Source organism: Alexandriicola marinus, from assembly GCF_004000435.1.
GTDB lineage: Bacteria > Pseudomonadota > Alphaproteobacteria > Rhodobacterales > Rhodobacteraceae > Alexandriicola > Alexandriicola marinus.
The window spans coordinates 1-223868 of record NZ_RBVZ01000001.1 but is presented as its reverse complement, the minus strand read 5'-3'; the positions used below and the strand labels follow the sequence as shown (position 1 = coordinate 223868).

The 223868-nt window shown below is 63.7% G+C and carries 231 protein-coding genes, 1 tRNA gene, 1 other RNA gene and 2 pseudogenes; 105 read left to right on the top strand and 130 right to left on the bottom strand.

The window, feature by feature from the left end:
* Nucleotides 1-3: 3 nt before the first annotated feature.
* Complete coding sequence (locus tag EP376_RS01165; RefSeq protein WP_164744832.1) at nt 4-1203, top strand: DegT/DnrJ/EryC1/StrS family aminotransferase; 1200 nt, start codon at nt 4-6, stop codon at nt 1201-1203.
* Nucleotides 1204-1208: 5 nt separating this feature from the next.
* Here the strand turns inward: EP376_RS01165 and EP376_RS01160 are convergent, their stop codons facing one another.
* Entirely contained in the window at nt 1209-2168 is a 960-nt protein-coding gene (locus EP376_RS01160) for a LysR family transcriptional regulator (RefSeq protein WP_127653706.1), read from the bottom strand.
* A 134-nt stretch (nt 2169-2302) separates the two neighbouring features.
* Here EP376_RS01160 and EP376_RS01155 point away from each other — a divergent pair, with 134 nt between their 5' ends.
* Both EP376_RS01155 and EP376_RS01150 read left to right on the top strand, forming a co-directional pair.
* On the top strand, nt 2303-3670 hold the full coding sequence (locus EP376_RS01155; protein ID WP_127653705.1) for an aminotransferase: 1368 nt from the start codon (nt 2303-2305) through the stop codon (nt 3668-3670).
* 35 nt (nt 3671-3705) lie between these two features.
* Nucleotides 3706-3939 carry an N-(5'-phosphoribosyl)anthranilate isomerase gene (locus EP376_RS01150; RefSeq protein WP_238928543.1) on the top strand — a complete coding sequence of 78 codons (234 nt, stop codon included), beginning with the start codon at nt 3706-3708 and terminating at the stop codon, nt 3937-3939.
* 57 nt (nt 3940-3996) lie between these two features.
* Here EP376_RS01150 and phaR read toward each other — a convergent pair whose 3' ends face one another.
* The 3 genes from phaR to phaC form a co-directional block, all read right to left on the bottom strand.
* A complete protein-coding gene (gene phaR, locus EP376_RS01145) occupies nt 3997-4551 on the bottom strand; it encodes a polyhydroxyalkanoate synthesis repressor PhaR (protein ID WP_127653704.1) in 555 nt (184 codons plus the stop codon).
* A 201-nt stretch (nt 4552-4752) separates the two neighbouring features.
* Nucleotides 4753-5205 carry a phasin family protein gene (locus tag EP376_RS01140; RefSeq protein ID WP_127653703.1) on the bottom strand — a complete coding sequence of 151 codons (453 nt, stop codon included), beginning with the start codon at nt 5203-5205 and terminating at the stop codon, nt 4753-4755.
* Nucleotides 5206-5347: 142 nt separating this feature from the next.
* Nucleotides 5348-7156, bottom strand: a complete 1809-nt coding sequence (phaC, locus tag EP376_RS01135; RefSeq protein ID WP_127653702.1) for a class I poly(R)-hydroxyalkanoic acid synthase — start codon at nt 7154-7156, stop codon at nt 5348-5350.
* Nucleotides 7157-7284: 128 nt separating this feature from the next.
* Here phaC and phaZ point away from each other — a divergent pair, with 128 nt between their 5' ends.
* Complete coding sequence (gene phaZ / locus EP376_RS01130; RefSeq protein WP_127653701.1) at nt 7285-8616, top strand: polyhydroxyalkanoate depolymerase; 1332 nt, start codon at nt 7285-7287, stop codon at nt 8614-8616.
* A gap of 14 nt (nt 8617-8630) precedes the next feature.
* Here phaZ and EP376_RS01125 read toward each other — a convergent pair whose 3' ends face one another.
* From EP376_RS01125 to EP376_RS01105, 5 genes are all read right to left on the bottom strand, one after another.
* Nucleotides 8631-9341 (bottom strand): alpha/beta fold hydrolase, encoded by a 711-nt coding sequence (locus EP376_RS01125; RefSeq protein ID WP_127653700.1) that lies wholly within the window; start codon nt 9339-9341, stop codon nt 8631-8633.
* Nucleotides 9342-9461: 120 nt separating this feature from the next.
* Entirely contained in the window at nt 9462-10337 is an 876-nt protein-coding gene (locus EP376_RS01120) for an alpha/beta hydrolase (RefSeq protein ID WP_127653699.1), read from the bottom strand.
* Nucleotides 10324-11673: an MFS transporter gene (locus tag EP376_RS01115; RefSeq protein ID WP_127653698.1), complete on the bottom strand. Its 1350-nt coding sequence runs from the start codon at nt 11671-11673 to the stop codon at nt 10324-10326. The genes EP376_RS01120 and EP376_RS01115 overlap by 14 nt, the downstream gene beginning before the upstream one ends.
* Nucleotides 11674-11745: 72 nt before the next feature.
* Nucleotides 11746-12489: an alpha/beta fold hydrolase gene (locus tag EP376_RS01110; protein ID WP_127653697.1), complete on the bottom strand. Its 744-nt coding sequence runs from the start codon at nt 12487-12489 to the stop codon at nt 11746-11748.
* Entirely contained in the window at nt 12482-13822 is a 1341-nt protein-coding gene (locus tag EP376_RS01105; protein WP_238928541.1) for an MFS transporter, read from the bottom strand. Before EP376_RS01105 ends, EP376_RS01110 begins: the two co-directional genes overlap by 8 nt.
* Nucleotides 13823-13841: 19 nt before the next feature.
* Here EP376_RS01105 and EP376_RS01100 point away from each other — a divergent pair, with 19 nt between their 5' ends.
* The 6 genes from EP376_RS01100 to EP376_RS01075 all read left to right on the top strand — a co-directional run bounded on the left by EP376_RS01100 (nt 13842) and on the right by EP376_RS01075 (nt 19975).
* Nucleotides 13842-15065: an MFS transporter gene (locus tag EP376_RS01100; RefSeq protein WP_127653696.1), complete on the top strand. Its 1224-nt coding sequence runs from the start codon at nt 13842-13844 to the stop codon at nt 15063-15065.
* A gap of 111 nt (nt 15066-15176) precedes the next feature.
* Nucleotides 15177-17126 carry a threonine--tRNA ligase gene (thrS, locus tag EP376_RS01095; RefSeq protein ID WP_127653695.1) on the top strand — a complete coding sequence of 650 codons (1950 nt, stop codon included), beginning with the start codon at nt 15177-15179 and terminating at the stop codon, nt 17124-17126.
* Between the two features lie 307 nt (nt 17127-17433).
* Entirely contained in the window at nt 17434-17736 is a 303-nt protein-coding gene (locus tag EP376_RS01090) for a BufA1 family periplasmic bufferin-type metallophore (protein ID WP_127653694.1), read from the top strand.
* Nucleotides 17737-17805: 69 nt separating this feature from the next.
* Nucleotides 17806-18663, top strand: coding sequence for an MNIO family bufferin maturase (gene bufB, locus EP376_RS01085; protein ID WP_127653693.1), 858 nt, complete (start codon nt 17806-17808; stop codon nt 18661-18663).
* Entirely contained in the window at nt 18660-19406 is a 747-nt protein-coding gene (locus EP376_RS01080) for an HvfC/BufC N-terminal domain-containing protein (RefSeq protein WP_203330897.1), read from the top strand. The genes bufB and EP376_RS01080 overlap by 4 nt, the downstream gene beginning before the upstream one ends.
* A 26-nt stretch (nt 19407-19432) precedes the next feature.
* Nucleotides 19433-19975, top strand: a complete 543-nt coding sequence (locus EP376_RS01075) for a DoxX family membrane protein (protein WP_127653692.1) — start codon at nt 19433-19435, stop codon at nt 19973-19975.
* A gap of 6 nt (nt 19976-19981) precedes the next feature.
* Here the strand turns inward: EP376_RS01075 and EP376_RS01070 are convergent, their stop codons facing one another.
* Entirely contained in the window at nt 19982-20347 is a 366-nt protein-coding gene (locus tag EP376_RS01070; RefSeq protein ID WP_127653691.1) for a hypothetical protein, read from the bottom strand.
* 21 nt (nt 20348-20368) lie between these two features.
* Nucleotides 20369-20695: an arsenate reductase family protein gene (locus EP376_RS01065; protein WP_127653690.1), complete on the bottom strand. Its 327-nt coding sequence runs from the start codon at nt 20693-20695 to the stop codon at nt 20369-20371.
* 186 nt (nt 20696-20881) lie between these two features.
* On the opposite strand from EP376_RS01065, the gene EP376_RS01060 reads away from it, so the two are divergent.
* Nucleotides 20882-21088, top strand: coding sequence for a cold-shock protein (locus EP376_RS01060; protein WP_127653689.1), 207 nt, complete (start codon nt 20882-20884; stop codon nt 21086-21088).
* Nucleotides 21089-21176: 88 nt separating this feature from the next.
* Here the strand turns inward: EP376_RS01060 and EP376_RS01055 are convergent, their stop codons facing one another.
* The 4 genes from EP376_RS01055 to thyX all read right to left on the bottom strand — a co-directional run bounded on the left by EP376_RS01055 (nt 21177) and on the right by thyX (nt 24071).
* On the bottom strand, nt 21177-21500 hold the full coding sequence (locus EP376_RS01055; protein WP_127653688.1) for a TraR/DksA family transcriptional regulator: 324 nt from the start codon (nt 21498-21500) through the stop codon (nt 21177-21179).
* A gap of 9 nt (nt 21501-21509) precedes the next feature.
* Nucleotides 21510-21734 (bottom strand): hypothetical protein, encoded by a 225-nt coding sequence (locus tag EP376_RS01050; RefSeq protein WP_127653687.1) that lies wholly within the window; start codon nt 21732-21734, stop codon nt 21510-21512.
* Nucleotides 21735-22074: 340 nt separating this feature from the next.
* A complete protein-coding gene (locus tag EP376_RS01045) occupies nt 22075-23169 on the bottom strand; it encodes a hypothetical protein (protein WP_127653686.1) in 1095 nt (364 codons plus the stop codon).
* Nucleotides 23166-24071 carry an FAD-dependent thymidylate synthase gene (gene thyX / locus EP376_RS01040; RefSeq protein WP_127653685.1) on the bottom strand — a complete coding sequence of 302 codons (906 nt, stop codon included), beginning with the start codon at nt 24069-24071 and terminating at the stop codon, nt 23166-23168. The genes EP376_RS01045 and thyX overlap by 4 nt, the downstream gene beginning before the upstream one ends.
* A gap of 197 nt (nt 24072-24268) precedes the next feature.
* Between thyX and EP376_RS01035 the strand changes: the two genes are divergently transcribed.
* The 5 genes from EP376_RS01035 (at nt 24269) to EP376_RS01015 (ending at nt 28694) form a co-directional block, all read left to right on the top strand.
* Complete coding sequence (locus tag EP376_RS01035) at nt 24269-25324, top strand: hypothetical protein (RefSeq protein ID WP_127653684.1); 1056 nt, start codon at nt 24269-24271, stop codon at nt 25322-25324.
* Between the two features lie 7 nt (nt 25325-25331).
* Nucleotides 25332-26711, top strand: a complete 1380-nt coding sequence (locus EP376_RS01030) for a tetratricopeptide repeat protein (protein WP_127653683.1) — start codon at nt 25332-25334, stop codon at nt 26709-26711.
* Nucleotides 26712-26795: 84 nt separating this feature from the next.
* On the top strand, nt 26796-27224 hold the full coding sequence (locus EP376_RS01025) for a VOC family protein (RefSeq protein ID WP_127653682.1): 429 nt from the start codon (nt 26796-26798) through the stop codon (nt 27222-27224).
* Between the two features lie 4 nt (nt 27225-27228).
* Nucleotides 27229-27951 carry a DUF1194 domain-containing protein gene (locus tag EP376_RS01020; protein WP_127653681.1) on the top strand — a complete coding sequence of 241 codons (723 nt, stop codon included), beginning with the start codon at nt 27229-27231 and terminating at the stop codon, nt 27949-27951.
* Nucleotides 27948-28694 carry a DUF1194 domain-containing protein gene (locus tag EP376_RS01015; RefSeq protein WP_127653680.1) on the top strand — a complete coding sequence of 249 codons (747 nt, stop codon included), beginning with the start codon at nt 27948-27950 and terminating at the stop codon, nt 28692-28694. Before EP376_RS01020 ends, EP376_RS01015 begins: the two co-directional genes overlap by 4 nt.
* On the opposite strand, the gene EP376_RS01010 is transcribed toward EP376_RS01015, so the two are convergent.
* From EP376_RS01010 to EP376_RS01000, 3 genes are all read right to left on the bottom strand, one after another.
* Entirely contained in the window at nt 28688-29197 is a 510-nt protein-coding gene (locus tag EP376_RS01010; RefSeq protein WP_203330898.1) for a MarR family winged helix-turn-helix transcriptional regulator, read from the bottom strand. The two genes, EP376_RS01015 and EP376_RS01010, sit on opposite strands and share 7 nt — an antisense overlap.
* 129 nt (nt 29198-29326) lie before the next feature.
* Nucleotides 29327-29596 carry an FAD assembly factor SdhE gene (locus EP376_RS01005; protein WP_127653679.1) on the bottom strand — a complete coding sequence of 90 codons (270 nt, stop codon included), beginning with the start codon at nt 29594-29596 and terminating at the stop codon, nt 29327-29329.
* Nucleotides 29593-30045, bottom strand: a complete 453-nt coding sequence (locus tag EP376_RS01000; protein ID WP_127653678.1) for a helix-turn-helix domain-containing protein — start codon at nt 30043-30045, stop codon at nt 29593-29595. The genes EP376_RS01005 and EP376_RS01000 overlap by 4 nt, the downstream gene beginning before the upstream one ends.
* An 84-nt stretch (nt 30046-30129) precedes the next feature.
* Between EP376_RS01000 and EP376_RS00995 the strand changes: the two genes are divergently transcribed.
* Both EP376_RS00995 and EP376_RS00990 read left to right on the top strand, forming a co-directional pair.
* Nucleotides 30130-31332 carry a pyridoxal phosphate-dependent aminotransferase gene (locus tag EP376_RS00995; RefSeq protein ID WP_127653677.1) on the top strand — a complete coding sequence of 401 codons (1203 nt, stop codon included), beginning with the start codon at nt 30130-30132 and terminating at the stop codon, nt 31330-31332.
* A gap of 20 nt (nt 31333-31352) precedes the next feature.
* Nucleotides 31353-31784, top strand: coding sequence for a hypothetical protein (locus EP376_RS00990; RefSeq protein WP_127653676.1), 432 nt, complete (start codon nt 31353-31355; stop codon nt 31782-31784).
* A 15-nt stretch (nt 31785-31799) separates the two neighbouring features.
* On the opposite strand, the gene EP376_RS00985 is transcribed toward EP376_RS00990, so the two are convergent.
* Nucleotides 31800-33176, bottom strand: a complete 1377-nt coding sequence (locus EP376_RS00985; protein ID WP_127653675.1) for an MATE family efflux transporter — start codon at nt 33174-33176, stop codon at nt 31800-31802.
* Between the two features lie 103 nt (nt 33177-33279).
* Here EP376_RS00985 and EP376_RS00980 point away from each other — a divergent pair, with 103 nt between their 5' ends.
* A complete protein-coding gene (locus EP376_RS00980) occupies nt 33280-33921 on the top strand; it encodes a DUF2461 domain-containing protein (protein WP_127653674.1) in 642 nt (213 codons plus the stop codon).
* Nucleotides 33922-33925: 4 nt separating this feature from the next.
* Here EP376_RS00980 and EP376_RS00975 read toward each other — a convergent pair whose 3' ends face one another.
* From EP376_RS00975 to EP376_RS00965, 3 genes are read right to left on the bottom strand one after another with little or no spacing between them, the layout of a single operon-like run.
* Nucleotides 33926-34867: an isopenicillin N synthase family dioxygenase gene (locus EP376_RS00975; RefSeq protein ID WP_127653673.1), complete on the bottom strand. Its 942-nt coding sequence runs from the start codon at nt 34865-34867 to the stop codon at nt 33926-33928.
* Nucleotides 34867-35259, bottom strand: coding sequence for a GFA family protein (locus EP376_RS00970; protein ID WP_127653672.1), 393 nt, complete (start codon nt 35257-35259; stop codon nt 34867-34869). The genes EP376_RS00975 and EP376_RS00970 overlap by 1 nt, the downstream gene beginning before the upstream one ends.
* Nucleotides 35256-36146: an NAD-dependent epimerase/dehydratase family protein gene (locus EP376_RS00965; RefSeq protein ID WP_127653671.1), complete on the bottom strand. Its 891-nt coding sequence runs from the start codon at nt 36144-36146 to the stop codon at nt 35256-35258. The genes EP376_RS00970 and EP376_RS00965 overlap by 4 nt, the downstream gene beginning before the upstream one ends.
* A gap of 144 nt (nt 36147-36290) precedes the next feature.
* Between EP376_RS00965 and parE the strand changes: the two genes are divergently transcribed.
* The 3 genes from parE (at nt 36291) to EP376_RS00950 (ending at nt 39515) form a co-directional block, all read left to right on the top strand.
* Nucleotides 36291-38249, top strand: coding sequence for a DNA topoisomerase IV subunit B (gene parE, locus EP376_RS00960; RefSeq protein ID WP_127653670.1), 1959 nt, complete (start codon nt 36291-36293; stop codon nt 38247-38249).
* Nucleotides 38242-38415 (top strand): BrnA antitoxin family protein, encoded by a 174-nt coding sequence (locus tag EP376_RS00955; RefSeq protein ID WP_238928539.1) that lies wholly within the window; start codon nt 38242-38244, stop codon nt 38413-38415. Before parE ends, EP376_RS00955 begins: the two co-directional genes overlap by 8 nt.
* Nucleotides 38416-38525: 110 nt before the next feature.
* On the top strand, nt 38526-39515 hold the full coding sequence (locus tag EP376_RS00950) for an MrcB family domain-containing protein (RefSeq protein ID WP_127653668.1): 990 nt from the start codon (nt 38526-38528) through the stop codon (nt 39513-39515).
* Between the two features lie 64 nt (nt 39516-39579).
* Here the strand turns inward: EP376_RS00950 and maiA are convergent, their stop codons facing one another.
* From maiA to EP376_RS00935, 3 genes are all read right to left on the bottom strand, one after another.
* The gene (gene maiA, locus EP376_RS00945; protein WP_127653667.1) at nt 39580-40233 is read right to left on the bottom strand and encodes a maleylacetoacetate isomerase; all 654 of its coding nucleotides are present in this window, start codon (nt 40231-40233) and stop codon (nt 39580-39582) included.
* Between the two features lie 67 nt (nt 40234-40300).
* Nucleotides 40301-40495, bottom strand: coding sequence for a DUF1737 domain-containing protein (locus EP376_RS00940; protein WP_127653666.1), 195 nt, complete (start codon nt 40493-40495; stop codon nt 40301-40303).
* Complete coding sequence (locus EP376_RS00935; RefSeq protein WP_127653665.1) at nt 40492-40896, bottom strand: c-type cytochrome; 405 nt, start codon at nt 40894-40896, stop codon at nt 40492-40494. Before EP376_RS00935 ends, EP376_RS00940 begins: the two co-directional genes overlap by 4 nt.
* A 139-nt stretch (nt 40897-41035) precedes the next feature.
* Here EP376_RS00935 and EP376_RS00930 point away from each other — a divergent pair, with 139 nt between their 5' ends.
* Complete coding sequence (locus tag EP376_RS00930) at nt 41036-41725, top strand: hypothetical protein (RefSeq protein ID WP_127653664.1); 690 nt, start codon at nt 41036-41038, stop codon at nt 41723-41725.
* 3 nt (nt 41726-41728) lie between these two features.
* On the opposite strand, the gene EP376_RS00925 is transcribed toward EP376_RS00930, so the two are convergent.
* The 5 genes from EP376_RS00925 to EP376_RS00905 form a co-directional block, all read right to left on the bottom strand.
* Nucleotides 41729-42118 carry a c-type cytochrome gene (locus EP376_RS00925; protein WP_127653663.1) on the bottom strand — a complete coding sequence of 130 codons (390 nt, stop codon included), beginning with the start codon at nt 42116-42118 and terminating at the stop codon, nt 41729-41731.
* Nucleotides 42119-42184: 66 nt separating this feature from the next.
* On the bottom strand, nt 42185-42826 hold the full coding sequence (locus EP376_RS00920; protein ID WP_127653662.1) for a DUF3047 domain-containing protein: 642 nt from the start codon (nt 42824-42826) through the stop codon (nt 42185-42187).
* 121 nt (nt 42827-42947) lie between these two features.
* Complete coding sequence (locus tag EP376_RS00915) at nt 42948-43631, bottom strand: ABC transporter ATP-binding protein (protein ID WP_127653661.1); 684 nt, start codon at nt 43629-43631, stop codon at nt 42948-42950.
* Nucleotides 43624-44913 carry a lipoprotein-releasing ABC transporter permease subunit gene (locus EP376_RS00910; protein ID WP_127653660.1) on the bottom strand — a complete coding sequence of 430 codons (1290 nt, stop codon included), beginning with the start codon at nt 44911-44913 and terminating at the stop codon, nt 43624-43626. Before EP376_RS00910 ends, EP376_RS00915 begins: the two co-directional genes overlap by 8 nt.
* A gap of 99 nt (nt 44914-45012) precedes the next feature.
* The gene (locus EP376_RS00905) at nt 45013-45720 is read right to left on the bottom strand and encodes a ThuA domain-containing protein (protein ID WP_127653659.1); all 708 of its coding nucleotides are present in this window, start codon (nt 45718-45720) and stop codon (nt 45013-45015) included.
* A gap of 171 nt (nt 45721-45891) precedes the next feature.
* Here EP376_RS00905 and EP376_RS00900 point away from each other — a divergent pair, with 171 nt between their 5' ends.
* The 5 genes from EP376_RS00900 to EP376_RS00880 are packed head-to-tail and all read left to right on the top strand — an operon-like array spanning nt 45892 to nt 48857.
* A complete protein-coding gene (locus tag EP376_RS00900; RefSeq protein ID WP_127653658.1) occupies nt 45892-46341 on the top strand; it encodes a hypothetical protein in 450 nt (149 codons plus the stop codon).
* Nucleotides 46342-46344: 3 nt separating this feature from the next.
* Nucleotides 46345-46566, top strand: coding sequence for a helix-turn-helix transcriptional regulator (locus EP376_RS00895; RefSeq protein WP_127653657.1), 222 nt, complete (start codon nt 46345-46347; stop codon nt 46564-46566).
* A 34-nt stretch (nt 46567-46600) separates the two neighbouring features.
* Complete coding sequence (locus EP376_RS00890) at nt 46601-47248, top strand: DUF2306 domain-containing protein (RefSeq protein WP_127653656.1); 648 nt, start codon at nt 46601-46603, stop codon at nt 47246-47248.
* Nucleotides 47249-47253: 5 nt separating this feature from the next.
* The gene (locus EP376_RS00885; protein WP_164744831.1) at nt 47254-48240 is read left to right on the top strand and encodes a quinone oxidoreductase family protein; all 987 of its coding nucleotides are present in this window, start codon (nt 47254-47256) and stop codon (nt 48238-48240) included.
* Entirely contained in the window at nt 48237-48857 is a 621-nt protein-coding gene (locus EP376_RS00880; RefSeq protein WP_127653654.1) for a class I SAM-dependent methyltransferase, read from the top strand. The genes EP376_RS00885 and EP376_RS00880 overlap by 4 nt, the downstream gene beginning before the upstream one ends.
* Here the strand turns inward: EP376_RS00880 and proS are convergent.
* Entirely contained in the window at nt 48842-50179 is a 1338-nt protein-coding gene (proS, locus tag EP376_RS00875; RefSeq protein WP_127653653.1) for a proline--tRNA ligase, read from the bottom strand. The two genes, EP376_RS00880 and proS, sit on opposite strands and share 16 nt — an antisense overlap.
* A 197-nt stretch (nt 50180-50376) precedes the next feature.
* Here proS and EP376_RS00870 point away from each other — a divergent pair, with 197 nt between their 5' ends.
* Nucleotides 50377-50889: a fasciclin domain-containing protein gene (locus EP376_RS00870; RefSeq protein WP_127653652.1), complete on the top strand. Its 513-nt coding sequence runs from the start codon at nt 50377-50379 to the stop codon at nt 50887-50889.
* A gap of 39 nt (nt 50890-50928) precedes the next feature.
* On the opposite strand, the gene EP376_RS00865 is transcribed toward EP376_RS00870, so the two are convergent.
* The 3 genes from EP376_RS00865 to EP376_RS00855 are packed head-to-tail and all read right to left on the bottom strand — an operon-like array spanning nt 50929 to nt 51776.
* A complete protein-coding gene (locus tag EP376_RS00865; protein ID WP_127653651.1) occupies nt 50929-51300 on the bottom strand; it encodes a hypothetical protein in 372 nt (123 codons plus the stop codon).
* A 12-nt stretch (nt 51301-51312) separates the two neighbouring features.
* Nucleotides 51313-51567 carry a hypothetical protein gene (locus EP376_RS00860; RefSeq protein WP_127653650.1) on the bottom strand — a complete coding sequence of 85 codons (255 nt, stop codon included), beginning with the start codon at nt 51565-51567 and terminating at the stop codon, nt 51313-51315.
* Nucleotides 51564-51776, bottom strand: a complete 213-nt coding sequence (locus tag EP376_RS00855) for a hypothetical protein (RefSeq protein ID WP_127653649.1) — start codon at nt 51774-51776, stop codon at nt 51564-51566. Before EP376_RS00855 ends, EP376_RS00860 begins: the two co-directional genes overlap by 4 nt.
* Before the next feature lie 181 nt (nt 51777-51957).
* Between EP376_RS00855 and EP376_RS00850 the strand changes: the two genes are divergently transcribed.
* From EP376_RS00850 to EP376_RS00815, 8 genes are all read left to right on the top strand, one after another.
* Nucleotides 51958-52350, top strand: a complete 393-nt coding sequence (locus EP376_RS00850) for a type 2 periplasmic-binding domain-containing protein (protein ID WP_127653648.1) — start codon at nt 51958-51960, stop codon at nt 52348-52350.
* Between the two features lie 70 nt (nt 52351-52420).
* Nucleotides 52421-53521 (top strand): AI-2E family transporter, encoded by a 1101-nt coding sequence (locus tag EP376_RS00845; protein ID WP_127653647.1) that lies wholly within the window; start codon nt 52421-52423, stop codon nt 53519-53521.
* A gap of 41 nt (nt 53522-53562) precedes the next feature.
* The gene (locus EP376_RS00840) at nt 53563-54201 is read left to right on the top strand and encodes a P-loop NTPase family protein (RefSeq protein WP_127653646.1); all 639 of its coding nucleotides are present in this window, start codon (nt 53563-53565) and stop codon (nt 54199-54201) included.
* A 23-nt stretch (nt 54202-54224) separates the two neighbouring features.
* Nucleotides 54225-56393, top strand: a complete 2169-nt coding sequence (locus EP376_RS00835) for an RNA degradosome polyphosphate kinase (RefSeq protein ID WP_127653645.1) — start codon at nt 54225-54227, stop codon at nt 56391-56393.
* Between the two features lie 167 nt (nt 56394-56560).
* Nucleotides 56561-56734, top strand: coding sequence for a DUF1328 domain-containing protein (locus EP376_RS00830; protein WP_127653644.1), 174 nt, complete (start codon nt 56561-56563; stop codon nt 56732-56734).
* Nucleotides 56735-56812: 78 nt separating this feature from the next.
* Nucleotides 56813-57109, top strand: coding sequence for an ElaB/YgaM/YqjD family protein (locus EP376_RS00825; RefSeq protein WP_127653643.1), 297 nt, complete (start codon nt 56813-56815; stop codon nt 57107-57109).
* Complete coding sequence (locus EP376_RS00820; RefSeq protein ID WP_127653642.1) at nt 57106-57510, top strand: hypothetical protein; 405 nt, start codon at nt 57106-57108, stop codon at nt 57508-57510. The genes EP376_RS00825 and EP376_RS00820 overlap by 4 nt, the downstream gene beginning before the upstream one ends.
* 71 nt (nt 57511-57581) lie before the next feature.
* Nucleotides 57582-59129 carry a Ppx/GppA family phosphatase gene (locus EP376_RS00815; protein ID WP_127653641.1) on the top strand — a complete coding sequence of 516 codons (1548 nt, stop codon included), beginning with the start codon at nt 57582-57584 and terminating at the stop codon, nt 59127-59129.
* Here EP376_RS00815 and EP376_RS00810 read toward each other — a convergent pair.
* The 8 genes and pseudogenes from EP376_RS00810 to EP376_RS00775 form a co-directional block, all read right to left on the bottom strand.
* Nucleotides 59126-59509 (bottom strand): hypothetical protein, encoded by a 384-nt coding sequence (locus EP376_RS00810; protein WP_127653640.1) that lies wholly within the window; start codon nt 59507-59509, stop codon nt 59126-59128. The two genes, EP376_RS00815 and EP376_RS00810, sit on opposite strands and share 4 nt — an antisense overlap.
* Nucleotides 59510-59546: 37 nt before the next feature.
* A complete protein-coding gene (locus EP376_RS00805; protein WP_127653639.1) occupies nt 59547-60563 on the bottom strand; it encodes an endonuclease/exonuclease/phosphatase family protein in 1017 nt (338 codons plus the stop codon).
* A gap of 3 nt (nt 60564-60566) precedes the next feature.
* Nucleotides 60567-61253 (bottom strand): molecular chaperone DjiA, encoded by a 687-nt coding sequence (locus EP376_RS00800; protein WP_127653638.1) that lies wholly within the window; start codon nt 61251-61253, stop codon nt 60567-60569.
* 69 nt (nt 61254-61322) lie between these two features.
* Nucleotides 61323-61937 (bottom strand): VOC family protein, encoded by a 615-nt coding sequence (locus tag EP376_RS00795; protein ID WP_127653637.1) that lies wholly within the window; start codon nt 61935-61937, stop codon nt 61323-61325.
* Between the two features lie 91 nt (nt 61938-62028).
* Nucleotides 62029-62238: pseudogene (locus EP376_RS23480) on the bottom strand (MAPEG family protein); the annotation flags it as partial.
* Between the two features lie 30 nt (nt 62239-62268).
* The gene (locus tag EP376_RS00785) at nt 62269-62478 is read right to left on the bottom strand and encodes a hypothetical protein (RefSeq protein ID WP_127653636.1); all 210 of its coding nucleotides are present in this window, start codon (nt 62476-62478) and stop codon (nt 62269-62271) included.
* 92 nt (nt 62479-62570) lie between these two features.
* A complete protein-coding gene (scpA, locus tag EP376_RS00780) occupies nt 62571-64706 on the bottom strand; it encodes a methylmalonyl-CoA mutase (RefSeq protein WP_127653635.1) in 2136 nt (711 codons plus the stop codon).
* Nucleotides 64681-65691, bottom strand: coding sequence for a hypothetical protein (locus tag EP376_RS00775; RefSeq protein ID WP_127653634.1), 1011 nt, complete (start codon nt 65689-65691; stop codon nt 64681-64683). The genes scpA and EP376_RS00775 overlap by 26 nt, the downstream gene beginning before the upstream one ends.
* 163 nt (nt 65692-65854) lie before the next feature.
* Between EP376_RS00775 and EP376_RS00770 the strand changes: the two genes are divergently transcribed.
* Nucleotides 65855-66364: a DUF4174 domain-containing protein gene (locus EP376_RS00770; RefSeq protein ID WP_127653633.1), complete on the top strand. Its 510-nt coding sequence runs from the start codon at nt 65855-65857 to the stop codon at nt 66362-66364.
* Nucleotides 66365-66412: 48 nt separating this feature from the next.
* Here the strand turns inward: EP376_RS00770 and EP376_RS00765 are convergent, their stop codons facing one another.
* From EP376_RS00765 to EP376_RS00750, 4 genes are all read right to left on the bottom strand, one after another.
* Entirely contained in the window at nt 66413-68458 is a 2046-nt protein-coding gene (locus tag EP376_RS00765; RefSeq protein ID WP_127653632.1) for an acetyl-CoA carboxylase biotin carboxylase subunit, read from the bottom strand.
* A gap of 490 nt (nt 68459-68948) precedes the next feature.
* A complete protein-coding gene (locus EP376_RS00760) occupies nt 68949-69293 on the bottom strand; it encodes a hypothetical protein (RefSeq protein WP_127654682.1) in 345 nt (114 codons plus the stop codon).
* A complete protein-coding gene (locus EP376_RS00755; protein ID WP_127653631.1) occupies nt 69293-69664 on the bottom strand; it encodes a DUF6497 family protein in 372 nt (123 codons plus the stop codon). Before EP376_RS00755 ends, EP376_RS00760 begins: the two co-directional genes overlap by 1 nt.
* Nucleotides 69664-71196 carry an acyl-CoA carboxylase subunit beta gene (locus EP376_RS00750; protein ID WP_127653630.1) on the bottom strand — a complete coding sequence of 511 codons (1533 nt, stop codon included), beginning with the start codon at nt 71194-71196 and terminating at the stop codon, nt 69664-69666. Before EP376_RS00750 ends, EP376_RS00755 begins: the two co-directional genes overlap by 1 nt.
* Before the next feature lie 180 nt (nt 71197-71376).
* Between EP376_RS00750 and EP376_RS00745 the strand changes: the two genes are divergently transcribed.
* The 3 genes from EP376_RS00745 (at nt 71377) to EP376_RS00735 (ending at nt 74603) form a co-directional block, all read left to right on the top strand.
* Nucleotides 71377-72603: a multidrug effflux MFS transporter gene (locus tag EP376_RS00745; RefSeq protein ID WP_127653629.1), complete on the top strand. Its 1227-nt coding sequence runs from the start codon at nt 71377-71379 to the stop codon at nt 72601-72603.
* Nucleotides 72604-72662: 59 nt separating this feature from the next.
* Nucleotides 72663-74063 (top strand): helix-turn-helix domain-containing protein, encoded by a 1401-nt coding sequence (locus EP376_RS00740; protein WP_127653628.1) that lies wholly within the window; start codon nt 72663-72665, stop codon nt 74061-74063.
* 63 nt (nt 74064-74126) lie between these two features.
* Nucleotides 74127-74603 carry an SRPBCC family protein gene (locus EP376_RS00735; protein WP_127653627.1) on the top strand — a complete coding sequence of 159 codons (477 nt, stop codon included), beginning with the start codon at nt 74127-74129 and terminating at the stop codon, nt 74601-74603.
* On the opposite strand, the gene betA is transcribed toward EP376_RS00735, so the two are convergent.
* From betA to betI, 3 genes are all read right to left on the bottom strand, one after another.
* Nucleotides 74600-76255 carry a choline dehydrogenase gene (gene betA / locus EP376_RS00730; RefSeq protein ID WP_127653626.1) on the bottom strand — a complete coding sequence of 552 codons (1656 nt, stop codon included), beginning with the start codon at nt 76253-76255 and terminating at the stop codon, nt 74600-74602. The genes EP376_RS00735 and betA overlap by 4 nt on opposite strands.
* A gap of 103 nt (nt 76256-76358) precedes the next feature.
* Complete coding sequence (gene betC / locus EP376_RS00725; protein WP_127653625.1) at nt 76359-77867, bottom strand: choline-sulfatase; 1509 nt, start codon at nt 77865-77867, stop codon at nt 76359-76361.
* Nucleotides 77864-78448 carry a choline-binding transcriptional repressor BetI gene (betI, locus tag EP376_RS00720; RefSeq protein ID WP_127653624.1) on the bottom strand — a complete coding sequence of 195 codons (585 nt, stop codon included), beginning with the start codon at nt 78446-78448 and terminating at the stop codon, nt 77864-77866. Before betI ends, betC begins: the two co-directional genes overlap by 4 nt.
* 175 nt (nt 78449-78623) lie before the next feature.
* Here betI and choX point away from each other — a divergent pair, with 175 nt between their 5' ends.
* Genes choX through EP376_RS00700 form a run of 4 tightly spaced genes read left to right on the top strand, consistent with a single transcriptional unit; the run spans nt 78624 to nt 82044 of the window.
* Nucleotides 78624-79547, top strand: a complete 924-nt coding sequence (gene choX, locus EP376_RS00715) for a choline ABC transporter substrate-binding protein (RefSeq protein ID WP_127653623.1) — start codon at nt 78624-78626, stop codon at nt 79545-79547.
* Between the two features lie 57 nt (nt 79548-79604).
* Nucleotides 79605-80435: a choline ABC transporter permease subunit gene (gene choW / locus EP376_RS00710; RefSeq protein ID WP_127653622.1), complete on the top strand. Its 831-nt coding sequence runs from the start codon at nt 79605-79607 to the stop codon at nt 80433-80435.
* Nucleotides 80432-81436, top strand: coding sequence for a choline ABC transporter ATP-binding protein (choV, locus tag EP376_RS00705; RefSeq protein ID WP_127653621.1), 1005 nt, complete (start codon nt 80432-80434; stop codon nt 81434-81436). The genes choW and choV overlap by 4 nt, the downstream gene beginning before the upstream one ends.
* Nucleotides 81437-81456: 20 nt before the next feature.
* Complete coding sequence (locus EP376_RS00700) at nt 81457-82044, top strand: hypothetical protein (protein ID WP_127653620.1); 588 nt, start codon at nt 81457-81459, stop codon at nt 82042-82044.
* Here the strand turns inward: EP376_RS00700 and EP376_RS00695 are convergent.
* The 9 genes from EP376_RS00695 to mgtE form a co-directional block, all read right to left on the bottom strand.
* On the bottom strand, nt 82041-82952 hold the full coding sequence (locus EP376_RS00695; protein ID WP_238928537.1) for a DMT family transporter: 912 nt from the start codon (nt 82950-82952) through the stop codon (nt 82041-82043). The genes EP376_RS00700 and EP376_RS00695 overlap by 4 nt on opposite strands.
* Nucleotides 82953-83001: 49 nt before the next feature.
* On the bottom strand, nt 83002-83604 hold the full coding sequence (locus EP376_RS00690) for a LysE/ArgO family amino acid transporter (RefSeq protein WP_127653619.1): 603 nt from the start codon (nt 83602-83604) through the stop codon (nt 83002-83004).
* A 4-nt stretch (nt 83605-83608) separates the two neighbouring features.
* Nucleotides 83609-85438, bottom strand: coding sequence for a hypothetical protein (locus tag EP376_RS00685; RefSeq protein WP_127653618.1), 1830 nt, complete (start codon nt 85436-85438; stop codon nt 83609-83611).
* 66 nt (nt 85439-85504) lie between these two features.
* Nucleotides 85505-86278 carry a YebC/PmpR family DNA-binding transcriptional regulator gene (locus tag EP376_RS00680; protein ID WP_127653617.1) on the bottom strand — a complete coding sequence of 258 codons (774 nt, stop codon included), beginning with the start codon at nt 86276-86278 and terminating at the stop codon, nt 85505-85507.
* A gap of 91 nt (nt 86279-86369) precedes the next feature.
* The gene (locus EP376_RS00675; protein ID WP_127653616.1) at nt 86370-88148 is read right to left on the bottom strand and encodes an SLC13 family permease; all 1779 of its coding nucleotides are present in this window, start codon (nt 88146-88148) and stop codon (nt 86370-86372) included.
* Entirely contained in the window at nt 88148-89062 is a 915-nt protein-coding gene (locus EP376_RS00670; RefSeq protein ID WP_238928536.1) for a DMT family transporter, read from the bottom strand. The genes EP376_RS00675 and EP376_RS00670 overlap by 1 nt, the downstream gene beginning before the upstream one ends.
* Nucleotides 89059-89886, bottom strand: a complete 828-nt coding sequence (locus EP376_RS00665) for a TIGR00282 family metallophosphoesterase (RefSeq protein WP_127653615.1) — start codon at nt 89884-89886, stop codon at nt 89059-89061. Before EP376_RS00665 ends, EP376_RS00670 begins: the two co-directional genes overlap by 4 nt.
* Before the next feature lie 102 nt (nt 89887-89988).
* Nucleotides 89989-90567 carry a 5-formyltetrahydrofolate cyclo-ligase gene (locus EP376_RS00660; RefSeq protein WP_127653614.1) on the bottom strand — a complete coding sequence of 193 codons (579 nt, stop codon included), beginning with the start codon at nt 90565-90567 and terminating at the stop codon, nt 89989-89991.
* Nucleotides 90564-91949, bottom strand: coding sequence for a magnesium transporter (mgtE, locus tag EP376_RS00655; RefSeq protein ID WP_127653613.1), 1386 nt, complete (start codon nt 91947-91949; stop codon nt 90564-90566). The genes EP376_RS00660 and mgtE overlap by 4 nt, the downstream gene beginning before the upstream one ends.
* Nucleotides 91950-92107: 158 nt before the next feature.
* Here mgtE and guaD point away from each other — a divergent pair, with 158 nt between their 5' ends.
* On the top strand, nt 92108-93400 hold the full coding sequence (gene guaD / locus EP376_RS00650; protein WP_127653612.1) for a guanine deaminase: 1293 nt from the start codon (nt 92108-92110) through the stop codon (nt 93398-93400).
* Here guaD and EP376_RS00645 read toward each other — a convergent pair whose 3' ends face one another.
* The 5 genes from EP376_RS00645 to EP376_RS00625 all read right to left on the bottom strand — a co-directional run bounded on the left by EP376_RS00645 (nt 93401) and on the right by EP376_RS00625 (nt 97521).
* Entirely contained in the window at nt 93401-93907 is a 507-nt protein-coding gene (locus EP376_RS00645; RefSeq protein ID WP_127653611.1) for a CAP domain-containing protein, read from the bottom strand.
* Between the two features lie 81 nt (nt 93908-93988).
* A complete protein-coding gene (locus tag EP376_RS00640; protein ID WP_127653610.1) occupies nt 93989-94501 on the bottom strand; it encodes a CAP domain-containing protein in 513 nt (170 codons plus the stop codon).
* A gap of 406 nt (nt 94502-94907) precedes the next feature.
* Nucleotides 94908-96248: an 8-oxoguanine deaminase gene (locus tag EP376_RS00635; protein WP_127653609.1), complete on the bottom strand. Its 1341-nt coding sequence runs from the start codon at nt 96246-96248 to the stop codon at nt 94908-94910.
* Nucleotides 96245-97051: a histidinol-phosphatase gene (hisN, locus tag EP376_RS00630; RefSeq protein ID WP_127653608.1), complete on the bottom strand. Its 807-nt coding sequence runs from the start codon at nt 97049-97051 to the stop codon at nt 96245-96247. The genes EP376_RS00635 and hisN overlap by 4 nt, the downstream gene beginning before the upstream one ends.
* A gap of 95 nt (nt 97052-97146) precedes the next feature.
* On the bottom strand, nt 97147-97521 hold the full coding sequence (locus tag EP376_RS00625; RefSeq protein WP_127653607.1) for a helix-turn-helix domain-containing protein: 375 nt from the start codon (nt 97519-97521) through the stop codon (nt 97147-97149).
* Between the two features lie 272 nt (nt 97522-97793).
* Here EP376_RS00625 and EP376_RS00620 point away from each other — a divergent pair, with 272 nt between their 5' ends.
* Complete coding sequence (locus EP376_RS00620; RefSeq protein WP_127653606.1) at nt 97794-98753, top strand: NADPH:quinone oxidoreductase family protein; 960 nt, start codon at nt 97794-97796, stop codon at nt 98751-98753.
* On the opposite strand, the gene EP376_RS00615 is transcribed toward EP376_RS00620, so the two are convergent.
* Complete coding sequence (locus EP376_RS00615; RefSeq protein WP_127653605.1) at nt 98743-99636, bottom strand: LysR family transcriptional regulator; 894 nt, start codon at nt 99634-99636, stop codon at nt 98743-98745. The genes EP376_RS00620 and EP376_RS00615 overlap by 11 nt on opposite strands.
* 129 nt (nt 99637-99765) lie before the next feature.
* Between EP376_RS00615 and EP376_RS00610 the strand changes: the two genes are divergently transcribed.
* The 3 genes from EP376_RS00610 to EP376_RS00600 all read left to right on the top strand — a co-directional run bounded on the left by EP376_RS00610 (nt 99766) and on the right by EP376_RS00600 (nt 101428).
* Nucleotides 99766-99981 carry a DUF1127 domain-containing protein gene (locus EP376_RS00610; protein ID WP_127653604.1) on the top strand — a complete coding sequence of 72 codons (216 nt, stop codon included), beginning with the start codon at nt 99766-99768 and terminating at the stop codon, nt 99979-99981.
* 174 nt (nt 99982-100155) lie between these two features.
* Nucleotides 100156-100926, top strand: coding sequence for a Bax inhibitor-1/YccA family protein (locus tag EP376_RS00605; protein ID WP_127653603.1), 771 nt, complete (start codon nt 100156-100158; stop codon nt 100924-100926).
* A gap of 106 nt (nt 100927-101032) precedes the next feature.
* Entirely contained in the window at nt 101033-101428 is a 396-nt protein-coding gene (locus EP376_RS00600) for an MAPEG family protein (protein ID WP_164744830.1), read from the top strand.
* Here the strand turns inward: EP376_RS00600 and EP376_RS00595 are convergent.
* The 8 genes from EP376_RS00595 to EP376_RS00560 form a co-directional block, all read right to left on the bottom strand.
* Complete coding sequence (locus tag EP376_RS00595; protein ID WP_127653601.1) at nt 101421-101927, bottom strand: GNAT family N-acetyltransferase; 507 nt, start codon at nt 101925-101927, stop codon at nt 101421-101423. The two genes, EP376_RS00600 and EP376_RS00595, sit on opposite strands and share 8 nt — an antisense overlap.
* An 88-nt stretch (nt 101928-102015) precedes the next feature.
* Nucleotides 102016-102183, bottom strand: coding sequence for a 50S ribosomal protein L33 (rpmG, locus tag EP376_RS22890; protein WP_068241894.1), 168 nt, complete (start codon nt 102181-102183; stop codon nt 102016-102018).
* Nucleotides 102184-102410: 227 nt separating this feature from the next.
* An RNA gene (gene rnpB, locus EP376_RS00585) (RNase P RNA component class A) lies at nt 102411-102804 on the bottom strand.
* A gap of 12 nt (nt 102805-102816) precedes the next feature.
* Nucleotides 102817-103449, bottom strand: a complete 633-nt coding sequence (locus tag EP376_RS00580; protein WP_238928606.1) for an N-acetylmuramoyl-L-alanine amidase — start codon at nt 103447-103449, stop codon at nt 102817-102819.
* Between the two features lie 68 nt (nt 103450-103517).
* Entirely contained in the window at nt 103518-104297 is a 780-nt protein-coding gene (locus tag EP376_RS00575) for a hypothetical protein (protein WP_240652422.1), read from the bottom strand.
* Between the two features lie 35 nt (nt 104298-104332).
* On the bottom strand, nt 104333-105817 hold the full coding sequence (gene gatA, locus EP376_RS00570) for an Asp-tRNA(Asn)/Glu-tRNA(Gln) amidotransferase subunit GatA (protein WP_127654679.1): 1485 nt from the start codon (nt 105815-105817) through the stop codon (nt 104333-104335).
* Nucleotides 105817-106104: an Asp-tRNA(Asn)/Glu-tRNA(Gln) amidotransferase subunit GatC gene (gene gatC, locus EP376_RS00565; RefSeq protein ID WP_127653597.1), complete on the bottom strand. Its 288-nt coding sequence runs from the start codon at nt 106102-106104 to the stop codon at nt 105817-105819. Before gatC ends, gatA begins: the two co-directional genes overlap by 1 nt.
* Nucleotides 106105-106141: 37 nt before the next feature.
* Entirely contained in the window at nt 106142-106798 is a 657-nt protein-coding gene (locus EP376_RS00560) for a ceramidase domain-containing protein (RefSeq protein ID WP_127653596.1), read from the bottom strand.
* Between the two features lie 99 nt (nt 106799-106897).
* On the opposite strand from EP376_RS00560, the gene EP376_RS00555 reads away from it, so the two are divergent.
* The 4 genes from EP376_RS00555 to EP376_RS00540 all read left to right on the top strand — a co-directional run bounded on the left by EP376_RS00555 (nt 106898) and on the right by EP376_RS00540 (nt 111613).
* Complete coding sequence (locus EP376_RS00555; RefSeq protein WP_127653595.1) at nt 106898-107590, top strand: metal-dependent hydrolase; 693 nt, start codon at nt 106898-106900, stop codon at nt 107588-107590.
* Nucleotides 107591-107650: 60 nt separating this feature from the next.
* Nucleotides 107651-108316, top strand: a complete 666-nt coding sequence (locus tag EP376_RS00550) for an SDR family oxidoreductase (RefSeq protein WP_127653594.1) — start codon at nt 107651-107653, stop codon at nt 108314-108316.
* On the top strand, nt 108310-109836 hold the full coding sequence (locus tag EP376_RS00545) for a cryptochrome/photolyase family protein (RefSeq protein ID WP_127653593.1): 1527 nt from the start codon (nt 108310-108312) through the stop codon (nt 109834-109836). The genes EP376_RS00550 and EP376_RS00545 overlap by 7 nt, the downstream gene beginning before the upstream one ends.
* A 217-nt stretch (nt 109837-110053) precedes the next feature.
* Complete coding sequence (locus EP376_RS00540; protein ID WP_127653592.1) at nt 110054-111613, top strand: 2-isopropylmalate synthase; 1560 nt, start codon at nt 110054-110056, stop codon at nt 111611-111613.
* A gap of 43 nt (nt 111614-111656) precedes the next feature.
* Here the strand turns inward: EP376_RS00540 and EP376_RS00535 are convergent, their stop codons facing one another.
* A complete protein-coding gene (locus tag EP376_RS00535; protein WP_127653591.1) occupies nt 111657-112640 on the bottom strand; it encodes an acyltransferase family protein in 984 nt (327 codons plus the stop codon).
* 369 nt (nt 112641-113009) lie between these two features.
* Here EP376_RS00535 and EP376_RS00530 point away from each other — a divergent pair, with 369 nt between their 5' ends.
* From EP376_RS00530 to EP376_RS00505, 6 genes are read left to right on the top strand one after another with little or no spacing between them, the layout of a single operon-like run.
* Nucleotides 113010-114047, top strand: coding sequence for a rod shape-determining protein (locus EP376_RS00530; protein ID WP_127653590.1), 1038 nt, complete (start codon nt 113010-113012; stop codon nt 114045-114047).
* Nucleotides 114048-114097: 50 nt separating this feature from the next.
* On the top strand, nt 114098-115033 hold the full coding sequence (gene mreC, locus EP376_RS00525; RefSeq protein WP_127653589.1) for a rod shape-determining protein MreC: 936 nt from the start codon (nt 114098-114100) through the stop codon (nt 115031-115033).
* Nucleotides 115026-115565: a rod shape-determining protein MreD gene (locus EP376_RS00520; RefSeq protein WP_127653588.1), complete on the top strand. Its 540-nt coding sequence runs from the start codon at nt 115026-115028 to the stop codon at nt 115563-115565. Before mreC ends, EP376_RS00520 begins: the two co-directional genes overlap by 8 nt.
* Nucleotides 115566-115575: 10 nt before the next feature.
* Nucleotides 115576-117516: a penicillin-binding protein 2 gene (gene mrdA / locus EP376_RS00515; RefSeq protein WP_127653587.1), complete on the top strand. Its 1941-nt coding sequence runs from the start codon at nt 115576-115578 to the stop codon at nt 117514-117516.
* A gap of 10 nt (nt 117517-117526) precedes the next feature.
* On the top strand, nt 117527-118666 hold the full coding sequence (gene rodA, locus EP376_RS00510) for a rod shape-determining protein RodA (RefSeq protein ID WP_127653586.1): 1140 nt from the start codon (nt 117527-117529) through the stop codon (nt 118664-118666).
* Nucleotide 118667: 1 nt separating this feature from the next.
* Entirely contained in the window at nt 118668-119600 is a 933-nt protein-coding gene (locus EP376_RS00505) for a 2-hydroxyacid dehydrogenase (protein WP_127653585.1), read from the top strand.
* A gap of 8 nt (nt 119601-119608) precedes the next feature.
* Here EP376_RS00505 and EP376_RS00500 read toward each other — a convergent pair whose 3' ends face one another.
* Both EP376_RS00500 and EP376_RS00495 read right to left on the bottom strand, forming a co-directional pair.
* A complete protein-coding gene (locus tag EP376_RS00500; RefSeq protein ID WP_127653584.1) occupies nt 119609-120400 on the bottom strand; it encodes an SseB family protein in 792 nt (263 codons plus the stop codon).
* Complete coding sequence (locus tag EP376_RS00495; protein WP_127653583.1) at nt 120397-120981, bottom strand: uracil-DNA glycosylase family protein; 585 nt, start codon at nt 120979-120981, stop codon at nt 120397-120399. Before EP376_RS00495 ends, EP376_RS00500 begins: the two co-directional genes overlap by 4 nt.
* Nucleotides 120982-121106: 125 nt before the next feature.
* On the opposite strand from EP376_RS00495, the gene EP376_RS00490 reads away from it, so the two are divergent.
* The 6 genes from EP376_RS00490 to EP376_RS00465 all read left to right on the top strand — a co-directional run bounded on the left by EP376_RS00490 (nt 121107) and on the right by EP376_RS00465 (nt 127327).
* Complete coding sequence (locus EP376_RS00490) at nt 121107-122390, top strand: Na+/H+ antiporter NhaA (protein ID WP_127653582.1); 1284 nt, start codon at nt 121107-121109, stop codon at nt 122388-122390.
* Nucleotides 122391-122571: 181 nt separating this feature from the next.
* The gene (locus tag EP376_RS00485; protein ID WP_127653581.1) at nt 122572-123225 is read left to right on the top strand and encodes an ABC transporter ATP-binding protein; all 654 of its coding nucleotides are present in this window, start codon (nt 122572-122574) and stop codon (nt 123223-123225) included.
* The gene (locus EP376_RS00480) at nt 123209-124870 is read left to right on the top strand and encodes a KpsE/RkpR family capsule polysaccharide export protein (RefSeq protein ID WP_127653580.1); all 1662 of its coding nucleotides are present in this window, start codon (nt 123209-123211) and stop codon (nt 124868-124870) included. The genes EP376_RS00485 and EP376_RS00480 overlap by 17 nt, the downstream gene beginning before the upstream one ends.
* Before the next feature lie 75 nt (nt 124871-124945).
* Nucleotides 124946-125779, top strand: a complete 834-nt coding sequence (gene kdsA / locus EP376_RS00475; RefSeq protein ID WP_127653579.1) for a 3-deoxy-8-phosphooctulonate synthase — start codon at nt 124946-124948, stop codon at nt 125777-125779.
* A gap of 64 nt (nt 125780-125843) precedes the next feature.
* A complete protein-coding gene (locus tag EP376_RS00470; protein ID WP_127653578.1) occupies nt 125844-127190 on the top strand; it encodes a mechanosensitive ion channel family protein in 1347 nt (448 codons plus the stop codon).
* Between the two features lie 62 nt (nt 127191-127252).
* Nucleotides 127253-127327, top strand: a tRNA-Gln gene (locus EP376_RS00465).
* On the opposite strand, the gene EP376_RS00460 is transcribed toward EP376_RS00465, so the two are convergent.
* Nucleotides 127313-127564, bottom strand: coding sequence for a hypothetical protein (locus tag EP376_RS00460; RefSeq protein WP_127653577.1), 252 nt, complete (start codon nt 127562-127564; stop codon nt 127313-127315). The two genes, EP376_RS00465 and EP376_RS00460, sit on opposite strands and share 15 nt — an antisense overlap.
* Nucleotides 127565-127647: 83 nt before the next feature.
* Nucleotides 127648-128649: an AraC family transcriptional regulator gene (locus tag EP376_RS00455; protein ID WP_127653576.1), complete on the bottom strand. Its 1002-nt coding sequence runs from the start codon at nt 128647-128649 to the stop codon at nt 127648-127650.
* Between the two features lie 233 nt (nt 128650-128882).
* Between EP376_RS00455 and EP376_RS00450 the strand changes: the two genes are divergently transcribed.
* The 3 genes from EP376_RS00450 to EP376_RS00440 are packed head-to-tail and all read left to right on the top strand — an operon-like array spanning nt 128883 to nt 130469.
* Nucleotides 128883-129272 carry a hypothetical protein gene (locus tag EP376_RS00450; protein ID WP_127653575.1) on the top strand — a complete coding sequence of 130 codons (390 nt, stop codon included), beginning with the start codon at nt 128883-128885 and terminating at the stop codon, nt 129270-129272.
* Nucleotides 129251-129946: an NAD(P)-dependent oxidoreductase gene (locus EP376_RS00445; RefSeq protein ID WP_127653574.1), complete on the top strand. Its 696-nt coding sequence runs from the start codon at nt 129251-129253 to the stop codon at nt 129944-129946. Before EP376_RS00450 ends, EP376_RS00445 begins: the two co-directional genes overlap by 22 nt.
* A 10-nt stretch (nt 129947-129956) precedes the next feature.
* Nucleotides 129957-130469, top strand: coding sequence for a hypothetical protein (locus tag EP376_RS00440; RefSeq protein WP_127653573.1), 513 nt, complete (start codon nt 129957-129959; stop codon nt 130467-130469).
* Nucleotides 130470-130480: 11 nt separating this feature from the next.
* On the opposite strand, the gene EP376_RS00435 is transcribed toward EP376_RS00440, so the two are convergent.
* Nucleotides 130481-131506 (bottom strand): AraC family transcriptional regulator, encoded by a 1026-nt coding sequence (locus EP376_RS00435; RefSeq protein WP_127653572.1) that lies wholly within the window; start codon nt 131504-131506, stop codon nt 130481-130483.
* 184 nt (nt 131507-131690) lie between these two features.
* On the opposite strand from EP376_RS00435, the gene EP376_RS00430 reads away from it, so the two are divergent.
* From EP376_RS00430 to EP376_RS00420, 4 genes and pseudogenes are all read left to right on the top strand, one after another.
* Entirely contained in the window at nt 131691-132149 is a 459-nt protein-coding gene (locus tag EP376_RS00430; RefSeq protein WP_127653571.1) for a (2Fe-2S)-binding protein, read from the top strand.
* Between the two features lies 1 nt (nt 132150).
* On the top strand, nt 132151-134403 hold the full coding sequence (locus EP376_RS00425) for a xanthine dehydrogenase family protein molybdopterin-binding subunit (protein ID WP_127653570.1): 2253 nt from the start codon (nt 132151-132153) through the stop codon (nt 134401-134403).
* Between the two features lie 153 nt (nt 134404-134556).
* Nucleotides 134557-134676: pseudogene (locus EP376_RS23605) on the top strand (IS3 family transposase); the annotation flags it as partial.
* A gap of 141 nt (nt 134677-134817) precedes the next feature.
* Nucleotides 134818-135765, top strand: a complete 948-nt coding sequence (locus EP376_RS00420; protein WP_127653569.1) for a DMT family transporter — start codon at nt 134818-134820, stop codon at nt 135763-135765.
* Between the two features lie 141 nt (nt 135766-135906).
* On the opposite strand, the gene EP376_RS00415 is transcribed toward EP376_RS00420, so the two are convergent.
* The 11 genes from EP376_RS00415 to EP376_RS00360 all read right to left on the bottom strand — a co-directional run bounded on the left by EP376_RS00415 (nt 135907) and on the right by EP376_RS00360 (nt 148511).
* The gene (locus EP376_RS00415) at nt 135907-137001 is read right to left on the bottom strand and encodes a PqqD family protein (protein ID WP_164744829.1); all 1095 of its coding nucleotides are present in this window, start codon (nt 136999-137001) and stop codon (nt 135907-135909) included.
* A gap of 603 nt (nt 137002-137604) precedes the next feature.
* Nucleotides 137605-138960, bottom strand: coding sequence for a sensor histidine kinase (locus EP376_RS00405; RefSeq protein ID WP_127653567.1), 1356 nt, complete (start codon nt 138958-138960; stop codon nt 137605-137607).
* A complete protein-coding gene (locus EP376_RS00400; protein ID WP_127653566.1) occupies nt 138957-139634 on the bottom strand; it encodes a response regulator transcription factor in 678 nt (225 codons plus the stop codon). Before EP376_RS00400 ends, EP376_RS00405 begins: the two co-directional genes overlap by 4 nt.
* Nucleotides 139635-140396: 762 nt before the next feature.
* The gene (locus tag EP376_RS00395; RefSeq protein WP_127653565.1) at nt 140397-141005 is read right to left on the bottom strand and encodes a glutathione S-transferase family protein; all 609 of its coding nucleotides are present in this window, start codon (nt 141003-141005) and stop codon (nt 140397-140399) included.
* The gene (locus tag EP376_RS00390) at nt 141002-142009 is read right to left on the bottom strand and encodes an SDR family oxidoreductase (RefSeq protein ID WP_127653564.1); all 1008 of its coding nucleotides are present in this window, start codon (nt 142007-142009) and stop codon (nt 141002-141004) included. Before EP376_RS00390 ends, EP376_RS00395 begins: the two co-directional genes overlap by 4 nt.
* A gap of 74 nt (nt 142010-142083) precedes the next feature.
* Entirely contained in the window at nt 142084-142467 is a 384-nt protein-coding gene (locus EP376_RS00385; RefSeq protein WP_127653563.1) for a hypothetical protein, read from the bottom strand.
* A gap of 131 nt (nt 142468-142598) precedes the next feature.
* Nucleotides 142599-143351: a type 1 glutamine amidotransferase domain-containing protein gene (locus tag EP376_RS00380; RefSeq protein WP_127653562.1), complete on the bottom strand. Its 753-nt coding sequence runs from the start codon at nt 143349-143351 to the stop codon at nt 142599-142601.
* 99 nt (nt 143352-143450) lie between these two features.
* A complete protein-coding gene (locus EP376_RS00375; RefSeq protein WP_127653561.1) occupies nt 143451-144692 on the bottom strand; it encodes an AraC family transcriptional regulator in 1242 nt (413 codons plus the stop codon).
* Nucleotides 144693-144928: 236 nt separating this feature from the next.
* Nucleotides 144929-145942 carry a nuclear transport factor 2 family protein gene (locus EP376_RS00370; RefSeq protein ID WP_127653560.1) on the bottom strand — a complete coding sequence of 338 codons (1014 nt, stop codon included), beginning with the start codon at nt 145940-145942 and terminating at the stop codon, nt 144929-144931.
* 74 nt (nt 145943-146016) lie between these two features.
* A complete protein-coding gene (gene hisD / locus EP376_RS00365; RefSeq protein WP_127653559.1) occupies nt 146017-147306 on the bottom strand; it encodes a histidinol dehydrogenase in 1290 nt (429 codons plus the stop codon).
* A gap of 47 nt (nt 147307-147353) precedes the next feature.
* Nucleotides 147354-148511: a nuclear transport factor 2 family protein gene (locus tag EP376_RS00360; protein WP_127653558.1), complete on the bottom strand. Its 1158-nt coding sequence runs from the start codon at nt 148509-148511 to the stop codon at nt 147354-147356.
* Between the two features lie 558 nt (nt 148512-149069).
* Between EP376_RS00360 and EP376_RS00355 the strand changes: the two genes are divergently transcribed.
* From EP376_RS00355 to EP376_RS00300, 13 genes are all read left to right on the top strand, one after another.
* Nucleotides 149070-150305, top strand: coding sequence for an ABC transporter substrate-binding protein (locus EP376_RS00355; protein ID WP_127653557.1), 1236 nt, complete (start codon nt 149070-149072; stop codon nt 150303-150305).
* Nucleotides 150306-150453: 148 nt separating this feature from the next.
* Complete coding sequence (locus EP376_RS22885) at nt 150454-150603, top strand: hypothetical protein (RefSeq protein WP_164744828.1); 150 nt, start codon at nt 150454-150456, stop codon at nt 150601-150603.
* Nucleotides 150600-152003: an amidase gene (locus tag EP376_RS00350; protein WP_127653556.1), complete on the top strand. Its 1404-nt coding sequence runs from the start codon at nt 150600-150602 to the stop codon at nt 152001-152003. The genes EP376_RS22885 and EP376_RS00350 overlap by 4 nt, the downstream gene beginning before the upstream one ends.
* 3 nt (nt 152004-152006) lie before the next feature.
* On the top strand, nt 152007-153035 hold the full coding sequence (locus EP376_RS00345; protein ID WP_127653555.1) for a carbohydrate ABC transporter permease: 1029 nt from the start codon (nt 152007-152009) through the stop codon (nt 153033-153035).
* 13 nt (nt 153036-153048) lie between these two features.
* Nucleotides 153049-153930: a carbohydrate ABC transporter permease gene (locus EP376_RS00340; protein ID WP_127653554.1), complete on the top strand. Its 882-nt coding sequence runs from the start codon at nt 153049-153051 to the stop codon at nt 153928-153930.
* A 13-nt stretch (nt 153931-153943) separates the two neighbouring features.
* Nucleotides 153944-154999 (top strand): ABC transporter ATP-binding protein, encoded by a 1056-nt coding sequence (locus tag EP376_RS00335; RefSeq protein ID WP_127653553.1) that lies wholly within the window; start codon nt 153944-153946, stop codon nt 154997-154999.
* 431 nt (nt 155000-155430) lie between these two features.
* Nucleotides 155431-156447, top strand: coding sequence for a LacI family DNA-binding transcriptional regulator (locus EP376_RS00325; protein WP_127653552.1), 1017 nt, complete (start codon nt 155431-155433; stop codon nt 156445-156447).
* A 2-nt stretch (nt 156448-156449) separates the two neighbouring features.
* Nucleotides 156450-156605 (top strand): hypothetical protein, encoded by a 156-nt coding sequence (locus tag EP376_RS22880; RefSeq protein ID WP_164744827.1) that lies wholly within the window; start codon nt 156450-156452, stop codon nt 156603-156605.
* Nucleotides 156602-157555 (top strand): ester cyclase, encoded by a 954-nt coding sequence (locus EP376_RS00320; protein ID WP_127653551.1) that lies wholly within the window; start codon nt 156602-156604, stop codon nt 157553-157555. The genes EP376_RS22880 and EP376_RS00320 overlap by 4 nt, the downstream gene beginning before the upstream one ends.
* An 84-nt stretch (nt 157556-157639) precedes the next feature.
* On the top strand, nt 157640-158605 hold the full coding sequence (locus EP376_RS00315) for a cupin domain-containing protein (protein WP_127653550.1): 966 nt from the start codon (nt 157640-157642) through the stop codon (nt 158603-158605).
* A gap of 79 nt (nt 158606-158684) precedes the next feature.
* Nucleotides 158685-159809, top strand: a complete 1125-nt coding sequence (locus EP376_RS00310) for a cobalamin-independent methionine synthase II family protein (protein WP_127653549.1) — start codon at nt 158685-158687, stop codon at nt 159807-159809.
* A 29-nt stretch (nt 159810-159838) separates the two neighbouring features.
* A complete protein-coding gene (locus EP376_RS00305) occupies nt 159839-160498 on the top strand; it encodes an alpha/beta fold hydrolase (RefSeq protein WP_127654678.1) in 660 nt (219 codons plus the stop codon).
* Between the two features lie 316 nt (nt 160499-160814).
* Nucleotides 160815-161207 (top strand): hypothetical protein, encoded by a 393-nt coding sequence (locus EP376_RS00300; protein WP_127653548.1) that lies wholly within the window; start codon nt 160815-160817, stop codon nt 161205-161207.
* A 63-nt stretch (nt 161208-161270) separates the two neighbouring features.
* Here the strand turns inward: EP376_RS00300 and EP376_RS00295 are convergent, their stop codons facing one another.
* The 19 genes from EP376_RS00295 to EP376_RS00205 all read right to left on the bottom strand — a co-directional run bounded on the left by EP376_RS00295 (nt 161271) and on the right by EP376_RS00205 (nt 179486).
* Complete coding sequence (locus EP376_RS00295; RefSeq protein ID WP_127653547.1) at nt 161271-162134, bottom strand: metal ABC transporter substrate-binding protein; 864 nt, start codon at nt 162132-162134, stop codon at nt 161271-161273.
* A gap of 41 nt (nt 162135-162175) precedes the next feature.
* Nucleotides 162176-162511, bottom strand: coding sequence for a hypothetical protein (locus tag EP376_RS00290; protein ID WP_127653546.1), 336 nt, complete (start codon nt 162509-162511; stop codon nt 162176-162178).
* The gene (locus EP376_RS00285; protein ID WP_127653545.1) at nt 162508-163278 is read right to left on the bottom strand and encodes a DUF4198 domain-containing protein; all 771 of its coding nucleotides are present in this window, start codon (nt 163276-163278) and stop codon (nt 162508-162510) included. Before EP376_RS00285 ends, EP376_RS00290 begins: the two co-directional genes overlap by 4 nt.
* A gap of 16 nt (nt 163279-163294) precedes the next feature.
* Entirely contained in the window at nt 163295-164464 is a 1170-nt protein-coding gene (locus tag EP376_RS00280) for an ABC transporter permease (RefSeq protein WP_127653544.1), read from the bottom strand.
* The gene (locus tag EP376_RS00275) at nt 164461-165129 is read right to left on the bottom strand and encodes an ABC transporter ATP-binding protein (RefSeq protein ID WP_127653543.1); all 669 of its coding nucleotides are present in this window, start codon (nt 165127-165129) and stop codon (nt 164461-164463) included. The genes EP376_RS00280 and EP376_RS00275 overlap by 4 nt, the downstream gene beginning before the upstream one ends.
* On the bottom strand, nt 165129-165707 hold the full coding sequence (locus EP376_RS00270) for a hypothetical protein (protein ID WP_127653542.1): 579 nt from the start codon (nt 165705-165707) through the stop codon (nt 165129-165131). Before EP376_RS00270 ends, EP376_RS00275 begins: the two co-directional genes overlap by 1 nt.
* 264 nt (nt 165708-165971) lie before the next feature.
* Nucleotides 165972-167642: a M14 family metallopeptidase gene (locus tag EP376_RS00265; RefSeq protein WP_127653541.1), complete on the bottom strand. Its 1671-nt coding sequence runs from the start codon at nt 167640-167642 to the stop codon at nt 165972-165974.
* A 23-nt stretch (nt 167643-167665) separates the two neighbouring features.
* Entirely contained in the window at nt 167666-169018 is a 1353-nt protein-coding gene (locus tag EP376_RS00260; RefSeq protein ID WP_127653540.1) for a M20/M25/M40 family metallo-hydrolase, read from the bottom strand.
* The gene (locus EP376_RS00255; RefSeq protein ID WP_127653539.1) at nt 169018-169734 is read right to left on the bottom strand and encodes an SDR family NAD(P)-dependent oxidoreductase; all 717 of its coding nucleotides are present in this window, start codon (nt 169732-169734) and stop codon (nt 169018-169020) included. The genes EP376_RS00260 and EP376_RS00255 overlap by 1 nt, the downstream gene beginning before the upstream one ends.
* Complete coding sequence (locus EP376_RS00250) at nt 169734-170816, bottom strand: Gfo/Idh/MocA family protein (RefSeq protein ID WP_127653538.1); 1083 nt, start codon at nt 170814-170816, stop codon at nt 169734-169736. Before EP376_RS00250 ends, EP376_RS00255 begins: the two co-directional genes overlap by 1 nt.
* Before the next feature lie 66 nt (nt 170817-170882).
* The gene (locus tag EP376_RS00245; RefSeq protein ID WP_127653537.1) at nt 170883-171926 is read right to left on the bottom strand and encodes a Gfo/Idh/MocA family protein; all 1044 of its coding nucleotides are present in this window, start codon (nt 171924-171926) and stop codon (nt 170883-170885) included.
* Nucleotides 171923-172858 (bottom strand): NAD-dependent epimerase/dehydratase family protein, encoded by a 936-nt coding sequence (locus EP376_RS00240; RefSeq protein WP_127653536.1) that lies wholly within the window; start codon nt 172856-172858, stop codon nt 171923-171925. The genes EP376_RS00245 and EP376_RS00240 overlap by 4 nt, the downstream gene beginning before the upstream one ends.
* Nucleotides 172852-173748, bottom strand: coding sequence for a dihydrodipicolinate synthase family protein (locus tag EP376_RS00235; protein ID WP_127653535.1), 897 nt, complete (start codon nt 173746-173748; stop codon nt 172852-172854). The genes EP376_RS00240 and EP376_RS00235 overlap by 7 nt, the downstream gene beginning before the upstream one ends.
* A 24-nt stretch (nt 173749-173772) precedes the next feature.
* Nucleotides 173773-174255, bottom strand: coding sequence for an ureidoglycolate lyase (locus EP376_RS00230; protein WP_127653534.1), 483 nt, complete (start codon nt 174253-174255; stop codon nt 173773-173775).
* Nucleotides 174252-175232, bottom strand: a complete 981-nt coding sequence (locus EP376_RS00225; protein WP_240652421.1) for a polysaccharide deacetylase family protein — start codon at nt 175230-175232, stop codon at nt 174252-174254. The genes EP376_RS00230 and EP376_RS00225 overlap by 4 nt, the downstream gene beginning before the upstream one ends.
* On the bottom strand, nt 175225-176223 hold the full coding sequence (locus EP376_RS00220) for a succinylglutamate desuccinylase/aspartoacylase family protein (RefSeq protein ID WP_127653533.1): 999 nt from the start codon (nt 176221-176223) through the stop codon (nt 175225-175227). Before EP376_RS00220 ends, EP376_RS00225 begins: the two co-directional genes overlap by 8 nt.
* Nucleotides 176220-176711, bottom strand: coding sequence for a VOC family protein (locus EP376_RS00215; RefSeq protein WP_127653532.1), 492 nt, complete (start codon nt 176709-176711; stop codon nt 176220-176222). Before EP376_RS00215 ends, EP376_RS00220 begins: the two co-directional genes overlap by 4 nt.
* A gap of 21 nt (nt 176712-176732) precedes the next feature.
* Entirely contained in the window at nt 176733-177932 is a 1200-nt protein-coding gene (locus EP376_RS00210; RefSeq protein ID WP_127653531.1) for a pyridoxal phosphate-dependent aminotransferase, read from the bottom strand.
* A 27-nt stretch (nt 177933-177959) separates the two neighbouring features.
* Nucleotides 177960-179486 (bottom strand): carboxypeptidase M32, encoded by a 1527-nt coding sequence (locus tag EP376_RS00205; RefSeq protein WP_127653530.1) that lies wholly within the window; start codon nt 179484-179486, stop codon nt 177960-177962.
* Nucleotides 179487-179693: 207 nt separating this feature from the next.
* On the opposite strand from EP376_RS00205, the gene EP376_RS00200 reads away from it, so the two are divergent.
* The 10 genes from EP376_RS00200 (at nt 179694) to EP376_RS00155 (ending at nt 192684) form a co-directional block, all read left to right on the top strand.
* On the top strand, nt 179694-180557 hold the full coding sequence (locus EP376_RS00200; protein ID WP_127653529.1) for a DUF4438 domain-containing protein: 864 nt from the start codon (nt 179694-179696) through the stop codon (nt 180555-180557).
* A gap of 3 nt (nt 180558-180560) precedes the next feature.
* Nucleotides 180561-181439 carry a DUF4438 domain-containing protein gene (locus EP376_RS00195; protein WP_127653528.1) on the top strand — a complete coding sequence of 293 codons (879 nt, stop codon included), beginning with the start codon at nt 180561-180563 and terminating at the stop codon, nt 181437-181439.
* Complete coding sequence (locus EP376_RS00190) at nt 181436-182524, top strand: Ldh family oxidoreductase (protein ID WP_127653527.1); 1089 nt, start codon at nt 181436-181438, stop codon at nt 182522-182524. Before EP376_RS00195 ends, EP376_RS00190 begins: the two co-directional genes overlap by 4 nt.
* Entirely contained in the window at nt 182521-183681 is a 1161-nt protein-coding gene (locus tag EP376_RS00185; RefSeq protein ID WP_240652420.1) for a M24 family metallopeptidase, read from the top strand. The genes EP376_RS00190 and EP376_RS00185 overlap by 4 nt, the downstream gene beginning before the upstream one ends.
* Before the next feature lie 12 nt (nt 183682-183693).
* A complete protein-coding gene (locus EP376_RS00180) occupies nt 183694-184920 on the top strand; it encodes an amidohydrolase family protein (protein ID WP_127653526.1) in 1227 nt (408 codons plus the stop codon).
* Complete coding sequence (locus EP376_RS00175; protein ID WP_127653525.1) at nt 184920-186101, top strand: pyridoxal phosphate-dependent aminotransferase; 1182 nt, start codon at nt 184920-184922, stop codon at nt 186099-186101. The genes EP376_RS00180 and EP376_RS00175 overlap by 1 nt, the downstream gene beginning before the upstream one ends.
* Complete coding sequence (locus tag EP376_RS00170; protein WP_127653524.1) at nt 186098-187522, top strand: hypothetical protein; 1425 nt, start codon at nt 186098-186100, stop codon at nt 187520-187522. The genes EP376_RS00175 and EP376_RS00170 overlap by 4 nt, the downstream gene beginning before the upstream one ends.
* Nucleotides 187519-188910 carry a dihydroorotase gene (locus EP376_RS00165; protein WP_127653523.1) on the top strand — a complete coding sequence of 464 codons (1392 nt, stop codon included), beginning with the start codon at nt 187519-187521 and terminating at the stop codon, nt 188908-188910. Before EP376_RS00170 ends, EP376_RS00165 begins: the two co-directional genes overlap by 4 nt.
* A gap of 70 nt (nt 188911-188980) precedes the next feature.
* Complete coding sequence (locus EP376_RS00160) at nt 188981-190801, top strand: ABC transporter ATP-binding protein (protein WP_127653522.1); 1821 nt, start codon at nt 188981-188983, stop codon at nt 190799-190801.
* Nucleotides 190798-192684, top strand: a complete 1887-nt coding sequence (locus tag EP376_RS00155; RefSeq protein WP_127653521.1) for an ABC transporter ATP-binding protein — start codon at nt 190798-190800, stop codon at nt 192682-192684. Before EP376_RS00160 ends, EP376_RS00155 begins: the two co-directional genes overlap by 4 nt.
* 15 nt (nt 192685-192699) lie before the next feature.
* Here the strand turns inward: EP376_RS00155 and EP376_RS00150 are convergent, their stop codons facing one another.
* Nucleotides 192700-193638, bottom strand: coding sequence for an ABC transporter permease (locus EP376_RS00150; RefSeq protein ID WP_127653520.1), 939 nt, complete (start codon nt 193636-193638; stop codon nt 192700-192702).
* 19 nt (nt 193639-193657) lie between these two features.
* Entirely contained in the window at nt 193658-194632 is a 975-nt protein-coding gene (locus tag EP376_RS00145) for an ABC transporter permease (RefSeq protein WP_127653519.1), read from the bottom strand.
* Between the two features lie 375 nt (nt 194633-195007).
* Between EP376_RS00145 and EP376_RS00140 the strand changes: the two genes are divergently transcribed.
* The 4 genes from EP376_RS00140 (at nt 195008) to EP376_RS00125 (ending at nt 199692) form a co-directional block, all read left to right on the top strand.
* On the top strand, nt 195008-196027 hold the full coding sequence (locus tag EP376_RS00140; RefSeq protein ID WP_127653518.1) for an ABC transporter ATP-binding protein: 1020 nt from the start codon (nt 195008-195010) through the stop codon (nt 196025-196027).
* The gene (locus EP376_RS00135) at nt 196024-196992 is read left to right on the top strand and encodes an ABC transporter ATP-binding protein (protein WP_127653517.1); all 969 of its coding nucleotides are present in this window, start codon (nt 196024-196026) and stop codon (nt 196990-196992) included. Before EP376_RS00140 ends, EP376_RS00135 begins: the two co-directional genes overlap by 4 nt.
* A gap of 349 nt (nt 196993-197341) precedes the next feature.
* Complete coding sequence (locus EP376_RS00130; RefSeq protein ID WP_127653516.1) at nt 197342-198022, top strand: GntR family transcriptional regulator; 681 nt, start codon at nt 197342-197344, stop codon at nt 198020-198022.
* A gap of 131 nt (nt 198023-198153) precedes the next feature.
* Nucleotides 198154-199692, top strand: a complete 1539-nt coding sequence (locus EP376_RS00125) for an ABC transporter substrate-binding protein (RefSeq protein WP_127653515.1) — start codon at nt 198154-198156, stop codon at nt 199690-199692.
* A 220-nt stretch (nt 199693-199912) separates the two neighbouring features.
* Here EP376_RS00125 and EP376_RS00120 read toward each other — a convergent pair whose 3' ends face one another.
* From EP376_RS00120 to EP376_RS00085, 8 genes are read right to left on the bottom strand one after another with little or no spacing between them, the layout of a single operon-like run.
* Nucleotides 199913-200701, bottom strand: coding sequence for a creatininase family protein (locus tag EP376_RS00120; protein WP_127653514.1), 789 nt, complete (start codon nt 200699-200701; stop codon nt 199913-199915).
* A complete protein-coding gene (locus EP376_RS00115) occupies nt 200698-201330 on the bottom strand; it encodes an NAD(P)H-dependent oxidoreductase (RefSeq protein ID WP_127653513.1) in 633 nt (210 codons plus the stop codon). The genes EP376_RS00120 and EP376_RS00115 overlap by 4 nt, the downstream gene beginning before the upstream one ends.
* Nucleotides 201331-201333: 3 nt before the next feature.
* Complete coding sequence (locus tag EP376_RS00110) at nt 201334-201915, bottom strand: NAD(P)H-dependent oxidoreductase (RefSeq protein WP_127653512.1); 582 nt, start codon at nt 201913-201915, stop codon at nt 201334-201336.
* A complete protein-coding gene (locus EP376_RS00105; RefSeq protein ID WP_127653511.1) occupies nt 201916-203322 on the bottom strand; it encodes an FAD-binding oxidoreductase in 1407 nt (468 codons plus the stop codon).
* The gene (locus EP376_RS00100) at nt 203319-204587 is read right to left on the bottom strand and encodes a cytosine deaminase (RefSeq protein ID WP_127653510.1); all 1269 of its coding nucleotides are present in this window, start codon (nt 204585-204587) and stop codon (nt 203319-203321) included. Before EP376_RS00100 ends, EP376_RS00105 begins: the two co-directional genes overlap by 4 nt.
* A 3-nt stretch (nt 204588-204590) precedes the next feature.
* The gene (locus EP376_RS00095) at nt 204591-205475 is read right to left on the bottom strand and encodes an ABC transporter permease (RefSeq protein ID WP_127653509.1); all 885 of its coding nucleotides are present in this window, start codon (nt 205473-205475) and stop codon (nt 204591-204593) included.
* Nucleotides 205472-206260, bottom strand: coding sequence for an ABC transporter ATP-binding protein (locus EP376_RS00090; protein WP_238928534.1), 789 nt, complete (start codon nt 206258-206260; stop codon nt 205472-205474). Before EP376_RS00090 ends, EP376_RS00095 begins: the two co-directional genes overlap by 4 nt.
* An 8-nt stretch (nt 206261-206268) precedes the next feature.
* A complete protein-coding gene (locus EP376_RS00085; protein ID WP_127653508.1) occupies nt 206269-207264 on the bottom strand; it encodes an ABC transporter substrate-binding protein in 996 nt (331 codons plus the stop codon).
* A gap of 231 nt (nt 207265-207495) precedes the next feature.
* Here EP376_RS00085 and EP376_RS00080 point away from each other — a divergent pair, with 231 nt between their 5' ends.
* Entirely contained in the window at nt 207496-207885 is a 390-nt protein-coding gene (locus EP376_RS00080; RefSeq protein WP_127653507.1) for a RidA family protein, read from the top strand.
* Nucleotides 207886-207927: 42 nt separating this feature from the next.
* Here the strand turns inward: EP376_RS00080 and EP376_RS00075 are convergent, their stop codons facing one another.
* Genes EP376_RS00075 through EP376_RS00055 form a run of 5 tightly spaced genes read right to left on the bottom strand, consistent with a single transcriptional unit; the run spans nt 207928 to nt 211414 of the window.
* A complete protein-coding gene (locus EP376_RS00075) occupies nt 207928-208428 on the bottom strand; it encodes a DUF3299 domain-containing protein (protein ID WP_127653506.1) in 501 nt (166 codons plus the stop codon).
* A 17-nt stretch (nt 208429-208445) separates the two neighbouring features.
* Nucleotides 208446-209696: an ABC transporter permease gene (locus tag EP376_RS00070; protein ID WP_127653505.1), complete on the bottom strand. Its 1251-nt coding sequence runs from the start codon at nt 209694-209696 to the stop codon at nt 208446-208448.
* Nucleotides 209693-210388, bottom strand: a complete 696-nt coding sequence (locus EP376_RS00065; RefSeq protein ID WP_127653504.1) for an ABC transporter ATP-binding protein — start codon at nt 210386-210388, stop codon at nt 209693-209695. The genes EP376_RS00070 and EP376_RS00065 overlap by 4 nt, the downstream gene beginning before the upstream one ends.
* Before the next feature lie 6 nt (nt 210389-210394).
* Nucleotides 210395-210997, bottom strand: coding sequence for a zinc uptake protein ZrgA (zrgA, locus tag EP376_RS00060; RefSeq protein ID WP_238928533.1), 603 nt, complete (start codon nt 210995-210997; stop codon nt 210395-210397).
* A 30-nt stretch (nt 210998-211027) separates the two neighbouring features.
* On the bottom strand, nt 211028-211414 hold the full coding sequence (locus EP376_RS00055; protein WP_127653503.1) for a Fur family transcriptional regulator: 387 nt from the start codon (nt 211412-211414) through the stop codon (nt 211028-211030).
* Nucleotides 211415-211608: 194 nt separating this feature from the next.
* On the opposite strand from EP376_RS00055, the gene EP376_RS00050 reads away from it, so the two are divergent.
* From EP376_RS00050 to EP376_RS00040, 3 genes are all read left to right on the top strand, one after another.
* Nucleotides 211609-214290 carry a bifunctional acetate--CoA ligase family protein/GNAT family N-acetyltransferase gene (locus EP376_RS00050; protein WP_203330901.1) on the top strand — a complete coding sequence of 894 codons (2682 nt, stop codon included), beginning with the start codon at nt 211609-211611 and terminating at the stop codon, nt 214288-214290.
* A gap of 39 nt (nt 214291-214329) precedes the next feature.
* Nucleotides 214330-215217, top strand: a complete 888-nt coding sequence (locus EP376_RS00045) for a histone deacetylase family protein (RefSeq protein ID WP_238928531.1) — start codon at nt 214330-214332, stop codon at nt 215215-215217.
* A gap of 124 nt (nt 215218-215341) precedes the next feature.
* Nucleotides 215342-216103: an HpcH/HpaI aldolase family protein gene (locus EP376_RS00040; protein WP_127653501.1), complete on the top strand. Its 762-nt coding sequence runs from the start codon at nt 215342-215344 to the stop codon at nt 216101-216103.
* Between the two features lie 48 nt (nt 216104-216151).
* On the opposite strand, the gene EP376_RS00035 is transcribed toward EP376_RS00040, so the two are convergent.
* The 5 genes from EP376_RS00035 to EP376_RS00015 form a co-directional block, all read right to left on the bottom strand.
* A complete protein-coding gene (locus EP376_RS00035; protein ID WP_127653500.1) occupies nt 216152-216991 on the bottom strand; it encodes a shikimate dehydrogenase in 840 nt (279 codons plus the stop codon).
* Nucleotides 216988-218283 carry a TRAP transporter large permease gene (locus tag EP376_RS00030; protein WP_127653499.1) on the bottom strand — a complete coding sequence of 432 codons (1296 nt, stop codon included), beginning with the start codon at nt 218281-218283 and terminating at the stop codon, nt 216988-216990. Before EP376_RS00030 ends, EP376_RS00035 begins: the two co-directional genes overlap by 4 nt.
* Entirely contained in the window at nt 218280-218840 is a 561-nt protein-coding gene (locus EP376_RS00025; protein WP_127653498.1) for a TRAP transporter small permease, read from the bottom strand. Before EP376_RS00025 ends, EP376_RS00030 begins: the two co-directional genes overlap by 4 nt.
* Nucleotides 218841-218881: 41 nt before the next feature.
* Nucleotides 218882-219892, bottom strand: coding sequence for a TRAP transporter substrate-binding protein DctP (dctP, locus tag EP376_RS00020; protein ID WP_127653497.1), 1011 nt, complete (start codon nt 219890-219892; stop codon nt 218882-218884).
* A 130-nt stretch (nt 219893-220022) separates the two neighbouring features.
* A complete protein-coding gene (locus tag EP376_RS00015) occupies nt 220023-221063 on the bottom strand; it encodes a Gfo/Idh/MocA family protein (RefSeq protein ID WP_127653496.1) in 1041 nt (346 codons plus the stop codon).
* A gap of 163 nt (nt 221064-221226) precedes the next feature.
* On the opposite strand from EP376_RS00015, the gene EP376_RS00010 reads away from it, so the two are divergent.
* Nucleotides 221227-221898: a GntR family transcriptional regulator gene (locus EP376_RS00010; RefSeq protein WP_127653495.1), complete on the top strand. Its 672-nt coding sequence runs from the start codon at nt 221227-221229 to the stop codon at nt 221896-221898.
* Here EP376_RS00010 and EP376_RS23475 read toward each other — a convergent pair.
* Entirely contained in the window at nt 221895-222020 is a 126-nt protein-coding gene (locus EP376_RS23475) for a hypothetical protein (protein ID WP_255519417.1), read from the bottom strand. The two genes, EP376_RS00010 and EP376_RS23475, sit on opposite strands and share 4 nt — an antisense overlap.
* Nucleotides 222021-222065: 45 nt before the next feature.
* A partial coding sequence (locus tag EP376_RS00005; RefSeq protein WP_127653494.1) for a transketolase occupies nt 222066-223868 on the bottom strand: 1803 nt, incomplete at its 5' end.

Sequence of the window (223868 nt, the reverse complement as noted above, 5' to 3'; positions counted from 1 at the left end):
AACATGAGCCTCGACGCAGTCCGTTCCCCCGCAGCACCCGTGGCGTTTCCCAAGGTCCACGAAGCCGAAGGCATCCCAGAGGCCGCACGCGCCGAGATCGAGCGCATCCTCGCAACGGGCGATCTGTTCCGCTACACCACCGAGAACTCTCCCTGCATGCTGCTCGAACAGGAATTCGCGCAGATGATGGGTGTGAAATACGCCCTTGCCGTGTCGTCCTGCTCGGCCGCGTTGTTCCTGTCGCTCAAGGCGCTGGACCTGCCCGCAGGCGCGCGCGTTGCGATCCCCGGATTTACCTTTGCGGCGGTGCCCTCCTCGATCGTGCATGCCGATTGCGTGCCCGTCCTTGTCGAATGTGGCGCGGATTACCGGATTTGCCTCGATGACCTCGAAGCGAAGATCGACAGCTGCGATGCGATCATCGTCAGCCATATGCGCGGCCACACCTCCGACATGGATGCGATCATGGCGATGGCCGCGGCGCGCGATATCCCCGTGATCGAGGATGCGGCCCATTCGCTTGGCACGCTGTGGGATGGCAAGAAGATCGGCACGCTGGGTCGGATCGGCTGTTTCTCGTTTCAATCCTACAAGCTGCTGAACGCCGGCGAAGGTGGTATCCTGATCACCGATGACGCCGAGATCGTGGCCCGCGCGATCATCATGTCGGGCGCGTATGAGCATAACTGGCGCAAGCATGACGTGGTCGAAGAGGCCTGCGCCCGCTGGCAGAACAAGCTGCCGCTTTACAACCTGCGGCTCAATACCCTGTCGGCGGCGCTGGTGCGCGCCCAGCTGCCCGAGCTGGATCGCCGGGTCAGCGACGGCAGGCGCAACCACGACTACGTGGCCGAGCGGCTGAACACCTCCCCCTACATCACTGTGCCGGATGCCCTGCCCAAGGAATTGCGCGCCCCCGATTCGATCCAGTTCAACCTGACGGGCCTGAGCGAGGATCAGATCCGCGCCTATGCAAAGGCTACGAAAGAGGCCGGCATCACGGTTCAGGTCTTCGGCCTGTCGATGGATAATGCGCGCGCCTTCTGGAACTGGGAATTCCTGCCCGAGTCATTCGAGCTGCCGCGCACCCGCGCCATGCTGATGACGGCCTGCGACGCCCGGCTGCCGGCGCGGCTGACGCTGGCCGAATGCGACATGGTCGCAGACGCCCTGTTGAACGCGCTTGGCGATGTGACGGCCTGATCCTGTCAGGCCAGACGGATCTGGCCCTCGAGCCACGGCAATTCGCGCACCGCGGGCGCCACGATCATCTCGGCGATCAGCGGGCGCAATGCCTCGGCCGTCTGGGCGGGCATGCCCTGCAGAACGCCACGCCGCGCCACAAGCGTGATCGACCGGCCAAACCCCTCGAATGGCAGGGGGCGAATGTCAACGGCATGCCGGAACCGCTGTGCCCTGAGCCAGCCCATGGGCGTCAGGATCGTCCAGCCTGCACCGGCCGCCACCATCGCCATGATCGCGTGGTAGCTGTCGAGTTCGAACCGATGTGACGAGGTCACGTTCTGCCGGGCCAGATGGGCGGCGATCTGCTGCCCCATGTGATGGCGCGTCGTATATTGAATGAGTGGCATTTCCTTCAGCGTGGCATTCGGATCATCGCCGATCCGGCCCTTCGGCGCGGCGGCCACGAAGGGTTCATGCATCAGGGAATGCATCTCCAGCCCCGGATCACTGATCCCGATATCGGCCGCGACGATCATATCGAGCGCCCGGTTCTCCAACAGGTCATGCAGCCGGTGACTGGGCCCGGTCTCCAGAAGAAATCGGCAATTCGACAGCCGGTCGGCAAGTCCGCGCAGAAGCCGCGGGGTCACATCCGCGTCGAAATCCTCGATCATGCCGAGCCGGAACCGCGTCATGCGGGTCAGGTCGGCCATGGCCAGTTCGGACCGGGCCTGTTCGGCCTCGCTCAGGATGACATTGGCGCGCCGCAGGAACATCTCTCCGGCGGGGGTCAAAGCCACCGGGCGGGCGCCGCGATCCAGAAGTGTCGAGCCCAGAGCGGCCTCGAGATTGGTCAGCTGCTGGCTGACCGTGGCGGGAGACGTGTTCAGCCGGCGCGCGGCGGCCGAGATCGAGGCCTCTTCGGCCGCGGCCACGAAGACCTCCACCCCCCAAAGCGTGATCTTTCCCGATATCCCAGACATGGGCGGCGATCCCCGGACTGCGCGTTCCATTCGGACGCTAGGGCGAAGCCGTCCCCTCTGCAACGGGGCGATTGCAGCCGGCCGGGGCCGGGCCTAGCATCTGCGCCGACGCAACACCGCCGCTGGAGCACGCCATGGCAACTGACAGTCACAATTCATGGGATGCGCGCGCAAGCGCCCATTCTCTCTATGGCTTCACCGATCTGCCCACGATCCACGAGCGCGGCGCGGTTGTGCTGACCCATGGCAAGGGGCCCTATGTCTATGATGTAACTGGGCGTGAATATCTGGATGCGAATTCAGGCCTTTGGAACATGGTCGCAGGCTTCGACCATCCCGGCCTGACCGAAGCCGCGCAGGCGCAATATGCGCGCTTCCCCGGATATCACGCGTTCTTCGGCCGGATGTCGGACCAGACCGTGATGTTATCCGAACGGTTGATCGAAGTGTCGCCCTTCGAACGCGGAAAGGTGTTCTACACCAATTCGGGGTCGGAGGCGAATGACACGCTGGTCAAGATGATGTGGTTCCTCGGACGGGCCGAGGGCCATCCCGAGCGTCGCAAGATCCTGACCCGCGTGAACGGCTATCATGGGGTCACGGCCGTGTCGGCCTCGATGACCGGCAAACCCTACAACGCGCTTTTTGGGCTGCCCCTGCCCGGGTTCATCCACCTGACCTGCCCGCACTACTGGCGCGAGGGCCGCCCCGGAGAGACGGAGGCGGCGTTCACCGCCCGCATGGCGCGTGAACTCGAGGAAACGATCATCCGCGAAGGGCCCGACACGATCGCGGCCTTCGTCGCGGAACCTGTGATGGGCGCGGGCGGCGTGATCCCGCCATCAGAAGGCTATTTCCAGGCGGTGCAGCCAGTGCTGCGCCGCTATGGCATTCCCCTCGTCGCGGACGAGGTGATCTGCGGCTTTGGCCGGACCGGGACGGTCTGGGGCTCGGAAAACTATGATTTCGTGCCCGATGCGATCATCTCGTCCAAGAACCTGACGGCAGGGTTCTTCCCCATGGGCGCGGTGATACTCGGACCAGAGTTGTCCGACAGGCTACAGGCCGCAAGCGAAGCCGCGGAGGAATTCCCCCATGGCTTTACCGCATCGGGTCACCCGGTGGGCTGCGCGATCGCCCTGAAGGCGATCGATGTCATCCTGAACGAGGGCCTGATCGAAAACGTCCGCGCCCTGACCCCGAGGTTCGAGGCAGGGCTGGCCCGGATCGCGGAAAAGCCCAATATCGGGGAATGGCGGGGAAAGGGTCTTATGGGCGCGGTCGAGGCCGTGGCCGACAAGGAGACGAAGACGCCCTTTGCGGGCCATCTGTCCGTCTCGGAAAGGATCGCCAACGCCTGTACCGATGTGGGCCTGATCTGCCGGCCGCTGGGTCAGGCGGTCGTGCTCTGCCCGCCTTTCATCATGACCGAAGGGCAGATGGACGAGATGTTCGACAAGCTCGATCACGCACTCGACACCGTTTTCGCAGAAGTTGGTTAGGAAACCCTTAACCATCCTGCCCGCAGGATCGAGTCATGGACATGACCTCTCACAAACGGGCACGCGGTCAGGACTGGCTGGATCAGGTGTTCAAATCCCGCGCGGTGGAAACCGGTGGCGTGATCCGCCGACAGATCGCCGATGTCGAACGCGAAGTGGGTCGCGCAGCCCTGATATCCGAGGTCAGGCGGCGGAACTTCCGCCTGATCCGGACCCGCGCCCATTTCGTGATCGTCTGCGATCCCGGCCCGGTTCAGCAGATCGTGTAACCCAAAATTCCAGAATTTTGGGCGCCAACAAAATTGGCCAATTTTGTTGCCCGGCGCCTACTTGCCAAACTTCGACAGCTTTTCCTGCATGTCGGCCAGCTGCCGCTTCAACTCATCCAGTTCAGCATCCTTCTTCTTGCCGTCGTCGGTCCGGGATGCGCTCGATTCGCCGCTGTCGGCCCCGCCCATCATCGCCTGGAAGAAAGCTTCCTGCTGGGCGCGCATTGCCTCGAAGCCGGGCATGGAGGCCATCGGGTTGGCCTTGGTCATCGTCTCCATGGCCTTCGACTGCCCCTCGCGGAGCATATCGAACGAGGCGGCAAGGAATTGCGGCACGACGCTGGCCGCCTGGCTCGTATAGCTGCGCACCAGATCGGTCAGCACATCGACCGGTAAGACGCTTTCACCGCGGCTTTCGTGTTCGGCAATGATCTGCAGCAGGTATTGGCGGGTCAGATCATCCCCTGACTTGAGATCGACGATCTGCACTTCGCGGCCTTCGCGAATGAAACTCGCGATATCTTCCAGCGTGACGTAATCGCTTGTTTCGGTGTTGTAGAGGCGCCGGCTGGCGTAGCGCTTGATCAGAAGCGGCTTGGCTGTATCGGCCATGAACCGGTCACTCCCTTCGATGTTGCAGCGCAGAGAAGCCTAGGCGTCCTTCTGCAAAAAGGAAAGAGGGCGATGTCGACATGAAAAAAGGGCGGGCCCGGAGGCTCGCCCTTTCGGGGAGGAGATGCGCCTGAGGGAGGAGGGTGGCGCAGCCCCTGTCCGATCCGGCCGTGGGAGGGAGGGCCCCGGCCGTTCGCCCGATTACTTCGCGGTCGCTTTCTTGGCGGCAGCGGTCATTTCCGTGGTCGCCTTCTTGGCGGCTTCGGTCATGTCGGCCGTCGCGTCCTTGCCGGCGGCCAGCATCAGTTCCATCGTCTCGGTCTGGACCTTCTTCGCGATCTCGGCGAAGGCGGCCATGTGCTCGGCGGTGGATTCAGCGGTCGACTGCATGAAGTCGGTCATCGACTTGGCATAGTCGGACGGCTCTTCCTTGACCTTGGTCATGTCTTCCATCTTGGCCAGCGTGTCGAGCGCCCATTTGGAGGACAGGTCGGTCGACTTCTGGGCGGCCTCAAGGGCAACGCCGGACATCTTTTCGGCCATCGCGGTCTGGCTCTTCATCATGTCCTCGAAGGGCTTCATGTCCATCGGGAATGCAGACATCATGTCTTTCATCATCGCGGTGTAGTCTTGGGTTTTTGCCTTGGTAGCCATGTCGTTCACCTTTCGGTTCAACGGAGGACCTTTGCCCTCCTGTTCTAAATCCTGAACCGAATATGGATGCTGCACTGCAGCAAATCAAGACATTTTTCTGCAGCGCAGCAATTTTTCTTCCGGGCGCGCGAAAATCTGCGCGTCAGACATCCGGAACCGCAGTGACATAGGTGCCCGGCGCGGGGGCGAGCGGCGGGTATTTGCCGGAGCCGGGCGTCCGCGCCGGGATCATCGACCCCGACTTGGGCGCAAGCCAGGCTTCCCATCTGGGCCACCACGATCCGGCATGTTCCTCTGCCCCGGCCTGCCAGTCTTCGGCGGGCAGGCTCAGGTCGTCATTCGTGTAATGGCCGTATTTCACCCGGGTCGGCGGGTTCACGATCCCGGCGATATGGCCGCTTTCCGACAGGATGAAGGTCTTGTCCGCCGATCCCATCTGCCGGATGCCTGCATAGCTGGCTTTCCACGGTGCGATGTGATCGGTCTCGCAGGCCACGGCGCACAGCGGGATATTCACGTCCGACAGGCGCACGGTTCCGCCCCCGATCCCGAACCCGTCCGTGGCAAAGCGGTTTCCCTGGCACAGACCGCGCAGGTATTCGATACTCATCCGTCCGGGAAGGTTCGTGCCGTCGCCGTTCCAGTAGAGCAGGTCGAACGCCGGCGGCGCCTGTCCCATCATGTAGCTCTTGATGGCGGGGCCATAGATCAGGTCGTTCGAACGCAGATAAGAGAACGTCCGCGCCATGTAGAAGCTGTCGAGAATGCCGGTCTCGGAGACCTCCGCCTCGAGCCCGTCGACGAAATCATCGTCGAGAAAGACGCCCACTTCGCCCGGATCGGAAAAATCGGTCAGCGTGGTAAAGAACGTGGCGGACCGGACCGAGGTGTCCCCAAGCTGCGCCATCCGCGCCAGCGACAGCGACAGGGTGGTGCCGGCGATGCAATAGCCGATCGCATTGACGGTTTCGGTGCCGCAGATGTCCTTGGCCGTGGAAATGGCCTTGAGGTATCCGTCCTCGAAATAGTCGCTCATGCCGATGTCGCGGTAACCGGCATCGGGATTGACCCAGCTGACGACGAAAACGGTATAGCCCTGTTCGACCACCCAGCGGATAAAGCTGTTCTGCGGCTTGAGGTCGAGGATGTAGAACTTGTTGATCCAGGGCGGGAAGATCACCAAGGGGATCTCGTGAACCTCTTCGGTCGAGGGCGCATACTGGATCAGCTCGAACATGTGGTTGCGGAACACGACCTCGCCGGGGGCGGTCGCGATATTCTCACCGACGCGGAAGGCGTCCTTGTCGGCCAGCGTGACGACGATGTTGCCATCGTGGGATTCGAGGTCCTCGATCAGGTTTTCGAGCCCTTTGACTAGGCTTTCGCCCTCGGTCTCGATCGCGCGCTCCAACGCGTCGGGGTTGGTGGCAAGGAAGTTCGTCGGGCTGAACAGGTCGACGATCTGGCGCGAGAAATACTCGACCCGCTGGCGTTCGTGGTCATCCAGACCCTCGATGGCAGAGACCGCCTTTTCGATCGCCTCGGCATTCATCAGATACTGCTGCTTGACGAAGTTGAAATAGGGGTTGGTCTTCCACAGGGGGTTCGAGAACCTCTTGTCGCCTGCGGTTTCGTCCCTGGGCGCCGCGAATCCTCCTTCGACGAAGGCCTGCTGTGCCTCGACATAATGTCGCAGCGTCTTGCCCCAGTATTCGACCTGATGCTCGATCATCCGGGCGGGATTGCTCATCATCTCGGTCATGTAGGCGGCGCCGGCCTTCATGTAGAGATCCTGAGACGGCCCCTGAAGGTCCGGCCGGACGTCCCGTCGGGTCGCCATCGCGTTCAGAAGCCGCTCTGTCAGTTCCTCGATCCGCCCGAGATTTTCCTCGAATTTCGCCAGTGACGTCGCGTTGCTTTCTGTCTCGTCACCAGTCTTTTCACCGGGCATCGGAAAATCCTTTGTTGTGTTAACGGCAGCTTGCCCCTACCTTTGCACCTGCAGCATTTTCAAGTCCTGGTTCTGTTTCTTGCAGACTATCCCTCTGGAATGCTGCGATGAGAGCTGGAGGTAGAGCCGTGAGATATATGCTTTCCTACGATCTGATGGAGAGTCTGCGCAACACCAATCAATGGATCGGTGCGACCGCGCGCGCATTCGGGGCCTACCCGGCGATGGCCATGACCGCCAATCCCATGATCGAATGGATGAAGGCCTGGGGCGAGGTGACCGAGCGCAGTTTTGCGCGTATGGTGGCGAAGCCGGACTGGGATATTCCGACCGTTACGACCGAGGATGGCCGCGATCATCCGGTTCGCGTGATGAAGCTGGTGGAGCGGCCCTTCGGCGACCTGATCCACTTCAAGGTGCCGGGCCGTGCGCCGCGCAAGCGCCGGGTTCTGCTGGTGGCGCCCATGTCCGGGCATTACGCGACCCTCCTGCGCAAGACAGTGATATCCTTGCTTCCCGATTGCGAAGTCTTCGTGACGGATTGGCACAATGCCCGTGATATTCCGGTCAGTGCCGGCAAATTCGACGTCGAGGATTACACCCTCTACCTGATGGAATTCCTGCGCCACCTTGGCCCCGACACCCATGTGATCGCGGTCTGTCAGCCGGTGCCGCTTGCTCTGGCGGCGACCGCCTATCTTGCCGAGCTGGACCCGGGCGCCCAGCCCCGCAGCCTGACCCTGATCGGCGGACCGGTCGATCCGGAGGCCAACCACACCGACGTCACCGATTTCGGCCGGACCGTCACGATGGGGCAGCTGGAAGAGACGATGATCCAGCGCGTCGGCTTCAAGTATGATGGCGTGGGACGGATGGTCTATCCCGGCCTTCTGCAGTTGGCCTCGTTCATCTCGATGAATGCCGGCACTCATGCGCAGGCCTTCCAGGACCAGATCCTTCGCGTGGCCAAGGGCGAAGCGGCCGAACACGACAAGCACAACACGTTCTATGACGAATACCTTGCCGTCATGGACATGACGGCGGAATTCTACCTCTCGACGGTCGAGCGTATCTTCAAGGGCCGCGAAATCGCGCGGAACGACTTCGTCGTCGACGGGCACAAGGTCGATTTCTCGAAGATCACGACCGTCGCGGTCAACGTCGTGGAGGGCGAAGACGACGACATCTCAGCCCCGGGCCAATGCCTGGCCGCGCTGGATCTGCTGACAGGATTGCCGCAATCCAAGAAGGCCAGCCACCTCGAACGCGGTGCGGGCCACTACGGTATCTTTGCCGGCAAATCGTGGCGGAACAATATCCGCCCGCTTGTGCTGGACTTCATCGACGCGAATTCGCCCGAAGAGCCGAAAACCCGCAAGAAACGCGCCGACAAGGCACCGCATGTCGACACCAAGACGGCACGCGCGCCCGGCGACGACGCGGAATCGCTGCCGATCTGAGGCGGCTGCCGTCCCTAGCGCAGCACAAGCGGCTGGCTCATCCATTCCCGCAAGGCAAGCGTGACGTCACGCGGCGTCTCGAGCGTGGGCAGATGGCCGGCCGTCTCGATGACCCTGAGCTTTGAATAGGGGATCAGCTGCGACAGGAATTCGTGCCGCTTGACCGGGTAGATCGTGTCATAGGCTCCGCAAAGGATCAGCATGGGCTGGGTCAGCTTGCGCAGCGTCGATTGCTGATCGCGCCGGCGCTGAATGGCGCGGGTCTGGCAATAGAACGCCTCCGGGCCAAGGTTTTCAGCCATCTCGAGCATCCGGGCGCGCACCGCGCCACGGCCCGGCCCCGGCGCCAGCGCGGAGACCGGTATCTCCTCGGACATGATCTCGGCCAGCCGACCTGACCGGGCGCCGACGATCCGGGGTTCGCGCATGGCCGCGAAATCGGGCGTCTCGGGCAAGGGCGTGACATTCATCAGCGCGATCCGCGTGACACGCTCCGGCGCACGCCGCAGGATTTCCATCGCGACCATGCCACCGAAGGAATGCCCCGCCAGCGCGAATTTCGCCGGCAGTTGCGTCAGAAGGTTGGACGCGATTTCCTCGATCCGCTCTCCAGCCCAGACCGGTGCGCTGACCAGAACGAAATCACGGCCCAGATCGGCCATCTGGTCTTCGTAGAGCCGGCTATCGCACATGAAACCGGGCAACAGGACAAGTGGCTCGCTCATGTCTGACCTGCACGCATTCCTGAAACCTCACCCGACTGCCCCTGAGCCCGCAATTGACCTACCGCGATGCCCGAGGTCAACCGGGTTCCCCGGGGTACGGCGCGCCTTCGCCCATGATGGTCAGGCGATGCCCCTCTCTTTCGTCCAGCGCAAGGTGCGTTCAATGACGGGGGTGGTCTGACCGGGGCTGAAGAAATCGCCCGTGATCAGGTGCCCCGAGGCACCGCCCTCGCCCGGGCCAGGGTGAACATCGTAGTGATCGACAGGACCGCCCCAGCGCGTCATGACACGACGCACCTCGCGGGGATCGATGACCGCGTCGGCGGGGTTCGTCGCGAACAATGCCGGCACCTTGATCCCTGACAGATCGGCGCGGCGCACGGCCTTGACCGCCTTGATCATCGGGAACAGCGCGATTGCGGGATAGCGGATTGTCCAGTTGGCGGCATGGGCCTCGGATTCCGGCTCGAACCCCCGTTCCCCCCCAAAGAACCACGGCGCCCATGTCGCAGCACCGGGCAGTTCCATGACCCTCTGCATCCGCCGGTTCGCCAGCGCGAAATTGGCCGAGATCATGACCGCCCCCGCGGCAGGCATCCCCTGCATGAGCGCGAGCGTGATCAGCGTGCAGCCGGTGGAGCAGCCCATGAGGATCACCTTCTCGCCTATGGCCGCACCGATCTCGACGGCCTCGGCGACATCGCGCATCCACGCCTCGAGCGTGGCCTCGGCCATGGCGGGGCCGTCGCGGCCGTGGCCCGTCAGCCGGGTGGCATGAAACGGTGCGCCCAAGGCGGCGGCCACCCGCTCGGGGACAGGGCTCAACTCGCGCGGGGCCGCAGAGAAGCCGTGCACGAAGACCACGGAATGCGCAGCCTTTCCGACCTTTCCATCGGGCCAGTCGATCCGTTTGCCGCAGCCCGGCCGCAGGTTGGGCACGGCGGCTTCGCGTTCGGCGAGCCAGTCATCGAGATGTGCGATATCAGGCAGCGGCATGGCGGCGCGCCCTCCTCAGGGCCGGAAGATAAAGGGCGACAAGGCCAAGGATCGCGAGCGCGAGAATGCCTGCGGGGATCAGCGTGACCGACAGGTGCAACGCGCGCAGCGCCTCTTCGGTTTGATCGATCCGGCCTTCGGTCGTCTCGACCCAGCCCCAGAGCGCAAGGATCGCACCCAGAACGAGGGGCGCCAACGCATTGGCGACCTTTTGACCAAAGAGCCACAACGCGCTGAACGCGCCTTCGATCGCTTCGCCCGTCTCGGCCCGGGTCACATCCATCAGGTCTGGATACATCGCCCACGGGATCTGCTGATAGGCGCCGTTCGTCATGCCGGCCAACACGAACAGCCCCGCGATCAGGGTGACATCCACCGACGGCAGGTTCTGATACAGCAGCCACAGAAGCGCGATGTAAAGCGCCAGCCCGAGGACAAGGGCCCCGGTCTTCGTCATCAGACGCGAGATCAGCACCCAGACCGCCTGGCTGAGGATCGAGCCCACGACGAACGCCGCGAACAGGAGCGACAGGGTCGTCAGCGCCGCCGCCGCCCCCGAAAGCGCGGTCGAACCGGAATCGACGATCAGGTAGATCGCGGCAAAAGGCAGGCCCGCGGTGATCAGCGCAATCGCCATCGTCATCACGCCATAAAGCACCACGAGGATCATGAACGGCCGGTTGCCGATCACCATCCGCGCCATGAGGAGCGGTGCAAGGGAGGACGGCTGCGAGACGCGCGGCGTCTCTCGGGTCAGCCAGAGCGACAGCCACACCGCGCCGACGATCAATGGCGAGACGATCAGCGCGGCCCAGGCATATCCCATCCCGGCGGCAAGCCCGGGAATGACCGCGCCACCGATCAGGATGCCGATACTGGCAAATGCCATCCTCCAGCCGGTCATCGCAGACCGTTCCCGCGGATCACGCGTCATCTCGCCCGCCATGGCGCCATAGGGAATGGCGACCATGGTAAATCCGATCGTGGCCAGCACGAAAAACCCCGTCACCCAGCCGATATTGCCCGTCTGGCTCAGCCCTGAGGGCACGGTGAACAATGCGACCATTGCGGCGGCAAGGATCACGGCACCGACCGCCATCCACGGCGCGCGCCGGCCCCACCTGCTCTTGGTGCGATCGCTGAGATAGCCGATCAATGGATCGGTGATCACGTCAAAGATCAGCACGAACGTCGTCACCGCGCCTGCGATGCCCACCGGCACCCCAAGGATCGAGGTCAGGAACGCCAGAACCAGCAATTGCTTGACGACGACGAAGACCACGATCCCCATGTCGGCAAGGCCCCAGCCTGCCTTTTCCTTCAACGACAATGACATGAACGGCCCTCCCCGCGGATCACGGGTCATGCTTACCCATCCCCCCGCCAAAAAGAAGAGTGAAACGTCGCGTCACTGGCTCCGCGCGATCACCTCTTCGACCGAATGTTCGATCAGGGACAGGCAGTCGGCATCGGAAAACCGGTGATCAGCCCCATCGACCAGCGTCAGCCGCATGTCGGGGCCGGTTGCGTGGTCCAGCAGGCGCAGGGCGACGGACATGTCCACATCCTCGTCCGCCGTGCCCTGCAGGAACCTCACCGGAAACGACAGATCGAGCGGATCACGCAGGACAAGCCGGCTGCGCCCCTCCTCGATCAGGCGGCGCGTGATGATGTAAGGCTCGCCATAGTCCGAGGGCAGCGCGACCTGCCCCTCGGTCTCCAGCGCAACGCGCTGATCGTCGGAGAACCCCGCCCACATGCTGTCTTCGGTGAAATCGGGGGCGGCGGCGATGGTGACCAGCCCCGCGATCCTGTCAGGCATGGCGCGCGCCAGCAGAAGCGAAATCCAGCCCCCCATCGAGGAGCCCACGAGGATCACCTTGCCCTCCACCATCCCGAGAACCGCCTGCGCATCCTCGAACCAGTCGCCGATCGCCCCGTCTTCGAACGCTCCGTCCGACCCCCCGTGGCCGGAATAGTCGAACCGGATGAAAGCGCGGCCGGACTTGCGGGCCCAGTCTTCGAGACGGAGCGCCTTGGTGCCTTCCATGTCGGATTTGAAGCCGCCGCAGAAGATGACGGTCGGCGCCGTGCCATCAGTCTGTTTGTATGCGATCCGACGCCCTTCGGGGGTCTGCAAATAGTCAGTCATTTTCCACCTCGTCCAGTCCGGCCGCCAGCCATATGCCTGCCAGACACATCACAATGAAAACCCCGAGCGCAAGGGGCACCGAGATCGCGGCCAGACCGGCCGCACCGGCGCCGGCTGCCAGAAGGAACAGGCCAACCGCGGTGTTCGACACGGCGGTATAGGCCGCCCGTTCATCGGCGGGCGCCATGTCGATCAGATAGGTCGACCGCGCCTGCCGCACCCCGTGATAGGCGATCATCAGGCCGAACAGAACCAGCGGGATCGCCCAGATGGTGCCCGAAAACCCGGCCTGCTCTACCAGCAGCGCAAGGCCCAGCGCCCCCGCTCCGGCGAGGCCCGCCCCGATCAGGACAAGCCGCGACGACCGGTCGGCCAGCCTGCCCCAGATTGTCGAGGACAGAAACGACGCCACCGAAGAGGCGAGGACAAGCGCCCCCAATTGCCGCGCCGCGCTCTGATCGGAGGCGAGCATCACGAGGTAGGGTGGTGCAAGCGCCGTCCCCACGAGCGCGGACCGCGCAGCGACGAACCGGGCAAGCTGGGGCCGGTCGCGCAGGAGCGACAATTTTGCAAGCGAGGCGGCCACGCCCTCCGGCTCGCCCGCCTGCGGCTCTTCTTCCACCCGCGACATCATCAGCGCCGCGATTATCCAGCCCAGAACCGCGAGGAGCAGCGCGCCGATCACAAGCGCAAAGCGATCGACCCATCCTGTCATCAGCGCCAGCGCAAAGACGATCACCGCGCCCGACGCGACCGAGGCGGCGGTGCCGGTGGCTGTGCCGCGACGGGTCTTGCCGACGGTCTTGCCCAGCACATCCTTGTAGGACACCGAACAGACCGACCGGCAGAGCGCGAGGAACGCCAGAAGCGCCACCACCGCCGCGCCCGCCTCCGGGCCGGTCAGTGTCAGCGCCGAAATGACGATCCCCGCCGCGGCAGCCCCCTGCCCCACGGACCCCGCCGCCCAGGCCCATTTCCGCCGCGGCATCGCGTGGATCCTGCCCGCGGTGAAAAGCTGCGGCAGAAGCGCTCCGGCCTCGCGGACCGGAACAAGAAGCCCCGTCCAGAACGATCCAGCCCCCAGATGGGTCAGTAGCCAGCTCAGCACCAGCTTGGGATCGACCAGACCATCGGCCACCTTGCTGCCCGCAAGCGCCAGTATGTGGCGATCGAAGTTGCGGAGCTCCGCCGTTCGGGCGCTGTCGGAGAGGCCTCCTTCGGCCTCATGGCCTCCGGTCAGACGGTCGAACAGGGGCGCTCCCGCGCGGTCAGCGGGATCTGTTGAATTGCTTTGCTCGGTCATGTCAGGGATATAGCCTGCATTGATATTCATTCCAAAAAGGCCACCCGCGATGTCAGATCAAATCCGGCCCGCCGCCGCCGACCCGGCGATCAGGGCCGCCATTGTTGCCGGGTGCATCGTGGCCTTCATCAGCTTTGGCTTTGCCGCGACATTCGGCGTGTTTCTCAGGCCGATGTCAGAGGATCTGGGCTGGTCGCGAGAGGTGTTTTCCCTCTCGCTCGCGCTTCAGGCGCTGTTCTGGGGGATCACCCAGCCCTTGGCGGGCATGGTGGCCGACCGGTTCGGTGCGGCGCGCATCCTCGGCATCGGGGCCATCGTCTCGGGGTTGGGGTTCCTGTTGCGCGGGGTCGTTCTGGAACCGGAGGTCTTTGTCCTCGCCGGCGTCATCGTGGGGATCGGAACAGGGGCCTGCTCGTTTCAGGTGGTGATCGTGGCGCTTGGCAAGGTCGTCTCGCCCCAGCGTCGCAGTTTCATCCTCGGGCTCGGAACGGCGGCGGCCTCGACGGGGATGTTCGCGGCGGCGCCTGCCCTGTCGCTGCTTCAGGGCTCGATCGGGTGGCAGAACGCGATCCTACTGATCGCGGCGAGCTACCTGATCGTGCTGCCCGCGCTGATCTTCATCGCGCGGGTGTCGCGCCCCACTGTCGGCGGGGGCGCCGGCGACAGCTTTGGCATGGCGATCCGGATGGCCTTTGCCGACAAATCCTATGTGCTGCTGTTCTTCGGCTTCTTCGTCTGCGGGTTTCACGTCTCGTTCATCCAGACCCATCTGCCCGCCTATATCGCCGACCAGGGGCTGGCCCCCGTGGCGGGCGCGCTGTCGCTGGGCCTGATCGGGATGTTCAATATCATGGGCTCCTTTGCGTCAGGCTGGTCGGGGCAGATCATCTCCAAGCGCAAACTCCTGTCGGCGATCTATGCCGCGCGCGCCGTGGTGATCCTGACCTTCATCCTTGTTCCGCTGTCGCTGACCAGCGTCATCGCCTTTTCGGCGATGATGGGCCTGTTGTGGCTGTCGACCGTGCCGCCGACGACGGGGCTTGTGGCCCAGACGCAAGGCCTGCGGTTCCTTGCCACGCTGGCGGGTCTCGTCTTTCTCAGCCACCAGACGGGCGCCTTCATCGGGGCGTGGCTTGGTGGTCGCATCTATGACGCGACGGGCAGCTACGAGCCGATGTGGTGGGCCGCGATCGTGCTTGGCCTGCTGGCCACCCTGATCCACATGCCGATCCGCGAGACGCCGGGACCCCTGGCCTTGCGGGAACAGGCGTGACGGGGCACGGCCCATCCCGTTGACAGGGCCGGATCGGGGCGGCATATGTCGCGCCACACATAACCCGCAACCGGGCGTTCCGTGGGCGCCAAACCGACGAGGAGCATGGGCATGACCCAGATTTCCCTGACCCTTCCCGATGGCAATGCACGATCCTATGACGCGGGCGTCACGCCCGCCGAGGTGGCGGCCGACATCTCCACCTCGCTGGCCAAGAAGGCGATCTCCGCCACCGTCGATGGCCGTCACTGGGACATGCAATGGCCGATCGAGGCCGATGCCGCCATCGCGATCAACACCATGAAGGACGAGGCACCGGCGCTCGAACTGATCCGCCACGACCTCGCCCATATCATGGCCCGCGCCGTGCAGGAGATCTGGCCCGAGACGCAGGTCACCATCGGCCCCGTCATCCAGAACGGCTGGTACTACGATTTCGACCGGGCAGAGCCCTTCGTGCCCGAGGATCTCGCGCTCATCGAAAAGAAGATGAAAGAGATCATCAACGCCCGCGACGAGGTCCGCACCGAGGTATGGGAGCGTGACAAGGCGACCGCCTATTACAAGGAGCGCGGCGAGCCCTACAAGGTCGAGCTGATCGAGAGCATCCCGGGCGACGAGCCTTTGCGGATGTACTGGCATGGCGACTGGCAGGACCTGTGCCGCGGCCCGCATCTTCAGCATACTGGGCAGGTGCCGGGCGACAGCTGGAAGCTGATGTCCATCGCCGGGGCCTATTGGCGCGGCGACAGCGATCGCGCGCAATTGCAGCGGATCTACGGCGTGGCGTTCCAGAACCGTCAGCAACTGAAGGATTACCTCACCTTCCTCGAAGAGGCCGAAAAGCGCGATCACCGCCGCCTTGGCCGCGAGATGGATCTGTTCCACATGCAGGAAGAGGCGCCCGGGCAGGTGTTCTGGCACCCCAACGGCTGGACGATCTATACCGAGTTGCAGGATTACATGCGCCGCCGCCAGCGCGCGGGCGGCTATGTCGAGGTCAACACGCCGCAGGTTGTCGATCGCAAGCTGTGGGAGGCCTCGGGCCACTGGGACAAGTACCAGGAGCACATGTTCATCGTCGAGGTGGACGAGGACCATGCCCGCGAAAAGGCGATCAATGCGCTCAAGCCCATGAACTGCCCCTGCCATGTTCAGATTTTCAATCAGGGCCTGAAAAGCTACCGCGAACTGCCGCTGCGCATGGCCGAATTCGGCTCTTGTGCGCGCTATGAGCCCTCGGGGGCCTTGCACGGGATCATGCGGGTGCGCGGCTTTACCCAGGACGACGGCCACATCTTCTGCACCGAAGATCAGATCGAGAGCGAAACCGCCCGCTTCATCGCGTTTCTTTCACAGATATACGCCGATCTCGGCTTTCATGACTGGACCATCAAGCTGTCGACACGGCCGGAACAGCGGATCGGCAGCGACGAGAGCTGGGATTTCCTTGAAAAGGCGCTTGGCGAGGCGTGCAAGGCGGCAGGCTATGAGTACGAGTTGCTCGAAGGCGAAGGGGCGTTCTACGGGCCCAAGCTCGAATTCACCCTGACAGACGCGATCGGGCGGAACTGGCAATGCGGGACGCTGCAGGTGGATTCGAACCTGCCCGAACGGCTCGGTGCGAACTATATCGGGCAGGACGGGGCCAAGCACCGCCCCTATATGCTGCACCGCGCCACGCTCGGCAGTTTCGAGCGGTTCATCGGCATCCTGATCGAGGAACATGCAGGCAAGCTGCCCTTCTGGCTGGCCCCGCGTCAGGTGGTCGTAGCCTCGATCGTGTCGGACGCGGACGATTATTGCCGCGAGGTTGCAGCCGCGCTGACCAAGGCCGGGGTCCGCGCCGAAACCGACCTGCGCAACGAAAAGATCAACTACAAGGTCCGCGAACATTCGGTGGGCAAGGTTCCCGTGATCCTCGCCATCGGAGGCCGCGAGGTCGAAGAGCGCACGGTGACCCTGCGCCGGCTTGGCGAAAAGCAGACGCGGGTCGCCACACTCGATGACGTTGTGCGCGAACTGGCCGCCGAGGCGACCCCGCCCGACCTGCGCGACTGATCAAATGTGGCCGGGGCGCTGAAACATTGCCCCCCGTCTACGTGAGGCGCGGCGGTTCGGATCACCGATCATGTAACAAACGCCGGCTGCCTCGCGACCTTTTCGTTACAATCCCAGATATCCTTGCGTTGTTTTTCATGGGCTTGCCGCGCCGCGGCGGGCCGCGACGGCTCACGAAATCTGCGACATTCTAACGCGGCCGTGATGCACAGCCCTGTGAGTGGATCGGATCGGCGTGCGGCCGCAATGTTAGCTCATCACTCCGCAGCGAGTGTTAACCTGAATTTGAAACTCGAAGGAACAATCCATGTCCAATCACTCCAAGTCGCTCGTGATCGCCGCTTCCCTCGCCACCGCGCTGAGCGGTCTGGCGCACACCGCCACCGCGCAGGAGCAGGAAAAGTGCTTCGGTGTCAGCCTCGCCGGTGAAAACGACTGCGCCGCCGGTCCCGGCACCACCTGCGCCGGCACCTCGACTGTCGATTACCAGGGCAACGCCTGGACGCTGGTCCCCGCTGGCACCTGCGAAGAGATGACCATCACCGATGCCTCCGACGGCGTCGAGCGGATGGGTTCGCTCGAAGAGCTGGACCGCGACCTGCCGGGCTGATCCCCGCGCAAGTTACTGACCGGGTGGGCCATCGGCCCACCCTTCCTTTCTGACCGGACCAGACCTCACATGCTTGATGCTACAACCCAGCGCCCTGCCCTGCCCCACACTCCGGGCGTGGGCTACAAGGCCCAGCACTACAGCGCCCTGATCTCCGATCCCGGATGCGTCGGCTGGCTCGAGGTTCATGCCGAGAACTACATGGGCCAGGGCGGTCGTCCGCTGGCCCAGCTTCGGCACCTGTCAGAGCGTTTCCCGATCTCGGTTCATGGTGTCGGCCTGTCGATCGGCGGTGAAGGCCGGCTCGATCCCGAACATCTGGCGCGGCTGGCCCATCTTGTTGACTGGCTCAACCCCGCGAGCTTTTCCGAACACCTCGCATGGTCGACCCATGACAGCCATTTCCTGAACGATCTGCTGCCCCTGCCCTACAATGCCGCGACGCTCGCCCGTGTCTGCGATCACATCGACGAACTGCAAGAGACCATCGGCCGCAAGATGCTGCTCGAGAACCCCTCGTCCTACCTCGCCTTCGAGGCCAGCGACATGACAGAGACCGAATTCCTGCGCGCCGTGTCCGACCGGACGGGCTGCGGCCTTCTGCTCGATGTCAACAACGTCTTCGTTTCGGCCACCAATCTCGGCTACAGCCCGCAAGGCTATATCGAGGCCTATCCCCTCGATCGCGTGGGGGAAATCCATCTTGGCGGCCATGATGAGGATCAAGACGAGCACGGCGCACCCCTGCTGATCGACAGCCATGGCCGCGAGGTCGTGGACCCGGTCTGGGCGCTTCTCGATCATACGCTGGCGCTGACGGGGCCCCGCCCGCTCCTGATCGAATGGGACACGGATGTGCCGGACTGGCCCGTCCTCGAGGCAGAAGCCGGCCGCGCCCATGCCGCCCTTGGGGCGGCCGTATCATGATGCCGGGGCAAACCGAATTCACCGCGGCCCTCATGGATGCATCGCGCCCCGCCCCGCAGGGGCTGCGCGATGGTCGGGGCCGGCAGGCAGGCAAGCGGTTCGACGTCTATCGCAATAACGTGGCCGTCAGCCTGACAGAGGCGCTCGAGGCCGGGTTCCCCGTGATCCGCAAACTGGTCGGCGACGAATTCTTTCGCGCCATGGCAGGCGTCTTCCTGCGTGCCCATCCGCCTGCATCGCCCCTGATGATGCACTACGGCGCCGAGATGCCCGCCTTTCTCGAAGACTTCGGCCCTGCGGGAGGCCTTCCCTATCTTCCCGATGTCGCGCGTCTCGAACTGGCGCTTCGACGCTCCTATCATGCGGCGGATGCCGCCCCGATCGACCCGGCCAGCCTGGCTGCCGTTCCGCCCGTGGCCATGGCCGGGCTGCGCCTGCATTTCGCCCCGGCCGTCATCCTCGTGACCTCGAGCTTTCCGATCCTCGATATCTGGCGGGTCAATTCCGGCGCCGGCGGCGGCGCGCCACGGCCAAAGGAGCAGACCGCTCTCGTGCTGCGCCCCGAGTTCGATCCGCGACCCGTCGATCCCGGCCCCGGCGCGGCACCTGTTCTCGCCGCTCTGATCGAGGGGGCGACGCTTGCCGCCTCGCTCGACAGGGCGGGTCCGGAGTTCGATCTCCCGGCGCTCCTCGGGCTGTTGCTGTCCAATGGCGTGATCACCGGCTTCGACCTTGAAGACTGACGCCCAGATACCGAAAGGCCCCTGACATGATGTCCCTCGCCCACAGCTTCGCCGCCCGGCTCGACCGGTCGGGGGAAGCGATCCTGCCGACGCTCGCCCGTCTTGTCTTCGCCGGCGTTCTGCTGATGTATTTCTGGGCCTCGGCGGCCACCAAGCTGGGGCCCGGCCTCCTCGGGATCGTGCAGCCCGATGCGGGCGCCTATATCCAGATATTCCCCCGCGGGTTCGAAGCGGTGGGTTATGACGTCAGCCAGTTCGGCTTTTATCACTGGGCCGTCGTCGTGGCCGGCACCGTCGCGGAATTCATCCTGCCCGCGCTGATCCTGCTGGGCCTTCTGACACGGTTCGCGGCGCTCGGCATGATCGGCTTCATCGTGGTGCAAAGCCTGACCGACATTGTGGGCCATTCCGCCGATGCCGCGACGATCGGCACTTGGTTCGATCGCGCCTCGGATGCGTTGATCGTGGATCAGCGGGCCTTCTGGGTGCTGGCGCTTCTGATCCTCGTGCTCAAGGGGGCAGGCCCCCTGTCACTCGACCGGCTGATGTTCCGCCGGCCCGGGGACTGAACAGGCCTAGAAATGCGCCTTGGGCTCGTCCGGCTTTCCGGCGGCGATCGCCAGAAGACCGCCGATCCCGGCCATGGTGATCGGGAACATCGTCGCCACGTTGAAGCCGAAGGCCAGATACATCAGCCCGGTGGAGATCAGGAGTAGGACGCCACCCCACAGCGCCCGGACCTTTGCCATCGCGCCTCCGGCGATGGCCGCGATCGGGCCGATGACCGACGCCGCCCGAACCAGCCCGGGATTGCCCACGTCGAAAAAGCGGGCCGCTTCGGGTTCGGCGCGCAGGACCTCGGTCCAGCCGAACCCCACGAATCCCACGATCATGCCAAAGATCCCGGCGATGATCCCCAGAACGAGTGCCGCGTTGCGCATTCTTTCTGCTCCCTTGCTGGGCTAGCCGAGAATCTCGGTCTGAACGGATTTGGACCAGCCCTGAAACCACTGGCCGTTCGTTTCGATCACCGGCCGCTTGATCAGCGTCGGATGGGCCGCGATCAGGTCGGCGGGATCCGCGGCCTTCTCGTCCTCCGACAGGCCGCGCCATGTGGTCGAGGCGCGGTTGATCACCTTGTCGCCGAAAGCTGAGATCATCGCGGCGCGATCCTCGGCGCTGACGCCGTCGGCGCGCACGTCGATCACCTCGGGCGTGATCCCTGCCTCGCCCAGCGATTTAAGCGCCTTTCGACACGTATCGCATGTCTTCAAGCCGAAGAACCGCATCTTTGCCTCCTTTTTGAGCGTTTCCTGCACAATGGCGCGGTTGTGAGCAACCGTCATTCGCCTTTCTCAATTGGTGGACTAGTGTCTGACATACAAGCCGGAGCGGCGAAACCTCGCATTCCCGAGGCAGCCCCACCGGTCCGAATGATCCGCGGCCGCGCGGGTAAGACAGAAAGGATTGCGGTCATGCCTAAAGGCACCGTGAAATGGTTCAATACCACAAAGGGTTACGGGTTCATCGCGCCCGAAGACGGCGGTAAGGACATCTTCGTCCATATCTCTGCCGTCGAACAGGCGGGGCTGACTGGCCTTGCCGATGACATGCCGATCGAATTCGATCTCATCGACGGACGGGACGGACGGCAGATGGCCGGGAACCTCCGCAAACCCTGATCGCGCTCGCATATTGGCGGATTTCCGCCAATCTTGCGGCTCCCCGCCACGTTGCGGAGCCTGAACGGGGGGCTTGGCCTCTGCGGTCCTAGCGGGCGGCCATGCACTCGGCGCAGCGCGCGATGGCCGGGTCGGCCTCCAGCCGGGCCGGGGCGATCTCGTCGCCGCATTCGGTGCAATAGCCGTAATCGCCCTCGGCCAGCCGGGCGAGGGCTGCGCGCACCTTTTGCCGCTCTGCCTCGCGCCTGCGGGCCTGCGCCTGCGCCATCGCCTGGTTCTGAAGCGCATCCATCCGGGACAGGCGGCACACCGATTGCTGGTCCAGCTCGACCGTCTTCTGCCCCTCGGCCCCCGCCGCATCCTCGGCGCCCAGCTCTGCCAGCCGCGCGTGCAATCTCTGTTCCGGTGTCATGGGAGGAGCCTAGCGGGATCGCCCCCGCCAGTGAAACCATGAATAGATCCCCAACGCGATGAAGCCCGCGCCCACGGGCACCCGTCCGAACCTCTCCTGCAAGGCGCCCACGGCGCTGGGGGCCTCGTGGAACAGGCCCGGCGTGCGCGTGCCCTCGAACGAGACGACCATGATCACGATCCCCGCCGCGACGAAGAAGATCAGAGCGAGATTGGCCTTGAAACCACCTGACATGGGCACCTCCCTGTGGGGGGAGGATAGCGCGGAGGTGCGGCAGGAATTTGGCGGGTGCCGCTTCTGAATTTCACGTCCCTTTCAAGCCGTTTCCCAAGCGCGGAATCAAGACAGCAGGCGGACGCGCATCGCCCTGCTGAAAGCATTCCTCCGGCATGACGCGTAATGCTGACAGAGTACCGTCAAGACAGTGTTTGTAGTAAGGTCGGAGAGTTGGCCGTTTTGGTGGTTGTATCGCGATTACACGTAAGGCGCGGCACTTCACGAATGAGTCATGGTGGATGGATGATGGCACGGCAGGTGGTTGGGCTTGGTGCGCAAAAAAGAAAGTTTTGGCTTGCTAGGATTTGGCCCGACTATTGTCTTCTTGCTCCAGCTCCAAGATCGGGACATCATTTGCTCTTGGAAATCGGAGTTCAACCTCCACCTCCCGCAACCGTGTCATTGAGGAATCAGTATCAGTTTGCGGCTTCGATTCATCCTCGTCCTCATTTTGGCTAAGATCTTCCTTCTTTGGCGGCAACATTAGTTCGATAGTCACGCCTCTTTCGACTCTCTGAAAAAGTAGATTAAGGGATTTCACAATCCTACTTGAGATTTCCCGATCCGATTTACTTTTTTCTTCTTTTAGAATACTTTCAGCGTATTCATCTATCTCTGACTTGATTTTTTTCTTTATCTCATCGTCAAAAGCAGTTACCAAGCTGTCCATTTGAAGTTTTGCTGTTTCCGCACGAAGCTTGCGTATCTCTTCGATCTTCTTCCAGACATGCAGGAGCCAAGCCACAGCACCTGCGATTTTTGCTGCAACGACAGGATCCAGAATAGCAAACACTAGCGGATCACTGCTAGAGATTGGCCCGAGTTCGGGCCTAGCAACCTCCTTTTTCGTCATTAGCGAGAAGGAGTCAAATATGAAGTGAAACGTTTTCAACTCATCGCGAAATTCACCGAAATCGTTGGAGAATACTTTGCGAGGAAGCTTGAATCCGACTCCAGCTTTATCATCGTCGATATGTCGCCCCTCAAGTTCAAAGTAGACTATTGATCTCTTGAGTGCTTCTAATTCCGAAATAAAAGTCTGCCTAGCCGAAATCAATTCGTCTAGCGCTTTCTTAGCAACCACAGGAGACAGCGAGTTTTCTGCGATCATTTTCCTAACGTCTTCAAGGAGAATCTTGGTGAAAAACCGCTGCCCCCCAAGCTGTGAAATACTGTCCACTTCAGCGGGCAGGAGTGTGATGGACCTTGCATTGATATGCTCTTCAAGGCTCAACATGGCTACAGATAACGAGGTCTGTGAGGCTTGATCGGCTGGATTCGATGCCAATCGTCCGAGCGATAGGGACATCTCATCCATAGATTCACCAATCGGGAACTTCTTCTCTCCGTTCAGGAGCATCTCAACTATATCATAAAGAAACTCTACATTCATAAAATAACCCCCTGAAACTCCCGCCACTCGCCTTTCGACATGCCGGATGTCTCCTGCGTCACCTCCTCGCCCTTGAGCATCCGGCGGATACATTCCAGCGCCTTGCCCGAGAGCGTCGCACCACCCATGCGGTAGTCCTCGAAGGCGCCATAGGCGGCGGGGACCCAGTCGCGCACGACCTCGCAGATCGCCTCGGCATAGACGCGGATTTCGTATTGGGCGTGTGAATCCGCGCGCAACCGCAGGAAGTGGAAGAGGTTGTGCAAATCCACCTTCCAGTACCACTGGGTATAGATGTTGGCGGGCAGGTTCATGCGGGCCAGTTCGCGGGCGAGGCCCTGCTGACCCTCCTGTGAGATCATTTCCTCGTAATGATCGTAGCATTGCGCCGCGTCGCCCTTGAGGTAGGCCAGAACGCGGGCGGCCTCCTCCCCCGTGAGCGCCTCGCCCCTCCCCTGATTGTTGATCACCGATTGCGCGGCCAGCTGGGAGGGATCGGGAATATAGAACTCGCGATCGAGGATCGAATAGCGGGCGGAATATTCGTTCACGTTGGCGGTGCGGTGCCGGATCCATTGCCGCGCGACGAAGACCGGCAGTTTCACATGCAGCTTGACCTCGCACATCTCGAACGGGGTCGAATGCCAGTGCCGCATCAGGTAGCGGATCAGCCCCTCGTCGTTCTGGACCGACTTGGTGCCCTTGCCATAGCTGACGCGCGCCGCCTGACAGATGGCCGCATCGTCGCCCATATAGTCGATGACCCGCACGAAGCCGTGGTCGAGCACGGGGATCGCCTTGTAGAGATGCGCCTCCATCCCGTCGGAGACGGCGCGCAAGGTGGGGCGGGTCTGCGCCCGGAGGGCATCGATTTCGGCCTGCTGCTCGGGCGTGACGGACATGGGCTGCTCCTCGGTTCATGTGACTCGCACACACTATATCTTGCGAGTGGGGGGCGGGAAAACGCCATATTCTTGCCACACCGATGAACTTTCGCAACGCTATCGTCCTGGTTGTCGCCGCGCGTGAGCCTTTCCGATTGACTTGAGCGGCGCTGACTTCGATTGTTTTGGAAAAAATGCGGGCACGAGGCAAAACCATGATCCGGACACTAGGCGCCATTTCCATTCTGGCACTTCTCGCCGCCTGCGGCGACGGCCAGCCGTTCTTCAACGAGGGGCAGGACGAGACCACCGATGAACAGACGACCGAAGAGGCACAAGAGACCGAAGACGAGGATCTCGGCGTCGACGGGGACAGGGAACTGCCCCCCGGGACCAATTCACCGACCTCGACGGATTCGATCTACCGCACCGAAACCCTGAACGAAGAAGACGGCGGCGGCTATGTCACCGAGGTGGCCTACAACGCCGCAGACGATACGTTCTTCGTCGACAACATCGGCTTTGACGGCGACAACATCTATACGCGGGACGACGCCGTCACGACGCTGAGCCAGAACGGAGACGCGGTCTATGCCGTCTACGAGGCCTCCAGCGTGGTCAACGACGGTTCGACAGGCGATCAGATCGAGCAGCTTGAATATCGCGCCATCTATGGCGTCAGCGCCAATACCGTCGATGTGAACGGCGAGATCCTGCCGCAATCGCAGTTCGCGATCGTGCGGACAGGGTCTTATGCGCAATATGGCTTTGGCGGTTTCGTCTATACCCGCAACGGGGCAGTCGAACTGCCCACCAGCGGACAGGCCTTCTATACCGGCGACTATGCGGGCATGCGCGTCTTCAATGGCGCGGGGGGCCTGCACTACGTCAACGGGCTGATGGATGTCTCTGTCGATTTCGAGGATTTCAACGACGGGTCCGCCGTCAAGGGCATCATCTATGATCGTCAGTATTTCGACATCGACGGCAATCAGCTCAATATCGGAGAAGGGATCGACGAATATCTGGGCGTGTCCGTGCAATTCGCGATCGAGCCCGGTGTTCTCGACTCCAATGGTGAGGTGACCGGTGAGCTTGGAAGCTTCACCGTCGGCGCCGACGGCTCCCTCGAAGCCTATGAATCCGGCACCTACTATGCCATCATCGGTGGCGACAACGCGAACGAGATCGTGGGGATCGTGGTCATGGAAGCCGATATCGGCGGCGTGACCGCACAGGAAACCGGCGGCTTCATCCTGGTACGCGAATAGAGGTGTGATGTTTCCTGGGGGCTTTGCAGGGCGACTTGCCCTGACACTTATGCTGGCCGCCGCTCCCGCGGCGGCCCAAACGATCAGAACCGATGCAGCGGGGCTCAGGGAACTGGCGGCCCTGTCTCTTGCCGACAACAATTGGGCACAGGCCCGGGCCCTGTCCGAAGCGCTCCTTGAGCGCAATTCGGATGACATGGCCGCGCTTTCGATCCTGTCGCAGGCGGCGTTCCGGATGGGGGATTTCGCGACCGCCCGAACATCCGCCGCCCGCGTCTACCGAAGTGATGCACCAAAATCGCGCAGGTATCAGGCCGCCCGCCTCGCCGCCCTCGCCGCCGTCAACGAGGACCGCTTTACCCTTGCAGAGCTGTGGCTGCGTCGCGCCCTGATCGTGGCGCCGACGCCCGAGGATGTGGCCGAGACGACCAACGACGCGAGGCAGGTGCGCAGGGCCAATCCCTGGTCGACGAATGTCCAACTCTCCTTCTCGCCGTCGACGAATATCAACGGCGGCGCTACCTCCGAGCTGAATTACATCGACGGCGTGCCGATCGTCGGGGTGCTGTCGGCATCGGCGCAGGCGCTGACGGGCTTTGTGGCGCTTGCCGATCTGCGCACGACTTACCGATTGAACGAAACCAGCGAGTCTCGGCAGACGGTTTCTGCGCGCGTCTATGCCCGTGCCCCGATCCCCGTGGGCGAGTCGCTTCAGGCGATCGAGGATGAAGGCGTCAAGATCGAGGAATTCTCGACCGCACGCCTCGAATTCTCGTTCGCCCACGATCAGGTCGTCGAGGACGGCCTGTTCGGGATCAACGCCGATATCGGCGGATATTGGGCGGGAGCAGAATATGACTATAGCTATCTTCGGCTTGGTCTCGATCGGACGTTCCGCCTGACTCCCGAACTTAGCCTGACCGGATCCGGCTATGCCGAGCAACGCTTTGCACCCGATGATTTCGCACGCGAAGACGTGGTTCTCAGCCTGTCGGGATCGGTCGTTTCCCGGATGGCGGATGGATCGCAGGGCAGCGCGACCCTGTCGTGGCAGGGCCGCGACAGCGACAGTGTGAACAACACCTACAACAGCTATACGTTTCAGCTGGGATATACACCGGCAGAGCAGTTCGGCCCGGTCCAGCTGAGCGGTGCGGTCGGGGTGCAATACACCGACTATCCCGACTACGTTGTGGGCTTCATCCTGGTGCCGGATGGTCGCGAGGACACGCGCCTGTTCGGCAATGTCACGGCGCTTTTCCCCGATTACAGTTTTGCAGGCTTTTCCCCGCTGGTGCGCATGAATGTCGGCACGACCGACAGCAACATCAGCCGCTTCGAGGTCGGTGAATTCGGGGTCGAGTTGGGCCTTCGGTCGACGTTCTAGGCTGTGATCTTCGGGGCTGGACGGCGCGGAGATCGTCGCTAGACTCTGCCTCCGATCAACGCAAACCCGACGAGGAGGCAACCAATGCCGATCAAGTACCTGCACACCATGGTTCGGGTGAAGGACCTGGAGAAATCCATGGCCTTTTATGAACTTCTTGGCCTGAAGGAGACCCGCCGCAGCGAGAACGAGGGCGGACGCTTCACGCTGATCTTCATGGCCCCTCCGGGCCAGGAGGAGTGCCCGGTCGAGCTGACCTATAACTGGGATGGCGATGACGGCCTGCCCTCGGACAGCCGCCATTTCGGCCACCTGGCCTATAGCGTCGACAATATCTACGAGACCTGCCAGCATCTCATGGATGCGGGCGTGACGATCAACCGGCCGCCGCGCGATGGCCGGATGGCATTCGTCCGTTCACCCGACAACATCTCGATCGAGATTCTTCAGGACGGTGACAGCCTCGCGCCCGCCGAACCCTGGGCCTCGATGGAGAATACGGGCCACTGGTAGGGGCATGGCGCGGGCGTTCGGCCTTGCCCTGGCACTGTTCTGCCTGACCCTGCCCGCGCCGTTGGCGGCCTGCCGTCTGGCGCTGATACTGGCGCTTGACGTCTCATCCTCCGTCGACTGGGCGGAGGACCGCCTCCAGCGGCGGGGCCTTGCAGCGGCGCTGCGGGACCCGGAGGTGCAGGACGCCTTCCTCGCCAGCCCCCGCCCTGTTGCCCTGCATGTCTTTGAATGGAGCGGGCGGCGCGATCAGACCCTGATGATCCCGAACTGGCGACTGATCCGGAGCGCCGAAGACCTCGAAGACATCGCCCGCGCGATCGAAGGCACCAAACGGTCCCGTGCCGACAGGCCCACGGCCCTCGGCGATGCCCTTGGTTTTGCGTCGCGTCTGCTTGAGCAGGCCCCGGTTTGCGATGCCGCGACGATCGATGTCTCGGGCGACGGCATCAACAACGAGGGCGTCGCGCCTGACCGCGCCTTTGCCCTCTTTCCGCTCGATGGGGTCACCGTGAACGGGCTTGCGATCATCACCGACGAAGGCGGGCTCGATCTTGTGCCCTACTACCGCGACGAACTGATCCGGGGTCCCGGCGCCTTTGTCGAGATCGCCGCCGGCTTCGAGGATTTCCAGCGGGCCATGACCCGCAAGCTTCTGGCCGAATTGCGGGTACAGGTGATTGGCGCCGCGCCCTTGCCCGCAGCTCTCGCAGACAGGCAGCGCGGATGATCCGGGCGCTCCTTCTTGGCCTTGCCCTCACCGTGGGCGCGGCATCGGCAGGCAATGCGGCCTGCCGGCAGGCACTGGCATTGGGGCTCGATGTGTCGGGCTCGGTCGACCGGACGGAATACAGGATGCAGGTCGAGGGGCTTGCCCGATCGCTCGACAATCCAGAGGTGCGCGACATGCTCCTGTCCACGCCGGAATTTCCGGTCCGGATTGCCGTCTACGAATGGAGCGGACCTCTCAGCCAGCATCTGATCCTGCCCTTTACCGAGATCACCGACGCCGTGACGCTTGACCGGGTCGTCCTGACGATCGCCGGTGCGCAGCGGCGGCCCGACAGCCACACGACGGCGATCGGCTCTGCCATGCAGACCGGCTTCGATCTGCTGACCGATCAGGCGGACTGCCTGACCCTGACGCTCGATCTGTCGGGCGACGGGCCATCGAACAGCGGACCGCGCCCGAAGGGGATCTCCCAGCCGGCGGGCGTGGGGCCGATCACGGTCAACGGTCTTGTGGTCGCGGATTCAGCACTGGACCGGGATCGGCAGTACCGGCAGGTCGGCGATCTCGCGGCCTATTACGAAGCCTATGTCATCCGGGGGCCGGGCGCCTTTGTCGAGGCGGCCTTCGGCTATGCGGACTACGAAGCCGCGATGACCCGCAAGTTGCTTCGCGAACTGACGAGTATCGTCCTCGGTCAGGCGGAGACCGCGCCGGGAGCGGCGCCGCTCATTGCTCAGTAGATATAGCGGATCTGATCGCTCCAGTAGCGTTCGACACGGCGCAGCGATGTGTTGATCGTGTCGAGACCTTCCAGGTCCAGAGCACCGCGCCCGATCAATCCGGCGGAGTGGTTGTCGAACAGCTCGCCCACGATATTGCGGATCTCGCGCCCCTTTTCCGTCAGCCGCACGCGAACCGACCTGCGGTCGATCTCGCAGCGCTGATGATGCATGTAGCCCATCTGGACCAGCTTCTTGAGGTTGTAGCTGACGTTGGAGCCCTGGTAATAGCCCCGGGATTTCAGCTCTCCCGCTGTCACCTCGTTGTCGCCGACGTTGAACAGCAACAACGCCTGAACCGGGTTGATCTCGAGCACGCCGACACGCTCGAATTCGTCCTTGATCACGTCGAGCAAGAGCCGGTGCAGCCGCTCGACCAGAGTCAGAACCTCGAGGTAGCTGGCCACGAAGGCGGTCTGTTGCGATTTCAGATGCGGATCGTCCATCCGCGAATGAAGAACCATGTCGAGAACTCCGTCCATTTGTCGCAAATGCTTGTGACGGAGAAGACCCAACAACGGGTTAAGGACGCCGAGAATGACCCCGGCGCCCCGGATTGAAAACAAAGAACTTTAGTCAAATCGCTCGGGCGATCACGGTCGGGTCAGCCCGGTGGCCCCGCCCGCGATCCGGCCGACCAGATCCGAATATCGGCCGGGCACCGTGTCGCGCCCGCTGATCCAGCCATAGATGTCGTGGTCGTTTTCCTCGAGCAGGTCTTCGTAAAGATCAAGCTCCGCTGCGGTCAGATCGCCCAGCTCACGCTCGACGAAATCGGTCAGGATCAGGTCCATCTCGCGGATTCCGCGCCGGATCGATCGCATCTTGAGCCGGCGCAGCCGGGTTTCGGGGGTCTCGGTCATTGCTGGCTCTGGATATAGCTGCGCAGGTGTTTTTCCAGCCGGCCCAGCTGGGTCGATGTGGTTTCGAGCCGGGCCCGGATCTCGCGGATTTCCGCCAGCGCGGAGGCCACGTCCGCGGGCATCGCCACCACGTCTTCGGGCCCGTCCGGCCCTTCACCGCGCCCCGTCATCAGCCAGCTGAGCGACACGCCCAACAGACCCGACAACATCTGGAGCCGGTTGGCCCTCGGCTCGGAAAGGTCGTCCTCCCATTTGCGCAGTGTCCCCGGTTTCACACCCAGTTTCTGCGCAAGGGCCGAGCGGCTGATCCCTGCGGCCTCGCGGGCGCCTGACAACCTGTCGCCGAGTGTCGCCGCGTCTTCTGCATACCAGCCGGTCTCGTCAGTCTCGCCGACGACAAATTCGGTCCCGGGCGGAATGTGGTCGTGATCGTCGCTCTGCGAAGTCATCGCGGTCTCCATATCGCTTGATCGGTGCGTGCCCCGGACATATGACAGCACAACGCCCTGATCTCCAGTCAAAGACCGACGCTCATGCCACTGATCTCGACAAGCCTTGCCCGTGTGAAGCCCTCGCCCACGATCGCCGTGACCACGCGCGCCGCGGAATTGCGCACCGCCGGCAAGGACGTGATCGGCCTAGGCGCCGGGGAGCCGGACTTCGACACACCGCAGCACATCAAGGATGCGGGCATCGCCGCGATCCAGTCGGGCAAGACCAAATACACCGCCGTCGATGGCATCCCCGAGCTCAAGACCGCGATCTGCACGAAATTCGCCCGCGAAAACCGCCTGCGCTATACCCCCGACCAGATCACCGTGGGCACCGGCGGCAAGCAGGTTCTTTATAATGCCTTCATGGCCACGCTCGATCCGGGCGACGAGGTGATCATACCGGCCCCCTATTGGGTCAGCTATCCCGACATGGTCCTGCTGGCCGGCGGAACCCCGGTCACGGTGACCGCCACGCTCGAGACGGGCTTCAAGATCACGCCCGATCAACTCGAGGCTGCAATCACGCCGCGCACCAAGTGGTTCCTGTTCAACTCGCCGTCAAACCCCTCGGGCGCGGGCTATTCCCGCGATGAACTCAAGGGGCTGACCGATGTGCTGATGCGGCACCCGCATGTTCTGGTCATGACAGATGACATGTACGAACACCTCGTCTTCGACGATTTCGTGTTCTGCACGCCAGTCGAGGTCGAACCGCGGCTGTTCGACAGGACGCTCACGGTCAACGGGGTGTCAAAGGCCTATGCGATGACAGGCTGGCGGATCGGCTATGCCGGCGGGCCTGCCGCCCTGATCGCCGCGATGCGCAAAGTCCAGTCTCAATCGACATCGAATCCCTGCACGATTTCGCAATATGCCGCGATGGCCGCGCTGAACGGGCCGCAGGATTACCTTGCCGACAACAGGGTCCTGTTCCAGCGGCGGCGCGATCTGGTGGTTTCGATGCTGAACGAGGCGAAGGGCATCTCCTGCCCGGTGCCCGAGGGCGCGTTCTACGTCTATCCCGACATCTCGGGCTGTATCGGCAAGACCAGCGCGGGCGGCGTGAAAATCGAAACCGACGAGGATTTCGCCACAGCCCTGCTGGACGAGACCGGGGTCGCGGTTGTGTTTGGCGCAGCCTTCGGACTTTCCCCGAACTTCCGGGTAAGCTACGCTAGCTCTGACACGGTCCTTGCCGAAGCGTGTCGGCGGGTCCAGAGTTTCTGTGACGGTTTGAGTTGAGACGTTTTTAAAGGGGCGAGATGAGCGCAGATCTTCCCGAGTACTACTTCCGCATCCGTGAGAACGGGGCCGCGGTCTATCGGGTCGATACCGAGAACCGGCAACGCCGGATCGAGATGGACCAGATCGCCGCGATCAACGTCAAGAACGGCAAGATCAACGCCCACGGCGACCGCACCCTGTCGGACGAGGATCTCGCCGTTATCAAGTCCTGGATGGAAGACCGGATCGCGCATCTGGCGCGCCGCGACATCGAGGATATCCACCGCACGGTCGATCACCTGAACCTGACAGCGCAATGGGCGCAGACGCGCGCCTCGGACGACGATCTCGAAGAGGTCACGGACAAGCTGCTTCTTGCGATGCATGACCTGCGCACGGTCCTTGTCCGCAAAAAGGCGGACCGCCTCTTGAAGGACGCCCCGGCACCAGAGAGGAACGCGGCGGAATAGGCCGGTTGGCCCGGATCAGGTGATCCGCACCGCGCGCCGCCAGAACCGTACCATCAGCAGGATGGCCGCAAAGGTCAGGCCAAAGACAAGGCCAAGCCAGATGCCGACAAAACCCAGCTGCGTATAGATCCCCAGAACATAGCTGATCGGGATACCGATGGCCCAGTAGCTGAACACGGCGATATAGAAAGGCACCGCCGTGTCCTGCACCCCGCGCAAGAGCCCGATCGCCATCACCTGCGCCGCATCGACCATCTGAAACAGCGCCGCCAGCGCCATGAGCGTGATGCTCACGGCCAGCACCTGATCGCGCAGCGGATCGTCGGGGTCGATGAAGATCGCCGAGATCTGCTCGGGAAAGACGAGAAAGATCATGACCGTCAGACAGCCAAAGACCGTGCTGGCCCAGATCGCCGCGACACCCGCGCGCCGCAGGGAGGTTTCGTCCTTGCGGCCGAACGCGGCGGCGGCGCGCACGGTGGCGGCCTGACTCATCCCCAGATGGAACATGAACATCAGACCTGCCACCTGAAGCACGATCCCGTGGGCGGCAAGCTGCACCTCGCCCAGAACACCCATCAGAACGGTCGAAGCCAGAAACAGGCCGCTTTCCGCCACACCGGTCAGACCGATCGGAACGCCAAGCCGGAAGACCTGGCTCATCACCTCTGCATCGCTTTTCCACCAGCGACGGAACAGCTCGTAATCCGGGAGCACCCGCATCACGTATCCCGCGATCAGCACAAGCCAGAAGCTTTGTACGAGGATCGAGGCAACGGCCGCACCGCGGATCCCCATCTCGGGCGCGCCCCAATTGCCGAAGATAAGCGCATAGTTGATCAGTGCATTCAGCGCGATCGCCAAGAGCGTGATCCACAACAGGAAGGCCGTGCGTTCAAGCGCCGCGAGAAACGACCGCAGGACCATCACCGCAAGTGCCGGGATCAGCCCGAAGGCCGCCACCCTCAGGTAGCGCTGCGCGAGGGCCGCGATCTCGGGTTCCTGCCCGATGGCAATGAACATCGCCTCCGACCAGAACAGGATCGGGATCACCAGCGCGGCAAAGAACACCGACAGCCAAAGCCCCATGCGCGTGACCCGGCGCACGCGCATCGAGTCGTCTTCGGCATCGGCCGCCGCCACCATAGGCATCACCGCATTGGCGAAACCCGCGCCAAGGATGAAGAGCGAGAACCAGAACGTCGTGGCCAGCGTGGCCGCAGCCAGCGCCGTCACGTCATACCAGCCCAGCATCAGAGTGTCGGTCAGATGAACGAGGAAACCCGCGAGGTTCGTGCCGACCAGCGGCAACCCGAGCACGAGCGTTGCGCGAAAATGTTCGCGCATCGTCACGGCGTGACGCCGCGTGCGGGGAGCCGAGATCGAGGTCATAACTTCGCCCTAAGGCTTCGCCGCGTCCCGGTCCAGACCGATTGTCAGTGGACGCGGGTCCGGCAGCGGCGCAAAATCCGATGCGAGAGCCCGGGAGGAAACGATGCACGACTTCGACCAGCTGATCCCAGACGCGCGCCGCTTCACCTCGGAATTGCGCGACAACAACACCCGCGACTGGTTCCACGCCAACAAGGATCGCTTCGACGACAGGCTGCGCACGCCCGCGCTCGCCCTGCTTGACGCCATGTGCGGGCCGCTGCGCGATCTGACGGGCCACGACGCCACGCCCAAGCTGTTCCGCCCGCAGCGCGATGTCCGGTTTTCCAAGGACAAGACCCCCTACAAGGCGCATCTGCACATGTTGTGGCGGCTTGCGGCGGGCGGACGACAGGACCCGGCCCTGTTCTTCGGCATCGACCCCGAGGGCGCCAGCGTCGGGGTCGGCGTCTTCGACTTCGGCAAGGACGTTCTGGCCGACTGGCGCAAGATGATCGACCTGGACGGCCCCCGGTTTGCCTCCGCGATCGAGGGCGCACAGGCACAGGGCTGGCAGCTGTGGGAGCCGGAGCTGAAACGCGTGCCCCCGCCCTTCGGAAAGGATCACCCGCAGGCGGATCTCCTTCGCCACAAGCGCCTTGTCATGACGCGGGCCCTGCCCGGCGACGGCCCCCTGACCGACAGGCTGACCTCGGCCTATGCCGAGACCTTGCCTGTGCTACGTGTCCTCGACAGCGTGCTTTGAGGGCCTAGCTGCCCGTGGCGCGGAATTTCTCCATCAGGTAAGGTCCCGAAAAGACGGGCGGATAGGCGTCCGATCCATCAAGGGGCGCGATCTCGGCAAACCAGTTGGGCTGGTGAAAGAACGCAAGGCTCTGACGCGCGGGTTGCCCGGGATGGGCCACGACGCGGTGCAGCGTGCTGACCCAGCGATCGGCCGTCCAGCGCGCCATCAGGTCACCGATGTTGATGACGAAACAGCCGGGCTCGGCCGGGACCTCCTCCCAGCCGCCGCCCGGTCGTTCGATCTCGAGCCCTCGTGAACCGGGCTGCGGCAGAAGGATGGTCAGCGATCCGTAATCCGAATGCGCACCCGCCCGTTGCTGGCCCAGTTCCGCCGCCCCTTCGGTCGCGGGATAATACAGCGCGCGAAGGGCCGAAATCGGCGCGTCGATATGGGGCGCGAAGAAATCGTCGGGAAGCGAAAGCGCGGCGGCAAAGACCCGCATCACCCGACCGGCCAAATCCTCCATCTGCGCATAATAGCCAAGCCATGCCTCGCGAAAGCCCGGCAAGTCGGGCCATGGCGTCGGCGCATAGCAGAATGCCAGTGCATCCGCGTCATCCAGACCGCCCGGCACGGCCCCCGGCCCACCGTTGAAGCTTTCCTTCAGATCGGGCGGCGTGTCTTCTCCCCGCGACTTGGCCAAGGCCTCTTTCTTGGGGCCGATCCAGCCATAGGGATCGCCCGGATTGGGGGGCGAGACCGCGGCCTTGTCCGCCTCCGGCAGGGCAAAGAAGGCACCGGCCCGTTCCCAGATGGCGGCGATCACCTCTTCGGGGACGCCGTGCCCCTCGAGAACCAGAAACCCGGTCTCGCGACAAATGCGATCCACTTCGGCGGCCATGGCGGCCCGCCCTTCCCGATCGGCCCGCTCAAAGGCACCAAGGTCGAAACGCGCGATCTGCATCAGTTGAACACCTCCAGTTCGGGAGCGAGAAACAGCCAGTCGGGGCGGCGGTTGTCATAGACACTGTCCTCCGGCTTTGGCCCCTGGCCGGGCGCGAATGCGCCGACGGGAATTGCCACACCGTCCCGGCCCGAGGTCTCGTACCAGACGGTGACCCCGCAATCCGGGCAGAAGTGATAGGTGATCGTGCCACCCTCGTCTCCCAGCCGAGAAAATGCACGAGCTTCGCCCGACAAGGATACGGAATCACGCGAAAATCTCGCGTTCCAGGAAAACGCGCTTCCGGTGCGTGTCCGGCACGCGTGGCAATGACAGATCGCCACGCGCAGGGGCTGGCCGGTAACCTCGGCACCAAGTTGGCCGCAGGCGCAGGCTGCCCGATACCCGCTCATTCCAGCACGTCTCTCCAGGAATGCTGCGGATCGAAACCCAGCATCCGACGCGCCTTGTCGATGCAGAAGAACGTCTCGGTCTCGGTCATCTCCTTGCGGACCTCGACGCCCTTGTAGAACCGCTCGATCACCTCGCTGCTGGAGATGTTCACCGACATGTCGGGGTTGGCCACATTAAAGACCTCGTAGCCCAGCCCGTCGGTCTTGAGGCAGCGATCCACCATGTGGCCCAGATCGCGCGCGTCGATATAGGCGAAAAGATTGCGCCGCCGGATGCCAGGATCCTCCATGAACGCCGGGAAGTTCTCAGCATATTCATGGGGTTCGATGACGTTGTTGATCCTCAGGCCATAGATGTCGATGCCCGACCGTTCCTGAAATGACCGTGCCGTAACCTCGTTGACGACCTTTGACATGGCATAGCTGTCTTCGGGCACCGTCGGATGTTCCTCATCGACCGGCACGTAAAGCGGCTTGCGCTCGTGATGGGCAAAACAGACGCCATAAGTCGTCTCGGAACTGGCGAAGATCACCTTCTTGATGCCCAGCTTCAGCGCCGCGTCGATGACGTTGTAGGTCGACAGCGTGTTGATCCGGTAGGTCTCGTTGTCGGGGACCATCAGGATGCAGGGGATCGCCGCGAAATGAACGACCGCGTCGAAGGCCGGCGCCCCGGGACGCGGGCTGTCAAGATCGGCGAAATCGCCAAAGCCCGACATCGCGTTGAACACCTGACCCGCATCCGTCAGATCGACGCGCAGCTCGTCCCGGCCCGCCCCGATATCGGCATTCAGATCGACATTCAGAACCCGGTGCCCCTGCTCGCGCAGATAGGGCACGGCGTGCCGCCCTGCCTTGCCACAGCCACCCGTGAAGAAAACGCGCATGATCTTTCCTCCTTTGTTGCGGCCCAAACTACGCCGCTGACCGGCACGGGCAAGCCGATTCCCCTGTGGACAAAGACACACAAGACATTGCCCCGCCCCGGCGCTTGGGCCACAATACCGGCCAACCAACAAAGAGCAGCAGCCATGGCCGACGATCTTCTGACCGGGTCTGATCCCACCGATTACGATGCCTCCTCGATCGAGATTCTCGAAGGTCTCGAACCTGTCCGGAAACGGCCGGGGATGTATATCGGCGGCACCGATGAACGCGCGCTGCACCACCTCGTGGCCGAAGTCCTCGACAATTCGATGGACGAGGCCGTGGCGGGCCATGCCTCGCGGATCGAGGTCGAGTTGCATGACGATTACGCGGTCACCATCCGCGACAACGGGCGCGGCATCCCGATCGACCCGCACCCCAAGTTCCCCGAGAAATCCGCGCTCGAGGTGATCCTGTGTACGCTTCACGCAGGCGGCAAATTCTCGGGCAAGGCCTACCAGACCTCGGGCGGCCTGCATGGCGTGGGTGCCTCGGTCGTCAATGCGCTGTCGGATTCCATGGTCGTGCAGGTCGCCCGCAACAAGGAACTGCACGAGCAGCGCTTTTCGCGCGGCATCCCGCTGGGCCCGATCGAAAAGGTGGGCCAGGCGCCCAACCGGCGCGGCACCACCACCACGTTCCACCCCGACGAACAGATCTTCGGCCACCACCGGTTCAAGCCCGCCCGCCTGCTCAAGATGGTGCGTTCCAAGGCTTACCTCTTTTCGGGGGTCGAGATCCGCTGGAAATCCGCGATCGACGACGGCGAAACGCCGACAGAGGCCACGTTCCATTTCCCCGGCGGCCTGTCGGATTACCTGGGCGAGACGTTGGGCAGCGCCTCCACCTATTCCGAGAAGCCCTTTGCCGGAACCGTGGATTTCAACGAGAAATTCGGCCAGCCCGGCAAGGTCGAATGGGCGATCAACTGGACGCCCTCGCGCGACGGGTTCATCCAGTCCTATTGCAACACCGTGCCCACGCCCGAGGGCGGCACCCACGAGACCGGCTTCTGGAACGCGATCCTCAAAGGCATCCGCGCATATGGCGAACTGGTGGGCAACCGCAAGGCCGCCAACATCACCCGCGACGATCTGGCGACGGGAGGCTGCGCACTCGTCAGCTGTTTCATCCGCGAGCCCGAATTCGTGGGCCAGACCAAGGACCGCCTCGCCACCGCCGAGGCGCAACGGATGGTTCAGCAGGCCGTGGCCGATCATTTCGACAACTGGCTGGCGGCTGACACCAAATCCGCCGGCGCGATCCTCGATTTCCTCGTCCTGCGCGCGGAAGAGCGTCTGCGCCGCAAGCAGGAAAAGGAAACCGCCCGGAAATCGGCCACCAAGAAACTCCGCCTGCCGGGCAAGCTGGTCGATTGTTCGGCCACATCGCGCGAGGGGACGGAACTCTTCATCGTCGAGGGCGATTCCGCGGGCGGCAGCGCCAAGATGGCGCGCGATCGCAAGACGCAGGCGCTTCTGCCGCTACGGGGCAAAATCCTCAACGTGCTGGGCGCGGCCTCGTCGAAACTGGGCAGCAATGCCGAGATCTCGGATCTCACGCAGGCCCTGGGCTGTGGTCTGGGGACGCGGTTCAACATCGACGACCTGCGTTATGAAAAGATCATCATCATGACCGACGCCGATGTCGACGGCGCCCATATCGCGGCGCTTCTGATGACGTTCTTCTTTACCCAGATGCGGCCCCTGATCGATCAGGGCCACCTCTACCTCGCCTGCCCGCCGCTCTACCGGCTGACGCAGGGGGCGAAACGGGTCTATTGCCTCGATGAGGCGGAACGCGACGCGTGGTTCGAAAAGGGCCTCGGCGGCAAGGGCAAGATCGACGTCAGCCGCTTCAAGGGACTGGGCGAGATGGACGCGAAAGACCTCAAAGACACCACCATGAACCCCGACACCCGCAAACTCATCCGCGTCACCATCGGCGACGACATGCCGGGGGAAACGGCGGATCTGGTGGAACGGCTCATGGGCAAGAAGCCCGAACTGCGGTTCCAGTATATTCAGGAGAATGCGAGGTTCGTTGAAGAGTTGGATGTTTGAGGTTGCCCGCCTCGTCAAACCCGGCCGCCCGCCCCTGCCCGAGGATCAGAAGAAACAGCGCGTGACGATGTATCTGGATCGCGACGTGGTGGAGCGGCTGAAAGAGGGCGGCAAGGGTTGGCAGACGCGTGCGAACGAGCGGCTGCGGGAGGCGTTGGGGTTGTGAGAGTAGAGTACGATTATGCCCTACATCCATTGCTCGAAGCTTTTCTTGAAGTGAATGGGATGCCAATATGATCGTGCAATTGTCCCTAGATTTCTGATGAGGAGATCGAAGTGCTTTCCGAAATGCTTTCAAAGGTTGCACGCGAATACACGTTTCAGCGAGCAAAACCCTTTGCGGACAATGATTTTGGAAACTTTGTAAGGCATGACATCGCAATAGAGGCAAAGAAGCGCCTTGTCTTCCTTCCCTATGACTTGAAGGTGAAAGCTAGCGTTGGCTCCGGAGTCTGGGCTGCAATCCCCTGGCTAGGCTTTTTTGACCCTATAGTCACTTCGACGGCAACCAAAGGCTTCTATGTTGTCTATCTCATTAATCCACAGACACAAGACATCTACCTGTCGATGAATCAGGGGACTACGGCAGTTTATCAAGAATACGGAGAATCAAGTGGTCAAAAGGTTCTACTTCGCCGAGCCAAAGATATTGCAGACAGGGTACCCGAATTTGCCAGTCGCTTTGAGACCGATCCTATCGATCTTTCAAGCGAAGCATCTTTGCCAAAAGGATATGAGGCAGGACACGCGTTCGGAAGACGCTATGCTCCGGGCTCCAAAGAGCTTAATGAGTTTGAATCAGACTTTGAAATGATGCTAGCAGCCTATGCCGAACTTGTTGATCGCGGAGGAGTCACTCCCTCTGACGTAATGCAAGAAGAGGCAGGTTCGTCTGATGTGATTGAAGTCCGAAAATTCGTACTTTCGCGACGGATTGAACGCGCCCCAAATGTGAGATCCCAGGTACTGAAAAGTCGTGGAATAACATGCGAAGGCTGTGGTTTGGATCCAAAGAAACACCTGAGCTATAAGGGGCAGCCGGCGCAATCTCCTGTCGACGTTCATCATGCTCGTCCAATCAATGAGTTGGCATTGGGAGAAAGCAGAAGATATCGGATTCCCGATGACTTTCTTGTGCTCTGTCCAACTTGCCATCGTATGATTCATAAGCAGGCTGACCCAAGTGATCTTAGTGAGTTGAAGTCTAAGATTAACTTTGTCCATTCTACTCGATCCAATCAAAGCACGTGGGAACCGTTCAAGTGATGCAGGTTACCTCCATTGAAGAAACAGCTCTACTGAATCTCCATTCCCGGATCTCTAGTTCGGGCTAAATCGACTTATTCCCCCCGACAACCTCCCGCCGCCTGAACGGATGCGCCTCGGCGAATTCCGGCACGGCCAGCAGCCGGTCGGTCAGGGCCTTGAGGTGGGGGAAGCCCTCCGTCGTCACCTCGAACGCGGTGCCGGCGACCACGTGGCTGGCGATGGCGATGTCGGCGAGGCCGGGGGTGTCGCCGAAGGTGTAGGGCGCGGGCGGACGGCGTTCGAGCCGGGCCTCGTAGGCCTTCTGCCCCTCGATCAGCCAGTGCCGCGCCCAGGCCTTTACCTGCGCCTCGTCCGCGCCCAGCTCGGTCGCCAGATACTTGCGGATGCGCGGCACGATCAGCGGATGGGCATCGGCGATCGTCCCCATGGCAAGCGCCAGCGCCTCGGCCCGGTCCAGCGGGTTTTCCGGGATCAGGCGCGGCCCACCGGGCAGCGTGTCGAGATAATCGAGGATCGCGAAGGATTGGGTCAGCACCTGCCCGCCCACCTCGAGCGCGGGCACGGCGGCGTTGGGGTTCACCTCGAGGAAATCGGGCGCGAACTGGTGACCCTCCAGCAGGTCATGTTCCACCTCCTCGAATTCGATCCCCTTGAGCAGCAGCGCCACGCGCACCCGGTAGGTTGCATTCGATCGCCAGTATCCATGCAGGCGCATGTCCGTCCTCCCCCTGTTCAGGGGCAGAATGCATGGCCCGGGGGGACTTGGCCAGTGCCGGTCGGGGTCACCTGAACCTGTCGGCGTATTTCACCATCGCCTGCACGTAGAGCGGCGCGCCGTCCTGCTCGGTGGTCGACATGGCACCCCACGGCTGCCAGCCGTTATGGATCGCCGTCTCGACGAGGCGGGACAGCGCCTCTGCCTTGGCATCGGACAGGATCGAATAATGCGAGACGTGATGCGTCGTCTGTCCGATCACCCCTGCAGCCCTTCGAGATAGGCCACGAGATCGACGACGGGAACGCTTGTCAGGATCGGGTGGCCGACCTCGTCCTTGATGGTCGCATTGGCGCCTTCGAAGAAGTCGCCATAGACCGGCATGGGCGAGCCATGCGCCACCAGCGGATCGCGCCCGTCGATCCGGGCGATGACGCGCGCATAGGGAAACCGCCCGCCATTGCGCGCCGACAGCGCCGTCAGATCGGGCGGCTGCAGGACAAGCGCAGGCGCCATCGGCCCCTTGCCATCCGCGTCGAGCCCATGGCACGTCGCGCAGTGCTGCAAATATATCGCGGCCCCTGTATCGGCGTCCTGTGCACAGGCGGGGCCTGCGATGAATGCGGCCGCGGCGAGTGACGCGGCAAATGTTCTGACAAGCATGATCAATGTCCTTCTGACGGGCGCCCCATGAGGAAGGCTCCCAGATTTCGGGGGCCCGCGCCTTGATACCGATCAAGTTCCCGCGCGGGCGCCCAATTCCCCGTTCACCCGCGCCACGAAGGTCGCTAGGCTCAGGGCCATGAGATGGATCCCCGCCCTCATCCTGTTGTTGATCCTTGCCGCCTGCGGCAGGCCACTGACCGATAACGAGACCGCCTTCATGCAGGCGCTGAAGGGGCAATCCTTCGATCCGGGCTGGGCGCGCCTCCACGACGGCCTGCAGAGCCCCGCGCCGCGCACCGTGCCGGTGCCGCCCCGGCTGACCTGCCAGTCCCGGCTCTATCCGCCCTCGGGCAGGCAGACAGCGCGGGTGACGACCCATGCCATGGCGGTCTTCAACGATGTGTATTTCTCGGACAGGCTCTACCTCGACGATTTCCTGCCAGAATATCCCGACCGCATGTATCTGCCCGACGCGATGCTGCTGGCGCACGAAATGGTGCATGTCTGGCAATGGCGCCAGCGCAGCGTGACCGGGTATCACCCGGTTCGCGCCGTCTTTGAACATGTGGGCAGCCCGGACCCTTACCTGTTCGATCCCGAAAGCGAATTCGCGTTTCTCGCCTATGGCTATGAACAGCAGGGCGCGATCATGGAGGAATACATCTGCTGCAAGACACTGGCCCCCGAAGCCGAACGCACGGCGCGGCTTCATGCGATGCTGTCAGAGGCGTTCGACCTTCCGCCCCTTGAACAGCCGCTGTCCCGCGAAGTGATCCTGCCCTGGGCGGGCGTTCAGATCGAAGGGATCTGCGACGGCCCGCAATAGGCGTTATTTCTGGATCGTCTCGAGGTAATCGGCCAGCGCGACCAGGCCTTCGGGGATCGGGGTTCCGATGCCGTCTTCATCCTCGACGATGATCGTATCCCCCAGATCGCCGGCGCCGAATTCCGGCATCTCGGGCGCGAAATGCGCGCCCCGCGCATAGCCGTCGATCGCGCTCATGACGGCGTCGCGTGGGAAGACACCGCCGTTGCGGGCAGACAGCATCGTCAGATCGGAGGGCGGCACGCTCAGGAATTCGGCCAATTGTCCGTCCCCTTCGCCGGTGGGGCCATGACAGGCCGCGCAATTCTCAGCGAAATAGACCGGGCCGGAGATGTCCTGGTCAATGGTGCAGGCCGCTGTAAGGGCCAGAACCGGCAACAAGATCAGACGCATGGAACGCTCCTTCACGGGGGGCGACCCTTGGCCCCGGCTTGAGCAGGCACTCCGATCCGGGCCGGGTCAGCGCAGGGTCAGGCCGCCGATCGCCGCACGGATCGCTGTATCTGTATCGTCGCTGTCCGCCGAGACCGCAAGCCCCACCAGAGACCCCGGTTCGGATCCGAAGGCCCGGCGAAAGTCTGCCGCCAGATCCGCCTGTTCGCTGAAGGCGCCGGTGCCGGCCTGCCTGAGCGCGACCGTGACCCCCTGCCCCGGTGCATAGGGCGATCCGATGATCTGACCCCGGCCGTGATTGCCGCCCCAGACATATTGCAGAATGCGGACGTTGTCGTTGCCCATCAGCTGACGGATATTGGCCCCTTCGAGGGCGTTGGCCTCGGCTTCGGGAAGAAACACGAAATATAGCGAGATGTTGCGATCATCCCCGCCCTTTCGGCCCAGATCGGTGGGCGGCACCGATTGATCGACGCGCCAGCTCCAGGAGGCAGAGCGGGCCTGCCATTCGGAACGTGGCAGCCTTTTCCACGCAAGTGAAACAGCCCCGTCCGAAACGATCCCCAGCTGTTCGCCAAAGCGGTAATCATTCGACCGGAACAGGCTCAGCCGCTGTTCGTTCCAGCCCGAGGAAAATGACACCGCTCCGGAAACCGCCGGACCGGCGGCAAGAGTGGCGGAAAGAATGAGTATCGGCAGGGTGCGCATGAATGTCTCCCGTTGCTTTCGGGCCAACCTAAAGCCTTGTCGGCGCGATCCAAGCCACCTTTGCCCCGGTCACGCCCTTGTCACCGGGAGTGAGGATCGCGGCATCACGCGCAAGCGGCGCTCAGGTCCCGACGACGCGGCCCGCGTCGAGACGGACCACCCGGTCCATCCTTCCCGCCAATTCGAGGTTGTGGGTGGCTATCAGGGCGGCAAGACCGGTGCCGCGCACAAGATCCATCAAGGCGCCGAACACCCGGTCCGATGTGCCGGGATCGAGGTTTCCGGTCGGCTCATCAGCCAAAAGAAGGCGCGGGCTGTTGGCCAGTGCCCGGCAGAATGCCACCCGCTGCTGTTCGCCCCCCGACAGCTCGGCCGGGCGATGCGCCGCGCGCGCACCGATGCCCACATTCTCGAGGAGCGACATCGCCCGTGCCTCGGCCTCGGCCACGGAGACGCCGTTGGCACGTTGCGGCAGGACGATGTTCTCCAGCGCCGAAAACTCCGGCAGAAGGTGATGGAACTGGTAGATGAAGCCCACGTCATCGCGTCGGGCGGCCGTCCGCTTGCGATCGGACAGGCGGGTCATGTCGCGGCCCGCGATCCGGACCAGCCCCTCGTCGGGCGTATCCAGAAGCCCTGCGATATGCAAAAGCGTGGATTTCCCCGCGCCCGACGGCGCGACGAGGGCCACAACCTCGCCCTCGGCCACGGTCACGCTTGCGCCCTGCAGGACAGTCACCTCGTTCGGACGGCCCTTGTTGTAGACCTTGGTCAGGGCGTCGAGTTCCAGAACAGGCTCACTCATAACGCAGCGCCTCGACCGGGTTCATCCGCGCCGCGCGGCGCGCGGGGAATATGGTGACGATCCAGCTGAGCCCCAGCGACAGCACGACGGCAGACAGCACGTCCCCCGGCTCCAGCTTTGCCGGAAGGTGATAGATGCCACGGATCGACGGGTCCCAGACGCCGCCGCCGGACATGTAGTTGACGAGGGCAAAGATCGGATCGATCCAGATCGCGAAGGCACAGCCCAGCGCCACGCCAAGCACTGTGGCAATGGTGCCGATCCCGGCGCCGCAGATGAAAAAGACCCGCAGGATCGAACCTTCGCTCAACCCCATCGTGCGCAGGATGCCGATATCGCGGCCCTTGTTCTTCACCAGCATGATCAGGCCCGACACGATATTGAGAGACGCGATCAACACGAGGATCGACATGATGACGAACATCACGTTGTCCTCGATCGTCAGCGCCCGCAGGAACGCGCCCGCCGTGTCGCGCCATGTCAGGACAAGCGCCCTGTCGCCACCAGCCCCGAGGATCGCCGGCACGATCTCCTCTACCTTGTCGGGATCCTCGACCATAAGTTCGATCCGGTCGACGACCCCATCCCTGTTGAAGAAGGTCTGCGCCTCGGCAAGCGGCATGTAGATGCGGGTCGCGTCGATGTCATAGCGCCCGGCGGAGAAGATGTAGGTGATCTCGTAGGCGCCGGTTCGGGGCGAGGTGCCCAGCGCCGTGCGCACCCCGTTGGGCGAGATGACGCGGATCCGATTGCCGACACCCACCCCCAGTTCCCGCGCGACACCCGAGCCTATGGCGATGCCGTCGCCAAACCGCGCGATATCGCCTTGCGAGGTCTCGGGATCGGCCACACGTGGGATTTGTGCAAAATCCTCCGCCGAAATTCCGTAAACCTGAACCCCCGCGTTCGAATTCTGAAAGTTCGCCATGACCTGCCCGCGCACCAGCGGGGCCGCATGGGTCACCCCGGGAACCGATGACAGGCGTTCGGCCATCTGCCCGTACTCCTCGATCACACGGGAAGAGCGGCCGAATTCGTCAACCTCGATCTGCTGGTAGACCGTGACATGCGCATTCGCACCCAGAATGGTATCGACGAATTCCGCGCGGAACCCGGCCCGCACCGACAGGGTCGCGATCAGGGCAAAGACGGCCAGCGTGATGCCGATCAGGCTGATCCACGTCATGACGCTGACGCCACCTTCGGCGCGGCGCGCGCGGATATAGCGCCACGCGATCATCCATTCGAATGCCGCAAAGGGGGGCGGGGTCTTGCGCGCCATGTCATGCCTGCCTTGCCTGAGTTCGGCGCACACTCCCTTGTCGGCGGCGCCGGGTCAAGCCGATGCGCCGCCGCCCCCCTTGCTTGGGCGGTCCGTCACTCAGAAATGCTTGCCGTCGTTCTGGAACCGCGAGATATCGCCGCTGGCCTTCGACTTGCCTTCCGCCGCCCAAAGCAGACCGCGGCGCAGCATTTCATGAGCGGGACCGTGGTCGATGACATTGGCCTTGTGGCCCAGCGCGTTGTAATAGACGCGCCCCTCGCCCCAACCGCGCGTCCAGGCGACGGGCACATCGGCGGGCGGATTGGCGGAGTGATACCAGGTGACCGTCGGGAACCGGGTCGTGGCCAGCACCTTGTTGGCCGGATCGACATGCAGGTAATACTGCTCCGAGACGACCTCGAAATTGTCGATGCCCGCGACCAGCGGATCATCGGAGGTGATCTCGACCATGTAGCTGACGCCGTCGCCACCCGGATGGGCGACCCAGTTCGCCCCGGTCATGAACTGCCACAGCACGTTCGAGCGGAACGCATCGCACATCCCGCCATGACAGCCAGCAAGGCCGGTGCCCCGCGCCACCGCCTCGGACACATTGGCGGCGGCCTCGCGGCTCAATTCGCTCATGGTCCAGACCGGGACGATCAGGTCATACTCCAGAAGAGCCTCGGCGTCGTCGAACACATCCAGCGTGTCGGTGACGGTCGGTTCAAGCCCCCCGCTCCGGCAGATTTCGGCGAAAATACCGGCCACCTTTTCCGGTTCGTGACCTTCCCAGCCACCCCATGTGATCAATGCCTTAGCCATCCCCGCGTCCTCCCTGATGCGCTGTTTCGGCGACAGGTTGGCTCTGGCAAGGAGGGCGGTCAAGGCCAATCGTAAAGAATGACGAACCGGACACAAGGTAAAATATACTTTACACTAAGTCCGTTTCAAATTACTCAATGTCTAACGAAACCGACTCACCGTGAGGTCGCCATGTCCCATGAAGAACGCAACAACATCGTCGCCATCGTCGTGAGCGTGATCACCAACACCTACATCCTGATCCGGCTGCGCGGCTTGTGGGCCGAGGGCGCATTCGACAGGCCGGACGCTCTGATGATCTGGGCGCGGGCCGTGCTGTGGGTCGTGCCCATCGCGATCGTGGGCACGATCGTTCTGACGATCCTCGCCAACATCGTCTTCGCCATCGCGACACGCGACGAAAACCCCGATTTCACGGTGGATGAACGTGACCGGATGTTTCAGATGCGCGGAATGGCCGTGACGATGGTCGTGGCCTCGTTCGGGTTTCTCGGCTGTCTCGTGGCCCTCGCTTTCGGGTGGGAGGCGCTGGTAGTCTTCACCCTGCTTTACGTGGCCTTCGCCGCGGGGGACCTGATCGGAAACCTCGTGAAATTCGTCAGCTACCGGGTGGGAACCTGACACATGGGCAAACCCCGCATCACCAACAACATCAGGCGCTTGCGCTTTGACGCGGACGAGATGACGCAGAAGGACCTCGCCCAGAAGGTGGGGGTGACGCGCCAGACGATCGTCGCGATCGAAAATGCGAAATACTCACCCACGCTCGAACTTGCCTTCAAGATCGCAGCGGCCTTCGACACGCCGCTGGAAGAGGTCTTCATCTACGAGGCGCCGGAGGAATAGACCTCCATTTTGTTGACAAAAAAGGGATTTTTCCATGAACCGCCGTTCCTGGACAGATATTGCCGTGCCTGCCGGACTGCTTGGTCTGGGCGTGATCCCCGTGGGCTTTTCGGCCGCCATCATCACGTGGTCGGTAACTGGCGCGATACCCGCCGATCATCCCCGGCTGGCGGAAACACCGCTGCCCTTCGCCGCCCATGCCATCGGCGGGCTGCTCTTCGGCCTTCTGGGGCCTGTGCAATTCGCGCCGCGCATGCGCGAGCGCTGGCCCGGGTTTCACCGCGCATCCGGACGCGTCTTCGTGGGCGCGGGCCTTCTGCTGGCCATTTCGGGCTTGTGGCTTCTGGCGCTCTATCCTGCCTCTGCGACCTGGCCGCTGCAATCGGGCCGATTGCTGATGTCGGCGGCGCTGTTGGGCTGCCTGCCGCTTGCGGTCCGCGCGGCCTGTGGGCGCGATATCCAGAGCCATCGGGACTGGATGATCCGGGGATACGCCATCGGGATCGCCGCGGGCACACAAGCGCTTGTTCTCTTTCCCTATTTCCTCTTCATCGGCGAACCCAAAGGGCTCTGGTCGGATCTGGTGCTGCTCTCCGGCTGGGTCATCAACCTTGCGGTGGCCGAATGCGCGATCCGGCGGGCTGCGCCGCGCCGCGCGACCGCGCTGATGGCCGCGGGATGAGCCCGATGAAAGCCGCCGTCACACCAACCTATGGCCCGCCCGACGTTGTCCGCATCGAGGAGAGGCCCATACCTGAGCCGAAACGTGGTGAGGTTCGTGTGCGGGTGACCGCCACCAGCGTCAGCATCGCCGATGCGCGCATCCGGGGGTTCGACATTCCCAAGGGTTACGGATTGCTGCTTCGGCTGGTCATGGGTTGGCGCCGCCCGCGCCACGTTGTGCAAGGCCACGAATGCACCGGCGTGGTCGATCGCCTTGGCAAAGGTGTCTCGGGCTTCGCCCCCGGTGACCGCGTCATGGGCACGATCGGGCTGAAGGGCGGCTGCCATGCGGAATATGTCTGCCTGCCTGCCGAACGGGTCTTCTCCGTGCCTGACAGCCTCTCGGCCACGCAAGCGGCGGGGTTCTTCTTCGGCGGCCTGACCGCGGCCGGCTTCCTGATCGACAAGGCGCATCTCGCCCGCGGCGAGACGCTTTTGATCAATGGCGCGACAGGTGCCGTGGGCATTGCCGCGCTTCAGATCGCGCGGCATATCGGCGCCCGGATCACCGCGGTGGGGCGGCGGGACAACCACGCCCTGGCCCGCGAACTGGGCGCGCAGACCTGTCTCGATTACCGCTCAGAACCGGTCGCTGGCACGTTCGACGTGATCATGGACACTGCGGGCACCCTGCCCTGGCCCCGGGCGCGCGATCACCTTGCACCGGGCGGACGGCTTCTGATGGTCGTCTCGACTTTGGTCCAGATGCTGGGCGCGATACTGCGCCCCCGCCGTGCGGGACTGCGGCTCCTGGCCGGAGAAGTCACCGAGACGCCCGCCGCCATGGCGCGGCTTTTGCAGCTTCACCGCGATGGCGCCTATACACCTGTCATTGGACAGGTCTTCGAGTTCGAAGATATCGTCGAGGCGCATCGCCTTGTCTCGACCCATCACAAACAGGGTTGCGTCGTCGTCACGATGCCGCCCCTCCCCGAGGAGGACAAACCATGAGCCAGGCCGCCATCTGGGATCGCTTTGCCAAGGGTTACGCCAAACGCGCGATCAGCGATCCCGAAAGCTACAACCGCAAGCTGGAACAGACCGCGCAACGGCTGACGCCCTCGTCCCGCCTGCTGGAGATCGCCTGCGGCACCGGGACGACCGCGCTCTGGCACGCACCGAACGTGGCCCATGTCAGGGCCAGCGATTTCTCATCTCAGATGATCGCGATCGCCCGGCAAAAGGCCGAGGACGCGGGCGTCACCAATGTCGAGTTCGTGGTCGAGGCCATCGATGACCTGCCCCGCCCCGAGGCGCCCTTCGACGTGGCCCTTGCGATGTCGATCCTGCATCTGCTGCCCGATCCCACCGCGACCCTGCGCCGCGTGACGGACTGCCTGCGCCCCGGCGGATATGTCTTTTCCTCCACCGTCTGCCTGCGCGACATGGGCGGCCTTGTTCCACGCCTGATCCCATATCTGTCGTGGACGCGGCTACTGCCCCGGCTGAACCCGATGTCGGCCGATCAGGTGATCGCCGCGCATGAAGCGGCGGGCCTGCGCATCCTCGATCGCTGGAGCGCAGGGCCCGGATCGGCCCTGTTCATCGAGGCTCAGACGCCGGAATAGATCTCCGCAATCCGCGCGACCGCCAGTTCGGGTGCCAGTTCCTCGCTTTCGCCCGTGCGGCGGGAGGTCAGCTCGACCACCCCGTTCTTCAGGCCGCGCGGCCCGACGGTGATCCGCCACGGCAGGCCGATCATGTCCATCGTATTGAACTTGGCCCCTGCCCGTTCGTCGCGGTCGTCGTAGAGCGGCTCGAGCCCCTTGTCGGTCAGCGCCTTGTAGAGGGCCTCGCAGGCCCCGTCGGCCTCTGCATCGCCCTGACGCAGGTTGACGATCCCGCAATGGAACGGCGTCACGCCCTCGGGCCAGATGATGCCCTTATCGTCGTGGCTGGCCTCGATGATCGCGCCCACAAGACGCGAGACGCCGATGCCGTGCGATCCCATGTGGACAGGAACCGACTTGCCATCCGGGCCTTGCACCGTCGCGCCCATGGCGTCGGAATACTTGGTCCCGAAATAGAAGATCTGGCCAACCTCGATCCCGCGGGCCACGCGGCGCCGTTCTTCGGGGATGGCGTTGAACATGGCCTCGTCGTGGGTTTCGTCGGTGCGCGCGTATTTCGAGGTGAATTCCTCGAGGATCGACTGACATTGTTCGACGCTGTCGTAATCGATCTCACGATCCCCGAAGGTCAGGTCGGTGACGGCGCTGTCATAGAACACCTCCGATTCGCCCGTCTCGGCCAGAACGAGGAATTCATGCGTATCATCGCCCCCGATCGGCCCGCTGTCGGCGCGCATAGGGATCGCCTGAAGGCCCATCCTCTCATAGGTCCGCAGATAGCTGACGAGGTGGCGGTTATAGGCGTGGAGGGCGTCTTCCTTGGTCAGGTCGAAGTTATAGCCGTCCTTCATGTAGAATTCCCGGCCCCGCATGACCCCGAACCGGGGGCGCACCTCGTCGCGGAACTTCCACTGGATATGGTAAAGCGTCAGCGGCAGGTCACGATAGCTCGATACGTAGGAGCGGAAGATATCGGTGATCAGCTCTTCGTTGGTCGGCCCGTATAGCATGTCGCGCCCGTGCCGGTCGGTGATGCGCAGCATTTCCTCGCCATAATCGTCATACCGCCCGCTTTCGCGCCAGAGATCGGCCGACTGCAGGGTCGGCATCAGCATCGGGATATGGCCCGCGCGGATCTGCTCCTCGTGGACGATCTTCTCGATGTTACGGAGCACCTTGTAGCCAAGCGGCAGCCACGAATAGATGCCCGCGCTCGCCTGACGGATCATGCCCGCCTGAAGCATCAGCCGGTGGCTGACGATCTGGGCCTCGCGAGGGGTCTCTTTCAGGACGGGAAGAAAGTAACGGGAGAGGCGCATCTGGTTTCCTCCGATGAGTGTCGCGCTTGGTCTAGGGGAAGCCCGCGAAGGGGGCAAGCCATCCGATCATCCCGCGATCAGCCCGCCACCCGTGATCACGCCGGATGACGGTTGCGTGATGTCACAGGTCCGGAGTGGCTGACCTTGCGTAAACCTTAACACATGCAAATTGGCATGTTGTGAATAGGGACAAACACATGACAAAAATCAAATCCGTTGTGCAAGCTGCCGCCTGCGCTCTTTTCCTCGCTGCTCCGGCACATGCCGAAAACATCGTCGAAATCGCCGCGGGCGATGACAGGTTTTCGACCCTCGTCGCCGCCGTGACGGCCGCCGGCCTTGCCGAAACGCTGTCCGGCCCCGGCCCCTTCACCGTTTACGCGCCGGTCAACGACGCCTTCGCCGCGCTGCCCGAGGGCACGGTCGAGACGCTCCTGATGCCGGAAAACGTGGGCGACCTGACCAACATTCTTCTGTATCACGTTGATGACCGCAAGCTGATGGCCGCTGATTTCGCGGCCGGCGCCAATTACTACAAGCCCATCCTCGACAGCGAGCGGCTGTGCATCACCTCGGGTGCCGGCGTCACCATCGCGGACGGCACCGGCGATGTCGCCAATGTCGTGATTGCCGATATCGTGGCATCGAATGGCGTGATCCACGTCATCGACAAGGTTCTGCTGCCGGGCACCCGGCCTGCCTGCCACTGACGACGCGCCGGCCCGGTCGTCTGACCGGGCCGGGATCGTTCAGGCTGCAGCGCGGTTCCTGAACACCGTAAAGAGAAAGACCAGCATCGCGGCGAGCGTCAGGAACGACCCGATGATGGCCAGCGTTTCGGTCGTCTCGTTGATGGCCAGCACGATCCCCGGAACCAGAGCCGCGAGGCCAAGAACCGCCAGACCGAAATGGATCTTGGCAATCGGCGACTGAGCAGCCTCGGGCACCAGATGATAATACATACCGAAGATCGCGAAGGTCACCCAACCGACCAGGTTCAGGTGGGCATGTGCCGGCGACAGGGTGTGGTCATGCGTGGCCGACATCTGGATTCCCCAGACCATGCCAAGCGTGACGGAAATCGCGCCAAGCGCGAAGAATGCGAATGCGATCTGTTTCATGATCGGTCCTTCCTATCTTGATGTTTCGTCGCGATCGGGCGCAGTGAGGGTTTCGAACATGATGTTGCGGGTCCGGTCCGCCGAGATGACGCCGTCGGGGGTGCCACTCGCCGTTGTAGCAACGCCGTCGGGGGTGCCGCTCGCGGTCGAAGCAACCGACAAGACGCCCATACCCCGCACCTCCGGCCCGGCCCCACCGAAGGCAACCGCCAGCGCACCGAGTGCGGTCAGCCCCAATGCGATCGCCACGTTCCGGCCCCGGGTCATGGCGCCGCCTCGTCGACCGCAAGCGGCGGTCCGGTGAAGCGCAGGTTGTGGCGCGCGGCGCATTCCTCGAACAGGGGCACGTTGTCGGGGATCCGGAACTGGCCTGTGGCCATTTCTTCGAAGAAATGCTCGACCTTGGTCGTCAGGATCATCCTGTAGATCGAGGGCCCCCACCGGCAGACATCGCGCCCCAGCAATTCGTCCGGCATTCATCCTCCTTCCACGCGCGGGCACACGATCTCCGATCACGGCCAGCCAAAGCGCCGACCCATGCCTACACGTCTGAAAATATTAAGCTTTTACCTCCGCGCCGAGCATTCCGCCCGCGACGTCACTCTGCCCCAAAAACGAGGATCCGGGAAATCGATTGTCATTATGTATTCTATCCACATGGCAAATTTGCGGACCTTCAACCTCAACCCCCTCAAGGTCTTCGACGCCCTGACGACCGAGGGCCCAACTGTCGCGGCCGGGCGCAGGATCGGCCTGCCCCAACCCGCGGTCTCGGCCGCACTCAGGCGCAAGACGGTTGTCACCGCGCCCACCTTCTCGGATATCGCCCGGCTCGTGCAGGAAGCCGACCTGATCGGCGCGCTGCCCGGCCTGATGGTCCGCAAGATCGCCGAGGAGGGATCGTCGTGGCGTTTCCCGGCCGGGGGGCTGACGGGCGACCTGCCGGAGGGCATCCAGTGGCACAGGCGCAATCGCGGCGCCGCGCATCACCGTTGGTTTCGCGCGCTGATGTGCGAGGAAAGCCGGGCGGTCCACGGGCCGCTTGCCTAACCGGCCCCCGCCGCCATTGCATGAACGCCGCAAAGCGGCCATGTATCCCCAAACCAAGGAGGATCGTCCCATGGCCCTGCCCGTCCAGGTGCAGCTGAGATATTGGGGGATCGCCGCGCTCGTGCTGTTTCTCGCGCTGTGGTTCTTCGGAGATGTCATTCTGCCCTTCGTTCTGGGCGGCGCAATCGCCTATTGTCTTGACCCGATCGCGGATCGGCTGGAACGGGCGGGCCTCGGCCGGACAGCATCGGTCGTGCTCATCACGATCGTGGCCGTCTTGCTGTTCGTCCTGCTGATCCTGCTGGTGATCCCGCTCTTGATCTCGCAGGCCGGGCAGCTGGTGAACACCGCGCCCGATCTGTTCCGCAGCCTTCAGGCCTGGCTGACGGAGAGGTTCCCCGGCGTGATGGAGGACGGCAGCCCGATCCGCCAGCAGATCGCCGCCATCGGCGACACGATCGCGGCCAAGGGCGGCGAGCTCTTGAACCGGATCTTCAACTCCGCCCTTGGCGTGATCAACGTTGCGGTCCTGTTCATCATCGTGCCGGTTGTCGCGTTCTACCTGCTTCTTGACTGGGATCGCATGGTAGCCCGGCTCGACGATCTGCTGCCCCGCGATCATGCCCCTGTCATCCGGAACCTGGCCCGCGATATCGACCGGACGCTGGCCTCCTTCATCCGTGGGCAGGGCCTCGTCTGTCTGATCCTCGGCACCTATTACGCGGTCGCGCTGATGCTGATCGGGCTGAATTTCGGCCTTGTGATCGGGGCCACGGCAGGGCTCGTCACCTTCATCCCCTATGTCGGCGCGCTGATCGGCGGGGTGCTGGCCGTGGGTCTCGCCTTGTTCCAGTTCTGGGGCGAATGGTGGTGGATCGTCGCGGTCGCCGTCGTCTTTCAACTGGGCCAGTTCGTCGAAGGCAACATCCTGACCCCGAAACTCGTCGGCGGCAGTGTCGGCCTGCATCCGGTCTGGCTCCTGCTGGCTCTGTCGCTCTTCGGGGCGATGTTCGGGTTCGTCGGGCTTCTGGTGGCAGTGCCTGTGGCGGCGATGCTGGGTGTCCTGACCCGGTTCGGCCTGGATCAGTACAAGTCCAGCCTGCTTTACCGCGGGAGCGAGGGCGCCACCGAAGCGCCGCCCCCCGTGCAAGAGGAAAGCGGGGACGCGTGACGCCGCAGCAGCTTCATTTTCCTTTGCCCGCAAGGGTCGCCATGGGGGATCAGGACTTCTTTGTTTCTGACGCCAATTCCCATGCATTCGAGATGGTGCGCGCCGACCACGCATGGCCCGAGGGCAAACTGGCGCTGATCGGGCCTGAAGGCTCGGGCAAGACGCATCTGGCACGGGTCTGGGCCGCGCAGGCCGGAGCCACGATCCTCGACGCGCGCTGCCTGGCCGACGCCCCCCTGACGGCAGAGCCGGGTGCGCGGATTTGCGTCGAAGATGTCGACCGCCTGCCCGGTTGCGCCGAAGAGACGCTGTTTCACCTGCACAACAACGTGCTGGGCAGCGGAGGGCGGCTCCTTGTAACGGGGCGCACGGCCCCCGCCCGCTGGGCCATCGCCCTTGCCGATCTGGCAAGCCGGATGAACGCCGCAACCGTCGTCACCATCGGTGACCCGGACGATGATCTTCTGCGCGCGATCCTGACGAAGCTTTTCGCCGACCGGCAACTGACCCCCGACCCCAAGCTGATCCAGTGGCTCCTGCCCCGGATGGAGCGGTCCTTTCTCGCCGCCGACAGGATCGTCAGCGAATTGGACAACCGCGCACTCAGCGAGGCTCGTGTCATCAATTCTTCACTTGCGCGGGAAATTCTGGACACCTTCCCCGCAGGCGAGGGAGAATGATGGAAAAAGAGAAAAGGCCCCCGATGTCTGACGCGGACTTCCTCACAGCGCCGATCCCCGAGCCGGTCGAAATCGACACCGATCTGAGCGGGCCGGGCCGGTTCTTCAACCGCGAACTCAGCTGGCTCGGGTTCAACTGGCGCGTTCTGGGCGAGGCCGAAAACCTGCGCGTTCCCCTGCTGGAACGTTTGCGGTTCCTGTCGATCTCGGCCACCAACCTTGACGAATTCTATACCGTGCGCGTGGCGGGCTTGCGCGAACTGGCCCACGCTGGCAACACGACGCCTGCGATCGACGGGCTGACACCTGCCGAACAGCTCAGCCTGATCGACGCCAATGCCCGGCAACTGATGGCCCGGCAGCAGCAGGTGTTCCGCGACCTGACCGAAGAGCTGGCCGGCGAAGGCATCCGTATCCTGACCCGCCACGACGTGACCAAGTCCGATGAAGGCCACCTTCTCGACGTGTTCCTGAACAAGGTGTTCCCGGTCCTGTCGCCGCTTGCGATCGACCCGGCTCATCCCTTCCCGTTCATCCCGAACGAAGGCTTTGCCCTCGCACTTCAGCTTCAGCGCCGCTCCGACAAGCGCAGCCTGCGCGCGCTTCTGCCCGTGCCGCACCAGATCGACCGCTTCGTGCCCCTGCCCGGCCCGGGCGAGATGCGGTATCTGCCGCTGGAAGAGCTTCTCTTGCTGCATCTTGACCGGATGTTCCCCGGCTACCGGACCGAGGGGCATTGCGCCTTCCGGGTGCTGCGCGACAGCGATCTGGAGGTCGAGGACGAAGCCGAGGATCTGGTCCGCGAATTCGAGGTCGCCCTGAAACGCCGCCGCCGGGGCGAAGTCGTGCGGATGAAGATGTCCGCGAATGCGCCCAAGGCGCTCAAGACGCTGATCATGAACGAACTTCCCGTCACCGAGGAAGAGATCGTCGAGGTCGATGGCCTGATCGGGATCAGCGATCTGGGCGAATTGGTCACCGATTACCGGCCCGACCTTCTCTGGCCGCCGTTCAGTCCGCGCGTGCCGGAACGGGTGCAGGATCACGATGGCGACATGTTCGCCGCGATCCGGCAGAAGGACATGCTTCTGCATCACCCTTACGAGACCTTCGATATGGTCGTCCGGTTCCTGCAACAGGCCGCGACAGATCCCGATGTGGTCGCGATCAAGCAGACGCTCTACCGCACCTCGCGCAATTCCCCCATCGTGGAGGCCCTGTGCGAGGCGGCCGAAGACGGAAAATCCGTCACCGCGCTGGTCGAGCTGAAGGCCCGGTTCGACGAGGCCGCCAACATCCGCCAGTCGCGCAGGCTCGAACGGTCGGGCGCCCATGTCGTCTATGGTTTCACCCAGCTCAAGACCCATGCCAAGATCAGCGTCGTCGTCCGGCGCGAGGGCGACAACCTCGTAACCTACACCCATTTCGGCACCGGCAATTATCACCCGATCACGGCGCGCATCTATACCGATCTGTCGCTCTTTACCTGCGATCCGGCACTGGGTCGCGATGCGACCAAGGTCTTCAACTATGTCGGTGGCTATGCTCAGCCCGAAGATCTTGAAAACCTTGCCATTTCACCGACAACCCTCAAGACCCGGCTGCTCGAGCTGATCGAGACAGAGGCCGAACATGCCCGTCAGGGCCGGCCCGCGGCGATCTGGGCCAAGCTGAATTCACTGGTCGAAGGCGACGTGATCGACGCGCTGTTCGCCGCCAGTCAGGCCGGGGTCAAGATCGACCTCGTCGTGCGCGGCATCTGCGGGCTGCGGCCCGGGGTCAAAGGCCTGAGCGAGAATATCCGCGTCAAATCCATCATCGGCCGGTTTCTTGAACATTCGAGGATCGTCTGTTTCGGCAATGGCCATGGCCTGCCCCACAAGAAGGCACGGGTCTTCATGAGTTCGGCCGACTGGATGGACCGCAACCTGAGCCGGCGGGTCGAAACGCTCGTCGAAATCCGCAATGCCACCGTGAAGGCGCAGATCGTCGATCAGGTGATGGCCGCCAACCTCGCGGATGTGGCGCAAAGCTGGATCATGCGGCCCGACGGGCAATTTGTCCGGGCCGAATGGACGGAGGGCGAATTCGCCTTCAACTGCCACCGGTTCTTCATGGAGAACCCGTCCCTGTCAGGCCGGGGTTCCGCGGGCGCCTCGGACGTGCCCAAGCTGACCCACGGAGATGACTGACTAAGGGTTACTTTGTCAAGCTAAGTAAAATTGAAGATTAAATCGTAATATTTTCAATATCTTGCAGAACCCCCTCTCTGCGAGACCCCTTGAATATTCCGAATTCTCTCCCACCTTGACTTTAACGCGGCGCAATCATGCGCCCGTAAACCGAAAGGAGAGACCACATGCTTGGTTGGGCACTCACCTTTCTGGCCGTCGCGGTCATTGCCGGTATCCTCGGATTCGGCGGCGTGGCAATCGTGTCGGCCCAGATTGCGAAGATCATCTTCTTTGTCTTTCTCGTGCTCTTCATCATCGCGATGGTGGCGCGCGCCGTGCGCGGCCGTCCCCCGATGTAACACCGGGAAATTTCGACAAATCCCTTTCCATACGGCGGGCCCCTGACCGGACCCGCCCCGATAACTCTGGAGGTTCAAATGGCTACCAAGGAAGAACTTGAAGAACAACTCGACGTCGCGCGACGCGACATCGCGGCACTGGCCAATATGGCGGGTGAAACCGCGCGGCAGAAGGCACAGAACGGTGTCGATCACGCCCGGCAGGGGATCGACGGCCTGTCGCAGGAAACGCGTGAGCTGTACGACCGTGCCCGCCAGGAAGGCGCCCAGCTGCGGCACACGGCCGAGCGTCAGGTCGAACAGCATCCGATGGCGACGATCGGGCTTGCCTTCGCGGCCGGCATTGTCGCCGCCGGTCTCTTGGGCCGCCGATGACACACCTGTCAGACCTGACCCGGACCGGAGCGGATTTCGTCGTCCGATCCGCCCGACGCACCGCGCGCAGGGCCGCTCTTTCGGCGGCCTTGTGGGCGCTTGCGCTCATATTCCTGTGCCTGATGCTGGGCTTTGGAGCGGTGGGTCTGTTCCTGATGCTGACCGTCACGCAAGGCGCCATCGTCGCGGCCTTTTCTGTGGCGGCGATGGCTGGCGTCTTTGCGGCGGTTCTCATCCTTGTCGCGATGACCCCTGCCTCGGCCCACGATCATGAAGACCGTGATCCGGGGCCCCGCTCCCATCCGGAGAGCGAAACACCCAGGAACGGTCCCACCCCCGAAACGACGGCGATGGTGATGAGCGCGGGCTTCCTGACGGGGCTCTTTTCCGGGAAGAAATGAAAATGCCTCTGGGCGATTGACCCGGGCGGCACGTCATGCCCATAACGGGGCCGACGTAACCGGAGACTGCGATGGACGGCATAGCCGATAACGGGGCCCAACGTCATGGACCGTTCGGAAGGCCGCTGTTCGCCGATCCCGACGTCTCGGCGCTGTCGCGCGTGGGCGTCATCGACGTGGGCTCGAACTCCGTGCGCTTTGTCGTCTTCGACGGCGCGGCACGAAGCCCCGCCTATTTCTACAATGAAAAGATCATGTGCGCCCTCGGCTCTGGCCTGTCGCAGACCGGCCGGCTCAACCCCGAGGGCCGTGTTCGCGCGCTCAACGCGATGCGGCGGTTCGCCGGTCTTGCCGAGGGGATGGGCATCGCCCCGCTCAGCGCCGTAGCCACCGCCGCAGTCCGCGAGGCCGAGGATGGGGCCGAATTCTGCGAAGAGATCGAACGCGAGACGGGCATACGCATCTATATCATCGACGGCGAGGAAGAGGCCCGGCTCTCTGCGCAGGGCGTTCTGCTGGGCTGGCCGGGCTCTTACGGGTTGGTTTGCGATATCGGCGGCTCGTCGATGGAACTGGCGACGCTCGACGAGGGCAAGGTGGGCGACAGACTGACCTCGGCGCTCGGCCCCCTCAAGCTGATGGAGATCAAGGGCGGGCGCAAAGCCGTCAAGGCGCATATTCGCGAGACGATGGAAGACCTGCACGCCCGCATGGGCGGGCCTACGGGGATGCGGCTCTTTCTGGTCGGCGGTTCGTGGCGCGCCATCGCGCGCATCGACATGGACCGGCGCGAATATCCCCTGGCCGTGCTTCACGAATACCGGATGACAAGTCGCCAGATCACGGCGACGCGGGAATACATCAAGAAGACCGATCCCGAAGAGCTGCGCAACAGGCTGGGCCTGTCGAAGGAACGCAGCATCCTCGTGCCCCATGCTTCGCTGGTGCTGGCCTCGCTGGTGCATACGTTCAAGCCCAAGGATATCGCGATCTCGTCCTACGGGATCCGCGAGGGGATGCTCTTTGAGGAGATGCCGCAATCCCTGAGGGAACGCGACCCGCTGATCGAGGCCTGCCATTTCGCCGAGCAAAAAGATGCGCGGCTGCCGGGTTTTGGTGACCTGCTCTACGGCTTTGTCTCGCCGCTGTTCCCGCGCGCCGACTGGCAGAAACGCCGCCTGATCCATGCCGCCTGCCTGCTGCATGATGTCAGCTGGCGCGCGCATCCCGATTACCGCGCCGAAATGAGCTTTGAGAACACCACGCGGGCCAATCTCGGCGGGCTCAAGCACCGGGAACGAATCTTCCTCGGGCTGGCGCTGCTGCACCGCTACAAGAACAAGCGCGAAGGCACGCATTTCGAAGCACTGTTCGAATTGCTCGACGAACATGATGCGCGCGAGGCAGAGGTGTTGGGCAAGGCCCTGCGCTTTGGCGCGATGCTCTGGCTCGGGATCGAGACCCCGCCGGGCGAGCTGAAATGGCGACCCAGAAAGAAGACGCTGGAGTTGATCCTGTCTCCCAAGGCCGAACGCCTGTTCGGCGAGGTGGCCGAAGCCCGCTTTACGTCGCTTGCCGCCGCGCTCGAGGCGGAGGCGGTGGTGCGCGCCCCGACCTAGAGGTCGATTTCGCCCGCCGGTTCGTCCATCGGCTCGGGATTTTCCGGCTCGTAGAGCGGCGCATCCGCGCGGCGGCGAATCAGGATGTCGCCATTGTCGAGGATGACCGGCGCCTCGTAGAAGCGGATGTTGTCGATGGTGGCCATGATCTCGGCGAGAGCCGGGCCCATCTGTCGCGCCATGTCACGAAAGGCGGGCTCGATCTCCCCGGCGATCCCCTCAAGTTCGCGGATCGCTGGGTCCAACTCCTCCATCAGGCCGCGCAGGAACATCTGGGCGCCTTCCTCCATCAGGGACAAGCCCTCGTCCTCCGCGGTCTGGGCGGAAAGCGGTGCAGCGCTTGCAAGACAAAGCGCGATGGCGGCAAGGTGACGTCTCATGACACCGATATAGGGTCGGCCAGCGCGTTCTTTAAGATCACAGCTCGATATCGAGTGTGACCGGGAAATGATCCGAGGCGGTCTGAAGCGCGCGGCACAGCTCCGCGTCGCTGAAACATTCGGGATCATCGAACGGGTGCCAGATCCGCCAGGCGGGCCGAAGCGCCATCAGGTCGGGTGAGATCATGATGTAATCCAGAAGCGCCGAAAGATAGCGTCCCTCGGGATGTATGCGAAACCGCGCGGTCGAAGGCGCGGCAACGATCCGGCGCGACAGGGCCTGCCGGGCATGCGGGTCGAACAGGCGCGGGCCGTTACCCTCGCCCATCACGATCTCGACGCCGGACCGGCCAAAGAGCTTTTCGTATTCATCGAGGCCCGGACCATCGTTGAAATCGCCCATGACGATCAGCGGATCGCCGGCATCAAGATGCTCGGCCACCCGGGCGCGCAGCCAGATGCACTGGGCAAGTTGCTTGCGCCGGTTGTCGATCGAGATGCGCATCACCTCGGCCTCGGACCGGGCGCCATGAGGCGCCTTGGATTTCGCGTGCACCCCGATCAGCCGGATCGGATTCTTTCCCTGCGGCACGAATTCCACTTCCAACGGGGGTTTCGACCAGCGCACCGGATCGGGCGAGGCGTCGATATCCAGATCGATCCGGTATTCCTCGTCGAATTTCGGAATGCCGGGCTCTCCCGCTGTTCCGCCCTTGGGGTCATGCCGGGCCAAGCCTACATCTGGATCGTAGAGCAGCGAAATCTCCTGTTGGGTCTGGTTGGCAAATCCGATCAGGGCCTTGCGGGCCCGCAGGCCCGCCGCCTCGGCGAATGTCTCGAGTGCGGCAACGCCATCACGGTCGCGATGGGTGTCGGGGGCTTCGATCACCATGACCGCATCGGCATCAAGCGCGGAAAAGACACGGATCAGCGCTTCGATCTGCTGAATGCGTGTCACGTCATAGCGGCCGGACCAGCCATCATCCGCCCGAAGATGGCCATGCTCGTCGAACAAGTGATCGAACCATTCGACATTGTACGTCGCGATCCGCACGGCTCAGACCCTGCTTTCGGCGATCCGTTCCCAGGCCCGGTTCACCGCGATCAGCCGCTTTTCGGCAAGTTTGATCGCCTCTTCGGGCACGCCGCGGGCGATCATCCGGTCGGGATGGGTCTCGCGGACCAACTGCCGCCAGGCGGAGCGGATCTCGGCCGTCTCCATGTCAGGAGAGACGCCCAGAACGTCGTAGGGGTCGGCCTCGGCCTCGGGCACGAATTGCGACCGGACGCGCGCGAATTCCCTTTCGCCGAAACCGAACAACTCGGCCACCCGGGCCAGAAAGGCATCCTCGGCGGGATGATATTTGCCATCGGCCACCGCGATGTGAAACAGCCCCTCCAGCAGATCGCACAGCGGCGTCTCGCCCTCGGCGGACCGGAACATCGCACCGATCCGCCTAGCATATTCCTCGAATCCGGCAATGTCCTGGCGCGCGAGGTTGAACACCCGGGCCGCCTGCCCCTCGTCCTCGCCCGAGATATGGAACACCTCGCGAAAGGCCGCGACCTCGTCACGCGTGACAAGCCCGTCGGCCTTGGCCATCTTGGCCCCCAGCGCGATCACGGCAATGGTAAAGGCGACGGAGCGTTCCGGATTGCTGCGCAACTTGTCAAAGACGACCGTCAGGCTTTCGCCCGCGGTCAGGGCCGAAAGGGCCTCTCCTATCCTGCTCCAGATCGACATGGGATCACCCTAATCGTTCGGGCCGGTGGTGTCAGTCGAAATGCGGCAGCGCGGCACACACCAACCGTCTCAAAGCCACACAACCCCGCCCGGCGTGGACAGCTCAACCGACAGCGCCGCCGCAGGCGCGGGGATGAAGCGGACTTCGGGGCCCGTCAGGCCCGGCAAGAGTGTCCGGGCAAGCCAGTCGGCCCGGGGGTGCCGGACCTCGATCGTCGTCAGACGAACCCCGTCATCGGGCAGCCGCCGGGCGGGGTGCAGGCCGCCATGCCATTGCAGCATGGTGGGCCAGCCGCCTTCCATCGGCAGCGATCCGTCGTCCGGCACCGCGATCTCCCAACTCAGGTCATCGCGCGCCAGGGCCACGGGCCGGCCCGCGCCCTCGGGTGCCCCGGCCAGCGCGGCCCCTAGATCGGGCACGCGAACCAGCCAGTTGCCCACGCGCGGAACTTCGAGCGCATGATCCAGCGCAAACCAGCGCGGATGGGACGGAGCAGGCACCGACGGGTCGGGCGCGATCACCTCGAGATAGATGTCGGGGCCCAGACCCAAAAGCCTGTTGTGCGTGGCATAGCGCGCATGGCGGCCGCCGGGCCGCAATGGCAGGCCGATCCGCTCCTCGACGTTCTGGCATCCGAGGTCCAGATCGGCACAGACGATTGCGATATGGTCGATTTCCATCATGGTCGACAGCTTGCCAGAACTGGCCGGTCGGCGCCACGGGGAACTGGGCCCCGAAGGCCGCCACCACGCCCCAGTTGCCGAAAGCGACCGTCGGATAGGAGGTCGCCGCAAAGCCCAGCGCACGGAGCGGCGGACGAATGTGGTAGCCCGCCCAGAACAGCAGTCGGGCCAACACGAAACTCAATCCCATCGCGGCCAAAACGCCTGCGCCAGGCTCACCAATGGCGAGCGCGGCGCCGGGCCAGATCGCGAGCGCCAGAACGCTTTGTTCGGTGGAATTGATCAGGACACGCTGGTTGATCTGCGCCCGGGGTCCGTGAAACCGGCCCCCTTAGGCCGCATCGTTGCCGATGAACCTGTGCAGCCCGACAGTCATCACCATCGCGGCCAGCACCAGCCCCGGCAACAGAAAGGCCCGCATGACGCCTTCGATCAGCGGGCCGTCGGGCACCGTGACCAAGCCCGGCAAACGGGTGAAGACAAACCACGTCCAAACCGCAGCGATCGCCATTTCGATCACGATCATGACCCTGTCGGGCATCACTCATTCCCTGAACACTCGTCAACAGAGCCAAAGCGTTAACCCGGAGGCGCCTAAGACGCCAACCCCGATCCGGCCAGCAGGGGCCCGCCTCAGCCCTGCGAGGCGCGGGCCTCACGGATCAGCGACAGGATGTTCTGGGCGGCCTCGGGGATGTTGGTGCCGGGGCCGAAGATCGCCTTCACCCCCTTGTCATAAAGGAACTGGTAATCCTGCTGCGGGATTACCCCGCCGCAGATCACGATGATATCCTCCGCCCCCGCGGCACGCAGCGCCTCGACCAGTTTGGGCGCCAGCGTCTTGTGACCCGCGGCCTGAGAAGAGATGCCCACGACATGCACGTCGTTGTCGACCGCGTCCTGCGCAGCCTCCTCGGGGGTCTGGAACAGCGGACCCACGTCCACGTCGAACCCGATATCGGCAAAGGCCGTGGCGATCACCTTGGCGCCGCGATCATGGCCGTCCTGCCCCATCTTGACGACAAGCATCCGGGGGCGCCGGCCCTCGTCCTCGGCGAAGTCCTCGACCGATTTCTGGATGGCCGCGAACCCCTCGTCGCCCTCGTAGGCCGCGCCGTAAACACCGGCGAGCGTCTTCACCTCGGCCCTGTGCCGTCCGAACACCTTTTCCATGGCCATGCTGATCTCTCCTACCGTTGCGCGGGCGCGTGCTGCATCGACAGCGGCCTCAAGAAGGTTGCCGCCGCTCTGCGCACGCCGCGTCATCTCTTCGAGCGCTGCGGTGCAGGCGCTTTCATCCCGTGTGTCGCGCACCTGTTTCAGCCGCGCGATCTGACCGTCGCGCACCTTGACGTTGTCGATATCGAGGATGTCGATCGGGTCTTCCTTGTCCTTGCGGTACTTGTTGACGCCGACGATCACCTCCTGTCCGCGATCGATCATCGCCTGCCGCCGGGCGGCGGTTTCCTCGATCCGGAGCTTGGGCATTCCGGAGGCCACGGCCTTGGTCATGCCGCCCATCTCCTCGACCTCTTCCATCAGGGCCCAGGCCTTTTCGGCCAGCTCGTTCGTCAGGCTTTCGACATAGTAGGAGCCGGCCAGCGGATCGACGACATTGGTGATCCCCGTCTCTTCCTGCAGGATCAGCTGCGTGTTGCGCGCGATCCGGGCCGAAAAGTCGGTGGGCAGGGCAATCGCCTCGTCCAGCGCATTGGTATGGAGCGATTGCGTGCCCCCCAAAGCCGCCGCCATCGCCTCGTATGCGGTGCGAATGACGTTGTTGTAGGGGTCCTGCTCCTGAAGGCTCACGCCCGATGTCTGGCAATGTGTGCGCAGCATCATCGACTTGGGATCGGCGGGCTCGAATTCGCTCATCACGCGGTGCCAGAGCAGGCGCGCGGCGCGCAGCTTGGCCGCCTCCATGAAGAAATTCATGCCGATCGCAAAGAAGAACGACAGCCGGCCCGCGAACTTGTCGACATTCATGCCCCGCTCGATCGCGGTGCGGACGTATTCGCGCCCGTCGGCCAGCGTAAAGGCCAGCTCCTGCACGAGGTTCGCGCCCGCCTCCTGCATGTGGTAGCCGGAGATCGAGATCGAATTGAATTTGGGCATCTCGGCCGAAGTGTATTCGATGATATCCGCGACGATCCGCATCGAAGGTTCGGGCGGATAGACATAGGTGTTGCGGACCATGAATTCCTTGAGGATGTCGTTCTGGATCGTGCCCGACAGCTTGGCCCGGTCGACGCCCTGTTCCTCGCCGGTGACGATGAAATTGGCGAGGATCGGGATCACCGCGCCGTTCATCGTCATGGAAACGCTGACCTGATCCAGCGGGATCGCGTCGAAAAGGATCTTCATGTCCTCGACGCTGTCAATGGCGACGCCGGCCTTGCCCACATCCCCCTCGACACGCGGATGATCGCTGTCATAGCCCCGGTGGGTCGCCAGATCGAAGGCGACCGAGACGCCCTGCTGACCGGCGGCCAGCGCCCGGCGATAGAACGCGTTCGATTCCTCGGCAGTCGAGAAGCCCGCATATTGCCGGATCGTCCAGGGCCGCCCCGCATACATCGTCGATCGGACACCGCGCACGAAAGGCGCCTCGCCCGGAAGGCTTTGCAGGTGATCGAGGCCCGCAGTGTCCTCGGCGGTATAGAGCGGCCGGATCTCGATGTCCTCGAGCGTCTTCCAGTTCAACTCGTCCAGCGAGCGGCCCCGAAGCTCCTTCGCGGCCCGTTCAGACCATGCGTCTTTCGTTCCCAATTCCTTGTCCTCCGTTCAGGGGCGTCCAGGCGCGCGCTGACGCGGCAAACCCGGAGACTTCACTCGCTCTGTCAAGCATTCTGGTATGTCTGACCCGCCGTTGATCGGCGGTGTCCTGTTCGGTTCCGAAGAACCGGATCTGGTGACCCGCCCCGGACGCCAGCCAATCGAGATCCTCGATATAGCGTGCCCGCATCCGGGCCCGCTGCGCAGGATCGAAGGGCATCCAGTGCCGCCCGGCCTCGGCAGGAGGATAGGCCGGGCCACCCTCACCGCGCGCTTCGAGGATCGTGTTCAGCGCCGCCGCGTCGGGACCGACATTGTGCCGACCGGCCTGCCACGCCGTGCCGGACGCCAGGCAAATGCCGCCCGTCAGCAATTCGACCTGACGGGACGGCTCGCCCGCCAGCGCCTCGAACGGCCAGACGATGATCTGGGTATCGGGACACAGCTCGGCGATCTCGGCGACAATGGCGCGCCAGCTGCGCGGCTGAGTGGCAAGCTGGTGCAGCACGTCCGCGTCAGGCGCCGGGAACCCGCGGCCAATCGCATAGGCCAGCGCCGAGGCCCAGTAGCTGTCATAGGACCGCAGACCAATGGCCAGCCGGGTCGTCCGCCCGCCAACGGCCGGCACAAACCGCACCAGCCGCTCGGTCAGGTCGGGATAAAGCCGGCCTGCGCGCAGGTTGCTGAGGATCGCACCGATGATGTTCTCTTCGCTGACGATCAACTGACGCGTGGCCCTACGTTCGAGACGGTCGAGTTCAAGCCGGACCCGGTTGACCGAGCGCCGGGCAAGGTCATCAAGCAGCGGTGTCGACTTGGACGGTTTCTGGATCAACCCTGCGAAACGCCCGTCCCGCGTCAGCGGCGGTGTCCAGCTTTCGACCCCTGCCCCGCGCAGCGCCGGCGCATTGCGCGCGAGGTATCGCTGCAGCGTCGTTGTGGCACTGCGATGCGCGCCAAGATGCACGATGATGTCCATGTCCGGTCCGGCCCTTGAAAGCGAAAGGACCGACCCGAAGGCCCCGGTCCCGTTGCCCGGACGTTGCAACAGGGCTCCTGACCAGAAGCTTAAACCTAAATATTGATCGACCGGGCCCTTCGCGGCCTTCGCTTTCGGTTTCGGGGGCCCTATATACCGGATCATGAACAGGAAAATCGTGCAGTCCACGGCGGCCTTGCTGGTCGCACTTGTCGCCGCAGGCGGACCCGTCCTCGCGCAGGGCGAAGACGAGGCCCAGTCCCTCGAGGCATCGGAGCCCGTGATGACCGTGCTCGAACGCTGGGCCGAGGACCCGGATACGGTGTTCGACGCCACGGAAATCGTGCTGGACGAGCTGCAATTCATCGCGCGGCCGTTGGTAGTCTTTGCTGACAGCCCGGCGGACCCGCTGTTTTCCGAGCAGATGGACCTGTTGCTTGACCGGATCGACGGTCTGGTGACCCGCGACGTGATTGTCATCGTGGACACCGATCCCGATGCAAGGACCGATGCCCGCCAGACCCTGCGGCCACGTGGTTTTGCGCTTGTCCTGATCGGCAAGGACGGGCGGGTCGCGCTGCGCAAACCGTCGCCCTGGCATGTGCGTGAAATCGAACGGGCGATCGACAAGATGCCGCTTCGGCAGCAGGAGATACGCGACGCCAACGGCTGATCCGCCGCGCCGCCGCGCCTCAGGGATGGCCGGGCCTGTCGGGCCACCTCATTCAAACTCCATGATGATTTCGTCGACACCGAGGCTTGCACCGATCTCGGCGCGTATGGCCACGACCGTGCCTGCACGCTCTGCCCGCAGGATGTTTTCCATCTTCATCGCCTCGACCGTGCACAGCGCCTGACCTTCCTGAACCTCGTCCCCCTCGGCCACCGCAAGGCTGACCACGAGGCCCGGCATCGGACAAAGCAGCAATTTCGACGTATCGGGCGGCAGTTTTTCGGGCATGAGTGCTGCCAGTTCGGCCTGCCGCTCTGTCCGGATAAAGACCCGCAGATCGGCGCCGCGGTGGCGCAGACGATAGCCGGAGGTCTTCTTTTCGACCTTCATGGTCAGCGGCACGTCGTCGACCGTGACCTCGGCGAGGCTCATCCCCGGGACCCAGCCGCCCTTGACGCGCATCGACGGGCCGCCGGCGAAATTCACTGTGGCTCCCATCGGGTCGGCCACGATATCGACGGTCTCTGAGCGATCACCGATTTTCACGACCCAGTGAGTTCCGACGGTGCGGTTGTGATTGTCCATCCGGCCGGACACGCGCGCGCGCCGGATCTCGGAGACCCGGTACATCGCCGCCGCCGCCGCCATGACGCGCGTCACCTCGTTCTCCGGCAAGGTCACGCCTTCGAAGCCGTCGGGATATTCTTCGGCGATGAAGGCCGTCGTCATCTCGCCCGAGATGAATTTCGGATGATCCATCACCGCCGCCACGAAGGGCAGGTTATGGCCGATCCCCTCGACTTCGAAGGTATCGAGCGCATTGCGCATCGCCTCGATCGCCGTGGCCCGGTCGGGGCCCCATGTGCACAGCTTGGCGATCATCGGGTCATAGAACATCGAGATCTCGCCGCCCTCGTAGACGCCGGTATCGTTGCGGACCGCCGTCTTGCCCGTCTCGGCCTCGCCATGCCACGTGCCGGCCTCGGCCATCGGGCCGGCCGCAACCTCGACCGGCGGACGATAGCGCGTCAGCCGCCCGATCGACGGCAGGAAGCCGCGATAGGGATCCTCGGCATAAAGCCGGTTCTCGATGGCCCAGCCCTCAAGCTTGATATCCTCTTGCGCAAACGGCAGCTTTTCGCCGGCCGCCACGCGGATCATCTGCTCGACAAGGTCGACGCCGGTGATCAGCTCGGTCACGGGATGTTCCACCTGAAGGCGGGTGTTCATCTCGAGAAAGTAGAAGTTCTTGTCCCCGTCCACGATGAATTCGACGGTGCCCGCACTGGAATAGCCCACGGCGGCGGCCAGCGCACAGGCCTGCTTGCCCATCGCAGCCCGTGTCTCGGGATCGAGGAAGGGCGACGGTGCCTCTTCGACGACCTTCTGGTTGCGCCGCTGGATCGAGCATTCCCGCTCGTGCAGGTAGACGGTGTTGCCGTGCTTGTCGGCGAGAACCTGGATCTCGATATGGCGCGGCTGGGTCACGAATTTCTCGATGAAGATGCGGTCGTCCCCGAAGGAGCTCGCCGCCTCGTTCTTCGACGACTGGAACCCCTCGCGCGCCTCGGCATCGTTCCACGCGATCCGCATCCCCTTGCCGCCACCGCCGGCACTGGCCTTGATCATGACCGGATAGCCGATCTGGCCCGAAATCTTGACGGCCTCGTCCGCGTCTTCGATCAGGCCCATGTATCCGGGCACGGTCGAGACATTGGCCTCCTGCGCCAGCTTCTTCGAGGTGATCTTGTCGCCCATCGCCTCGATCGCGACCTTGGGCGGGCCGATGAAGGCCACGCCGGCCGCCTCGAGCGCCTCGGCGAACTTCGCGTTCTCACTGAGAAAGCCATAGCCCGGATGCACCGCCTCGGCGCCGGTTGCGCGGATTGCCTCCATGATCTTGTCGATCACGATGTAGGATTGGTTGGCCGGGGGCGGGCCGATATGGACCGCCTCGTCGGCCATCTGCACATGCAGCGCGTTCTTGTCGGCGTCTGAATAGACCGCGACGGTCTTGATGCCCATCTTGCGCGCGGTCTTGATCACGCGGCAGGCGATCTCGCCGCGGTTGGCGATCAGTATCTTGTTGAACATGGTCGTTCCCCGAATTGAAGAAGGGTCGTGGCAGCCAAGGACCGCCCCGGTTGCAAGCTGGGCACCGTTCGGCGCAGCGCGAAGGAATATCTGGTGGCGGGCAGTGCCGCCGACCGGGTCATGCAGGGTCGGCTCGGGCGATCACGATGGACGCGCCGCGGGGCCGACCGCCTGACCAGTGGCGGGGCATCGCTTTTCGAGCAGGCCGCCTCATCGCAAGTCTTTGATTCAAAATAAGATTTTTCACCACCAGCCACGCCAACGACAAAAGACGACCCGAGAGAAACTATCTCGGGCCGCCCTGTTGGGGAAGGGTAACGGTATTGACAAATCGCGACCGGACGCTTGCTGGCACATCCGATCACGGAAAGACGCTCGCACGATTCCACCGCCGGGGAAAAGCGTTCCGATCCCATGCCGGACAGATCAGCAGATTCCCGCCAGAATTGCATTCCCGATGGCAGAGTTCTGCCGATATCGCCCCGCCCGATCATTCGAAGACTTCCGGAAAGGCCCGCATCGCGCGCGCCACGTCGATCCGCAGGAGCGCGTCATAGCTTTCTGGGTCGAACGGGTCCTCGGCCGGGATCACTTCGCGTCCGAACAGCCAGCTGAGCCGCCCCGCGTCAAGGTTGCCACGCACGAAGGGCTCTTCGCCGAACTGCTCCCACAGGCAGGCCATGAACCCCACATCGGCGCGCCTGTCGGCGGGCCGCCTGTCGGCATAGCGTTCGCGTTCGATGATCTTCGTGGGCGTGCCCTTGGCAGGGCGCCGCACGGTGAACTGGAAATCCGTGCCCGGCAGGCGCGAGGGGAAACCGCGATGCTTTTCCATCAGAAGGGCACCCATTCGCATGCGCCATCCACGATGGCATAACCTTCGAAATACTGGACGGCGTCGGGCATGATCTCTCCGAATTCGAAGGCGCTGTCGGCCATGGAAATCACGATCTGGTTGGCCTCCCAGCCGTTCTGGTCGAGCGCGGGCAGAACCACCTCGTCACACAGCCATGCGAAATCGTCCGTCACATCCGGCAATTCCCATCCCGGCTGTCCCAGTACGTCCGAGACGAACCGGAACCGCGCGAACCCCGTCTCGGGCTCCAGGATCACCTCCTGGAACGTGAGCGGCAGTCCCGACGGCACGGCGATCTCCTGTGCGGCGGCCGGGGTCGCAAGCAGAAAGATGGGAACAAGCCAGCGCATCACAGCGGAATGTTATCGTGCTTTTTCCAGGGGTTCTGGAGCTTCTTGCCACGCAGCGACGCAAAGGCCCGGCAGATGCGCTTGCGCGTCATTCGCGGCTGGATCACCTCGTCGATGAAACCGCGTTCGGCGGCCACGAAGGGATTGGCGAACCTGTCTTCGTAATGGGCGGTACGGGCCGCGATCTTTTCGGGATCGCCCAACTCCGAACGGTAGAGGATCTCGGTCGCGCCCTTGGCGCCCATCACCGCGATCTCCGAGGTGGGCCAGGCATAGTTCACGTCCGAACGCAGATGCTTGGAATCCATAACGACATAGGCGCCGCCATAGGCCTTGCGCGTGATGACCGAGACCTTGGGCACCGTCGCCTCGCCATAGGCGAACAGAAGCTTTGCGCCATGCTTGATGACGCCGCCATATTCCTGCGTCGTGCCCGGAAGGAAGCCCGGGACATCAATCAGCGTCAGGAGCGGGATTTCGAAGGCGTCGCAGAACCGCACGAAGCGCGCCGCCTTGCGCGAGCTGTCGATATCAAGGCAGCCCGCCAGAACCATCGGCTGGTTCGCCACGACGCCGACCGTCTGCCCCTCGAGCCGGATGAAACCAGTGATCATGTTCTTGGCGAAGTTTTCCTGGATTTCATAGAAATCCGCTTCGTCCGCGACCTTGAGGATCAATTCCTTCATGTCATAGGGCACGTTGGGATTGTCGGGGATCAGCGTATCAAGGCTTGGCTCGATGCGGTCAGGCGCATCGAAGAACGGGCGCACGGGCGGCTTTTCCCGGTTCGACGAAGGCAGGAAATCGATCAGGCGGCGCACCTCGGTGATGGCCTCCACATCGTTTTCAAAGGCCGCATCCGCAACCGAGCTTTTCTTCGTATGGGTCGAAGCGCCGCCCAGTTCCTCGGCGGTGACCTGTTCGTTGGTGACGGTCCGCACCACGTCGGGGCCGGTCACGAACATGTAGGAGCTGTCCTTCACCATGAAGATGAAGTCCGTCATCGCCGGGCTATAGACCGCGCCACCGGCGCAGGGCCCCATGATCATCGAGATTTGCGGCACAACACCCGAGGCCATGATGTTGCGCTGAAAGACCTCGCCATAGCCGGCAAGGCTGTCGACGCCTTCCTGAATGCGGGCCCCGCCCGAATCGTTCATCCCGATGACCGGCGCGCCGTTCTGCATCGCCATATCCATGATCTTGCATATCTTGGCCGCGTGGGTGGCCGAGACCGACCCGCCGAGAACCGTGAAATCCTGCGAGAACACATAGACCATGCGGCCGTTGACCGTGCCCCAGCCCGTGACGACGCCGTCACCGGCAGGACGGTTTTCCTCCATCCCGAAATCGGTGCAGCGATGGGTGACGAAGGTGTCATATTCCTCGAAGCTGCCTTCATCGACCAGAAGGTCGATCCGCTCCCGCGCCGTCAGCTTGCCCTTTGCGTGCTGCGCCGCGACCCGCGTTTCGCCGCCGCCAAGGCGTGCGATCGCGCGACGATCTTCCAGCTCCCTGAGAATATCCTTCATACCCGGCTCCCTTCCACATCTGGCCTGCACCCTAACCGGCCCGACGGGTCACGAGAAGGAGGATCAGGCAAATTTGCAAACTATCTGATTAGCTGAACAATTATTTTGCAAATTTTGGCAACGCCGCGCGGCCGGAATATCGGTATGGACTCCGTTCCGCCCCGGACGTAGCAACAGCCCATGCAAGACGCTTCCGACGCGGCGACAGTCCGGTTCCTGGACAGGTCGACCCCACCCCATGTCCTGACCCTAATCCTTGTTGCAGGTATCTCGGCACTGAACATGTCGATCTTCCTGCCATCGCTGACGGCCATGTCGCTCTATTTCGAGGCCGACTACGCCATCATGCAATTGGCGGTCTCGCTCTATCTGGCAGCGACGGCGGGGATACAGATCATCGTGGGGCCCGTGTCCGACCGGTTCGGTCGCAGACCCGTTCTGCTGACCTCACTCGCCCTGTTCGTGCTGTTCACACTGGGGGCGATGCTTGCGCAAAGCGTCGAGGTCTTCCTCGTGTTCCGAATGCTTCAGGCGGTTGTCGCGACCGGGATCGTCCTGTCCCGCGCAATCGTGCGGGACATGTTCTCGACCGAGAAAAGCGCCTCGATGATCGGCTATGTCACCATGGGAATGGCCGTGGTTCCGATGATCGGCCCGCTGATCGGCGGTGCGCTGGAACAGGCGTTCTTCTGGCAGGCGACCTTTGCCTTTCTGGCCGTGGCGGGCACCTTGGTCCTCGTGCTGACCTGGGTTGATCTGGGCGAGACCGGAACGGGCCGCGGCATGACATTCGCGGAACAGGCCCGTGGCTTTCCCGAACTGCTGCGCTCTCCGCGGTTCTGGGGCTATGTCCTGTGTTCGGCCTTTTCCAGTGGCGCCTTCTTTGCCCTGCTGGGCGGCGCATCGTTCGTGGCCAGTGTCTCCTTCGGTCTTGATCCGGTCTTTGCGGGCCTTGCCCTTGGCGCGCCGGCGGTGGGCTATATCGCCGGCAATTACGTCTCGGGCCGCTTTTCCGAACAGGTCGGGCTGAACCGCATGTCGCTTCTGGGGACCGGGATTTCCACGGCGGCGATGGGCGTTTCCTTCGTCTTCGGGGTATTCGGCGACATCGGGCCGGTGGCGTTCTTCGGGCTGTGTTCGTTCCTTGGCGTCGGCAATGGAATGACCATGCCAAATGCGATCGCGGGATCGATGTCGGTCCGGCCGGAACTGGCGGGCACCGCGTCTGGCCTCGGCGGGGCGATCATGATCGGTGGCGGGGCGGCAATGTCGGCCTTCAGCGGGCTTCTTCTGACCGAGGAAACCGGGCCCGCGCCGCTGCAATTGATGATGTTTCTTTCATCCGTGGCGTCGATGGTCGCGATCCTCCTCGTGATCCGCCGGGCGCGGCGGCTGGGAGAAGCCTGACGGCTTGCTTTGCAGCCTTTGCAGGTGCAACTTGCAAAGAACTGCAAAGGAGGGCGCGGATGGCCGGTGTCAAACTCTATGCCGGGGCCAAGCTTCGGGAGGTGCGCGGCCGGATCGGCCTGACGCAAAAGGCCTTCGCGGCCCGGCTGGGCGTGTCGCTGCCCTATCTCAACCAGATGGAGAATAACAACCGCCCGGTCTCGTCCTCGGTGGTGGTCGCACTGGCGCAGGAATTCGGCTTTGACGTAACCGAGTTGAGTTCCGGCGACGAGGCCCGCCTTGTCAGCGACATGCGCGAAGCGCTCGCCGATCCGGTCTTCGCGGGCCCTGCCCCGGCTGCCGCCGACCTTCGGCTCGCCGCCTCCAATGCGCCTGCGCTGGCCCATGCGTTTCTTGCCCTCCACACGGCTTACAGGCAGGCGACAGAGCGACTGGCCTCTCTGGACGAGGCGCTGGGGCGCGAAGATGCGCGCCTTCAACCCTCCCCCTGGGAGGAAGTGCGCGACTTCTTTCACTATTGCGACAACTACATCGACGCCGTCGATCATGCCGCCGAGCGCTTTGCGAGCGCGGTTCCGCCCGGCCAGTCGACGGCCGAGGCCGCGCGCGATGCGCTGGCGCGCCACAGGATCACCGTGGTCGAGACCGAGGATGCCGATATCCGCCGCCTCGACGCCGAGGCGGGCATCCTGCGGCTGTCACGCCGGGTGCCCGGCTCGACCCGCACCTTCCAGATGCTCCTGCAACTGGCCCTGCTGACACAGGAACGGCTGCTTGAGGCGACACTCGATCTGGCGCGGTTCCAGACACCCGAGGCCCGCGCCATCGCCAAGATCGGGCTGGCGAATTATTTCGCCGGGGCCGCAATGATGCCCTATGGCCGCTTTCTCGAGGCCGCGCAGGAGACCCGCCACGATCTGGAACGGCTGTCCGACCGCTTCGGCGCCTCTCTCGAACAGGTGGCGCACCGGCTCTCGACTCTGCAGCGGCCCGGGCGGAAGGGGATCCCCTTCTTCTTTGTCCGGGTCGATCAGGCGGGCCAGATTACCAAGCGCCATTCGGCCACATCGCTGCAATTCGCGCGCTATGGCGGGGCCTGCCCCCTGTGGAACGTGCACCGCGCGTTCGAGACACCCAATAACTGGCTGCGCCAGCTGGCGGAAACGCCTGACGGGGTGCGTTACTTCTGCCTCGCCCGCGACGTCAGCAAGACGGGCGGCGCCTTCGATGCCCCGATGCGCCGCTTCGCGATCGGGCTGGGGTGCGAATTGCGCCACGCGCCCGCGCTTGTCTATGCAGATCACCTTGACCTGGAGACCGATGAGGCCTTCGAGCCGATCGGGATTTCCTGTCGCATCTGTGACAGGCGCGATTGCCACCAGCGCGCCGTGCCCCCGATCGAGCGGCGGTTGAATGTCGAACCCGGCCGACGCGGCATCCTCCCCTATTCAGTGGCCTGATCGACTTGCATTCGCCGGGCACAGGGCCGATAGATAAGGCTCTGAATTCTGGGAGGAAGCCTCATGGAAATGGATGGCACCCGCGTGATCGCGGCGGACCGTGCGACGGTCTGGGAAAAGCTGAACGACGCAGAGACGCTCAAGGCCTGCATCCCGGGTTGTTCGGACCTGACAGGCAACCCCGACGACGGGTTCGAGGCGGTCGTGACCCAGAAGGTCGGCCCGGTGAAGGCCACGTTCAAGGGCGCCGTGCAGCTGTCGAATGTCGTGCCCGGACAAAGCTATACCATCTCGGGCGAGGGCAAGGGCGGCGTTGCGGGCTTTGCCAATGGCGGGGCGGATGTGTCGCTCGCCGATGTCGAGGGCGGGACCGAGTTGACCTATGCCGTCAAGGCCAAGGTCGGCGGCAAACTGGCCCAGCTTGGCAACCGCATCATCTCGGGCTTTGCGCGCAAGATGGCCGACCAGTTCTTTGACCGGTTCCAGGCCGAGGTCGAAGGCGGCGGCAGCGATCAGGCGGAAGATACCGCCACCGCCTAACGCTGCTCGGTTTCCCAATTCGGGTGAACCCACGGCTCAGAATTCATTCGCGGCAGCGGATCGAGGCCAAGGATATGATCCGAGGCCTTTTCACCGACCATGATCGACGGACCGTTGAGGTTGCCATTGGTGATGCGCGGAAAGATTGAGCTGTCTGCGACGCGCAACCCCTCGACACCGATCACCCGGCATTCCGGATCGACCACGGCCAGCGGATCGTCGGCGCGCCCCATCCGGCAGGTCCCGCAGGGATGATAGGCGCTTTCGGCATGTTCGCGGATCGCATCATCCAGCTCGTCATCGGTCTGCACGGCCTCTCCGGGCTGAACCTCGACGCCGCGATAGGGATCGAAAGCGGCCTGCGCGAAAATCTCGCGGGTGAGCCTGATGCCCTGCCGGAAATCGCGCCAATCGTCCTCGTGGCTCATGTAGTTGAAAAAGATGCGCGGTGGCGCGGCGGGATCGGCGCTCTTCAGCTTGATCTCGCCGCGTGACGGCGACCGCATTGGCCCCACATGGGCCTGAAATCCATGGCCGCGCACCGCGCTCTTGCCGTCGTAGCGCACGGCGATGGGCAGGAAATGAAACTGCAGATCGGGATAATCGACCCCCGGGGCCGAACGAATGAAACCGGTGCTTTCGAACTGGTTCGACGCGGCAAGCCCCTTGCGCGTGAACAGCCATTGCGCCCCCAATGTCGCCTTGCCCAGAAGGTTCCAGTATCGATAGAGCGAGACCGGTTTCACCGACGACATCTGCACGTAAAGTTCCAGATGATCCTGAAGGTTCTGCCCCACACCGGGCCGGTCGGCCACGATGTCGATCCCGTGTTCGGCCAGATGCCGCGCCGGCCCGATCCCCGACAGCATCAGCAGTTTGGGTGAATTGATGGCCGAGGCCGCGATGATGACCTCGCGCCGGGCGTGGATCGTCTCGACGCCCCTTCGGCTCCCGATCTCGACACCGGTCGCCCGGCCCATCTCGATCACCACGCGGCGGGCAAGGCCGCGCACGATCTCGACCCGGCCGCTGGCGCGGGCGGGATCGAGATAGGCCCGCGCGGCCGACCAGCGTTCGCCGTTGTGGATCGTGGCCTCGAACGCCCCGAAGCCCTCCTGCTTGCGGCCATTGTAATCGTCGGTCAGCTGGTATCCCGCCTGCCCGCCCGCCTCGACGAAGGCGCGGGTCAGCGGGTTGTCCCGCGGGCCGCGGCTGATATGAAGCGGGCCATCGGTGCCCCGCACGCCATCGGGATCGGTGCCGCCATGCCAGGTTTCCATGCGCCGGAAATAGGGCGCGACATCCGCATAGGCCCAGCCCTGCGCACCGACTTCGGACCAATGGTCGAAATCGCGCGCATGGCCGCGCACATAGACCATGCCGTTGATCGACGAGGATCCGCCGATCACCTTGCCGCGCGGGCAGGCCAACCTGCGCCCGCCCAGATGCGGCTCGGGCTCGGACGAGTACCCCCAGTCATAGCGCGACATGTTCATCGGATAGCTGAGTGCCGCCGGCATGCGGATGAACGGGCCGGCATCGGTGCCGCCATATTCGATGATGATGACCCGGTGCCCGGCCTCCGACAGCCGGTAGGCCATCGCGCAGCCCGCGCTTCCGGCACCGACGATGACGTAATCGGCCTGCCTCATCCCCGCACCGCCGGAAGCGGCTGGAGGGACACGCAGAAATCGGGCCGGGTGGCTTTGCTATGCAAGACGGTATCCTCGGGCAACGGGTGATTGTCGGGCGGGATCATTCCCCGCGCGGGAAGCGTTGGTTTTCTTCCAGCACGTTGAGGTCCATGTGATTGCGCATGAACCTCTCGGATGCGCGGCGCAGGGGCTGGTGATCCCATGGGTAATAGGCGCCGTTGCGCAAAGCCGGGTAGACGACCCAGCGGCGGGCCTGGCTTTCGCGGACTTCGGCGTCATAGGCCGCAAGGTCCCATTTGGCGTCTGCAATGCCGCGCATTTCGGCAAGGATCGTCGCGCAATCGCGATCAGCGGCGCGGTTCGTCATCTCGTGCGGGTCGGCCTCGAGATCGAACAGCTGTTCGGGATCAAGCTCGCAGCGGATGTATTTCCACCGGCCGTGGCGGATGCCCACAAGCGGCGCGTTCGAGCCTTCGGCCGCGTATTCCATCAAGACCGGGGTTGTCCGCTCTGTCCCACCTGCAAGCGAAACGAGGCTCTGGCCATCGGTCCATGGCGCGACCTCGGTCAGATCCACCTGCGCAAGCTCGGCCAGCGTCGGCAGGACGTCGATCGTCGAGACCGGCGTGTCGATCCGTCCGGGCGCGAGCCCCGGCGCTGCGATCATCAGCGGCACCCGGGCCGAACCTTCGCGGAACGACATCTTGAACCACAGGCCCCGCTCGCCCAGCATGTCGCCGTGGTCCGAGACGAACAGGACAATCGCCTCCTGCCGGGTCTCGTCCAGCACCTGAAGGATCTGGCCGATCTTGTCGTCGAGATAGGAGATGTTGGCAAAATAGGCCTGGCGGCTCCGGCGGACGTCTTCGGAGGTGATATCGAAATTCTGATAGTCATTGGCCTCGAACAGCCGCTGCGAGTGCGCGTCATGTTCGGAATAGTCAATCGCTCCGACCGTCGGTTCGAGGTGATCGCAGTCGTCGTAGAGGTCCCAGAACCGGCGCCGCGCGACGTAGGGGTCGTGGGGATGCGTGAAACTGACCGTCAGGCACCAGGGCCGGGGGTCATGTCCGCGCGACAGGTCATAGATCCGGTGGATCGCGTTCGAGGCGACCTCGTCATCATATTCCAGCTGGTTCGTGATCTCGGCCACGCCCGCCCCGGTGACGGAACCGAGGTTGTGATACCACCAGTCGATCCGTTCGCCCGGTTTGCGATAATCCGGGGTCCAGCCGAAATCCGCGGGGTAGATGTCCGTCGTCAGCCGCTCTTCGAAACCATGAAGTTGATCGGGCCCCACGAAATGCATCTTGCCCGACAGACAGGTCAGATATCCCGCACGGCGCAGGTGATGGGCATAGGTCGGGATGGATGACGCGAATTCGGCCGCGTTGTCATAGACTTGCGTGCGGCGCGGCAATTGACCCGACATGAACGAGGCCCGCCCCGGCGCACACAGCGGCGAGCCGGTATAGCAGTTGGAAAACCGCACCGACCGTTCCGCCAGAGCGCGCAGATTGGGCGTGTGCAGCCATGGCTCGGGCCCATCGGGGAACAGCGTGCCGTTCAGCTGATCGACCATCAGGATAAGGATGTTCGGCGCGGTCATGACTGCGCCGCCCCCAGTTCGAGATCGAGCAGATGCACCACCTGTCCGATCGTCCCCTCGCCCGAGGGCAGCCCCTGCCCCAGACCCTGCCGCAGATAGAGCCCGTCGATCATCGCACCGATCCGCCCGGCGATTTCGGGCGCCCTGTCGCCCACAAGCGGGCGCAACCCATGGCATAGGTTCGACCGAAGCCGCGCGTAATAGATCGACAGCAGGCGCGCCGCATCAGGCGATGTCTGTGCCAGCACATAGAAATTCAGCCAGGCGGCAACGACTTCGGGCCGGAAATTCGATGTGCTAAACCCTGCCCGGATCACCGCCTCGACCCGCGACCGCGGGTCGGTCGCCATCGACAGCGCGCCGCGCACCTCGGCGCTGTAGGTCGACAGGATATGCCGCATCGCAGCCAGAAAGATCTGCTCTTTCCCGCCGAAATAGTGATGCGCCAGCGCCGAGGACATGCCCGCCCGCCGCGCGATCTGACCGACCGTCACGTCCAGCGAGCCTTGCGCTCCGATCTCTTCGATCGTGGCCTTGACCAGCGCCGCGCGCCGGATCGGCTCCATTCCCAATTTCGGCATGTCGATCCTTTCGGAACAATTGGTTCGGACTTATTTCGCCGCTTTCACAGTGCACTTTGCCCGTATAGGCTCCCTGCAAGGCAGGTCCGCGCTCTCGGGCCGGGCTTGTCAGATGGAATGAAACGGATCTTTATTGACCCGTCAATCAAGAAACAACCCCAGGAGGGAGACACCGATGACCCTGCGCACGACACTTTCGGCCATCGCGATCTGCGCGGCCGCACCCGCGCTTGCCGATTGCGACACGATCACCTTTTCGGATGTCGGCTGGACCGACATCACGGCAACCACCGCGGCGACGACCACCATCCTCGAGGCGCTCGGCTACGAGACCGATATCAAGGTGCTGTCGGTCCCGGTGACCTACATTTCGCTCGCCGAAGGCGACGTCGACATCTTCCTTGGCAACTGGATGCCCACGATGGAGGCCGATATCGCCCCCTATCGCGAGGCCGGGACGGTCGTGTCCGTCCGCGCGAACCTTGAAGGCGCGAAATACACGCTGGCGACCAATGCCGCGGGCGCGGCCCTCGGCATCGACAGCTTTGACGCGATCGCCGCCAATGCCGACGCGCTCGACGGCAAGATCTACGGAATCGAGCCGGGCAACGACGGCAACCGCCTGATCATGGACATGATCGCGGACAACGCCTTTGGCCTCGAAGGGTTCGAAGTTGTCGAAAGCTCGGAACAGGGGATGCTGGCGCAGGTCGACCGGGCCACGGGCCGGGACGAACCGATCGTGTTCCTTGGCTGGGAGCCCCACCCGATGAACGCCAACTTCGATCTGACCTACCTGACCGGCGGGGACGATTGGTTCGGCCCCAACCTCGGTGGGGCCACGGTCTATACCAACACCAGCGCGGGATTTTCCGAGGCCTGCCCGAACGTCGGCGCCCTTCTGAACAATCTCGAATTCTCGCTTGCGATGGAGAACGAGATCATGGGCGCGATCCTCAACGATGGCGAGGATCCGGCGGATGCGGCCAGCGCCTGGCTTGCCGCCAATACCGATGCATGGATGGGCTGGCTTGACGGCGTGACCACGAAGGATGGCGGCGACGCCGTCGCCGCGGTCGAAGCCAAGCTCGCGATGTAAGGCACTCAGGCGTGGCGGCGCAAAGGTGCGCCGCCACGCCCGTTGCCCGACCCCAAGATGAATTGGCTCACTGAAAACAAGATACCCGTCGGCGATTGGGCCGAGGCCGGGTTCGATTGGCTCAACGACAATTTCTCATTCCTGTTCGATGCGCTGGCCGATGCGATGGAGGCGCTGATCGACGCGATCCTCTGGGTCCTCGAAACGCCGCATCCGCTGATCATCATCGCGGCATTCGCCGGGCTGACGTTTGCGCTCCAGCGCACCTGGAAGACACCGCTTCTGGTGGTTCTCGGGTTCCTGTTCATTCTCAACCAGGGCTATTGGGACGAGACGCTGGAAAGCCTGACGCTTGTGCTGTCGGCCTGCGTGGTGTGCATGGGGCTTGGCGTTCCGATCGGGATCGCCGCGGCCCACAGACCGCGGCTGAACCGGGCGCTTGTTCCCGTGCTCGACCTGATGCAGACGCTGCCGACCTTCGTCTACCTGATCCCGGCCATCGTGTTCTTTGGAATCGGGATGGTGCCGGGGCTGATCGCGACGGTGATCTTCGTCCTGCCCGCCCCGATCCGGCTGACGACGCTGGGCATCAAGTCGACGCCCACGGCCCTGATCGAGGCCGCACAGGCATTCGGCGCCACGAAACAGCAGCTGTTGTGGAAGGTCGAACTGCCCTCGGCCCTGCCGCAGATCATGGCCGGTCTCAACCAGACGATCATGCTCTCGCTGTCGATGGTGGTGATCGCGGCCCTCGTGGGTGCCTCGGGGCTGGGCGTGCCGGTGATCCGGGCGCTGAACACCGTGAATACCGGGCTGGGCTTTGAATCGGGCTTCGTGATCGTCGTGGTCGCGATCCTTCTGGATCGCATGCTGAGGGTCAACAAATGAGCGCGGTCGAATTCGACGCGGTTTCCATCGTCTTCGGAGCCCGCCCCGAAGAGGCGCTACCGCTGATGGATGCCGGCAAGAGCCGGGCCGAGATTCAACAGGCCTGCGATCAGGTTCTGGGCGTGCACGATTGCACCCTGTCTGTCGAAGACGGCGAGATCCTCGTGTTGATGGGGCTGTCGGGGTCCGGAAAATCGACGCTTCTTCGGGCGGTCAACGGGCTCAACCCGGTCGTGCGCGGCGACGTGCGGATCAAGACCCGTTCGGGCATGACAAGCGTGACGCAGGCCAAGGGGCGGACCCTGCGCAGCCTGCGCCTGCATGACGTGGCGATGGTGTTTCAGCAATTCGGCCTTCTGCCGTGGCGCAGCGTCCGCGACAACGTGGGCCTCGGGCTGGAACTTGCCGGCATGTCGCGGGCAGAGCGCACGGCCCGTGTCGACGAAGAACTGGAGCTTGTGGGACTGGCCGACCGGGCCGATGCGCTGGTGGCGGAGCTTTCGGGAGGGATGCAGCAGCGCGTGGGCCTTGCCCGCGCCTTCACAACCGATGCGCCGATCCTTCTGATGGATGAGCCGTTCTCGGCCCTCGATCCGCTGATCCGGACCCGCCTTCAGGACGAATTGCTCGAGTTGCAGCGCAAGCGCGGCCGAACGATCATCTTCGTGAGCCACGACCTCGACGAGGCGTTCAAGATCGGCAACCGGATCGCCATCATGGAGGGCGGCCGGATCGTGCAATGCGGCACCCCGCGCGAGATCTTCACCGATCCCGCGAATGACTATGTCGCCGACTTCGTGGCGCATATGAACCCGCTCGGCGTGCTGACCGCCCGCGACGTGATGATCGACGGGCCCAGCACCGCGCCGGCCGTCTCGTCCGAGACGCCGGTGATGGAGATCATCTCCTCGATCGATGAGACAGGGTTTTCGGTAATCGAGGACGGCCAGCCCATCGGGCGGATCACGCAGGCCTCGCTTCTACATCGTCTGGGCGGCTGAGCCCGTCCGGAAAGGCCAGCATGACCATCGACGATACGCCCGAAGAGACCCTCACACGAAGCTGGCACCCGGCGCCTGCCCGAGGAGAGGTGACGGCGACGCTCGACGCCGACCTGCTGACGCTCGCCCGCGCCGATGGGGCCGAGATCTGGCGGCTTGAACTGCCGGAGGTGACGGCCGTCCGGCTGGTGCACCATACGATGGGCGGGCAGATCATGATGCGGCTTGAACTGACCACAGATCCCGACACGACCCGGCGGCTGGAGATCAACCACCCGGTTCGCGGCCCGTCCGAACCGCTCAGGGATATCACGACGATCATCGTCCACACCCTGCGGCGCCTGTCCGAGATCAGCCCCGACCTGCCCTATTCCATGGGTGAATCCCGCGGCATCTCGACGGTGATGGTGGCCCTTGGCGCAACGCTCGCGATCATGGGCGGCGTGGCCGCCGCGATCCTGATCGCCGAGGGCGGCGTGGTTCAGGGTCTGGCCATCGGCGGCGCGATCTTCCTCATGGGCGGGGGTATCGTGGCGGCGAACCTGCCCTCGACAAAGGAGGCCGCGACCCGGCCGCTGGCCCGTGCCCTCGATGAGGACGCGGGCTAGACCTTGGTGTCGGGCACGGCGGGCGTGATCTGGCGGCGGGCCAGCGCTTCGCGCCATGTGATGAAGCTGACGGCGGCAAGGATCATGGTCCCGCCCACGATCACCATCGCGTCGATCGGTTCGCCAAAGACGATCGCACCCAGCAGCACAGCCCAGACCAATTGCAGGAAGGTCACCGGCTGCGTCACGGTAAGCGGCGCCGCGGCAAAGGCGAATGTCATCGAGAAATGTCCCGCCGTCGCGAAACAGGCCACGAGGAACAGCCACATCAGATCGGTCAGGTCCGGGGTGACCCAGACCGCCAGCGCAAAGGGCAGAAGCGCAATCGTCACGATGATGTTGAGCATGCCCACCACAACGGAGGCGGGCACCTCCGTCGACAGGATCTTGGCCGTCAGGTAACCCACCGCGAACAGCGCTGCGGTGCCGAGCATCGCGATATGCCCGGGCTCGATCGCGCGCATCCCGGGCCTGAGGATGACGAGCGCGCCAAGCAACGCCACGATCACCGCCGCCAGCCGCCGGGGCGGCAGGCCCTCGCCCAGCACAATGGCGGCCAGGATCGTCACGTAGACGGGGTTGAGGTAATTCATCGCCGTCAGATCGGCGAGCGGGATCCGCGTCATCGCAAAGAACCACAGGATCACCGCCATGGCATGGGTCAGGCCGCGCAGGGTGAACAGGCCAAGCTGCCGTTTCGTGAGATGCGCGCTCCGGATCGAGCGGATCATCGGCAGAAGGAACACCAGGCCCAGCACATAGCGCAGGAAGGCCGATTGCGCCGGCGGAATGTCATCGCCGAGGTATTTCACGATCGCCGTGACCGCGACGAAGTTCAGCCCGGTCACAAGCATCCAGATCACGCCCGCAACGGGCCGGTTTGATGAATTGTCGACAGATGTCCCCATGTGACGGTTCTGAACCCATCGGATCGCATCCACAAGGGGCCTCGCCGGGTTATCCCTTGATTATCAGCCCCAAAGCGATGGCCCACATGATGCAACCGATCCCGATATCCAGAACACGCCACGCGGCGGGCCGGGCAAAGACCGGCGCCAGAAGCCGTGCGCCATAGCCCAGCGAGAAAAAGAACGTGAACGATGCCGCAACGGCCCCCGCGCCAAAGGCCGCACGCGCGCCCTCCTGCCCCGCTGCGACCGAACCGATCAGAACCACGGTATCGAGATATACATGCGGGTTGAGCCATGTCAGCGCAAGGCAGGTCGCCACCGCCGCCGCGGCGCTGCCCTCGATGCGCCCTTCTGCCTTCATCGCGCCCGTCCCCAGCCATGCCGCCCGGAATGCCATCGCGCCATAGACCACGAGGAACGCGGCTCCCATCCAGCGCAGAGCGTCCACGATCCATGGCGCGGCCTGCGACAGGGCGCCGAAACCCGACACGCCCACCACGATCAGGACCGCGTCCGAGATCGCGCAGGTCAGAACGACCGGCAGGACATGCAGCCGCCGCAATCCCTGCCGCAGGACAAAAGCGTTCTGCGCCCCGATCGCGAGGATCAGCGACAATCCCAGCGAAAAACCGGTGAGAAAGGCCACCATCAGCCTAGCGCAGCCACGCGATCTGATCCCCCGGCAGGTCGCGGTTGCGCTTTCCGAAGACGAGCTGTTCGATATCGGCGATCAGTTCGGGCCGCAGTTGGATTGCTGTCTCGCCAGCGATCACCCGCCGCACATGGGCGCGTGCCTCCGGATCACGCAGATGAAAGGCGCGGCAAAGCTGGAACAGGAAATGCACATGGGGATGCGCCACCGGATCGGCCCCGGCGAAACAGCCGATCACCGCTTCGGGCGCGGGCGGATCGGTGGACAGCAGATAGCTCGTCGTGACATCCGTCTCCTCGAACGGCGGTGGCAGCGTCAGGGTCGAGCGGATCCTGTCTTCGGCGATATCCCACCTGCCCATCCGCGCCCGGACCGCCCCGAGAAGCAGGTGGATGAACTGCACACCCGGCCGCACGCGATTGGCATATTGCAACGCCGCCAGATGGCCCGCCCCCCAGCGTTCGACCGGCTGCATCCAGACGCTCTTGATCGCCGAATAGGCCCGGTAATTCGCCGAAATACCGCTATAGTCCGTATCGTCGAAGGGCTTGTCCCGAAAGAGGCCCGGGTCGGGCAGCAGGGAGAGCTTGCCCATATCCGTCAGCGGCACGTCGCCCAGCTTCATCGAGAGGCGCGACACCGCACTGAGCGGCGCCCAGATGCGCGCCATGCGCGACAGGATGATGGCATCGAACAGCACGCCCTGAACCGGATCGAAGCCCCGTGTCGATGTGTGATGATGCACCCCGCTCACATGATCGTATCGCGCGACCATCAGGTCGATCAGATCGTGCTCCTGGCCCACGATGACCAGCGGCGTTCCGGCCGTCTTCGTCTGTTCGGCAAGTGCTTCGACCTCGAAGATCGAAACGGCCTTGTGCAGATAGCCACCGTGGTTCGAATGCGTCCCGTGCACGATATCGCCACCCCGCAGGTGCAGACCGACCGCGCCCTCGGGCAGAGGGTGTCCTAGCGCCTCGTCGATCGCGGCGCGGGCGGTCGCTGTAAAACCCAGACTGTCGAAGGCGCGCGCATTGGTGAACCTGTCGATCCGGTCGGCGAATTGCGGAAAGATCTGCTCGACCCTGCCGGGCCGGTCGACCTGGAAGACGCCGTGATCCTCGGCCTCCTTCATCAGCCAGTCGAATTCCGCCTCGCTATAGGGGCGGTTGTAGTAATGCGGCATCCCGCGATGGAGTGCGTGCAGATCGACGAGGTGACGTTCAACAAAGTCCGGCTCGAAAAGCAGCCCCAGATCCGAATTCGCCTGCCCGTCAACCTCGGGCAGATCGGCCGCATACCAGATGAACCCGAAATCCCGGCCCGTCAGATCGGCGAGGATCACGGCGTTCAGCAGGGTCGTCAGCCTTTGGCACAGCCCATCCAGCCGGGTCGCCACAAAGCGGAAATCGGGATTCGGGGCCGCCGGTCCGATCAGCCGGACAGAGGCCAGCCGCAGCCCCGCATCGCCCGTCAGCCGCACACCCGAAAACCGGCGCCCGGGGCCAAGGTCGATGACAAGCGGCAGGCCGGTCTCCTGATCCCCGAAGGAACAGAGGCCCGCGTGCACCCGCAGCCAATTCCCGTCGGGGTCCCGGATATCCGCTTCGATCGGGGCATCGGGTCTGTCGACGGGTGTCGCATTCTCGATCACCACGAACCGAATGGCCCGGCTTGCGGGGAGCGTCAGTTCCCAGACCTGTCCGGCCCCTGTCACGACGGCTCCGCCCTCATGGGCCACACCGCCAACCCGGCCGTCTTGCGAATGATCGCAAAAGCCATGCCCGGCCTGCAGGGCAGAAATCAGGTCACGGCCAAAATAATGCGTCATCAGGAAACTCGCGCCTTGAGGGCCACCGGGATCAGGAAGGGCTGACCCGCCGGCCCCAACCTGTCGTCAGGATGCTGCGGCGTAGGCTTCCATCACCTCGTCGGGCGCGTCCATATTCGTCGTGACGCTTTGAACGTCGTCGTCATCCTCGAGGGTTTCGACCAGCTTCATCACCTTCTGAAGCGTCTCAAGATCGACTGGCGAGGTCGTCTGCGCCTGCCAGACCAGTTTGGTCGAGCGGCTTTCGCCCAGCGCCTGTTCCAGCGCCGTCGACACCTCCGACAGGTCGGTATCGGCACAGGTGATCCAGTGGCCGCCCTCATCCTCGTCACCATCGCCCTCGGCGCTTTCGACGTCCTCGGCACCGGCCTCGATCGCGGCCATCATCACGTCATCGGGGCTGCCGACGCCGTAGTCGAAGACGATCTGGCCCTTGCGTTCGAACATAAAGCCAACCGATCCGGTCTCGCCCAGATTGCCGCCGTTCTTCGAAAAGGTGGAACGCACGGTCGAGGCGGTCCGGTTGCGGTTGTCCGTCATCGCCTCGACGATGATGGCCACGCCGCCGGGGCCGTAGCCTTCATAGCGGATCTCGTCATAGCTTTCGGCATCGCCGCCTTCGCTTTTCTTGATCGCGCGCTCGATCACGTCCTTCGGCACCGATTGCGACTTGGCTTCCTTGACCGCAAGCCGCAGGCGCGGGTTCTTTTCGGGATCGGGGTCGCCCATCTTCGCCGCGACGGTGATTTCCTTGGAGAGCTTGGAAAACAGCTTTGACCGGGCCGCGTCCTGACGGCCCTTGCGGTGCTGAATGTTTGCCCATTTGGAATGGCCGGCCATCGCCCACCTCTTTGCTATGTGTTCGCGGAATTCGGAACTCTATAGCCCCGCACCTCGCCCCGCTGCAAGGCCGTGCAACGCTCCTGCCCCGTCACAAGGGAAAGAAGAACGGGATCGAGAGAGAGGCGGTCAGCGCCGTCAGCAGATTGAGCGGCAGACCGATCCGCAGGAAATCGGTAAAGCGATAGCCCCCCGGACCGTAGACCAGCGTGTTGGTCTGATAGCCGATGGGCGTCGCAAAGGCCGCCGAGGCCCCCATCATGACCGCCACCACAAGGGGACGTGGATCGACGCCCAGCGTCTGCGCCAGGCCCAGTGCCACGGGCGCGAGGATCACGGCCACGGCATTGTTCGACACGATCTCTGTTAGGGTCGAGGCCAGAAGATAGACGCACAGCACGATGGCCCAGTCGGGCAGGTTCATCAGGTAGGGTGACAATGCCCCGACCAACTGGTTCAGCGCGCCCGACCGGTCGAGCCCCGTGCCCACGACGAGCATGGCAAAGATCAGTGTCAGAAGGCGCCCGTCGACAAAGCCGAAGGCCTCTTCGGCATCTATGCAGCGCGACAGGAGCACGATGGCCACCCCGATGAAGGCCAGCGATGCGATCGAGGCCACGCCCAGCGCCGACAGGCCCACGATGCCGGCCAGAACGCCCAGCACGATGGGCGCGTGACCCCGGCGAAAGGCGCGCGTCGCGGGATGCGATACATCGACGAGGTTCATGTCCTGCGCCAGCCGCTGAATATCGGCGGGCGCGCCTTCCAGCAGGAGCGTATCGCCCACCTGCACGACCAGATCGTCGATCTGGCGGCCGATATTCTTGTCGCGGCGATGGACGGCCAGCGGATAGACGGCATAGCGCCGCCGCAGGCGCAGCTGGCCAAGGCGGCGTCCGACCATCCGGCAATCCGGCGTGATCAGGGCCTCGACCGTCGTCGTCTCGACTGCCGAAACCTGATCGACCCGGCGCAACGACTTGTCGTTCTGAAGCGACAACAGCTCCGTCATCGCGGTGCGCAGCACGACCCGGTCGCCCACCTCGAGGGCCACGCCCTTGAGGTTGCGCCTCAACGATGCGTCGCCCCGGATCACGTCAATCAGGCGAACGCCGTCGCGTTTGAACAGTTTCACGTCCAGCACTTCGCGGCCGATCAGGTTCGAATCCGGCGGGATCACGGCCTCGGTGAAGAACCGCATCTTCGAGCGGTCCGACAAGAGGCCTGCCATGCTGTCACGGTTCGGCAGGAGGTGGCGACCGAACAGGTAGAGGTAGGCCGTTGCCGTCGCCGTCAGGACAAGACCCACGGGCGTGATCTCGAAGATCGTGAAGGGCGGCTCTCCGGCGGTGCGCACGATACCGTCCACCAGCAGGTTGGTCGATGTGCCGATCAGCGTGAGCGTTCCGCCGAAGATGGCGAAATAGCTCAGCGGGATCAGCAGGCGCGATGGCGCCTGACCCAGCTGTTTCGACAGCTTGACGAAGATCGGGATCATGACCACGACAACGGGCGTGTTGTTGATGAAGGCGGACAACCCGATCACCGTCAAGATAAGCGTGACAAGCGTTAGCACGGGGCGTTTGTCGACATGCCGCGCGGCCTGGTTCGATATCCAGTCAAGCGCCCCGGTCCGGACCATCGCGCCCACGATGATGAACAGCGCCGCGATCGTCCAGGGTGCCGGATTGGCAAAAACGCCGATCGCCTGCTCCTGCGGGACGATGCCGAGGACAACCATCATGACGGCCCCGGTCAGGGCCACGACCTCGACGGGATAGCGCTCGAAGACAAAGGCCGTGAACATCGCCACGACGATGATACCGGCGACCAGAGGGGCCAGGTCCGGGGACAGGGCGATGCCGAACATCAGCCCGCCTCGCCCCTGTCGCGCGGCTGAACCAGCGCCACGCCCGCAAGGATCACGGCCATGGCGGCCCAGACCAGGATGGAATAGCGCTCAGACAGCAGGATCATCGCCCAGACCACTCCGAAACCGGTGACAAGGTAGCTGACCTGAGCGGCAAACACGGCGCCCGCCCGGCCAACCAGCCAAACGTATCCGGAATACACCAGTGCATGGATCACCGAAAGGGCCATCAATGCCCATTCCTCGCGCCCCCATGTCGTATCGAGAGCCACGAAGTTCCCGGTCCCAAGGGCGATTGGCAGTGCGATGACGCACCCGATCAGCGACGCTCCCTGCAACAGCTGGATCGCATCCAGCCCGTCCGTGCCCCAGCGATCCACGTAATTGCCCTCGACCGCATAAAGAAACGGCGCGATCAGGGCGAGCGGCAGGAAGGCAACCATCGCCGGATCGGGAAGCGCCGTGCCCGGAAGCGCGATCAGGCCCACGCCGGAGATGCCCAGCAACAGGCCCACCGTCCTGCGGGTCGAGAACCGGTCTGTCCCGAGGGCAAGCGCCATCGGAAACGCCATCATGGGCACGGTGGCGATCACGATCGACATGATCCCGGCCGGCAGGTGAAAGGCCGCCGTATAGCTTGCGGTGTTGGGCAGGATCGTGCCCACCAGCGCGATAAAGGCATAAAGCCGCAACGCGCGGGCATCGCGGCGCAGGCGGTAGCCGCGCAGCCGGTTCACGATGCTGAGCAGAACGCCACCGATCAGAAGCTGCCAGAAGACAAGCCCGATCGGGCCATGGCCGCCCGTGACCGCGATCTTGGCCAGCGGCTGCGTCGCGCCCCAGCCGATCCCGATGATCAGAAGGATACCGCTCAGCCCCGTCCGGACAGGCGGGCCCGCGGGGCGCGCGATCAATCCGGCGCCTCCGCCGGGGAGGCCTGCGCGAGCCGGCCGCCCTTGCGGATCATCACGACCCGCGTGGCCTTGCCGGTGCGGTCATCGGTCTCGACATAAAGGCCGGACAACGTGGCCTCTCCGGCCGCGGGGGTGAAGCGGCCCTTGGGCATTCCGGTCACGAAACGGCGCATCGGTTCGTCCTTTTCCATCCCGATCACGGAATTGTAGTCGCCACACATGCCCGCATCCGACTGGAACGCCGTGCCGCCCGGAAGGATCATCGCGTCAGCTGTCGGCACATGGGTGTGGGTGCCCACGACAATACTCGCACGGCCATCGCAGTAATGGCCGACGCCCATCTTTTCGCTGGTCGCCTCGCAATGGATATCGACGAGACTCGCATTGACCATGCCTCCCATCGGATGCGCCTTCAGGACGGTATCGAGATGGGAAAACGGATCGTCGAAGGGCCGCTTCATGAAGACCTGGCCCAGAACCTGCGCCACGAGAACCTTGCGCCCGCCGGGGGCATCAAAGACCCGGGCACCGCGCCCGGGCGCGGCCTTGGAAAAGTTCAGCGGCCGGATGATCCGCGGCTCGGATTCGATGAAGCCCATCATGTCCTTCTGGTCGAAGGCATGATCGCCCAGCGTGATCGCATCGGCACCGGCCTCGAGCAGCACTTTCGCGTGATCGGGCGAAAGCCCCGCACCCGAGGTGGCGTTTTCGCCGTTGACCACGACGAAATCCAGCCGCCAATCCGCCCGCATCGCTGCGAGGTTTTCGGTAATGGCCCGCCGTCCGGCCCGGCCCATGACATCGCCAAGAAAAAGTATCCGCATCCGGCATCGATAGGACCGGCTTGGCCACAGCGCAAGGCACGAGGCACACCACGGGCCTATTTGCCCGACGAACCGCCCACGATCTCCGCAGGCGCGCCAAAATTAGCTAATTTTGGCCGCCGCCCGTGGCTCGAGGATGCCCTGTTCCGTCACGATCAGGTCAAGCGGCTGATCGATCGGCTCCGTCGGCAGGCTCTCGGTCTCCTGCGCGGCGAAGGCAAAGCCGATGGCAAGGACCGGTCCCGCCGCGCGCAGGCGCTCGAGCGTTCGGTCATAGAAGCCGCCGCCATAGCCCAGCCGCCCACCGCGCCAGTCGAAGGCCAGAAGCGGAACGATCAGGATCTGTGGCTCCAGCCAGTCGCCGCGCGCGGGGATCGCGGCGCCGAACTCGCCTGCGATCATCTCGCAGCCGGGCGTCCAGTCGCGAAACTTCAGCGGCTGCGCCTTGCCCATGATGACGGGCATTCCGACCGGACCATGGGCCGCCGCTTCCTCGAGGGCCGGGAGGGGATCGATCTCGGTGCGCATGGCGGCATAGCCCGCCAGCGGCACACCGCGATACCCGGCAAGAACCTCGGACAGATGCCCGGCGCAACCCGGCCCCGCGACGTCGAACGCCGCCTTGCGCCGGGCAAAGGCATCCTTGCGCGCCTGCGCCTTGATCCGAGCCAGATCGGTCACAGCAAAACCAGCGCGGCCAGGCCGAGGAAGGCGAAGAAGCCCACGATGTCCGTCACCGTCGTGACAAAGGCGCCCGAGGCCAGCGCCGGGTCGATCCCCATCTTGTCGAGGATGATGGGCACCGCCGTGCCTGCCAGTCCTGCCACGATCAGGTTCACCACCATCGCGACCGCGATCACCACGCCCAGCATGGGCGATCCGAACCAGACCATGCCGACGATCCCCATGATGACCGCGAACAGCACGCCGTTGATCGCGCCCACCGCGATCTCGCGCCTCAGGACGCGCCAGACATTCGATCCGGTCAGGTCGCGGGTGGCGATCGCGCGCACCGCAACAGTGAGAGACTGCGTCCCGGCATTGCCGCCCATCGAGGCCACGATGGGCATCAGCACGGCCAGCGCCACGAGGCTTTCGATCGTGCCCTCGAAAAGCGCGATCACGAGGGAGGCGAGGATCGAGGTGAACAGGTTGATCGCCAGCCATGGAAACCGCCGCCGCGTGGTGGAGCGGATCGAATCCGACAGCTCCGTTTCGCCGCTGATACCCGCAAGGCGCATGATGTCTTCTTCATGCTCCTCATCGAGAACCTCCATGGCGTCGTCGATGGTGATCACGCCCACAAGCCGGTCATCGTCATCCACCACGGGCGCAGAGATCAGGTGATACTGGTTGAACGCATAGGCCACCGCGCCCTGTTCGTCCTCGACATGGAAGGTGCGGAAGCTGGGCTCGATCAGGTCGGCCAGCGCCACATCGCGCTTTGATGACAGGATACGGCCCAGCGTGGCATAGCCCACGGGCTTCATCCGCGGATCGACGAGGATGACGTGATAGAACTGGTCGGGCAGGCTGATCCCGGACCTGAGGTGATCGATCGTCTCGCCCACCGTCCAGTGTTCGGGCACCCGGGCCACCTCGCCCTGCATGAGCCGGCCTGCGGAGTATTCCGGATAGGCCAGCGCCTTCTCCACCGCGATCCGGTCCATCGCATCGAGGGAGCGCAGGATCGCGGCCCGCCGTTCGGGCTCAAGATCCTCGACCAGATCGACCACGTCGTCGGATTCCAGCGACCGGACCGCCATGGCCAGCTCGGCCTCGGGCAGTTCCGAGATGATCTCTTCGCGCAGGTTGTCATCGAGTTCGGACAGCAATTCGCCGTCGATCCCCCGCGACCAGAGCGCCAGCAGCGCCCGCCGGTCGCGCATGTCGATCTGTTCGAGAAGGTCGGCAAGGTCGGCCGGGTGCAGCGGATCGAGCAGGTTGCCCAACGCCTCGGCATCCTGTGCCTCGATCGCGTCGAGGACATCGTCGAACAACCTTGCGGCAAGGCTGAAATCGTCGTCCGTCGCGTCGTCGGTCAGTCTCGATTCGTCGGCCATGCCACCCCCTGACTGTTGCGTCGGACCATAACGGATCGACAGGGCGCGACAACGGGGCGCCCGGGAATTCGGGCGACACGACGCACTTGGTGGGGCCCGCTCCGGCGGGCCTGCCTTTCCACTGGTCTTTTCGTCGCCCCCGATCCTAATCTGCGATCATGACGAAAACGCTTCTTCTGGGGCAGACGCTCCGTTTCCTTGCCGATCCCTTCTCCGGCGCGCCCGAGGACATCGTCCGCACCGACAGCCGCGGCGGCGTGCTGATCGAGCATGGCCGGATCGCCGCGCTGGGTCACGGACCGGACCTGCGCCGCGCCCATCCCGACGCCCTCGTGGTGGATTACGGCGACGCCCTGATTTCTCCGGGCTTCATCGACGCGCATATGCACTATCCCCAGACCGCCATGATCGCGAGTTGGGGCAAGCGCCTGATCGATTGGCTCAACAGCTATACCTTCCCCGAGGAAATGCGGCTGGCCGACCCGGCCTATGCCCATGAAATCGCGGCCAGAACGCTCGATCTCAACCTTGCGCACGGCACCACCACGGTGGCCAGTTTCTGCACCATCCACCCACACAGCGTCGATGCAATCTTCGAGGCGGCAGAGGCGCGAGACATGCGCATCGTGGCCGGTAAGACCTGCATGGATCGCGACACCGCCCCCGTAGGCCTGCGCGATACCGCGCAATCGGCCCATGACGACAGCGCGGCGCTGATTAAGCGCTGGCATGGGCAAGGCCGCGCCATCTATGCGATCACGCCGCGGTTCTCACCGACCTCGACGCCGGATCAGCTCGAGGCGCTTGGTGCGCTCTGGGCCGCAAATCCCGACTGCCTGATGCAGACCCACCTGAGCGAACAGACAGACGAGGTCGCGTGGGCCCGCGCGCTCTATCCCGATGCGCGCGATTACCTCGATACCTACGAAGCCCACGGCCTTCTGGGCGCGCGCGGGCTGTATGGCCACGCGATCCACCTCGAACCGCGAGAGATCGACCGGCTGGCCGACGTGGGCGCAAGCGTCGTGCATTGCCCCACATCGAACACCTTCATCGGCTCGGGCCTGTTCGACATGGCGGGCCTCAAGGCGCGCGGCGTGTCCGTGGGGCTTGCCACCGACACCGGGGGCGGGTCGTCCTTTTCGATGCTGCGCACGATGGCGGCGGCCTACGAGGTGGCGCAGCTGCGCGGCACGCCTCTGCATCCGGCGCAGCTGATCTGGCTGGCGACCGAAGGTTCGGCCCGTGCGCTCCATCTGGGCGGGCGGATCGGCACGCTCGAACCGGGCGCCGAGGCCGATCTGTGCATCCTCGATCTGGCGTCAACACCGGCAATCGCCCAGCGCACGGCCGAGGCCCGCGACATCTGGGAGGCGCTCTTTCCGACGATCATGATGGGCGACGACCGCGCGATCCGGGATGTCTGGGTGAACGGCGTCCGCCGTCCCTGATCACAGCGGGTCGGCGAGGATCAGCACATAGGTCGTGTCTTCGAGGCCGACGCCAATCTCTTCGGCGCGTTCCTCCAGCATGGCCTCACGGTGGCCCGATGTCGATTCCATCCATGTCTGGATCGCAGCGGCCTCCTTGGTGGAGCCCCGGAACAGGTTCTCCGCGACCCACGCCCATTCGTAACCCGTCGCGCTAACCCTGTCACCGGGCGTGGAGCCGTCGAGCCCGATATGATCGAACCTGTTGTTGGCGACGAGGTCTTCGGCATAGTCCTGCGCGGCCTCGGTCAGAAGTGCATTGTAGACGACAGGCTGGGCAGAGACGTTGCCGCGTTCGTCGTTGACGAGGGCAAGGAACAGGTCTTCTTCGAAGGCATCCGGGCTCGGGTCGTCGAATTGCGCATCATTCGCCACGGAAATCGGATCACTGAAAATTCCGTCTTCGCCGACGGGCACGACGATACATCCGCTCAGCCCCAAGGCCACGACACCCCAAAGAAAACGCATTCTCGCCTCCGGTTAAGACCGCGCCTATTTTGGGCCGCGCGGCCCCTGCTTGGCAACTGATAGTTTCCGGCTCCAGCCAGCTTACCGCTCGGCACCCAGCATCAGGACCCAGGTATCACCGTCTAGGCCAAGGCCGAAATCCTCGGCCCGCCCGTCTAGGATGTTTGCCGCGTGGCCCGGGGAATTCATCCAGGCCTCCATGACGGCCTGTTCGGAATAGAAGCCCTGGGCGATGTTCTCGGCGATGAAGGTATAGTCATAGCCCACCTCGAGCGCCCGGTCGGCCGCCGAGGATCCATCGAGCGCCGTATGCGAGAGATAATTGTTGGTGGCCATGTCTTCGGCATGGGATTGCGCGGCTTCAGTCAGGCGCGGCTCTGGGACAACGGCGACAAGGTTCAGCCCGCCCCTTTCGTCGTTCAGGAGCACCGCAAAGGATTCGCTGCCCGCATAGGCCACCTCGCGGGGTGGCGCAGCCTGGGTCGGCGCGCCCCCGGCGGAGGTCTGCGCGGCATCGAGGACGATCTGCTCGATGGGCAGCACTGTCATGCAGGCCGAGAGGGGCAGAATTAGCAGCACTGACCAAACGCGCATCGAGTCACCTCGTCTTTCGGCCCCCACCGGACGTTATTTGTGCCCAAGAACCATGGCACGTTTGCGGCCAAGGACGGCGCGCCTCCGTCTGATTCCCGCCGCAATCGGTGACGGCAAAGAGCCCCGCACCCGTCAAACGGGCGTGGGCCGGAGCAATCGACGATGGTCCGGTCTTCCCACGATTGGCCATGAAGCATGGGGTGACCTTCCCCTTTTGCCGAGCCGGGCAGCCTGCGTCAGGGCCGGGACAGGCATGACAACAGGCCCTGCCCTATTTCAGCTGTTGCCCGTAGACCAACAGACTGTTTCCGTTAGTGAATTTGGCAAGACGAACAAGATCATAGCCAGATCCCGGTCATAGACCCGATGAGACGGTGGATTGATCTCATTTCCGCAGGGGCCGCGATCACGAGGCCAGCGCGCGGGCAAGCCTATTCTGCCGCGAGACCAGTTCGTCCTCATCGGCAGTGATCAGCCGCCCATCGCGGACGACCTGCCGGCCCTCGACGATCAGGTGACGCACGCGGACCGGGCCTGCCAGCAGGAGGGCTGCCGGATCCCAGCTGCCCGCCGTCTCGATCCCGTTGGTGGGCCAGATCGCCAGATCGGCGCGATAGCCCGGCGCGATCTGCCCGCATTCGCCGCCGCGGCCCAACACTTCCGCCCCGCCCCGCGTGGCGATGCGCAGCGCTTCGCGCGCGCTCATGGCATCCGCGCCCTGCGCGACCCGTTGCAGCAACATCGCCTGCCGCGCCTCGAGCACGAGGTTGCCCGCGTCGTTCGACGCCGAACCGTCGACACCGAGGCCCACTTTCACACCCGCATCCCGCATCGCCCGAACCGGAGCGATACCGGAGCCCAGCCTGCAATTCGAACAGGGACAATGGGCAACGCCCGTCCGGCTGCGGGCAAAGAGGTCGATCTCTGCCGCGTCGAGCCTGACGCAATGGGCGTGCCAGACATCGGCGCCCGTCCAGCCCAAATCCTCGGCATATTGGCCCGGCCGGCATCCGAACATCGCCTCGGAATAGGCGATATCCTCGTCATTCTCGGCCAGATGCGTGTGCAGCATCACGCCCTTGTCGCGCGCCAGAAGGGCCGCGTCGCGCATAAGCTCCCGGCTTACGGAAAAGGGCGAACAGGGGGCCACGCCCACCCGGATCATGGACCCGGGCGACGGGTCGTGAAAGGCGTCGATGACCCGGATGCAATCCTCGAGGATCGCGGGCTCCCGCTCGACAAGCGCGTCGGGCGGCAGGCCACCATCGCTTTCACCGATGCTCATCGCACCGCGCGTGGGGTGAAATCGCAGGCCGATCTCACGGGCCGCGGCAATCGTGTCGTCGAGACGCGCGCCGTTGGGGAAAAGATACAGGTGATCGGACGTCATCGTGCAGCCCGACAGCGCCAGTTCGGCCAGCCCGACCTGCGCCGAAACGAACATCTCTTCGGGGCCGAAGCGCGCCCAGATCGGGTAAAGCGTTCTGAGCCAGCCGAACAACAGCGCATCCTGACCGCCCGGCACCGCGCGGGTCAGCGTCTGGTAGAGGTGGTGATGCGTGTTCACGAGACCCGGTGTCACAAGGCATCCGTCCGCCTCGATCACCTCTGCCCCGGCAGGGTCGAGCCCATGGCCAATCTCGGCGATCACACCATCGCTGATCCGGATATCGGCCCCCTCCAACTCCGTGCCCGCATCGTCCATCGTGACGAGATGGGACGCCCCACGGATCAGGAGCGAGGTCATTCAACCCCGCTCAGGAACGCGAGCGCCTGTGCGTGAATGGTGGGGTTGGCCGCAGCGATCACGCGCCCGCCGTCATGGCAGGGCCCGCCGCGCCAGTCGGTGACGATCCCGCCCGCGCCCTGCACCACCGCGATCGGCGCGTGCACGTCATAGGGATAAAGCCCGGCCTCGATCACAAGATCGACCTGCCCCGCGGCCAGCAGCGCATAGCCGTAACAATCCATGCCATACCGGGTGAGCCGGACCTGCTCGGCCACGGCGCGGAACGCCGCGCCTTCCTCGGCGGTTCCCACTTCGGGAAAGGTCGTCAGCAGGATCGCATCCTCCAGCCGGCTGGTCTTGCGCACCGACAGGGCCGCGTTGCCCATCGGCCCGTCGACCTCGGCCTGAGTGCCGCCGCCCGAGAACCTCTCGCCGATATAGGGCTGATCGATCACGCCGAAGATCGGGCCCTGCGCATCAGAAGCCGCGATCAGGACACCCCATGTCGGCGTGCCCGAGATGTAACCCCGTGTCCCGTCGATCGGATCGAGGACCCATGTGATGCCCGTGGTGCCGGTCTGATGGCCGAATTCCTCGCCCAGGATCCCGTCATCGGGGCGCAGTTCGGCCAGACGGGCGCGCATCGCGGCCTCTGCGGCTCGGTCGGCCTCTGTCACCGGATCGAACCCGCCGGGGCCGGCCTTGTTGTCGCTGGCAAGACCGGTCCGGAAATGCCTCAGCGTCTCGGGCCGGGCCAGATCGGCAAGTTCATGCGCCACCAATCGGAGTTCGTTACGGATAGTGTCACGGTCGTCCGCCATTCCGGCCCCCTCGAATGCAAACGCCCCCGCCCGGTAAGGCGGGGGCATGTTCTGGAGCTAGCCCTTGATTGGCCGGAGGGTCAACCGGCTCCGGCTCAGGCGGCCGCGTCGCTGAGAACGCGCGCCAGGTCGAACAGGCGCCGACGCTGATTTTCGGGCATCGCATAATAGGAGCGCAGCAATTCCAGCGCCTCGCGATCCGACAGGATATCGCCCGGAACATCCGACGTGTCGGGACGTTCGATGCCCTGCTCTTCGAGCCCGTCGAAGAAGAAGGCCACATCGACCTGAAGCGCGTGAGCGATATCCCACAGGCGGGAGGCGCTGACGCGGTTCATCCCGGTCTCGTATTTCTGGATCTGCTGGAACTTGATGCCGACCTGTTCGGCCAGCTGCTGCTGGGTCGTCCCCGTCACCCAACGGCGATGGCGAATGCGCTTGCCTACATGCACGTCAACCGGGTGTTTCATCTTGTCTACCTCGCTATTGCAGTGGCACCCCAACGCTCGTAAAATAAAACGTTTTCAACACTAACGACGTCTGAACCATCAGTCGTCTTTCGGGGATCGCTCTACATATTCTAATCTGACTGTAAGTGGTATCACACGCTTCGGTTGAGGATGTCATCCTTACCTTTTGGACAGGCACAGTCGATTTTCAGTTGTTTTGACCACCGACCGTCTGGTGACGTTGCGTAAACCACGCTACGCCCCGGACCGAGAATTCCCAGACGGAGACCTTCATGCGTGCCTTCCAGGTATCCAGTTTCGACACCCCGCCCGCGCTTCGGACGTTGGAGAGCCCGCGGCCCGGGCCCGGCGAGGTTCTGCTGAAAATCGAAGCCTGCGGCCTGAATTTCGCGGATCTCCTGATGGCGCAGGGCCGTTACCAGGATACGCCCGAGCCGCCCTTTACGCTTGGCATGGAGGTTTGCGGCATTGTTCTGGCACAGGGTGACGGCGTGGCCGCGCCGGTTCTGGGCGAGCGGGTCGCCGTCTTCGGCGGCAAGGGCGGTCTTGCCGAAGAGGGGGTTTTCCCCGCGCAACTGTGCCGCCCCGTGCCCGAAAGCATGTCGTCCGAGGTCGCGGCCGGGTTTCAGGTGGCCTTCGGCACCTCCCATCTTGCCCTGATCCGCCGCGCCCGGCTCAAACCCGGAGAAACGCTCGCGGTCTTCGGGGCCGCCGGTGGTGTGGGGCTGACCGCGGTCGAGGTTGGCGCCGCGATGGGGGCGCGGGTCATCGCGGTCGCGCGGGGCGATGATAAGCTGAAGGTCGCCCGCGACGCAGGCGCCCACGAATTGATCGACAGCGATGAACCTGATCTCAAGGCGCGGCTCAAGGCGTTGGGCGGGATCGACGTGGCCTATGATCCTGTGGGCGGCGATGCCTTCACCGCAGCGCTTGGTGCGATGAACCGCGAGGGGCGGATCCTGATCATCGGCTTTGCCAGCGGGGAGGTCCCGCAGGTCCCCGCCAATATCGCGATGGTCAAGAACATCGACGTGATCGGGTTCTACTGGGGCGGCTACCTGAAATTCGCCCCCGAGGCCCTGACCGAGAGCCTGGCCGAACTGATGCTGTGGCACGACGAAGGCCGGCTTGCCCCGCATGTCAGCCACGTCCTGCCGCTGGCGCAGGCCGCCGATGCGCTGGAGCTGCTGCGGACCCGCAAATCTACCGGCAAGGTCGTCGTCACGCCGTGAGTTGCCGGGCCAGTTCGGCCGCCGATCCCGGGCCCCCGGCTCGGTAGGCGGACCGGATCATGTCACGCAGCGCGGCGGCGACCGGCGTTCCCTGCTGCGCCATGTACAGGACGATTCCCGTCTCGCCCGGATCAGGCAGTGCGCCCTTGTGCTCGATCGCGGCGGTCTGGGGCGGATAGCCGCCCTCGATCGCCGCGCTGATCGCCAGATCGGCACTGACCGCCGCATCGACCGCGTTGTCGAGCGCCGATTCGACCACCATCCGCCACGGCACATTCGCCTCGTTCACGCGGCGCAGAACGCCCGAGCGGAAGATGCAGTTCGAACAGAACGCGATCGGAAGCGGGCGTTGCCGCCATGCGGTTCCGCCTTCGGCGCCGATCCAGACGAGCGGCAGGCGCACCAGCGTCTCACCTCCCGGGCCGGGCTCGTCCTCGGTGGTCAAAATCACATCGCAATCCCCATGGGCGAACATCTCGCGCAGTCGCCGCGTCGGGGCGGAGAACAACTTGATCTGCATTCGGGGGTATTCCGCTGCGAACCGGCGCAGGATCGGCGGGATGTAGGGATAGATGATGTCATGCGGCACGCCGAGTACGATCTCGCCCTCGTAATCCTCGCCGGTCAAACGGGCAAAGGCCTGATCGTTCAGCTCGAGCATGCGGCGCCCGAAGCCCAGAAGCTGTTCGCCCGACGCGGTCAGCCCGATGCCGCGCCCCGACCTGTCGAGAAGCGACGCGCCCAGCGAATCTTCCAGCCGTTTCAGCTGCATCGACACCGCCGATTGCGTCAGGTTCAGAAGGCCCGCCGCCTTTGTCACACCACCGCATTCGGCGACAGTCACGAAGGCGCGGAGCGCGGTCAGATCAAGGTTTCTGGGCATATCAACACCTGTGATGAATCACTTTCCAAACATTCATTTCCATTATCCCCACTCCTGCCCCATATATCAACAACAAGAATTCAAACCTCCCAAACCATCACAAGACGTGACACCCTGAAAGGATCAGCCATGGTTCGCCTCGACGCCTTGGGCCGGGCCCGCACCGCCCGCCCTTCCACCCCGGTATTCGCCCTCATCCGCGCCGCATTTTGCGTCTGGCGGCAGCGCCGCCATCTCGCGCGGCTTGACCGTGACCTTCTGGCCGATCTGGGCCTGTGCGCGGATGAGGCACAAAAGGAAGCGGCCCGCCCGATCTGGGATGTTCCGGGCCATTGGCGGCGCTGAATCGCACCGGAATTGCGACCTTTTGACACGATGAAATCGGAAACTGACCGTTTTCATAGGATTTTCGGCAGTCCGCCTGCCGGAAATCCTTGAAATAGCCGCGCGGGCTGCCGATATTCAGCGCAACAGTGGCGTATGGTGCCCCTGCTGACAGTTATCTTCGGAGGTCAATCGATGGCTGAATATTCTACGATCCGACCGACGGCCGGCACTCGCTCGGCCGCGATCGACGAAGGGCTCCGCGCCCACATGAACAAGGTCTACGGCACGATGTCCGTGGGCATGGTGATGACGGCGCTGGCCGCATGGGCCATTTCTGGCCTGTCGGTCACGACGGAACCAACCGCCTACCAGATCGGAGCCGACCGGTTCCTCACCGATCTGGGTTACGCGCTTTACGCCTCGCCGCTGAAATGGGTGGTGATGTTCCTGCCGCTCGTCATGGTTTTCGGCTTCGGCGCGATGATCAACAAGCTGTCGGCAGCCGGTGCGCAGACGTTCTTCTATGTCTTCGCGGCCACGATGGGCGTTTCGATCAGCTGGATCTTCCTCGTCTTCACCGGGTTCTCCATCGTTCAGGTCTTCCTGATCACGGCGATTGCCTTCGCGGGCCTGTCGCTCTGGGGATACACCACGAAAAAGGACATCTCCGGCTGGGGGTCGTTCCTCATCATGGGCGTGATCGGCCTGATCGTCGCCTCGATCGTGAACATCTTCCTCGGCTCGCCGGCGATCATGTTCGCAGTGTCGATCCTCGGTGTCCTGATCTTCGCGGGCCTGACCGCCTATGACACCCAGAAGATCAAGAACGACTACCTTCAGCACGCCCAGCATGGCGATGCGGAATGGTTGGGCAAGGCCGCCATCATGGGCGCGCTGAACCTCTACCTCGACTTCATCAACATGTTCATGTTCCTGCTGCAGCTGTTCGGCAATCGCGAATAAGCAGCGAACATCGCACAACGACAGGGCCGCCTTCGGGCGGCCCTTTTCGTTTGGTGGCCAGGGTGGCATGAAGCGCTCGAAATCGCAGCTCACCCGCGGAGACGCCATGCCGGACCTTCCCCTCACCTCGCTTGCCGCCCTACTGAACGGCGCGATCTTTTTCGGGCTGACGCTCAAGGTGATCCGGCTCCGGCGGCGCGACGGGGTCGTGCTTGGCGACAACGGGGATCGGGCGCTGATGAAGGCGATTCGCGGTCAGGCCAATGCCGCCGAACAGATGCCGCTGGGCCTGATCCTCGGCTTGCTGATCGAATTGCAGGGCGGGCCTGCGGGGCCGCTGGCCTCGGCCCTTGCGGCCTTCACGTTGGGCCGGCTGATACATGGTGCCTATTTCGGGATCCATGGCACGCCGTGGCGGCTGCGGTTCTACGGGATGTTCCTGACGATGGCCGGGCAGGTCACGCTGGCCGCACTTCTGGTCTGGACCATCGTGGTCACGTGACGGGTTGAAGATCGCGACGCATCGCGACCGCCGGAAAATCGACACCGGGACCAAGGGGGACCGTAGTGTCCCCGATCGCGTCAAAGCCCAGCGCCGCGTAGAACGGCACCGCCGTGCGAGTCGACAGGCAATGCATCCACGTCATGCCCGCCGTGGCGGCGGCCTCGAACACATGGGTCATGAGCGCCCGGCCGATCCCGCGCCGGACCATGCGGTCATCGGTGACGACATGCCGGACATTGGCGCGCCCCGGCAGGATACCACCGCCCGCAGGTGCCGTGGCAGTCCAGCCCCCCGCGCCCACGATGCGCGCATCGTCGACAGCCACGTAATAGGTGCCGCTGGTCACCAGCCCCGGCTGCGCGCGCGAGATGCGCGGGATCGCTGTCACCAGAACGGAGGGCGGATAATCGGCCTTGAGCAGGCGCGGATAGCTGCGCGCAAGCAACGCATCTATGGCGGCGATATCGGCCCGCGTCGCGGTTCGGATGGTGATCATGGTGCGATCCTCGGGGTGCGGGCTTGCCGCAACGAAAAAGGCCGCGCAAACCGCGCGGCCCAATGTCGTCAGGTCGGGAAAGATCAGCTTACTTGATCTTGCCTTCCTTGTATTCGACATGCTTGCGCACGACCGGGTCGTACTTCCGCACGCTCATCTTTTCGGTCATCGTGCGGGCGTTTTTCTTGGTCACATAGAAGTGGCCCGTGCCTGCCGTCGAGTTCAGGCGGATCTTGATGGTGGTCGGCTTTGCCATGTCTCGTCTCCTGATCGCGGGCCAGGATGGCGCACCGCGGAAAAATCTTGTGAAGCCGCCTTTTACCCGCCGGCCCGTGCGAGTCAACCATATTCCCCCGTGAAACGTGTCCGCGCGTGTCCTGGAGGGCTGAATTGTCGCCACAGGCATGGCAGACGATGGCGCGGGCATTCGGTCAAGGCGAAACGCCCCGGTGCACGCAGCGAAACCACAGGGTGGTGGTTTCGGTGCGCGGATGGCCTGTAAGCCGGATTCTGTCCCCCGGGGTTGCCCCCGGATGGATGGCCATTCATCTGGGATCACCGTCGCCGGTGACCTCGTGCTGCCAACCCGGGGCCCTCGGGTCCAAGCATCCCGCCGCGCGAACGCGGACGGACCCCCTATTTGGCATTGCTCCCGGTGGGGCTTGCCGTGCCGCTTCTGTTGCCAGTCGCGCGGTGGGCTCTTACTCCACCGTTTCACCTTTTCCCCGACGGATCGGGGTAGTCTGTTTTCTGTGGCGCTTTCCCTGGGGTTGCCCCCGCCGGGGATTACCCGGCACCGTGCTTTTCTCTGGAGTCCGGACTTTCCTCCCCCGCGGCACCCTTGCAGGCGCGCCGGAGCGGCCATCCAGCCATCCGCGCGAGGCCGGGGTTATGCCCCCGCCGCCGCCCGGTCAACGACAAATCGACGCCCGAGATCGGTGGCCATCGCCATATCGACGGGATCTAGGGGCCCGTCGACGCCCGCCCGGAACCGCAGACGAAAGGCCCGTAGCAGAAGGTCATCGTCGAGATCGGGACCATAGCCGAAACGTTCAAGCGCGGCGCGGAAGACGGCCCCGTCGACGGGCAAGGCCGGCGCGGGCGTCGCCTCCGGCCAGACCGACAGGCCCAGACGGGCAAGCCCCTGCCAGTCGAACAGGGGGCCGGGATCGGATTTGCGGTCGGGCGCCATGTCGGAATGGCCGATGATCCCGTCCGGCCCGATCGCCCAGCGCCGCATGATGCCCGGAAGAAGCCTGTGCAGCGCCCGCATCTGGGCTGCCGGAAACGGTCCGCGGCCGTCATTGTCCAGTTCGATCCCGATCGAGCGGGAATTGACGTCGCCCGCCCCGGCCCATTGCCCGGCACCCGCGTGCCAAGCCCGCAGCGCCTCGTCGACCATCTGGATGACGGCTCCGTCAGCCCCGATCAGGTAGTGGGCGGACACTTCGAACGCCGGATCGCACAGACGGTCAGCCGCCGCCTCGCAGTTTGCCATCGCGGTATAGTGCAGGACGATCATGTCGGGCAGGACCCCGCCCCGCCGCGCACCGCAATTGGGCGAGGGCCGCCAGAGGATGGGCGTCACCCTCAGCCCTGACCCACCGCGGTCAGGAAGGGGGCCGGATCCCAGCCGCATGCAAACCCGTCTCCGTCCGGGTCGATGCCCAGCGGATCGCGTTCAGGCCCACCGCGCGAAAGAAATTCGCGCTGTGCCTCGTCGGGAGACCGGAAGGTCGCGCAGTTGCGCTGGAATTTGCCCTGTGGATCGATGACCAGAAGCGAACGCGAATACCATTCCTGACCGCGCCTGTTCGGCGCGTTGAGGGCATATTCGATGATGTTCGGGCCGACCTCCTCGTCCCGCTCCGGCAGGGCCGTGGGCTGGATGACCTGATAGGCGTCACGTTGGCGGGCCAGTCTTTCGGCATCGGATTCAATCGATTCGCGCGAGGCAACCGCGTCGAAATCCTGCTCGTCTGATATGCCCGAAGAGGCGATCTGGACCGGCGCGGCATTCGCGGGGCTGGCCTGAACGCCCGACGTCCGGTTGATGTCGTCGCCGCCCGTCATGCCCGAGGTTCCCGGGGCAACAAGCGGCGCGCCGATGCCTGCGGAGGCCAGATCATTGGTGCTGATCCCCGAGGCCGGCGCAGGTGCAGACGACCCGCCCGGCACCACGCCACCCGCATTGGGCGGAACGATGGCCTGCCCCGGATTGACGGCCACGCCGCCGAGGGCCTCGAGCCTCGCCCGTTCGATCTCATACTGGCTGTATTCCGAAATACCGACGCCCGCGCCGCTGTCGGGCACGGGCGTGGCGCAGGCCGCCAGAATGACGGGCACCGTCAGGATCGCATAGCGGAACACCGTTCCCACCTCTCGTGCAATAGATCGGCGGGGTTCTACCACCACCGGGCGGGCTTTGCCACAAAACCGGCTGCACGTTCGAGTGAATAGGCGCAATTCAGCAAATCGCCTTCCTCCCAAGGGCGTCCGATCAGCTGAAGACCGAGCGGCAGTCCGGCCCGGTCGAGCCCTGTCGGCACCGCGATCCCCGGCAGACCGGCGAGGTTCACCGTCACGGTGAACACATCGTTGAGATACATCTCGACCGGGTCGGACACCTCTTTGCCAAGTTCGAACGCGGCCGAGGGGGTCGCGGGCGTCAGGATCGCGTCGACGCCCTGGGCGAAGACATCCTCGAAATCCTTCTTGATCAGGCTGCGCACCTTGCGGGCGCGGTTGTAATAGGCGTCGTAGAAGCCGGCAGACAGCACATAGGTGCCGACCATGACCCGGCGCTTGACCTCGGCGCCGAAGCCTTCGGCCCGGGTCTTTTCATACATCTCCGTCACGCCTTCGCCCTGCGCCAGCTTGGCACGGTGCCCGAAGCGCACGCCATCATAGCGGGCAAGGTTCGACGACGCCTCGGCCGGTGCGATCACGTAATATGTCGGAAGCGCGTATTTCGTGTGAGGCAGGGTGATGTCGACGATCTCTGCCCCCGCATCGCGGAGCATTTCCTGTCCCTGCTGCCACAGCGCCTCGATTTCGTCGGGCATCCCCTCCATGCGGTATTCGCGCGGGATACCGATCTTCTTGCCCCGGATGTCACCGGTCAGCGCGGCTTCGAAATCCGGCACGGGCAGATCGGCGGAGGTCGAATCCTTCATGTCGTGGCCCGCCATCGACCGAAGCATGATCGCCGCATCGCGGACGTCCTTGGTCATCGGGCCCGCCTGATCGAGCGAGGAGGCAAAGGCCACGATGCCCCACCGGCTGACCCGGCCATAGGTCGGCTTGAGCCCGGTGATACCGACAAAGGCCGCAGGCTGGCGGATCGACCCGCCGGTATCCGTCCCGGTCGCGGCAAGGCAGAGGTCCGCCGCCACCGCAGCAGCCGAGCCCCCCGAAGAGCCTCCGGGCGTCAGCGCGGTGTCGTCATTGCCGCGCCGCCACGGGTTGACCGCGTTGCCATAGGTCGATGTCTCGTTCGACGAGCCCATGGCGAATTCGTCCATGTTCAGCTTGCCCAGCATAACGGCGCCATCGTCGAACAGCTGGGTCGTCACGGTCGATTCGTATTCGGGGCGGAACCCGTCGAGGATACGGCTCGCCGCCTGGCTGGGGACGCCCTTGGTGCAGAACAGATCCTTGATGCCCAAGGGGATGCCGCACATGTCGGGGGCATCGCCCGCCTTGATCCGCGCATCCGCGGCCTTGGCCTGCGCCTCGGCGATTTCGGGCGTGTGGTGGACGAACGCGTTGAGCGCGCCCGCCTCGTCGATGGCGGAGAGGTAGGATTGCGTCAATTCGGCGGCCGTAACCTCGCCCTTGCGCAGCGCGTCACGGGCCCCGGCAATCGTGAGTTTCGTCAGATCGGTCATCATTCCACCACTTTCGGCACGGCAAAGAAGCCTTCGCGCGCATCGGGCGCATTCTTCAGGACGGCGGCCTGCTGATTGCCATCGGTCACCACGTCATCGCGCCGCTTGAGCCGCATGGGCGTGACCGACACCATCGGCTCCACGCCCTCGACATCCACCTCGCCCAATTGCTCGATGAAGCCGAGGATGGCGTTGAATTCCCCTGCCAGCGCGGGCAGGTCCTCTTCCTCGACCCGGATGCGCGCCAGATGGGCCACCTTGCGGGCGGTTTCGACGTCGATGGACATGAGATCGTTCCTTGCGTGGTTTGCAGGCGCCTTGCGTTTAGCGCCGCGCGCCATGTGCTGCAAGCATGTGGACGCGGTAGCTGCCCAGCACGATCACGAACATGACGGTATTGAAGACATGCCACAGGAAGTGGGTCCCCAACGGGAAGCTGTCGCAGAACGTCAGATCGACGGACCGGACCGCGATCGACAGCGACAGGACGGCACCGCCCGCAACGAAGCCCCGACGCATCGGGCCAAGCTTGCTGCCGAAGACCAGCGCATAGCCGAAGAGCAGGATCGGCACCGTCCAATAGAAGTTCGACACCCGGAAAAAGGGCAACATGTCCGCCACATAGATAACGCCCGCCGCATAGGGAAAGAACCCCACCACACCCAGACCCGCGGCCCAGACCGGCCAGCCCAGTGCGTGCCGGTTCACCGCATAGAGGTAGACGAGGATGAACAACCCGATGGGCAGGATGTCGGCCAGACCGGCCCATCCTGTGGCCAGCGTATGAAAGAGGAACGACCCGATCCCGATCGCCAGCAGAAGCGCTGCGAGAACCCGCCCCAGTGGCACCCCGTGCATGGCGCGCAGAAACCACAGCGCGACAAGGATATAGCCCAGATTTGTCAGGGCATTGACGGGCTCCGACCAGAACGAGAAATCCGTCCTTTCGCAATAGGCGTCGACCTGCGCGAACCAATCCATGCCTGCCCCTTTTCCTGCCTGCTCCCTGCCCCGGATTCGTCAATGACACCGGCGGCGCGGCTGTTATCCTGCCTTCCGAAGAGGATGGAGGAAATAGCCATGAAACTTACCTGGTTCGGTCATTCGGGATTTCGACTGGAAATCGGCGGGCAGGTGCTGCTTGTCGATCCGTGGTTCACCGGCAACCCTGTCTTCCCCGAGGACCGGCGTGCCGAGGCGATCAGCGGGGCCACGCATATCCTTCTGACCCATGGTCACGGGGATCACGCGGCAGATACGCCCACACTCGCGGCAGAACTGGAGATCCCGGTGATCTGCATCCACGAATTGTCCGAGATCTTCACGGCCCGCGGCGGGATCGAAACGATGGGCATGGGCAAGGGCGGCACGATTTCGCTGGGCGATGTCGCGGTGACCATGGTCAATGCCGTCCATTCCTCGTCGATGGATTTCGAGGGCGGCATCCGCTACGCGGGCGATCCCGCCGGCTTCATGATCGCGGGCGAAGGCCACGTCCTCTATGTATCCGGCGACACCGACATCATGGCCGACATGGCGTGGATGGGCGAATTGCACAAACCCGATATCGGCATCCTGTGCTGCGGCGGCCATTACACGATGGACATGGAACGCGCGGCCTTTGCGGCCCGGACATACTTCGATTTCAAGACGATCGTGCCCTGCCACTACAAGACCTTCCCGATCCTTGCACAGACGGCCGCGCCGCTGGCCGACCTGCTGCCGGGAGTTGAGGTGAGGGAATTGGAAGTGATGGAGCCAACCGAGCTCTGACGATCCGCTGCGGCGCAACGACCGCTGGACCATGGCACCGCCGGCCCTAGCTGTCGGGTCATGAAACATGCACTCGTCATCGGAGCTTCGGGCGGCATCGGCCGCGCCGTCGCCGAAGAACTCACCCGTCGCGGCGTCGCGGTCACGACCCTGTCGCGCCGCGACGACGGGCTCGATATCACCGATCCGGCCTCTGTCGCCGAGGTCATGGGCCGGCAGGACGGCCCGTTCGACCTGATCTTTGTCGCGACCGGTATCCTTTCCCCCGACGGCACCGGGCCCGAGAAATCGGTCTCGGCCATCGAGGCGGCGATCATGGCCGAGGTGCTGGCCGTCAACGCGATCGGCCCCGCGCTTGTCGTGCAGGCGGCGCTGCCGCTCCTGCCGCGCGATACGCCGTCGGTTCTGGCGGTGATGTCGGCGCGGGTGGGCTCGATCGGTGACAACAAGATCGGCGGCTGGCACAGCTACCGGGCGTCCAAGGCCGCGCTGAACCAGATCGTGCGTGGCACCGCGATCGAGATGGGGCGCACGCACAAGAAGGCGGTCTGCGTCGCACTTCACCCCGGCACGGTCGCCACGCCCTTTACCGCCGATTACGCTGGCCGGCACAAGACCGTGCCCCCGGACGAGGCCGCGAGGAACCTTGTCGATGTGCTGACCGGGCTGGAACCCGCGCAATCGGGCCGGTTCTTCGATTATTCGGGGGCGGAGGTTCCGTGGTAAGGCTCGTCCTCGTTCTGGGCGACCAGCTGACCCCCGACATCGCAGCACTGGCCGAAGCGGATCGCGCAAGCGACGTTGTGGTGATGGCCGAGGTCGCCAGCGAGGCGGGCTACGTGCCGCATCATCCCAAGAAGATCGCCTTCGTCTTTGCCGCCATGCGCAAATTCGCGGCCGGGCTGGAACAGGACGGCTGGCGTGTCGCCTATACCCGGCTGGACGATCCCGATAATGCCGGCTCCATCCCCGGGGAGATCTTGCGCAGGGCCGAGGAATTCGGCGCCGGCGAGGTTCTGGCGACGGAGCCCGGCGAATGGCGGCTGATCTCGGCGCTGGAGGACATGCCCCTTCCCGTTCATCTGTTCGAAGACCGTCGTTTCATCGCGACGCACGCGGAATTCGAGGCCTGGGCCGAGGGGCGCAAGGCATTGCGGATGGAGTATTTCTACCGCGAGATGCGCCGCAAGACGGGCCTTCTGATGGAGGATGGCGCGCCGTCGGGCGGCAAATGGAACTATGATGCCGAGAACCGCAAACCCGCGCCCGACGAAGTAACCGCCTCCGGTCCGATGGAGTTCACGCCGGATGCAGAGGTGGACGCGGTGCTCGACCTTGTCGAGGCCCGGTTCGGCGACAACTTCGGCACGCTCCGCCCGTTCTGGTTCGCGACGGATCGCGGGCAGGCCCGGCGCCACCTCGCGCATTGGGTGAAGACCGGCCTTCCGGGCTTTGGCGATTTTCAGGATGCGATGGTCAGGGACGAGCCCTTCCTGTGGCACGCTGTTCTGGGCCTCTACCTGAACGCGGGGCTGCTTGATCCGCTTGAGGTCTGCCGGGCCGCGCAGGACGCATGGGAGGCAGGCGAGGCCCCGCTCAATGCCGTCGAAGGTTTCATACGCCAGATCATCGGCTGGCGCGAATACGTGCGGGGCATCTATTTCCTTGAAGGTCCCGACTATACGCGCCGCAACGCGCTCGGCCATGACCGGCCGCTTCCGGCGATGTTCTGGGGGGCCGAGACGGGGATGGAATGCATCCGCCAGACTGTGGCCCAGACCGAAGCCCACGCCTATGCCCACCATATCCAGCGGCTGATGGTCACCGGCAATTTCGGGCTTCTGGCCGGGATCGACCCCCACGCGCTTCATGAATGGTATCTGGCCGTCTATGCGGATGCCTATGAATGGGTCGAGGCACCGAACGTCATCGGGATGAGCCAGTTTGCCGATGCCGGGGTCATCGCCTCGAAACCCTATGTCTCGTCAGGCAATTACATCGCGAAGATGTCGGATTACTGCGGTGATTGCCGCTACAAGGTCCGTGACAAGACGGGGCCGGATGCCTGCCCCTTCAACCTGCTCTACTGGCATTTCCTCGACCGGCACCGCGACCGGTTCGAAGGCAATCCGCGGTTGGGCAACATCTACCGCACCTGGGACCGCATGGACGAGGCCAAACGCGAGACCGTTTTGTCCGAGGCCCGCGCCTTTCTGGACCGGCTCGACGAGGGCGCTGCGGTCTGATCCGGATTTTTGCGGATTTTCATCTTTGCATCAGGCGAATCGCCGCTATAGTGCGCGCCATGTTGAAGAACGCTCATAACCAGACCTGCGCCGATCGTGCGCCGATGGCTGCCGGCCTTCTTCTTCTCCTTAGCCGCCTCTGAGCGTGCCATCGGGCGCGACCGCTCAGAGGTAAGCAGCGCCAGGAAAAGGCTCAAGGAAATCAAGGAATACCGACATGACCAAAGACCGTGTGCTCATTTTTGACACGACGCTGCGCGATGGCGAGCAATCCCCCGGCGCGACCATGACCCATGAGGAAAAGCTCGAGATTGCCGACATGCTCGACGATATGGGCGTCGACATCATCGAGGCGGGCTTTCCCATCGCCTCGGAAGGCGATTTCCGCGCTGTCAGCGAGATCGCGAAACGGGCGTCGACCTCGACGATCTGCGGCCTCAGCCGCGCGAATTTCAAGGATATCGACCGCTGCTGGGAGGCTGTGAAATACGCGAAATCGCCGCGAATTCACACGTTTATCGGCACTTCGCCCTTTCACCGCGACATGCACAACCTGACCATGGACGCGATGGCCGAACGGATCCACGACGCCGTCACCCATGCCCGCAACCTGTGCGACAATGTCCAATGGTCGTCGATGGACGCGACCCGGACGGAGTGGGATTTCCTGCGACGCACCATCGACATCGCGATCAAGGCGGGTGCGACCACGATCAACATCCCCGACACCGTCGGCTATACCGAACCGGTCGAAAGCGCCGATCTGATCCGCCGCCTGATCGCCGAGGTCGAGGGCGCGGAAGGCGTGATCTTTTCCACCCATTGTCACAATGACCTCGGGATGGCGACGGCCAATTCGCTGGCCGCGGTGGCGGGCGGCGCGCGCCAGATCGAATGCACGATCAATGGCCTGGGCGAACGGGCGGGAAATACCGCGCTTGAAGAGGTCGTGATGGCCATGCGCGTGCGCGGCGACATCATGCCCTATGACACCGGGATCGAGACCACGAAGATCATGAACATCTCGCGTCGTGTCGCGGCGGTGTCGGGCTTTCCGGTTCAGTTCAACAAGGCGATCGTCGGCAAGAACGCCTTTGCCCATGAAAGCGGCATCCATCAGGATGGCATGCTCAAGAACGCCCAGACGTTCGAGATCATGCGCCCCGAAGACGTGGGCCTGACCGAGACCAACCTCGTCATGGGCAAGCATTCGGGCCGCGCGGCCCTGCGCGCCAAGCTCAAGGATCTGGGCTACGAGATGGCCGAGAACCAGCTGAATGACGTCTTCGTGCGGTTCAAGGAACTGGCCGACCGCAAGAAGGAGGTCTATGACGACGACCTCATCGCGCTGGTGCGCCAGAACGAGGCGCTGGAAGACCACGTCAAGCTGGTCTCGCTGCGGGTGACCTGCGGCACCGGCGGGCCGGCGGATGCGGAACTCACGCTGAATATCGACGGCACCGAAAGTTCGGTCATCGCGTCCGGCGACGGTCCGGTCGATGCCAGCTTCAACGCCGTCAAGCAGCTCTACCCGCACAATGCGCGGCTGCAGCTCTATCAGGTGCACGCAGTGACCGAGGGCACGGACGCGCAGGCCACCGTCAGCTGCCGGCTCGAGGAGGAGGGCCGCATCGCGACGGGCCAGTCCGCCGATACCGACACGGTGGTCGCCAGCGTCCGGGCCTATGTCAACGCGATCAACCGCCTGATCGTGCGCCGCGAGAAAAGCGCGCCCGGCATCGACCGCAAAGAGGTCAACTACAAGGACGTCGGCTGACGTTCGGGCAAAGGCGGGGCCTTCGGGGCTCGCCTTTGCAGTCTCAGATCACGGGCACGAGCTTGTTGAACTGCAAGAGCAGGTAGCTTGCGCCGATCGACGCCACGAGCGAGATCGGTGCACGCAGCATCGGCTCGATCCCTATCCAATGTTCCAGCGGATAGACGAAGATCGGGTGGATGAAATAGATCGCGGCCGACATCGGCGCGAGCCATCTGTTGCCGGGGATCGCCCTGACCCGGGTCAGGAGCAGGAACACCACCGGCGTCACGAGAAACGCGCCGCCGATCAGGTCGAAATATCCGGCCAGTATCAGGAAATGATAGTTGAGCCAGACCTCTGCCGCCATGACCGCAGAACCCAGCGCCAGCAGACCGATCAACCCGGGCGTGCCGATACGGTCAAGCATTGTCCCGCGGCGCAGGAGGTATCCCAGCGCCATGTAGGGAAAGCCGAAGAACACGAAGTTCCGCAGCAGAACGATCCAGCCGTTCCGGTGTGTCAGCCGATCGAACCCCACGAGGTAATTCAGCACGTATTGAACGGTGAAGCCCACCAGGAACAGGCCCAGCGCCAGCCGGAAGATGCGCCCGGAACTCCAGTCGCGCACGACCCAGAGGATCAGGCCCGCCCCCAGAAGCGCGGGCAGATACCATAGATGGGCGTATCCGGTCAGGATGTAGAAACCGAGCTTGGCGAAAGAGAAATCCCCGATCAGAACGACGAGCGGCAGGAAGACGGCGGTCCAGAACAGGTAGAGCCGCAGCACGCCCGCCGACCAGACCGATGGCCCCCGGCGCATCGCACTGTCGAAGAAATAGCCCGATACGATCATGAAGAAGGGCACCACGATCCGGGCAAAGCCGTTGGCGAAAGCCGCATGGGTCGGAATATGGACATCCTTGAAGAGACCCGCATGGCCGACAACCACGACCATCGCGAGGCCGAGACGCCCCCAATCCACCGCAGGCAGCCGCCCCGCCGGAAGCGGCGGGAGAGTGACCGGATTGTGCACCTGCGTGTTCATATCCACATCTTGGCAAAGGGCCGCAAAGTTGCGACTGCAAAGCGTGCCGGGCCGTAAAATACCGCCCGGGTGAGATTCGCCTACATCACTTTGCCCGGGCTCTCAGCCGAAACGAGGACTTGGCGATGCCGAAAACGGGCTGATCAAGCGGCATGGCGAGATGTTCGAAAAATGTATTTTTTCTATTAATTTCGTAAAAATAACAAAGTGTTACGATATATAAAGTCGAATATAATCAATTTCATGGCGAAGAACGGCCTGTGGATTCAGGCCGAGAAAAGGCCCCCTTTCGCAAAGGCCCGCCAAAGAATATAACCGCCCGGACCCGGAGCCGCCCGGTATGCTGCCAATTAACATGGATGAATCGACATGTTCGGTCTCAACGGCCTTTTCTCGTCAGATATGGCGATCGACCTCGGAACGGCGAATACGCTTGTCTATGTCAAGGGACGGGGCGTCGTCCTGTCTGAGCCTTCTGTCGTGGCCTACCATGTGAAGGATGGCGTGAAAAAGGTGCTGGCCGTCGGCGAAGATGCCAAGCTGATGCTGGGCCGCACGCCCGGCTCGATCGAGGCGATCCGCCCGATGCGCGAAGGTGTCATCGCGGATTTCGATACCGCCGAAGAGATGATCAAGTATTTCATCCGCAAGGTTCACAAGCGGTCGACCTTTTCGAAGCCCAAGATCATCGTCTGCGTGCCCCATGGTGCGACCCCGGTCGAAAAACGGGCGATCCGGCAATCGGTCCTGTCCGCCGGCGCCCGCCGCGCGGGCCTGATCGCCGAACCCATCGCGGCGGCCATCGGTGCAGGGATGCCGATCACCGATCCCACGGGCAACATGGTCGTCGATATCGGCGGCGGCACGACAGAGGTGGCCGTCCTGTCGCTGGGCGACATCGTCTATGCCCGGTCGGTCCGGGTCGGGGGCGACCGCATGGACGAGGCCATCGTGTCCTACCTGCGTCGGCAGCATAACCTACTGGTGGGCGAGGCGACGGCCGAACGGATCAAGACCTCGATCGGCACGGCACGGATGCCCGATGACGGACGCGGGCAATCGATGCATATCCGCGGCCGCGACCTTCTCAACGGCGTGCCAAAGGAAACCGAAATCAGCCAGGCCCAGGTGGCCGAGGCGCTGGCCGAACCGGTCCAGCAGATTTGCGAGGCCGTGATGACGGCGCTCGAGGCGACACCGCCCGATCTTGCCGCCGACATCGTCGACCGTGGCGTGATGCTGACCGGGGGCGGCGCGCTTCTGGGCGAGCTGGACCTTGCCCTGCGCGAGCAGACAGGTCTTGCGATATCGGTTGCGGACGAGTCGCTGAATTGTGTGGCATTGGGCACCGGCAAAGCGCTGGAATATGAAAAGCAGCTCAAGCACGTTATTGACTACGAAAGCTGACCGCCCCGGCATCGCGCCCCCGGGGCAACGCTGCGTGAAAGGGTGAAGGCTTGGCCAGAGACCGACGAGGTTCAGAAGACTATGTCGGCCCGCTCCGCAGGCTGCTGATCGGCCTGATGGTGCTTGTCCTTTTGGGGACATTCTTTGTCTGGCGGATCGACAGCCCCCGGGTCGAAAGGTTCCGCGCGGCGGTGATCGACAGGATCGTTCCCAACCTCGACTGGGCCATGGCGCCGGTGACGGGCGTGGCGAACATGGTGTCCAGCTTCCAGAGCTATGCACGCATCTACGAGCAGAACCAGGACCTCAGGCGCGAATTGCAGCAGATGCGCGCGTGGCGCGAGGCGGCGCTTCAGCTGGAGCAGGAAAACGCCAAGCTTCTCGATCTCAACAATGTGCAGATCGATCCGAACCTGACCTACATCACCGGTGTCGTGATGGCCGACAGCGGCTCTCCGTTCCGGCAATCGGTGCTGCTGAACGTGGGGGCGGCAGACGGAATCCTCGACGGCTGGCCTGCGATGGATGGCATCGGCCTCGTGGGCCGGATATCGGGTGTCGGCCGCAATTCGAGCCGGGTTCTCATGTTGACGGATACGTCGAGCCGCATCCCCGTCATCATTCAGCCGTCGGGCCAGCGTGCGATCATGGCGGGCGACAATTCGATCTATCCGCCCCTGAATTTCGTGGAGGATGACGACCTGATCCGGCCCGGTGACCGGGTCGTCAGTTCAGGCGATGGCGGGCTGTTTCCCGCCGACCTGCTGATCGGCCGTGTCGCGCTGGGAACCGATCGCCGGTTGCGGGTCCGGCTGGCCGCGGATTACGAACGGCTGGAATTCCTTCGCGTGCTCCGGGCCCGGCCGAACGAACCCATCGAAGAACCCGGAAGCCTTGTCGCCCCCGGCCCAGCGCCGACGCTTACGCCGGAGCCTGCCGACGCCCCCGAGGGCGAGACCGCATCGGCGGAGGGCACCAGTGGCTGAACCTGCATCAGCACGAAACTGGGGAGGCCAGCTGTCATGGCTCGCGATCGTGATCCTGATCATGTTCGTGAACCTTTTGCCTCTCAACACCCTGCCCAGATCCTGGGCGGGGCCCGATCTACTTTTGGTCGTGACGCTGGTCTGGATCGCGCGGAGGCCGGAATTCGTCCCGGCGCCGATGGTGGCGGTGGTCTTCCTTCTGGCGGATCTGGTCTTTCAGCGGCCACCGGGGTTGATGGCGGCACTCGTCCTGATCCTGACAGAGATGCTGCGCGCCCGCAGCGTATCTATGCGGCAATTGCCCCTTACCCTTGAATGGGCAAGCATCGCACTCGGGATCGTGATCATTTCACTGATCGAAAGGATGGTGCTTGCCTTGACTCTGATCCCGCAACCGCCATTCAGCCTGTCCTTGATGGAGGCGGTTTCAACGGCACTTGTCTATCCAATCGTCGTTCTATTGGCCTATCTTGTTTTCGGGATAAGCCGCCCCGCCCCCGGCGAGGTGGATTCTCTCGGCCACAGGTTGTGACGGAGGCGTCATGCGCAAGCCGCAGAAAGAAACGGAACAGAGCAACCGGACGATCACGCGTCGGGCCATGCTGGTGGGCACGGCCCAGCTCGCGCTGATGGGGGCCCTCGGTTACCGCATGCAATCCATGCAGATCGATCAGGCCGACGAATTCCGGCTTCTTGCCGATGAAAACCGGATCAACATCCGCCTGATCCCCCCTGCCCGCGGCCTGATCTTCGACGCCAAGGGCGTGCCTCTGGCCGAGAACGAACAGAATTACCGCATCGTGATGGTGCGCGAGGATGCGGGCGATGTCGAAGAGGTGCTGGGCCGGCTTCGCCAGCTTGTCGCGATCCCCGACGACGTGCTGGCCGATGCGATCGAGGAGTTGAACCGCAGATCGCCCTTCGTGCCGGTCACGATCATGGAGCGGGTCTCGTGGGACGATGTGGCCAAGGTCACCGTCAACGCCCCTGCCCTGCCCGGGATCACCGCAGAGGTGGGGCTGTCGCGGCACTATCCTCTGGGCGCGGACCTGGCGCATGTGGTGGGCTATGTCGGCCCGGTCAGCGATTTCGACCTGTCGCGGATCGACGATCAGGATCCGCTGCTTCAGATTCCGCGCTTTCAGATCGGCAAGACCGGGGTCGAGAACAAGCTGGAACGCACGCTGCGCGGCTCTGCCGGAACGCGGCGTATCGAGGTCAATGCCCTCGGCCGGGTCATGCGCGAGCTGGACCGTCAGGAAGGCGTGCCCGGCGCCGACATCCAGCTGACCATAGATGCGGAGTTGCAGACCTATGTCGAGGCACGGCTCGAGGGCGAAAGCGCCGCGGCGATCGTCATGGACCTTGAAACAGGCGATCTGCGTGCGCTGGCCTCTGCGCCGTCCTTCGACCCCAACAAGTTCGTGCGCGGCATTTCGGTGGCGGACTGGACGGGCCTGACCGAGGATCCCTACCGCCCGCTGGCCGCCAAGACGATCCAGGGCGTCTATCCGCCCGGCTCCACCTTCAAGATGATCACCGCTCTTGCCGCGATCGAAGACGGGGTCATCGACCCCGAAGAGACGGTCTATTGCCCCGGGTACATGGATGTCTCCGACGTGCGGTTCCATTGCTGGCGCCGGGGCGGGCACGGCAACATCAACCTGCACGAAAGCCTCAAGCAAAGTTGCGACGTCTATTACTACGACATCTGCCAGCGGGTCGGCATCGACAAGATCGCCGACATGGCCCGCCGCTTCGGCATCGGGGTCGAACATGACGTGCCGCTGTCGGCAGTGGCCACGGGCCTCGCACCGGACAAGGAATGGAAACGCCGGGTCCGCGGCGAGGACTGGCGCGTGGGCGATACCGTCAACGCCTCGATCGGTCAGGGCTATGTGCTGGCGTCACCGTTGCAGCTTGCGGTGATGACCGCGCGACTGGCGACCGGACGCTCTGTCTCGCCCCGTTTGATCCACACGATCAACGGGGTGGAGCAGCCGACGGGCGCGGGCGAACCGATGGGCCTGAACGAGAATTACCTGCGCCGCATCCGGCAATCGATGTACGATGTCTGCAACCACAGCCGTGGAACGGCCTACCGGTCACGGATCGTCGCCGAGGAGGCCCGGATGGCCGGAAAGACCGGCACGAGCCAGGTGCGGCGCATCACCCCCGAAGAGCGGGCGCGCGGCGTGACCTCGAATGCCGATCTGCCATGGGAACGCCGCGACCACGCGCTGTGGGTCAATTACGCGCCCTTCGAGAACCCGCGCTTCGCGGTCTCGGTCATCGTCGAGCATGGCGGTGGCGGATCGGCGGCAGCAGCGCCCATCGGCCGGGACGTGACGCTGCAGGCGCTCTATGGCGGCGAGCCGCCGCTCTCGGCCTATCCGTCAAACGTGCGCAGCCGCATCGCCGAGCAACAGGAACGCATTCGCAACCGGATCGCCCCGGGCTCGGATGCGGCGAGTCAGGCCTGAGGGGTGCGCGATGAGCTATCTTGAATATCAGGTTCGCTATGTCCCGTCAGGGCTGCGCAAGCTTCTGTATCTGAACTGGCCGCTGATCATCCTGCTGACTGCGGTCGCCTGCGCAGGGTTCCTGATGCTTTATTCCGTGGCCGGCGGTTCGGCCTCGCAATGGATGGAGCCACAGGCCAAACGCTTTGCGATGGGGCTGGGCCTGATGGTCCTGATCGCGATGTTCCCGATCTGGTTCTGGCGCAATATGGCCGGTCTTGCCTATATCGTGTCGCTCGTTCTGCTCGTCGCGGTGGAATTTCTGGGTGAGACGCGCATGGGCGCACAGCGATGGATCGACCTTGGTTTCATGCGGCTTCAGCCGTCGGAGTTGATGAAGATCGGGATGGTAATGATGCTGGCCGCCTATTACGACTGGCTGCCGCTCAAGAAAGTGAGCCACCCGTTCTGGGTCCTTGTTCCGGTCGTCTTCATCATGCTGCCGGTCATGCTTGTCCTTGCGCAGCCCGACCTGGGCACGTCGATCCTGCTGGTCGTCGGCGGGGCCGCGGTGATGTTTCTTGCAGGCGTGCACTGGGCCTATTTCGCGACCGTTATCGCGGCGGGCGTGGGCGCGGTCGTGGCCGTTCTGGAAAGCCGGGGCACGACCTGGCAAATCCTGAAGGACTACCAGTACCGGCGCATCGATACCTTCCTCGATCCGTCCAACGATCCGCTGGGCGCAGGCTATCATATCACGCAGGCCAAGATCGCCCTTGGCTCGGGCGGCTGGACGGGGCGCGGTTTCATGCAGGGCACGCAATCGCGGCTCAACTTCCTGCCCGAGAAGCACACCGATTTCATCTTCACTACGCTGGCCGAGGAATTCGGCTTTGTGGGCGCTTTCGCGCTTCTGGTGCTGTACGGGCTGATAATCCTGTTCTGCGTGATATCGGCCCTGTCGAACAAGGACCGGTTCGCCTCACTTCTGACCCTGGGCGTGGCGATGACATTCTTTCTGTATTTCGCGGTGAACATGTCGATGGTGATGGGGCTTGCCCCCGTCGTGGGCGTGCCTCTGCCGCTGGTCAGCTATGGTGGCTCGGCGATGCTTGTCCTGATGATCGGGTTCGGGCTCGTGCAATCGGCCCATGTGCACAAGCCGCGCTGAGATGGCGATCAAGGTCCTGTTCTCGGCCCCCGATGGCCAGTTCGCCCGGTACAGGGCGCCGCTGTCTCAGGCCTTCGAGGCGGCGGGGCTGACGGTCGATCTGGCCGAGGATCATGCGCCCGAAGAAACCGATTTCATCGTGTTTGCACCCGGCGGGCAGGTCAGCGACTTTCGCCCGTTCACGCGGACGCGTGCGGTGATGGGGCTCTGGGCCGGGGTCGAGAGCATCGTCACGAACCGGACCCTGACGCAGCCGCTGGCCCGGATGGTGGATCACGGCATGACGCGGGGCATGGTGGAATACGTCGCGGGCCATGCCCTGCGCTACCACATCGGGATGGATGGCCATATCGTCAATCCCGACCACGAGTGGGCCCACCGGACAACTCCGCTGGCCGCTGACCGGCCGGTCACGATTCTTGGCCTTGGCGCCCTCGGCGCTGCCTGTGCCGAGACCTTGGCGCAACTGGGCTTCCCGGTCACGGGATGGAGCCGATCCCCCAAGACACTCGACAATGTGACCTGCCTGAGCGGGCAGGACGGCCTGCACCGGGCACTTGAGGGGGCGCAGATCGTGGTCCTGCTGGTGCCCTTGACGGCCGAGACGGAGAACGTCCTCGATGCCGCCGCGCTGGCACGGCTGGCGCCGGGCGCCTTTGTCATCAATCCCGGGCGCGGCGCGCTGATCGACGATGATGCGCTGTTGGAGGCGCTGGGATCGGGGCGGGTCGCGCATGCCACGCTTGACGTGTTCCGCACCGAACCCCTGCCCGCCGACCATCCCTATTGGTCGCACCCGCGGGTGACGGTCACGCCGCATGTTGCCTCGGAAACCCGGCCCGTCACGGCAGCGCGGGTCATCGCCGAGAACGTGCGCCGGGCCGAAGCTGGGGAACCGCTCCTGCACCTCGTGGATCGCGACCGGGGCTACTGAGCGCGGCGCTATCTGAGCCTTGGAGGTTTGTCGGGGTCCATGCCCGGCGCCACGGGGGCGGTCTCGACCACGGGACGGCGCGGCAATTCGACGGCGCGTCCCACCCGGGCGACCCGTTCGGCCAATGCGCTGTCTGCATCGGCAAAGGTCACGTCGAGCGCCCCCGCCTCGAGCCCCGAGAACGCCAGCGCCTCGCTGACGGCGACGGCCAGCGCGGGTTGCGCGGCCTCCTCTGCGCCGACAAAGACCAGAAGGGAGCCGTGCTGCCCGTCGGAATATTCCGCCACCACCAGCCAGGCCGCCTGCGCCAGATCCCCCGTCCCGTCGAGCTTGCGTGCCAGCGACGTGGCCAGCGGTGCGGGCAGATCGGCGGGCGCGCGCACCGCCACGGGCCGTGCCTCGGCCTGATCGGGCGCATGGGCCAACGTTTGCGTCAGCCACGAGACGGCGTCGGGCGGAACGAGGTATTCCGAAGGCGCCACGGTAAGGTTGAGCGCGATCCCGACCCCCTGCCCGTCGAGCAATTCGGCAAGGCCGCGGCCCGACAGGCCCGCATAGGGCGCGATCTCGCCCGCATATTCGGCCAGCCGTTCGTCGCTGTCGAAGGCGAGGACATAAGGAACCCCGCTCACCTCGATCACGCGCGGAGAGACGCTGTCCTCGGCCGCCTCGTCCTCGAGCAGGATGACAAGCGGCGCATCGGCAAAGACGCCAAAGAAGGCCAGCCGCAGCGCGTCGTCCGCCTCGTCGGCGGCCATCGCGGCATGTGCGCGGTCGATCTCGGAGAAGGGGTCGGTCATTCGTTCAGCACCTTGCGCACACGGTCCTTAAGAACCGGCAGCAGCTCGGCCTCGAACCACGGGTTCTTTCTCAGCCAAGCCGTATTGCGCCACGACGGGTGCGGCAAGGGGATGGTCGTGGGAAAGTGCTGTTCCCAGTCGCGGACCCGTTGGGTCACGGTCTGTCCCTTGCCAAGGTGCCAGTTCTGCGCCGCGCCACCGACAAGGATACGCAAGCCGGGCGTGCCGATTTCCGACATCACGCCTTCGTGCCATGTCCGGGCGCAGATCGCGGGCGGCGGCAGATCGGCACCCTTGGCGTCATAGCCCGGAAAGCAGAACGCCATGGGCACGATGGCCACCCTCTCGAGATCGTAGAACTCGGCCTTGCTCATCCCCAGCCAGTCGCGCAACCGGTCCCCCGAGCGGTCGTGGAACGGAATGCCGGCCTCGTGGACACGCGCACCGGGAGCCTGACCCGCCACGAGGATCCGCGCGCCGGGCCTGTACCAGACCACCGGGCGGGGCCTGTGGGCGGTTCGCGTCGCGGCGAACCGTTCGCGGCACAGGGTGCAGGCCTTTATCCGTGGCGCAATCGACATGGGATCAGGCCTAGCGGCGCAGGCCACCCAGTGCAACGCGGCCCGGTGGCGCGGTGCTCGGCGGCAGATTGCGGGGGCCTCTGGCTTGCCGTACAAGCGGGATGGATCCTCTGCGCGGTGTCAAGATGTACAGAGCCTGGAACTTCCTGACCAATTATTCGCTGCTGCTGCTGATCGGGGCGGCGATCGCACTTGTCTGGGCAAATCTCGACAACCAGAGCTATCGGGGATTTGCGGACCTCGTGATCGCCGATGGCGTTTTCATCGGTGAGCCGGTTCTGTCCGACACGGGCGAGATCGTCACGCGGAGCCTGACGCTGCATTACCTCGTCAACAACGTGCTCATGGCGTTCTTCTTTGCGCTCGCAGGCAAGGAAGTCTGGGAGGCGCTGATCCTGCAGAACGGCGCGCTTCGGGGCAGGAAAGCCGCGACACCGCTGATCGCGACGCTGGGCGGAATGGCGGGGCCGGCGCTTGTCTACCTTGGCCTTGCCGCCGTTCTGGGATCGGAAACCCATGACGCGGTATCACGCGGCTGGGCCATTCCGACCGCAACCGACATCGCCTTTGCCTATCTATTCGGGCGGCTGATCTTTGGGGCAGGACACCCCGCGGTGCGGTTCCTGCTGCTGATCGCGATCGCCGACGATGCGATCGGCCTGATTATCATCGCGGTCTTCTATCCAGCGGGTGCGCTCGAACTGGGGTGGCTGGGGCTGTCGGCCGCGGCGGCCATCGGCGTGTTCGTGCTGTGCAACTGGTTGCCAAGGCGGCTCGACCGCGGACGCGAGACCCGGCCCAATTCCACATGGGTGCGGCATCACCTGTCGTTCTGGCCCTATCTCGTCGCCGGATGCCTGAGCTGGTTCGGCTTTCAGGAGGCGGGCCTGCACCCTGCGCTGGGCCTGTTGCCGATCGTGCCCACCCTGCCCCATGCAGACCGGGCATTCGGTATCTTTTCCGAAGCAGAGCAATATCTTACCGACCTTCTGAACCACGTTCAAACCCTGTTGAGATACCCCGTCGAGATCATCCTGTTCCTCTTTGGCCTGTTGAATGCGGGCGTCGAGTTCAGCTCGATCGGTGCGCCGACGTGGCTTGTTCTGGCGGGACTTCTGATCGGCAAGCCGGTGGGCATCCTGACGTTCGGCTGGTTCGCCGCCCGGCCGCTGAAGCTGGGCTTGCCCAAGGGCATGGGGCTGGGCGATCTGGCCGTGATCGGGTGCGTGGCGGCGGTGGGCTTTACCGTTTCGATCTTCATCGCCTCGGTCGCCTTCGCGCCCGGAGCGATGCTTGGGGCCATCCCCGTCGAGGATGCCGCCAAGATGGGCGCGCTATTCGGTCTCGCCTCTTTCATGCTTGCCATGGGCGTCGCGCGTCTCGTCGGGGTCGCGCGCCGCGACCGCTAGGACCGGCATCGTTGCCGATCTGGCGAATTTCCGGCCAAAAGTCCGCTAAATCAGAGTAGATTGTTCACGAGATTATGCTTTCGGGCACCATTTCGCCATATTCTCTCGGTATCGAAAGATTAAAGACGTATGAAGGCGGGTGTATAACGCCGCACAGAGCAGTTTGACGGACATAGCAGCGATGCTCGAGTTCACGAATGTCAGCAAGTCCTTCTGGACGGGCACCCAGCGCAAGGTCATCCTCGACAGGGCTTCGTTCCGGGTCGAGCTTGGCAATTCGCTGGGCATTCTTGCGCCCAATGGCACCGGCAAGACCACGATCATCAACATGATGGCCGGGTTGGAAAAACCGGATGAGGGGCAAATCCACCGCGGCTGCCGCATCTCGTTTCCGCTGGGATTCATGGGCGGAGTCGTCAACCGCCATTCGGCGATGGAGAACAGCCGCTACATCGCCCGCCTCTACGGGCTCGACCCCGACTACGTCGAAAGCTTCTGTCGCTGGCTATGCGGCATCGACGAATATTTCGACATGCCTGTCGGAACCTACAGCCAGGGGATGCGCGCGCGGTTCACGTTCTCGCTTATGCTGGCGCTGGATTTCGATATCTACCTGATCGATGAGGGTATGCCCCAGACGACGGATCGCGATTTCAACCGCAAGGCCGGCGAAGTCCTGCGCGAGCGGCTTGAGAACACCACCGTCGTCATTGTGTCCCACCAGCCCGCCACGCTGGAACGTTTTGCCCGTTCGGCCGCCGTCCTCAAGGATGGTCGGCTGCACATGTTTGATACCCTTGAAGAGGCCAAGCAGCTCTATGACTACGAAGCCTAAGGCACGAAAGTTCCGTATCCGGCGCAGTGCGCCCCTGCACGAAGGGCTGACACCTCCGCAACCGGCCGCCACGCCGCTGCCCGAAGAGGCTGCGCCCGCGCCGCAAGCGATGCCCGGCGCGCAAGCCGGAACCGGCACCCATGCTCAGGCGCCCGTTGCCCACAATGTGACAGGACCGGAGGCCGTCAGCGCCGAACAGGATATCGAAAGCCTCCGCAAGGAAGGTCTGACCGGACGGCAATTGCGCATGGCGCGCCGGGTCGCCCAGAAACACGGGCTGGCCGTGACCTCGGATTTCGACGCCGTCCGCCAACTGCGCGCACGCGGCATCGATCCGTTTCAGCGTTCGAACGTGCTCGAACTGGTGGTGCCGGACCAGTCACAGGGGCAGGCAGGCGCGCAGACCGATCCGCAGACGGGACGGGTCCAGCTTCCCCAGACGGTGCCCGTCTCGCCTCAGACCCTGCCATCGACGGACCGGATCACCTCGGCCGAACGCCGGGCCGGAGAGATTGCCCAGATCCAGAAGGATCTTGCAAAGCGCCGCCGCCGAAAGTCGGTTCTGCTGCTGACGCGGCTTTTGTCCTTTGTCGCGCTGCCCACGCTGATCGCGGGCTGGTATTTCTATTTCATCGCCACCCCGATGTTCGCGACGAATTCGGAATTCGTGATCCAGCAGGCCGAGCCCTCGGGCGGTGCAGGTCTTGGCGGCCTGTTCCAGGGCACATCGATGGCCACCCAGCAGGACAGCATCACGGTGCAATCCTACCTCACCTCCCGGGCCGCGATGACCCGGCTGGATGAGGAACACGGCTTCAAGGAGGTCTTCTCCGACGAGGAGATCGATCCGATCCAGCGACTGCCCGCCGATGCCTCGAACGAGGACGCCTACAATCTTTACCGCGATCATGTGAAGATCAGCTACGATCCGACCGAAGGCATCCTCAAGATGGAGGTGATCGCCCCCGATCCCGCCGTCAGCCAGCAATTCTCGGAAGCGTTGATCGATTATGCCGAGGAGCAGGTCGACCAACTGACACAGCGCCTGCGCGAGGATCAGATGGCCGGGGCACTCGCCTCCTACGAAGATGCCGAACGCCGCCGCGCGAGTGCGCTTCAGGAATGGCTGCGCATCCAGCAGGAGGTGCAGCAGATCGACCCCGTGGGCGAAACCACCGCCCGCACACAGCAGATCTCGGCCCTCGAGACCGAGCGCCAGCAGCTTCTTCTGACGTTGCAGGAACGGCTGAACGTCGCGCGCCCCAACGAGGCGCAGGTCAACGCACTGGAAAACCAGATCGCCAACATCGAGACGCTGATCGCCCAGCTGCGCGAGGAAATGACAACCGCAAACGAGACGGGCAATTCCCTCGCCTCGAAGAATACTGAACTGAGGCTGGCCGAGGAAAACTACACGTTCCAGACGGTTCTGGTGCAACAGGCGCTTCAGCAGATGGAAATGGCGCGAATCGAGGCGAACCGGCAGGTGCGGTATCTGTCACTCGGCGTCGAGCCGCTTGCTCCGGACGAGGCGACCTACCCCCGCGCCTTCGAGAACACGATCCTCGCCTTCCTGATCTTTGCCGGCATCTATCTCATGCTGTCGATCACGGCCTCTGTCCTGCGCGAACAGGTCACCAGTTGATTGCCGTGCGCTTCGCGGGTGACGCCGCGCGGCTGCCGGTCTAAGAGGGGCCTCTCAAAGCGCGGGAGATTGACGATGCGGGATGTCGAGGTCGGAAAGCTCAAGATCGGCAATGACAGGCCGCTGACGATCATCGCCGGGCCCTGCCAGCTGGAAAGCCGCGATCACGCCATGGGCATCGCCCGCCATATGGCGGAGGCTTGTGCCAGAGCCGGGGCGCAGTACGTGTTCAAGGCCAGCTATGACAAGGCCAACCGAACGTCGCTCTCGGGCCGACGCGGCCCGGGCATCGACGAAGGCCTGCGAATCCTCGACGACGTGCGGCGCGAGATCGACTGCCCGGTTCTGACGGATATCCATGGCGCCGAGCAATGCAGCGCCGCGGCCCAGGCGGCCGATATCCTTCAGATCCCGGCGTTTCTGTGCAGGCAGACCGATCTGCTCCTTGCGGCGGGCGAAACCGGCGCGGTGATCAACGTCAAGAAGGGGCAGTTCCTTGCCCCATGGGACATGCCCAACGTCGTGGCCAAGATCGAATCCACCGGCAACCAGCGGATCCTGCTGACCGAACGCGGCGCGTCCTTCGGCTACAACACGCTGGTGACAGACATGCGCAGCCTGCCGATCATGGCGCAGACCGGCTATCCGGTCGTGATGGACGCGACCCATTCCGTCCAGCAGCCGGGCGGCCAAGGCGGCAGTTCGGGCGGCCAGCGCGAATTTGCGCCCGTCATGGCGCGCGCGGCCGTGTCGCTGGGCATCGCCGCTGTCTTCATCGAAACCCACGAAGACCCGGACAACGCCCCCTCAGACGGGCCGAACATGATCCCGCTGGACCGGATGGAGCGCCTTGTCGCCTCTCTCATGGCATTCGACCGGCTCGCGAAATCGGACCCTCTGCTCATCTGAGGGCTTGGCCCGCCGCGACCGCTGGGCCAGACTTCGCAGGATCAAGTCCAGGAAAAGACGCGCCATGATCCGGTTCATTTCTCTCGTTCTTCTCGTGCTTCATCTTGTGGCAGCGCCCGTGGCCGCTCAGGACGCATCGGGCCCGTCGGGCCCGATCACCACTGTCAGCGACGCCGAACTTGACGCCGCCATCGCCACCCGCATCCGCGAGATCCTCGGCGAGCTGGGCGGCTATGAGGATGTGACGGTCACGGTGAACGAAGGGATCGTCACCCTCCGGGGCGAGACGGCAAGCGCGCTCGAGGCAGACACGCTGGGCGACATCGTCAATCGTATCGAAGGTGTCGTTCAGGTCCGCAACCAGGTCAGCCAGACCGCCGATCTGGCCCGCCAGCTGAACCCCGCGCTGGAACGGTTCGAACGGCGGGTGACCCAGGTCGTGGCCTTTCTGCCGATCCTCGCGATCGCCTGTCTCGTCTTTCTGGCGATCGTGTTCCTGGGGTTCTTCATCGCGCGCCGCAATCGCCCGTTCAACCGCATCGCGCCCAACGCCTTCATCGCCGATCTGATGCGTCAGGTCGTCCGGCTCGCCTTCATCATCATCGCGATCGTCGTGGCGCTGGATATCCTCAATGCCACGGCGCTCCTGTCGACGATCCTCGGCGCTGCCGGCCTGATCGGTCTGGCCATCGGCTTCGCCGTGCGCGACACGGTCGAGAATTTCATCGCCTCGGTCATGCTGTCGATCCGACAGCCGTTCCGCCCCAATGACGCGGTCGAGATCAACGGCGACGAGGGCAAGGTCATCCGGCTGACCAGTCGCGCGACGATCCTTCTCAGCTGGGACGGCAACCATATCCGCATTCCCAACGCGACCGTCTTCAAAAGCCGCATCGTCAACTTCTCCCGCAATCCCGAGCGCCGTTTCATGTTCGAAATCGGGATCGCGTCCGACGCCGATCTGGCCGCCATGCGCAACCTCGCCGAAGAGGTCGTGGCCCGCCTGCCCTACACCCTGCCCAGCCCCGCGCCGTCTGTCTGGATCGACAGAATCGGCGATGGTGCGGTCTTTCTTGTCGTGACCGGCTGGATCGATCAGACCCGCACCAGCCTGCTCAGCGCCAAGGGCGAGGCGCTCCGGCAGGTCAAGGCCGCGATCGAGGCCGCCGGCGTCGAGGTGCCCGACACGACCTACAGGATCGACCTCATGGGCACCAAACCGACCCCGACCGAGACGCCGGCCCCGGTCCGCGAAGTGCCGCACCCGCCCGCCGCGACGACCGAGGTCGTGCCCGAGGTCGTCGACGATGTCTCGGCCAGTTCGACCGACGAACTCGAGCGGATCATAGAAGGCGAACGGCAGGACAAACACCGCCCCGATCTCCTGCGCGAAGACGCCCCCGAGGAATGACGCTTTTTTTGCCATGAGGACTTGATCAGTCGCCACTCTCAGCGTAAACCGCGCCTCGCTGTTGGGGTGTAGCCAAGCGGTAAGGCAGCGGTTTTTGGTACCGTGTACCGTAGGTTCGAATCCTACCACCCCAGCCAGCGTCTCCCCCCTCTTTCGGTGATGACGACCCGGGTTTCCCAGTGATCCCGGGGTGTCCCGAAGAATGCCCCGCCCGGCGGGTCGCGGTGTCGGATGCAATCCACGAACCGGTAGAGCCGATCCTGCATTCCCCGGAACCTGACCTTCCTCGGCCCGACGGTCGGCGTCACCTGGCAGCCGTTCCCGTCCGCCTCGGTCTGCGCCAACTGCGCGGCGACCAGCGCGTGCGACGGCAAGCGGCGGTTCCCCGCCTTCTTGAAGCCGGACTACCCGCAAGAGTTCAAGACGCGGCAATCTCCTCAAACGCGTGCGTTCCCCTCTAGATGGGGTTTTCGCGCAGCGACTGAGGAGTCACGCCTGTCCATTTCCGAAAGGCGCGCTGGAAAGCATTCGGATCGCGATACCCCACGAGGTGCGCGATCTGTTGGTTGTTCAGGTTGCTCTTGACCAGATAGCGGATCGCCAGGTCTTTTCTCGTCTCATCCAGCAGGGACTGGAATGTGACGCCCTCGTCACCCAGACGCCGCAAAAGTGTGCTTCGGCTGAGTTTCAGACGCCCGCAGACATGGGCGATTGTGGGTTCGGTGATCGAAAACGCCTCCAGCATGGTTGCCCGAACCCTTTGCGACAGGGGCAAGCCCTTGGATTGGATCATCGCCTGGGCCTGAAGGTCCGCCTCGGTGGCCTCCCATAGCTCGGGATTGTTCGAGACGAATGGCGTGCCTGCATCGGCGCGGGAGTAGGTGAGTGTCGCGTCACCATGCTCGGGCATTTGGCCGAACGTCTCTTTCAGACGTTCGCGCTCGTCGGGCGGCAGCGGCAGGCACACCCGAAGCGGACGGATCGTTTGACGCGCCAGCGCATTGGCCTGAGCGTGCAGGTAGATGATCTGGGGGCTGCTGAACGAGCCGGGCAACGGAGCCGTGGCCACGTCCGGCGCGACGCGCACGCTGAATTCCGAAGGGCTGCGCGACAGGAGGAATTGCATCGGCCCGAACAAGCTCTTGAACGCGGCCATGCGGGTGACGCCGGTTTCGAAATCCGGAGCGGTGGAAAGCGCGAAAAGAACCGGAATCGCCGGACCGCCCGCCATCCGCAATCCCAGAAGCTTCGCGACGTCCTGCGCGCCGGACAGGTCCATCAGCGCCGACCAGAGGCGCAGGTATTCCTCGGCCGAGACAAGAAACGCGTGGTCGTTGCGTTCGGTTGCCACGATATCCGCACGAGCCAGAACCTCGCTCCAGTCGACGCCCAATATGCCACAGATCGGACCCGACAGGACAGCGGACGTGTAGATCGGGTGGTGCTCGGGCGCTTGCATGACCGGGGTCCCTTCCGGGGAAAATCGCTATGCTCCGCACGAGACCGTTTTTCGGCTTTCGGCGCAATGGCTTTGAGCCGATCTGCAAGTCAATGGAACGATCAGCAAGCCATGTCCTGTGGAATCTGCGCCGCGTTCGGGCGAAGCCTTTCGGCACGAGACGCCACTTGCCGGCCGGGTCGCAGTCCCTAGCCCAAGTCCCGGCATGTTTTCCGCATCAAGGAGCCTGCGACATGACACCCGATCCGTATCGCCACCGCGTCACCGCATTGGCAGTCACCACATCGGCCGCGTTCTTCGGCGCCAATGCCTTCATCGGGCTGTCGATGGGGGCTTTCTGGCTGACCTTGCCTGCGGCGGATTTCGTCGCGCAGTTCTTTCGCCCGTTCAGCAATTTTCTCTACACGATCATGCCGCTGTTCCTGGCCTTGCTGGTGGGCCTGATCATGTCGGCCAGGTTGGACCGCGATTTGCCCGAGGCGCGGCACAACTGGCGCAGGAACCCGACGCCCGGGTCCGCGCTCCGGGCCGATGAGGTCGCTGCGTTTTCGGGCAAGACTGATGCTAATACGCCCCTTGCACACGACCTGCCGACACCCAATTGCACAAGGATTTCCCCATGACCACTGAACTGGCGGCAGATGTTACAATCGCAGTGTTTGGCGCCACCGGCCAGACTGGTCGGCATGTCCTGAACCATGCCCGGCAGCAGGGTCTCGCGGTGCGAGCATTGGTGCGCGACCCGGGCAAGCTGCGCATTGAGACAGAAGGGCTGACAGTCATTGTGGGCGATTTTGACAATGTCGCGGCCCTGCGTGAGACGGTCAGGGGTGCCACCCACGTGATCTGCTGCGCAGGCGGGACCTATGGCAAAGGCTACGACAAGGGCATGATGACGCGCTTTGTCGCGCGGCTTTGGCCCATCCTTGATGCGGAGGTGTCGGTCAGGACCTTTTTGTTCCAGTCGGTGTTCTTCGCGCCCGAACCCGATGGGTCGAATCCCGTGATCCTGAAACTGCTTGCGCCTGTGGCGGCCTTTTTCACTGGTGCGACCGAGATGCTGCGGGACAACACGGCCGTCACGACGTTCATCGCAGCCAATCGCGACGTCTCCTTCGACACCATTGTTACCCGCCCAGGAAAGATCGTGGACAAACAGGGAGGTGCCCTGCTGGTCCCGAGCCAGGTTCCCAGCTTCGCCGCCATCACCTTTGCCGATCTCGGCGCCTTCACGGTCGGCGCCGTGCAGGATGCGTCGCTCCACGGCACCTATCCCTTTGTCGCTCCCAAGCCTTGAGAAAGCTCCCATGACTTACGAAACCTATCGCAAGACCGTCAACATGATCGCGATCCTGGCCTCTGCCGCGTTTGCCGGCGGTGGCCTGTTGATCCTGCTATCCTACGGTATCCGCTGGCTGGGGACCGATCCGCTGGTCTGGCGGGCGGGGTTCTGGGACGAGTTCGTGAACTTCGCCCTTACCATCATTCCGCTCAACATGATCACGCTGGCCGGGCTGGTGCTGTCAGCGCGGCTCGATTGGCAGGACCGACCCATCCGGCGAACCTGGATGATCGCAATCGGGCTTTATGCGGCGAACACCGTATTCACGCTGGGCTACTTCATTCCGCAGAATATCCTTCTGATCCAGGACAGCTATACTGCCGCGCAGGCGTCGTCGATCCGGGCGACATGGCTGGGGCTGCATGTCCTGCGGGTCATAATTGCCATCGCTGTGCCGGTCTATGCATTTCTGGCGGTGATCCGTCGGGCGGAGGCCGCGTCAGACACAAGGCCGCAATTTGAGCGAGACGCGCCATGAAGACTGGGGCCCTACTCCGCCTCTCCGGTCCGCGTCGTTGGGCGGTCCAAGGCATCGCGAAAGGCGACAGGCGATTGTCCCGTCCACCGCCTGAAACTTCTCGAAAAGCTGTTGGCATCGCGATAAGCGAGGACGCTTGCGATCTCATCGGCGCGAAGAGTGGTCTTCGTGAGATACCGGATTGCCATATCGCACCGCGTAGAATCCAGCACCGCCTGATACGATGTCCCTTCCTCGCGCATTCGCCGCTGGAGCGTGCTGCGGCTGATCCCCAGCGCATGGGCCGCGCTCTCGGCGCCCGTGTGCCCTGTGGGCATCAGATCGACCAATGCACCGCGCACCCGATCAACAATGGGCCAACGGTCGTTCTGGGCCGAGAGCTGAAGCTTGAGGTCGGCCTCGATGTCGGCCCACAGATCAGGGTTTTCGGAAATGAACGGGCGGTTCGCGTCCTCGGCCGAGAACGCCAGATAGGCGGCCTGCGAACGCTCCGGCATGATCCCCAGATGCCCGGCAATCATGCGCCGATCCTCCTCCGACCCATCGAATCCCGCCGCGACCGGGCAGACCAGATGGGCCGTCGCGCCGCGAATGTTCTCGACCGCGACCACAAGCTGAAGGGCGCCAAGGCTCGGGGGCATGAGCACGCGGGCATCGGCGCTGTCGTATTCCAGCCGCAACAAGGGGCCATCCCGGAACACCCGCATGGTTGTCGGACCCAGCAGCGACTTGAACTGCGCCAGACGCCTCAGACCGGTTTCCATGTCAGGCGCGCAGGACAACGTGAAAAAGACCGGGATCACCGGCCCGCGCGAGATCGCAACGCCGAGGTGGGGCACATAATCGGGGCGGGGCGAGAGCAGCGCCATCGTGTTCCAGCAATCAAAATACTGCTGGGCTGTGACCCGCTCCTCGGCCCTGCCTCGCGCAAGAGAGCCAAGGCCCGCGGTCTCGAGCATCCGCTGAGGATCGACCCCGAGGATGCGGCACGCCACATCCGTCGCCATGAACAGGGAATAGGTCTGTGAATGATCCATGCGCCCGACCTCCCAATGACCTTGTCTCTATGCGCTGGGATGTCGGACAGGACCAGACACTGAATAGAAATTGACCCAATATGCACGCGTCTGACCACATTTGCATATCGAAGCGTTGTCCCGGCACGCCTAGATTAGGATCAATGAAACGCCACTCTCGTCCACCATCCAACCGGAGAACGTCATGGACCTTACGATAAACGGCTCACGCCACAATGTGGACCTGCCCGACGACATGCCGCTTTTGTGGGCGCTGCGGGATGGTCTGAACATCACCAGCGTGAAATACGGCTGCGGCATCGCGCAATGCGGGGCCTGCACGGTGCATATCGACGGCGAAGCGGTCCGGTCCTGCCAAGTGGCATTGGCCGACGTCTGGGGCGAGATCACGACGATCGAAGGGCTCGGCACGCCGGATGCCCTGCACGCCCTTCAGGCGGCCTGGATCGACCATCAGGTGGCGCAATGCGGCTACTGCCAGTCCGGCCAGATCATGCAGGCCGCCGATCTGCTGGCCCGCAATCCGAAACCAACCGACGAGGATATCGACGCCGCGATGTCGGGCAACCTGTGCCGCTGCGGGACCTACCCCCGCATCCGCGCGGCCGTCCACAGCGCCGCCCGCGCCATGCAGGAGGTTTGAGATGAGCCGTTTGGGAACATATACACGGCGTGGCTTTCTCGTCGGGTCAGTCGCGGTCGCGGGCGGCGTGGTTTTCGGCGTGCGCACCTACAACGCCCGGCTGGAGAACCCGCTGACGGCCGGGCTCGCGCCCGGCGAGGCGGCGCTGACCCCTTACGTGAAGATCACCGCCGACGGCATCACGATCATCACCCCCCGCGCAGAGATGGGCCAGGGCATCCACACGACGCTGGCCTCCCTCGTGGCTGAAGAACTGGACGTGGAGCTGAACCAGATCGGGATCGAGCACGGGCCGCCGTCCTCCGCATATTTCAACGGCGGCGTCGTGGAGGAAGGCTACCCTTTCCCGACCACGGACAACGGCGCCGTGGCGGAGTTTGCCCGCGCGCAGCGCGACATCCCGGCGGTGTTCCTTGGCTACCAGATCACGGGTGGCTCGACCTCCACTCATGATGCCTATGTCAAGATGCGCCGCGCCGGCGCCGTGGCCCGAGAAACCCTCAAGGCTGCCGCAGCCGCCCGGACAGGTCTCCCGGCCATGCAGTTGACCACAGAGGCGGGCGCTGTCGTCCTGCCCGACAAGACGCGCATTCCCTATACCGATCTGGCGGCAGAGGCGGCCGCGACCGACCTTGCCGATGTCCCCGAGTTGCGACCACGCGGTGCGTGGCGCATCCTGGGAAAGTCCCAGGACCGGCTTGATGTCGTCGACAAGACGACGGGCCGGGCCATTTATGCCAGCGACATTCGGCTGCCCGGCATGCGCTTCGGCGCGCTGCGGCGTAGCCCGCATCTCGGGGGCAGCTTGCGCGGCTTTGACGCAAGCGATGCCCTTGAAATGCCGGGCGTCGATGCGGTGCTTGATGTCGGCACGGGCGTCGTGGCCGTCGCAAGGGACACATGGACGGCGATGCGCGCGCTTGATGTCGTGAGCTATGACTGGGCGCCGCCGACTTATCCCACGAACACAGCGGGGCATTTCGAGGCCATAGCCGCCGCGTTCAATCCCGACCAACTCGACAGCCGCCAGCGCGATGAGGGCAACGTCGAGGCGGCACTGGCGAACGCCACAACCATCGAAGGCGAATACCGCGCGCCCTATCTCGCCCACGCCACGATGGAGCCGATGAGCGCCGCCGCCCTCATGCAGGACGGTGCCTTGCAGATCTGGGCAGGCACGCAAGGCCCGACCGTGGCGCGGCGCGAGGCGGCGCTCGCGGCGGGCATCCCTGAAGACTCAGTCACGATCAGCACCACGCTTCTGGGCGGCGCCTTCGGGCGGAGGGGCGAGATGGACTTTGTCCAGATCGCGGCCCGGGTCGCGGTGCAGATGCAGGGCACACCGGTCCTGCTGACCTATCCGCGCGAAGAGGACACGTCACGCGGGCCCTACCGCCCCGCGGCCATCGGCCGGTTTCGCGCGACCGTGGCGGATGGGGTGCCGGTCGCCGTCGACATTTCCACTGCCTCTCCCTCGATCATGGCCGGCATCGACGCTCGGGGGGGCGCACCGGCGCCTATCCCCGGTTTCTTGCCGGACTTCACGCTGGCTCAGGCCCTCTGGGATCAGCCCTACGGGATCGAGAACTACCGGGTCAGCGGATACAAGTCCGAGCCGCTGCTATCTGTGGGATTCTGGCGCTCTGTCGGGGCGTCGCAGAACAGCTTCTTCCATGAGTGCATGATGGACGAGTTGGCCCTCGCCGCGGATCGTGACCCGGTCGAGATGCGGCTTGCGCTGATGACCGACGCGCCAAGCCGCGCCGTGCTGGAGGCGGTCGCCGAGATGGCAGGATGGGGGTCAGCCCCTGCCACGGGGCGCGCGCGGGGCGTGGCCTTCGCGCTGGCCTTTGGTGTGCCGACGGCCCAGATCGTCGAGATCGAGCAAACGGATAGCGGCATCATGGTGCGCGATGTATGGATCGCGGCCGATGTGGGCGTGGCGCTCGACCCGCGCAACCTCGACGCGCAGCTGATTTCGGGCGTCAACTATGGGCTCAGCGCAGCCATCGGTGAGGAGATCACGTTGACGGACAGCGCGGTGGATCAGTCGAACTTCCACGACTATCCGGTGTTGCGGATGTATCAGGCACCGCGGATTCATACCCGGATCCTCGAAAACCAGAGGCACATCCGCGGCATCGGCGAGCCGGGCACACCCGCCGTCGCCCCCGCGCTGGCCAACGCCGTATTCGCCCTGACCGGGGAACGGCTGCGGGAGCTGCCGCTTGGCAAGAATGTCAGGTTCGCATGACAGGCCGCATCCGCATCGCCGTCAACGCTGTGGCCTGCCTTGGCCTCGCTTGCCGCTGTCGCGTTCCAGTGGACAGATAGCACGAGCGCCGCAATTCGCGCCCAGATGCGCCACCCGGTGCGGAGTGGCGGGCGCGACGCGGGGCGACTGACTATCGGACTGAAACGGACGGACGAATTCCGCCAGAATGCGGTGCGTATTGCACTGACCAATTGGATTACTGCACATCGAGACGCGAAGACGCTTTCGCAAGCGGATCTGGACCGAGCCAAAGTGCCTCCGGCAGAGCCGCCGCATTCCATGGAAAAGGATTTCGCTCAACGCGCGTGAAATACCCGATGTGCTTGGGCCAACGGCTGCTATAGCGTGTCGCCACGGCGGATTGTTCGGCGCGCCGAGACAGGGATTCCAGAGATGCAACGCCCACAGGACAATACCGCGCTTGCGATCGTCATAAGCATCATCTCGCTCGTCCTTTTTGACCTGATGGGCTTGCTCATAAAGCATCTGTCGGCGAACTACAGTGCCGTAGAGCTATCTGCCTATCGCAACCTGTTCGGTCTGATCCCAAGTGCGATTGCACTTTGGACGACCGCGTCATGGCGCGCGAATGGCCGGAAACTCGTGTTGCGGCAATGGCGGTTGGCCATGTGGCGCGGCATTGCCGTCACCTTTGCCCAATTGATGTTCTACCTGTCACTGGGTCTCATGGCCTTTGCGACGGCGACGACGATTTCCTACTCCACCGCGCTATTCACGACTGCTCTGGCAGCGTTCATCCTGGGCGAGCGGGTGGGCCTTGTGCGTTGGTCGGCCGTTGCAATCGGGTTCGTTGGGGTGATCATGATCACCCAGCCGTCAACCGACGCATTCGACTGGACCGCCTTGATGCCGGTCGGCGCGGCCGCTTTGTACGCCTTCTCCGGTGTGACGGCCCGTCTCGTGGACGCTGATGTCCCAACGCCGCTCTTCAATCTCTACTCTTCGGCTATTGCAGCGATAGGAGCCATTGTCCTGGCCATGACATTCGGTGGCTTCAGCCCGATCGCAAGCCTGCAAGACCTGGGGCTGATCGTTCTGATGGGCACCTTCGGAGGTTGCGCGGTTCTTTGCCTCGTCGTGTCATACCGCATGACCGAACCGAGCAACCTTGCCCCGTTCAGCTATTTTGGCATCCCCATTGCCTTTGCACTTGGCTGGATATTCTTTGCCGAGGCGCCAGTCGACGACCTGTTCCCCGGAGCACTTCTGCTGGTCGGCGGTGGTCTTCTCATCATCTATCGAGAGCGTCGCTTGGCTCGTGCCGCCAGCCGCGTATCGACAGAGCATGCCGAGCAGAGCAAGGTGATCAGCCCCAGCTAGGCGGCCGGGCACACCGACCGATGCGTCACCATCTGAGCGACGTCATCAGGGAGGAGCGGCGTTCACGGCAAGGCCTCCCCCCTCGGCATGGAGGAGCGTGGGTTACTGCGGGGATTTTCGCTGCGACACAAAAAGATCCGCTCAGGGCTCGAGAACAAGCCCATTGCCGATCATTTCGGCCAACCAATTCGCGACATCCACCCGGACTTGCTGCGGGGGCGCGTCGGGAAACAGCTCCGTCAGCTCAAGCACGATGTCATCGGCCGTCATCGGCGCTTCGATCAACGTCCAGCACACCATCGCGATGGCATTGAGGTGGAAATACCGGCCCGTCCAAGGGACCCACAGGAACGCTGCTCCCAAACGGCTGCGCAGTCCCACATCGGGGTGGCGCTGCCACCGGGCTTTCGGGTCAATGGCGGCGGGTTTGGCCCGGGGCGGGTCAGCGGCGATCGGATCAGCCAACGCGGCCGCGCCCAAGTCCGGCAAAGCAAATGTATCGGCCAAGAGCCTGACCGCGTCATTCAGATCGTCATAGACCAGCGTCGCGCGCCACATCGCTTCGGCCATCGCGGTGACACGGTCGATATGGGCGATCCCGTCGGCTTGCAGGGACATGTCCTGCGCCAGCATGTTGGCAGCGGCCGCCTGCGCACTCAGGTCGTGGAGCCGTGCTGTCGCACCGCTCTCGCGGCGCAAGAGCAGCAGTGCATCGGGTCGCCCTTCGCTGCCATGGGGCAGGATCGCAGGTCCCGGCACATAGGCATAGCTCGCATCACGCAAACCGCCCTGTTGCTGCACAAAGCGGTCAAACGCGGCCCCGCCCGATGCCGGCAACGGCAGCCGGACCCGTGGCGGTACGCCCAGCGCAACGGCCGTTGCGTCGGCCCGGATCGGCAGGATATCGTCACAGAACACCCGGACACCCGGCTCCATGCTCAGGCGGGCCATCAGCGTGCTTTTTCCAGCATGTCCCACACCGGAAAACAGCACCATCCGCCCCGAAATCCGCACGGCACCACAATGCAGTGCGCGCATATCGCAATGGGCTTCGAGGTAGGCTTCGGCCAGATCGGCGATCACCGCACACACCGCGCTGGCCAGAGGCAAATCGCACAGCGGCGTTTCCAGATAGTCGGATGCGACGGTGTAGCCTGCCGGATGCGCCGTCACGGTGCAAAACGGCGGCCCTTCGGATGCCCCAGCGTCGCTCCAACCCAGCACCGTCTGCTTCATCCCCTTGATGAATGCATCAACCAGTGTGGCTCGCCCGGTCACACGAACCGGGCGAGCCACTGGATGGAATGTCAAATCGCGAGTCGGGACTGATCTCACAGCATTAGACATTCCCATCACCCGCGTCAGGAGCGGCCAGGACGGCTCGGACGCGCGGGACGGCTCGGGCGTGCGGGACGGCTAGGACGCGCGGGGCGGCTCGGGCGTGCAGGCCGGCTGGGGCGCGCGGCACGGCTGTTCGCCTTGGAGCGACCCGGACGACCCGGACGGCTGGGACGCGTCGGACGGGTGCCCCGTGTCGGGCGCGTCGGGCGCGTCGGACGGGTCGGGCTGGCAGGCGCAGCCTGCGCCGCACCCAGAGATGTCAGCGACGGCGCAACATAGGCGGCACCTGCGGCCAAACCGATCTTGGTCAGAAAGCCACGGCGGGAAATGTTCGGGGTATCGTTCTTCTTCGTCATGTCAGCCTTTCCTTTGGGTTCTGTGGTCAGCGTTCCGATCTAAAAGAGCGGTCGGGATTGCGATCCCGGCACGCCTTTCAAACCAGCGATGCGTTCCTTATTCGGGGTGAGTCTGACGACAGTCTGACGGGATGAGAAAAACTCAGACGGGCCGGTAACCAAGGCAAAATGCCGCGCCACCACCCTGCGCATTCCAGGCCTCGACCGTGCCGCCATGGGCGCGCTGGATACGCTCGATGATCGCAAGCCCCAGCCCAGCGCCCCCCGATCTGGCCCCGGGACCACGGCAGAACGGCTCGAACAACCTGACCTCGGCAAGGTCTGGCAGGCCGGGGCCATGGTCCCTGACAGTGACCTGCGCAGAATGGTCAAGCGCGACATGGACCGGTGTTCCGCCACCATGCAGCACGGCGTTTTCGATCAGGTTGGTCAGCGCCAGCTTCATCGCGTCCGGTGAACCATGCACCCGGATCGGGGCGTCGGCCCCCGAAAGCTCGATCTCCGAACCATGCAGCAGTGCGAACGGGGCAAGTTCTGCGACGACATCGGTAACGACTTGTGTCAGATCGGCGATCTCGTCCTCCTCGATCTGCATCCTGTCGGCCCCCGCAGAGGTCAGGAGTTGGGTCACCGTGCGCGAAACGGCGCGGACATCCTCGCGGAACCGGTCGTTGCTGGGCCCCGGCGGCAAGCTGTCCGCGCGTGCCACAAGCACCGCGATCGGCGTGCGCAGGGCATGGGCGGCTTCGGCAGCCCGACGCTGTTCTGACCCAAGTTCCATATTCAGGCGGTTGATCGCGCGTTGCGTCGCTTCGGTCAGGTCTGCGATCTCGGCCGGCAGATCGTCGGTGTCGAAGTCGGGCATTGCCTGCCCCGGCACGACGGAGTTGGCCCAATCGGCGGCCTTTGTCACGGGAGCGATGGTGCGGCGGATCAACAGCAGCGTTCCGCCGATCAACAATAGTGCGATCGGCACCAGCGGCCCCCAGACATGACCGATGAATTCGCTCAGCACCTCGTAGTCGATCAGGTTGGCCGGGTCATCGAGCATGATGAAAAAGACCCGCAAATCACCATCGGACCGCTCCAGCACCCGTTTGGCGACCACGAGCATCTCGTCGGGATCGGACCCGTTGATGACCCAGTCGTTGCCCACCGTCATGTCGCGGAAATCGGCCTGTTGGAACAGCTCCGTATTCTCGGCGTCAAGCCTGAGCCCGTCGCTGGCCAATACCAGAAATCCGTAGGCCTGCGGATGATTGACGTAAATCGAACGATCCGCTGCGTTCACAACCGGTGGATCGGTCAAGGTGGTGGTCAGCGCGCTTTCGATCCGGTTGAGCTCTCGCATGGCGACGTCAGCGACCAAGGAATCCCGATCGGAGGCGTCGAACAGGGCCACGAACAACAGGTTGGCGGCTGTGACGATCCCGGCGATCAAGAACAGACGCCGGGTCATCAGAACGGCAAGACGGGGACGTGTCCGTGCCGCGCTCATGTCTCGGTCGTCTCGGTGATCATCCAGCCCACGCCGCGAATGGTATGCAGCACGACATCGGCTTTCGCGGCATCCAGAGCCCGGCGCAGACGGGACACCGCCGCGTCGATGGCGTTCGGGGTCACTTCCGCATCAAGATCGTACAAGGACTCGAGCAGAACGTTTCGCGGCAGCACCCGGTTCTTGCGTCGCAACAAGGCCTCCAGAACGCCGATTTCGCGGCGCCCGAGTTTCAGCGGCGCTCCGTTGATCGTGGCCTCCCGATGGGTTGTTTCCAGAACAACGCCACCGGCCTGCAAGGTCAGACCCAAGCGGTTTCCGGGCCTGCGCAGCACGGCACGACATCGTGCGACGAGTTCCGGAATCTCGACGGGCTTGACGATGTAATCGTCGGCGCCGCCATCAAGCCCCTCGATCCGGTCGCCCAAGGCCCCCCGCGCCGTCAGAACGATCACCGGCATGGACGAGGTGGCGCGCCAGTGTTTCAGAAGATCGAGCCCGTTTCCGTCGGGCAGGCCCAAATCGAGCAGGGCAAGATCATAATCGATCACGGATGCCGTCTCCCGTGCCGCCTCTGCAGTATCGGCAAGATCGACGGCAAACCCTGCGCGACGCAACCCGTCGAGCATCACCTGAGCGAGGGCGAAGTGGTCTTCTACGAGCAGTAATCTCACGCTGATCCCAGTCGTTCATTGGAACAAGGCTAGCCGGAACACCAAGAAAGTTAGCAGGGCCCTTCCGATTTCAAGTAGATAGATGCAGCGCGGCCATGACAATTCCATATCAGGAGGAGGCTTTTCAAAATCGGCTTCACTCCGGAATGCTGATGGGTTCTCTCAACCTTGCGATCGGTCTGACCATCCGGATTTCCAGGTATCGGTCCGAAGTCCGCAAACCCACCAGAGCGGTACATCGGCCAGGGCATTAACCAGAGATTGGCCTGCCACGCCGGCTGAATGAAACCTGCCGAACCATTCAATTCAGTCTGTGGATTCCGCAGATGCCGCTTGGGTTTGCCACGACGAACATTGCGGAAGCAGCAGAGGCAATCCGTGGAAGCCAGCTTTCGGCTGGACGCAACAGATCGTGTTTTGTTCGGTTCTTGATGCTGCGATGCCGCATTCGGGAGCGAGGGCTCTTTCCGGTCATTCGCCGCAGGTTGCGGAGTTCCGATCTCTTCAGCAGCCTGCCCGGCCGATTTGTCTTCTGGGTGGTCCGGGCCACACTCAGGCTCTATGTCCAGGCGCTGCGAACCTGACGACACTCTACAAGAGAAACGGAAAAGATGTCCCGGCGGTGACCGCCTCGCCCGCCGAACATCCGATCGGGCGGGATCGGATAGAATAGCGAATCCATCGGACTGGCGCGAAAAGCCACGGCAGCCGTCGGGTTTCGACCCGGATAGCGAAAAGTCCTGGAGCAGTCCTTCGGAGCGCTCAGCCCGGCGACAAGGCGATCGCGCGGGCTGTTGCGGGCCGGGCAACATTGCGTTCGATCCAGGCCATGACGTTGGTGCAGGCGGTCAGACGTTCGTCCTCCATCATGGGGGCCATGCCGGCCCAGGCAACGGCCGCCATGTCGGCAATGGAGTAATCCCCGGCGATGTAATCGCGGCCTTCCAGCTGATTGTCGAGAACGCCGAAAAGACGCGCGGTCTCGTTCCTGTAGCGGGTCTCGCCATAGGGAACCTTTTCCTTGAGACCACGGAAGTGGTTCGCCTGCCCCATCATCGGACCAAGCCCGCCCATTTGCCAGTGCAGCCACTGTGTCACCGCCCAGCGGTCCTGCGCCGTTTCGCCCACGAATTTCCCCGACTTTTCAGCCAGATATTGCAGGATCGCACCCGATTCCATCAGGCTTATCCCCGTGTGGTGATCGACGATCGCAGGGATTTTTGCGTTTGGAGAGATCCGGAGATAGTCCGGCGCATGCTGCTCTCCGGCACCGATATTCACCCAGGTGATCTTATAGTCGAGGCCCATTTCCTCCAACGCGATGGCCACCTTGTAGCCGTTGGGCGTGGTCCAGAGATATGCTGTAATCATGTGTTTTTCTCATTCGATTTGTGCATTTTGACAGCCTCAGCCGACGCGATCAGCGCATCTTTCACCGGGATGAACCTGAAACCAAAGGTCTTTTCGGCCTTGGCGCCGGAAACGGCGAGGGTGCGACCGACATTGCCCAGAATGCCTTTCACGTCCTTGGAAAACAGCCCCATCATGCGCAAGAGCCAGACCGGCGCCTCGCGACCGGGTGTCTTGAGGCTCTGGTCCCACGCCTTGAGGATCTGGCCAAGCTCAAGCAGGCGGTGGGTCCCGCTTGCAGCGGCAAAACGCGCGCCCTTCGTGGCCTCGAGATCAATGGCCGCGACATGCATCCGGGCCACGTCGCGCACATCGACCGCCACCATGTCCATCGGCGGCGCCATGGGCACTTTTCCGGTCATGAGCTGTTCGACCAGTTCCAGCGATGACCCGTAGCGTGCATCCATCGGCGGGCCAAAGACAGCGCCGGGGTTGATGGTCGTCAGGGCGATGTCCGGGTTTTCGACCACGAAATCCCAGGCCGCTTTTTCCGCCAGCGTCTTGGACGCTTCATAGGCCCCGACGGCGGGATCGTCCGGACTTGTCCAGTTGGCCTCGTCCGAGGGCTGCATCTTCGGCTTGTCCGCCTGTTTGTAGATCGCCGCGCAGGAGGACGTCAGGATCACCCGTTTGATCCCCGCATCTTTTGCCGCGCGCATCGCCCGCAAGGTGCCGTCGACCGCCGGGCGGATCAGGTCCTGAGGGTCCTTCGGTTCGGTCAGTGGAAAGGGCGATGCCGTGTGGATCAGCACATCGCAGCCCTTCAACGCGTCCTGCCAACCGTCATCTTTTGTCAGGTCCAACGTGGCGAATTCCAGCGCCGCATCTGGAAACAGGCCCTCCAATTCTGCTTTGCGTTTGTCGGAACGGACCGATGCGCGCACATGGTATCCCTGTTCCAGCAACTCGCGCAGAATGTGTTTGGCGATAAAACCGGACGCGCCGGTCAAAAAGACCTTGGTCATTTCAATGTTCCTTCTTTGAGTGAAGCGACTGCCAGCGGCGTTCAATGCCGTGTCGGGTCAGAAGTTCCCTGGGTTCATGACTTGCGCGCCATGTGCGCGGCCCAAAGGGACAGCACGCCGATTGGCAAGAGCATCACGATCTGCGGGAAGAATTGGCCGTAAATCACGCTTGTCACGGCAAATACCATGGCCAAGGCGACGTATTGGATGCCGATATAGCCCGACAGCAGCTTTACGGTTGGATCTCGCACCTCCTTTCGGCTGAGGTAGAACAACGTCAGGCTGGAGAGGTAGAGCACGACGGAAATCATGTGCCAAGCCGAATGCAGTGTTGCCTTCACGAGGTCAGGCGCATCCGACGTCATCAGGGGGGCAACGATACTTGCCTCTCCGATGAAGGTGTGAACGACAGCAACCGCAAGATTGATGAGCGCGGCGATGATCAGTGTCATCTTCATGTCCAGGTCCTCTTATCGCGCTCTTGGCGCTGGTATCCCGTTGGGTTTTCATCTTTTGCGACACGGGCATGTCTTGCCTGTGTCGCATCTCCGTTTGTGCGATCGGACGAGCCTTGAAGGCCCCGGCCGCGCTATTCGGACAACGCCTCGATCAGCAGGTCGGAGAACAGCCGCGTGCTGTGCTGTTGCTGGCCCGTGATAACCCGACCGTCACGGATCGCAAACGGCGCAAGGGGGGCGGCGGATTCGAATGTGGTCCTGGGGTTCTTCCTGGCTTCTGTCTCGATGGTGTATGCGTTCACCGTCGTGCCAAGGGCCGCGTTCATCATGTCCTCTTCGCTGTCGGGATAGCCGGTCCATGTCTTGCCGTCGGCCAGCAGGGTGCCGTCACTCAGCGTTGTCCAGAGCATCAGGCAGGTGCCGTGGCAGATCAGGCCGACGATCTTGCCGGCCTCGTAGAAATCAGCGATCAGCTTGTGCAGCGCGGTGTCATCCTTGAACGTGATCAGGGGGCCGCCGCCGCCGGCCACGCAAACCGCATCATATTGGTCGATATCGACATCTGCGATGGAGGGAGTGTTTTCCAGCAGCTTGCCGAAGATTGCATGGTGCTTGAAGCCCAGTGTGATCAGATCGTTGGGGTATTGCGTCGCCTCGTTTTCAGGGTCGGAGAAGCCGTCGAATTCCACCCTGCCCCCTTTGGGCGACGCGACATCGACGGTGCAGCCGGCCTGAAGGAGGTCGAAGAACGGGCCGGTCATTTCTTCGGCGAAGAACCCCACCGGAAAGCCCATAAGGGTGGCCGGGTTCGAGACGATATAGAGAACCTTCTTGCCTGCCACGTCTGAACTGGCATGGCGGCGAATTACCGGAGATGTGGTCATGTTACCTCGCTGAAACCTGTTGCATTGATCTCAACATGGTTGCTCCTGCTCTCCTGGTCACTCGCAGGACGCGCCATAACGCTTGCGCAACGCGCCAGATCAAACACCGGGGCGCTGCGCCTCGCGCCAGGCCTCGGGGGTCGCATCCGTCCAGCGCCGAAATGCCCGGAAGAACGAATTGGGGTCTTCGAACCCAAGCAGGAAACTGACCTCGGACGCACCAAGGGCGGTATTCGCGAGATAATGCAGCGCCAGTTGTTCGCGCGCAGAATTCAGAACGTCCTTCCAAGATGTCCCTTCCTCCGCCAAGCGCCGCTGCAGCGACCGTCTGCTGAGCGCCAGTTCGCGCGCCACGTCATCGATTTGCGTCCGCCCGCTGGGCAGCAATTCCAGAAGCGTGTTTTCCACTCGCGCGCGCGTGCTGAGGTCGTCGCGGGCGTCATCCATGCGGCGGCGCAGATCGGGCTCGAAGGCCAGCCACATCTGATTATCGTGCGTCAGGAAAGGTCTCGTGGCATCGACCGGGCTGAGGGTGAAAGACGCGCTGCCACCGGTTTCAACCGGACATCCGAACCAGTCTTCGAACGCTGCCTTCTCCTCCAGCGGCGCCGGCAGCACGACGGCCTGCGGGATCACCAGGTGGCGTGTCGCGCGCCGCATGAGGTTTACCAGAAAGACGATTTCCGTCGCGGCCATCACAAGCGGCAGATCAGGGCGATACTTGCATCGATATTCAAACCGCGTGGCATCGGCCTGCACGGCAACATCAAGGCTGAACGCGCCGACCAGACGTTTGAATTCACCAAGCCGTTGCCCGGCCACCGTCATGTTGGGCGCGCACATCGCCGCGAAGAAGGCGGGGTCGAAGAACTCACTCGCCTCGATCTGCCCAAGCTTCAAACCAAGCGTCGGAGAGCACGCCTCGATGTCGAAGCTCTCCCAAAGGGCGTAGAACTGATCCAGCGGGATGCGGGTCCCCTCACCGTCCAACAGACCGCTCGGCAAGCCCGCACGGCGCAGGACAGAGGTCGTATTCAAACCGAGATCGGCCAGCATAAGCCGCCAGACCTTTCCCACATGCACCGTCGGTTGACCGGATGATCGACGCATAATTCCCTCCGCTCCTCGAAGGTAGGGCACCGAATTCGTCAAACCAAATGCACTCTGTGCCAGAGCACTTGCCCAACGCGCCAAAATGTAGTTCCGACGCCGGCTGCAGTGCCAGGTTTGGCCGTCAATGCTGTCGTTTGATGCAGATGACGAAAAGTCCGCATTGAAGCGTTCGTGAAGACAGCAGAGCGGCCCGGGTTTCGAACCGCTCGGAACCGGCGTTCTGATCACCTGACCCTTGATCGGCTTGCGGATCGGTCTTCATCACAATGACGCGGGTTGTTCAGCATCCGCAGGCCCCACCGACAACCACGGCCGAGATACTCTTGCGTGATGTCCGGGATCATCATCCGTCGGAGAGGGGGGCGTGACAGCACAAGGGTGCGTGTCACGCGCATACGAACCACTAGGGCGTCATGATGGGACGGACACCCTCGGACCCTGTTCTGCACGTTGAGCGCTGATGCCTAAGCGTCGGGCGACGTGTAATCCGTGCCTGCGATCCCGGCCATCCTCGACAGGACGTCGTCGCCCTGCTGCATGAACCAGAACAACAGATCGATGAACACCCAATTCTCGGCCAGCTTGTCGCCGTCACGGCGGTAGATGTCGATCACATGGAATGCGCAGTCCTTGTCGTTGCCGGGCATGCCCATGAACCCGCCGCGCTGTTTCGCGCGGAAGTTCGGCCATCCGAAAAAGCCGCCGTAATGCCCCTCGGCCAGACGAGCGACATGACCCGTCCCGGAGCGGTCATAGAAGGCCGCGCGGAACGGGCCGGAATGCTGTTTCGCATAGCGTTCGATCGTATAGGTGGCCCCGATCCCAGTCGGTCCCCACCAGAGCATGTCATCATGCCACGTGCGCGCCAGCTCCTCTTCTAGTGGCAGCTTGCTCTGCCAGGTGCCCAGATCGCCAATCATCGCATTTATCAAGGCAAGGGTCGCGGCACCCTGCTCTGCCGGCTGTTCGTCAAGCAAGAGCCCGTCATGCGTCATCGGCCCCGCGTGGACCAGTTGCGCTGCGGTCTGGGGCGGAAAAGGGTTCTGACCCGCTTGCGCCATCAGGTGCGGAATATCGACATGGAGCATGGTCTCGATGATCTTTCCGTCCGCGACGCGGTTGAACTCGCAATAGCGCAGCATCGCAATCTTGCGGGTTGGCCGTATCCCCAGCCACGGCGCGTCAAAGAGGCCCATCAGGTGCCCCATCGACACAACCCAGACACCGTCACCGACGGTATTCCGGCCCGCAAAGAAGACGTCTTCACGCCTTTGTGCCGAAGTCAGCGCCGTCAACAAGGGTGTCCAGAACGCGCGCGCCACATCTGCGGGGCCACGGCGCTCATAGAAGGGATGCACCCCGCGCCAGTGCCAATCGGGTGACGTGTGGGCCGCCAGGCTCTCTGCTATGGTGTCGGGCCCCGCCCCCTTCATGGCGGCGTAAAGCCCGCGCACGACGGCCTTTTCTTTCTGGAACATGGACTCGTCTTCCGGTTCAGTTTCATCCCTGCCAACCAGAGCGCATTCGCACCGGTCAGCGCACGCAGACCTGACTATGAGGCCTGCAGCCGGTCGAGGCGCAATTGGGCCGCCCGGCGATGACCATCGAGCCCTTCGCTGCGGCTCTGGCGTACGGCGGGCGGGGCAACGGCCTGCACACCGTGGGGCTCCATCCATTGATGCGTCGCAACCTTAACATAGGCCCCGACCCACAGCCCACCGGTATAGCGACCCGCAGCCATGGTCGGCAGGGTGTGGTTGGTCCCGCAGCATTTGTCGGAATAGACGACGCTGGCCAGTTCACCGATGAACAGCGACCCGTAGTGGCGCAGCTTTTTTGCCGTGGCCTGCGGATCGACCGTATGCACCTGCAGATGCTCCGGCGCGATGAAGTCGGAATAGGCCAGCATCGCGGCCTCATCCTCCGCCACGGCGACCTCGCCATAGTCTTCCCAGGCGATGCCGGCCGTCTCGGCCGTCTCGATCTCCTGCAACTGGCGCTCGACCTCGGCGATCACCGCGTCGGCGAGCGCGGGGTCGGTGGTGATCAGCCCGACGCGGGTGCGCACGTCATGTTCGGCCTGCGCCAGCAGATCGGTGGCGAGCATTTCGGCGTCGCCGCTGCTGTCGGCCACCGTATAGATCTCGGACGGTCCGGCGAGTTGGTCGATCCCGATCGGGCCGAATACCTGTCGCTTTGCCTCGTTTACAAAAGCATTTCCCGGACCGACGATCTTGTCGACCTTCGGGACGGTTTCTGTGCCAAAGGCCATGGCGGCAATCGCCTGCGCCCCGCCAATGCGGAAAATCCGGTCGGCGCCGGACAGGTGACAGCCTGCAACCATGGCCTCGTGGGCATTGGGCGGCAGGCAGGCAACGACCTCTTGCACGCCCGCGACCTTGGCCGGAACGATCGTCATGATCGGTGCGGAAAGCAACGGATAACGCCCGCCGGGAACATAACATCCGACCCGCTCCAGCGGGATGATCCGATGCCCCAGATGCACACCCGGTATGATTTCGACGTCGAGCGGCAGCATCGTGGCCCGCTGGGCCTCGGCAAAGGCGCGCACGTTGCCGATTGCGAACTCGGTGTCCGCGCGTGTCTGCGGGTCAAGGTTGGCGACAGCTGCCTCGCGGTCGGCCATCGACACCTCGAAGACGTCGAGTTCGGACTTGTCGAACCTGGCGGCGAATTCGCGCACAGCGGCATCCCCCCGGGTCTGCACGGCCTTCAGGACGCCGGCTACGGTTTCGGAGACGTCATTCGCGTCGCTCAGTGCATCCCTCTTGGGGGCGCGACGGTGAGTGATGCCGGGGAATGGTTGGGCAGGGTTGGTCACAGGGAAGGGTCCTTCTTTGTAGATATCAGGTGACGCGCCAAGGGCGTCTAGTCCGCCTCGTCCCCGAGAACCGCGCTGCCCTTGTCGGCCATCTGCGCCAGCTTGATCTGCATCAGCAGTGACATCTCGTCGATGTTCGTCCACTCATCGACGACCTTGCCGTCCTTGATGTGGAAATGGCTCATCCCCATGATTTGCAGCCGTTTTCCGGTGGGCGCGCCCAGTTCCTCGAAGATGCCCCACCCAAGATGATGCCCCTCGATGATCCAGCGCACCGCGACTTTGGTTCCGCCCTCTTCGCAGGGCGTCGAACAGATGTGCTGCGGCATGTAGAAGCCGTCTGGCACGGTCGCATAGAGACCCACGATCTGATGCGTCACGGCCCCGTGTCCGTAGAGTTCCTTCATCAAGGGGCCATGATACTGGACCGTTGGCGCATAGACGTCGCGGACTTTGCCGAACATGCGCCGATTGTGCATTTCATGCAGCCAGCGCAGCACCTCTTCTTCCAAAGGTGTATTGGCAATGGACGTGTCGCACTCGCTTTCCGGCGGGTATTGCCCGATCATGCGCCGGTTCTCACCCATATCAACCGCCAGCAAGCCTTTCTCGAAATAGGGGCGCGCAAGGTTTTCGGCATAGGCCTGCGGGTCAAGCCCGATCTGCTTCACCTGCGCCATCGAGTCGACGACCAGCCATTCGCGGTAGATCATGTTCTCGTAGATCATGCAGTCGGCGATGGTCCGGGCAACGAAGCTGCGGCCCGTGGGTTTGCCGTAGATTCCCTTCTGGGTGTGTCGCCCTGCCCCGGTCACCAGATGCGAGGTGTAGAACCCGTCATCCTCGTTCCCGTTCCAGATGACATGGGTGGCCATGCCACGTCGCTCAGGCAACATGAACATCCGGCCGATCGTGTCATGCACCACGTCTTCACGACTGTAGACTGTGCCTGTCGCCCCGTAGACCACGCAATTGTGGGTGTAATGGGTGTAGATCAACCCGACATCGCGTTCATCCCAGATGCGGTGCGTGCAGCGCACGATGTAATCAACGATATCCGTATAGATCGGATCGAACCCTCGCATCGGCTGAACGCGCTCTCTGTCGGTGGGCACCATATCGACGAAGTCCCGGCGCTCTGATTGGAGCACGGGCGCATGGGTTTTTTCGCCCTCTGCCTGGCCCTGTTTGCCGTTGGTCGCCATGGTGATCTCCGCGTGGTTGTTTCAAGCTTCACATCAACAGCGCAGAATTTGCATGCGAATGCAATAGAGATCTTGAGGGCGCCATTTCGGGCGCAGCCATGGCATCGCGCAACCTGTCGGAGCCTGTGTAGATTGACTCCGACAGGGAGCCTCCGAGACGTGACTGAAGCCGATACCACCGATTGGCGGTGTACAGACAAAGCCTTCAGTTCAGGGCTTTCACGGCGATATACATGCGATTCGAGCGTCAATCCTGCCCGACGCCTACCCCACTGAACCTTGGGACCGGTTCAGAAGGGTATGCAATCCACAACCAAAGCGTTCCATGGCCTCATTGGATGCAGCGATCGCGACCAACTCTCTGTATTGCATCATGAATCGTTAGGCGCATGATAAGCTTCGCGGCGGGCCACAGCCGCACACCTAGAAATTTATTGCAAACGCATGCAACAGTTACTACGCTCGATCTCGTGCGCTGGCATCGATCTGTCGCACGTCAGACAAAAGCAGGTGGCCGCGTGACCGGCGCATCGAAAAGCCCAAGGAGAGCTTCATCACATGACATCCAATCTGAAATTCGCGAGTGCGGCCTCTGCGCTTCTGCTTGCGAGCACCGCAGCCCATGCCGACTGCGGAATCGAGTCCGGGTCCGTCCGCATCCTGTCCAACGATTTCGCGGCCCTGCATGCAGTTGCCGACTGGGCATCGAAATGCGCCAGCGACACGGTGGAAGTCACGCGCAACCAGACCGAAGAGCACAAGAACATCCAGGTACCCGCGCTTTCGATTGATCCCGCGACCTACACCGTTGCCGTCGTCGCCACGAACTCGATCGTGCCGCTGATGAACGACGACCTGATCCGCCCGCTTGATGAGCTTGTCGCCGAGCACGGCCAGCAGCTTCAGGATTCCCAGCTGATCCGCGTCGACGGAAAGATCATGGCGATTGCCTTCATGGCGAACTCGCAGCACCTGTTCTATCGCGAGGATGTCCTTGCCGAAAACGGCATCGACGTGCCCTCCACCTATGAAGAAATGTTTGCCGCTGCCGAGCAACTGAGGGCAGCCGGCTACGAGACGCCGATTTCCTCCAGCTACATGCCAGGCTGGAACCTGGCCGCGGAATTCGTGAACACCTACCTCGGGACAGGCAACGATTTCTTCGTCCCCGGAACCGCAGAGCTGGCGATCAACAACGAAGACGGCATGGCGGTTCTTGAAACCATGAAGCGCATGACCGAATACATGAGCAACGACTGGACGACGTTTGATGCCAACGCCCAAACGCCGATCTGGGAAGCGGACGAAGTCGTCCTCGCCGTCAACTGGGGATCGCGGGCCAGCGCATATATCGCAGACGACAGCCCGGCCCCCGAGATCGCGGCAGCAACCGCATTCGCGGCATCCCCCGCGATCGGTGACGGAACGACGCCGACTGCCGCTCTGTGGTGGGATGGTTTCACCATCGCCAAGAACATTTCCGACGAGGACGCCGAGGCGTCTTTCATCGCGATGATGAATGGCATTTCCCCCGAGATGATGGCCGAGAACCAGGACCTGGCTGTCTGGCTGATCGACGGTTACGAGCCGACACGCGCCGCCACCGGCGTCATCGACGGCCTGACCAAGGGTGCGCGCCCCTATCCGATGCTGCCCTACATGGGTCTGCTGCACACCGCACTGGGCGACAACCTGTCCGAATACCTTCAGGGCAGTGAATCGGCCGAGCAGGCCATGGCCGACATCGAGGCCGCCTATACGACGGCGGCAACGGAAGCCGGCTTCATTCGCTAAGCATTTGTGCGAAAGAAGGGGGGCCGGTTCCACGGCCCCCCGATACCACCATCCATGACTTCCCGAGGGGTTTGATTGTTCCGAACAGCATGTGTCTGGCGGACCATTCTGACCTATCGGCCGGACCTGAACAGCGAAGGAGAGGGCGATGAACCGCAATCCGCTTGTCGTAGCCCTTGCCACAAAGGGCATCACCCCGACCCAGCGCGCCGATCGTGATGCCATCGAGCAGACGGCGGCGTTTCTGGTTCAGTCTGCGGACCGCGTGTCGGCCTGGCTCGAAGAGACCAAGGAATGACGTCTCCGGCCGATCTTTCAGTGACCGAAGCGGGTCAGGCGCTGCGCGACGGATCGCTCACCGCCGAACAGCTTGCCGCCGCGCATCTGGCCCGGATCGACGAACGCAACGACGCAATCGGCGCCTTCGTGCATCTGGATTCCGATGCAACGCGCGCCGCGGCGCGCAGGGCCGATCAGGAACTTTCCGCAGGTCTCGACCGTGGCCCGCTTCACGGGATTCCCGTCGCGATCAAGGACATCTTCGACGTTGCAGGTTGGCCCGTGCGCTATGGATCGCGGCTCTACGCGGACAGGCTCGCGCCCGGCGACGCGACGACAGTCGGCCGTCTGCGCGAGGCAGGTGCCGTTCTGCTGGGGCTGGTTGCCACCTACGAGCTTGCCATTGTGGGCCCCGGCGAAGACGGCCTTTATCCCCAGCCACGCAATCCGTGGAACCTTGATCACATCACCGGCGGGTCGTCGTCCGGATGCGCGGCCGCGATTGCCGCGGGCATGGTGCGTATCGCACTGGGCTCGGATACCGGTGGCTCCGTGCGCAGCCCGTCCGCCTATTGTGGGATCGTCGGCCTCAAGCCCACCAAAGACGCGCTGCCCAAGGAGGGCGTGCTGCCGCTTGCACCCAGCCTTGATACGCCCGGGGCCATGGCCCGCACGGTGCATGAGGCGCGACTGCTGCATGCCGAAATAGCCCAGCGGCCCATGCCAGAGCCCTCCTTGTCCTTGCAAGGGCTGCGGATCGGCATCGCCCGCAACTGGTGCCTCTCCGACGACCTGCCGGCAATCACGGGATACACGGATGATGCGGCCGCAAGCCTGAGCCTGTGCGGTGCGACCCTGACCCCGCTGGATTTGCCCGATCTTGACCTGATGATTGCCGCTGCGGCCGTGCTGATCCACGCCGAAGGGCTCGAGACGCATCGCGAACACCTTTCGGGCGATGGCGGCAGGATGGGGCGCATGCCCTATCAATCCATGGCCGCGGGCGCGGTGCTCACCGAACAGGATGTCGCCAACGCGCGCCACGCGGCAACGCGTCTCGGCACAAAGGTCGATGCGGCCCTGCAAGACGTCGATGCCATTGTCATGCCGACGACCCTGACGACGGCCCCCGCATTTGCGGATTTCGCCGGCGGGTCGGCGAAATGGACGCCGATGTGCACCCTGCCCTTCAACATGACGGGTCATCCCGCCCTGTCAGTGCCCATGGGATTTTCCGACGGCTTGCCCCTTGGCCTGCAGATTGTCGGCCGCCCGAATGAAGAGGCGACGCTGCTGCGCATTGGCGAAGCTTTCGAAATGTCGACCAATCACGGCGCGCCGGATGCATTTGCGATGACCCTGCGTGCCCCCTTTGCTAGAGAGGGCAGCCCGATCGCCACCTCCGAGGAGATGACCTGAGCCATGCCACACAAGACCTTCCTGTCCTTCATATGGCCGTCGCTTGTGGCGATGCTGCTGTTCATCGCCCTGCCAATCGTGTCGGTCGGGTTCCAGTCGCTTTATGTCGAACATGAGCAAGTCCTCGTCGTGGGCGAGACTTGCGGACCCTTCGGCTGCACCGAGGAAGTCAGCGTCGATGCGGCGGCAATGGCCGCCTTGCGCGCCGAACAACCCGCAGGCCAGTTCAACGGCCTTGGCACCTATACCAACGCAAGCCACCTTGCGACGGACGAAATCGCCGAGATCTTTGCGACCTCCGAGAACTTTTCGGAGATCCGCAACCGGATCATGAACCTGCCCTTCTACAAGGCCCTGATCTTCACGCTGTCCTATACCTTCATCGTGACGCCGCTGGTCATCATCCTCGGCTTCATCATCGCTGTCGCCGTGAACGCGGTCCCTGCGATGCTCAAGGGGCCGGTGATCTTCTTCTCGCTCATCCCGATGCTTGTGACCCCGCTTGTCGGCTCGCTGGTGCTATTCTGGATGATCGACAGTCGTGGGATCATCGGGGCTGCCTTGCAGTCGATCTTCGGCGATCCGTCCCTGTCTCTCAAGGCGTCGCCGACCCTCACGTGGATTACGCTGTTCGTCTATGGCGTCTGGCATTCCGCCCCCTTCGCCTTTGTCGTCTTCTACGCGGGCCTTCAGACCGTTCCCCGCGACACGATGGAAAGCGCGATGGTGGACGGGGCAAACCGTTGGGAACGCATTCGGTTCGTCACGATCCCCTACCTGATGCCGCTGGCGACCTTCATCGCGCTGATGCAGTTGATGGACAACTTCCGCGTCTTCGAACCCATCATCGGGTTTTCGGCAGCGGCCAGCGCGACATCGCTCAGCTACCTGATCTACAACGACCTGCGCGCAGCTGAATCCCCGCTGTTCGGTTCGGCGGCCGCCACATCCATGCTGACCATCATCGGCGTCATCATCCTGTTGCTGCCCGTCCTTCGCCAGAACTGGCGCGAATTCAACCGCAAGACTTGAGGGAGGCGGCAAGATGTCCAATCCAGCCGAAACAAAGCCACTGCCGATAAAGGTCATCACGATCTCGGTCGTTCTGATCTGGCTGTTCCTTGCCGCCTTCCCGTTCCTCTGGACGATGTGGGGCAGCTTCAAGGTCGAGGGTGATTTCTTCAGCCGCGCCAACTGGTTCAACGCCATCACAGGCCCCGTGACCGAGCGCCAGCACGGCAGCCCTTTCACGCTCGCCGGCTATGAAGGCGCATGGATCGAGCAGGAGTTCTGGAAGGCCGTCATCAACACGGCGATCGTCACCGTCTTCGTCGTCATCATCTCTTTGACACTGGGGACGCTGGGCGGCTATGCGCTGGCCCGCTCCGGGTTCAAATACACGTTCTGGCTGCTCATGGCGGCATTGGTGTTCCGCGCCATGCCGCATGTGACGCTGGTATCGGGATATCTGCTGCCGTTCTTCCAGCTCAATATCTGGGGCTATCTGCCGACGACCATCATCGTTCTCGTGGCGATCAACCAGCCGTTCACCCTGTGGATGTTGCACAGCTTCTTCCTGTCGATCCCGAAGGATCTGGACGAGGCCGCAATGGTGGACGGATGCACTCGTTTTCAGGCGTTTCGCCTCGCCATCATCCCCGTGATGTGGCCGGGCGTCATCACCACCGGGCTGTTCAGTTTCCTGCTGGCCTATAACGACTTCACGGTGACGTCGATGCTGCTGTCTCAGGAAAACCAGACGATGATCCCGCAGATCAACGCGTTCCTCGGCTCGACCCAGGAAGAGGGCAAGGTCATGTATGCCGTTGCCGCCGTTGTCTCGGCGATCATTCCGCTCTTCGTTCTCATTCTCTTCTTCCAGCGCCAGATCGTCTCGGGTCTGACCGCCGGGGCCGTCAAAGGATAAAGGAGGCTACCTCTTGGCCAGACTGCGACTCAAGAACGTCAACAAGCGCTGGGGCAGCTTTGTGGGTGTCGACAATTTCGACCTCGATATCGCCGATCAGGAATTTTTGGTCCTGCTCGGGCCCTCGGGCTGCGGCAAATCCACGACCATGCGGATGATTGCAGGGCTCGAGGACGTGACCGAAGGGGAGATCCTGTTCGACGACACCGTCGTCAACGACATGGACCCGAAAGACCGCGATATCTCGATGGTGTTCCAGTCCTACGGTCTTTACCCGAACCTCTCGGTCTACGAGAACATCCGCTTCCCGCTGCGCGTGCGCAAGATCCCCAAGGAAAAGCACGACGAGATGGTGATGGAAGCCGTCCGGATGACCGAGCTTGAGGATTACATACATCGCCGCCCCGCCGAACTCTCTGGCGGCCAACGTCAGCGGGTGGCACTTGGCCGGGCGATTGTCCGGCGCCCGAACATCTTCCTGATGGATGAACCGCTGTCCAACCTTGATGCCAAGTTGCGGGTGTCGACCCGCGCGCAGATCAAGAACCTGCAATCCAAGCTCAAGATCACGACGGTCTATGTGACCCACGACCAGATCGAGGCGATGACCCTTGCCGATCGCGTGGTTGTCATGAACGCCGGCAAGATCCAGCAGGTCGGCACCCCCACGGACATCTATGACAACCCGGCCAATGTCTTTGTCGCCAGCTTCATCGGCTCACCAGCCATGAACCTTGTCCAAGGCACGCTCGAGAACGGCGTCTTCGAAGCCGAAGGGATCCGGGTCGAGGGCCTGCCGTTGGCGGTGTCGGGCAATGTCACGCTGGGTTTTCGTGCCGAAGACGCCGAAATCGTCGAAGGCCCCGCCCAGATTTCCTCGCCTGTCTATTCGATCGAACTGCTGGGTGAGGCGTCAATGATCACATGGCGTCTGGCCGGATCGCTGGTCTCGATCAAGACCCACAAGGAATACCGCGCCGATATCGGGGCGGTGGTGAATGCCGCTGTTCCGGCATCGATCTGCCACCTTTTCGATACGGCCTCTGGCGAGCGGATTGCACACGGATGACCCCGCAGGAACAAGCCGATGCGACCCGGGACGTCATCCTGCGGACAGGGGATGGGCCGAGCGCACACTCCTGCCCGACAGATGATCGTTCCCACTCCGATTTCCAGTTGATGTTTAGCCAGAACAGCGGCGCCAGACACGGAGGCTGCCACGATGGACGGTGAATACGGGTCACGTCCTTGCCTGTTGAAAGGCGTCGCAGAGGACGCCGCAGAATAACCGCACAAGGCTCTATCCGGGACCTTTCAGGCAGGTAGAGCGTTCCAGAATGAATGGCCGCCGAAAGAAATGTCGATAGACCTGCCACACACTCCGTCCTGTCGCCTCGACACCAAACGCGCGCGCGTTGCCCGCGCCTCGTGCGGGATCGGTCCGGGCTGTGCGGTGGCAGGCCCGAACATGCGCCTTTGCGGCGGGTGGACGGCCAGCTGATGCACAATACACAGGTCACATCCAAACAGGTCGCGGCGCGCGCCGGTGTCAGTCAATCGGCCGTCAGCCGCGTCTTTACCCCCGGCGCAAGCGCCAGCCGCCAGACCCGGGAAAAAGTGCTGCGGGCGGCGGCAGAGCTCGGCTATCGCCCCAATCGTGTCGCACGGGCCATGATCACAGGCCGCAGCCGGATCATCGGTATCGTCGTCGCCTACTTCGACAACCAGTTCTATCCCGATGCGATCCAGCGCTTGTCTGTGGCACTGCAGGAACAGAACTACCACGCGCTTGTTTTCATGGCGACGCCGACAATCGGTGACATCGAGGACGTGATGAAGGAAGTCATCGATTATCAGGTCGATGGTATCATCCTTGCCTCGGTTTCGATGTCTTCCCAGCTGGCGCAGCGCTGCGCCGATCACGGCATTCCCGTCGTGCTCTTCAACCGCGAGCAGGAAGCCGATCGCCTGTGCTCGGTCGTAACCGACAACTACCGCGGCGGTCAGGTCGCGGCGCAGCACTTGCTGGGCTGTGGCTACAGGCGGATCGGGTATGTTGCAGGTTTCGAAGGAGCCTCGACCCAGCGCCAGCGCGAAGCGGGATTCCTCAATGCACTGGACGAGGCCGGAACGGCCCTCGTCGCGCGTGAGGTCGGCGGGTTTGAATACGCCCTATCCCGGACCGCCGCCCTTGAGATGTTTGCCGGCCCCGACAGGCCCGAAGCGGCCTTCGTCGCGAACGATCACATGGCTTTTGCGGTCATGGATGCCCTGCGCTACAAGCTCGGCCTTTCCATTCCGGGTGACGTGGGCATCGTCGGATTCGATGACGTGTCCATCGCCGCATGGCCTGCCTATGACCTGACCAGCTATCGCCAGCCGATCAACCGCATGGTGGAGCGCACCGTCAGCAGCATGATGGCGCGCATCGAAAACAACGACATTCCGCCCGAACGGATCGTCATCGATGGCGAACTGATCGTGCGCGGCACGACGCGGGCAGTCGCGGAGACATGACCTTGCGCCCCATCATCCCCAATCGCCGCGCCCTGCCGGATGACACCATCGGCATCAGCCCCGCGGAGCGGCGCGGATGGGGGCTGCGTCGGGACATTCGACGTAACGACGACATCGCGATCTGGAAGCAGATGGCACGTAATGGAAGAAGAAAATGAGCCGTTTCAAGGACCTGCCTGACTATATCCTCGGCGTGACCTACGAGATCTGGGAGGGGCGACAAATCGACAGCCTCCGCCGATCCTATGGGCCGGACACGATCATGCGTTCGTCGCAGGGGCTGATCCTCGGCACGTCTGGAGTGATCAAGGATACGCTCGCCTCTCAAGCGGCTTTTCCGGACCGCGAGATCCTCGGCGATGATGTGATCTGGTGTGGCAACGAAGAGGATGGCTACCTCTCGTCGCATCGGTCGATCATCACCGGAACCCATACCGGGCACGGCGTATTCGGCGCGCCAACCGGCAGACAGGTCACCGTGCGCTGCATCGCCGATTGCTTTGTCGAGAACGAAGTAATCACGGATGAATGGCTCTGCTACGACTTCGCGTCGATGGTCCAACAGCTCGGCCATACCCCCGAAGCCTGGGCCCGCGCCATGCTGGAGCGTGAAGGCGATGATCCGATCCGTCCCTTCACCCCGGATCAGGACCGGCCCGGGCCCTATCTGGGCACCGGGAACGACCATGCCCTTGGCGACAGACTCGCCGGGATCCTGACCAGCATCATGGATTATGACATCGCCGTCATCCGGCGCGAGTATGATCGGGCGGTCGGCTATTATCATGCCGGCGGCGTGACAGGCTGGGGCTATCCCGCGCTTGAGGCAGAGTGGATGCAGCTGCGCACGGCCTTCCCCGATGCGACCTTCGTCGTGCAGCACAAGATCGGCCGTGACGACAAGGGCGAACCGGATCGTGCCGCGGTTCGGTGGTCGCTGGACGGCCACCACACGGGCCACGGCAAGTTCGGCCCACCGACCGGCGCCCCCGTTCACATCATGGGTTTCACGCATGCCGAATTCGGGCGCAATGGCCTGCGCCGGGAATGGAGCATCTGGGACGATGTCGCGATCTGGAAGCAGATCCTGATGCACGGGGAAAAATGATGCGCAAGGACGGGCACGCGAGACCAGAACACTTTGCGCAATGTGCCGAAATCTCGGCATTTCGGACTATCAGAAAGTAAAGAAATGACACCACAAGACATGGAATCCCGCATCGTTCGCTATGGCGACCTGCAACCCTGCAAGACGGCCTTCATCGACGCGCACACACCGGGCAGCGACCGGAAGGAAAACTTCACCATCATCGGCGGCGGCGTTTCGGAATCTCCGGACCAGCACGTGCACATCAGCATCCCGCATGGCTTCAACATCGGCGCCGCGGGCCAGCCGCCACGCGTGACCAACTCCTTGCATGACCACCACACGGCCGAGGCGTTCTTCGTCCTCTCCGGAAAATGGCGGTTCTTCTGGGGACGCTGGGGCGACGCGGGCGAAGTGACGCTGGAAGAAGGCGACATCTTCAACATTCCCACAGGCATTTTCCGCGGATTTGAAAATATCGGCACCGACTACGGGATGATCATGGCGATCCTCGGCGGCGACGATGCCGGCGGCGGGGTCATGTGGGCCCCTCAGGTGATCGAAAATGCTGCGGAACACGGTTTGATCCTTGGCGAAAACGGCAAGCTTTACGACACCAAGCGCCAGCAGAAATTGCCCGAGGGCGTGAACCCGATGCCCTTGATGAGCACCGAGGAACTGGCCAAGCGGCCGGAACCGACAACCGCCGAGGTGCTGCCCAATCATGTCGCCCGCTATTGGGACCTCGTGGCCCTCGCTGACCGCAAACCCGTGCAGGTCATCGGAGAGCGCGGCGTCTTGCGTGACAAGCCGGGGTTCGAGGTGGATTTCATCACGCGCGGCTCCGCCACGGAGGCCAGGAACAGCGCAAGCTTTCCCACTGTGCTGATGCCCATGCGCGGCCATTGGAGGGTGACGTGGGACGGTGGCGCCGCAACGCTGGCCCCCGGCGACACCATGTCCGTGCCCGAAAACCTTGCCCATTCCGTCGTTCCCTCGATGACCGGCGAGGCAAGCCTTTACCGCGTGGTGGCGACAGGTGATCCCGCAGGAAAGACCTGGCAAGGCTGATATCCGCAGCCGGCGGGAACATCCCGTCGGCTCCCCCTTCCGGACCAAGATCCAAACTATCCGCAGCGAAAGGCTCACCATGTCGAAAATAGCAACCACACACGTCGGCTCCCTGCCCCGCAGCCAAGAGGTCGTGGATTTCATCTTCGCCCGCGAACGCGGCGAGGCGTATGAGCCTGCCGCATTCGACATGGCCATGACCAAGGCGGTGTCGGAGACTGTTGCAAAGCAAAAGGCTGCCGGCATTGATATCGTCTCCGACGGCGAAACCTCCAAGATCAGCTACGCCACCTATGTCAAGGATCGCTACACCGGCTTTGACGGCGACAGCCCGCGCAACGCCCCGGCCGATCTCAAGAAATTTCCCAGCTTTCTCAAGCGTCTGGCAGATGGCGGCGGCACCCCCCAATATGCGCGCCCCATGTGCGTCGGAGCCGTGAAATCGAAGGGACAGGGCGAGCTTGAGAAGGATATCGCCAACCTCAAGGCGGCCATGGCCGAACACGGTGTCGACCGCGGTTTCATGAACGCGGCCTCGCCGGGCGTGATCTCCTTGTTCCTACAGAATGATTTCTACGCGACCCGCGATGAATATCTTGCCGCCCTGGCCGATGCGATGCGCGACGAATACCGGACGATCGTGGACAGCGGGCTCGATCTGCAACTCGACTGCCCCGACCTGGCCCTGTCCCGGCATATGCTGTTCAACGACCTGTCCGATGCCGAGTTCCTCAAGATCGCGGCGTCCCATGTGGAGGCTCTCAATCACGCGCTCGACGGGATCGATCCGGCGCGCGTCCGGGTGCATATCTGCTGGGGCAACTACGAAGGACCGCACATCTGCGACATCCCGATGTCAAAGATGTTCGATACGCTGATGGCGACGGCCGCGAATTACGTCCTGTTCGAAACCTCCAACCCGCGGCATGGCCATGAATGGGCCGTTTTCCGCGATCGCAAGTCCGACATCCCCGAGGACAAGATCCTCGTGCCCGGCGTCGTCGATACGACGACGAATTTTGTCGAGCACCCCGATCTGGTGGCACAGCGCATCGCCCGCTTCGTCGAGATCGTCGGCCCTGATCGCGTCATAGCCGGGTCGGACTGCGGCTTTGGCACCTTTGCGGGCTTCGGCGCGGTCGACCCTGAGATCGCCTACGCCAAACTCGCCGCTCTTGTGCAGGGTGCGGCGCAAATCTCGTGACGTCGCCGCTGATCTATCTGCCCGGAATGATGTGTGATGACCGGCTTTTTGCACCGCAAGTCCGTGACTTGGGTGGATCGGTCCTGCCCATTACGTCGGCTGACACCGTCGCGGACCTAGCCGCCGCCGTGCTCGCGGCGGCGCCACCGCGGTTTGCTCTGGCCGGGTTGTCGATGGGGGGTATCGTGGCGATGGAGGTGGTGCGCCAATCCACGGATCGGGTTACGCATCTGGCACTTCTCGACACGAATCCGCTCGCCGAAGACGAAGGCGTCAAGGCGCACCGCGCACGACAAATGGCAAGCGCACGCGCCGGGCAGCTTGAACAGGTCATGCGCGCAGAAATGAAGCCGAGATACCTTGTTGCGGGTCCGAACCGAGCGGGGATCCTTGACCTTTGCATGGATATGGCGCTGACGCTTGGGCCGGATGTGTTCATCCGTCAGTCACGCGCTTTGCGGGATCGCCCCGATCAATGCGATACATTGCGCGCGTTTTCAGGACCCGCCCTGGTGCTGTGCGGACGCAATGATACGCTCTGCCCTCTGTCGCGCCACGAACTGATGCGTGATCTCCTTCCGAACGCGACGCTCGAAATCATGGAACACGCCGGCCACCTGCCCACACTCGAACAATCCGCCGCCACCAACGCCGCGCTGTCACGCTGGCTCGAGAAGCCGACCTCATGAAACCGCCACGTCTCCGGCGTCCGATGTTCGTTTACAGAGTTGGCCTTTGCAGCGCGATTGGGGGCGCGGTTTCGACAGTTCCCCGCGCGGCAACAGGCTGATCAACGAACCGCCGGGCGACACGATCGGCTAAGCCTGCTCATCCCGGACCACGGGGAAGCGCAGACGGGACGGCGCCAGCCGCAGCTATCGGGCATGGCGCACGGGCGCATAAGGGCCACGCTAGCTGGGTTCAAGATCATTGTCAGAAGGCTCTCCAAACGGCAAACTGGGCTATTAGAAAATCATTTTTGAAATGCTGTTTAGGGAGAATGTCATGAGACGTCTGAAGGCCATTCTGCTCGCCATGTCGCTCGTCGCCGCGAGCCCTGCTTCAGCCCAGAACATTGTCGAATTCTACCAGACGTGGATCGGTCCGGCGGACTACTTCAATTCCTCTGGCGCGCGGCTGAGTGATCCGTGCGCAATCGTGCGGCAGGAACGGGCGAACTACCATCGTTTCGGCATTCGCCAACCCGGTGACGAAAGCGACTCGCTCTTCGGGAACCCCGGCAACCGCGCCTGGATGGATGGTAAATGCCGGTTCCGCTCCAGCGGCGGTTGGGTTCTCGACCATTTGCGCAGGGGTGAACCCGTCTACATTCGCGTCCACGTCATCGGCAGCGGCGGCCGTTTGAGCCATCTGGAGATCATGGAAGGTGCGGGGTAATCCGCAAATCCACGACCAGCCAAAGACCGGGCTGCGCGATGCCCTCGAGTGGCTATCCTCGGCTCAATTGCCCGGAACGCGCGATGCCGCATCCGCGAGATCGGACACCGCGCCGGAGAATGCCTCGAAGAAGGAGGCTCCGGCCGTGGCTCCCGAAAGCGGGTTGAAGATCGTGCTTTCGACGCCGAGCGCATTGGTCGCATCAATCGCTGCCGCAGGAGGTTCGCTTTCCCAGATCAGGATACGCGCCCCGGTGTCCTCGATCAGCGCCTCGAGATCGGCGAGATCTTCGTCTCCGGGCATGGCGCCAGCGTCCCATTCGAGCGACGCGACGGAGAGGCCGTAGGCACGCGCCAGATATTGATAGCGGGGGTGGGTCGCGATCATCGCGATCCCCTGCGCGGGTGCGAGCGCGTCGCGCGCCTCGGCGTCAAGCTCCATCAGTTCGGCGCGAAGACTCTCGAGGCGGGCCTCGACGTCATCGGCGGGCGCCAGCCCCCGTGTGGCAACCGCCCCGGCGATGGCCTCTGCCTGCGCAGCCGCCAGCGTCGGGTCGAGCCACAGGTAAGAGGCTGTCCCTTCGTGCGAATGCTCGCCCCCGTCGCCATGGCTGTGTGTGATGCTCTGGGTCGCAATGAAACTGCCTTCGATCGCGGCGCTCGTGTTGACGATGCGCGCACGGGGCAGCGAGACGCGGTCGACCCATGTCGCGAAACCGGCGCCGTTCAGAAGGATCAGGTCGGCGGACTGGATCATGCTGATGTCCGAGATGGACGGTCGCCAGAACGACGGATCGACATCTTCGGGCACGGGAAAGACAACCTCCGCCGCATCGCCCAACAGCTGCTCGGCCAAAAATTTCAGGGGATAATTGACCGTCACGACGACCGGCCTTTCCTGCGCGGCGGCGCCAAGCGGCATCAACATGAGGCACCCGGCCAAAATAGTCTTGTGAAACCGTGCCACGATCAGCTCCCGCAATTGCGCGCAATGTCTTCGGGCGTCACGATCCAGTAATTGTCGTGATTGCCGGTATCGACCTCGATCACGAGGCCCCCGGAATGATCGACGCTGTCGAGCGGGATCTCCACGGTGCCGTCTTCACCGATATCGAGGGTCGTCTGAAGGACGTTGTCGCCATCAAGCACCCGCACATCCGCCAGCTGGACCGGGTTTCCGTTCGAGAATTTTGCCTCGACCAAAACCGTTTCGCAATCCACCGACGCGAATACGATCAGCTGGTGTGCCGCCGCCCCGATCGGAGCGGCGGTCACGACAGCGGCAAGAGCGAACGCTCGGATCACTGGCCCGTCCAGTCTTCGAAATGCACCCAGATCACGGCGCCCAGTTCGACGGCCTTGTCCTCGCCATCCTGCGGAAGCGTGTAATCGGCGGTATTGAGCGCGGCAAAGCCCCACCAGCCATCGGACGGCGGCGCATAGGTGAACACGCCGTTCTGGTCGGCCTTGACGGTCTGGGTGATCATCAACTCGTCCGGAACGGTTGCGCCCGCGCCATCGTTGAAGAATTCCACCTCGACCTCGGCATAGGGGACGGGCTCGCCGTCCATCTTGACGATCCCCTGAAAGACGTTGTGTTCCCAAAGGCCGAAGGGCTTGGAAAGCGGGACTATCTCGGTCTTGAGGCCCAGTTCGGTGTCCCAGCCGTCGTCATCGCCATAGGCCGTCACGTAGGTCTTTGTATAATGGATGATGAAGGCGTCCTCGGCAGGTTCCCAATAAGGCTGCGGCTCCATCGCGAAGACATATGTGCCGGGGCGGTCCAGCGGGTAATCGAGCGTATAGCCCTGATCGTCCATGATCGTCGCATCCTGCAGATCGCCAAGCAGATCCGTCGTCGTTCCCTCATGGGTGACCGAGAAGGACACAGGTCGATCCAGCATCATGCCGTCCATCTCGAAGGGATGCGAAAACGACATGGTCAACGCAACGCTTCGTCCGTCTTCCTGGCTTATCATCGGGTCGTTCGGGATGATCATACCGTAATGCGCCAGCGCGGGCGCAGCTCCGATCAATCCGGCAAGGCTCGCAACGATGAAATGACGTTTCATGGGACCTCCTGTCCTATTAAGCACCAAGGGCGAGCATCCAACCAACCCAGGCTTCCGCGTTCCGGGCCGTCACGACGGCGCCGACAGCGGCGATACCCCCCGACAATAACAATAGCGTAACTGTCTCCGCCGCCAAGAGGCGCAGGACCATGCCGCGTCGTGCGCCGAGTTTGACAGCCGTCGCGATCTCGCGCGCGCGGAGGCGGTAACTCAGGAAAACGGCAAGCCCGATCGCGGCAAAGGCGGCAATGGCGATGATCGCGGTGACCCCGTCAAGAAGGGCCTTGATCCGGAAGATCCGGTCCACAAGGCCCCGGATCACGCCCGCCGGTTCAATCAACTGGGACGGACCTTCGGTATCGAGGTAGCGGCCCTTGAGGATCGTCGCAGACCGCGTGTCATTCGGCACGATGATGACGGCCGACGCCGGGAAATCGTCCTGGCTTCCATGGAAATGAAAGCTTTCTATATTGTCGGGCGTGATCCGCTGGTACTGGACGACGGCCGCATTGGCGAGCGCGTCGGTTCCGGCCGCGATGTCGGCGGCTGTGACGACATCTTCATGCCCGTGACCGATGCCCTGGATCACCCAGGCCGTCTTGATATCAACAAAAACCGCCTGATCATCGGGGGTGTTCGTCTGCTCCAGAACGCCCACGATCGGCATCTCGAGAGGGTAGACCCCGTCAAGATCGAACAGGTTTTCCGGCGAGGACACGAGGCTGTCTCCGACACCCTTGCCCAGCGCCTCGGCCACGTCCGCGCCGATCACCGCATCGCCCAGAACCGACAGGCCACGCCCGTCCGCGATGGTCAGATCGCGAAAATCGAAATAGTCGAGCGTGGTGCCAACGATCCGGAACCCGGACGACGCAAACGCCGTGTGAACCGGGATCGGGATGCCAAGCCCGCTGTTCCAGATGGTCTCGACCTCGCGCATTTCCACCGGGTCCGGCCGTTCGTCGGAAAAATACAGCGCCGCCATCGTCAGATCGAGCTGCGACCCCCGGCTCCCCAACAGAAGAGGTGTCGCCTCCCCCCGGGCCACCAGCGCGCGTTCGCTTGTCGACAGGAGGGTCTGTGTCGCCACCGGCACGAAAAGGATCAGCGCAGTGACGAGAACCAGCACAAGGCTGCGGCCCCAGTGATAGCGCAGGTAGGCGAAGGCAAGGAACAGCGCATTCATGCCGCATCCACCTCGCGGAACTGCGCGAAATCGACGATGCGCCCGAACCGCGGGAGCAGTTCGTGATCATGTGTCACCGCCAGAACAGAGGCGCCGGCATCGGCCGCGCGTTCAAAAAGCAGGTCGAGGATACGTGCCTTGCTATCGGGATCGAGATTGCCCGTGGCCTCATCCGACAGGATCAGCCTCGGCTTAGTGACCAGCGCCCGACAGATCGCCACGCGCTGTTGTTCCCCCTGGCTCAGTTCGGACGGGTGACGATCCAGCTTGTCGCCGATCCCGCAGGCCACGGCGAGGGTCTCGGCCCTGTCGCGCGCTTCGGCATCAAGGATCAGGGCCGGCGTGATGCGATAGGGATAAAGGATGTTCTGCCGTGCGGGCAGATAATCGAGCAAGGCGAAATCCTGAAAGACAAAGCCGATCCGGCTTGCCCTGAATTTCCGACGCTCGGCATCGGCAAGGTTCGAGACTTCGGTGCCAGCAACCTCGATCCGCCCCTGATCGGGCGTCAGAATGCCCGCGATCAGGTTGAGAAGCGTGGTCTTCCCACTGCCGCTGGGGCCGACAATTGCCACGCGCTCGCCGTCCTGCAACGTGAAATCCGGAACGCGGAGTCGGAAGCCGCCCGCGCCATAGCCGAATGTGAGTTCTTCGATCCTGACCATCAGTTCGTCTGCGGTGCGAGGAAGGTTTGTCCCGCCTCTTCTCTGCTGACGTCAGTTAATTCGAAATCCGTGATCCGCCAGGCCCCCTCGACGGGGGATACCGCCAGATTGGCGCTGTAGGTATTGCCGCGCACATGAAGATGCTCGGCATGTCCGACAGTTCCGATCACCTGCCAGGACGCGTCGATCAACAGGCCGTCTTCCGCGCGCTCCACCCGCGTGTTCAACAACTTGATTTCGTGGATCGTCTGATCCGCCTCCTCGAGCCCGCCTCCGGCCATGGCGCCCACCCGTTCAAGGTAGAGGTATTCCAGCGCCTCACCATGCGTCACGTCGGCCAGCGTGTCATAGATCGCGTCTTCTTCGGTCTTTCCGAAGGCATCATAGACGACAAGCAGTAATGCCGGGGTTAGGCGCCAGAATTCCGTCCGCGCATCCTCGATCGTCAGGGGATCAAGCCCGGGCGCCGTAAACGCCTCGGTCTCCGAGATCCGCTCCCGGTCAGGAAGCATGACGATTGCCAGAATCGCGGCGATGCCTGCCAAAGCGGCAACAGCAATCATCAATCTGCGCGGCATGTCGGACGATCCGGTTCAATCACAAGGGTGGACGAAACCTGTTCGAGATCGCCGGAGAGTGCAAGCCGATGCCGTGCCGGATCCATGCGAACCGGCAGAATTCGGGGCGCGCGCCCTGGTCTGGACCTGCTGCGCCCACCGCCATGACCGGATCATCGAGCCCGACGACGTGCAGCCGTTGACCCCCAGGACGACCCGGGCGACGCTGAGGACCATCAGGTCCGCAGCGCACTCAACCCGGGCGCGCCCCCGCACGGGGCCGCCTCAGAGGGTGACAGTCTGACGCGACGTGCCGCCTTTCTGGGATGCCGCGACGATGGTGACACTGCCGCCCGAGGCCTGCGACTTGACCAGCCATTCCACCTTTTTCGTGACCGGGGACCATTGCTGCCCCCAGTTGGAATAGGCGTATTTGCGTTCGTTGCGGCCGGCCAGATTGCCAAGCGCCACATCGGCCGGGTTCATGGCCAGTTCCGCGCCGTCGCATTCCAGCGAGACGACGACGGGCCGGGCCACACCGTTTTCCACGGCCACATCCGACAGGTTGGTCGGCAGATAGCCATGGTTCGACACGACGGCCGTGACCTTGTGCAGATCGGCACCCAGCGGCTCGACACTGACCTCGTCGATCAGGACGCGCGGCGCGGCTGCGGCATGGCGGAGGTTGAACATCACGTTGTTGTGGCAAATCTCTTCGAGCAGGTGCCCGGGCGGGTTCCGATAGGACCAGATGTAGACCATGCCGCCAACCTCGACCGGGCCGAGTTGCGGATGATCGAAGGGCTCCCACTCGCGGAATCCGTGATCGCCCACATTCTCGACCACCCAGTTGAAGACCTTCCGCGTCGTTTCGTCATCGCGGGGATAGAGGTTGTAATAGCCGACCTTCGGCACGCCTGCCGTGCGTTCCAGATCCCACAGTTCGGTTGAGAAACAGATGATCCCCATCTCCTCATAGACCCAATCCTTGAGGCTACCGTGCCGGGCCTTGGACTTGTCGGGCGTGAAATCCTCGTAGGTGGAGATCGTGGGATAGCCCGTCAGCCGTTCGCCCACGGCACCCAGATCCTTGTAAAGGGCAAGGTCGCGCGGGCTCATGTCGGCATCCATCTTCATCATCGACGGGCGCAGGATGATGCCGCCATGGGTATGATAGGCGCACATGCCGGCGATGTTGGGATGGTTCAGGATCACCTGCCCCATGCCAAAGGCCTCGGGTTCGCTGAACGGATAATCCCCGGCACCATATTCGCGCGGGCTCCAGTTGATCGGGAAGTTGCGGTTCATGTTCCCGTCTTCTTGAGGATCGATCTGGACATGGACCCCGTCGTAATTCTCGATCAGGCCTTCGGGATAGAGGCGGAAATATTCGCCCCCCTCTTCGCCGGGCTCGCGCTGAACGAGGATGCGCGGATCGGCTGCATCCTTCTTCCATTCGCCCTTGGGATCGGGGACCCGCATCTGCACGATATAGCCGTCGCCGTTGATATCCTGCGGGATCAGCCCGTCGATCCGGTCCTCTCCGGGCAGGCAGCGCCCGTTGCCGCACCACGGATGATAGGGTGCTGTCAGGGCGTATTCCGCCCCGTCGGGATTGATGCGCGGGATGATGTAGAAGACCTGGGTATCGACCAGCCGCGTCACCTCGTTGTCCCGGCCATAATTCGTAAGCAGATACCAGCAGGCATAAAGTGCCGTGGCACTGGTGGCATGTTCCTCGGCATGGATCTGCGCGTCGATGTAGAAGCCGGGCTTTTCAAGCGCGGGGCCGGTTTCGGGATTGGTGATCGTCATGAACCAGACGTCGCGGCCCCGGAACGTCTTGGCGATCGAAGTCAGCGTGCAGAGCTGCGGATAGGCCTCGGCCAGTTCATGCAGATGCGCGGTCATCGCATCGTAGGTGTGATAGGTGTCAAAGGCGATTTCGACGGTCATTCTGTTGTCCTTTCGCGGCGCGCTCAGCTGCGGCCAAAATGTTCCATGATGGCGGCGGCGTATTTGATGCCCCGGATGTATTTATCGACATGGATGTTCTCGTCAGGCGCATGCAGGTTGCAGCCCGGATTGGCGAAACCGGTCAGGACGCAGGGGATCCAGACATGTTTCAGGATTGCGCCCTCGGCCGAGACGCCGTTGACGATCGGGGGCTCGCCATAAACCTCGTGGGCGGCGGCGATGATCGACTGGCTGATGTCTTCGCGGGCGGAGATCTTATAGGGATCTTCGGTGCGCGGCTCACCCTTCACCTCGATATTGTCGAAGCCTTGCGCCTTGAGGTGATCGCGCAGCTTCACGATGGCCTTGGCGGGCGAAATGTTGGGGATAAGCCGGAAATCCATCCGCACCCGGGCCTCGGCGGGCACGATGGTCTTGGTGCCTTTCCCCGTGTAACCGCCCGTGATGCCCTGGATATTTGCCGTGGGTTCATAGGTCCGGGCCTTGAGCGCCTCGACTCCGTCGCGACCCAGCGCAAAGGCATCCACGCCCATCTCGGCCTTGAGCTGATCGAAATCGATCCGCGCGGCCTTGTCTTCCAGATAGCCCATGTCCTCTTCGTTGGGCTCGTAGATGCCCTCGGCCCAGTCGGGTATCAGGATGCGCTTGTTGCGATCCATGATCGTGGCCAGCGCGTGTACCAGATCCCAGACCGGGTTGGGCACAAGTGGCGCGTTGAGGGAATGGACATCCGTCCTTGGCCCGCGCGCGATCAGTTCAACAAACAGAACCGACTTCAGGCCGAGCGAGACATCCGGCACCTCGACCCCGATTTCGAGGCTGCCATCAAGGCAATGCATCCCGTCGGCCTCAAGCATCTTGGCGTTCTTCTTCGCCCAGGGCCCGAGGTTGGGAGAGCCGATCTCCTCCTCGCCCTCGATCAGCAGTTTCAGGCCGACGGGCACTTCGCCCCGGACCGCGAGGAACGCCTTGGCCGCCTTGTTGAAGGCCAGAACCCCGGATTTGTTATCCGTGGCGCCGCGCCCGTAGAGAATGCCGTCCACCACCGCGCCAGACCACGGACCGCCATGTGTCCAGGCCTCGATGGGTTCGGGAGGCTGCACGTCGTAATGCGAATAGCACAAGAGCGTCTTGCGCGATTTGGAAGGGATCTCGCCATAGACGACGGGCGGCCCCTCCTCCAGTTCGTGAAACTCAGCCGGAAGCCCGTCGCGGTGCATCATGTCGCGGATCAGCGCGGCACAGTCGCGCAGCCCGATATCCTGCGCCGAGATCGAGGGTTGTTGCACGAAGGTCTGAAGATCCTTCACGAACTCATCGGCATGGGCATCGATGTAATCGTAGATTTCCTGCATCACGCGGACTCCGGTTCGGACAGGTGCCACGCATTCAGCCGCTGCCCCGACAGGGCGGGGTCACGGGTGGTGGCGATATGGACAAAGGCCGGGGCGAGCCGGTCGGGCTCCACCCATTGGGCCTTCAATTCGGGTGGGTAATTCTGCTCGGACATGGGGGTGCGCATGGCTTTTCCGGGGGTGATCGTACAGGACAGGATGCCGTGCGCCTCCCCCTCCATGGCGAGGCATTTGGAGAAACCCTCGATCGCGTGTTTGGCGGCGCAATAGGCGGTCTCGTCGGCAAATCCCTTGATGCCCGATTGCGACGACACGAATATCAGCGCCCCGCCGCCGCCGGCCTTCATCCCCGGCCAGACGGCCTGCGCCAGCTGAAACGCCGCCTGAATGCCGACATCCATCGTTGCCTGAAACGTCTCGAGGCTGACCTGTTCGAACGGCTCCGGCCTGAGGATGGCGGCATTGTGGATCAGCGTGCCGACAGGGCCGTCGATCCGGGCAAGGGCGGCATCTAGGGCGTCGGGATCGGCCAGATCGCAGGTGATGCAGACCGCCCCCCCGCCGATCTGCTCGTTGATGTCGCGCAGAGCGTCCGCTTGCCTGTCGATCAGGATCAGGCGGCCCGCGCCCTGCGCCGCAAAGACCCGGGCGATGCCCGCGCCAAGGCCCTGCGCGGCACCGGTGATCACGATGGTCTGATCAGACAGGGCCGGCATCACACGGCGCCTGCCATGTCGAGGTCTTCCCACTTGCGGCTCGTCGTCGAGGCCACCACCGCATCCAGCACCATCTGGTTGCGCAGCCCATCGACGAACGTCGCGCCGCGCTGCAACGCGCGCCCCTCGGCGATGGCGGCGGTCAGCTCCTGCAATGCGGCAAGGACAGAGACATTCCAGATACCCTTGTTCAGCCCCGGGAGCCGCATGTGCGGCACGTCGACACTGATATCCTCGAAACTCTGACCCGCCTTGGCCAAATAGAGTTTCTCGTCCGAATTGCTGAGCGTGATCGTTCCTTTCGACCCGAAAATCTGCGTCTCGTTACCCATGTTCGCCGCGGCAACCCCCGACATGAAGACCTGTGCCAGCGCGCCTGATTGCATCTCGAGCGTGAAATACGACAGGTCGTCCGATGTGGCCGTCCACGGCTCGCCCGTGGCCTTGTCGATGCGGTCGGGTACCACCGTCAGCGCCTGACCGACGACCGAGGCCGGTTCCCCCATCCACCAGCGCAGGGTGTCGACCTGATGCGAGCCATTGGCCCCCAGCCTGCCGCCGCCCATCGCCGCATCCGACCACCAGTCGCCCTTGGGCCGGCTCGCCGGATCGGCCCATGAGGCGCCGATATTGGTGATGTTCACATGGCGGATATCGCCCAGCTCTCCGCCGTGGATCAGTTCTGCGATCCGCTGGCGGGTGGGGTTGAACCGCAGTTCATGGTCGATCATGTGCAGCCGCCCGGCATCCCGCGCGGCGTCCAGCATGTCGCGCGCCTCGCCCGCATTCATCGCCGTGGGCTTTTCGCAAAGGACCGCCGCGCCGCGCGCCAGCGCCGCCAGCGTCATCGGTTTGTGCATGATCGTGGGGGTGGCGATGCAGACAAGGTCCAGCTCGTGTTCGGCCAGCATCTTTTCCCAATCGTCATAGACCGCCTCGATGCCATGCGGCTCTGCGGCCGCGCGCGCGCTTTCGATCCGCCCGGAGGCGAGGGCCGCGACCCGCGCACCCTCGATATGGGCGAAAGCGGGCAGATAGGCGTCGCGGGCAAAGCTTGCCCCGATGATCCCGACGTTCAGCATGATGTCTCCTTCAAGATTGGGGTGGTGAGGCGGTCGGTCCGCCCGGACCACGACGTGATTGAGAGGTCAGACTGCGTGCCCGCCCCTCGACTGGGCGGCCTGCGCCACCTCTTCGATCTCCACCGAACCCTGACGTTCGGAGGCAAGGATGCAGGCCTCGAGCATGTAGAGAGATTGCAGATGATCCCGCCCGGTGCATTCCGGCGGCGCCCCGCGGCAGGTCGCCACGAACATCCGCAAGAGCGCCGCGGCATCGGTGATCCACGCCTCGTGTGGCGGCAGGGGCACCTCGGTCAGGTCGGTCTGCATCCGCTTGCCCCAGGCCAGATCGCCGAACATGGCACGCTGCACGGTGATCCCCTCGGAGCCGTCGGTGCGCCAGTTGAAATTCATCGGCTCGTGCCCCGCCTGCCAGGTCCCCTGATAGGTCACGCACATGCCGTTTTCGAAATGGATCAGTGCCGCGACATTGGTGTCGCCGCGATACATGGTCCAGCTGGGGTTGAAGGTATGGGCCTGAATGCGAACGGGCTCTGTCTCGTAGACATAGCGCATCAGGTCGAAATGATGGATCGACTGCTCCCACAGCATCGGGTGGTCCATCTCGAGAGGATATTTGTTCAGCCAGTCCTGCGTGCCATCGCGCCAGCGCTCGTAGATGAACCGCCCGAATTCGGGCCTTCCGATGGCACCCTCGCGCAGCAGGCTCCGCATCGCCTGCGTCACGGCGAGATAGCGGAAGTTCAGCCCCACGATCAGGTGAATGCCGGCGTCTTCGCACATCTCGACATAACGCGCGGCAAGAGCCACATCATCAGCAAGCGGCTTTTCGGCGAGGATCGCAAGACCGGCGGCACAGGCCGCTTCGATCTGGGCCTCGCGCCCGCCCGGCGGCGTGGCCAGCACGACCGCATCGGCGGCGGTGCCGATCACATCCGCGATGTTCCGCCCGATGGGCAATCCGGGCCAGGCCTCTGCGGCCCGGGCGCGGGCGGCCGGGTCAGGGTCACAGGCGGCGACGATCTGGGTGTCGGGGTTCTCGGAGATCACCCGTGCCCATGTTCGCGACCGGGCGCCAAGCCCCACGAGGATCAGGCGCAGGGGCGTCATGCCGCCACCTCGCTGCCCAGCATCTGGCCAAGGGCCTCCGCCAGAACCGTCCATGGCGCGCTGTCCATCACGCCGGGCTCTATCGTCCCCATCGGCGGGCGGATCCGCGCATGGGGAGGAGATGCCAGCCGGATCGTGGTGCCGCTTATCCGTTCTGCAAGAGCCCGGGCCAAGGCGAGATCGGTGATCGCGGGCGGTGTCCCGGCATGGAGAGCCGGTGGCAGACCCTCCGGCAGATCAGTGGCCAGCCGCGCGATCCGCGGCGCCAGATCGGGCAACCATGCCCATTCGCGCAGGGCCTCGGGGGTGGACACGGTGATGATCCCGGTCTCGCGCGCCTCGGCGATCATGCGCCCCACAAGGCACAGATGCTGGCGCGTCTCACGGACCGCCTCATGCGGGCCGAAGATATTGCCCAGCCGCAACGACAGCGTCATGAACCCGTCTTCGGCGGCGGCCCGTGTGACGATCTCCCCTGCCCGTTTGGCCGCGGCATAGGGGCATTTCCCATGGGCCGGGATGGCCTCGGTCACCCTTTGCCCCGCGTCGATCGTGTCCTCGAAATCGAAGACGCCCATGGAACTGAGAAACAGGAAACGCTCTGCCCCGGCGGTGCGGGCGAAATCAAGCGTTGCGGTCAAAAGTTCCATGTTGCGCCGCAGATGACCGGCCCGCGACAGGCCCAGGATTTCCGGCTCGGCGGTGATCGCGGCGCCGTGGATCACCGTCTTGGGGCGAACGCCACTCTGCGCGAGCGTTCCCGGCAAATCACCTTCCACAAGCGTGATGCCGCTCAGCCGCGCGCGGGTCGGCGCGTCGAAATGCGCATCAGCGGCCAGCACCTCGTGACCCGCCGTGGCCAGCGCCACCGCGATCTCGGAACAGACGAAACCGCCGGCACCCGTAACAAGGACAGGTTGGCGGGTTACCATTGCGGCCCCGACAGACGCACGGCCTCGGCGATGGCATCGGCATTATCGGGGCCGGTCAGGGTGAAGGGCGGGCGCACATTGGCAAAGGCCGGATCGTCATGCTGGGCTGCCACGGCGGCCTTGATCGCGGGGATCAGGGGCAGGCCCTCGAATATCCGGCGCACCCCGCTGACCTGCGCATGCAACGCGTCGTGATCCGGCCCGCCCAGCCCGTCGATCAGGGCCCGAATGCCACGGGCATTGACGTTGGAGCTTGCGCTGATGCAGCCCGCGCCGCCGGCGGCGACATTTTCGGGGATCAGCGATTCAGAGGCGGAATAGGTATCGATCCCGGGGAAGGCCGCGATCACGGAGGCGGTGTTCTCCCAGCTGCCGGAGCTGTCCTTCAGACCGGCGATCACGCCGGGGAAGGCGTCGATCAGACGGTCGATCAGAGGCAGGGTGATCGGGACGCCCGACATCTGGGGGATATGATAGAGATAAACCCGCAGGCCTGCGCCCACCGCCTCGATCACCTGCGCATAGGCGGCAAAGACGCCCTCGTCGCTGACGCCCTTGTAGTAGAACGGCGGCAGCATCAGGACCCCGCGACAACCGAGCCCCGTTGCATGGGCACTCAGCGCGATGGTATCGGCGGCGGCACAGCACCCGGTGCCCGGGATCAGTCGGTCCGGCGCGATCCCGGCCGACAGCATCGCCTCGAGCGCGGCCATCCGTTCGGTCACCGACAGCGAATTCGCCTCTGACGTGGTGCCAAAGGGGGCAAGCCCGTGGGCGCCGGCCTCCAGCAGAGCCTTGGCATGCGCGACAAGGCGGTCGGTATCGACCGTCAGGTCCGCTGCGAACGGCGTGATGACGGGAACGAAAAGCTCGGTCTTGCGGTCGGTCATTGCGATGGCTTTCGGTGTCAGGTGTCAGGTGTCGGTCAGGGTCAGGGGCGGTATGGCGCGGAAGACATCGTCCTGAAGTCGTCCCCCCCGCCACATCAGAACCGTGAAATGTCCCGCCCGGTCGAGCACGGTGGCGCCCAGATGCCAGGTCCCGGGATTGTAGATGATGCCAAGTGTGCCGGGCATCAGGAACGCCAGGGTTCCCTCGGGGCGCGGCAACCCGGCCTCATCGGACGGCATCACCAGCGCCACGTAGCGCGACACATCGAGCGGCAGGAAACACTGCGCGGCATAGGGGTGCTTTTCGACGCCGGCCACCTCGATGGGCAGGGTGCTCGGCGCCACGTTGTTGACGTGAAGGACCGGCGCGCTCATTTCGGGCCGGACATGCAGGCTGTCGGAATAAAAGCTCCGGGCGCCCGGTTCCGCGGGCCCGGTCACGAACCTGCCGAACGGGGCAAAGACCTCGGCGTCGGGTTGCGCAAGCCGAACAACGCGCCCCGTCATGCCGACTCGCTGAATTTCGGGGGCGTTGGGCTGACCGGACTTGCGGGCGCGGGCACATGCTCGCGCCAATGGTCCGCGATCTGGTCGCGGCCGCAGATCCACACATCTTCCCGATCCGCGATATGATCGAGAAAGCGGATCAGACCGGCAAGGCGACCCGGATGGCCGATCACGCGCGAATGCAGACCGATCGACATCATGCGCGGCATCCGCTGTCCCTCTTCGGCAAGAAGGTCGAACGTGTCGATCAGGAAGCGTGAATAGCCGTCGGAAGAAAAGACGTCACCGGTCATGAACTTCGCGTCATTGGTGACCATCGAATAGGGCACGACAAGGTGCTGTTTGCCGTCGACTTCGGTCCAGTAGGGCAGATCGTCGCTATAGGAATCGCTGTCGTAGTCGAACCCGCCATGGGCCACGATCAGCCCACGCGTCGCGGTCGAGGCCGAATAGCGGCAGTACCAGCCCCGGGGCGGCCGCCCCAGAACGCGCGACAGGCTTTCGTGGGCGCGGGCGATGTGCTCGGCCTCGACTTCGGGGGTCAGGTGGTAATGCTCGACCCAGCGCCAGCCATGGGCACAGATGTCCCAGTCGGTTTCTGCGATGGCGGCGGCAATGGCGGGGTTGCGCTCCAGCGCCACGGCGCTGGCAAAGATCGTCAGCGGCACCCCCCGGGTCTGGAACAGGCGGTGAATCCGCCAGAACCCCACCCGGCTGCCGTATTCATACATGCTCTCGGCGGCAAGATCGCGTTCGCCCAGCGGCACGCGCGAGGCCCGGACCTCCGACAGCGCGGATTCAGATCGCCCGTCGCCATCCCCGATCGAATATTCGGAGCCTTCCTCGACGTTGAGGACAAAGTTCACGGCCAGACCAGCCCCTCCGGGCCAGCGGATATCGGGCGGGTTCGCGCCGTAGCCCTCGAAGTCACGGGGACGCTCTGCGCCCCCGGACACCTGTGAGGCGCCACTAGTCACGCGGGCCCTCCACCTTGTTGAAGAAACAGCACCAATCCCCGGAATTCACGTTTGGCAGGGCCCGAAGGCCGAAAAACATACCATCCGCCGGCGCGTGGATCGCGCCCACCTCATCCCCGAAAATGTCGATGATCCGGGCGATCTTCTTGCCCTTGGGCATCATGGTCAGGAAGTCGACATCCTCTTCGGGGAGAAAGATGCCGGATGCCGGGGCCAGAAGCGCCTCCTGCACACCCTTGGTCGGGTTCGACGGATAGGTCGCCTCGCCGTCGAGCATGTCATAGTGATAGCAGATGTTGACGATCGACTTGGCCAGCTCTTCGCCCACATAGCGGAACCGCTCGGGCGAGGTGTAGGACCGCCCGCCCAGTTCGACCGTGATCCCCACCTTGCCCGCGCCGTTGAGCGCCGCCATCGGGCTGCCCGACTTGGTGAAGTTCGACATGATGCAGCCCCAGCCCTCACCCATGGCCTTGGCCAGTTCGACGCTTTCGGGCCGCTCGTCGACGAAGATCGCCTTGTCGAGGAACGAATGCGCGCCGCCGGAATGGATCGAGATCTCCATATCGGCTACGTCCTTCATCGCCTCCCAATGGGCATGGGCGAGGCGATCGGTGAAATAGCCGTCCGCGCGACCGGGATAAATCCGGTTCATGTCATAGGCGAAGGTGTCGAGAGGATTGCCCCTTTCGGCAGCGGAAAAGGCCATCGGGTTCACGCAGGGCACCAGCACCACGGCGCCCCGCAGCGCGGCGGGATCGATCCGCGCGCTTGCCAGCGCACAGGCCAGCGGGCCTTCGGGCTCGTCGCCGTGGATGGCGGCATTGACCCAGAAGGTGGGCCCCGGTCCCGCGCCATTGATCACGACGACCGGGATATCGACCTTGACGCCGCCTGCCATATCAAGTGCGGGGATCGCGCCGCGCACCATCTGGCCGGGCGCGGCACTTGCGGTGCCGACGGTCAGCGTTTCGTTCGCAGACGTGCTCATACCGCCTCCGCCTTGCTGGCTTCCCACTCGGCGAGTTCCTCGGGCGTATAGACCTGCATGAACTCGATCTCGATGCCGCCGGCATCGTTGTCGAGGAAGGCGACATAGCCCTCGGGATGCGCGTGCGAGCCATAGACCCCACAGGCCTGACACAGGCGCAGTTCGGCGCCCTGGCTCTTGGCGTGTTCGAGCGCGTTATCGATATTGTCGACCTCGTAGCAGATGTGGTGCAGACCCTCTGCGCCGCGGTCCTTGATCCACGAGGCAAAGCGGCCGTCGGGATCGGTCGACTGGCACAGCTGGTATTCGATGCCGCCAAGATAGAAGAGTGCGACCTTGTTGCCGGACTTCGCGAAATGCGTGATCTCGGTATCGGCCGGCACATGGAGAAACTTGGCATAGGCGGCGAGCGCTGCTTCGGCATCCTTCACCGCGAACGCCATGTGCTTGATACTCTTGATGTTGGGATTGTCGGATTTGACATTCATGATCTTGATCCTGTCCTGAAATCAGTTCGCGGGTTGGCGCGTTTCGGCGCGGAAGCTTTCGACGACCTCGGCCATCCGGCTCATCGCGATCTTGATGCGATCGACCGGCTGGGTCATCGACATGCGCACGAAATCGTCGGTGTGATCGCCATAGATCGTGCCGGGGTACATCATCACCCGGCCCTCGGCCAAAAGCCGTTCGCAAAAGGGCCCCGCCGTGATGCCAAGCCCGAGGCTCGCCACGTTGGCATAGACGTAGAAGGCACCCTGCGGTTCGGCGTAGCCCATGCCCATCGCATCCAGCCCCTCACAGATGGCGCGTCGGCGCTCTTCATAGATGCCGCGCATCTCTTCGACGCACTCCTGAGAACCGGTCATCGCGGCAAGTGCCGCGTGCTGGCTCACCGCCGCGGTCGAGATGGCAAAGGCGTGATTGACCTCCGACATCGGCCCGATCAGGGCACGCGGCCCGGCCAGATAGCCGATCCGCCAGCCCGTCATCGCATAGGCCTTGGAAAAGCCCGACAGCGTGATCGTGCGTTCCTTCATACCCGGCAGGGAGGCCACCGGAAGCACGGTGTTGTTACCGAATGTCAGACGGGAATAGATCTCGTCCGAGATGACGATCAGATCATGCTTCTTCGCCACCTCTGCGATGCGATGGACCTCGTCGGGGGGCGTCACGGTGCCCGTGGGATTGTTGGGGTTGATAAGGACGAGGATCTTGGACTTGGGCGTTATCCGCGCCTCGACCATCTCGGCGGTCAGGGTGAGGTTCGTCTCCATCGACATCGGGATCTTGACGACCACGGCATCCGACATCTCGGCCGCCTGATTGTAGGGGTTGTAGCCGGGGCACGGCACGAGGATCTCGTCACCCGGGTTCAGAAGCGACAGGGCGATGATGAACATCCCCTGCTGCCCGCCGGGCGTGATCATGATCTCGTCATCGGCATAATCGGCGCCGCCGTAGGTGCGGATATTCTCGGCGATCGCCTCGCGCAGAGGCTGGATGCCCAAGGGGTGGGTGTAGTGGGTGGCCCCGTTGGCCAGCGCCTCCTGGCCTGCCTTGATGATATGGGCCGGCGTATCAAGGTCCGGATCGCCGCGCCCCATGCGGATCACGTCATCAAGGCCGTTGGCGATATCGAGCATCCGGGTGATCAGCGCCCCGTCGGAAAGTTTGACACGTTTGGCGAGGCGGGGGTCTAGCTTGGTCATGTAAGGTCTCTCTTCTGCGCGCCGGGCTCAGGCCAGCGCATAGATGTCGGAAAACTTTGTGGTCAGGTGCGCGATGTAGGGTTCGGGATCCAGCGGCCGGCCCGTGGCCCGTTCCAGCAACTCGTCGCGACCGAAACGGCGGCCGTGCTGGCAGACATTGTCGGTCAGCCAATCGCGCAGCGGCGCGTAATCGGCCTTCTCAAGCGCGGCCTCGATTCCGGGATCTTGGCTCGTGGCATGGTCGAACAGCTGCGCGGCCATGATGTTGCCGATCGTATAGTTGCAGAAGGTGCCGATCTGGCCGGACGACCAGTGCACGTCCTGCAAGACGCCCTTGGCATCATCGGGCACATCGATGCCGAGATACTCCTTGATCGCGGCGTTCCATGCCTCCGGCAGATCGGCCACGTCGAGCGATCCGTCGACCATCTTGGCCTCCAGCTCGCAGCGCAGCATGACATGGAAATCATAGGTCAGCTCATCGGCCTCGACCCGGATCAGGCTGGGCTCGGACCGGTTGACGGCGCGGTAGAATTCCTCGGCATCCACATCGTCGAGCAGCCCGGGATAGGCGGCACGGGCCTCGTCCATGTGGTTGACCCAGAAGGCCCGGCTGCGCCCGACATGGTTTTCCCAAAGGCGCGACTGGGATTCGTGCGCCCCGAAGCTGACACCGCCCACCGCGTAAAGACCGACCAGATCGGTGGCGAGCGGTGTGCGGGTATAGGCGGGATCGACGTTTTGCTCGTACATCGCATGCCCCGCCTCGTGGAGCGCGCCGAACAGCGACATCGGCATGTAATCCGAGGCCACCCGCGTCGTGATGCGCACATCGTTGCGGGTAAATGAAATCTCGAACGGATGAACCGTCAGGTCGAGCCGTCCGCGATGGGTGTCATAGCCGATCTTCTGCGCCATGCTGAGCGCGAAATCCATCTGCGCGTCGACCGGAAATTCCCGGAACAGGAAATCTGAGCGCGGCTTGTCGGCTTGGGCGATGGCCCGGACCAGTGGCAGCATCCCCTCGCGCAGGCGCGCGAAGAGTGTATCGAGACCCGCCTTCGTCGTGCCCGGCTCGAACCGGTACATCAGCGCATCATAGGGATGATCCTCGAACCCGATGGCCTGCGCCATCTCGCGGTTGATCTCGACCATGGCCCGAAGGCTATCGGCGAACATCGAGAAATCGGCCTTCTGCCGGGCTTCGGCCCAGACTTCATGCGTGGCAGAGCCCAGTTCCGTCTTGCGGCGCAAAAGCTCGGTCGGGATACGCTCGTGATAGGCGATCGCCTCGCGGACCTGCGCGGTAATCCGCGCCTCGACGCTGTCCTCGTTCTTGCCCGCGACCTCGGCCTCGGCGGCCTCGAGCGCGCGTTTCATCTCGTCCGAACACAGCAGGTTGCGCGCCGCGACGGCCAGCGTCGCCAATTGCTTGGACCGGGTCTCGGCGCCGCCCTTCGGCATCATCGTCCGCGCATCCCATGACAGGATGGACCCGGCGTTGAGCAGGTCATTTACCCGTCCGGTGGCTTCAAGCAAGGCGGCATAGCCCATGGTGGTGCATTCCTTTCTCAGTGCTCCGCGGAAGGCCTGCCCCGGGGGAGCAGAGGCATTCGACGCAGGGCGCTTGACACTTGGTTTTGCTCGTGTATCCCATTCATCACGAGCAATGTCGACAATCTACTGATGGCAAGGCAATCAGCGGAAGTCAAACCAAATCATTGCCGAAATGCCCGCCCATGTGGAAAGGAGCTGCCGCTTATGCCAGGCCCGAGGACCAATGAAACCTCTCTTGTCGAAATGGCCGTATCAGGTGTGATCACAACGCCTGCGGTGCGCCCCGGACAATACATTCCCCATCCCGACGGAACGGCCGCCGTTCTGCCCGGCATGTATGGTGTCACCTATAATGTGCGCTGCGGCGACCGGGCTTTTGGCTGGGCCGGCGACCATGTGGAACCGGGTGTCAGCATCGACGATGACGCCAATTCCGGCCGTCACCATGCGCTTCATTACCTCAACTGCATCGGCAACGATGCCGTCGTGACATCCGGCATGGCCGAGGGCGCCCGAGGGGTCGTCATCGGGGAACATGCCCGAATCCTCGTCCAGTTCGACCGCGACGCGCAGGAACTGATGGTGCCGGGCGACCGGGTTCAGGTGATGACCCATGGCCAGGGCCTCGCGCTGCTCGATCATCCCGGCATCGCACTCAAGAAAATGAGCCCGCGCCTGTTTCATGCGCTTGGCATCACCGAAAGCGGCGGCCGGGTCCATGTCAATGTCGCGATGGAGCTGCCGATCCGGATCATGGGGTCGGGCGCGGAGCTGAATTCCGAATATGTCGATCAGGACCTGATGTCCGGGGATCGCGCGCTGATGGCCGAACTTGGCATCGACCAGATGCGGCTGGGCGACGTGATCGCCATCCGTCACGCCGATCATCACTGGGGGCGCTCCTACAGGGAGGGCGCGGTCTCGATCTGCCTGTGCATTCATGGCGACAGCATCATGACGGGGCATGGCCCCGGCATCCTGACGCTGATGACCGCCGCCGAGGGCACGATCGACTTCACCGTCGACCCTGCCAGCAACATCGCCCAACTTCTCGATCTCGGAGACTGAGCCATGACACTCACCACCAACGCAGCCGATCTTGTCGCCGTGTCCGTCATGGGCCAGGTCGCCAATCCGTCGCTTTCCGGCCTCCCGGCAGAGCCCTACCGGCTCGACGCGCAGGGCCGTGCGTTCCTGTGGCCGACCTTTGGCGGCATCGTCTACAACGTCTCGGTGGGCGACAGCGCCTTTGGCTGGTCGGGCGATTGCGTCCACCCGTCTGTCAGCATCGCCCATCCCGACGCCAACAAGAACCGTGGCCTGAACGTCTTTGCCTGCGTCGGCAACGAGGCCCTGATCGCAAGCGGCGCGGCCAAGGGCGCGCGCGGCGTCGTGACCGGCAAGTCCGGGCGATTCTCCGATCAGGTGATCGTGCATTTCGATGTGGAAACCCGGCGCAAGATCGCGGTGGACGACCGCATCCTCGTGAAGTCCGAAGGTGTGGGCCTGTCCCTGCCGAAGTGCCCGGACGTGGCGTTCAAGTCGCTTTCGGCCACGCTGTTCGACAAGCTGCCCAAGCGGTTGGAAGACGGTGTGCTCAAGATCGGGGTCGTGGCCACCGTGCCGCCGCACATGGTCGGCGCCGGTGCCGGCCTGACGTCCGAGGGTGGATCGCTGCACATGCAATCGACCGATCGCGCAGAACTGGCGGCCCACGGGCTGGACAAGCTGCGCCTCGGCGATGTCGTGGCGATCGCCGATACCGACAGCCGCTATAATCACGGCTATCTGCGCGGCGCGATGAGCATCGGCATCGTCGGTCAGACCGACGGGCCCCGCGCCGGCTATGGCCCCGGCATGACCGTCGTGATGACCGCGCCCGCCGGTCAGCTGGCCGCCTTCGACGCCCCCGGCACCAATATCGCAGACCTTCTGGAGCTGCGCCCATGACCGACCGCATCCCGATGACCAACGTCGACCGCGCGCAACTGCGCGCCTTCGTCGCCGAAGCCTTCGAGGCGTTGGGGCTGACAGCCGAAGACGCGGGCATCTTTTCGGATGCGCTGGTCTTTTCGGAACTGCGCTTTCATCCCGGTCAGGGACAGGGTGTCGCCCGTCTGCGCCGCTATCAGGAACGGATCGGCAATGGCGAGGTCGATCCCCAAGCGGGCTGGTCCATCGTCAAGGAAGGGCCGGCGCTTGCCATCGTGGATGCGCATAACGGCATCGGCACCGTCGCGGCCTCGAAGGCGATGGATCTGGCCATCGCGAAGGCAAAGGAAAACGGGATCGGCACGGTCGTCGTGCGCAACTCCACGCATTACGGATCAAGTGCGGTCCATGCCTGCCGCGCCCTCGATCAGGGCTGCATCGGCATCGCCTATACCAATGCGGGCCCGGAAATGGCGCCATGGGGCGGCCGCGAGGGGGCCACGGGGACCAACCCATGGTCCATCGCCGCGCCAAGCGACAAGGGGTTCCCGGTCGTTCTCGATATCGCGCTGACCACAGCCGGCAAGGGCATGATGAAATGGTACGAGCGCGAGGGCCGCAAGATGCCGCTCGACTGGGCGCTTACGCCAGAGGGCGAAGAGACCGACGACCCCTCCGCGGCCATGGCCGGCGCGCTTCTGGGGATCGGGGGGCACAAGGGCTATGGCCTTGCCTTCATGACGGAGGCGACGACCGGCGTCCTGTCGGGTGGCGGCTTCGGTCTGACGCCCTATTCCGACCCGAACAAGCTCGACGTGTCGCATTTCGTGCAAGCCATCGACATCTCGTGGTTCATGGACCCGGCCGATTACGCCCGCCGGATGGGCGAGTTCGTCGATATGTGCAAATCGCGCGCCCTGCGCCCCGGCTTCGACGAGATTCTCGTCCCCGGCGAACAGGAGGCCCGGCGCGTGGCCGCGAAATCCGCGGGTGGCGTGCCGCTCGATGACCGGGTTCTGGCGGACATGCAGACGCTGGGGCGGGAACTCGGCCTAAAGACGCCGCTCGACGCGCTTGGCCCCTATACCGGCGCAGAATTGTGAGCGATCTGGCCCCCCTGCCCCCGGCCTTCTTTGCCGCGAGCCAGGACCGGCTGCGCGCACGCGCGGCGGCCGCCGGGCTAGACGGTCTTCTGCTGCTGCGCGCACCGAACCTCGCCTATGGGACGGGCCTGTTCCTGTCCGCGAACGAACGGCCCATGGGCGTCTGGGTTCCGGTCGAGGGAGAGCCGATCCTGATGCTTCCGGGGCTGGAACGGGAGAACGCCGAAGGCACCGGCATCGCGGATGCGCGGTTCTACGACGAATTCCCTGGCGACGTTCCGGCGGAACTGTGGATGCTGGACCAGATCGGTCGCCACGCGATCGGGATCGACCGGCTCGATGCCGCGCTTCTGGATGCCGCGCGGGAGCGCGCCACACGGCTGGACCTCACCGATCACGCCATGATCGAGCGCAGCCTCAAGCAGCCCGAGGAAATCGCCCTGACGGTCGAGGCGGCCCGCTTTGCGGATCTGTTCCTCGAACGGCTGCACGCGGCGGCGGGCGATATCATTTCGCAGGGCGGCACCGAGACAGACCTGATGGCCGACGCCATGGCCCATGCGCGTGGCGCGCTTCTTGCGACACACAAGTCGGCCTTCACCGGCACGCCGATGGGCATCACCGCATCGGTGCATTCGGGGCCGCGCGCCGCGTTGCCCCACGGTGCGGTCCTCGAACGTGTGCCGCAGCCTGGCGAGACGCTGATCTCGGGGATCGGCGCAAGCCTCGGCGGCTATCTCGCCGAGAGCGGCGTGACCCTGATCGTCGGAGAGATCTCCCCCGAACAACGCAGGATCATGGCCGCGATGGAGGCCTGCAACGACGCAGCCGTCGAGGCCTGTGCCCGGGGCGCCACCTGTGTCGGGGCCAATGACGCGGCCATGGACGCGCTGCGCCACGCCGGTCTTGGCGCGGCGATCCGCCACCGGATCGGGCACGGCATGGGGCTCGAGGGTCACGAGGCCCCGTGGCTCGCGCCCGGAGACAGCACCCAAATCCGCCCCGGCATGATCTTTTCCAACGAGCCCGGTGTCTACCGGCCGGGCATAGACGGATACCGCACCATCAACACGATGGTCGTCACCGCGAACGGGGTCGAGATCCCGTCCCGTTTCCAAGCCACCACACCGATCGACGCCCGCGTCATCGCCCTTTGACAGGAGCCACAGATGCCCGAACCAGCCGCCTGGAAATACCAGAAGATCACCAAGCCGATGTTCGAAGCCCAAGCCATCGAAACGGTGTTTCTCGGCCGCGTGCTGACCTGTGTCGGCGACGAGGTGATCGAGGACGGTTTCGTCCATTTCAAGGACGGAAAGATCGCCGCCGTGGGCCCCCGGGACAAGGCACCGCAAGGCATCGAGACACTGGATACCGGCGGCAAGACGCTGATGCCGGGCATGATGAACAGCCACGCCCACCTGTCGTGGGACGGCATTCACGAGCTCAGCCAGCAATCGATGTTCGACGCCCCCGAGATCCGCGCCTACAAGGCCGCCGGCAACATGCTGAAAAGCCTGCGCGCCGGGATCACGCTGGTGCGCGACCTTGGCGTGCACAACGCCAACCTCTTTACCAAGCAGGCGGTGGCGCAGGGCATCTTTCCCGGGCCGCGCCTGCTGGTTGCGGGAGAATCGATCATCCAGACCGGCGGGCATACCTACTGGGTCTGCCGCGAGGCCTCGGGCGCCGACGAGATGCGCCGCGCCGTGCGCGATCAGGTCAAGGGCGGCGCCGACCTGATCAAGATCATGGCCTGCCACGACACGCTGGAATTCACCGACGAAGAACTGCGCGCCGTCATCGACGAGGCGCATCGCAACCGCCTGCCGATCACCGCGCATGCGACCTATAACGACTGTATCAAGCGTGTGGCCGAATTCGGCATCGACTGCATCGAGCATGGCGGCTCGATGACGGATGAGACGATCCAGATTCTGCTGGACCGCAAGCTGCCGATCGTCACGACCTTTTCCGCGCTGGTGATCCAGGCCAACGAAAAGATCGCCCGCGCCTTCGGCATTCCGGAATGGAAGATCGAGGAGCGCAAGAAGGCCGTCGCCGACAAGACCCGTTTCGACGGGTTGGTGCGTGCGGCCAAGGCCGGCGTGCCCATCATCTTCGGCACCGATGCCGGCAGCCCCGCGGTCGAGCATGACAGCATCGTGCCCGAACTGGGTTTCATGGTCGAAGTGGGCGTGTGCCCCGACAACATGGATGCCCTGCGCGCGATCACCGCGCGGGCCGCTGTCCTGAACGGTCTGGGCGACAAGCTGGGCACGCTCGAGGCGGGGAAGCTGGCCGACATGATCGTCGTGAACGGGAAGCCCGATCAGGATCTGGCGGCACTCGAAAAGGTCGAGATGACCTTCATCGACGGAAAGAGGATGCATTGATGGGATCGCCACTCCGAGACCGCCTCGCCCCGCGCATCGTCGCGGAGGACGGCGCCTGGCGGGCGAAGATGGCCGCGGCGGCGGAAGGCCTGTCCGACATCATCGTCATGGGGGCGGGTGACCCCGACCTCCCGACGCCGACCCATGTGGTCGAGGCTGCCAAGGCCGCGCTTGACGCGGGCGCCCACCACTACACGCCCCCCGCGGGCATGCCGACGCTGCGCGAAGCCATCGCCGCGATGCTGCACCGTGATTACGGGCTGGATTACAGCGCGGATGAGGTCGTAGTGACGGCGGGGGTGCAGGAATCGGTGATGCTGCTGATGCTTGCGCTTGTCGCGCCCGGTGACGAGGTTCTCGTCACCTCTCCGCGTTTCACCACCTACGACACGGCCTGCCACATGTGCGGCGGCACCCTTGTCCCGGTGCCTACGCATCAGAAGGACGGTTTCGCGCTCGACCCTTCAGAGGTGGAGGCGCGGATCACGCCGCGCACGCGGCTTTTCGTGCTGACCTCGCCCAACAACCCGACAGGCGGCGTCACTCCTCCCGAGGCGATCCGCGCCATTGCGGAGATCTGCGTTCGCCATGACATCCTGCTGGTCTCGGACGAGATCTACGCAGGCGTCCTGTTCGACGGGGCGGAACATCTCTCGGCGGCGACATTGCCGGGCCTGAAAGAGCGCACGATCACGCTCAACGGGTTCTCCAAGACCTATGCCATGACCGGCTGGCGGGTCGGCTACATGGCCGCGCCCGCCGATTTCGTCGCGCAGCTGATCGAGCCCAAGCACGCGCTGTCGATCAACACCTGCACCGTGTCCCAGCACGCCGCGCTTGCCGCCCTGACTGGCCCGCAGGAGCCGATCCGGGCCATGGTTGCGACCTATGCCGACCGTCGCGCGCTGCTCCTCGATGCGCTGCGCCGGATGGGGCTGTCCTTCGCCCCGCCGATGGGGGGGCTCTACGTCTATCCCGACGTTACCCCCACCGGCCTTGGCGCCGAGGAATTCTGCCTGAGGCTGCTGCGCGAGGCCCAGGTTCTGATCAACCCGGGCGGCGTCTTCGGCGACACCGACGACCGGCATATCCGGATGTCGTTTCTGCAGCCGATAGATCGGCTCGAAATCGCACTCGGCCGCATGGCGGCCTTTATCGACAGCCTGAAGGTGCCCGCATGACCAGACCAGACCCATCCGAAAAGTTCGTCGGCATCCAGGTCAGCCCGATCAGCTTCATCGACGAAGGCGTCGATGCGGTTCTCGACACGCTGCAGAACCGGGTGGGCGTCAACGTCCTGATGCTGGGCACCGTGTCATGGCTGGGCCTGAAGACGGGGCGCAGCATTTCCCACGCGCTCGACGGCTGGCCCGATCATGGCGTGCCAGAGCCCTTCACCATGAAGGGCGGCGCCTATTTCGACCCCGATCCGCGCTATTATTCCAAAACCCTGATCAAGGACTTCCGCGCCCAGGATCCCGAGATGGCCGGGATCGACATCCTCGATCTTGTGATCCCCGAGGCGCACAAGCGCGGCATGAAGGTCTTTCCCGAACTGATGGAGCCGTTCTTCAAATACGCGGGCCATGGTTCGGCCAGTGCGGTGGACATTCCCAACCTCGCCACCTGCATGGAGATCGATTGCTTCGGTCGCCGCCGTGACGAGCCAAGCACCTCGAACCCCGATTACCGCAACTGGATGCATGCCATCGTCGAGGATCAGGTCCGCAACCACGACATCGACGGGATGATGTGGTGCAACGAGCGCAATTCGCCGCTGGACCAGATGATGCAGGGTCAGGCGCCCGGCGATTTCTCTGACGCCGCACGCGTCGAGGCACTTGCGCGCGGCATCGACGTGGAGGCCTGCCGACGCGCCTGCATCGCGATGTACGAGTTCATGCAGGCCGCGATCGCGGGCGAAGAGTTCGACGACGGCGCATTCATCACCTTTATCCGAACGCTTCTGGCGCATCCGGAGGTCCTGATCTGGGAACGGTTCTGGCTCGAGAGGAACAAGGATCTCGACCGCGAACTTTACGGGCTGGTGAAATGGTGCAAGCCCTCCCTGCCCTTCGGGCTGAACGTCTGGAACCGTAACCATTTCAACATCTTCCGCCGCGCCCAGTGGCCCTGGGCGGAACAGACGATGTATTCCGACTGGGTCAAGCCGATCACCTATCAGCACCAGTCCGGCGAGATCTGGCACAAGGAATTCGGCTTCTTCGGCAAGACCATCCTGCGCGATCACGATCAGGCCGCCGCGATGCAGGTGATGGATTCGATCCTCGGCATCGGAGGCGCGCCATTGGACCGCGTGATACAGGAAGGGCTCGATCCCGATACCTATGTCTTCCGGCAATGCGCCGACGCCCTGCGCGGTGTCCATGGCAAGGCAAAGGTCTACATGGGGCTGGGCATCGACGCACCGCGCGTGCGCGCCGATCAGGCCGTCTGCACCCCCGACATCGCCTATCGCTCGGTCATGGCCACCTATCGGGCGGGCGGGCACGGTGTTGTGCTGTCGCCGAATTACGCCTCGATGAAACTGACGAACCTTGATGGCGTCGCGCAGGCCCTGACCGAACTGGGCCTGAAATGACCGGCCCGCTCGACACCCTGATCACGGGCGGGGAGGTTCTGCTGCCCGACGGTCCGTGCCGGGCCGATCTTGGGCTTGCCGATGGCCGGGTCGCGGGCGTCTATGCCCCCGGCACCGGACCCGACGCCGTCGAGGTGATCGACGCGGCGGGCAAGACGCTCCTGCCCGGGATCGTCGACATCCATTTTCATGTCCGCGCCCCCGCCTATCCCGAACGCGGCACCGTCCAGTCCGAGACCCGGGCCGCCGCCGCCGGCGGCGTGACCACCTTGTTCGAGATGCCGATCTCGAAGCCCTGCTGCTCGACCCCTGAAGAACTGGCCCAGCGACGCGATCATTTCGCACAGAACGCCTTCATGGATTTCGGGCTTTATGCCGCGCCCGGAGACCTCACCGTCGCCTCCCGGGACGCGATGATGGCACTGGGTTGCATCGCCTGGAAGATCTTCACCACCGCGCCGCCCCCGGGGCGCGCCGACGAATTCGACGGCCTGGCCTTCCCCGACGAGGCCGACCAGCTTCGCGCCCTCACGCTTCTGGCCGGCACGGGCCTGCCCGTCGTCGTTCATGCCGAAAGCGCGCAGCTTCTGGAACATTTCGAGGCCGAGGCGTCGCGCCTCGACCCGGCAGATGCCGCAACACACGGTGCGTCGCGCCCGGCGGTCTGCGAATCCGTCGCCGTGGCCAAACTCCTTGCCATGAACATGACCGCGCAGGCAAAGCTGCATATCGCCCATGTCACCAGCGCCGAGACGGTTGACGTCCTGCGCGCCTTTGCGGGCACCAGCGATTTCACTGCCGAGACCTGCCCGCAATATCTGTTCACCACGGAGGAAGACGTGGCCCGGGCCGGCGTCTATGCCAAGGTCAACCCGCCGATCCGCCATCAGGCCGATCAGGATGCTCTGTGGCAGGCGATCGAGGACGGGGTGATCAACTATGTCACGACCGACCACGCCCCCTTTTCCCACGCCGAGAAACAGGCGGCCGAAGGCAATTTCCCCGCCGCCCCGCCGGGCGTCCCGGGGATCGAGTTCATCCTTCCCGCGATGCTGGATGCCGTCGCACGGGGCCGCTTGAGTCTCGGGCGCGCCCATGATTTGGTCTGTGCGAACGGAGCGCGTCGCTATGGTCTTTTCCCCTGGAAGGGGGCCCTGCTGCCGGGAAGCTGTGCAGACGTGACGATTGTCGATCTGACGGACGAGACCGCCCTGAGCGCCGAGACCCTGCATACCCACGCGCGCGAGGTTGCACATCTGTTCGAGGGGCGTCGGCTGCAAGGCAAGGTCTGCCGCACCATCGTCAGGGGCAAGACCGTCTTCGAGGACGGCCGGATCACCGGAACAGCGGGCGGAGGGTCTTTCGTAACCCCGCGCGCGGAAAAATGAGGCGTCGTCTGCGCTAGGCCCGGATATCGCGGCCCAGCCCCGATACGCCAGTGCAAGAGGACAAGACGGCATGACGATCGCCGACGAGATCATGCGCCCGACCGACACGGTCGGATGGCGCGCGGGGATGCGCACGATCTGGCGCGTTACGCGGCTGTCGCTGCAAAGCCCGGTCATCGCGGCCGTCGCAATCATCGCGACGCTTGTGGCGGCCAGCCTTCAGCTGCTGATCCCCATCCTTCTGGGACGCGCGGTCGATCAGACGCAGATGCTTGTCGATGGCGGGACCGCGGCAGCGCAGGAGGCGCTGTGGCAGACCGCGTGGCTGGTGCTTCTTGTGGCCATGGCGCGGGGCGCGTTCACCGTCTTTCAGAACTATTTCAGCGAAAGCGTTGGCCATATGGTCGCCTACCGCCTGCGGCTCAGCTACTACGAGAAAATCCAGCGCCTCAGCTTCGGCTTTCACGACCGGGTGCATTCCGGTGACCTGATCACGCTGGGGATGCTCGACCTCGAAGGCGTCCGGATGTTCTTTTCCACCGGGCTGGTGCGGATCGTTCTTCTGAGCGTCCTGATCGGGTTCGGTGGTTATCTGTTGCTGTCGACCGACCTTGTCCTCGGCCTGTTCGCCCTCAGCTTCGTGCCCTTCGTGGCGTGGCGGTCGTCGGTCAGCCAGCTCAAGCTGCGCGGGACATGGCTGGAATTGCAGAACCGGCTTTCGGTGCTGAGCCGCGTGATGGAAGAAAACCTCGCCGGCATCCGTGTGGTGCGCGCCTTTGGCGCCAAGCGCCACGAAATGGAGAAATACGCGACCGCCTCGGAAAGCGCGCTGGAGCTGGCGCACGAGAGGGTCGGCATCCGGGTGCGCAACACCAGTGCGATGACGTTCTCGTTCCTGATGGCGATGGGGCTGGTCCTCTGGGTCGGCAGCGGCAAGGTCGTGGCTGGCGAGATCACGGTGGGCACGCTGGCCTCGTTCCTGACCTTCATGACGATTCTTCAGATGCCGGTTCGTCAGCTGGGCATGCTGGTCAATTCCTTTGCCCGCACCGCGACCTGCGGCGAACGGCTTTTTGCCCTTCTCGACCTCGACCTTGCGATCACCGACACGCCCGGCGCACCCGATCTGGAGGTCTCGGACGGGGTGCTGCGCTTCGAGGACGTGGGCTTTACCTATCCAGGCGCCGTCACACCCACGCTGAACGGTGTCAGCTTCACCGCAAGACGCGGTGAGACGATCGGCCTGATCGGCCCGCCCGGCAGCGGCAAATCGACGATCGCGCACCTGATCCCGCGCTTCTACGAGGTGAGTTCCGGCGCCATCACGATCGACGGGCAGGACATCCGCGACGTCACGCTCCGCTCGCTGCGCCATTCGGTGGTCGTGGTGCAGCAGGACGCCTTTCTGTTCACCACGAGCCTCGAGAACAACATCGCCTATGGAGACCCATGGGCGCCGCCGTCACAGATCGTCGATGCCAGTGCGTCGGCGCAACTGCACCAGTTCATCGCAACGCTGCCCGCCGGCTATGACACCATCGTGGGCGAGCGGGGCGTCTCGCTTTCGGGCGGTCAGCGCCAGCGCATGACCATCGCCCGCACGCTCATGCTGCGGCCCGCGATCCTCGTCTTCGACGACAGCACGGCCGCCGTCGACGCCGGAACCGAACATCGCATCCGGACGACGATCCAGGCGCAGGCCCGTGATCGCGTGACGATCATCGTGGCCCACCGGCTGAATTCGCTGATGCATGCAGACCGCATCCTGTTCATCGAGGCGGGTCGCGTCGTCGAACAGGGCACGCATTCCGAACTCCTTGCCCTCGGGGGGCGCTACCGGGCGCTGCACGATCTGCAGATCCGTCCCGATGAAACAGAAGACACGCCATGACCGAAGAACTCGAAGTCGAACGCGGCGACGTCCGCGACAACGGACGCCGCCCGCCGCGCGCGGTCGTGGGATCGCACCGGATCGAGGAAGAGATGTTCGGCCGCCTTTTCGACCGCAACATCCTGTCGCGCATCTGGGTCTTTGTCCGGCCCTATCGCCGGCAACTCGTCATCTCGATCCTCGCCGTTCTGGTCTTTACGGCCACGCAGCTGGCCATCCCTCTGATCATCGGGCGCGCCATCGACAGCGGCCTGTCGGGCGATGCGGCGGGGCGCGCGGCGCTGGCGTGGTCCCTTGGGCTATTCGCTCTGACGATCACGATCAATTTCGCGGCCTCCTGGGTGCAGGAAAACGTGGTCGGAAAGGCCGCGGAGAATGTCCTCTTCGACATCAGGACGGCGATGTTCGACCACCTGCAGGACGTATCGCTGTCCTTCATGGACAAGACCGAGGTCGGCCGCCTGATGTCGCGCCTGCAGGGCGATGTGAATGCGATGCAGGAATTTCTGGAAACATCGGTCCTGTCGGTCGGCGACCTTGTCCTGCTGATCGGGATCATCGTGGCCATGCTCTGGCTGGACTGGCAACTCGGGTTGCTCACGCTTCTGGTGCTGCCGGTCCTGTTTGCCGTTCGGGTGGCATGGCTGCCCCGCGCGCGGGTGGCCTTCATGGCGGCGCACGAGGCGAATTCCGTGGCCAACGGCGCGCTGGCCGAGGCCATTCACGGCGTGCGCACCGTTCAGGGGATGGAACGCCAGCCGGTGAATTTCGAGCTTTACGCCGACAAGGCGCGTGCGACGCTGGAGGCCAACAGGACCGCGTCGAAATTCGCGCAGGTCATGGTTCCCATCGTCGACGGGCTGACCGGGACGGCGATGGCCGTGGTGGTCGTTCTGGGCGGCTCGATGGTCCTGACAGGGCGGCTCGAGGTGGGCGTGATGGTCACGTTCCTGTTCTATATCCAGCGGTTCTTCGATCCGATCCGGTCGCTGACGATGCAATATTCGGTGATGCAACGGGCCATGGCCTCGGGCTCGCGGTTGATCGAGGTTCTCGATGTGAAGGTCGATATCACCGATGCCAAGGATGCGACCGACCTTCCCCATGACATGGACGGATCGGTCGAGTTTCGCGACGTGACGTTTGGCTATTCTCCGTCCAATCCGGTGCTCAGGGGCGTCAATTTCCGCGTCGAGCCCGGCGAGACGGTCGCCCTTGTGGGCCCCACGGGGTCGGGCAAATCCAGCGCCATGTCCCTGCTCAAGCGGTTCTACGACGTGCAGGGGGGGCAGGTCATCGTAGGGGGCCACGACGTGCGGGACGTGACACAGGCCTCGCTTGGTCGTGAGATCGCGATGGTGTTGCAGGAACCCTATCTGTTCAGCGGCACGGTCATGGAAAACATCCGCTACAACAAGACCGACGCGACCGAACAGGACGTGATCGAGGCGGCCCGCGCAGTGGGCGCGCACGACTTCATCAGCGCCCTGCCCGAGGGCTATGACACCGTGATGGGCGAACGGGGTGGCGCGCTTTCGCTTGGGCAGCGTCAATTGATCAGCTTTGCGCGCGCGCTGGTCGCCGACGCCCGCATCCTTGTTCTGGACGAGGCGACGGCCAGCATCGACAGCTATACCGAGATGCTGATCCAGAAGGCCCTCAAGACATTGCTGACCGGGCGCACGGGCGTGGTGATCGCCCACAGGCTTGCCACCATCCGCGACGCCGACCGGATCATCGTGCTGCAGGCGGGCGAGGTTCTCGAACAAGGCACGCATGACGAACTGATCGCCAATGACGCGCTCTATGCCCAACTTTACAGCGCGAATTATGCCTCGTTCGATGATTTGCCCGTGGCCGAGGCCAGTGGTCGTGCGTCCTGAGACGTCCGCGCCGCTCTAGCCGTTTTCCTTGAGCCGGGGATCGAGGAAGTCCCGGAGCCAGTCGCCGATGATGTTGAAGGCAAGAACCGTGAACACGATCGCCAGCCCCGGGAACACCGCCAGCCACCATTTGTTCGACAACAGGTGATCGCGGCTTTCCGACAGCATGCTGCCCCATGTGGGCACATCCGGCGGGACCCCAAGCCCGAGGAAGGACAGCGCTGCCTCGGACAGGATCACGCTTGCCACGTTGAACGAGGCGATCACCGTCAGGGGCGCCATGATATTGGGCAGGATCGTCCGGAACAGGATCGAGATCGTCCTGTCACCCATGGCGCGAGCAGCCTCGACATATTCCTTTTCGCGCAGGCTCAGCGTCTGGGCGCGCACGATCCGGGCATAGGTGATCCATTGCCCGATCCCCAGAACAAGGATCATGTTCATCAGACCTGGCCCCAGAACGACGAGGAACATGATCGCCAGAAGGATGAAGGGGAAGGCCAGCTGGATATCGCCGATTCGCATGATGACATCGTCGATCCAGCCCCCGAAATAGCCCGAGACCAGCCCCGCGATCGTGCCGATCGTGCCACCGACGGCGATGGCCGCCACGCCCACCAGAAGCGAGACCCGCGCCCCGTAAAGCAGGCGGGACAGCACGTCACGGCCCAGATGGTCCGACCCCAGCCAGTAGACCGCGTCGCCGCGCCCCGGGCTGCCCGGTTCAAGAAGACGGGTGATGATGTTCTGGCGGTTGGGATCGAAGGGCGCCATGGCCGGGCCGAAGATGGCCACGATGCAGACGACGACAAGGATCAGCATGCCCACCAGCGCCCATCGGCTGGCCACCATGCTCTGAAAGGCGCGGCGCAATTCCCGGCGGCGGTAGGACACGGGAAGACCGCCGACATCTCCGGTCTGGGCGGCGCTCGGTGCGGGTGTGGTATCGGTCATGTGCGGTGATGCCCCAGATTCAGAGTTTCACACGCGGATCGAGCCGCGCGTAGATCAGATCGACGATCAGGTTCAAAAGGATGAAAATGACGGCAATCAGGATGACGGAGGCCTGAACCACCGGAATGTCGCGCTGGTTGATCGCGTTGAAGACAAGCCTGCCGATCCCCGGATAGGAGAATACGGTCTCGACCACGACGACACCGCCCAGCAGGAAGCCGAATTCCAGCCCGATCATCGTCACGACCGGCAGCCAGGCGTTGCGCATCGCGTGATGCAGGATCACGCGCCTCTCGGAGATGCCTTTGGACCGCGCGGTCCGGACGTAATCCTGCTGCAAAACCTCGAGCATCGAGGACCGAACCAGCCGCGCGTTGCGCGCCAAGGTATATGTCCCCACGGCAATCGCCGGCATGATCATGTAATACATGGATTGCGGCAGGTTGCGGAACGCGGTCGCGAAGTCGCCATCGAAAAGCGGCTCGAGGAACGGGACATGGCCCGATATCGGGAACCAACGCAGATAGAGCCCGAAGAACATGATCATCATGATGCCCATCCAGAAATTCGGGATGGATTGACCCAGCATGGCAAGCGTCATGATGCCGCCATCGGCGGGCTTTCCCCGCTTGAGAGCGGCATAGATCCCCAGCGGGATCGACAGCGCGATCGCCAGAAACAGCGAAAAGATCGTCAGCTCGATCGTCGCGGGCATCGCCTCCATGACGACGCCCATCGCCGGTTGCCGGTAGCTGAGCGAATCTCCGAAATCACCCTGAAGCGCATTCCAGACATAACTGAGATACTGGATGTGCAACGGCCTGTCGAAACCCAGCGCGGCACGTGTGCGTTCGATCTCTTCCAACGAGGCATTCTCGGAGACGAAAAGATAGGTCGGGTCGCCCCCGATCTGGAGCGACACGAAGCTGATCAGCGTCACGCCGATCAGAACGATGATGCTCTGGAGCAGGCGCCTTACCAGAAATGTCCACATACCCCGAATTCCCTAAACGTTCGGCCGTCTGAGCGGCTCCGGACAAAAGCACATCGTGCGGCATCGCTCGGCGCTATTGCGCATGGCCTGCCCACGGGCTGGGCGCATCCTGACTTTCGCGGTGACATCGGTGCCGGGGTGCTTGACAATCAAATCCTTGTTCTCCCAAAGTATCCCATAGATTGTCGACAGTATGACAACAAAATCACGCGGACCGGGGAGCGTCAAGCTGGCAAGTTGCGAAATCGGACAGGATGGCCAACCGTGGCCCTCCGACGGGCGGGAGCGCCCAAAAAGTCCGCACGTCCCATACCATGCAAATCACCTCCCCCGCGATAGACCACGAAAGAGGACGAATGAAAAATGCAGTCTGAGATGACCCCCCGCACGGATGCACCGTTGCTGGAGGTGCGTGACCTGCAAACGACGTTCGATCTGTCAAAGACGCAATCCGTTCGCGCGGTCGACGGCGTCAGTTTCGAGGTCAATGCCGGGGAAACGCTTGCCATCGTCGGAGAAAGCGGGTCGGGAAAATCGGTAACCAGCCTGTCGATCATGGGCCTTCTGCCCAAGGATATCGGCCGGATCACTGCCGGTTCGATCAAGCTCAATGGCCGCGAGATCAGCAAGCTGAGCGATGTGCAGATGCGCGAGATCCGGGGCAAGGAAATCGGGATGATCTTCCAAGAGCCGATGACCAGCCTGAACCCCGTCCATACCGTCGGTCAGCAGATCGGCGAGATGGTGATCCGTCACGAAGGCCTGTCGAAATCCAAGGCCCGCGCCCGTGCGATCGAGATGCTCGATCTCGTGGGCATTCCCGAACCCCGGCGCCGGGTGGACAACTACCCCCACGAGATGTCGGGCGGCATGCGCCAGCGCGCAATGATCGCGATGGCGCTTGCGTGCGAACCGCGCATCCTGATCGCCGACGAACCGACAACGGCACTCGACGTGACGATCCAGGCCCAGATGCTGGAACTGATGGCCGATCTTCAGAAGAAACTCGGGATGGCGATCGTCTTCATCACCCACGATCTGGGCGTGGTGGCCGAAGTCGCCGACCGCGTGGTGGTTATGTATGCCGCCCAGGTCGTCGAGACGGCCGGCGTCGTCGACATCTTCCGCAACCCGCGGATGCCGTATACGGCGGGGCTGATGAATTCGATCCCGCGGCTTGGCTCCTCGATCGAAAAGCAGCGCCTGAAGGCGATCCCCGGAACGGTGCCGGCCCTGACAAGCCTGCCGTCGGGCTGTCGGTTCAACCCGCGCTGCGCCTTTGCCACCGATCTGTGCCGATCGGCGATCCCCCCGCTCGAAGAGGCTGGCGACGGGCACATGATCCGGTGCGCACGCTGGCGCGAGCTGACCCTGAATGAAAGAGAAGCCTCATGACCGCGCCGCTTCTGCAAGTCGACAAACTGCGCAAGTTCTTTCCGATCCATGGCGGCGTGCTGCGCCGCGTGGTGAACAACGTAAAGGCCGTGGACGACATCTCGTTCGAGATCGGCGCGGGCGAGGTCGTGGGCCTTGTCGGCGAAAGCGGATCGGGAAAAACCACCGTCGGCCGCACGATCCTGCGCCTTGAGACGGCCACGAGCGGTGCGGTGCGATTTCAGGGTGCCGATGTCATGGCCATGGGCACGCAGGAACTGCGCCGCTACCGCAAGAAGATGCAGATCATCTTCCAGGATCCCTATGCCAGCCTGAACCCCCGTGAAAAGGTGCGCGAGGTCCTGACCCATCCGCTGCGCCTTCACAAGATCGGCACCCCGTCCGAACAGGAGGACCGGGCGGCGTCGCTGCTGGAAAAGGTGGGCCTGTCGCGCGATCACCTCGACCGGTTCCCGCACGAATTCTCCGGCGGTCAGCGCCAGAGAATCGGGATCGCCCGGGCCCTCGCCGTGGAGCCCGACTTCATCGTCGCGGATGAGCCCGTCTCGGCGCTTGACGTGTCGATCCAGGCGCAGGTCATCAACCTGCTCGAGGATCTGAAGAACGATCTCGATCTGACCATGCTGTTCATCGCCCACGATCTGGGCGTGGTCGAACATATCTGCGACCGGGTGATCGTGATGTATCTGGGCCGCGTGATGGAGATCGCGACCGCGGCCGATCTCTATGCCCGGCCGAACCATCCCTATACGCAGGCGCTCCTTTCGGCCGTGCCGATCCCCGAGCCCGGTCGCCGGCGCTCGCGGATCGTGCTCAAGGGTGACATCCCCAGCCCGATCAATCCGCCCAGCGGATGCGTCTTCCGCACGCGGTGCCCGAAGGCGACGGAGGAATGCGCCAAGATCGTGCCCGAATTGCGCAAGATCGGCGAAGGTCATCTGAGCGCGTGTATCCACACCACCTGAGAAAACGCAGCGGATCGCGACGCGGCAGGCTGCCCTGCCCGGCCCGCGTCGCCCGATTCCCGTGCATCTCGGCTCACGAAGGATCAGCCCACCCGGATCCGGCTCAAGAATACTTGACAAGCGTTTTCCAACTCCCCCATTGTCCACTTATGGATTGTCGACACTCCACAACCTGCATTACAAATGTCGCCTCAGCATGGCGACAGAACCGCGGTTGTCGGCAATCGACCTGCGTCACATCGATAGGAGTTGCCTTGTCGCGTGAGCTGTCTCTAGGAAGCGTCAATTTCCCGGCGGGAGGCGGAAACGCCTGTCCGGGATATCGAGGCTACACTGGAGGAACAGACATATGAGCAACGTGACGCTCTTGCCCGACGATATCGCGCCCATCGAAAACGTGCCTCTGCGCGTGCAGGTCGCCAACCGCTTGCGCAGTGCCATCCTGAGCGGACGCCTGCGTCCGGGCAGCGGGCTTGTAGAGACGGCCCTTGCCGAACAGATGAACGTCAGCCGGGCGCCGATCCGCGAGGCGATCCAGATCCTGGAAAACGACGGTCTTGTCGAGACGATCGCCTACAAGGGCAAGCGCGTGAAACCGCTGACCGCGCGGGAAGTCGCCGAAACCTATTCGCTGCGCGAAGTCTTCGAAGTGATGGCCGTTCGGCGGATCCTCGACAGCGGGGTGCCGGTCGATGCGCTGCATGAATATTGCGAGGCGATGAACGCTGCCGCCGCGGCCGACAATTACGACGCCCTTACGGCCGCCGACGAGGCGTTCCACCACGCGCTGATCCGGTTGGCCGATCATGACCTTCTGCTCGCCTCCTGGAAGAACCTCTATCTTCGCATCCACCAGATCATGGCTTTGCGGAACCGCGACGAGCGGAACCTCCAGCAGATTGCGAGCAATCACCCGCCCATCGTCAAGGCATTGGAGGATCGCGACGCCGATCGTGCCATTGCCCTGATTTCCGAGCACACACGAGCGCTGGCCGCCTTTGATCCAGCCACAATCGTGCAAGATCTGTGATTTCCCACATCGTGACATATGGCACTTCGCGCCGTCGGGTCGTGGGATCGCAGCACAAAGCCGCCAGACGACCCGATCACAAGGGCCGGGCGAAACCTCGAACGACCACCCAACAGGTGAAAGGAAAGCCAATGCCACGAAGACTGAACCTCCTGGCCACGGGGGCTGCATGCCTCCTTGCGGCGGGGGCCGCGCAGGCCGAGACCATAACGGTTGGTCTGAGCGCCGACGTCACGACATTCGATCCAGCCACGATCTCGTCGAGGGACAACTCAAACATTGCCCGGCACATCTTCGGCACGCTGCAGACCATCGACGGCGAAGGCAACGTGCAGAACGATCTGGCGACCGGCCTCGAGATCACCGAGGACGGCACCGGCTATATCTACACGCTGCAAGAGGGGCTGACCTGCCACGACGGCGAGCCGCTCACGGCGGAAGACGCGGCCTATACCTTCAACCGGGCCGCGGACCCCGCGAATGCCTTTACCGGCAACACGCCCGGTTTCGTGTTCTCGTCGATCGGCTTCCAGAACGCCGAGGCGCTCGATGATCTGCGGGTGCAGATCAATATCGAACGCAAGAACCCCATCGCGTTCGGCCTGATCGCCGAGGTGCTGATCCACTGCAAGGACAGCTACGAAGCGATGAGCAACGACGAGGCGGTCTCCAACCCGATCGGATCCGGTGCCTACCGGATGGCCGAGTGGAACCGCGGATCGAGCGTCGTTCTCGAAGCCGTGGATGAAAGCCTGACCTTCGACACGATCGTCTGGCGGATCATTCCCGAAGCCTCGACCCGCGCCGCCGAACTGATCGCCGGCAACGTCGATATCATCACCAACGTCGCCCCCGACCAGATGGACGTGATCAATGCCTCCGGCAGCGCCGAGGTGAACCCGATCCAGGGCACGCGCCGGATGTATGTCGGCTTCAACCTCAGCGACACCATGGCGATGGAGCCAGGTGGCGATGCGATCCAGGATGCGGACGTGCGCCGCGCGCTGCAATACGCTGTGGACGTGCCGACGATCTGCCGTCAGCTGCTGAACTTCGAATGCGAGCGGATGACCGGTATCGTCAACCCGCCCAACGCAAACCAGAGCCTCGAGCCCTACCCCTATGACCCGGAACTGGCTGAACAGCTTCTGGACGAGGCAGGCTGGCCGCGCGGCGAAGACGGCACCCGTTTCTCGATTGCCTTCCAGGCAGGCCAGGGCCGGTATCTGAACGACGTCAGCGTCGTGCAGGCCATCACCCAGTATCTCGAGGATGTGGGTCTCGATGTGGACCTTCAGATCATGGAATGGTCGAGCGTCTACATCCCGCTGATCCGCGAGCGTAACGCAGGCCCGCTCTACTTCATCGGCTCCGGTGGCGCCCTGTGGTCCCCGCTCTACGACATGACCGATCTGGCCCGTGTCGACAGTGGCACCAACTACACCCATTGGGACGATCCGCGCTGGTTCGACCGCTGGGAGGACATCTCGAACGCGACCACGCCGGAAGAGACCCGGCAGATCGTCGACGAGATGCTGCAGGTCTTCTATGACGATGGCCCGTGGCTGCACCTCTACTTCCAGCCCGATTTCTATGGCGTCAGCAACCGCATCGACTGGACCCCGCGTCCCGACGAGAAGGTCTATCTGTTCAATGCCGGCCTGAACTAAGGTCCCTCTCCGGCGGCACGCCGCCGGAATGCACAGTCTCGGGCGCCCGATCATCAGACCGGGCGCCCGAACCTGTTATGGGCACCCGCCGATGGCCCCGCGCAGGGCCATATCCGGGAAATCTGGGAATGCCGCGCACCGGGCCCACCGTCGACTGCCGGGACGAAATTCGGGGTCGGGTTCGATGCCTGACGCGCCGTCGGATCGGGCGGGCCGTCACCTATCGGAACGGATCGGGCACCGGGGCATAGCCGCTGATGTCCTGCACCGTGATCTGGTCAAGAACATCGATCACCTGCCGGACGTAATGCTCTGCCGTCACGCGGCCCTTGTCAGCGGTGGCCAGATGGGCCTCGCCCGCGACGCCCGCGGGATGCACGTCCGAGGCGATCCAGCCATGGGCGATCGCGCCCACGGGCGGGATATCGCCTTGGCTGTGGCTCCAGCGGAAATCCTCGGCCTTCGACATATCCACCGTCTCGGGCCGGAAATGCAGCATCAGCGATGTTTCGTTGTCGCCGCCATGAATGCCTTGTGCCAGTTCCTGCGCGCCAAAGAGCCCGTCCGGAATGCCACCCGCGCCCCAGCCCATGCGCACGCAATACATCCCCGCCCTGACCCGCAACTCCCGCGAGACGATGGAAATCAGATCGGCGTTGCCGCCGTGGGAGTTGAGGATCAGCATCTTGCGCACGCCCGCGCGCGCCACCGACAGGCCGATCTCCGTCCAGGCCCGCAGCGCCGTCTCCGCCGTCAGCGTCAGAGTGCCCGGCGCCCAGAGATGTTCGTTCGATTTGCCCACCGCCATTACCGGCAGCAGCCGGATATCGAGCGTCTCCGGGCAGCGCTCGGCCAGCAGATCGCACAGCCCCTGATTGATCATTGTATCCACACCCACCGGCAGATGCGGGCCGTGCTGTTCCACGGCGGCCGTGGGCAGAATCGCGATGGTTCGGTCGGGATCGATCCGAAGATCGGTCGCGGGGTAATCGATCCAGTGGCGGCTCATGAAGCGGCCTCCTTGAGGGGTGCTGTGCGCCGCGTGCCGATCAGCTTGTCCGTCTTGGCCGCGACCTTGCGCAGATGCGCCTCGAGGCTGGGCCGCTTGGCGCTGTCCATCAGGTAATGGGCGGCAAAGACCTTCTTCGCCCGTGGCGCGAGCAACAGCCCCACGCCGCGCATCAGCGTCCGTTTGCCCGGCGCGCCGACAAGGAAGGTCAGCCACCGGCTTGCTCCGCAGGTGGTGAAGACGCCCATGCGCTTGATATGGTGAAGGCCGGGTCGGATCGTCTCGCCCTCGGTCTGCGGCATCAGGAACGCCACATCCGGCAACAACACCCGGTCGAGCCAGCCCTTGAGAAGCGCCGGCAGCCCGTACCACCATGTCGGATAGACGAAGATCAGCGTGTCGCACCATTGCAGATCGGCCACCGGATCGGCCACGGGCCTGCGGTTGGCGGGCGCATCCAGATAGCCCGTCCATTCGGCCTCGGTCAGAACAGGCTGGAACCCTTGGGCATAGAGATCGTGAAGACGAACCTCGGCCCCCGCGGCCTCAAGCCGGCCAAGAACCGTGTCGCGCACCGCGGCCGTGAAAGAGCCCTCCTTGGGATGGCAATAAACGACAAGTGCGCGCATGGCTCAGAACGCCTCCATCTCGGATCTGACGCGGGCAAGGAAGGCGTCACAGTCCGCCTGCGTGATGTTGTTCATGTCATATTGCGCGATATACCGCATCTTTTCGGGCCGCATCGTCCCCCAGAGCGACCGTTTGAACAGCTTTTTGGGCGGGTCCCCCGCAAGAAAGGCCCGCAGCGGAGTAGAGCCATAAGAGGTGATCGCCGCGATCTTGCGGATGTTGTTCAGACAGGGGGTCAGCTTGCCATCGGCCAGATCGAAGGTCACGCCGGGTAGCATGACCCGATCGAAATAGCCCTTCAGGATCGCCGGATAGCCGAAATTCCACACCGGGAAACACAGGATGAAGGCCTCCGCCGCGCGCAGACGATCGACATAGGTCTGGACGGGCCCGGTATTGATCGCGGTATCGTGGTAGTTGCGGCGCTCCTCCGTGCTGAGAACGGGGTCGAAGCCCTCGGCATAAAGGTCGCAATCGTCCACATCCCAGCCCTTGGCAGCCAGAGTCTCGACCGCGACGCGGTGGGCCGCCGCGTTCAGGCTTTCGGGCACCGGATGGGCAAAGACGACAAGGGCACGCGGCATCTATTCCGCCGCGCTCTTGGGTTGCAATCCGGGCCAGGCATACATCCGGTCATAGGACCAGTCGGGATCGTCCCATGTGATCATCTTGCCCGGGTTCAACAGGCCCTTGGGATCGGCCTCGCGCTTGAATTCCAGCTGGCGCTCGTCGACCGATTGCCGCCCACCCTCTTCCAGCGTGTAGCGATGCGGGTTGAAGTTCATCGCCCCCATTTCTTCGTGGATGGCGACGATCTCGTCGAGCCGTTCCTCGCTGGTGAATTTCACCAGCGTCAGCCCGCCCATCGCGACCTTGCCGTTCGAGCGCGTCACCTCGACATGCTGAAGCACCTCCGGTGAAAGCCTCTCTTTCACCTTCATGATCAGCGGGATCGGATCCTCGTTGCCATAGGCGATCTGCAGGTAGGTGATCGAGGGATCGACCTTGAGCGCGCGGAGCGTCGTGTGGTTCCAACCATATTCGAAGACCGGGCCCGGATCGCGCGGCCAGTCGCTCTGGCCCTGGACATAGATCACCCGCGCACCGGGATAGTCGGAGGTGAACGTCTCCCACCCGGGCATGGCGTGAGGCGCCACCATGAGGGCCACGACCGCGTCACCCTGGTCCACGTGGGGCGCCACCCGCTGAAAGTAATCCTTGGCAATGGGCGCCTCGAAGATGGTGGCAAGCTTGATCAGGATCCCGTCGCAGGAGGCAAGGGCATGGCTGTAGCGCAGGGCCTCTTCGAAATCCTCGAAGGCAAGGAAGATGCCGATCCAGTCATAGGCCGGGGCCAGCGGGATCTCGATCTCGGTGATGATGCCGTTGGTGCCATAGGCGTGGGACACCCGGTGCAGGTCATGACCGGTGATTTCCAGCGTCCGGGGATCGGCCTCCATCGTGACGACGCGCAGGCGAATGATGTTGCCCGGATCGCGCAAACTGCCCCAGCGCACCGACCCGATCCCGCCAGACCCGCCCGCGATGAAGCCGCCGATCGTGGCCGTGGCCCAGGTCGAGGAATACATGCGGATTTCCTGCCCCGTCTCGTTGCAGGCCGCATCCAGATCCTTGAGCAGGACGCCCGGCTCACAGATGACCCGGCCGGCCTGGATGTCCTTGACCGCGTTCATCTTGTTGAGGTGCAAGACACAGCCGCCTGCCAGTGGCATCGCTTGCCCGTAATTGCCGGTGCCGGTGCCGCGCGTGGTCACGGGCACATCCTCGGCATGGCAGACCCTGAGGATCTCGATCACCTCGGCCTCGGATTTCGGGGTGGCCACGAAATCCGCGATCACATGATCGAGCCGGTCTTTCAGCACAGGCGAATACCAGAAGAAATCCCGGCTCTTGGCCTTCACGCTGGAGGGGTTGATGTCAACCTCGATGCCCTTGTCTTGCAGGGCGGCGATCGCGGCGGGGATGCTCATGAGGGCTCCATCAAGTGGTCAAGTTCGGCATAATCGGGCAGCGTCCGGTCAACGGGGCGGCCGTTGCGCAGGACGATGCGGTCCGATTGCGGACGGGCGAACAGCTCTGTCCAGCTGCGGGCGTTGCAGATGACGAGGTCGGCCGGTGCGCACGGCGCAAGCGAGGGCGCCTCGAACCCGCAGGCGGCGGCCGGGTGGCCGAGGTAGGCGCGGGTCCAGTCGAAGACCGAATGGTCGAGATGACCGATCCGGGTCGCCTCGCGCATGACCTCCAGCATGTCCATGTCGCCATAGGCATAGAACGGATCGCGCGTGTTGTCGGAGGCAAAGCATACCGGAATGCCCCGCGCGGCCATTTCGTGCACAAGCGTGATCCCCCGATTGCGCGGGGTGCGGGCGGCATGCCGATCCTGCAGATACATGTTGCACATCGGCAGGCTGACCACACGCAGCCCCGCGCGCGCCACCACGTCGAGCGTGTGAAGCGCCTCGGTTTCATCCATCACGGACAGCGAGCAGAGATGGCCCACGGTGACGCGCCTTTCAAAGCCCCGGTCAATGACGGTCTGCGCGATGTCGCGCAGAGTGTTCACGGTCGGGTCCATCGTTTCGTCGACATGGAAATCCGCATCGAGCCCGCGCGCCTCGGCGGCGACGAAGAAGGCGTCAAGCTGCGCCTGCAGATCGGCGGAGGGATAGGTCACCATGCCCAGCACGCCCCCTGCCCCGGCGGTCAGATCGGCGGTGGTCTGGAAGGCGTCGGTCAGGGCATAATCGCAGGCCACGAGACACGCCGCCTGCAGGTCGATCCTGCCTTCCCATTCGGCGCGGACCTCGGGAAACAGACCCCAGCTGATCGCATCCTGCGGTGCATGGCTGTCAAGATGGGTCCGGATCGCGCGGGTACCGTGGGCATAGGCGCTCTTGAGCGAAAAATTCATCCGCGCCCGGACATCCTCGGCCGACCAGCGGGCCGTGGAATCGCCGCGCACCGCGACAAGCGCCCCTTCGAAGCTACCATCGGGATTGGACCTGCGGGGCCAGATATGCCCCTTGTCCAGATGGGTATGCATGTCGATGAACCCCGGAAAGGCCATCGCGCCCCGCATGTCCACAGGTGTGGCGTCAGACGCGTCGTCGGCGAACTCGCCCCCGGCAATCGTCAGAGACGTGGTTACCATCCCCACCCCACCATCAAGGCAATGGGCGGGCACAGTGAGGTTATCGAGCCGGATCAGGCCCTCGGGCAGGGTCGGTAGTGCCATGTTCTATTCTCGTTTCAACGCGGATTCGTGCCACTTCCTCAGCGCGAGATGCGCGATCAGGGACGTGGTTGCGTAGATGATCACCCCGGTGATCGCGATCAGGATCAGGGCCGCGAACATTCGCGGGATCTGCAACCTGTAGCCCGCCTCGAGGATGCGGAACGCGAGGCCCGATCCGATCCCGCCGGTGCCGGCCACGTATTCGGCCACGACCGCACCGATCAGGGCAAGCCCGCCCGCGATCTTGAGCCCGCCCAGAAAATAGGGAAGCGCGGAGGGAAGCTGAAGGTGGACCAGCCTCTGCCACCGGTTCGCCCGGTAGATCGTGAACAGATCGCGCAGATTGTGATCGGCCGATTTCAGGCCAAGCGTCGTGTTGGCAAGGATCGGGAAGAACGCCACAATCCATGCGCACATCAACAGCCCGACCATCCGGCTTTCGATATAGATGAAGATCAGAGGCGCGATCGAGACGATCGGCGTGACCTGAAGGATCACCGCGAAGGGCGAAAACGACATCTCGGCAAAACGCGACAGCGAAAAGATGACGGCAAGCCCGACACCGCCGACCACGGCCACGGCCAGCGCAAATCCGGTGATCTGAAGCGTTACCAGCAGCGATTGCGACAGCGTCCCCCAATCCTCGATCAGGGTCGACAGGACAAGCCCCGGCCGCGGCAGGATATAAGGTTCGATCTCGTTCCAGACGACCAGCCTGTCCCAGTACCAGATCGCGAGGGTCATCACTGCGATCGGGATCGCGTATTTCGCGATTTCCTCGTTGCGGCGGCGCCGGGCGCGGCGCTGTTCGTCGGCATCGATCAGGGGGGCGCTGCCGGATTGGGCCTTCTGCCGGCGTTCCTCGAGGCCAATATCGGGTGCTGTCATTCTGCTGCCTCCGTCTGGGCGAGTGCGCCGTGCAGGGTGGCGGATGCCTCGCGCGCGATCACGCCGTATTCGGGCGCCGTGCGCCAGTCGATTCCGCGCGGATAGGGCGCATCGACCGTGATTTCGCGGATCACGCGACCGGGTCGCGCGGCCATGATCAGGATGCGGTCGCTGAGGAACACGCTCTCGAACACCGAATGGGTGACGAAAATGACTGTCGCGCCGGTCTTTGCCTTCAGCGACAGAAGGTCGTCGTTCAGCTTCTGGCGGGTAATCTCGTCAAGCGCGGCGAAGGGTTCGTCCATCAGGATCAGGCGCGGGTTCGTCACCAGCGCCCGCGCGATCGACACCCGCATCTTCATCCCGCCCGACAATTCGCGCGGATAGCTCTTGTGGAACTTCTCCAGCCCGACGAGGGCCAGAACCTCGTGGATACGGTCGCGGACCTTGCCGAAACTCTGCCCCCTGAGCCGGAACGGCAGGAAGACATTCTTTTCGACCGTGGCCCAGGGCATCAGCGTGGGTTCCTGAAAGACCACGCCCAGATCATCGGCGCCCTGCCCGCCTTCCCACTCGATCCGGCCGGCCGTCGGAGGCATCAGCCCCGCGATCAGCCGCAACGCCGTGGACTTGCCGCAGCCCGACGGGCCAAGGAGGGAGATGAAATCCCCCTCGTTGACATCGAGCGACATATGCTCAAGCGCAACGATCCCGCCGTTGAAGGTCTTGTCGACCTCTCGCATGTGCAGGATCGGCGCACGCTCTCCCATCGGGGCCACGACCATGCGCCAGCTTACTCCGGCCGCAGCTCGAGGCCCAAGCCCTGATTGATGAAGCTCAGGTCATAGGACACCGTATAATCGAGCCCTTCGGGCAGCACGCCCGCCTCGACCATGTCGCTATAGAAGGCGGCGGAGCGTTCTTCGGTCATCGCGCCGATGCCCAGTTCCAGCGTGTCGCCTGAATCGACGATGCCGTTTGCGATCATCGCTTCGATGGCGAAATCGATCTTGTCCTGCGTCATGTCGGGGTTGTCCGACAGGATCAGTTCGTTGGCCGCGCTGTTGTCGCCATAGATGTAATTGTACCAGCCGAGGATCGACCCCTCGACAAAGCATTTCACCACCTCGGGCTGCTCGTCGATGACCTCCTGCTTGGTCTGGATCGTCGTCGAATAGGCGCCGTAGCCCGCGTCGGCGATCAGCCAGACATCCGGCGCCCAGCCGGTTTCCTGCTCGATTGCATAGGGCTCGGACGACAGATAGCCCTGCTGCGCGCTGTCTTCGTTCACGAGGAAGGGGGCGGAGTTGAAGGTATAGGGCTGGCGCTGCTCATCGTTGAAGCCATAGGCCGCCTTCATCCATTCGTAATAGGTCGCGGCGTCCTGAACGATCATGGTGAGGCCGGTCATCTCTGCGAAGCTGGAGACCTTGCCCGGATGGGTCATCAGGACTTGCGGATCCTTCTGGAAGGACGCCATGACATTCACGATGGGCAGGCCTTCCTGTGCGGCGAAATAGGCGTCGAGATGCCCGCCCATGTAAAAGTCGATACGCCCGGCCAGCATCAGGGCCTGGTTGTTCACCTGCGGGCCGCCCGGCAGGATCGACACATCCAGACCGCAGGCCTCGTAGGTGCCGTCGGCCACCGACTGGTAGAACCCGCCATGTTCGGCCTGCGCCACCCAGTTGGTACCAAAGGTCACGGGGGTCAAATCCTGTGCCACAACGGCCTGACCCGCGCCAAGGGCAGCGGCGGTCAGGCAGAATACTGAAATTCGATGCGTCATGATATCCTCGCATGGTTGCTATCGGAAATCAGACCGGGCGGGCAGCCACCGCTCAAGCGCTTCGGCCGGCTCCGTCGCTGAAATCAGCACGGATCGCACAAACGATGGGCAAATCCGCCAGCCCGCGACACTATTCCGGGCGCCGAGGAGTCAGAATGGTTAACCCGTCTGCCGGAGTCTGTCATGACAGGGATAGGCGTTCAAAATGACTCGACCGAACGTGAGGCCGCAATGAAATCACTACTGCCGACGACCATTGCAAGCCCCTTTGGGCGCTATGCGCACGGGGTCGAGATTCCCCCGGGCTGGCGGATTGCGATCACGTCGGGACAGCTGGCTCTGGCCCCGGATGGAACCATCCCAGACGACCCGCGCGCCCAGGCCGATCTGTGTTTCGCGAATTGCGCGGCGATCCTTGCAGAGGCCGGAATGACCCCGCAGAACACCATCCGCATCGCGGCCTTCGTGACACGGCGCGAGCACATGCAGGCCTACATGGCTGCCCGCGACGCCTGGCTGGGCGATATAAAGACCCTGCCCGCCTCGACACTCGTGATCGTGACCGGCTTCACCCGGCCCGAATTCCTCGTCGAAGTCGAAGTGACCGCCGCCGCCCCGTGATCCGGCCGGCGTGGCGGCGCTCCGGAATTCAGTGCAGGGGTCCTACCTGCGATAGGGCTCGATCCTGTCGGCGGACAAGGCGTAGCCGATATCCGCAAGCTGGGTCGAGATCGAAGAGACGCCGAACATGCCGATCACGTTGACCGCCTCGAACAATCCCTCGGCCTCGTAGGGTGTCTGCGTTGTCACGAAGACCAGCTGATTGGCCGGCGGCGGTGGCACATGCACGCAGGCGCCCACATAAGGCACAAGGATAAAGGCCGTGACGCCGGTGCCGTCATACTCGATGGGCACGATGAACCCCGGCAGCCGGACGATCTGGCCGTTCCAATCCCCCCGGACCCCGGTCGAGGCAGGCTGCTGGCTTACAAGCGGGGCGTCATCATGATCGATGAGGCCGCGCAGGGCCTCGGGGATCGCCGTCTCGCCCTCGGGAAGCAGGTCTGCCCAGTCAAGGTCGATGTAGTCCTCGGCCCGGCCCGGGCCCGGAACAAGCATTGCCGCCCCCGCCAAGCAGAGCAGGTTGCGGCGGCCAAGTTTCATTTGATCGGCTCTGTGCGTCATGATTTTACCATCATACCATCGGCAAGTGACATTCGGTAGGCTCGGATCGCGGGCAGAAGGCTCACAATTGCGCCAGCGCCGACAACGGCGACGACGACCTGACCCTCGCGCAGGCCGGGCGCGACGATCGGCAGCCACAGGCCAAACGCCTCATCGACAATCGGCTGCGCGATCACGAGACCGAGGTAAAGCAGGGCCACGCCGATCAGCGCCCCCGCCACCGCCATCACCATGGCCTCGAAGACCAGCATCCCAAGGATCGTCGCGGGCCGGGCCCCCATCGCGCGAAAGATCGCCATTTCCCGGCGGCGTTCGTTCAGGCTTGAAAAGATTGTGGCCATCATCCCGATCAGGGCCGTGACGACCACCATCGACGAGACGGCCAGAAGCGCAGTCTCTGCAATACCCACGATCCCCCACAGCTCCTGAAGGGCAACGCCCGGCAGAATGGCAAGCAGGGGCTCTTCGCCATATGTGTTGATGGCGCGTTGCAGCGCGAATGTCTGAAGCGGGCTTTGCACCCCGATCAGCGCGGCGGTTACGGCTTTGGGCGTCAGATCCATCTCGCGGATCACCTCGACGGGCGTGGACTGCCCCGGGACCTGTGCGCCGCTTTGCCAATCGACGTGAATGGCCTCGATCGCCTCCATGCTGACGATCACGGTGCGGTCGACGGGTGTGCCCGTCTTTGCGAGGATACCCGAGACGCGGAACGGCTGGTCCTCGTGTTCGGTGAACGACGCAAGCCCATGCGCCACCACGATCGGATCTCCGATGCCATAGGCCAGCGTAGCGGCCACATCGGCCCCGATGACCGCATCGAACAGATCCTCCATCGGGGCACCATCGGCGATTTCCAGCGACCGTCCCTGCCGGTATTTGTAGTGATCGAAAAAGGCCTGGCTCGTGCCCATCACCCGAAACTGGCGGTGGCTGTCACCCAGCGAAATGGGGACGATCCAGTCGATCTCGGGGCGCGCGGCGATATCCTGATAGCTTTCCCATGTGACGTTGTTGGTCGCATTCCCGATCCGAAAGACCGAATAGAGCAGCAGCTGAACCGATCCTGACCGGGCGCCCATGATCAGGTCGGTTTCCGAGATGGTGTCGGCAAAGCTCGCCTTTGCGCCGGTGCGGACCTTTTCCACCCCGAGGAACAACGCAACCGACAGCGCGATCGCCAGGATCGTCATGCCGACCGTCAGCGCGCGCGCCATCAGCGAGGCCAAGGCAAGACGCGCGATCATGCGGCCACCCTATCGATCCGGGCGATGTCTTCGATGCGCAGGACCCGATCGAACCGTTCGCCCAACCGGGGATCGTGACTCACCATCAGGAGCGACGTGTCACTGGCCGACAGTTGCGCGAACAGAAGATCGAGAAAGGCCGACTGGCTGTTGGCATCGAGCGCGGACGTGGGCTCATCCGCGATGATCAGGGGCGGTTGGCCGATCAGCGCGCGCGCAACCGCCACCCGTTGCTGTTGACCGACGCTCAGCGTCCCGGCCCGGGCGCGGCCCAGTTCCGGGGGCAGACCGAGGGCCGCGCACAGGCGTGCGGCCTCGTCCGGCGGCTTGGCCACGCGACCACGCCGCCGCGGCGCAAAGCGCAGGGGAAGGAGGATATTGTCTATAACCGAGCCGAATGGCAGCAGATTGAACTGCTGAAAGATGACGCCGATCTGTTCGGCGCGGAACCTGTCGCGCGCACCGCCCGACAGGCGCGTCACATCCTCGTCCGCGATCCTGACGATCCCCCGGTCAGGCATGATCGTGCCACAGATGAGCGACAGCAATGTCGACTTGCCCGAGCCGCTTTCTCCCAGAAGCAGGACCGCCTCGCCTCTTGCGACCGTCAGTTCGGGCACGGTCAGCGCGAAGCCCGCCCGGCCCGGCCAGCGAAAACTCAGGTCACGAAGGGCAAGAACGGTATCACTCACCCCGGTTCATGGTCCGAATTCGAGGGTGGGGCTGGCGCGCTCCACCTCGAAGGCCTGCGCACCGGAGGAGGTGATCAGCTGCACCTCGACCTCGCGCGCGTTGGGGAAGGTTTCGAAATAGGCAAAGCTGATCCCGCTCAGAGCCTCCGGATCGTCGCAGGTCAGAAGATATGTTGCATGAAACTCGGTGTGCCCGGCCTCGTGATCCTCGTCCGAGTGATCGTCGTGACCATCGTCTTCATGGTCGTGGGCCTGGTCATGATCATGGTCGTGATCATCGTGGTCGTCATCGGCCATGCCGCCTTCAAGGTCGGCGTCGGCCTCGGTCACGATGCACCCGGCCGCCGCCGGCAGGACAAACAGATCAAGCGGCGCGCGCAGGAGGCCGATGGCCGCGGTGATCGCGGCACGATCCGCATCGCTTTCAGCGGCGTATTCGAACCCGACGATATCTGCGCCCGGGGCCCGGAACTCCATCGCGACAAGCGCGCCGTCGATGGCGATGTTCAGGGCTGCGACGCCATGCTCATGAGCACCGAGACTGCGGGTTTCCTGCGCGAATGCAGGCATCGCCGCGACAAGAGCGATAATCGGAAGCGTCGGTTTCAAGATACATCTCCAACAAACAGGATACGGGGATCAGGCAGCACAGGCGCCACACAGACCATGGATTTCGACGATGTGCCGATCCGCGCGAAAGGCGCTCTGATCGGTCAGCGCCCGGAGCCGGGGCAGGATATCGCTGCCGTCATGCTCTTCCACCAGACCGCAATCTTCGCAGATCGCGAGAACGGGGACGCTTTCGACATGGCTGCAGCGGCACGGAACGAATGCCTTGATCGATTCAAGGCGATGGGCGCGCCCCTGATCCGTAAGGGCCGAGAGCGTGCGATACACGGTGGGCGGCGCAATGTCCGGTTCACGGTGCTGCAATTGTTCGAGGATCTGGTAGGCCGTCAAAGGCTTGTCGCAGGCATTGAGCACGTTCAACACGTCCTTCTGCCTTGCCGCCGCGCGTTTTCTCATCTGCCTTACTCCGACTGACTTCCAAATTTGTTACTTTATAAATTAAAATAGTGCAACCGACGACGCGGCTCTCCGTCTCGCGTGACAAAGCATCGTCACCGTTGTTGAGGCAGGTCAATGCGCCGAACTGATGGGGCTCTATGGTCCGGATCGAATTCGACCGATTTCAATCAACCAGTGTTCAGGGGGTAGCCTTGCAGAGCAGTCAGCTCGATCCGATGTTCAACCCGACTTCCGTCGCCGTCTTCGGCGCCAGCGAAACCTCGAGCGGGGTTGGCGCGCGGGTCCATGCCAATCTTCTGGCCGCAGGCTTTGACGGGCCGATCTATCCGGTCAATCCCAAGTATGACACGCTGTCCGGGCGGAGATGCTATGCCCGTGTTGCCGATATCGAGATGCCGGTGGACCTTGCCGTGATCGCGACACCAGCCGCGACCGTTCCGGGGATCGTCGGGCAATGCGCCGATGCCGGCATCCGCAACGTGATCGTCCTGTCCGCGGGCTTTGGCGAGGGTGGCGAAGCCGGAGAGCGGCTCGCAAGGCAACTTCTTGATACCGCGCAGCGCGAGGGTGTCCGGATCATGGGGCCCAATTGCGTGGGCCTTGTCCGGCCGCATCTCGGGCTGGACGCGACGTTCCTGCGGTCGAGCACCCCACCGGGCAGCCTTGCCCTCGTGTCGCAATCCGGTGCGTTGTGTTCGGCGATTTCCGACTGGGCAGAGCCGCATCACCTTGGCTTTTCGGCGCTGGTCTCGCTGGGCAATTCGCTCGACGTCGACTTCGGCGACGTGATCGACTTTCTGGCCAACGATCCGAAGACCCGCGCGATCCTTCTGTATGTCGAAGGGGTCCGCGACGCGAAGGCGTTCCTCTCGGCGCTGCGCCGGGCGACACAGACGAAACCCGTGGTCGTCCTGAAAACGGGGCGGCATCAGCAAAGCTCGGAAGCGGCGCACACCCACACCGGCGCGCTGATCGGCAATGACGACGTCTTTGACGCCGCACTGAGCCGTGCGGGTGCGGTGCGCGTTCAGGGCTTCGGGCAGCTGTTCGCCGCCGCAGAGGTTCTGTCGGCGGGAAAACGCAGCCGCGGCAATCGCCTGAGCATCATCACAAACGGCGGCGGCGCAGGTGTTCTGGCCGCCGACCGGGCGGGCGATCTGGGCATCGAACTCCCCCCGCTGGCGGATGCGACGCTGGCTGCGCTCGACAAGGTTCTGCCCGGCTTCTGGTCGCGGTCGAACCCGATCGACATTCTGGGCGACGCCTCGCCCGAGCATTATGGAGCAGCGGTCACCGCGGCGCTGGCCGATCCGGCGACGGATGGCGTGTTGGTGATGCTGACCCCGCAGGCCATGACAGAGGCCACCGAGGCCGCACGGACCATTGTCGAGACTGTCCCGAAATCCAGCCGGAAGCCCGTTCTGGCCTGCTGGATGGGTGAGACCGCCGTCGCCGAGGGCCGCGCGCTCTTGTCCGCCCATGGCATTCCCGACTTCACGACGCCGGAACACGCGGTCGAGGCGTTTTCCTATCTGGCCCAGTACGATCGGAACCGGCGTCTGTCGCTCGAGACACCGGGCCCGATCGAGGAACGCGCCCCGCATGACGTGGACGGTGCGCGGATGATAGTTGAGGCCGCCCTGTCCGAGGGGCGTGCGATGTTGTCGGACATCGAATCCAAGGCCGTTTTGCGGGCCTTCGGGATCCCCATCAACCTGACCATCGAAGCCCATGACGCCGACGATGCGCTGGTTGCGGCCGAGACCGTGGGCTTCCCGGTCGCCATGAAGATCCGCTCGCCGCAAGTGCCGCACAAGACCGATGTGGGCGGCGTGCGCATGGGCATCCAGACCGCTGTGGACGCGAAGATCGCGTTTCGTGACATCGTCGATCGGGTCCGCGCGGCGCGGCCCGACGCTGTGATCGAAGGCGTGACGGTCGAACGCATGGCCCGGATCGAGGATGCCCGGGAACTGGTGATCGGTGTCAGCCGCGATCCGATCTTCGGCCCGGTGATCCTGTTCGGCGCCGGCGGCACCATGGTCGAGATCCTGCGCGACAGCGCCGTGGGCCTGCCGCCGCTGAACGAGGTTCTGGCCCGACGGCTGATCGACCGGACGCGCGTCGCCCGTCTGCTCGATGCGTTCCGCGACAGGCCCGCCGTCGACAGCGACGCCATCGTCGACGTGTTGCTCCGCGTGTCCGAACTGGTCTGCGAATTGCCCAATATCAGCGGCCTCGACATCAACCCGCTGTTCGCAGGGCCGGGCGGCGTCATCGCCGTCGATGCGCGGATCACCGTCGCGCGCGCCCCTGCCCGCGACAAACCCTATGACCATATGGCGATCCATCCCTACCCGGCGCATCTGGTCAGCCGGCAACATCTTCAGGACGGCACACCCCTGACGATCCGGCCGATCCGGTCCGAAGACGCCGAAAGCGAGGCCGCCTTCGTCAAGGACCTCTCGGCCGAGGCAAAGCGGCTGCGGTTCATGGGCGCGATCAGCGAGCTGTCGCCCGAGATGCTCGTCCAGTTCACGCAGATCGATTACCGCCGGGAAATGGCGCTTGTCGCGATTGTCGAACAACCGTCGGGGCCGAAACAGGTGGGCGTGGCGCGGTATTCGATCAACCCGGACAGGACGAGCTGCGAATTCGCGATCGTGGTGTCCGATGACATCCAGAACCAGGGTCTGGGAACGCGGCTGATGAAGGCCCTGATGGAGGCCGCACGCGATCACGGCCTGACCCGGATCGAGGGGACGGTCCTGAAGAAGAACGCACCGATGCTGAACCTGATGACGGAGCTTGGTTTCGCGGTCAGGCCCATTCCGGACGATCCCGATATCGTCGCGATCGACCGCTGGCTTTGAGGGGACCAGATGCTGGGTTACATTTCACACGACGATTGCATGAAGCATGACACCGGCCCGCTTCACCCCGAGGCGCCGGAACGGCTTGATGCGATCTCGAACCAGCTGATCATGTCGGGGCTGGATTACGTGCTGATGCGCCATGACGCGCCAAAGGCCACGCGCGAACAGATCGAGCGGATCCATGACCCGGCCTATGTCGATCGCATCATCGCCGCAGCCCCCGAAAACGGATCGGTCGAGATCGACGGCGATACCGTCATGTCGCCGGGCACGCTCAACGCCGCGCTGCGCGCCGCGGGCGCGGGTGTGATGGCGGTCGATCTGATCATGTCGGGCAAGGCAAACCCGGTCTTCTGCGCGGTGCGCCCGCCCGGCCATCATGCCGAACGCGCCCAGGCGATGGGCTTTTGCCTGTTCAACAACGTGGCCATCGCGGCGGCCCATGCGCTCGAGGCGCATGGCCTGTCGCGGGTGGCCATCGTGGATTTCGACGTGCATCACGGCAACGGCACCGAAGATGCCTTTGCGGACGAGCCGCGCGTGTTGTTCTGCTCCTCGTTCCAGCATCCGTTCTACCCCTATTCGGGGCACGAGGCCGACACGCCCAACCTTGTCGATGTGCCCCTGCCCGCGGGCACGGCGGGCCCGGCCTTCCGGGCGGCGGTGTCGGAGCACTGGTTCCCGGCTCTCGAGGCGTTCCGCCCCCAGATGATCCTGATCTCTGCCGGGTTCGACGCGCATATCATGGATGACATGTCCTCGCTTGCGCTGTCAGAGGCCGACTACGGCTGGATCACCAGCGAACTTGTCGCGATCGCCAAACGCCATGCCGAGGGACGGATCGTCTCCATCCTCGAGGGGGGATATGACCCCGGGTCGCTTGCGCGCAGCGTGGTGGCGCATCTTAAGGCGCTGCTGGACTGACGGCGCAACGGGGGACCTGTCACAACAGGGCTGTCATGGCCGTCGATCGGCCTATTCCCGCTTGCCCGCCCGCACCGTTGCAGCCAGTCTGGCGGGGAATGAATGACAAGACCGGACAGCTCGAATGAAACCTCCCGCCAATACCTTCAAGGCAACCCTCGGAACAGGTCGGCACCAGCTTGGCCTCTGGAACACCATCGGCGGCAACACAGTGCCCGAGATGCTGGGAGGCGCGGGGTTCGACTGGGTTCTGATCGATTGCGAACATGCCGCCATCGAAACCGTCGAGGTGCTGCCCGCCCTTCAGGCGATCGAGGCCAATCCCAACGTCTCCTGCGCCGTCAGACCTGCGGCGAACGATCCGATCCTGTTCAAACGGCTCCTTGATATGGGGGTTCAGACGCTTCTGGTGCCTTATGTCCAGAGCCGCGAAGAGGCCGAGGCCGCCGTCCGCGCCATGCGGTATGGGCCGCACGGCGTGCGCGGCATGGCCGGCATGACGCGCGCCACCCGCTATGGCCGGATCGAGGATTACTTCAACACCGCCGAGGACGAGTTGTGCCTCGTTCTGCAAATTGAGACGGTCGCCGGGCTTGATGCGCTGGAAGACATCGCCACGACCGATGGCGTCGACGCGATCTTTTTCGGCCCCGCGGACCTGAGCGCCTCGATGGGCCTGCGCGGCCAGATCACCCATCCCGACGTGGTGGCCGCGATCGAAGACGGGCTGGCCCGGTTGCAGGCCATCGGTGTGCCCGGCGGGGTCATGGCGCTTGATCCCAGCGTGGCGAGGCACTTCATCTCGAAGGGGTCGAGCTTCACCGCCGTGGGCGTCGATCTGGTCCTGCTGGCCAATGCGGTCGAGGCGCTGAAACAAGAGTTCTGATTGGGTCAACGTCCTGACCCTGCCCAAGGGCCGGGCCGCCGGTCGATTTCAGGCACCACCTCGCGCGGCCATCAGCTGATCGAACGAGGCACGCATCCGCGAGGCGCTGGCCGTGTGCCCGGTGATCAACTCGAACGCCGCGACAGCCTGATAGAGCGCCATCGCGCCGCCATTCATCACGCGCAGGCCGCGCGCGCGCGCCGCCCGGGTCAGGGCGGTTTCCAGCGGGAAATAGACGATATCGGCGACCCATGCGCCGGGGCCAAGCCTTTGCGGATCAAAGGCCATCCCGGGATAGGCATCCATGCCCAGAGGCGTCGCATTGACGGCACCAGCGGCGCGCGCCAGATCGGCCGATCCGGACCGGATCTGCGCCGCGGGCCGCGCCGCGCGAAGCTGATCGGCCAGCGCCTCGGCCCGGGCCTCGTCAAGATCGACAAGGGTCAGCCGGGCCCCCGCGTCCACAAGCGCCAGCGCCGTTGCGGCCCCTGCCCCCCCTGCCCCGAATTGAACGATATCCACGCCCTCGACCCGCGGATCAAAGGCCTGCAGCGCGGCGGCAAAGCCCGAATAATCGGTCGTGTGGCCGCTGCGCCGGCCATCCCGGAAGACGATAGTGTTGACGGTGCCCAGCGCCTGCGAGGCATCGGACAGCGCATCCAGATGACGGGCAACCTGCATCTTGTGCGGATGCGTGATGTTGAGACCCGCGTAGCCCTGCGCCTCGGCATGATCGAGGATTGCGGACAAGGACATGTCTTTCCAGGGGGCAAGCGCGGTGTCGAACCGCTCATAGCGATAGGCCAGACCCTGTGCCCGGCCCTCGGCCTCGTGCATCCCGGGCGTCAGCGACGGCCCGATCCCGCTCCCGACAAGGGCAGCTTTCATCCCGCGTATCCGAACAGCCGGGGCAGGAACAACACGAGGTCCGGCACAAGGATCATGACCAGAAGCGCAATCAGCAGAACGCCCAGAAATGGCCAGATCTCGCCAATGATGTCGCGCAACGGGATGCCGGTCACGGCGTTGATGACGAACAGCAGGATGCCATATGGCGGTGTGATCAGGCCGATCATCGAATTGACCACGACCAGCACGCCGAAATGCACGAGGTCTATGCCCAGCGCCTCGCATGTCGGGATGAACAGAGGCACGATGACAAGGATGATCGTCGTCGCATCCAGAACACAGCCCAGAAGCAGGATCAACACGTTGACCGCGAGGATGAAGACAAGCGGATGCACGTCGAGGCCGGTCAGGTATTCCGACATCATGCCGGGGATGTTCTCGGACACGACGATGAAGTTCAGGATCAATGCCCCGCCGATCACGACCCCGACCGCGGCCGAGGAGCGCGCGCTCTCGACGAAGATGCGATAGAGCGCATGCAGGCTCAGCGCGCGGTAGAACAGCCCCGCCAGCAGCAGCGCATAGAAGGCCGCGACAGCCGCGGCCTCGGTCGGTGTGGTGACACCGCCATAGATGCCATAGAGCAGGATCACCGGCATCAGGAGCGCGGGGAAGGCATTCGCGGTCTTCCGGGGCAATTCCCGCAGTGGGACGGGGTCCTCCACCGCAAATCCACGCTTGCGGGCAAGATAGCTGTTCATGCTCATCAGCACGCCACCCATCATCAGACCCGGCAGGATCCCCGCCAGAAAGAGCGAGCCGATCGAGGCGTTGGAGACCAGCGCGTAAAGGACCATCGGGATCGACGGCGGGATGATCGGGCCGATGGTGGCCGAAGCCGCGGTGATCGCGGCGGCATAGCCGCCCGGATAGCGCCCGCCCTTCGTCATCATCTGGATGATGATCTTGCCGATGCCAGCCGCATCCGCCACGGCCGACCCCGACATCCCCGAAAAGATCAACGAGGCCACGACATTGACGTGGCCCAGACCGCCGCGGAACCGACCCACGGCCGCCACGCAGAAATTCAGGAGCCGCTCGGAGATGGTGCCCGCATTCATGATGTTCGCGGCCACGATGAAGAGCGGCACGGCCAGCAGAACAAAGCTTCCGAACAGGCCCTGAAGTATCTTTTCGCCCGTCAGCGCGAGGTCCATGCCGGCGGCGCCCAGATAGACCAGCGACGCCAGTATGATGGCAAAGGCAATCGGCGTGCCGATCCCCGCCAGCCCGAACAGCGTGACAAGACAGAGCGCCAGTTCGAGGCTCATGTCGGCGTGTCCGCTTTGCGGGGTCCGGGCTGTTCGTCCTCTTCGACGATCAGAAGATGGTCGTCATCGGGCGGACCATTGCGCAGAATATCGATGAAGCGCCACGTGTATCTGGCCGCGATGACCAGCATGAACACGCCATAGATCGAGAAGATCGTCCGCATCGGGATGCGATCCCCGGTGATCGGCAGACGAACGGTCGAGGTGCCGCGCAGCTTCAGGAAATCGATGTAGTCCCATGTTGGCAAGAACGACCACAGCATTCCGATCGCGATCGCGGCCGAAAAGAACAGCGCGAGGCCCTGCCTGAGCCGCCGGGGCGCGGCGAGGTAGAAGATGTCGAACGTGACATGGTCGCGTTCCCGAACGATGAAGGCGCAGCCGAAGAACACGATCCAGACCCAGAGGATCAGGCAAAGTTCAAGGGTCCAGCCAAACGGCGACTTCAGGACATAGCGCGAGAATATCTGAAGCAGGAACGTAAGAAACATCGCCGCCAGCATCGTGGCGGCGATGAATTCAGTGCCGCGGGTGAACCATGTGGTGATGGCCTTCATGACTGGCTTTCCCCGCGGCGATACTTACTCACACGTGTCGATCAGTTGCCGAGCGCGTTGATCCGCTCGAGCACGCCCTCGGGCCAGCTCTCGGCGAATTCGCTGCCGACATACTGCGCCTGCACATGGGTGCGGAACGCTTCAAGATCGGGGGTGTAGATCTCGACACCCTGGCTGCGGATGAAATCGGCCAGGTTGTTTTCCTTCTCGAGCTGCTTGAGCCGGCCCCACGCGGCGGCGGCATCTGCGGCGCGCTGCACCGTCAGTTGCTGATCCGGTGTCAGGCTGTCCCACGTCTCTTTCGAGAAGGCGATGTAGTTGAGATCGACCAGATGCGAGGTCAGCACGATCTGCTGGGTGACTTCATAGAACTTGGCATCGACAACCGTCGGAAGCGGGTTGTCCTGCCCGTCGACGGCCCCCGTCGACAGCGCGGTATAGACCTCGGTGAAGGCCACGGGCGTCGGCGACGCGCCAAGGGCCGCGCCAAGGAACTGCCATGCATCGGTGCCCGGCATCCGCAGGTTCACGCCGTCAAGATCGGCGGGCGTCTGCACATCAAGCTCTTCGCGCGACTGGCGCAGGTTCACATGGCGCCGGCCAAGGTACATGACCGACAGCAACTTGACGCCCAGCTCGTCCTCGACCTTCTGCTTGAACGGATCCATCAGCGGATCGTTGAAGACACGCACCTGGTGGGCGGCGTCCTGATGGACATAGCCCGTCGCGAAGATCGAGAATTCCGGGAAGAACTGGGCCAGCTCCTGCGCGGAGGCGATCGACATCGTCAGGTTGCCGCGGCTGATGGCCTCCAGCTCGGTGCCCTGAGCAAAAAGCGTGGCGTTATAGCCCGGCTGGAAATCGGCGAATTCGGCGACCATCGGCGCAAAGACCTGCGCCATGGCAACCGAACGCTGGTCGGTTTCGGAGCCCGCCGTCGCGAGCGTGAAGTTCAGGCGATCCTGCGCAAGTGCGCCGCCAGTCGTGCCGGCCAGAATGCCGGCGGACAGCGCGGCCCCGATGGCCGCACGGCGGGTAAGTTTCATGGTCATGTTTTCCTCCCTGGGGTGTTAGTCAAAAAGCCTCCGAGCAAAGCCTCGCCAAACACGGATCATAATTCAAGATTTTTCCCGAAATATCTGATATTTCGACAGAACATTCGGGACATGCGGGCGCCCATCGTCATAGCTTCACGCAGGCCCCGGTCGCTGCAGCCTGTTGAATTGCCTCGATAACTCTGAGTGTCCTGACCCCCTCCTCGCCCGAGACAAGAGGCCGGGCATCCCCCCGGATGACATCGGCGAAATGCACGATCTGGTTCACAAGAGGATCCGTCGCGTCACGAATCTCCGATCTGGCCGAGATCGGCGTCCACCAGTCGCGCCCCCCCTTGGCATGGGACCAGACCCGCAGGTCCGGCAACGACAGGGACCCGGCAGAGCCGCCGATCAGGTAGCAGCTTTGCGATGTGCGCGGGTAGATCGGGTATTCGCCGGCCGTCATCTCCCAGCTCCACGGGGCCACGATACTGTCCGACACGGTGACCGTCCCGATCGCGCCGCTTGCGAATTCCAGAAGGGCACTCGCCACATCCTCGTTCTGACCGCCCCGCGCCGCAGGGCGGGCCACCGCGCGCACCGTCGCGACGTCGCCACAGAGGTAGCGCAGAAGGTCCACGTCATGCACGAGGTTCACCGACACGGGCCCCGCACCCACCTGCCGCCGCCACGGCGCCTCATCGAAATAAGCATCGGGCTTGTAGAACCAGCAGGTGGCCTGAACGGCGCGGATCTCGCCGATCTCGCCGCTTTCGATGATCTCGCGGGCGCGATGGATCAGAGGATTGTGACGGCGGTGGTGGCCCACAAGGATGGGAACACCGCGCGCATCGGCAAGGGCCACCAGACCTTCGGCTTCGCTTGCACGCGTCGCGATGGGCTTTTCGATCAGGACGGGGCATCCGGCCTCGACGCAGACCAGCGCCTGTTCCACGTGGAGGGCGTTGGGTGTCGCCAGTATCACGCCATCCAATTGTCCGCTCTCGAGACAAGCCTCTAGAGACGCGAGGCTTGCATGGCCATCGGCCTCGGCCAGCGCGCGGGCCGCGGGATCGGGATCGACCACAGATGCCAACTCGACGCCTCGGACCTGCCCGATGGCGGCGGCATGGCGCCGACCGACAAGGCCGTAGCCAACGACGGACAAGGCAATCGGGCGTTTCATGGTCTTCCCCGTGCGGCATCGGACGAAGGCAGACGCTAGCCGAGGTTCCCGGACGCCGCAAGAATATATGGTATTTGTGGATTTGCCTGACTTTATGACCAATACTGACATCAATGCGATCTGATTGAATGTCTGTGATCCGACAAAACATAGGATGATCGGAATGACCCAAGTGAGCGCGACTGTCGGATCGACGGTTTACCATCAGATCAAGCAGGACATCATCTTCGGCAGGCTTGCCCCGGCCCGCAAACTCAAGCTCAACGAACTGAAGGATCGCTACTCCGCCAGCCTGTCGACCTTGCGCGAAACGCTCAACCGCCTGGCAAGCGAGGGCTTTGTCGACGCCCCCGCGCAGCGCGGCTTCTTTGTCAGGGACGTCTCCCCCGGGGACCTTGCCGAAATCGCCAGCCTGAGGGTTCTGCTGGAATGCCATGCCCTCGAATTGTCGATCGAGAATGGCGATACGGACTGGGAAGGCAACCTTGTCGCCGCGCACCACAAGCTGAGCCTGACGGAACAGCGCATGCTTGCGGGCGATACGTCAACCAAGGAGACGTGGAAACGCTATGACTGGGAATTCCACCTCGCGACGATCCAGGCTTGCCGGCAGCGCAACCTGCTCGATCTGCATGCGATCATCTATGACAAGTATCTGCGCTATCAGAACCTCGTTCTGACCCATCGTGGCGAGATGGCCAGCCGCGAGCATGCAGAATTGCTCGAGGCCGCGATTGCGCGCGACGCGACGCGCGCCAAGGCGCTGTTGAAGGTTCACGTCATCGGCGGGCTGCAGCACACGAGCGAGGCGATGGGATGGGATATTCCCACCTAGCCAAGCGCGATCCAGACCGGGAGCGCACCCCTTGCGCGCAGGCTCGTGACGACGATCGGGATCAGCGTCACCGCGCTCATGACCTGATTATGAAGGCGCAGGATCTCGGGCGGACCGGCCATTGGCTGCACCCGTGCGGCCCGGGCGTTTGTGCCGAGGCGCTCTGCTCAGGCGGATCGCAGCCGGATATCGGGGCCCGTGCTATAGGTGGCCGCAGCGTCAACGATGGCGTCGGCGTCGATCCGGAAATGAGCGTGCAGGTCTTCGATGGTGCCGGTCTGGCCAAAATGTTCGACCCCGAGCGGAGCCACCCTGTGCCCGGCCACCGCCCCCAGCCACGACAGCGTCGCGGGATGACCGTCAAGGACGGTCACGATCAGACAATGGCCCGGCAGATTGCCGAGAAGGCGCTCGATATGGCTCGGACCGCCGGTCCTACGCATCCGCCCCCGCTGCGCCGCCGTCCAGCCGGCATTGAGCCGGTCCGCCGAGGTTACCGCCAGCACGGCCACGTCACGCCGGTCATTGCCGATCCGGCCCGCGGCTTCGATTGCAGCCGGCGCGACCGCGCCCTGATAGGCAATGACGACCTCGGTGTTCGGCGCGGGCGGGCGCAGCCAATAGGCGCCGTCGATCACACCACGGGCGAACTCGGCCGACCTCGGGCTGCGCATCTGTTCAAGCGGACGGGTGGACAGTCGCAGATAGACGGCGCCGCCGGTCTCGTCCCTGAGCCACGTGTGCTCGTCCGGGTCCCCATCCCCGTCGTGCTGCATGTAATCGAACGACCAGTCCATGATGACCGACAATTCATCGAGATAAGCGGGCTCGAAACTGGCGAGCCCATCGTGCGACATCCCGATCAGCGGTGTGCCCACCGATTGATGCGCGCCCCCTTCGGGTGCAAGCGTGACGCCCGAGGGCGTGCCGACGATCATGAACCGGGCATCCTGATAGCAGGCGTAGTTCAGCGCATCGAGGCCGCGGGCCACGAAGGGATCATAGACCGTTCCCACCGGTAGAAGCCGCGCACCGAACAGGGAATGCGACAGCCCCGCGGCGCCAAGCGCAAGAAACAGGTTCATCTCGGCGATGCCGAGTTCCAGATGCTGACCCTCCGGCGAGAACCGCCATTTCTGGGTCGATGGCACGGTCTGGTCGCGGAACGTATCGGCCCGCTCGGTCCGGGCGAACAAACCCCGGCGATTGACCCAAGGGCTGAGCCCAGTCGAGATCGTCACGTCCGGAGACATCGTCAGGATACGGTCCGCGATGCCGCCCTTGCGGCGCCCCATCGCGTCGAGGATCTTGCCAAAGCCCGCCTGCGTCGACTGGACCGCGTCATCGATCCAGACCGGACCGTCGGTCGGCAGGCGTGGCGCGGCGTGGCGGCGGGCGCCTTGTGCAAAGAACGGCACCTTCGCGAGAAAATCGCGCAAGCCACGCGCGTCGGCCACGGTCGACAGAGGCTCCCATTCCTGTCCCTCGGCCACCCCGTGGCGCGCCTGCATCTGCTGCATCTGCGCCGGGGTCATCAGGCCGCCGTGGTTGTCCTTGTGGCCGGCCAGCGGCGTGCCCCAGCCCTTGATCGTATAGGCAAGAAAGGCGGTCGGCCTGTCATCGTCGATGTCGTCGAAGGCCTGCGCCATCGTCTCTACGCATTGGCCCCCGAGATTGGTCATCAGATCGGCAAGCTCGTCGTCGCTGCGGCGGCCCAGCAGCGCGGAGACCGCGCCCTGATCGCCGATATCGTCCATCAACCGGTCGCGCCATGCGGCACCGCCCTTGAAGGTCAGCGCGGAGAAGAGGTCATTGGGACAGCTGTCGATCCAGTCACGCAGAACCGCGCCCCCCGGTTCCTCGAAGGCCGCCCGTTGCAGCGCGCCATGCTTGATCCGGACAACGCGCCAGCCGAAGGCGCCGAAGATCGCCTCGATCCGCTGCCATGGAGTGCCCCCACTGAAGTGGTC

What these genes read in the sequence shown, in the direction of transcription:
- EP376_RS01165 (WP_164744832.1), top strand. Translation starts at nt 4, where the DNA reads ATGAGCCTCGACGCAGTCCGTTCCCCCGCAGCACCCGTGGCGTTTCCC.
- EP376_RS01160 (WP_127653706.1), bottom strand. Translation starts at nt 2,168, where the DNA reads ATGTCTGGGATATCGGGAAAGATCACGCTTTGGGGGGTGGAGGTCTTC.
- EP376_RS01155 (WP_127653705.1), top strand. Translation starts at nt 2,303, where the DNA reads ATGGCAACTGACAGTCACAATTCATGGGATGCGCGCGCAAGCGCCCAT.
- EP376_RS01150 (WP_238928543.1), top strand. Translation starts at nt 3,706, where the DNA reads ATGGACATGACCTCTCACAAACGGGCACGCGGTCAGGACTGGCTGGAT.
- phaR (WP_127653704.1), bottom strand. Translation starts at nt 4,551, where the DNA reads ATGGCCGATACAGCCAAGCCGCTTCTGATCAAGCGCTACGCCAGCCGG.
- EP376_RS01140 (WP_127653703.1), bottom strand. Translation starts at nt 5,205, where the DNA reads ATGGCTACCAAGGCAAAAACCCAAGACTACACCGCGATGATGAAAGAC.
- phaC (WP_127653702.1), bottom strand. Translation starts at nt 7,156, where the DNA reads ATGCCCGGTGAAAAGACTGGTGACGAGACAGAAAGCAACGCGACGTCA.
- EP376_RS01125 (WP_127653700.1), bottom strand. Translation starts at nt 9,341, where the DNA reads ATGAGCGAGCCACTTGTCCTGTTGCCCGGTTTCATGTGCGATAGCCGG.
- EP376_RS01120 (WP_127653699.1), bottom strand. Translation starts at nt 10,337, where the DNA reads ATGCCGCTGCCTGATATCGCACATCTCGATGACTGGCTCGCCGAACGC.
- EP376_RS01115 (WP_127653698.1), bottom strand. Translation starts at nt 11,673, where the DNA reads ATGTCATTGTCGTTGAAGGAAAAGGCAGGCTGGGGCCTTGCCGACATG.
- EP376_RS01110 (WP_127653697.1), bottom strand. Translation starts at nt 12,489, where the DNA reads ATGACTGACTATTTGCAGACCCCCGAAGGGCGTCGGATCGCATACAAA.
- EP376_RS01105 (WP_238928541.1), bottom strand. Translation starts at nt 13,822, where the DNA reads ATGAATATCAATGCAGGCTATATCCCTGACATGACCGAGCAAAGCAAT.
- EP376_RS01100 (WP_127653696.1), top strand. Translation starts at nt 13,842, where the DNA reads ATGTCAGATCAAATCCGGCCCGCCGCCGCCGACCCGGCGATCAGGGCC.
- thrS (WP_127653695.1), top strand. Translation starts at nt 15,177, where the DNA reads ATGACCCAGATTTCCCTGACCCTTCCCGATGGCAATGCACGATCCTAT.
- EP376_RS01090 (WP_127653694.1), top strand. Translation starts at nt 17,434, where the DNA reads ATGTCCAATCACTCCAAGTCGCTCGTGATCGCCGCTTCCCTCGCCACC.
- bufB (WP_127653693.1), top strand. Translation starts at nt 17,806, where the DNA reads ATGCTTGATGCTACAACCCAGCGCCCTGCCCTGCCCCACACTCCGGGC.
- EP376_RS01080 (WP_203330897.1), top strand. Translation starts at nt 18,660, where the DNA reads ATGATGCCGGGGCAAACCGAATTCACCGCGGCCCTCATGGATGCATCG.
- EP376_RS01075 (WP_127653692.1), top strand. Translation starts at nt 19,433, where the DNA reads ATGATGTCCCTCGCCCACAGCTTCGCCGCCCGGCTCGACCGGTCGGGG.
- EP376_RS01070 (WP_127653691.1), bottom strand. Translation starts at nt 20,347, where the DNA reads ATGCGCAACGCGGCACTCGTTCTGGGGATCATCGCCGGGATCTTTGGC.
- EP376_RS01065 (WP_127653690.1), bottom strand. Translation starts at nt 20,695, where the DNA reads ATGCGGTTCTTCGGCTTGAAGACATGCGATACGTGTCGAAAGGCGCTT.
- EP376_RS01060 (WP_127653689.1), top strand. Translation starts at nt 20,882, where the DNA reads ATGCCTAAAGGCACCGTGAAATGGTTCAATACCACAAAGGGTTACGGG.
- EP376_RS01055 (WP_127653688.1), bottom strand. Translation starts at nt 21,500, where the DNA reads ATGACACCGGAACAGAGATTGCACGCGCGGCTGGCAGAGCTGGGCGCC.
- EP376_RS01050 (WP_127653687.1), bottom strand. Translation starts at nt 21,734, where the DNA reads ATGTCAGGTGGTTTCAAGGCCAATCTCGCTCTGATCTTCTTCGTCGCG.
- EP376_RS01045 (WP_127653686.1), bottom strand. Translation starts at nt 23,169, where the DNA reads ATGAATGTAGAGTTTCTTTATGATATAGTTGAGATGCTCCTGAACGGA.
- thyX (WP_127653685.1), bottom strand. Translation starts at nt 24,071, where the DNA reads ATGTCCGTCACGCCCGAGCAGCAGGCCGAAATCGATGCCCTCCGGGCG.
- EP376_RS01035 (WP_127653684.1), top strand. Translation starts at nt 24,269, where the DNA reads ATGATCCGGACACTAGGCGCCATTTCCATTCTGGCACTTCTCGCCGCC.
- EP376_RS01030 (WP_127653683.1), top strand. Translation starts at nt 25,332, where the DNA reads ATGTTTCCTGGGGGCTTTGCAGGGCGACTTGCCCTGACACTTATGCTG.
- EP376_RS01025 (WP_127653682.1), top strand. Translation starts at nt 26,796, where the DNA reads ATGCCGATCAAGTACCTGCACACCATGGTTCGGGTGAAGGACCTGGAG.
- EP376_RS01020 (WP_127653681.1), top strand. Translation starts at nt 27,229, where the DNA reads ATGGCGCGGGCGTTCGGCCTTGCCCTGGCACTGTTCTGCCTGACCCTG.
- EP376_RS01015 (WP_127653680.1), top strand. Translation starts at nt 27,948, where the DNA reads ATGATCCGGGCGCTCCTTCTTGGCCTTGCCCTCACCGTGGGCGCGGCA.
- EP376_RS01010 (WP_203330898.1), bottom strand. Translation starts at nt 29,197, where the DNA reads ATGGTTCTTCATTCGCGGATGGACGATCCGCATCTGAAATCGCAACAG.
- EP376_RS01005 (WP_127653679.1), bottom strand. Translation starts at nt 29,596, where the DNA reads ATGACCGAGACCCCCGAAACCCGGCTGCGCCGGCTCAAGATGCGATCG.
- EP376_RS01000 (WP_127653678.1), bottom strand. Translation starts at nt 30,045, where the DNA reads ATGACTTCGCAGAGCGACGATCACGACCACATTCCGCCCGGGACCGAA.
- EP376_RS00995 (WP_127653677.1), top strand. Translation starts at nt 30,130, where the DNA reads ATGCCACTGATCTCGACAAGCCTTGCCCGTGTGAAGCCCTCGCCCACG.
- EP376_RS00990 (WP_127653676.1), top strand. Translation starts at nt 31,353, where the DNA reads ATGAGCGCAGATCTTCCCGAGTACTACTTCCGCATCCGTGAGAACGGG.
- EP376_RS00985 (WP_127653675.1), bottom strand. Translation starts at nt 33,176, where the DNA reads ATGACCTCGATCTCGGCTCCCCGCACGCGGCGTCACGCCGTGACGATG.
- EP376_RS00980 (WP_127653674.1), top strand. Translation starts at nt 33,280, where the DNA reads ATGCACGACTTCGACCAGCTGATCCCAGACGCGCGCCGCTTCACCTCG.
- EP376_RS00975 (WP_127653673.1), bottom strand. Translation starts at nt 34,867, where the DNA reads ATGCAGATCGCGCGTTTCGACCTTGGTGCCTTTGAGCGGGCCGATCGG.
- EP376_RS00970 (WP_127653672.1), bottom strand. Translation starts at nt 35,259, where the DNA reads ATGAGCGGGTATCGGGCAGCCTGCGCCTGCGGCCAACTTGGTGCCGAG.
- EP376_RS00965 (WP_127653671.1), bottom strand. Translation starts at nt 36,146, where the DNA reads ATGCGCGTTTTCTTCACGGGTGGCTGTGGCAAGGCAGGGCGGCACGCC.
- parE (WP_127653670.1), top strand. Translation starts at nt 36,291, where the DNA reads ATGGCCGACGATCTTCTGACCGGGTCTGATCCCACCGATTACGATGCC.
- EP376_RS00955 (WP_238928539.1), top strand. Translation starts at nt 38,242, where the DNA reads ATGTTTGAGGTTGCCCGCCTCGTCAAACCCGGCCGCCCGCCCCTGCCC.
- maiA (WP_127653667.1), bottom strand. Translation starts at nt 40,233, where the DNA reads ATGCGCCTGCATGGATACTGGCGATCGAATGCAACCTACCGGGTGCGC.
- EP376_RS00935 (WP_127653665.1), bottom strand. Translation starts at nt 40,896, where the DNA reads ATGCTTGTCAGAACATTTGCCGCGTCACTCGCCGCGGCCGCATTCATC.
- EP376_RS00930 (WP_127653664.1), top strand. Translation starts at nt 41,036, where the DNA reads ATGAGATGGATCCCCGCCCTCATCCTGTTGTTGATCCTTGCCGCCTGC.
- EP376_RS00925 (WP_127653663.1), bottom strand. Translation starts at nt 42,118, where the DNA reads ATGCGTCTGATCTTGTTGCCGGTTCTGGCCCTTACAGCGGCCTGCACC.
- EP376_RS00920 (WP_127653662.1), bottom strand. Translation starts at nt 42,826, where the DNA reads ATGCGCACCCTGCCGATACTCATTCTTTCCGCCACTCTTGCCGCCGGT.
- EP376_RS00915 (WP_127653661.1), bottom strand. Translation starts at nt 43,631, where the DNA reads ATGAGTGAGCCTGTTCTGGAACTCGACGCCCTGACCAAGGTCTACAAC.
- EP376_RS00910 (WP_127653660.1), bottom strand. Translation starts at nt 44,913, where the DNA reads ATGGCGCGCAAGACCCCGCCCCCCTTTGCGGCATTCGAATGGATGATC.
- EP376_RS00905 (WP_127653659.1), bottom strand. Translation starts at nt 45,720, where the DNA reads ATGGCTAAGGCATTGATCACATGGGGTGGCTGGGAAGGTCACGAACCG.
- EP376_RS00900 (WP_127653658.1), top strand. Translation starts at nt 45,892, where the DNA reads ATGTCCCATGAAGAACGCAACAACATCGTCGCCATCGTCGTGAGCGTG.
- EP376_RS00895 (WP_127653657.1), top strand. Translation starts at nt 46,345, where the DNA reads ATGGGCAAACCCCGCATCACCAACAACATCAGGCGCTTGCGCTTTGAC.
- EP376_RS00890 (WP_127653656.1), top strand. Translation starts at nt 46,601, where the DNA reads ATGAACCGCCGTTCCTGGACAGATATTGCCGTGCCTGCCGGACTGCTT.
- EP376_RS00885 (WP_164744831.1), top strand. Translation starts at nt 47,254, where the DNA reads ATGAAAGCCGCCGTCACACCAACCTATGGCCCGCCCGACGTTGTCCGC.
- EP376_RS00880 (WP_127653654.1), top strand. Translation starts at nt 48,237, where the DNA reads ATGAGCCAGGCCGCCATCTGGGATCGCTTTGCCAAGGGTTACGCCAAA.
- proS (WP_127653653.1), bottom strand. Translation starts at nt 50,179, where the DNA reads ATGCGCCTCTCCCGTTACTTTCTTCCCGTCCTGAAAGAGACCCCTCGC.
- EP376_RS00870 (WP_127653652.1), top strand. Translation starts at nt 50,377, where the DNA reads ATGACAAAAATCAAATCCGTTGTGCAAGCTGCCGCCTGCGCTCTTTTC.
- EP376_RS00865 (WP_127653651.1), bottom strand. Translation starts at nt 51,300, where the DNA reads ATGAAACAGATCGCATTCGCATTCTTCGCGCTTGGCGCGATTTCCGTC.
- EP376_RS00860 (WP_127653650.1), bottom strand. Translation starts at nt 51,567, where the DNA reads ATGACCCGGGGCCGGAACGTGGCGATCGCATTGGGGCTGACCGCACTC.
- EP376_RS00855 (WP_127653649.1), bottom strand. Translation starts at nt 51,776, where the DNA reads ATGCCGGACGAATTGCTGGGGCGCGATGTCTGCCGGTGGGGGCCCTCG.
- EP376_RS00850 (WP_127653648.1), top strand. Translation starts at nt 51,958, where the DNA reads ATGGCAAATTTGCGGACCTTCAACCTCAACCCCCTCAAGGTCTTCGAC.
- EP376_RS00845 (WP_127653647.1), top strand. Translation starts at nt 52,421, where the DNA reads ATGGCCCTGCCCGTCCAGGTGCAGCTGAGATATTGGGGGATCGCCGCG.
- EP376_RS00840 (WP_127653646.1), top strand. Translation starts at nt 53,563, where the DNA reads ATGGGGGATCAGGACTTCTTTGTTTCTGACGCCAATTCCCATGCATTC.
- EP376_RS00835 (WP_127653645.1), top strand. Translation starts at nt 54,225, where the DNA reads ATGTCTGACGCGGACTTCCTCACAGCGCCGATCCCCGAGCCGGTCGAA.
- EP376_RS00830 (WP_127653644.1), top strand. Translation starts at nt 56,561, where the DNA reads ATGCTTGGTTGGGCACTCACCTTTCTGGCCGTCGCGGTCATTGCCGGT.
- EP376_RS00825 (WP_127653643.1), top strand. Translation starts at nt 56,813, where the DNA reads ATGGCTACCAAGGAAGAACTTGAAGAACAACTCGACGTCGCGCGACGC.
- EP376_RS00820 (WP_127653642.1), top strand. Translation starts at nt 57,106, where the DNA reads ATGACACACCTGTCAGACCTGACCCGGACCGGAGCGGATTTCGTCGTC.
- EP376_RS00815 (WP_127653641.1), top strand. Translation starts at nt 57,582, where the DNA reads ATGGACGGCATAGCCGATAACGGGGCCCAACGTCATGGACCGTTCGGA.
- EP376_RS00810 (WP_127653640.1), bottom strand. Translation starts at nt 59,509, where the DNA reads ATGAGACGTCACCTTGCCGCCATCGCGCTTTGTCTTGCAAGCGCTGCA.
- EP376_RS00800 (WP_127653638.1), bottom strand. Translation starts at nt 61,253, where the DNA reads ATGTCGATCTGGAGCAGGATAGGAGAGGCCCTTTCGGCCCTGACCGCG.
- EP376_RS00795 (WP_127653637.1), bottom strand. Translation starts at nt 61,937, where the DNA reads ATGATGGAAATCGACCATATCGCAATCGTCTGTGCCGATCTGGACCTC.
- EP376_RS00785 (WP_127653636.1), bottom strand. Translation starts at nt 62,478, where the DNA reads ATGCCCGACAGGGTCATGATCGTGATCGAAATGGCGATCGCTGCGGTT.
- EP376_RS00775 (WP_127653634.1), bottom strand. Translation starts at nt 65,691, where the DNA reads ATGGACATCATCGTGCATCTTGGCGCGCATCGCAGTGCCACAACGACG.
- EP376_RS00770 (WP_127653633.1), top strand. Translation starts at nt 65,855, where the DNA reads ATGAACAGGAAAATCGTGCAGTCCACGGCGGCCTTGCTGGTCGCACTT.
- EP376_RS00765 (WP_127653632.1), bottom strand. Translation starts at nt 68,458, where the DNA reads ATGTTCAACAAGATACTGATCGCCAACCGCGGCGAGATCGCCTGCCGC.
- EP376_RS00760 (WP_127654682.1), bottom strand. Translation starts at nt 69,293, where the DNA reads ATGGAAAAGCATCGCGGTTTCCCCTCGCGCCTGCCGGGCACGGATTTC.
- EP376_RS00755 (WP_127653631.1), bottom strand. Translation starts at nt 69,664, where the DNA reads ATGCGCTGGCTTGTTCCCATCTTTCTGCTTGCGACCCCGGCCGCCGCA.
- EP376_RS00750 (WP_127653630.1), bottom strand. Translation starts at nt 71,196, where the DNA reads ATGAAGGATATTCTCAGGGAGCTGGAAGATCGTCGCGCGATCGCACGC.
- EP376_RS00745 (WP_127653629.1), top strand. Translation starts at nt 71,377, where the DNA reads ATGCAAGACGCTTCCGACGCGGCGACAGTCCGGTTCCTGGACAGGTCG.
- EP376_RS00740 (WP_127653628.1), top strand. Translation starts at nt 72,663, where the DNA reads ATGGCCGGTGTCAAACTCTATGCCGGGGCCAAGCTTCGGGAGGTGCGC.
- EP376_RS00735 (WP_127653627.1), top strand. Translation starts at nt 74,127, where the DNA reads ATGGAAATGGATGGCACCCGCGTGATCGCGGCGGACCGTGCGACGGTC.
- betA (WP_127653626.1), bottom strand. Translation starts at nt 76,255, where the DNA reads ATGAGGCAGGCCGATTACGTCATCGTCGGTGCCGGAAGCGCGGGCTGC.
- betC (WP_127653625.1), bottom strand. Translation starts at nt 77,867, where the DNA reads ATGACCGCGCCGAACATCCTTATCCTGATGGTCGATCAGCTGAACGGC.
- betI (WP_127653624.1), bottom strand. Translation starts at nt 78,448, where the DNA reads ATGCCGAAATTGGGAATGGAGCCGATCCGGCGCGCGGCGCTGGTCAAG.
- choX (WP_127653623.1), top strand. Translation starts at nt 78,624, where the DNA reads ATGACCCTGCGCACGACACTTTCGGCCATCGCGATCTGCGCGGCCGCA.
- choW (WP_127653622.1), top strand. Translation starts at nt 79,605, where the DNA reads ATGAATTGGCTCACTGAAAACAAGATACCCGTCGGCGATTGGGCCGAG.
- choV (WP_127653621.1), top strand. Translation starts at nt 80,432, where the DNA reads ATGAGCGCGGTCGAATTCGACGCGGTTTCCATCGTCTTCGGAGCCCGC.
- EP376_RS00700 (WP_127653620.1), top strand. Translation starts at nt 81,457, where the DNA reads ATGACCATCGACGATACGCCCGAAGAGACCCTCACACGAAGCTGGCAC.
- EP376_RS00695 (WP_238928537.1), bottom strand. Translation starts at nt 82,952, where the DNA reads ATGGGGACATCTGTCGACAATTCATCAAACCGGCCCGTTGCGGGCGTG.
- EP376_RS00690 (WP_127653619.1), bottom strand. Translation starts at nt 83,604, where the DNA reads ATGGTGGCCTTTCTCACCGGTTTTTCGCTGGGATTGTCGCTGATCCTC.
- EP376_RS00685 (WP_127653618.1), bottom strand. Translation starts at nt 85,438, where the DNA reads ATGACGCATTATTTTGGCCGTGACCTGATTTCTGCCCTGCAGGCCGGG.
- EP376_RS00680 (WP_127653617.1), bottom strand. Translation starts at nt 86,278, where the DNA reads ATGGCCGGCCATTCCAAATGGGCAAACATTCAGCACCGCAAGGGCCGT.
- EP376_RS00675 (WP_127653616.1), bottom strand. Translation starts at nt 88,148, where the DNA reads ATGTTCGGCATCGCCCTGTCCCCGGACCTGGCCCCTCTGGTCGCCGGT.
- EP376_RS00665 (WP_127653615.1), bottom strand. Translation starts at nt 89,886, where the DNA reads ATGCGGATACTTTTTCTTGGCGATGTCATGGGCCGGGCCGGACGGCGG.
- mgtE (WP_127653613.1), bottom strand. Translation starts at nt 91,949, where the DNA reads ATGGCCGACGAATCGAGACTGACCGACGACGCGACGGACGACGATTTC.
- guaD (WP_127653612.1), top strand. Translation starts at nt 92,108, where the DNA reads ATGACGAAAACGCTTCTTCTGGGGCAGACGCTCCGTTTCCTTGCCGAT.
- EP376_RS00645 (WP_127653611.1), bottom strand. Translation starts at nt 93,907, where the DNA reads ATGCGTTTTCTTTGGGGTGTCGTGGCCTTGGGGCTGAGCGGATGTATC.
- EP376_RS00640 (WP_127653610.1), bottom strand. Translation starts at nt 94,501, where the DNA reads ATGCGCGTTTGGTCAGTGCTGCTAATTCTGCCCCTCTCGGCCTGCATG.
- EP376_RS00635 (WP_127653609.1), bottom strand. Translation starts at nt 96,248, where the DNA reads ATGACCTCGCTCCTGATCCGTGGGGCGTCCCATCTCGTCACGATGGAC.
- hisN (WP_127653608.1), bottom strand. Translation starts at nt 97,051, where the DNA reads ATGGCGGACGACCGTGACACTATCCGTAACGAACTCCGATTGGTGGCG.
- EP376_RS00625 (WP_127653607.1), bottom strand. Translation starts at nt 97,521, where the DNA reads ATGAAACACCCGGTTGACGTGCATGTAGGCAAGCGCATTCGCCATCGC.
- EP376_RS00620 (WP_127653606.1), top strand. Translation starts at nt 97,794, where the DNA reads ATGCGTGCCTTCCAGGTATCCAGTTTCGACACCCCGCCCGCGCTTCGG.
- EP376_RS00615 (WP_127653605.1), bottom strand. Translation starts at nt 99,636, where the DNA reads ATGCCCAGAAACCTTGATCTGACCGCGCTCCGCGCCTTCGTGACTGTC.
- EP376_RS00610 (WP_127653604.1), top strand. Translation starts at nt 99,766, where the DNA reads ATGGTTCGCCTCGACGCCTTGGGCCGGGCCCGCACCGCCCGCCCTTCC.
- EP376_RS00605 (WP_127653603.1), top strand. Translation starts at nt 100,156, where the DNA reads ATGGCTGAATATTCTACGATCCGACCGACGGCCGGCACTCGCTCGGCC.
- EP376_RS00600 (WP_164744830.1), top strand. Translation starts at nt 101,033, where the DNA reads ATGCCGGACCTTCCCCTCACCTCGCTTGCCGCCCTACTGAACGGCGCG.
- EP376_RS00595 (WP_127653601.1), bottom strand. Translation starts at nt 101,927, where the DNA reads ATGATCACCATCCGAACCGCGACGCGGGCCGATATCGCCGCCATAGAT.
- rpmG (WP_068241894.1), bottom strand. Translation starts at nt 102,183, where the DNA reads ATGGCAAAGCCGACCACCATCAAGATCCGCCTGAACTCGACGGCAGGC.
- EP376_RS00580 (WP_238928606.1), bottom strand. Translation starts at nt 103,449, where the DNA reads ATGATCGTCCTGCACTATACCGCGATGGCAAACTGCGAGGCGGCGGCT.
- gatA (WP_127654679.1), bottom strand. Translation starts at nt 105,817, where the DNA reads ATGACCGATCTGACGAAACTCACGATTGCCGGGGCCCGTGACGCGCTG.
- gatC (WP_127653597.1), bottom strand. Translation starts at nt 106,104, where the DNA reads ATGTCCATCGACGTCGAAACCGCCCGCAAGGTGGCCCATCTGGCGCGC.
- EP376_RS00560 (WP_127653596.1), bottom strand. Translation starts at nt 106,798, where the DNA reads ATGGATTGGTTCGCGCAGGTCGACGCCTATTGCGAAAGGACGGATTTC.
- EP376_RS00555 (WP_127653595.1), top strand. Translation starts at nt 106,898, where the DNA reads ATGAAACTTACCTGGTTCGGTCATTCGGGATTTCGACTGGAAATCGGC.
- EP376_RS00550 (WP_127653594.1), top strand. Translation starts at nt 107,651, where the DNA reads ATGAAACATGCACTCGTCATCGGAGCTTCGGGCGGCATCGGCCGCGCC.
- EP376_RS00540 (WP_127653592.1), top strand. Translation starts at nt 110,054, where the DNA reads ATGACCAAAGACCGTGTGCTCATTTTTGACACGACGCTGCGCGATGGC.
- EP376_RS00535 (WP_127653591.1), bottom strand. Translation starts at nt 112,640, where the DNA reads ATGAACACGCAGGTGCACAATCCGGTCACTCTCCCGCCGCTTCCGGCG.
- EP376_RS00530 (WP_127653590.1), top strand. Translation starts at nt 113,010, where the DNA reads ATGTTCGGTCTCAACGGCCTTTTCTCGTCAGATATGGCGATCGACCTC.
- mrdA (WP_127653587.1), top strand. Translation starts at nt 115,576, where the DNA reads ATGCGCAAGCCGCAGAAAGAAACGGAACAGAGCAACCGGACGATCACG.
- rodA (WP_127653586.1), top strand. Translation starts at nt 117,527, where the DNA reads ATGAGCTATCTTGAATATCAGGTTCGCTATGTCCCGTCAGGGCTGCGC.
- EP376_RS00505 (WP_127653585.1), top strand. Translation starts at nt 118,668, where the DNA reads ATGGCGATCAAGGTCCTGTTCTCGGCCCCCGATGGCCAGTTCGCCCGG.
- EP376_RS00500 (WP_127653584.1), bottom strand. Translation starts at nt 120,400, where the DNA reads ATGACCGACCCCTTCTCCGAGATCGACCGCGCACATGCCGCGATGGCC.
- EP376_RS00495 (WP_127653583.1), bottom strand. Translation starts at nt 120,981, where the DNA reads ATGTCGATTGCGCCACGGATAAAGGCCTGCACCCTGTGCCGCGAACGG.
- EP376_RS00490 (WP_127653582.1), top strand. Translation starts at nt 121,107, where the DNA reads ATGTACAGAGCCTGGAACTTCCTGACCAATTATTCGCTGCTGCTGCTG.
- EP376_RS00485 (WP_127653581.1), top strand. Translation starts at nt 122,572, where the DNA reads ATGCTCGAGTTCACGAATGTCAGCAAGTCCTTCTGGACGGGCACCCAG.
- EP376_RS00480 (WP_127653580.1), top strand. Translation starts at nt 123,209, where the DNA reads ATGACTACGAAGCCTAAGGCACGAAAGTTCCGTATCCGGCGCAGTGCG.
- kdsA (WP_127653579.1), top strand. Translation starts at nt 124,946, where the DNA reads ATGCGGGATGTCGAGGTCGGAAAGCTCAAGATCGGCAATGACAGGCCG.
- EP376_RS00470 (WP_127653578.1), top strand. Translation starts at nt 125,844, where the DNA reads ATGATCCGGTTCATTTCTCTCGTTCTTCTCGTGCTTCATCTTGTGGCA.
- EP376_RS00455 (WP_127653576.1), bottom strand. Translation starts at nt 128,649, where the DNA reads ATGCAAGCGCCCGAGCACCACCCGATCTACACGTCCGCTGTCCTGTCG.
- EP376_RS00450 (WP_127653575.1), top strand. Translation starts at nt 128,883, where the DNA reads ATGACACCCGATCCGTATCGCCACCGCGTCACCGCATTGGCAGTCACC.
- EP376_RS00440 (WP_127653573.1), top strand. Translation starts at nt 129,957, where the DNA reads ATGACTTACGAAACCTATCGCAAGACCGTCAACATGATCGCGATCCTG.
- EP376_RS00435 (WP_127653572.1), bottom strand. Translation starts at nt 131,506, where the DNA reads ATGGATCATTCACAGACCTATTCCCTGTTCATGGCGACGGATGTGGCG.
- EP376_RS00430 (WP_127653571.1), top strand. Translation starts at nt 131,691, where the DNA reads ATGGACCTTACGATAAACGGCTCACGCCACAATGTGGACCTGCCCGAC.
- EP376_RS00425 (WP_127653570.1), top strand. Translation starts at nt 132,151, where the DNA reads ATGAGCCGTTTGGGAACATATACACGGCGTGGCTTTCTCGTCGGGTCA.
- EP376_RS00420 (WP_127653569.1), top strand. Translation starts at nt 134,818, where the DNA reads ATGCAACGCCCACAGGACAATACCGCGCTTGCGATCGTCATAAGCATC.
- EP376_RS00415 (WP_164744829.1), bottom strand. Translation starts at nt 137,001, where the DNA reads ATGAAGCAGACGGTGCTGGGTTGGAGCGACGCTGGGGCATCCGAAGGG.
- EP376_RS00405 (WP_127653567.1), bottom strand. Translation starts at nt 138,960, where the DNA reads ATGAGCGCGGCACGGACACGTCCCCGTCTTGCCGTTCTGATGACCCGG.
- EP376_RS00395 (WP_127653565.1), bottom strand. Translation starts at nt 141,005, where the DNA reads ATGATTACAGCATATCTCTGGACCACGCCCAACGGCTACAAGGTGGCC.
- EP376_RS00390 (WP_127653564.1), bottom strand. Translation starts at nt 142,009, where the DNA reads ATGACCAAGGTCTTTTTGACCGGCGCGTCCGGTTTTATCGCCAAACAC.
- EP376_RS00385 (WP_127653563.1), bottom strand. Translation starts at nt 142,467, where the DNA reads ATGAAGATGACACTGATCATCGCCGCGCTCATCAATCTTGCGGTTGCT.
- EP376_RS00380 (WP_127653562.1), bottom strand. Translation starts at nt 143,351, where the DNA reads ATGACCACATCTCCGGTAATTCGCCGCCATGCCAGTTCAGACGTGGCA.
- EP376_RS00370 (WP_127653560.1), bottom strand. Translation starts at nt 145,942, where the DNA reads ATGTTCCAGAAAGAAAAGGCCGTCGTGCGCGGGCTTTACGCCGCCATG.
- EP376_RS00360 (WP_127653558.1), bottom strand. Translation starts at nt 148,511, where the DNA reads ATGGCGACCAACGGCAAACAGGGCCAGGCAGAGGGCGAAAAAACCCAT.
- EP376_RS00355 (WP_127653557.1), top strand. Translation starts at nt 149,070, where the DNA reads ATGACATCCAATCTGAAATTCGCGAGTGCGGCCTCTGCGCTTCTGCTT.
- EP376_RS22885 (WP_164744828.1), top strand. Translation starts at nt 150,454, where the DNA reads ATGAACCGCAATCCGCTTGTCGTAGCCCTTGCCACAAAGGGCATCACC.
- EP376_RS00350 (WP_127653556.1), top strand. Translation starts at nt 150,600, where the DNA reads ATGACGTCTCCGGCCGATCTTTCAGTGACCGAAGCGGGTCAGGCGCTG.
- EP376_RS00345 (WP_127653555.1), top strand. Translation starts at nt 152,007, where the DNA reads ATGCCACACAAGACCTTCCTGTCCTTCATATGGCCGTCGCTTGTGGCG.
- EP376_RS00340 (WP_127653554.1), top strand. Translation starts at nt 153,049, where the DNA reads ATGTCCAATCCAGCCGAAACAAAGCCACTGCCGATAAAGGTCATCACG.
- EP376_RS00325 (WP_127653552.1), top strand. Translation starts at nt 155,431, where the DNA reads ATGCACAATACACAGGTCACATCCAAACAGGTCGCGGCGCGCGCCGGT.
- EP376_RS00320 (WP_127653551.1), top strand. Translation starts at nt 156,602, where the DNA reads ATGAGCCGTTTCAAGGACCTGCCTGACTATATCCTCGGCGTGACCTAC.
- EP376_RS00315 (WP_127653550.1), top strand. Translation starts at nt 157,640, where the DNA reads ATGACACCACAAGACATGGAATCCCGCATCGTTCGCTATGGCGACCTG.
- EP376_RS00310 (WP_127653549.1), top strand. Translation starts at nt 158,685, where the DNA reads ATGTCGAAAATAGCAACCACACACGTCGGCTCCCTGCCCCGCAGCCAA.
- EP376_RS00305 (WP_127654678.1), top strand. Translation starts at nt 159,839, where the DNA reads ATGTGTGATGACCGGCTTTTTGCACCGCAAGTCCGTGACTTGGGTGGA.
- EP376_RS00300 (WP_127653548.1), top strand. Translation starts at nt 160,815, where the DNA reads ATGAGACGTCTGAAGGCCATTCTGCTCGCCATGTCGCTCGTCGCCGCG.
- EP376_RS00295 (WP_127653547.1), bottom strand. Translation starts at nt 162,134, where the DNA reads ATGTTGATGCCGCTTGGCGCCGCCGCGCAGGAAAGGCCGGTCGTCGTG.
- EP376_RS00285 (WP_127653545.1), bottom strand. Translation starts at nt 163,278, where the DNA reads ATGAAACGTCATTTCATCGTTGCGAGCCTTGCCGGATTGATCGGAGCT.
- EP376_RS00280 (WP_127653544.1), bottom strand. Translation starts at nt 164,464, where the DNA reads ATGAATGCGCTGTTCCTTGCCTTCGCCTACCTGCGCTATCACTGGGGC.
- EP376_RS00275 (WP_127653543.1), bottom strand. Translation starts at nt 165,129, where the DNA reads ATGGTCAGGATCGAAGAACTCACATTCGGCTATGGCGCGGGCGGCTTC.
- EP376_RS00270 (WP_127653542.1), bottom strand. Translation starts at nt 165,707, where the DNA reads ATGCCGCGCAGATTGATGATTGCTGTTGCCGCTTTGGCAGGCATCGCC.
- EP376_RS00265 (WP_127653541.1), bottom strand. Translation starts at nt 167,642, where the DNA reads ATGACCGTCGAAATCGCCTTTGACACCTATCACACCTACGATGCGATG.
- EP376_RS00260 (WP_127653540.1), bottom strand. Translation starts at nt 169,018, where the DNA reads ATGCAGGAAATCTACGATTACATCGATGCCCATGCCGATGAGTTCGTG.
- EP376_RS00255 (WP_127653539.1), bottom strand. Translation starts at nt 169,734, where the DNA reads ATGCCGGCCCTGTCTGATCAGACCATCGTGATCACCGGTGCCGCGCAG.
- EP376_RS00250 (WP_127653538.1), bottom strand. Translation starts at nt 170,816, where the DNA reads ATGCTGAACGTCGGGATCATCGGGGCAAGCTTTGCCCGCGACGCCTAT.
- EP376_RS00245 (WP_127653537.1), bottom strand. Translation starts at nt 171,926, where the DNA reads ATGACGCCCCTGCGCCTGATCCTCGTGGGGCTTGGCGCCCGGTCGCGA.
- EP376_RS00240 (WP_127653536.1), bottom strand. Translation starts at nt 172,858, where the DNA reads ATGGTAACCCGCCAACCTGTCCTTGTTACGGGTGCCGGCGGTTTCGTC.
- EP376_RS00235 (WP_127653535.1), bottom strand. Translation starts at nt 173,748, where the DNA reads ATGACCGACCGCAAGACCGAGCTTTTCGTTCCCGTCATCACGCCGTTC.
- EP376_RS00230 (WP_127653534.1), bottom strand. Translation starts at nt 174,255, where the DNA reads ATGACGGGGCGCGTTGTTCGGCTTGCGCAACCCGACGCCGAGGTCTTT.
- EP376_RS00220 (WP_127653533.1), bottom strand. Translation starts at nt 176,223, where the DNA reads ATGAGCACGTCTGCGAACGAAACGCTGACCGTCGGCACCGCAAGTGCC.
- EP376_RS00215 (WP_127653532.1), bottom strand. Translation starts at nt 176,711, where the DNA reads ATGAATGTCAAATCCGACAATCCCAACATCAAGAGTATCAAGCACATG.
- EP376_RS00210 (WP_127653531.1), bottom strand. Translation starts at nt 177,932, where the DNA reads ATGACCAAGCTAGACCCCCGCCTCGCCAAACGTGTCAAACTTTCCGAC.
- EP376_RS00205 (WP_127653530.1), bottom strand. Translation starts at nt 179,486, where the DNA reads ATGGGCTATGCCGCCTTGCTTGAAGCCACCGGACGGGTAAATGACCTG.
- EP376_RS00200 (WP_127653529.1), top strand. Translation starts at nt 179,694, where the DNA reads ATGCCAGGCCCGAGGACCAATGAAACCTCTCTTGTCGAAATGGCCGTA.
- EP376_RS00195 (WP_127653528.1), top strand. Translation starts at nt 180,561, where the DNA reads ATGACACTCACCACCAACGCAGCCGATCTTGTCGCCGTGTCCGTCATG.
- EP376_RS00190 (WP_127653527.1), top strand. Translation starts at nt 181,436, where the DNA reads ATGACCGACCGCATCCCGATGACCAACGTCGACCGCGCGCAACTGCGC.
- EP376_RS00180 (WP_127653526.1), top strand. Translation starts at nt 183,694, where the DNA reads ATGCCCGAACCAGCCGCCTGGAAATACCAGAAGATCACCAAGCCGATG.
- EP376_RS00175 (WP_127653525.1), top strand. Translation starts at nt 184,920, where the DNA reads ATGGGATCGCCACTCCGAGACCGCCTCGCCCCGCGCATCGTCGCGGAG.
- EP376_RS00170 (WP_127653524.1), top strand. Translation starts at nt 186,098, where the DNA reads ATGACCAGACCAGACCCATCCGAAAAGTTCGTCGGCATCCAGGTCAGC.
- EP376_RS00165 (WP_127653523.1), top strand. Translation starts at nt 187,519, where the DNA reads ATGACCGGCCCGCTCGACACCCTGATCACGGGCGGGGAGGTTCTGCTG.
- EP376_RS00160 (WP_127653522.1), top strand. Translation starts at nt 188,981, where the DNA reads ATGACGATCGCCGACGAGATCATGCGCCCGACCGACACGGTCGGATGG.
- EP376_RS00155 (WP_127653521.1), top strand. Translation starts at nt 190,798, where the DNA reads ATGACCGAAGAACTCGAAGTCGAACGCGGCGACGTCCGCGACAACGGA.
- EP376_RS00150 (WP_127653520.1), bottom strand. Translation starts at nt 193,638, where the DNA reads ATGACCGATACCACACCCGCACCGAGCGCCGCCCAGACCGGAGATGTC.
- EP376_RS00145 (WP_127653519.1), bottom strand. Translation starts at nt 194,632, where the DNA reads ATGTGGACATTTCTGGTAAGGCGCCTGCTCCAGAGCATCATCGTTCTG.
- EP376_RS00140 (WP_127653518.1), top strand. Translation starts at nt 195,008, where the DNA reads ATGACCCCCCGCACGGATGCACCGTTGCTGGAGGTGCGTGACCTGCAA.
- EP376_RS00135 (WP_127653517.1), top strand. Translation starts at nt 196,024, where the DNA reads ATGACCGCGCCGCTTCTGCAAGTCGACAAACTGCGCAAGTTCTTTCCG.
- EP376_RS00130 (WP_127653516.1), top strand. Translation starts at nt 197,342, where the DNA reads ATGAGCAACGTGACGCTCTTGCCCGACGATATCGCGCCCATCGAAAAC.
- EP376_RS00125 (WP_127653515.1), top strand. Translation starts at nt 198,154, where the DNA reads ATGCCACGAAGACTGAACCTCCTGGCCACGGGGGCTGCATGCCTCCTT.
- EP376_RS00120 (WP_127653514.1), bottom strand. Translation starts at nt 200,701, where the DNA reads ATGAGCCGCCACTGGATCGATTACCCCGCGACCGATCTTCGGATCGAT.
- EP376_RS00115 (WP_127653513.1), bottom strand. Translation starts at nt 201,330, where the DNA reads ATGCGCGCACTTGTCGTTTATTGCCATCCCAAGGAGGGCTCTTTCACG.
- EP376_RS00110 (WP_127653512.1), bottom strand. Translation starts at nt 201,915, where the DNA reads ATGCCGCGTGCCCTTGTCGTCTTTGCCCATCCGGTGCCCGAAAGCCTG.
- EP376_RS00105 (WP_127653511.1), bottom strand. Translation starts at nt 203,322, where the DNA reads ATGAGCATCCCCGCCGCGATCGCCGCCCTGCAAGACAAGGGCATCGAG.
- EP376_RS00100 (WP_127653510.1), bottom strand. Translation starts at nt 204,587, where the DNA reads ATGGCACTACCGACCCTGCCCGAGGGCCTGATCCGGCTCGATAACCTC.
- EP376_RS00095 (WP_127653509.1), bottom strand. Translation starts at nt 205,475, where the DNA reads ATGACAGCACCCGATATTGGCCTCGAGGAACGCCGGCAGAAGGCCCAA.
- EP376_RS00090 (WP_238928534.1), bottom strand. Translation starts at nt 206,260, where the DNA reads ATGGTCGTGGCCCCGATGGGAGAGCGTGCGCCGATCCTGCACATGCGA.
- EP376_RS00085 (WP_127653508.1), bottom strand. Translation starts at nt 207,264, where the DNA reads ATGACGCATCGAATTTCAGTATTCTGCCTGACCGCCGCTGCCCTTGGC.
- EP376_RS00080 (WP_127653507.1), top strand. Translation starts at nt 207,496, where the DNA reads ATGAAATCACTACTGCCGACGACCATTGCAAGCCCCTTTGGGCGCTAT.
- EP376_RS00075 (WP_127653506.1), bottom strand. Translation starts at nt 208,428, where the DNA reads ATGAAACTTGGCCGCCGCAACCTGCTCTGCTTGGCGGGGGCGGCAATG.
- EP376_RS00070 (WP_127653505.1), bottom strand. Translation starts at nt 209,696, where the DNA reads ATGATCGCGCGTCTTGCCTTGGCCTCGCTGATGGCGCGCGCGCTGACG.
- EP376_RS00055 (WP_127653503.1), bottom strand. Translation starts at nt 211,414, where the DNA reads ATGAGAAAACGCGCGGCGGCAAGGCAGAAGGACGTGTTGAACGTGCTC.
- EP376_RS00045 (WP_238928531.1), top strand. Translation starts at nt 214,330, where the DNA reads ATGAAGCATGACACCGGCCCGCTTCACCCCGAGGCGCCGGAACGGCTT.
- EP376_RS00040 (WP_127653501.1), top strand. Translation starts at nt 215,342, where the DNA reads ATGAAACCTCCCGCCAATACCTTCAAGGCAACCCTCGGAACAGGTCGG.
- EP376_RS00035 (WP_127653500.1), bottom strand. Translation starts at nt 216,991, where the DNA reads ATGAAAGCTGCCCTTGTCGGGAGCGGGATCGGGCCGTCGCTGACGCCC.
- EP376_RS00030 (WP_127653499.1), bottom strand. Translation starts at nt 218,283, where the DNA reads ATGAGCCTCGAACTGGCGCTCTGTCTTGTCACGCTGTTCGGGCTGGCG.
- EP376_RS00025 (WP_127653498.1), bottom strand. Translation starts at nt 218,840, where the DNA reads ATGAAGGCCATCACCACATGGTTCACCCGCGGCACTGAATTCATCGCC.
- dctP (WP_127653497.1), bottom strand. Translation starts at nt 219,892, where the DNA reads ATGACCATGAAACTTACCCGCCGTGCGGCCATCGGGGCCGCGCTGTCC.
- EP376_RS00015 (WP_127653496.1), bottom strand. Translation starts at nt 221,063, where the DNA reads ATGAAACGCCCGATTGCCTTGTCCGTCGTTGGCTACGGCCTTGTCGGT.
- EP376_RS00010 (WP_127653495.1), top strand. Translation starts at nt 221,227, where the DNA reads ATGACCCAAGTGAGCGCGACTGTCGGATCGACGGTTTACCATCAGATC.
- EP376_RS23475 (WP_255519417.1), bottom strand. Translation starts at nt 222,020, where the DNA reads ATGGCCGGTCCGCCCGAGATCCTGCGCCTTCATAATCAGGTCATGAGC.